Genomic DNA, 225,733 nt, shown 5'->3' with positions numbered 1-225,733 from the left:
TACCATCCAGGGTTGCGCCATCGAAAAACCTCCTTGATCGTTTGCTCCCTCTATTTTCTGCGCGGGCGCCTGAGCGCCTCATCTTCGGCCGCCTCCGCCTCGTCGAGGATGGCGAGATAGTTGCGGTAGCGCTCCGCCGAGAGCCGGCCTGCTTCCACCAGGGCAGCCACCTCGCACCCCGGCTCCTTGCGGTGGCGACAGTTGCGGAAACGGCAGGGGCGGCAATCCAGCGACTCGAAGCCGGGGAAATGCTCGGCGACCTCGGAAGAGGAGATGTCCACCAGGCCGAAATCGCGAAAGCCCGGGGTATCCACCAGCTCCCCCCCGCCGGGGAGCGCGTGCAAGGACGACACCGTCGTGGTGTGCCTGCCGAGCCAGCGGTGCTCGCTCACCTCCCCCACCTTCAGGTTGATGTCCGGGCAGAGGGCATTCATCAGGGAGCTCTTCCCCACCCCGGTGGAGCCGACAAAGACACCGCGGTGCCCTTCCTTGAGGAAGGAGGCCAACGCCTCGATCCCCTGCCCGGTGGCGGCGCTCAGCGCGAAGAAGGGAACCGTCCCGCGGTAAGTCCTCTCCGCCTCCTCAGCCGAGGGAACCGCCTCGGGAAGGTCGCACTTGTTGAAGATCAGGAACGGCTCCAGCCCGGCGGCGCGAGCGGCGACAATGGCTCGGTCGGCGAAACCGGGAGGAGAGAGGGGAGCCAGCACGATGCCGAGCACATCCAGGTTGGCGGCCACGAGGTGGACTCCACCCCGGGCGTCACGCCGGCGCAGCTCGCTTCGCCTTTCCAGGCGGTCGAGGACCTCGCCCCGGACCACGACCCGGTCCCCGACCACATGGCCGGAGTTCCGCTTGACCCGCACCATCATCCGTTCGCCGTCGGCCACCTGCACCTCGACGGCGACGCCGAAATGGGATACGATTACCCCCTCGACCGGGGATCCCTCCCCCGACTGGCACCGTTTGCTACTCATCCGTATTCCCACTCCGCTGCTTCACACTGTCTCCTTGGGTCCGCCGCCACCTGGGGCAAACGGAGGAAGAAACGGGAGCACGCACGGGGCCCCCATTTGACAAGCCGATTTTTTGCACCATCATCTAAACTAACTTCCGGTGGTACCGATAAGAGGAGGCATCAGAGCCTGGAGGTGGATCCTCCCCGCCATGCGGCCCAGGCCCTTTTCCTGCAATGCGGAGCCAAAGCTTGGGCGCCGCCCGCTCTTTAGGTGGTGGATCATGAACAAAGAGACCGTAGACGAAGCAATCGATGGATACGTAAACGAGCGCATGGTAAAGGACAAGGAAACCGCCCTCACCCACTTCCTGGCCCGCATCTACCTCAAGCAGCCGGCCGGCGAGATCGCCGAGGCGATGCGCCGGGTGCGGGGGATGACCCGCTACTACATCGAGCTCACCAAGGTGATGGTCAACCCGTTCAAGGGGCCGGAGGTTGCCTGGCTAGCCTCCATGGTCTTCATCGCCATCTATGCAGTGATCCTCATCTCCATGGATGACCAGCGCCTGCTGGGTATCGCCCTGCTATCGGGGACCCTGGTCAACGCCGCCTACCTGATCACCAGCGTGATCAAGAAGTGGTGCCGCCTCCACGTCATGCTCGCCATCTACGACGAGATCGTCCAGATCACCGACCACGAGCTGGAGAGCCTCGCCGCCCTGTAAAAAGGCCACCGCGGTAGCCAGTTCCGCCAGGCTGGCTACCGCCAGGTCCGCCAACTCCGGCCAGGCGAAGAGCCTGCTGGGGTCGACGTGGACCGTCCCCGCCCCCGCCGCACGCCCCGTTTCCAGGTCGAAACGATAATCCCCCACCATGACAACCTGGTGAGCAGCCACGCCCCAGCGCCGCGCCAACTGGTGGATCCCGTCCGGGTCCGGCTTGGCGGGGGCCTCGTCGCGACCGAGCACGTGCGAGGGGGGGAAGTACTGCGCGAGCCCGATCCGCCCCAGGGAGACCAGCGCGTTCTCCCGCGTATTGCGGGTCAGGATCCCAAGCTGCGCCCCCTGGGCATGGAGCAGCCCCACCAGCGTCCGGGCCCCTACCGCCGCCCGGCTGCGTCCCGCCAGTTCCATCTCGATGTCGTTGAGCTTCCCCCTGGCCAGCCGCGCCTCCTCCTCGGGAAGCGAGCTCAGGTAGGCGAGGATGTCACCCCCGTGGGGGACGCCGAGGGCCTTCCTGATGGCGTCGAAGTCATGCACCGCGACGGTGAGGGTGCCATCGAGATCGAAGACCCAGTGCCTGCTCGCCAGGATTGCTCCGGAGTGCGCGTTTTCCATAGCTCCCCTTGTAACAGATCCCGCCGAAAAGTTAAACGCCCAATAGACGCGCCACCGCATCCGGCAGGCATTCCGCGGACGAGGGGTTCACACCGGCCGCCGGCGGCGCGCCCGCCGGGAGGCCACCTATCCCCGCCGCCACCGGAGCTGCGCCTGTACCGGCCTTGAACAGCAGGTGTGCGAAAGGTGAACAGCGAAAAAAACGCCGGGGGGGAGTCTCTTTAATGAAATGGCCAGCTTAGCGTTGGCACGCTCCGCGCATTTAGCTTCATTAAATGAAATGCCGCAGGAGCGGCCGGAGGGAATTCCATGATGATGGCAGTGATCGCATTAGCAGTCGTGATGGTGGCAGCAGCGTTGCGGGTATCCGCAGTGGCCTGGGCCGGACAGTCGCGGCTGGTCCCCGGTACCATGCCGGGAGCCGGAAGCTCCGAAGAGGAGCTGATCCCGCCCCGCAAGGTCACCATGAGCGGTCGTCAACACAACAAGGGAGGTGAATCATGCTCAACGCCGTGGTAACGATTTTCGCACTGATCTCGTTTGTAGCCGTTTCCACCCAGGTGCTCTCCTACGTGAGGCACAAAAACCAGCACCCCTAACCCCCGCCGCCGACAGCTCCCGGTTTTCATGACCGCGGGGTCTGGAGGCCCACCCAGCCAAAGCAAGGGCGAGGCGCATTCTCCTCGCCCTCTCGCCATTTCTACCCGGGAAGTTCTCCCCCCTCCCCTTCGAACAGCGGCGCTCCCCCCATCACACCCTCCAGAAAACGGTCGATAGAGACGAAGACCTCGCCGGACCCGGGGCCCGCCAGGATCCCGTGGCGTTCGAACGGGAAGAGGCGGTACCCCTTCTGCCGGCTCCCCAAAAGTTCGAACAGGCGCCGGGAGCCCCGGGGATCCACCACCGGGTCCCCCGCGGCCTGCACCACCAGGACCGGCGTCTCTATCCCGTGCAGCTTCCCCTCCAGATCCTTCATGAAACGCCCCAAGGCCAGCACCCCGCTGACCGGGAGGCGGGCGTAGTTGATGTGCGGCCGCTCCGGGACGGTCTCCACGAACTCCTTCTTGGCCCACTGGTAACTGAAGGCGTCCATCAGCCGGTTCCAGACGGTGATGGCGGGGGCGAAGCGGGAGGAGATGTCCATGAGCCTAAGCGGCGGGCAGACGGCGAAGACCCCGGCGATGCCGGGAACCCGGCTGGCGCAGTCGAGGGCCACTCCGGCGCCGAAGGAGAATCCCCCGAGCACCACCCGGTCGCACAGAGCCTTCATCAGGGCCACCCCGAGGTCCACCGACTCCACCCAGTCCGCGCCGCTCCTCAGCGCGAGGTCGTCGGGCGAGGTGCCGTGCCCCTTCAGGCGCACCTGGTAGACGTAGCACCCCTTCTCGTTCAGGTAATGGGCGAGCTCCGCTACCTCGGCGGGGGCGGCCAGGAAGCCATGCACGAGCACCACCCCGACCTTGCGCGAGCGCCCCCTCAAAAGGACCGGGGCGCCGACCCGCCGCTCCTTGGTCTCCCCGTCCCGGTAAAATTCACGGTAGTCGGCCTCGAACTCGGCCAGCGCCTGGCGCTCCAGGAGGGCGGCCACCCGGGCGCGCACCACGAAAGCAGGGAGCCAGTCCATCAGGTGGACCTCCCGCTGCAGGGCGGAGAGCGGCATCACCTCGTTGGCGATCACCCCCAGCGGGTTCTCGATGCGGACCCGCTGCAGGTCGAAGGGGGCCGAGAACTTGCTCCGGTCCTTGTGGAGCACCCCCTCCTTCCTGGTGACCACCCCGGTCTCCAGGGCCAGCAGGAGGAAGTCCCGGTACTTGTGGTAGCGGTCGTCGGTGAGCAGGGCCAGCTGCCCCGTCTTGAGGCTTGTGTGGCAGTGGACCCGGCTCTTGGCGAGGCACTCAGAGGCGAGCAGGAAGACGCGGCGGCGCAGGTCGTCCTCGTCGATGCTCGCCAGCGGGTAGGCGCGGAGCAGCGAAGCGAAGAGATGATCGTGGTTGACCGTGGTGAGCCGGTAGATGGAGGACATGAAGCTCTCCATGAGCCGGTGCGCCTCCCGCCGGAGGTCGGGGAGCGAGGGAAGCGGGTCGTCGAACCCGAGCCCTCCCCGGGAACCGATGTCCCGGCTGATGGGAGGCTTCAGAAGGGATAGCGACGGGTCGAGCGGCTCGCCGAACCGGATATCGATGTCGACCCCGGAAAAGAGCATGCTCCCCTCGGTCAGCATCTCCTCCTTAAGGCGCGGCGAGGCCCCCTTGAGGTAGACGTTGGCCAGGGTGCCGAGGATGTTCTCCTTGGCCCTCAGGGGGTAGTAGGTGAGGTTGACCGGGACGATCCAGCACTTCCCGCTCAAGACCGGTCCCGGGTCCTCGATCCCGAACCGCTGCAGGATCCGGTCCGCCTCGGCGGGGTCGCTACTCGTCAAAAGGGAGAGGCGCTGGCGGTAGAATTCGGTCCTGAGCGTGAGGGTGGCGGCGCCCGAGTGGGGCCTGGTCCCGCGGGAGGGAAGCAGGAAGCGGCGCCGGAAATGGCGCTTGTCCTTCACCATGCGCCCCTCGGGGAAGATGATCCAGTTGGCTTCGCCGGTCAGAAGGGTCTTCACCACCACCTGATCGCGGTCCGGGCTCTTGGTCGAGATGGCCCCCATCATGTCGAGCAGACCGCTCAAGGGGCCGTCGAAGAAGGAGGCATCGGCCAGCGACCAGACCGGGTGGTGGGTCAAGAGGTGGATGTGGTAGGGAAGGAGCAGGGTCTCGATCCGGGTGAAGTGGTTGACCACGAAGATCACCCCCCGGTCGCGGGGGATGTTCTCCTGGCCGTGGACGTGTACCCTGAGGCGGGAGAACTTCTCCGCCATGGCGATCATCCGGCCGGTTGCGAGGTAGGCCATCCGGTTCACGGTCTCCCCCCCTTCCCTTCCAGCGAGGCGCGGAGCCGCCCCGGGCGGTTGGTCATGATGGAGTCGACCCCGAGCCCGCAGAGCCTTCTGGCGGCGGCCGGGGAATCCACCGTCCAGACGTGTACCTCCATCCCCCGGCTCCTCAGGGTCCCCACGAGCGCCTCATCGAGGACGGCCCGGTCGCGGCTCGCGAGCCCGTCGGCCGAGATCCCGGCCAGGGTGGCCAGCACCTCGGCCGGCGAGGGGCGCCAGTAGCCGCGGAAGCGGTAGTCGGTTAGCCAGCAGGCCCGGCAGTGGGGGAGCTTTTTCTTGATGAGGCGGATCACCTCGGCGTCGAAGCAGAGGAAACGAAGCCTCGACGGGTCGACCGTGTGCAGGGCCACCTCCCGGGCGACCGGCTCGACGAGCTCCGGGCCCCCCTTGAGCTCGACGAAGAGCCTCTTGCCGTCGGGGAGGGCCCCCAGCACCTCCCGCAAGGCCGGGATCCTCGCCCCGCGCCAGCGTTCCCCCTTCCAAAGCCCCACGTCGAGGCGGCGCAACTCGGCCAATGTGGAGCCCGCCACCGGGAGGTCGATCCCGGCGGTGCGGCCGGTACCGGCGTCGTGCAGGCAGACGATCTCGCCGTCGCGGGTAAGCTGGAAATCGGCCTCGATCCCGTCGGCCCCCTCCTGGAAGGCGAGCCGGAAGGAAGCGAGCGTGTTCTCGGGGGCCTCGCTGGAGGCCCCCCGGTGTCCGATGATGAGGGGGAGAGAAGGGGGCATAGGCTCCTCAGGGGGTGGAGGCGGCGGGAACCGGCCCGGCGGCGGTGGAGCGCTTGAGGAAATGGCCGTGGAGGGCGCTCACGCAGATGGTCAGGAACTTGGTCAGGTCGGAATCGTTACGGGAGGTCATGACGACCGGGAAACGGGCGCCGAGCACCACGTTGGCGACCTCGGCCCCCATGGTGAAGGCCCAGCTCTTGTAGAGGAAATTGCCTCCGGAGATGGAGGGGACCACCAGCACGTCGGCCCGTCCGGCCACCGGGTGCCCGGCAAGCCCCTTCTTCTCCACCGCCTCCGGGTAGAGGGCCAGGTCGTAGGAAAGCGGACCGTCCACCTCGGCGTCCGGCCAGAGGCGCTCGGCCAGGGCCTTCTCGAGGAGGGTGGTGGGGATCTTGTCCGAGGGGACCTCGTTGGCCTCCAAAAGGGCCACCCGCGGCCGCTCCACCCCAAGCCCCCGGGCCACCTCGATGGCGTTCTCGATGATGTCGATCCCGCTGGCGGGGTCCTGGTGCTGGAAGAGCTCGGGGTTGATGGCCGGGTCGGTCAGAAAGATCAGCCGCTCCACGCCGGGGAGCTCGAAGACGCTCACGATGGAGAGCCTCCTGCCGGTGCCGATCCCCTGCTCATGGTCGAGGATCGCCTTGGTGAAGGGGGCCGTGTTGATCCCCCCCTTCATGACCATGTCGGCCTTCCCTCCCCGCACGAGCTGGACGGCGGTACGCGCGGCCCGGCCGGCATAGTCGGGGAGATCGTCGGGAACCTCCACCAGGAGGTAGCGCTTGTCGAAGACCAGCTCGCTCCCGCAGGCCTCCCTGACCTTGGCAGCGCTCCCGACCAGGTACACGCGGTCGACGAGCCCCTCCTCGATCGCCTTGTTGAGGGCGGCGAGCGAACTGTGGTCGGGGCAGGCCAGGGCTACCTGCTGCCGGGTGAGGAGCTTGGCGGCCTCGATCACGCTCCGCATCCCGCGCCCCTTGGTGAGCCTCAGCATCGACTCGCTCTTGTAGATGACGGCAATGACCCGGGCAAGCGGGGTGACCGCCTGCAGCGAATGGGTGAGCCCCGAGTCGAAGTAGAGCGAATCCCCCTCGGCAAGGTGGTGGCTCTCCCCCCCGACGGTCACCAGCAGCTCCCCATTGAGGACATGGAGAAACTCCTCGCCGGGGTGGCGGCTCACCTCCAGGTCGTGGGGGGAGCCGTGGTAGAGGTCGATGACGAACGGCTCCAAGTGGCGGCCGGCGAAGGAGGGGGAGAGGCTCTCGTAGTGGAGAAGCCCCTTGCGGTCCACCCCCACCCGCTCGTTCTTGGCGGTCTTCACCACCCGGCTCTCCAGCTGCTCGCGGCCGAAGAGGAGGGTGGAGAGCCCGACCCCGAGGAAGGTGGAGAGGCGCAAAAGCTCGGAGATCCGGGGGGCGAGCCGGTCGCCCAGCACCGCCGAGAGCGTCTCGGCATCCCACCCGAGCGCCTCGCAGATGCTTTCCGCCGGCACCTCCCGGGCCTCGAGCACCGCCTGCAGATTAGGGCCGATCTTCATGGCTCCCCCCGTACCTCTTCGCCTGCTCCACCCCGGTCAACACCCGTACCCCCGCCTCCACCAGCGCCTCGAGCTCGTATTCCCCCGGCCGGATGAGGACCGGCGCGACGAAGGAGACCTTGGCGGCAAGCGCCCCGGTGAACGCCTGCGAGAACGCGAGCCCTCCCGTTAATAGTACCGCATCCACCTCTCCGTCGAGGGCGGCGGCCAGCGCACCGATCTCCTTGGCCACCTGGTACACCAGCGCCTCGAAGACCTGGGCCGCCTCCCGCTCCCCCCGGGCGATCCGCTCCTCGACCTCGGTCAACTCCACCGTCCCCAGGTAGCTGAAGATGCCGCCGCGGCGGGCGATCACCACCTTGAGCTCGTCGATGGAGCAGCTTCCCTTTTCCAAAAGGCGCAGGACCCCGATGAGGGGAAGGCCGCCGGTCCGCTCCGGGGAGAAGGGGCCGTCGCCGTTGAGGCCGTTGTTGACGTCCACCACCCTACCCTGCCGGTGGGCACCGATGGTGATACCGCTTCCCAGGTGGGCCACGATCAGGTTGAGCTCGCGGTAGCCGCGCCCGAGCTCGCGGGCAACGGCAAGCGCCACGGCGCGCTGGTTGAGCGCGTGGAACATGCTGGTCCGCTCCACCCCCTTCAGGCCGGAGAAGCGGGCCGGCGGCCAGAGCTCGTCGATCACCGGAGGGTCCACGATGCAGGCGGCTACCCCGTGGCGGTCGGCCACCCGCCGGGCGAGTACCCCGCCCAAGTTGCAGGCGTGTTCGCCGCTCACCCCCCGCACGAGATCGGCCTCGAGGAGGTCGTCCACCAGGTAGGTCCCCCCCGGCACCGGCCTGACCAGGCCTCCCCTCCCCACCACGATGTCGAAGGCCGCGGTGTCCCCCTGCTCGGCGAGGTAACCCTCCAGGGCCGCCAGCCGGTAGTCGAGCTGGTCCATCACCCGCGGGAAACTTTCGATCTCGGCGTGGGGATGCCGGATGCATCCCTTTACCAGCTCTCCATGGCGGTAGATGCCGATCTTGGTCGAGGTGGAACCGGGGTCGATGGCGAGGATGTTCATCAGGTTTCTCCGGGTGCGAACGGTTAAACGAGGCGGGCATTGCCGGCCGGAGCAGGGTAGCACCCCTCCGGGGTCTTGCGGAAGATTATAAGCGAATAAGGTGAAAGAAAAAGCTCAATATTTTTGCAGGACAGTCGATACCAAACCCATTCGGTCAGGATAGCGCTCCGGGAAAGGAGCGGCCGGCGATGATCAAAGCGGAAAGGAGATACGACATGGCGGTCGATGTGGTAACGGAAACTACACAGTACCTGACGTTCAAACTGGAAGAGGAGATGTTCGCGCTGGAAATCGCCAAGGTCCGGGAGGTCCTCGACTTCACGACCACCACCAAGGTGCCCCAGACCCCCGACTACATGCGCGGGGTGATCAACCTGCGCGGGAGCGTGGTGCCGGTACTGGACCTCAGGCAGAAGTTCGGGATGGCCAGGGCGGAGAAGACGGTAAACACCTGCGTCATCATCGTGGAGGTCGAGCTCGACGGCGAGAAGGTGGTGATGGGGGCCATGGCGGACGCGGTGCAGGAGGTGCTGGACCTGGAAGCCAGCCAGATCGAGCCTCCTCCCCGGATCGGCACCCGTCTCAACATCGATTTCCTGAAGGGGATGGGTAAGCACAACGACCAGTTCATCATCATCCTCGACATCGACAGGATCTTTGCCGGAGCCACCGCAGCAGCGAGCGAAGACGTAGAAGACCAGCGCCTGTCGGCGTAGTACATCCCGCCCGGCATTCCACGGAAACGCCCGTCCGGAATGGAGCTCCGGGAGGCGCACCGGTTTCCCCTCAACGAGCATGGGCGGTGGCAGCAGCCGGAGAGACGGCGCCGCCCGCCGCAATGGAGGAGGTGCATCAAAAAACCGAGGGTTGAACGGGAGTAGCGAAGCAGCGGCAGAAACGGCACCCCCGGCCGCAAACGGGGATTCACGCACGGTAGCAACGAGGAACCACAGCCATGAGATGGTTTTATGACTTGAAGATTGGAACGAAACTACTGACGAGCTACCTGGCGCTCGCCCTGGTGGCGGGGGTGATCGGCTGGGTCGGCGTCACCAACATACAGAAAATCGCCCAGGAAGACCGGGTGATGTACGAGAAGATGATGGTCCCGGCCACGGAACTGGGATCGATCTCGACCTCCTTCGAGAGGACGAGGATCAACGTCCGGGACCTCATCCACGCCCAGACGCCGGCCGCCCGCGAAAAGTTCGCCGCCAACATACTCTCCCTGCGCGAGGAAACCGACAAGGAGCTCGCGTCCTTCGAGAAGACCCTGGTGAGCGACGAGGCGAAGAAGATGTTCGCGGCGCTGACGGACACCCGCAAGAACTACCTCCCCCTGCTCGACAAGACGGTGGCCCTGGCCAAGGCGGGCAAGACGGCCGAGGCCTCGGCGCTTCTCTACGGCGACCTGGGGAACGTCACCAGGGAGTTCCAGGCTAACGTCGCGAAGCTGACCGACCGCAAGATTGCCCAGGCCAAGTCGATGGCCGAGGCCAACACCGCGAGCGCGAAGGCATCGGTCAGGTCGACGGTGACGCTCGCGACGGCAGGGGTCTTCCTGGCGATTTTCTTCGGCTTCTTCATCGCCCGCATCATCAGCCGTCCGGTGAAGGAGCTTGCTGCCGCCGCCGACCGGCTGGCGGTCGGGGACGTCGGGGTGACCATCACCGCCGATTCCCGCGACGAGATCGGCACGCTGGCCACCTCCTTCCGGAACATGGTGGAAAACATCAAGGAAGCGGCCCAGGCGGCCAGCAAGGTGGCGGGGGGCGATCTCACCGTCCGTATCAAGGTGAAGTCCGAGGAGGATCTCCTCGGCAAGAGCCTCGATGGCATGGTGACCAACCTGACCTCCATCGTGGGCCAGGTGAAGAGTGCGGCCGACAACGTGGCGGCGGGGAGCCAGGAACTCTCCTCGAGCTCGGAAGAGATGTCGCAGGGGGCCACCGAGCAGTCGGCGGCGGCCGAGGAGGCTTCGGCGTCCATGGAGCAGATGTCGGCCAACATCAAGCAGAACGCCGACAATGCCCTGCAGACCGAGCGGATCGCGGTGGCTTCGGCCGCCGACACCCGGGAGGGAGGAAAGGCGGTGGCCGAAACGGTGGTCGCCATGAAGCAGATCGCCGGGAAGATCTCCATCATCGAGGAGATTGCCCGCCAGACCAACATGCTCGCCCTGAACGCCGCCATCGAGGCGGCCCGCGCCGGCGAGCACGGCAAGGGATTCGCGGTGGTGGCCAGCGAGGTGAGAAAGCTTGCCGAGCGGAGCCAGACCGCGGCGGGCGAAATCGCCGAGCTCTCCATATCCAGCGTCGGGGTGGCCGAGAAGGCCGGCGAGATGCTGGCCCGCATGGTGCCGGATATCCAGCGGACCGCCGAACTGGTCCAGGAGATCAGTGCCGCCAGCCGGGAGCAGGACACCGGCGCCGAGCAGATCAACAAGGCCATCCAGCAGCTCGACCAGGTCATCCAGCAAAACGCCGCCGCCTGCGAGGAGATCGCCTCCACCTCGGAGGAGCTGGCCGCCCAGGCGGAACAGCTGCAGGCGAGCGTCGCCTTCTTCAAGACCGGGGAAGACGACAACGGAGCCGCCCCGCGGCACCGGGGCAGCAAGGCCCAGGTCAAGAGGATGCCGACCTACGCAAAGCAGCGGGGAGCCAGGAGTCCGGAGGCCGAGCAGGCCAGGAAGGTGGCCAACTCGCCGGGGGCCCACCTGGAGCTCGGCAGCGGCGACGACCTCCACGACCAGGACTTCGAGAACTACTAGCGGCCGGGAACCTTCCCGCACTCCACCCCGTACACCCGGAGGGAGAGAGCAGAGCCTGCACGAGGGTCAAGGGGAGATAGCGGATCAAACGGGGCCTCATTGGAAGAAGCCCGGCAAAAAAAGAAGGGGGAAGCGGCGAGATCCGCTTCCCCCTTTGTCGTAGCGAAAAAGATGGGGAATCAGCGCAGGAAGAGGTAGTTGTGCTGGTCGTAGAAGTCGAAGGCGCGCTTGACCCTGGTGAGGATGGTGGTTTCCTTCACCGGCTTGGGGATGAAGTCGAAGAATCCCCGCTCGAAGGCCTTGGATTCCGCTTCCGCCGAGGTGGTGCCGGAGATCAGGATGACCGGGATCCCCTTGGTTTCCGGTATGCTCTGCAGCGCGGTCAAAAGGCCGAAGCCGTCCAGCTTGGGCATCTCCATGTCGGTCAGGATGACCTGCGGCTTTCTCCCGATCGCTTCCTTGTAGGCGTCCATCCCGTTGGTGGCGGAAAAGACCTCGTACTGCTTGGACAGGAGGTTTCCCAGCATGGAGAGGACGAACTTGTCATCCTCGGCCACCAGCACGCTTCTTCTGGCCGGCTCACCGACGTCGAGGCCGAAGTAGTGACGGCAGATCGCCTGGTTGATCTCCTTGCGGGAGGCGACGTAGGGGATCACGGTGACCTGGTTGTTGGCGGCGATGTTGGCGAGCAACCGGGTGGGGGTCGGATCGAACATGGCGAGGTGGAGCTTCCCCTGCTCCAGCTTGAGCGGGAAGATCAGGTTCTGCAGGGCCGTCTCGGCGGTCAGGACACCGAGCAGCTGGGGGGGGAAGGCGGCCCGGGCGAAGTTGGAGACCGTCCGGCAGCTGTACTGGCGGGCGAGCGCCTCGGCCAACTCGCCGGCAGTGATGAGTCCCATCTCTTCCAATACGGTACCGAACCGTTTATTGAGACTCTTGGATATGCCCACCACCCTGTCGACGGTTATCTGGCACAAGAGCCCTTGTTCAACAAATATTTCTCCCAGTCTTTTCCTGTGAGCTGTTGTCATATCTGGTATTCGACCTGTTATTTGATATATGGAAAGGTTGTTATTATAGGACGAAAATCCGGCTAGTCTATCAAAATTTTAGGCAACACCCATTTACGCTATCGATTTTGCCAGTCGATCAACCTCTTCATCAGACAAACGCCTCCGCCCCAGATCCAATGCCACCTTTCCCAGCGCCCGGTAAACCGCTGCCACGCCGGCGCTCCACTCCTCAAGCGCCTCCAGCTGGCGCCTGACCGCCTCGCTGTCTCCCCGGGCGATGGGACCGGTCAGCGCCTCCTCCGGCCCCGTCCTGAAGACGTTGTCGACCGTCCCCCGCACCAGCGGCTCCATCACCTGGAAAGCGATCTCACGGGGCACCCCTCCTTTTTCATAGCAGCGGGCCCCCACCTCGAGCAGCGCCGTAAGGTAGTTGCACACCACCACCGATCCGGCGTGATAGATGCTCTTGAATGCCGTGTCGACCGGAAAGATCCTCCCCCCGATCCTTCCGAAGGCCTGGGAGAGAAGCTCCACCGCATCGCGGTCGCCTTCGATCCCGCAGAAGGTCCCCGGGAAATCGGCCACCGCGAGGGAGGGATCGGGGAAGGTCTTGACGGGGTGGACGCTGGCGGCCAGGGCTCCGGCGGCCTTGAGCGGTTGCAGGACCGAGCTCGGGAGCGCCCCGCTCAGATGCCACACCACGTCCCCGGCGCGCACCACCGCGGCTTCGGCAAGGGCTTGGGCGCAATCGCCGATGGCGTCGTCTGAGGCAGCGATCAGGAAAAGGTCTGCGGGAGGCAGTTCCCTCAGGGAGGCGGCCGGGCGGCCGGCTCCGATGAAGCGGGCGGCGTCCGCGGCGGACCCCGGCGAGCGGCTCGCCAGGCCGCCGATTTCGAAAACGGCGGCTTCGTGGAAGAGGCGGCCGAGCACCTTGGCTACCTTGCCGCAACCGATAATGTTGAGTGTCGTCATCCGAAGGCCCCCTGTCGAGATCGGCACAGGTTACCGGCGGAAACGGCGGGTGTCAATGAAGCAAACGCAGGGGTACGCAAAGCCGCCCCGCGAGGAGAAACTGCAGGATCGAGGCGAAATCGCAGCAGGAGGGAGGATCGGGGGATCGCTCCCTGGAGCCGGCCTATTTGGGAGGGGATTTGGGGAGTCTTCGGAGAAACGGTTAGCCGCTCTCCTCACCGAGGGAATAGTCGTCGCCTTCCACACACTCAGTCTGAGCCTCGAGGAAGGAGTCAACCTGTGCGTCCTTCACTATCTCGACGACGCCGTGATTGATAGACCAGACAGTTCCACAGATCACGCATTCAGTTATTCCCTCTTTGAAGTCATCGGCGCGCAATTCCGTTTCCTGCTGTTCGTGGTTTTTGCAGACGGGGCATCTCATAGCGCGTCTCCTTCGTTGGCAAGTCCAGTGAGAACTCTTGCCGAAAAGTATGACGGCAATTTCTGCCTTGGCAAGGGGGAGCCTATGGCTGAGATGGAGCCTATGGCTGAGGGGGAGCCGTCGCTGGGAGGGGATGGACGTGGGAGGAAGGTGCGGCGTCGAGCGAGGGGGACAGGCACCTGAGGGAGCCAGTTCCCTGGGGGCGCTAGAACCGGTAGGTGAGCTTCAGGCGGAAACTCCTTCCCGGCTGGGGGATGACGTCCTCTAGGTGCTCGCCGCTGCCGGGATCGCCGTACCCGGTGTCGAAGAGGTTGTAGACCGAGCCGGATACCTCCAGCCCCGGGTAGACGTCGCGGCTGAAGAGGGTCAGGTTGGTGAGCAGGTGATCGCCCGCCCCACCCCCGGCCAGGGTCTTTCTGGAGCTTATGTACTGGAACTCGATCCCCGAGAAGAGCGCCTTCCGGTAGAGGGGGGCGATCAGGTTGAGCTTGGCCATGTGCCGCGGCGAGTTGACCAGCAGAGCCCCGGTCTGGTCGTCCCTGGCGTCCTGGAAGGTGTAGCTGGCCCTACCCCGGAAGCCGTTGCTCCACTTCCCTTCCAGCTCGGCCTCGCCCCCGATGGCGGTCACCCCGGCGATGTTTTCGAAGACCAGCATCCCGTCGTTGGGGTCGGTCACCTGCTTGATCATCCCGCGCACCTTGTTGTAGTACCCGGCCACCGTGCTGCGGAAATGCTCGCCCAGCCCCTGCTCCCAGTCGATCTCGTAACTGCGGATCTTTTCGGGCTTCAGGGAGGCGTTCCCCTTCTGGTTGAAGTCAGGCACCTCGTAGTAAAGCTCGTAGCTGTTGGGAGCCCGGAACGCCTCGCCGTACAGGAACTTGCAGGTGGTGGCATCGAAGGGGGAATAGATCAGGCCGGCGCGGGGGCTGACGGCGTCCCCGAAGGTGCTGTAATGGTCGAGCCTCACCCCGGCGTTGAGGATGAGCCGGGAGGTGATGGTGTACTGGTCCTGGAGATACGATGCCCAGCGCCAGGTGGTACGGTCGACTTTCAGGTACTGGTGGAAGGGATCGATGTCGTGATTGTCGAAGAGCTGGGTCAGGTCGGCCTGGTAATCGGCGCCTGCCACGACCCGGTGGTCGCCGAAGGTGTTGGCCGCCTTCACCTCCATCCCGTACCACTTGTCGAGGGCGCTGTCGCGGTTCAAAACGGGCGGAGCGGCCGGGTCCGCGGCGGCCAGCGGGATGTTTTCGTAGTAGTTGTAGTAGTCGAAGTATCCCCGGGCGGAGGTCTGCCAAGTGCCGAAGGTATGGTCGTACTTGAGGTCGACGTAGCCGCGGCTGTCGGTGGTGTGGAAGCGCGGATCGTTGAATACCGCATCGAAGGAGGCGGTCGGGACCCCCTTGGTCCGGGTGGAGTAGGCCCCCTGGAGGGTGAAGTCGCCCAGCGAGAAGGTGCCGAACAGGGAATGGTAGCGCTCGTAGTCGAGGTCGTGAGCCACCCCGTTGTTGTTGGCGGGGGTGTCGTAGGCGGGGAAATAGAGGTTCTTGTCCCCCTGGCTGTCGGCGACCGCCCCGGAGAGAGTGACGGCAAGACCATTTTGGAAACGGTTGCCGTACGTCACCCTTCCCTTGTAGCTCTGCTGACTCCCCGCCTCTGCGGATACCTCGGTCCCCTTCAGTTTGCCGTGCCGGGTAATGATATTGATGACCGCGAAGAAGGCGTTATCCCCGTAGAGTGAGGACCCGGGCCCCCTGATGATCTCCACCCGGTCGATAAGGTCAACGTCCAGCACGAACTCGTTGCCGATGAAGGACGTGTCGTACATGTTCTCGTTGGTGCGGTGGCCGTCCACCAGCACCAGGATCCGGGAGTTGTACCCACCCGAGCGGTCGACCCCGCGGGCTCCTATGTAATCGTAGTTGCGGTCGTTGTAGGCATAGAACCCGCGCTGGGCGGCCAGGATATCGGAAAGGTTGCGGTAGCCGAAGGCCCGGATATCGTCGGCGGTGACGATGCTGACCGAGGAGGGGGCTTCGGTCACCTTCTGCTCGAAGCGCGATGCTCCGTACACCTTGGCCACCTCTATGGTGGTCAGCTGGTCCAGGCTAAGCTCGGTCAGGTCCTCGGAACCGGGACGGGCCTCATCGTCCGCCCGGCCGATGGCGCGGCCTCCCAGAAGGAGTGCGGCCGCCAGCAGCAGGATACAGAGGGAGCGGTTTTTCGGAGAGCGTTGCTGCATCGATACCTCGAACCATCAAAACCAACAAGCGGATCTGCAGACGATTGCCGTCATGGTCAGCGGTGTGGCGGGAATCCGGCCGCGCCACCTCGTGAAGAGCCTCGGGTCGCCTACCCGGAGCCGTATCGGCGTTAACAGCGAAAACTTGAGATCATCATTAAAAGTGGCAGGAAGGGGAGCGGCCGGAATCGTGAGGGGGCTTGCGCGGGAAGGAAAATGAGTACCGGGAAAGGGGGCGAAATGTGGTATAAGCGGGGCTGTCAAATCGACGGGGAGATCGGGATCGGATGTTCGTCCATTTTGCGGTGATAACTTCGGTGGCCTTTTTCGCCGCCTGTCTCAGCTCCATGAGCGGCGCGGGGGCCGGGATGGTGACCACGCCGGTCTGGCTGGCACTGGGCTTTCCGCTGCCGGTGGTGGTGGCGTCGAACCAGCTGAACGGAGCGATCTGGACGCCGGTCGCCGCCCGCAACTACCTCAAGGGGCGTACCGTCGACTGGCGCCTGGTCGTCTTGATGATCGCCGTCGGCCTGGCGGGAGCCTATGCCGGGACCACCATCATCCGGGGGGCAAGCCAGCACATCCTGCAACGGATCATCGGCGGGATCATCCTCTCGCTGGTGGTGCTGGTGGCGGTCAATCCCTCGCTGGGAAAAACCGAGGGAGAGGGCAGGCTCTCGCGCGGGGTGACGGGGCTTTTGGCCTTCCCGCTCGGTGTGTACGAATCCTTCTTCGGCTCCGGCAACGGGCTCTTCACCTCCATGCTCCTCGTGAAAAGCCGCGGGCTCATCCTCCCGACCGCCCTCGGCTACTACTACCTGATTGCCTTCTTCTGGAACAGCTTCGCCGTCGCCGTCTACAGCGCGAGCGGCTATGCCGATGCCGGACTGATGATCCCCTCCACCGTCGGCTCGCTGGCCGGAGCCTACCTCGGATCCCGGATCGGACGCCGCAGCGGCCACGCCGTCGTTCGCCGCGTCTTCCTCGTGCTCGGGGGAATCCTGGGGACCAAGCTCGCGATGGGATGGTGAGGTAAACCCGCCAAGGGATCATGAGCTCGCGATGGGATGGTGATCTACTCCAGCCTGGTCAGGTAGGCGTCCTTGGTCAGCCACAGCTCCTCCATCCGGTACATGTGCCAGTGATCGTGCATCAGGAGATGGCGGACGAGGATATAGAGGGAGTAGGCATCGTATTCGGGATGGCTCCCGCTCTTCTGCCAGCTTTTCGGGCCGGCGCTTTTCAAGAGTTCGAGCTGCTTCGCGCGGACGGTCGCGAACTGTTCCAGGGCGGCATCCATGCTCATCCGGACCGGCGCCGCCGGCTCCCCCTCATCCTTGCCGGGAAGGTAGGGGATGAAGTCGGGATGCTCCTCCTTTAGAAAACGTTCGAAGCGCCCCAACAGCATCGGCTGAACCTCCGCCAGGTGGCTCACGTGTTCCGCAATGGTCCAGAAACCTTCCCCTCTCCGCAGATCCAGCTTCTCTTCCGGAATGGTCTTCACGAAGGAGGCAAGTATCCTCGGCGAGCGGCCGAGGGCATCCAACAAGTCGGGAATATCCTGCATGGTGTTCTCCTTTGCACTGTGACAGTAACAGCTACCAACATTATGATGGGGTGGCTCGATGAATACAAGAAGCCGGGCTCAACTCGCAACGCTTCATAGACAGAAAATCCCCCATCCCCTTGAGGGAGGGTGTCAGGGGGTCGGGGAAGCCGGCCTGAGGTGGGAAGGTTACTGGAGTAAAGTCAGTTAACACTACTGTGAAAGCAAACGCCGATATGCTATACCCACATACCGGAAACACCCATCGCTATGACAGCGATGACGGAAAGATAAGGAACCAATGACTGCATCAAACGACGCAATGGAGCAGCTTCTCAATCTGGTGAAACAACAGCAGGCTTTTCTGGAGATGTTCGTCCGCTCGTGGGTGAGCGACTACCGCTCGGGAGGGAGGAACATCTTCTGCGGCAAGGGGTGCCGCAACTGCTGCAGCCTGGCGGTCCATACCGGGTTCGCCGAGGCGCTCGCGGTGGCGCGCCAGCTCGCCCAACCGCAGGCGGACGCGATCGAAGGTTACGCGCTGAAGCTGCGGGGGCTGGTGCAGGGGATCAGCGAACTCCCCCAGTATCTTCGCCTCCATCGGCAGGAGATCGGCTTCTGTCCCCTCTTGAACGAGGCGGGGGAATGCAGCGTCTACGCAGTGCGCCCCATCACCTGCCGCTCGCTCATCTCCACCAAGGAGAGCAGTTGGTGCGGCGCCGACTTCAGCCAGCTCACCGCCGCCGACCGGGACGCCTTCGTCGCGAGCCTCGACCGCAAGGTGGTTGCCTTCCCCAGCCACTACGTCGCCGTCCTCCAGGAGAGCGGCAAGGAGTTCGAGGAGGCGGGAGCCAAGAAGATGCGAGCGCTCTTGGGCTTCGCCGTCTACGGCAACCTCGGCGTCCTCGTTCACCTGATCCTCAAGCACGGCCTTGCCGAGGCGGCTCTCAAAGGGGAAGCGGCGGCGGCCGAGGCCATCGCCAAGGCAGGATTCGATCACCCGCTGCTGATTACCGTCTCGTAGAGGAGGGAATATGGCCGAGGATACCGGGCCGGAAGGACCTGCGCTGATTATTCGCGAGATAGAGGCGAAAAGCATCCTCACCGCCTCCAAGATCTATCCCTACGTCATCAATCCCTACGTCGGCTGCCAGCATGCCTGCTCCTACTGCTATGCCCGCTACATGAAGAAGTTCACCGGGCACCGGGAGCCATGGGGAAGCTTCGTCGATGTGAAGGTCAACGCCGACGCCTTGCTGGGAAAGGAAATCACCAGGAAGAAAAAGGCGACCGTCTGGGTGAGCGGAGTATGCGATCCTTACCAGCCGCTGGAAGAGAAGTACCAGCTGACGCGGCGCTGTCTCCAGATACTGATCGATAACGATTGGCCGGTCGTGGTGCAGACTCGTTCTCCCCTGGTTCTGAGGGACATCGACATTCTACGGGGCGGGAAAAGTATCGAGGTAGGTTTTTCCGTCACCACCGCCGACGATGACATCAGGAAGGTTTTCGAACCCCACGCTCCGCCCATTGCCGACCGCGTGGAGGCGCTCGGGGAGCTCAAGCGGTCGGGTATCAGGACCTACGCGATGATCGCCCCGATTCTGCCGGGTGCGGAAAACCTGATGGAGATGCTGGCCGGGAAAGTCGATTACATCCTGGTGGACCGGATGAACTACCATTATGCGGACGCACTCTACCGGAAGCTCCACCTCGAGGAGAAACTGACAGAGGGGTATGCAACGTGGGTGGCGCAACAGATTGCCGCCGATTGCAAGCATGCTGGCATCAGTTGCACCATCGTCTTCTGACATTTCCTCCGGGATGCTCGTACTGTCACAGTTCGAGTACCATCCGGCCGGAACTTCACCTGGGAATTCGTAATTCGTAGGTCGTTGAGGAACGAAACCCGACTTTTCTCCGGACCCGCACCTTCCCCCTGTCATCTGAAACCACCAGCGATGGACGTCGCGTTTCGTGCCTCAACGCGACCTACCGGCTACCGGCTGGGCGGAAAAATGCACTTTTGGCAGGACCTGCAAAAAAATGAGTTAAGATCTCGTAATCGCAGAGGATTACCGCAAAAATCATCGGCTCTGGCAGACGGCCCGGGGGAGAGGGAGCGGAAGGACGGGCGGCCGGTATCCATGCGGGATTACAACTGAATTTGCCGTATCCAAAGGTCCGGCATCTTAACGACGGCCGGCGGATTCACCCCGCAGGACCCCGAAAATGGGTACAACTTTCGGTTGCCCCAGGAGTACACGTAGGTCGCGTTGAGGAACGAAACCCGACTTTCTCCGGACCCGCACCCGCCCCCTGCCATCTCAATGGACGTCGCGTTTCGTGCCTTCCACGCGACCTACCGGCTGCATGCAAAGGGACGAGACAATTGACGCTGGTACCAACTTGTGGTACTAAAAAAGGGGTGAAACGAAGAAACCTCAAAACGCTTGAGTCGATCTTTGCGCATCCAGTACCTGGAAATGTTCAGTGGCCGGATATTGTGGCTCTGTTCCGGGAACTCGGTGCGGAAATCACCGAACGCGAAGGTTCTCGTGTCGGTGTTCGGCTGTTCGGAGAGCGGCGAGTCTTTCATCGCCCACATCCTTCTCCCGATACGGACAAAGGAGCAGTTGCGTCGATCCGCAAGTGGCTTGAAGAAAACGGAGTAAGACCATGAACAACATGAAAATCAACGGGTACGAAGCGGTTATCTCGTACGACCCGCAAATCAACATGTTTCGGGGAGAGTTTATTGGAATCAACGGCGGTGCTGATTTCTATGCCAGCAATGTAGAGGATCTTCGTAAGGAGGGTGAACTGTCTCTCAAGGTGTTTCTTGACATGTGCGCCGAAGACGGAGTTGAACCTCGCAAGCAGTTCTCCGGGAAATTTAATTTGCGGGTACCTCCGGTACTGCATCAACGACTAGCTGCTCAAGCAGCTGCTCATGGCAAAAGCATAAACGCCTGGATCGTAGAATTGCTCTCCGAGTGCGCAACCCATGATCAATAATCAGAAGAATGGTGGAGCTCAATGTATGGGTACACCTTTCGGTTGCCCTAGGAGTACCGGGTTGTCACTTCTCGTTCAGGCACTCCCGCACGATACGATCCACATGGATGGCCGTGGTGTTCAGGAACGGTATGCCATAGGCTTCATCCGGCAGGATCAGAGGAAGCTCCGTGCAACCGAGGATGAGTGAGTCGATGCCATCCCGCTCTATCATGTTCCTGCAGATCGTAAGCAGCTCTTCCCGCGTCTCGTCCCGGATTATCCCCAGCTCAATCTCGGTGAAGAGCTTCTCGTGGATGATGTCCTGATCCTCGGGCGATGGCACGATCAGTTCGAGCCCTTGACTACGGAAGGTTTTCGGGAAGAAATCCGCACGCATGGTGAAACCGGTTCCCATGAGGCCTACCCGCCTCAGCCCTTGGTTTTTCGCCGTTTCGCAGGTGGCCTCCACGATGCTGATGAGCGGCAGCGGAGAACGGGCCGCAACCTGGTCGAAGACCATATGAGGGGTATTGGCGGTAATGGCCGCAAAATCCGCCCCCGTGGAGGCCAGCGCCTCGATCTTTACCAGCAGCCATCCCACCAGCCGGTCCAATTCGTTTGCCTGCATGATCGACAGCGCCTCGTTGAGGTTGGCGCTGTAGATGATGATCTCAGGAGACGAGAGCCCACCCGATTTTCCCCGCACCGCATCGATGATGCGCCGGTAGTAATCCAGCGTCGACTCCGGCCCGATTCCACCGATAAGACCGATTTTCTTCATCACGCGCTCCTCTCTCAACCTTCCTGACGTGCCCACCAAACAGCTTGACATGCAGCATTAATACTGTATAGATTCGACATGACCGGCAAACAACTCAAAAAATATCTCGAAGAAAACGGCTGGTTGCTCGACCGGATCTCCGGCAGCCACCACATTATGGTTCGTGAAGGTTTTCGGTCAATTCCCGTTCCGATTCACGGTTCTACAGACCTGCCAAAGGGGCTTGTGCATGCCATCCTCAAGCAGGCGGGTATAAAGGAGTAAAGATCATGTTGGCTTATTCGGCACGTATCGAACTGCAGGACGGCACCTTCTTGGTTACCTTTCCGGACCTCGAAAACGTTATGACGTACGGAGCGACCATCGACGAAGCTCTTGCCAATGCCGAAGAGGCACTAAATGGGTGTATCGAGTCCGACTTTGAGCGTAACTACACCCTCCCCTCCCCTTCTAAGATTTCCGGCGAAAACCTTTACTCAATCCCGGTTGCGCCGCACATTGCCATTGCCATCATGCTGCGGACCTTGCGTGCAGATAGGCCACAGGTTGAAGTAGCGCATTTGCTCAACATTTCGTATCAGGTTTATCAACGCCTGGAAAACCCTCGCAAAGCCAATCCGACGGTCAAAACCCTTGAAAAGATTGCGCAGGTTTACGGAAAGCGCGTTGAACTGGGTTTTGTCTAATCCCACACTGAACGAAAACGGTGGCAGCCCCGGGCGATTCTTGGGTGACTGCAAGAGATCAGTGTCATAGAGCACCCGGCTGGCGTTTCCAGTAGATAGCAGACTGAGGGACATTTTGCATCTCTTTAATAATACGGGCCCCACCCTTTTGAGCACTCGTTCATCCTTGTGTCCGCCTCAAGGGGATTGGGTATGGAAAACGAGATTCCTAGTCGAGCTACTGCTGTCGAAGTGAAGGCGTTTGTTGTCGGGAGGCGGGGAAAGAGGGGGAGGAGATTTGAGAGACTACGGCGGTGTCATAAGAAGACGCGGTAGTCGATATTGAGAGCGTGGGCGAGTTTCTTGGCGACGTCTTTGCCGATGGGGCGCTTGCCGTTTTCCATTTCGCTGATGTGGTGCTGCGCAATGCCGGTCAGCGCGGATAGCTGCTTTTGAGTGAGACCTTCCTTGCCCCGTGCTCCGCGAACGGCCACGCCACTACTATTCGAGGATAACTCAGGAGAAACCTCCTCGATAGTATAGGATTCCTTTTCGTCTAGGTTGTTATTCATATCAGTCTCTATTTCGTGGGCACTGACACGTCGGAGATGTTGATTTTTCATTTATGGTCACCACTGAAGTTCGGCAGTCTGGCAACCTCGTAGGATGTCGCGTTTCATTCTTCAACGCGACCTACAGAGGTAACTTCTCTACAGCCACTATCCCACTCACTGGGGTATTTTCAAAGGGAAATAGGCCCCATCCTCACCCCGACCCTCCCCTTGAAGGGAAGGGTGAAGATCCTCAAGAGGGCTCAGTCGAACTCGAGCTTGTAGTAGATGTCGGCGCCGCTTTCGCTGCCGCTTTGGGTCTCGACCTGGATGTGGCGGAAAAGGTCGTAACGGAGCTGGAAAAGGCTCCCGCCGGTGACGAGGGAACGGCCGTAGCTGACGTAGAGGCGCGGGGTGACATATTTCCCGACGGTCAGCAACGATTGGGTGGCGGCGGCCTTGGAGGGGACGCCGGTGGGGGAGGTGATTGGGACTTCGCGATACCCCATCCGCCCGGCGGTGGAGGGGGTGATGGTCTCCATCCCGAGGATGCTCAGCCCGAGACGGTCCTTGATCTGCTCCTGGAGCGATTCGGACTGCCCGGTTGAGAAGAGACTGCTGGCGGCCATGGCCAGGGTGCCGGCCTGCTCGGTGCCGGTGCCTGCCGATAGCGGATGTCCGAAGAGCATGTAGGCCAGGATGTCCACGTCCGCCATGCTCGGCTCTGAGTACAGCTTGATCACCGGCGACCGGAGGTATCCCCCGACGGTGACCCCGGCCTTGACGTCCCCCACCGTCCTCAGGGCGAGGATATCGAGGGTGGGCTGGGTGACCGGGTCGTTGTTGTAGTAGATCCGCCCGCGGACGATGTCCAGATCCATGCCGTAGGCCCGGTAGCTCCCCTTGACCACCTTGATCTCCCCGCTGCTCGTGATGTGGTCGAGCCCCGCCAGGACGAGGTCCATCTCCCCTCCCAGCCGCGCATCGATACCGGACGCCTTGACCTGCACCTTGTCACCCAGCGCCACGTGGATCGCCCCGTCCAGCACCAGCGGGAACCCCGGTTTCGCCACCTTGGGAGGGGCGCCTTCCAGCACCACGTCCGGGCTCTGCTCCGCCGCGCTCCGCACCGGGGGACCCGCCACCAGCATCTCCGGAACCAGCACCGTTCCCCGCACGACCACCTTGTCCGCCCCTCCCTGGAAGGCGAGCCGCGGCGAGGTCACCATCTGGAGCTCGGGCAAGAACACGGTCCGGAAACGGTCGCCGGTGAGGGTGCCGCTGTAGCCAGCGATCCTCCAGCCGCTCAGGCGCGCCTGCAGTTTCCCCTGCAGGGAGCCCGCCCCCGAATCCGCCCTCAGGGTGTCCACTACGATCTGGTCCCCCTGCAGCCGGGCCGCGAGCTGAACGTTGGAGAGGGTGATCCCGGCCCGCGGGAGGTAGGCGCCAGCCCCGGTAAGCTGCAGGGTGCCGTCCAGCCGGGGATCGCTCCAGATTCCCCCCACCTGCAGGTCGAGGTCGAGCTGACCGTGACTTTCCTGCACGAGCCCGGGGAGGAAGGAGGTCAGCAGGCCGTGCTCCTGGACCCGTCCGGCGAACCTTCCCCGGACCGGACCGCCGGGATCGGGGGCCACCGGGAGACGGGCCGGGATCGGGAGGACGAGGTTACCGCTCGCCTGGCCGTAGTCGGCGAGGGCAAGGTTGAGATCGGCGGACAGGGCGTCGCCCCGCCAGGCGAAGGTGAGGGTGGCGGTCCGGACGTTGGCCTCCAGTTCGCCCCCCTGCGATTGCCAGTTGGCCTTCCCCTGCGAGAATACGGCCTCACCGGCGAATTCGACCCGCTGTCCCGGGAGCAGGCGCCCGCTTCCCTGCCCGGCGAAGTTCCCCTCCAGGTCCAGCCCGGCCGGCAGCATCGGTTTCAGCAGCGCCGGATTGATCCCTCCCCACTCGACCGAGAGATCCCCCGTTGCGGGAAGCCCCAGACCGATCGGCGCCGGCGACGAGAGAAGGGCCCGCACGCTCCCTCCACTCTGCAGGGAGGCGTCCAGGGAGGCCCGGGTGCCCTGGCGGTTGCCGTCCAGCCTTAAGGAGAACCTGCTCAGCACGACCCGCTGTTCCTTGGCGGCCACGGTGGCCGATCCCGAGAGCCGGGCGGAGACTTCCAGAATCCCCTTCTCCCACTGCTTCCCGGCCGTGCTTCCCCACCAGTTGAATTCCACCTCCGCGGTGTCGAGCACCCCCTCCACGTCCTGGTCCTTTTCCCGGTAGCGTACCTTGCCACCGGCAACGGAGAGATTTCCCCGCAACTCCAGCCGGGAGGAGGAGAGGAGTTTCCCCCGCAAAAGCCCCCCTACCCTCCCTTCCACGGTGCTCCCTGCCGGGGCCGCCGGGGCGAAGAGCGCCAGGTCGAAATTGGCCAGCTGGAGGGAAAGATCCCCCTCGCGTGGCAGCCGAAGGGTGGCCGGAGCCGTGGAGGTGAAGGTGAGGTGCGCGTCGCCGCTTCCCCCCGCCAGCTGCAGATCGGCTTTCGCCTCCATGCCGTGGCGGTCGCCACGCAGCATGACGGTGCCCCGCTGGAGACTCACCCGCTCCCGCTCCCCTTCGAAGGTCCCGCTCGCCTCGGCGTCGAGCGCCACCACGACCGCCCCTCCGGGGAAGAGGGTCAGGTCGAGCCTGCCGGTGGTCGTGCCGGTCACCTTCTCCCCTTTCAGCCAGCTATCGGCACGGGAGAGGTTCAGCCCGGTCCAGCTCCCGGCCAGCGTGCTGGAACGAGTGCCGCGGTTCATGGTGCCTGCCACTTCGACCCGCTCGCCGGGAAGCCCGTCGATGACGAGCGGGGAAGCGCTGAAAGCGCTCCTGGATACGGAGAGCCGGGAGGGAGCGGCCAAGGCCCACGGTCCCACGGCGTCGCGGCCGGAGAAGGTGGTGAGGAGCCCGTTCCAGGTGCCGTTACGGTAGCCGCCGGAGAGCTCCACCTTCGCCTCCGCCCGGGGAGAAACCACCTGGGCCTCCAGGCGATGGCTGGCCGCCGTCCCCTGCATCCCGAGCTCGACGCTGTCGACCTGGAAGTTCCCGGCCGCGACTCCGCGAAGAGACGCGGTGAGCGAAAGGGGATAATCCCGCCCCTCGCCAAGGCTCGCCTCCAGCTGCACGGCGGCGGCCTTCACTCCGGAGACCGCTACCCCGGCCCCCTCTCCGCTCGCGCTCCCCGACCACGTTCCGTCGCGCCTGCGCACCCATCCGGACGCGGAGAGCTCACCGGAGGCGCCCGGCAGGATGCGGGAAAGATCGCTCACCCGGGCCGAGAGCTCCAGCCGGTGGTCCAGCACTCCCGCCCCCCGCAGGTCGAAACCGTTGCCGGAAAGGAGCAGCCGGTCGACCCGCAGCCATTCCCCGGCGAAGTCCGCCGCCACGTCCCCGTGCAGGGTCTGCCCCCGCAGGCGGCTCTCCAGGAGCTTCCCTTTCACCGAGCCGGCCGGCTTCCCGCCGGCGGGAAGTTCCAGATTCCCCGCCAGGTCCAGGTTCACGGCACCGGGCCACCCCGCCATCAGCCGGCCGGGATTGATCCCCCGCCCCGAGAGGGTCCCGCTCACCCGCAAGAGCTTTTCCCACGCGATGACGAGGTCCCCCCGGAGGGTCCCGTCGAGGAGTTTGCCGTCGATCCGGGAAAGGGTTACGCCCCCCTTCCCTCCCCGGAAATCGGAGGCGAGGGAGGCGCTCTCCCACCCCGGCCCCCTGTTGGCCAGGGAGAACCTGCCCCGGTAATCTGCCACGCTCCCGGTGATGTTGAGGGAGCCGGAGAGCCTGGTCGGGCGCTTCACCGCCTCCGCGAGGTCGAGTTCGCGGGCCTTCAGCCAGAGCGAGAAGAGGGGGTCGCCGGCGGTGAGGGTCAGGGTGCCGTCCGCGGTGACGCTCCCGCGCCGCCCGGAGCGGTCGAGGGTCACCTGCCGCAGGGTAAAGCCGTTGGCGGTCATCCCCACCGTCCCGGCCACCTTGAGCCGCTCCTTGCCGCGGTGCCTCCCCGTGAGGGTCAGCGGCCCGCTCATCTGCTCGGGAGCCCGAGCCGGCGCCAGGTCGCCCGTCAGGTAAAAATCCTCCATCCCCTGCAGCGGCTGGGCGGTGCGGGCGGCGAGGTCGATTTTCAGGGAAGGGTGGATAAGCCCGATGGTGAGGGAGCCCGACGCCCGCCCCTCGGGAGCCTGGATGGCCAGGCGGGGAAGCGACAGCAGGCCGTTGTCGATGATGAGCGAGGAGAAGAGATCCTTGACGACCACCGGCTGTTCGTCGAACCGCCGGTAGGTGAGCGCGTCCAGCTGGAGAAGCAGGACCTTCACCCGCAGGCTGGTCAAAAAGCCGGTCAGCCGGGGCCAGGTCAGATCGGGAGCCTTCCCGGAGGGAGGGGTGTCGTCCTGCACCCGCACCCCGGTGAGGGCGAGCCGCCGGACCAGGAGCTGTCCGTGGAAGAGCGACTGCGGGCTCCACGAGAAGTCGAGGAGGTTCACCACCGCCACTTCCTTCCCCTTCTCGGCCCGCAGCCCCGACAGGACGACGTGATCCCACAGCCTCCCCTGCACCTTGGCGATGGAGACCTTGAGACCGGCCACCATGGCCCCCTTGGTCAGCGCGAAGCGGGCGCCGGGAGCCGTGCCCAGCAGCCAGTAGAGGGCGCCCAGGATGACGATGACGACGACCGCCACCGGAACGGTTATGTAGAGCCAGAGCCGTCTCAAAGCTGGAACCCCACGGTGAAATGGATGTAGTAGACATCCCGGCTGGTCCCGAGTCGCTTGGCCAGCGAAAGGTTGAGACCGCCGACCGGGGTGTAGTAGTGAAGCCCGATCCCGGCCCCCTGGGCCAGGCGGACGTTGGTGAAATCGTTGAAGGCGTTCCCCGCGTCATGGAAGAGGGAGACGCCCCACTTCTCGAAGAGGGCGCGCTCGAGCTCCACCGTCCCGGTCACCAGGTCCCGTCCCCCCACCACCTCCCCCTGGGCGTTCTTGGGCCCGAGGCTCTGGTAGGAATAGCCCCGCACGCTCTGGTCGCCGCCGGCGAAGAAGCGGATCGAGGGGGGGAAGTCGGCCAGCGGGTCGGCCAGCATGCTGAGCCCCACCCGGCTCTTCACGTGGAGGGAGAGCCGCCAGGGGAGCGGGAGCACGGCGTTGCCGTCGGCGATGAACTGGACCAGGGCCGAGTCCGAGCCGAAGTAGGGATGGGCTCCCCTGAGATCGAGTGCATAGCGGTACCCCGTGGTCGGGCGGATGAGGTTGTCGAAACGCTCGCGGGTGAAGCGGAAGCCGGGGAGCACCAGGCGGGACCCGGAAGTCACCCCGGCGATGGTGTACCTCTCTTCCTGGAGCCTGATGTAGGGGGTGGCGAGCTCCCCCTTCCCGAGGCTGTGGTTGTAATCAAACTCCAGGGCGGCCAGCTGGCTCACGTATGAGGTGACATCCTCCTGCTGGAGGTTGAGGAGAAAGGCCTTGGACCCCTTGATGTCGCGGGCGCTCGGGATCGTGTAGCGGGCGGCGAAGCCCTGGAGATTCTGGGCCGCGTAGAGGGTGGAGTCGAAGTCCTGCCCCCTGTGGAAGAGGTTCAGGTCGCGGTAATGCACGGAGAATCTCCCGCCGGTATCGGTGCCGTAACCGATGCCGGGGCGGATGGAGCGCCTCGGGGCGCTCACCAGCTTGACCAGGACGGGGACCTCGTGGTTCTTGCCCTTCTCCTTTTCCGGGGTGATCAGCACCTCCTTGAAGCGCTCGGAGTTGGAGAAGTTCAGCTGGGTCTCGCCGATCTTGGCGAAGGAGAAGAGCTCGCCCCGCTGGAAGGCGATGAACCGCCGCAGGTAAGGCTCGGGGAATTCGGTCCCCCCCTCGATGGTGGCCTCCCCGAACCGGTAGCGTTCGCCGGTTTCCAGGACAAGGGTAATGGTGGCCGTGACTTCCCCGGGGGCGATGCGGATCTCGTGGCGGGTGAAGTCGGCATCCAGGTAGCCAAGCCCCACGGCGCGGGCCTTCAGGGCGCTCTTCTCCCGTTCGTAGAGGGTCTGCAGGAGGATGTCCCCCGGGTGCAGCGGGAAGGTCCTGACCAGCTCCTCGATCTCGCGCTGATCCTTCCCCGCCCCGGTCACGGCAACCGTCACCGCGGTGATCCGCACGGCAGGGCCCGGGACCACGTCTACCCGCAACCGGTACTCCTCTTTTCCCGTCTCCCGGATATCGGTGGAAACCTGGGAATGGTAGTAGCCGAACGGCTCCAGGGCCAGCCGGACCTTCTCGCCGGCCTGCTTGGCGAAGCGGTCGAGCCAGAGGCGGTCCACCTTCCCCTCCCGCACCAGGCCGTAGGGAAGGATCAGGGCCTGCTCCACGTTTTTGAGGGCGTCATCGGTCACCCCGTTCACCTCGACCTCGACCGGATCGGCCAGGGCCAGGGCCGGAGCCGCCAGGGAGAGGGCGATGAGCATGGCGAGCAGCCATCCCTTACGTGGTGACAATGGTGGCATGACGGGTAGGTTCTCCTGGGGGGATGACAGAAGGCGGCAAATCCGCCGATTTCATTCCAAGAATTTTACCATCTTTCCCGAAAACCGTAGGGGAACCGGCGGCGTTCCCGCCATAAGCCCCCCTCTCATGTGACCGTATACCAATCGAGTCTAAGAACTCTCGCTAATGCCTGCTATACTTTAGGGGATTCAAGCATGGTAGCCGGAGAACAAGAATGAGCGAATTGGGCAGCCCCCCCGCAGAATCCCCCCGCATACGAGAAATGATTATCGACGACCTCCCCGAGGTGTTCCACATCGGCGAGGAGCTTTTCACCGCCGAGTACTCCAAGAACCTGTACCGGACGTGGGACGAGTACGAGATCACCACCCTCTTCAACTCCGACAGCGAACTTTGCCTGGTGGCCGAGCACGAGGAGCGGCTGGTGGGATTCGCGCTCGGGACGACGGTGAAGAAGCAGCATTCCCCCTGGAAGTACGGCTACCTCGTCTGGCTCGCGGTGCGCCCCGACATCCAGAAGATGCAGGTGGGGGCCCGCCTCTTCAAGGAACTGAAACGGCGCTTCAAGGAGCAGGGGGTCCGGATGATCATCATCGACACCTCCGCCGACAACGAGGCGGCGATCGGCTTTTTCGAAAAACACGGTTTCGACAACATCCAGCAGCACGTCTACATGACCTTGAACCTCTCCCGACGGCACAAGAAGAAAACGGGGAAAAAACCATGAGCGGCGACCTGGACAAAATCGTGGCGGCAGTCGATCCCGAAAGGCTCAGGCGGACACTTTTGGAGCTGATCGACATCTACTCCCCTTCCGGCAAGGAGGAGGATATCCAGCTCTACCTGGAAGAGCTGCTGACCCGGGCAGGATTCGCCGTGGAGCGCCAGGAGGTCGAGGAGGAGCGCTACAACCTCAGGGTCACCATGGGGAAGGGAGAGCCGCAGCTGTACCTGGTGGGGCATGTGGACTCGGTCCCGGCCTGGGACCTGGAGGAGGTGGCGGCCCGCGAGGAGGGGGGGATCATTCACGGGCTGGGGAGCGCCGACATGAAGGGGGGGTGCGCGGCCATGATCGAAGCGTGGCTCGCCGTAGCGGAAGTGCTCCCCGAGGCGGAGCGCCCGCCGGTGGGGCTGCTGCTGGTGGTCGGGGAGGAGGAGAACGGCGACGGGAGCATGCGCTTTCTGGACGAGTGCTCGGCCCCCTGGGCGGTGATCGGCGAGCCGACCGGCCTGGCCGCCTGCTTCGCCCACTACGGCTACCTGGAGGCGGGGTTCGTGACCCAGGGGGTGAAGAGCCACTCGTCGCTTCCCGAGTTGGGGCACAACGCGGTGGAATCCATGCTGAGGGTCCTGCTCCACCTGGGGCGCAATCCGCTCTTCCGGCGGGAACAGACCGAGATCGTCTACTCCGTCCGCGAGATGCACTCCTCCCGCAAGGGGTTCGTGGTACCCGACCGCTGCGAGGCGTGGATCGATCTCCACCTTCCCCCCGACCGCGACCCGGAATCCGTGCAGGAGGCGATCCGCCAGATGGCAGCCGAGGCGGAGCGCCATATCCCGGGGCTCGACCTCAGCGTCGATTTCAACTTCGCCTCCCGCGGCTACCGCCTAGGGACCGATAATCCGGTCGCCTCCGCCGTCTCCGGAATCTACCGGCGGCTCGGTCTCCCCCTCAAGTTCGACGCCTTCCGTTCCCACTCCGATGGGAACCTCTTCTTCGCCGCCGGCTGCCGCCCGATCATCCTGGGGCCCGGCGCGCTGGAAATCTGCCACACACCCGGCGAACAGGTCGATTTCGCCGAGGTCCTCGCCGCAGCCCGCATCTATGCCGCGCTCATAAACAACAAGTTCTAGGTTCTACGTCAACAGCACATAGATTCCACTGCAGAGAACATAGAACTTGTTCTAGTGGTTACTCATCTTCTTGTGACAGCGGCGGCAGTCGTTCATCGGAAAGGCCACCTGCATATGGCAGGCGCCGCAGAAGCTTCCATAGATGTTGCTTTCCATGGTGAAGGAGACGGTGGATTTCCGCTTGATGTTGAAGAGGTCGGGGTGGCAGCTCGAGCAGTCGAGCTCTGCGAAGTGATCGGCGTGTGAGAAGAGGACGTCGCTGCGGGGGGAGTTGGTACCGAGCTTGAGCGGCTTGCTGAGCTTTTCGGGGACGTGGAGATCGGGGGGCGTTCCGTCGAAGGAGTTGATCGGGGTGATGGCCCCCTCCCTCAAGGCCGCCGCCCAGTCTATGCCGTTGCCGAAGGAGGCCGGGGGGAGGCCGTTGATGGCGTCAAACTTATCCTTGAGCAGTTCCGGGTTGGGGAGGTGGCAACGGTGGCACTCCTGCTTGGGGCCCGGAGCGACGGAAAAGGCGACCGTCCCGTCATGGCAGGCTCCGCAGAACTCCCCCTTCCAATTGCGGCGCATGGTGATCCCGGTCTCCCACTGCCGCATGCTGATTCCCAGCTCCAGATGGCAGACCCGGCAGGTGTAGTAACGCCGGTGCGCCCAGTGCGGAAAGATGACCGGAGCCTTCCCGGCCTTGCGCGACCGGTGCGGCATGGTGACGTTGCCGTACTCCCAGTACGCGCCGTTGGGAGGGATGGTGGCGAGGACCCGGCCGAACTCTTCGCGGTCCAGCGCATGTACCTCCGGCACGAGGAGCATCAGCAGAAAAAGGAGAGGCAGCGTCCCTCCCGCGATCCTGCTCACGCCCCTCCCCGCTCCTCTATCCATGTCCCACCTTCCGGACTCCAGGCTCGATCCCCGACGCTGCGGGGTGGATGTCACTCTTTGGCCGGCTGCTGGTTCTTCTTGTAGTCGAGGAGATAGGCGAAAAGGTTCCGGCAAAGCTGCAACCTCTTCAGGTAGACCTTGCGGGCCGTTTCCTCTTCGGCCTGAATCGACTTCTCGAGCTCCGTACACTTCTCCAGCAAAGCCGTCAACTCCGGCACCGTCAGGCTCATCCCCACGCTGGTCTTGCTGCAGGTCTCCTCGAAGGCCGGCATCCAGGCGGGCTCCGCCCCGACCTCGGCCGGGCGGCCTACCAGGACGAGCAGCCCCAGCGAGACCGCCGCCACCACGACCGATCCTCTTGCGAGAAGGGTTCCCCTAGACCGCGATCCTCTCGCGAGGAAGCTTCCCCTAGACCGGTTTCGCATGGCAGCGCTTGCACTCTGTCTGCGGGAAGGCGACCTTGTCGTGACAGACGCCGCAGTACTTCCCTTCGAAAAGCTCGATCATGGAATACTTGGTGGCCCCCCGCTTGACGCCGACGAAGATGTCGGGATGGCAGAGCTCACAGCCGTTCCAGACGGTGTGCCGGGCATGGGAGAAGATGATGTCCGGCATGCCGTCGATCTTCGCCTTGAGGGCGAAATCGTCCTGGACCTTCATGGCCGCCGGTTTGAGGGAGACCCCCTCCAGCCGGTCGATCGGCTTGAGCAGCCCGGTCTCCTCGGCCTTGCTCCAATTGATCCCGTTACCGAGGATCTCACGCGGCATGGTGGCGGCGAAGGTCTCGAAGGATTCCTGGAGGGCAGGGTCGCGGTCCACCTGGTGGCATCTGCCGCACCTTTTAAGGTCGTCCTGGGAGTAGCTGGTGGCGCAAGAGGCGAAGATCCTGCTCTTTTTGAAGGTGGTCACCCCGTTATGGCAGGTCCCGCAGAAGTATCCCTTCATGTTGTCGGCGGCGCGGATCTTGGTGGAGTTGGCGGTCATGCCGAAACCGATGTCGACGTGACAGAGGCGGCAGGTGTAATTCTTACGGTGTACCCAGTGGTCGAACCGGACCGGGGCCATCCCCGCCTGCTGGGAGTAGTTGCTGATGGAGACGCTTCCGAAGTCATAGGGAAGGGGCTTTTTCCTCTTAGTCCCCGCTCCCCAGACGATACCGGCACCCGCGAGCAAGAGCACGGCGATCAGGAGCACACGTTTCATACCACCCTCCTTTGCATAGAAAGGCAATGACAGAAGTTCAGCAATCTTACTTGAACAATTATAATTGGACAAGGCTTATCTTGATTTTTTTCAAACAGTGTCACAGATTGCCTCTGACAGTCCCTCCTCCCGTTCCCGATCCAGGACCAGAAACTATCATCCCCTTCAAGTAAATCGTTGCGCATCCGATACGTTAAGCGTAACGTGCTGCTCGATTACAGCTTCGATCAAGGCGGTCCCCGTGTTGCGTCACCTCTCGTTAATCCCTCTGTTGCTCATCCTGCTGCTCATGGCCGCCCCTGGGCTGTCCGCTGCCGAAACGGTCAAGCCCGGCGACCTGCTCCTGTACGAGGAGGGCTTCCAGCCCCTCAAGGGGAAGCGCTTCGCCCTGGTCACCAATCATTCCGCCATCGTGGAGGGGGTACACGTCCTGGAGCTGATGGGACGCAAGGGTGTCATGCCGGCGGTGATCTTCACCCCCGAGCACGGCCTGGAGGGACGGGCCGAGGATGGCGCGCGCCTCGACAACGGCACCTACCACGGCGTCCCGGTCAAAAGCCTCTACGGCGCGAGCAAAAAGCCGAACCCGGAGGACCTCAAGGGGCTCGACCTGGTGGTGTTCGATATCCAGGACGTCGGCGTCCGCTTCTACACCTACATCTCCACCATGGGATACGTGATGCAGGCCGCCGCCGAGGCGGGGGTCCCTTTCATGGTGCTCGACCGCCCCAACCCGCTCGGGGGGAACTACGTGGCCGGCTTCGTCCGCGACAAGCTCCCGGCCACCTTCACCTCGCTCTACCCGATACCCGAGGTCCACGGCCTCACGGTAGGCGAGCTCGCCTTACTCATCAAGGGAGAGGGATTGCTGCCGGGGCTGGCCAACCTCGACCTGTCGGTGGTCCGCATCCAGGGATGGGAGCGGTCGATGCGCTGGCCGGATACCGGGCTTCCCTGGATAGCCACCAGCCCCAACCTGGCGAGCTTCGATTCGGCGCTCCTTTACCCCGGCACCGGACTGCTGGAGGGAACCAGTGCATCGGAGGGGCGTGGCAGCACCGAGCCGTTCAGGCTGGCGGGGTGGCCGGAGATCGACGGCCAGGCCCTGGCAACCAAACTCAACGGCGAGGGGCTCCCGGGGCTCCATTTCGAGCCGGTCCGTTTCAAGCCGGTGAGCATGCCGGGAGTGTCGAGCGCTCCCAAGTACAAGAACCGCGAGATTTCCGGGGTGAGGCTGGTGATTACCGACTACCACAGCGTACTGCCGGTGGAGAGCGGGATCGCGCTGCTGGCGGGGCTCTACGGGGCGGTGAAGGAACCGGCCCGCAAAGTCTTCTTCCATGGGGGGATCGACGACATGTCGGGCTCTACCGAGGTGAGGAGCGGCATCGAGGCCGGCCTGGCGGCCCCCGCCATCGTGGCCAAGTGGGCGGAGGGAGACCAGAAGTTCCTGGAGCTGCGCCGGAAGTACCTGCTCTACCAGTAACGCTCGCGTGAGGGGGCAGGAGATCGGAGGCCCCTTCGAAAGAGGCGCTCAACCATCAGGGGGGGCCGAGCCGAGCCGAAAAAAAACAGGCACCTGCCGTTAAATGAAACGACAGGTGCCTTTTTTCGTCCTGCGGTATCGGCCGCGTCAGGACACGTCTCCGGAAGGTAGGGACAAGGTGCCCGGGAAAACGCAGTTCTCGCGCCCGGCCGCACCGCTCTCTACGGTAGCGGCAATCCGCCTTCTGCGCGATCCGCATCATGTCCAAAAGCTCCGTCAACTTGAGATCCTTATCGCCACCGCTCCTCCGGACTTTAGCGCGGAGCACTTTTATTTCCTCTCCCGCCCGCTGGCACCGGGTGCCACCCCTGCCTTTCCGCCCCGGCCCTTCCCCACGTTCCCCACGTTCCCCACGTTCCCCACCTTCCCCACGTTCCCCACCTTCCCCACCTTCCCCACCTTCCCCACCTTCCCCACCTTCCCCACCTTCCCCACCTTCCCCACCTTCCCTTTCCCGGCCCGGATTCGCCCCTCCCCGGGAAAATCAAGACTGATAGCCGGCAACCGCTAAACTTTCATGAGCGCCGGCCGATACGAAAGATAATGAAGGATAGAATTTTTTCCCGGGAGGCAACGATGCTTCTTTCCCGTTTGAGCTTTCAGACCAAGGTCCTGTTGCTGGTGATCGGCAGCTGCTGTGCGCTGGGTGCCCCGACCGGTGCGGTGGCGCTCAAGAAGTTCCAGCAGACCTACACGCGATCCGCCCAATCCTACAAGAAGGTCCTCTTCCAGGACTCCGACAACCGGATCAAGGCCGAGGTGCAGACCGCGGTGAGCATGCTCCAGGCGATAAGCGACCGCCAGCAGCAGGGGGAGACGACCCTGGAGGAGGCCAAGCGCCAGGGTGCCGACCTCCTGAGAAGGCTCAAGTACGGCGAGGACGGGTATTTCTGGGCCGACACCTCGGACGGCACCAACGTGGTCTACCTCGGGAAGGACGCCGAGGGTAAGAACCGCCTGAACGCCAAGGACTCCGACGGCAAGCTTTTCATCCAGGAGATCATCAACAACGGGAAGAAGCCGGAGGGAGGCTTCACCGAGTACCGCTTCCCCCGCCCCGGCACCTTGACCGCGCTTCCCAAGCGGAGCTATTCCCTTTACTTCGCCCCCTTCGACTGGGTGGTGGGGACCGGCAACTACGTGGACGACCTGCAGGCCATGGTAGGCAAGGGGCTGGAGGCAGACCGCGGCGAGCTCATCAAAGGGATCCTCCTCATCGTCGGCCTTACCGCGGTCATCCTGACGCTGATCTGCGTGGCAGCGGTAAAGGTGGTGCGCCAGCTCATTTCCCACATCGGAACCGAACCGGCCGAGTTGGAGCAGATCGCCGCCGAGGTGGCCGCGGGGAACCTCACCGTGCGGCTTGACGAGGGAAAGACCGGGATCTACGAAGCGATGCGCCGGATGGTGGAGGGACTGCGGGACGTCATGGAGAAGGTCAAGGAGAGCGCGGTGGATGTCTCCGCCTCCGCAGCCGCGCTCCACGACACCGCGGGGAGAACGGCGGAGGGTGCCCAGGACGTCATGCAGCAGACCGAAACGGTCGCCTCCGCCAGCGCCCGGATGTCGGCCACCAGCTCCGATATCGCGCTCAATTGCCACCATGCGGCGGAAAGCTCCCAGCAAGCCAGCAGCTCCGCCCGCAACGGCTCCGAAATCGTGAGGGAGATCGTGCAGGGGATGGACCGCATCGCCCAGAAGGTGAGAAACTCCGCCGGGCTGGTGGGGAGCCTCGGGACCCGCAGCGACCAGATCGGGGAGATCGTCGCCACCATCGAGGACATCGCCGACCAGACCAACCTCCTCGCCCTCAACGCGGCGATCGAGGCGGCCCGCGCGGGCGAGCAGGGGCGCGGATTTGCAGTGGTGGCCGACGAGGTGCGGGCGCTTGCGGAAAGGACCACCAAGGCCACCCGCGAGATCGGGGAGATGATCAAGAGCATTCAGCAGGAAACCAGGCAGGCGGTCCAGGCGATGGAGGAAGGGGTGGTCGAGGTGGAACGGGGAACCGGCGAGTCGGCCCGCTCCGGCAAGGCGCTTGAAGAGATCCTCCAGCAGATCAACGACGTGACCGGCCAGATCAGCCGCATCGCCACCGCCGCCGAAGAGCAGACCATGTCCACCAGGGAGATCGCCGGCAATATCCAGCAGATCTCCGATACCGCCCAGATCAGCGCCAACAGCTCGCGGGAGATCTCTTCCGCCTCCTCGCGCCTCTCCGCCCTCTCCGGCGGGATGCAAGAGGTGGTGCAGCGCTTCAGGCTGTAAATGGCCCTCCGTCCCCGGCCGTCGGCTAGCCTGAATGGGCGGCGGGCCGGGGGAGGGCTCGTCTCCCCATCCCGCAACCTTTCGGACTCCCCCCTTGCAAATCCGGTATCATTGTAGTAACAGCATCGGCAATTCCCGCACTGCAAGGACCACTCAATGATCGACATTCAGGAAAACGTCCCGCTCGCTCCCTACACCACCTTCGAGATCGGCGGCCCGGCGCGCTATTTTGCCACCGCAACCGACGTGGAGGGGCTCCGGGAGGCGCTTCTCTTCGCAAAGCGTGAGAGGGTCCCCTTCGCCATCCTCGGGGGCGGGAGCAACGTTCTCGTGCACGACGACGGCTTTCCGGGGATGGTGGTGAAAATGTCGCTGGCGGGAATGGATTTCCAGGGGGTGCAGGTCGAGGTCGAGGCAGGGGTCGAACTGATGGACCTTGTCCGCGCTTGCACGGCCCACGGCCTCTCCGGGCTGGAGCCTTTGGCCGGTATTCCGGGACAGGTCGGCGGGGCGGTCCGGGGGAACGCCGGGGCATACGGTGCCAACATCGGCGAGCTCTGCCGCCGCGTCAGGGTGCTCAATACCGCTACCCTCGAAACCGAGGAGCGGGAGACGGCGTCCTGCGGGTTCCGCTACCGCAACAGCCGCTTCAAGGAGAGCGGTGGCCTCGTGGTCGTCTCTGCCCTATTGGAACTGACTCCCGGGAAGCCGACCGAGATCGGGGAACGGGTGGAGACCACCCTGGCCAAGCGGGCGGCCCGTAACCTCCAGTGCGAGCGGAGCGTGGGTTCCTTCTTCATGAATCCGGTGGTGAGCGACCCGCTTTTGGTGGAACGTTTCGAGAAGGAGCAGCAGGTGCGCTGCCGGGACGGGAGGGTGCCGGCCGGCTGGCTGATCGACCGGGCGGGACTGAGGAGCACCGCGGTGGGAGGCGCCGCAGTCAGCCACCAGCATGCCAATTACCTGATCAATACCGGCGGGGCCACCGCGGCGGAAGTGGTGCAACTGGCCCGTCTGGTCAAAGAGCGAGTGCTCTCCGCCACCGGCGTCGAGCTTCAGGAGGAAGTGAGCCGCCTCGGCTTCTCCTCCACGGACGACAGCCGCCGGGTGCCCGATCCGCCGCCGCTCCCGTAACGGCGGGCGATTTCCGGGGCCCGGTCGCAGAAGGCGCGGAAGGCGTCCCACAGATCCGCGAAGAGAACGGCAAAGTTGCTAACGTCACCCGCATTGGCCTCCGCCTCCAGCCTGGTTGCCAACTCCCGCATCCTTTCGGCCCCCATGCTCGCCGCCGCCCCCTTCAGGCTGTGGGCCGGCCGGCGGACCTCCTCACATTCCCGGCGCCTCACGGTAGGTGCCATCTCCTCAAGAACGCCTCCGGCACTCTCGATGAATTTCTCGACAAACATCTCCAGGTAGCTTGCGTCCCCCACCCGCTCGAGGAACCCTGCCACGTCGAAAATATCGCGATCCGCCTCACCGTCATCGTGGCCGGTACCAACTACTCCGCTGTCAACGCCAGTCCCACTCGTTTCAACGCCAGTCCCACTTGTTTCAACGCCGGTCCGCAACCCGGCGCCATGGCCCGCAACGCTCCCCTTCGGCGCCTCCACCGGCATCTCCAGATCCGGAAGCCAGCGCAGCAGGGCCCCGCGCAGCTGGCCGATAGTGAAGGGCTTGGACAGGTAATCGTCCATGCCGGCCTCGAGACAGCGCTCACGGTCGCCGGCGATGGCATTGGCAGTGAGAGCCACGATGGGCAGCCGTCCCGCTCCCCGCTCACGTTCCCGCTCCCGGAGGACACCGCATGCGGTGAAGCCGTCCATGACCGGCATCTGGCAGTCCATGAAGATCAGGTCGATTCCGCCGTGGGCTGCCGCCTCGACCGCCTCGGCACCGTTGGATGCGATTTCCACCCGGCAGCCGAGCATCCTGAGGAGATGGCGCGCCACCTCCTGGTTGACCGTGTTGTCCTCGGCCACCAGGATGGAGGCGGTAAAGAACGAACCGGCGCCCGGCTCGGGGGCGAGGGAAGAGGAGACGGCAGCGTTGGCGGCATCCGCCGTCGATTTGGCGAACCCGGCGGCGAACCGGAAGGTCGAGCCTTTTCCCGGCTCGCTCTCGACCTGCAGATCGCCCCCCATAAGGGCGACCAGCTGCTTCGCGATGGCAAGGCCAAGCCCGGTCCCGCCGAAATTGCGGGTGGTGGAGTTGTCCGCCTGGGAGAAGGAGTCGAAAATCCGCTGCTGCGCCTCCGGGGTGATCCCGATGCCGGTGTCGCGCACCTCGAAGATCACCTGCACCCGTTCCCCCTGCTCCTCGGCGAGTTCGATCCTCAGTTGGACCTCCCCCTCCGAGGTGAACTTGATGGCGTTGGCCAGCAGGTTGACCAGCACTTGGCGCAGGCGGACCGGGTCACCCTCCAGGTACAGCGGGATTGCCGGGCCGCAGACGAGGGATATCTCGAGCCCCTTCCTCATGGCCAGCGGGGCCAGCATCTCTCTCACCTCGCAAACCAGCTCACCGAGCCGGAAGCTGGTCACCTCGAGCTCCAACCGCCCCGCCTCTATCTTCGAGAAATCGAGGATGTTGTTGATGATGGAGAGAAGCGATTCCCCGGAGCCCTGCACCGCTTCCGCGAAATTACGCTGCTCGGCGGTAAGTCCCGACTCGAGGAGCAGCGACACCATCCCGAGCACGCCGTTCATCGGGGTGCGGATCTCGTGGCTCATGTTGGCCAGGAACTGGGACTTGGCCACGCTGGCCGCCTCCGCCGCCTCCTTGGCTTCCCTGAGTTCCTCGACCGCGTGGCTGAGAACCTGGTTGGCGTCGCTCAATTCGGCGGTCCGGCGCCTGACCACCCCCTCCAGCTCGCCGCTGTAGGTCTCGAGCCGCTGGTCGCGCTGCTGGATCTGGTCCAGCATGTCGTTGAAGCACTCCACCAGCGCCCCAAGCTCGTCATCGCTCCCCTTCTCGGCGCGCATCGCGTAGTCCTTCTCGCGGGATACCTTCTTCATGACCTCCACCAGGTGGTCGATCGGCTCGGAGATCACCCGCTGCAGCCGGGAGGCGAGAAGGTACACCAGCAGGAATCCCCCCAAGGTGACCGCAGCCACCAGCGACAGGAAGACCTCCAGGCGGGCGGTGAGCTCGCGGCTGTCCGACTGGATCACCACCCGCCCGACCTGCTGGCCGTCCAGCACGATCGGTGAGTCGACGAAGAGGTGGCGTTGCAGCAGCAGCGGATTGGCGGTCCGGGCCACCTCCCTCTGCAGGCGCTGGCTGTCCACCCTGGCACCGGCCGCCCCTTGCACGATGAAGGGGACCTGGGAAAGCGTCACCCCGTGCCCCAGGTAACTCGCCAGCACCATGCCGCCGGCATCGACCACGAAGGCCGCCATCACCGCAGGCTTGGCGCGCAGCCCGGCCAGCATCCCGGTGGCGGCGGTGCCGTCATTGAAGGCCACCGCGGCGGAGCTGTTGTTGCCCAGGATCTCGGCGAGCGCCGTCAACTCTCCCCGCATCCCGGTCCGGAAGGTGGCCGCCTCGTTGACCACGAAGGCGGCCACGACCAGCGCCAACACGATGGCGTTGGTGAGGAGCAGGATCGCTATCAGCTTACGGCGTATGGTGAGATCGCGGAATCTGGTCATCGTCTGGGCCACCTATTCCAGCACGCTGTGGGCCAGCCGCAAAAGCTGCGAGCTGATCTTCAGCCGTGCGCGGTTGGCTGCCGCGAGATTGACGTCGAAAGCGATCCGGTTGTTGACGGTGACCAGGTTGATCATACCCCCCGCTTCGCAGAACCCTTGCTGGTCAGCGACGGTGAGGAGGTGCAGGGTATTCGCCTGCTTGAGGAGATGGGAGAGGCGCCCCTTTTCGGAGGCACTGACGAAGAGGAGGTCGCACGATCTCGCCTCCTCCACGCTCCGCACGCGGAGCACCACCACCCGCCTCCCCTTGGCGAGCTTTCCTTTCAGGGAATCCAGGGCATCCTCGAAGGGGTCCCTTCCGAGGATCCCGATGCAGATGGTGGTGGGGGAGGTGACTGCCTCGGCGGGGCGATCGACGAATTTAAGGAAGTTGTAGAGGAAGGCCGCCTTGAGCTGGTATTCGCCGGCCCCTGACCGGGCCGCGGAGGGCGAGGCCAGCCAGATGGAAGATCCCAGCAGGCAGACCAGAAGCAGGAGGCGCCACGGCCTCCCCCCTTCCCTGGACGGGCGACGGCGCGCAGCAGAACGTGAGCAGTCATCGGGAGCTGCCAGGGGTCGATGGGGGTGCAGAGGGCTACGGAGGATCATGTACCTTCCTTCAAGGATGACCGTTTGCGGCCCCCGGAGGGAGCGGACACGGCCTCATTAGCTTGTCGGCAGGCGGAGGGATTACTTAAGACTTTAGAGGAAGCAGGAAATCGGGAAACGTGGCGGAGGGAACTACTTGGCTGGCCTGGTGAAAACCTGCCTGATGGCGGCCAGCTCGACGAGAATCTGGCGGGAAACCTTCGCGTACTCCTCGGGAACCTTGGCAACCTCCAGGCGCCCCATCAACTCGGAGAAACGCTTGAGCTCGCGGCTGGCATTGTGGTCCAGCAGCTTGGGCATCAGGGTCTGCCAGGCAAGGTGCATCCGGATGACGATGTTGGAGAGCTTCTCGGAACGCCTTAGCTCGGACCAGATCTCCAGCTCCCGGGCGTTGTAGTCGAGGACCAGCACCTCCGTCGGGGTCGGCGGCTTGTAGGGTACCTGGACGGTGGCGGCGATCAGGGTGAGGCGGTTGGCGTAACGCATGGTGTCGAGGCGGTCTTTGGCGTTCACCGCCAGTTCGAGATCCGCCATGGTCCGGTTGAGCCGGGGAAGGAGGAGGGTGCCGGAGTCGTCGGTCACGGACGGGAAGGAGGAGGTGCTCTTTTTGAGCGCCTCAAACTTCTTGGGGACCCTCTCCATCTTCCCGTTCAGGGCAAGCTGGAAGATCTCGTCGGCCCCCTCGGCGAGCAAGTCGAACTCGGCGACTATCGGGTTCAGGCGCAGGGATGCGTTGACAGGGCGTCCGGCCCCCCCCTGGCGCACGGCGTCCTTGCCGCCGGTCTGGGCAGTGGCGAAAGTCGCCGCCGAAACGAAGATCACGGCTGCCGCCGAAAGAGAGATCAACGGATTAAGGTGCCGTCTAGGCGGGATGGATGATTGGGTTGATTGCGTCATTGCAGAACCGATCCCTGAGAGATGCCAACTCCTCTAGCACATGCAGGCATTGCCAGGCAAGGGATATTTTGGAAAAGAAACATGCCCAGGCCGTAACCTGGGCACGTGTCGGAACAGGCCCGATGTCAGGCCAGCCTTATCTCATCTCGGAGTAGCGGTAGAGAAGATCCTGCAGCCGCCGGGTCTCGGGGCGTTTCTTACCTCCCATACCGTCGAGGATATCGCGGGAGCTCACCAGCTTCCCGTAATACTTCTCGTTGGCATCCTGGCTCACCAGCAAGGCGGCACCTTCCAGCGAAACCCCGCCGAAGAAACCGCGGCTACGCGAGTAGGAGAGGATCTCCGATTTCAGCATCACGTCGGTGGCCGCCTCGGCGGAACGCCCCACCGGTCCCGCCGCGATCGAGGCGTCGGCACCCAAGGTGAACTTACCCTTGAGAAGCCCTTCCACCCCTTTCATCGATTTGAATACCAGCACCAAGTCGGTAGCCTTGCCGCCGATCTGCCAGCCGAAGCTCGCGCCGGAAATGCTCACGAACAGCGGGTCGCTCCATTTCCCATTCTCCTGGCGTACCAGCGCCACGCCGGTGCCATGACGCCCACCGACGATGAAGGCCCCCTTGATGGTGTCGGGAATGATCACCACCGCCTTGGCGTCCCTCAACAGTGCCGGGGGGATCCCTTTTTCCGGTATGCGCATGATCTCCTGCAGGACTTCAGCCGAGTCCCGTACATCTTTGACCTCGTTTCTGGTAAAGGCTGCGGTGGCGTACACAGAGGTGAACAGCAGAGTAGCCACGGCCAGACAGAGGACTCTCGCAATCTTCATGATCAAACCTCCTTTTAGCTTTGCTCCGCCACGCTACGTGTTCAACTGCTTCCGTTTCCCTCCTCTTCATACATTGTCCCCTTCATAATACCCTCTCTACCATGAATCTAGTACCCCTTCCGATGGTGGCGTTCGTACCCGCGCCCCCGGCCGGGGTCGCCGAGTATGTACCCGGTAAGGGCTCCGGCGGCACCACCCAGGACCGCCCCAACCGCGGGGCTTCCCCCGGAGATGCCGCCCAGCAGCGCGCCGCCGCCCGCACCGATGGCTCCACCACTGAGGACCCCCTGCTGGCGGGGGCTCATCCCGACACAGCCGGAGAGCGTGACTCCCAGCAACATGACGATGACGATAGCGATCGACCTCATGGACATCCTCCTTGACCGGTCGCACCGGTTCCTAATGCTCGTTGTCCTGCAGCGGACGCCCCGCGATACCGGTGGTGAGCTTCGGTTTCACGATCTGCCGCCAGATCACCCTCATGACCGGCAGGTCGGCGTCTTCCGGGTTGTACCGGTAGAAGTCGTCGATCTGCTGGACGATGGCCACCATCGGGATCCCCTTGAGCCCCTCGGACAGCTTCTCGGTGAAGTCTTCCCTTTTGAGCTCGGGATGGCGCTCCACCACGTGCTGTTCCACCGTCACCACGTGACCGATTCCCCAGACAAAGGCGAGCTTGCTCTCCTGGGAAAAGGTCTGCCACTGATCGCCGGTCAAAACCGGCATCTCCTTCATCTCCTGGGCCTTCTCCAGGGGAACCGACTCGGCCGGCTGGTCGTCCGCCAGCGCGACGGCCGGAAGGAGGAGCGACACAACCGACAGGCATCCAAACGCCATCAGCTTGAGCTTGGTCATACGGCCCACCTCCATTTATTAAGATCGACTAATATTAGATAACACAGGGACCGGGGAAGTCAAACGAGGCAATGAGGCTGGCAAGGGGGAGCATTGGAGGAGAGGGGCAGGGTAGGCACGGGCAGGCAGGGATAAAACCTCCCTCACCCGGCCTTAGGCCACCCTCTCCCCTGAAGGGGCGAGGGTACCGTGGGCGGCCAGATTGTTAGCAGCGAACGGGAGGATTCCGGTTTAATGGGCCGGGGAGGATCCCGGTTTAATGGCCGGGCGGTTCCGGGGGTTATTGGGCCGGGAGGGTGACTGGGAAGAGAAGGCCGTCGATGGTGAGGGTGGTTGTGCTGCTGGCATCCTTGCGGACCAGGATGACCTGGTTGTTGAGGTTGGTCACCACAAGCGATCCCCCCTGCCCGACGAGCTGGATAGGATTGAGGTTGGCATCGGCAATGGCGAAGGTGGCGGTTTTGTTCGAGTCGTCAATGGAAATGGTGTGACCGGTGGCGGTGTCGATGCTCGAAACGGTTGTGCGGGTCTGAAACTGCGTGCCGACGGCGAGCCGGGTGGTGAAAGCGGAAAGGGCAACCAGCTGGACCCTGCTGGTGAAGGTGGCGGAGACGTTCCCGATGGTCAGCGTGGACTGGGCATATCCTCCGGCGATGCTGGCCGCGGTGTGGGCGACCTGAACGGTATCCCCGTTGCTGACCGTGCCGGCCGTACTGGTGGGGGTGCCGCCGTTGACGATGTACATGCTGTCGGGGGCCGGCCCGCTGATCGAGACGGGGCTCGAGGTCGCCGTAAGACCCGAGACCGTGATGGCATCGGAAACGGCGGTGGTACCCGGGGCGATGTTGTCCTTTTCCGCGAAGGAGAAGTTATCCGGCGTCGTGGGCTGGCGGTGGTAGGCAGGGAACCAGTCGGCACCGCAGCCGGGAAGCATCGCCAGGAGGGCAAGCACGAGTATGCTCAGGACCAGATTATGTCGGAGGGCGCGGCGTGGCATGACGACGGATACTACCCCATTATGTGGATGATGACAAGTAACTCTTAATCTCACAGCGAGGAGACGTCCCAGCCCCCTCCCAGCGCCTTGATCAGGAGGACGGTGGCGTTCAGGCGGCGGGCCTGGATCTCCGCCGCGGTCCGCTGGTTGGTGAGCGCCGTGGTCTGGGCCGCCACGACGTTCAGGTAGCTCACGATCCCGGCCTGGTACTGGTTGTTAACTACGGCCAGTGTCTCCAGCGAGGCCTTCACCGCCTCGTCCTGGGCCTGGGCCTCAGCAGCCAGGATCCTCAGGGCGGCCAGGTTGTCCTCCACCTCCTGGAAACCGGTCAGCACCGTCTGGCGGTAGTTGGCCACCATGGCGTCGTAGGCTGCCCGGGCGGCTTCGGTCTGGGCCTTTCTGAGCCCACCGTCGAAGAGGGTCTCGGTGAGTGCTCCCCCCACCGCCCAGAAACGGCTCGGCCAGTTGAACCAGCTGGCCAGCGACAGGGCCTCGAAGCCTGCCGAGGCGGAGAAGCGGAGGTCAGGATAATAGGCGGCCTGGGCCATACCGATCTGGGCATTGGCGGAGGCCATCCTCCGCTCGGCACCGGCGATGTCCGGCCTCCTTTCCAAAAGCCGGGAGGGAAGCCCCAGCGGGATGTCCGGGAACAGGCTCACCATCGGGGCCACCGGGAGCGAGAAGACGGAGGCGGGTTTGCCGATTAAGAGGGCGATGGCATGCTCGAGTTGCGCCCGCTGCACCGCCAGGTCGATGGCCGCAGCCTGGGTGGTCTTCAGCTGGGTTTCCGCCTGCAACACGTCGGATTTCGCCGCCACTCCGCTCGCGTAACGGTTCTTGGTCAGCTGGAGGGCCCGCTGGTAGCTCGCCACCGTGTCATCGAGCAACTGCTTCTGGACATCCTGGCTGCGGAGGAGGAAGTAGTCCTCAGCCAACAGCGCCTGGGCACTCAGGCGGGCGGCGGCCAGGTCGGCCGCGGTGGCCTGGGCGTTGGCACTGCTCGCTTCGACCGTGCGGCGGATCCGCCCCCAGACGTCGGCCTCCCAGGCCAGATCGGCGGGAAGCGAGTAGTCGGTGACGACCTTGCTCGTTCCGGTGGTGCTGCTCTTGGAGCCCGTGGTGATCGACGGTCCGGCGGTGACGGTCGGGAAGTAGCCGGCCTTCGCCTCCCGGACCAGCGCCCTGGCCTGGCGCACCTGGGCCTCGGCCGCCTTGAGGTTCTGGTTGGAGACCGAGACCTGCTCCTCGAGGGCGGCCAGCGCCGGGTCGTTGAAGGCCTCCCACCACTTCTGGGGGATGGCGTCGTCTTTGGGGGTGGCGACCTTCCATCCGGCCGCTTCCTTGAAGGCGGTGGGCATCGGCTCGTTCGGCAACGGCTCCGGCTTTACGTAATTGGGGCCGACCGTGCAGGCGGAAAGAAAGGAGGCCAGAGCCACTGCTGTTACCAGGTACCTGGTGCTGTATGTCGTCATGATAGCGATCCTCATGTTATTCCCCGTCCGGCGTGACCTGCGCCCGGCTCTCTTCGTACTGTTTTCTCAAGGCGCTTTTCCCCCGCTTGCGGTCGATCCAGATCCTCAGCCGGTCCATGTAGAGGTAGACCACCGGCGTCGTGTAGAGGGTGAGCGCCTGGCTGAAGATGAGCCCCCCGACGATGGAGATACCGAGCGGGCGCCTCAACTCTCCCCCCCCCCCCATCCCGAGCGCCAGCGGGACGGCGCCGAAGAGCGCCGCCATGGTGGTCATCATGATCGGCCGGAAGCGGAGCATGCACGCCTCGTAGATGGCCTCCTCCGGACCTTTTCCCCCGGTCCGCTCCGCCGTGATAGCGAAGTCGACCATCATGATCCCGTTCTTCTTCACGATGCCGATCAAGAGGATCACGCCGATCATCGCGATCAGGCTCAGGTCGGTGTTGAAGAGCATCAGTGCGAGCGCCGCGCCCACCCCGGCCGAGGGGAGCGTGGAGAGGATGGTGAAGGGATGCATGTAGCTCTCGTAGAGGATCCCGAGCACGATGTAGACCGTCATCAGAGCGGCCAGAATCAACAGCGGCTCGTTGGCAAGCGAGGCCTGGAACGCCTGGGCGGTCCCCGAAAAACTCCCTCGCACCCCGGCCGGGATGCCGGCCTCGCGCTGAGCCTGGTCGATAGCCTTGACCGCATCTCCCAGCGCGACCCCGGGGGCGAGGTTGAAGGAGAGGGTGATGGAGGGGAACTGCCCCTGGTGGTTGACCGCCAGGGCCGAGGCCGACGGCTCGAAATGGGTGAAGGAGGCAAGCGGGACCAGGGTGCCGTTGGCAGACGGAACCCAGATGTCGCGCAGGGTCTCCGGGCGCTGCCAGAACGCCGGATCCACCTCCATCACCACGTGGTACTGGTTCAAGAGGGTGTAGCTGATCGCAACCTGCCGCTGCCCGAAGGCGTCGTAGAGGGTGCTGTCGATGACCTGGGGGGTGATCCCGAGCCGGGCCGCGCTGGGGCGGTCGATCACCAGGGTCGCCTCCCGCCCGCGGTCCTGCAGGTCGCTGGAGACGTCGGCGAGCTGGGGAACGGTCCTGAATTTCCTCACCAGCTTCTGGGCCGCCGTGTTGAGGTCGGCCGGGTTGTTCCCCTGCAGCGTGTACTGGTAGAGGGCGTTGCTGATCCTTCCCCCCACCCTCAGGTCCTGCACCGGTTGCAGAAAGGCGGGGGCGCCGGGAATCGAGGCAAGCTTGGGACGGAGCCGCTTGATCACCTGCTGGGCGGTCGATTTGCGCTTATCGAACGGCTTGAGCGAGATGAACATGCGCGCCGTGTTGGTGGTGGCCCCCCCTCCCCCGCCGGTAAAGCCGACCACGTGATCGACGTCGGGGTCGGTCTTGACGATGGCTACCACCTGCTTGAGCTTTTCGCTCATGGCCTGGAAGGAGATGTCCTGGGCAGCCTGGATGCTGCCGGCGAGGCGCCCGGTGTCCTGTTCGGGGAAGAACCCCTTGGGGACCAGGTAGAAAAGGAACCCGTTGACCACCAGGGTGGTGAGCATCACCGCCAGCGTGATGCGATGGTGCTTCAGGGCCCAACGCAGAGTCCGCCGGTAGGTGCCGTGCATCCATTCGAACATCGCTTCGCTGCTGCGGAAAACGATGCCGTGCTGGCGGGGGACCTCGGGCTTGAGGAACCTCGCGCACATCATCGGCGTCAAGGTCAGGGAGACCAGCAGGGAGACCATGATGGCCGCCGAGAGGGTGACCGCGAACTCCCGGAAGAGGCGGCCAACCATCCCTCCCATGAGGAGGATGGGGATGAAGACCGCGACCAGCGAGACGCTCATGGAGAGGACGGTGAAGGCGATCTCCCGGCTGCCGGTCAAGGCCGCCTGCATGGGGCTTTGCCCCATTTCCCGGTAGCGGGTGACGTTCTCAAGGACCACGATCGCGTCGTCGACCACGAAGCCGGTGGCGATGGTGAGCGCCATCAGCGACAGGTTGTCCAGCGAGTAGCCGCAGAGGTACATGATGAGGAAGGTGCCGATGATGGAGACCGCCACCGCCACCGCCGGGATCACCGTGGCACGCACGTTCCTGAGGAACCAGAAGACCACCGCGATGACCAGGATGCCGGAGACGATCAGCGAGACGCCGACGTCGTGGAGCGAGCCGCGGATGGGCGGCGTGCGGTCGACCACCACGGAGAGGTCGATGGCGCCGGGGAGCGAGGCTTTCAGCTGGGGGATGAGGGCGCGGACGTTGTCCACCGTCTCGATAATGTTGGCCCCCGGCTGGCGGAAGAGAATCACCATGACGCACGGCTTTCCGTTCACGAGGCCGGTGGTCCGGATGTCCTCGATGGAATCCTGGACGTTGGCCACGTCGGCCAGCCGGACGGCGGCGCCGTTACGGTAGCTGACCACCAGCGGGAGGTAATCCTGGGAGGTCCTCAGCTGATCGTTGGCCCCCACCTCCCAGGTGCGGTCCTTGGAGGAGAGAGAGCCCTTCGGCTTGTTGACGTTGGTGGCGGAGATCGCGCCGCGGACGTTCTCGAGGCTGATGCCGTAGCGGTTTAACTGCAGCGGGTTCAACTCCACCCGGACCGCCGGGAGCGAGCTTCCGCCGACGAATACCTGCCCCACCCCTTTAACCTGGGAGAGCTTCTGCTGCAGGATGCTCGAGGCGGCGTCGTAGAGCTTGGGCTTGGGGATGGTGTCCGAGGTGAGCGCCATGATCAGGATCGGCGCATCCGAGGGGTTCACCTTCCGGTAGGTCGGGTTGTTGGGGAGGTTGGCCGGGAGGAAGCCGCGGGCGGCGTTGATGGCCCCCTGCACGTCGCGGGCGGCGCCGTTGATGTCGCGGTTGAGGTCGAACTGCAGCGTGATGCTGGTGGAGCCGCGGTTACTGGTGGAGGTCATCTCGGTGACCCCGGCGATGCGGCCGAACTGGCGCTCCAGTGGGGCCGCCACCGAGGTCGCCATGGTCTCCGGGTCGGCCCCCGGCAGTCCGGCCTGGACCGAGATGGTGGGGAAATCCACCTGGGGAAGCGGCGAGACCGGCAACAGGTGGAAGGAGATGATCCCCGCCATCACCAGTCCCAACGTGAGGAGGATGGTGGCCACCGGCCGCGATATGAAGGTGGATGAAATGTTCATAGTTCCATTACGATGAAATCGGCCCAGGGTTCCCCCCTTTGCGAAGGGGGGACAGGGGGGATTTCAGCCTCTCCAGGCAGACAAGGAAAATCTCCTCTAGAACCGCAGCAGTGTCGGTGAGCACCTGCCTGTTGTCAAACCGAAGCACCAGAAGCCCCTGTTTATGAAGATAATCGTCCCTTTCCTGGTCTGATACAGTGTGCCCATTATCCAGATGCTGACTTCCGTCCACCTCGACTACCAAGAGGATCTCGTGAGCATAGAAGTCAACAATGTAAGGCCCGACCGGCTTTTGACGACAGAATTGGATGTTCAGAATCTGCTTCCCTCGCAAAGCCAACCACAGCCTTTGCTCAGCCTCAGTCATCGTTTTTCTGAGCTTGCGGGCGGGTGCTTTGAGAGTGTCGCGGTAGAGACGGACCATCAAAAATCCCCCCTGTCCCCCCTTCGCAAAGGGGGGGACCATTGGCAGACATCCAGGAGCTGACCGCATTATCTATGAATCCTTATCCCTTACCCTTCCGTCGTCGCGGAGGCTTCGGCGGGGGGCTCTTTCCGCACCCTCCTCGAGAGGCGGTCGAAGGCCAGGTAGATGACGGGGGTGGTGTAGAGGGTCAGCACTTGGCTGATCAACAGGCCACCGATGATGGAGATACCGAGCGGGCGGCGGAGCTCGCTCCCCACCCCGTGGCCTAACGCCAGCGGGAGCGCGCCCAGAAGCGCTGCGGCGGTGGTCATCATGATCGGACGGAACCTGAGCAGACAGGCCTGGTAGATCGCCTCCTCGGGGGGCTTTCCTTCCACCCGCTCGGCCTCGATGGCGAAGTCGACCATCATGATGCCGTTCTTCTTGACGATGCCGATCAAGAGGATGATCCCGATGACCGCGATGACGCTGAGATCGATCCCGCAGACCATGAGGGAGAAGACCGCACCGGCGCCGGCCGACGGCAAGGTGGAGAGGATGGTGACCGGGTGGATGAAACTCTCGTACAGAACCCCGAGCACGATGTAGACGGTGATGAGCGCTGCCAGGATCAGGATCGGCTCGTTGGTGAGCGAGTCCTTGAACGCCTGGGCGGTCCCCTGGAAGCTTCCGCGGATGCTGACCGGAAGCCCCATCTTCCTGGTGGCATCCTCGATGGCCGCCACCGCGCCACCCAGCGACACACCAGGGGCCAGGTTGAAGGAGGTGGTGACGGCGGGAAACTGCCCCTGCCGGTTCACTACCAGCGGCGTGGTGGCCTCGCGCGGGCGGGCGAGCCCCGAGATCGGGATGCTCCCGCCGCTCCCCTTGAGGTAGATGGAGGAGAGCCCGGCGGGCCCTTCCTGGAACTGGTTCTGGACCGAGAGGATCACTCGGTACTGGTTCAGGTCCGTGAAGATGGTGGAGATCTGCCGCTGTCCGAAGGAATCGTAGAGGGTGTCGTCGATCACCTGCGGGGTGATCCCGAGCCGGGAGGCGGTGGCCCGGTCGATATCGAGGGACATCAACAGACCCAGGTCCTGCTGGTCGGAGCTCACGTCCCTAAGCTCTGGGCGCTGGGAGAGCGCCTCCACGACCTTGGGCGCCAGCCGCTTGAGCTCCTCGGTGTTGGGGTCCTCGAGGGTGTACTGGTACTGGGTACGGCTCACCCGGGCATCGACGGTCAAGTCCTGCACCGGCTGCATGAAGAGCTGGATTCCCGGGACCTCGGCAAGCTTCGGCTGGAGCCTCCGGATTACCTCGCTGGCGGAAAGGTCGCGCTCGGCGAGTGGCTTCAGGTTGATGAGGATGCGGCCGGAGTTGAGGGTGGTGTTGGTCCCGTCGACCCCGATGAAGGAGGAGAGGCTCTCCACCGCCGGGTCCTGGAGGATCGCGTGGGCGAGCGCCCGCTGACGCTCGGCCATGGCGCTGAAGGATATGGACTGCGCGGCCTCGGAGATCCCCTGGATGGCGCCGGTATCCTGCACCGGGAAGAATCCTTTGGGGATGTAGATGTAGAGAAGGACGGTAACCACCAGGGTGGCAATGGCCACCAGGAGCGTGGTCCCCTGGTGTCTCAAAACGAACTGGAGCGATTTCCCGTACTGCTCGATGATGCGGTCGAGGATACGGCCGGTGGTATGGTAGAAACGCCCCTGCTTCTCCTCCGGGACGTGCTTCAAGAGGCGCGCGCACATCATCGGCGTGAGGGTCAGGGAGACCACCGCCGAGATGAGGATGGTGACGCCCAAGGTAATGGCGAACTCCCTGAAGAGCCGCCCCACCACGTCCCCCATGAAAAGAAGCGGAATGAGAACGGCGATCAGCGAGATGGTGAGCGACAGGATGGTGAAGCCGATCTGCTTCGCCCCCTTGAGGGCTGCCTGGAGCGGCTTCTCCCCCTCCTCCACGAAGCGGGAGATGTTCTCGATCATTACGATGGCGTCGTCCACCACGAAGCCGGTGGAAATGGTGAGCGCCATGAGCGAAAGGTTGTTGAGCGAGAACCCGAGGAGGTACATGACGCCGAAGGTTCCCACCAGCGAGAGCGGCACGGCGACGCTCGGGATGAAGGTGGCCGGTACCGACCGGAGGAAGAGGAAGATCACCATGACGACCAGCACCACGGCCAGGAAGAGCTCGAACTGGACGTCCTTCACTGATTCCCGGATGGTCGTGGTGCGGTCGGTGAGGACCTGGACCTTGATGGAGGCCGGCAGCGAGCTCTGCAGCTGGGGGAGGAGCCGCTTGATGCGGTCCACTACCTCGATGACGTTGGCGCCCGGCTGGCGCTGGATGTTGACGATGACCGCCGGGGTCTCGTTCATCCAGGCGGCCTGGTTGACGTTTTCGGTGTCGTCGACGACCTGGGCGACGTCGGTGAGCTTGACGGGGGCGCCGTTACGGTAGGCGACGATCAGCGGCTGGAAGTCCTTGCTGGAGTAGAGCTGGTCGTTGGCGCCGATGATGTAGGCCTGGCGGGGGCCGTCGAAGCCACCCTTGGCCTGGTTGACGTTGGCGGTGGTGATGGTGCTTCGCAGGTCCTCCATGGTGAGACCATAAGAGGCGAGCGCGGTCGGGTTGGCGTGTACCCGCACCGCCGGGCGCTGACCGCCGGAGATGCTGACCAGGCCGACGCCGGGGAGCTGGGAGATCTTCTGGGCGAAGCGGGTATCGGCCATGTCCTCGACCTGCGGCAAGGGAAGCGTGTCCGAGGAGAGCGCGAGGGTGAGGATCGGGGTGTCCGCCGGGTTGACCTTGCTGTAGACCGGCGGGTTGGGGAGATCCTTCGGGAGGTAGGTGAAGCCCGCGTTGATGGCGGCCTGCACCTCCTGCTCCGCCACGTCCAAGGAGAGGTCGAGGCTGAACTGCATGGTGATGACCGAGCTCCCGTTGGAGCTGGTGGAGGTCATCTGGGTGAGCCCCGGCATCTGCCCGAATTGCCGCTCGAGCGGAGCGGTTACCGAGGTGGCCATGACGTCGGGGCTGGCACCGGGATAGAAGGTGCGGACCTGGATGATCGGGTAGTCGACCTGGGGGAGCGCCGAGACCGGCAATAGCCGATAGGCGGTGCCCCCCGCCAGCAGGATGGCGATCATCAAAAGCGTGGTCGCCACCGGCCGCAGAATAAAGGGACGGGAGATGTTCATCGCGACTGTCCGTAAGGTGCCCTTGCGCCGCCCTGACCAGTCTGACCAGTCTGACTGCCGTGACCGGCTTGCCCGGCTTGACCGCCCTGACCGCCTGTGCCCTGGCCGCCCGTGCCCTGGCCGCCGCGCTGCCCGCGGCCACCGCCACCGGCGCCCGGCTGCCTCAGATCGACCTTGGCCCCTTCCCTCAGCCGCTCGGCCCCTTCCACCACCACCAGCTCACCCTCGTTGAGCCCCGCGGTGATCGAGGTGTCGTCCCCCTGGGTGGCGCCGATGGTTACCGGCCGCACCGTGACGGTCTTGTCGGGCTTCACCTGGTACACGAAGGTCCCTTGCGGCCCGCGCTGGATGGCGGAGGTCGGCACCAGCACCGACTGCCGCTTGATCTCCAAAAGGAGCTTGGCGTTGACGAACTGGTTCGGGAAGAGCTCGTTGCGCTCGTTCGGGAAGACCGCCTTGAACTTAACGGTACCGGTGGTGGGATCGATCAGGTTGTCAACGGTGAGAAGCGATCCGGTCGCAAGCTTTAGCTTCATCTCCCGGTCGTACGCCTCCACCGGCAGCTTGGCCCCGGTTTTCAGCTTGGCGAGCACCGGCTGCAGGCTGTCCTCGGGAATCGGAAAGACGACCGTTGCCGGCTGCACCTGGGTGATGACGACGACACCGTTCACGTCGGCGGCATGGACGATGTTGCCGATATCCACCTGCTTCAGGCCGACGCGCCCCGAGACGGGGGCGGTGATGCGGCAATAGACGAGCTGCAGGCGGGCGGCGTCGATCTGCCCCTGGTCGACCTTGAGGGCCGCCTCGTACTGGCGGACCAGCGATTCCTGAGTATCGAGCTGCTGCTTGGGGATGGAGTCCTGGGCCCAGAGCTGACGGTAACGCTGGAGATCGACCTGGGCATTCTTGAGCAGGGCGGTATCGCGCGCCATAACCCCTTCGGCCTGGGCGAGCTGCACCTGGAAGGGACGCGGATCGATGACGGCCAGCAGCTCGCCCCGCTTCACCATCTGCCCCTCGCGGAAACGGATCTCCATCAACTGGCCGTCGACCCTCGACTTCACCGTCACCGTATTGAGGGGGGTCACGGACCCCAGCCCGTTCAGATAGATCCCCACGTCCCCTTTGCGGGCCGGTTGCGCCAAGACCGGGGCGGGAGGAGCCTTCGGCTTGGCACCCTTCTTCGCGCCGGGCTCGCCGGCTCTCCCGGAAAGGATATAGATTCCCGCGGCCAGCAGCCCCACCGCGAGCACCACGTACCACCAGTTGCGCCGCGAGCGCACGGGAGCCGGTTGATCCGGGGCGGAAGGACTGCCGGGGGTAGGATTTTCAGCTGGAATCGTCATGATACTTTCTCTCTTTCTGGAGGCCGCAGAACTGCGGGCACATGGAGCGGATAATCATCGGAAGCTACCAGAAGGCCCTGCGGTATGTCAATTTTCATTATCGCAAACAATTTAAAAATTTATTTTCCAAGGGTGGTGTTTACCACCGGCCAGTGGCAAGCCGGCGCCCGCTCCCTCGGGAGGAGACGCAACTTCCTGGAACGACTCGACAGTAGCAGTGAAATTGGGAACAAATGTGGAAGAAATGAGGAACGAAGCCCTCGCCCTCTAACGCAGACAGCCTCCCCCTCCCGCGGAAAAACGACCCGTGGGAGGGGAAGGCAGGGCGATTGCGAGGCTTCGAAGGTGAGGCGAGAGATGCGGAGGCTACGAGCTCTTCTTGACCTTCACGGTCAGCTGGGTGCTGTTGATCTCGGTCTGGTCCTCTTTGAAAGCCCGGCTGTTATAGCGGTTGAGGTCGTAGATCAGCCGGGCCTTCACGATGTACTCCCCCGGTTTGAGCGCAGGCTCCCAGGGAAGCACCCGTTCCTCACCTGCGCGGACGATCTCCTCGTGGGGGCCTTGGGCATCGGCCTGCATGGCGGCAACGGCGTCGGGACGCTTCTTGTCCTCCTCCAGGTATTTCCGGTCGTCCGGGCGGTTGCCGTACCAGGGGGCGAACATCCACTCCTTGTGCTGGACCGCCCTCCCCTTCCGGTTCTGCACCTCCACCCTCAGGTAGATGGCCCGGCGGTTGGAGCCGGTGGGGACCGAATGCCCCGCCCCGATGTTGATGACATGAAAACCGAGCCGGGAGCTTCCCGCCCCCTCCTGGGTGATCGACAGGCTAAGCGCGCTGGCCAGCCGCTGGTGCGACCGGCCGCCGGTCCAGAGATGCCGCGCCACCGGCCGCGCCGGGACGTCGTACTCCTCGGCGGTCTTACGCATGGTGCGGGGCATGTGGCAGTCCTGGCAGTGCTGGCTCCCAAGCCCCGGTGCCATGAAATCCTCGCGCCATTCGAGGAAGGTCTGGGTCTGCTTCCCCACCACCCGTTTTCCGAGGCTGTGGCAGTAGGCGCACATGGCGGCGGTCCTCACCGCCGGCTCTTCCACGGTGGCATGCGGGGCCTTCACCCCGTGAGGTCCCCTGATCTTGTTGTCGGGGGTGAGGTGGCAGCTCACACAGGTCAGCCCTCCCGCCTGCAGTTTCGCGTCGCGTCCGTACGGCTTGAGGAGCTCGGAGACCCCGAGGTGGGGGAGGTCGAACGGCTGCGGAAAGTGGCAAACGTTGCAGGCCCGCCCGCTCTCCTCCGCGTCCCTCGCGTGAATGGGATAGGGATCGACACCGGCTATGGCATGGGCGGTTGCCGTGGCGGAGACCGACGACGGCATGACGAGCTTTTGATCGGAACGCCCGGGGAGCGTGGTGGGAACGGCGGCGGTGTCGCTGCCGAAGCCGAAGGCGTACTCACGGTAGATGGCTTGGTGGCACTTGCCACAGCTTTCAGCGCTCGTTGCCGTTCCGTCGGGAAAGGTTACTTCCTCGGAGATGCCGGGTGGCGGCACAAACAGTTCCGCGGCAAGTACCGCACAGCAAATAAGCAGACTGAACTTGGCAGGGTTTTTCATCGATGGGCTCCTTGTCTCAATGTATCAAATCGCAATCAAACCGGATGAATTCAACCCTGCTGTCATTATTTGAGGTTCCTTGGTGGCATCCCCCGAAACAATAACGGCCTCGAGATGAATCTTAGAGGGATATTTTTACAGAGAATCCAGAAAATTCAACCCTTTCCCTTGGAAGCACTTGGAATTCCGAAAGACCGCTGTACCATTATGGCAATTTCCTAATCAGCGAGACCGCAGACCTGCATCGTTACAGACCGCCACAGGTAGTCCCACAGGAGCTGACCATGGCTGAAAAGGACGACGGGAAGGAGCCCTTCGAACGGAGACCGGAAACGGCAGCGTTGGAAGCCAACGGAAGCAGCAAGGATGCCGGGGGGAACGCGGGGACCGCTACCCGCGAGGGGACGGTGGTGAATCTCTCCCCCTTCCGGAACGTCTACCTCGGGCTGGCAGCCGGCGCCGCCTTCAAGGTCCGCAACCTGGCCGGCTCCGACTTGAACGGCGAGCCCTGGTCCGGGTCATACCTCCTGCTGGCCGACGGATTGCGCATCCTGGAGGGGCGGACCCTCACCAGGTCCCGCGAGGTGATCACGCTGAAGACCGGGGAAGGGGTTCCCGTCATCAGCATGAGCACCCGGTACTTCAGGCTGGACGGCAGCGGCATCTACAAGGTGGTCTTCAACAGCGGGATCACCTACGTCCCGATATCCCAGGCTCCCTTCCCCGCCCTCATGGGAGTAGGAGAGCGCGGGACACTGGGAGTCTTCGAGGGGAGCGATTCTTCGACGGTAACGGTCGGCTGGGAGCTCAAGCCGGACTTCAACGGCTACTCCGTCCTGGAGCTTAACTCGGTAGCCACCGGCGAAGAGGGCTCGGCCACCGAGCTGGACAGTTTCCTCCTCGACCCCTCCGGAATTCCCCGCAAAGTCACCATGAGCGCCTCCGCGGCCGACAGCAACGTGACCGTTTACGGCCGGGGCACCAACATCGGCGAGCAGTAGAGACCCGTCCCCCCCTCTCCGATCCCCCTCGTCTTCTCTAACGAAGAGAGGGGGATTTTCTGTTGGGAAATCCCCCTCTCGCGGGACGCCGTCTACGCCGGCAAACAGTCCAACCGCCGCTACGATCGCTGGCCACCCTGCTGCTGCCGGAACCATTCCACTACCGCGTCGGCGCTCTGGGCACCGGCCAAGGTGGCGACCACCCGGCCATGGTCGAGGAGATACAGCACCGGGATGCCTCTCACTCCGAACCGCGAGGAGAGGTCGGCATTTTCATCGCTGTTGACCTGGAGGACCGCCGCGCTTCCCGCCAGTTTTTCGGCAACCGTTCGCACCGCCGGTGCGAATCTCACGCAGTGCGGTCACCAGGGAGCCCAGAACTCCACCAGCACCGGTCCAGGATAACTCGCGACGAACCGGTCGAAGGTTTCGGCGTTGACTGCTTGAGGCTGGCTGTAGAGCGGGGGAAGGTCGGCCTTGCAACTCCCACACTTGCCGGCTACCCCCTCTTTGTCGGCCGGGATGCGGTTTGACGCCCCGCAGGACCGGCAGGTTACCTGGTACGAGTCCATGTCTCCTCCTGAGTGTGCTTGGGGATGATTCGGGCAATTACCCACCTACACAATTGTACCGTCAGCTTCAGGCTCCGGGGGGAAATCGAAATCTCCATAACCTCCCTCACCCGGCCTTCGGCCACCCTCTCCCCTGAAGGGGCGAGGGTATAACTGGAAGGCACTGCGGACCCCCTTCCGACGTTGGCCCAGAGGAGGGGGTAAATAAGAGCAGCGGAATTCGGCGTTTCACATTTCACCGGTTTCTGCTAAGGTAGGGAGTTGCTTCGGCACGACCGGGCATTCATACAACGTACAGCGGAGGTTTCACCCACGATGAAAAGCCGAATCCTGCTCCTGGTACTGGTCGCCGTCCTCTTCGCGGCAATCGGCGTCCAGGCGTCCCAGCCCCAAATCAAAGCCAGCCAGCCGGCCCTCACCCAGGGTCTGAATGTTCCGATACTCCTTTACCATCGCCTCGGTCCCGCCGTCGTCGACGGCATGACCATCAAGACGTCCGTGTTCGAGGAGCATCTGAAGTACCTGAAGGCCAACGGCTACCACGTCATCCCCCTGAAGGCCCTGGTCGATTACTACTACAAGAAGGGTCCCGCGCCCGGGCCGAAATCGGTGGTCATCGTCGAGGACGATGCGCACAAGTCGGTCTACACCGAAATGCTGCCGCTGGCCAAGAAATACAACATCCCGGTCACCGTCTTCGTCTATCCTTCCGCCATCTCCAACGCGAAGTACGCCATGACCTGGGAACAGCTGAAGGAGCTCAAGAAAAACGGCTTCGACATCCAGTCCCACACCTTCTGGCATCCCAACTTCAAGAAGGACAAGAAGAAGATGACCCCGGCCGAGTTCGAGAAGTCGGTCAACACCCAGCTCAAGAAATCGAAGGCCCGCCTGGAAGAGAAACTGGGCGGCACCGTCGACATGCTGGCCTGGCCGTTCGGGATCTATGACGACTACCTCCTGAAGAAGGCCACCGAGGCCGGCTACCGCGCGACCTTCACCATCGAGGCGCACCACGCGACCTCCAGGGATTCCGTGATGAAGCTCCCCCGTTACCTGCTGATCAACGCCGACCAAGGGAAAAACTTCGCCCGCATCGTGGAAGGGAGCGCCCCCAAGAGGAATATCGTCTACTAGGCCGCGCCGTCAGCAGGGAAGCCCCTGGCACACCTTCCGATCACAGTCACAAACAAAGATCCCCTTGGAGACAACTCCGAGGGGATCTTTTTATTAGGGTCACTTGGCCGGAGAAGGCAAGGTGGAATCCGTCCCCTTCGCCGCAGGCTGCCCTTCCTGCTTGTGTGCTTTCCTGACTTTATTCTTTTTCAGGATTCTCCAAAACCATCCCTCCCCCCTTCACCTCCGTGCCCGCCCCCGTCGTGACAGATTCGTAACATTATCTTCTTCAAACCGGCCTAAAGTTGACGCCGTAAATTCCGAAAAAAGAGCTAGTTGCCAATTTTCCATCAGGGGGTAGGGCATGAGAACCATCCGCGCTGAGCTTTCGGCGATCATGGGTTTGGGGATCGTTGTAGTTCTGGCAGGAGGGCTGTTCGGATTATGGAGCTCGTGGAACAGCATCACGACCCTGGGGAGCAAAGTCCAGCAGGGAAACGCGAACACCTTCGAAGTCCTCAAGATGACCCTGGATTTCAAGAAGCAGGTGCAGGAGTGGAAGGACGTTCTCCTCAGGGGGAGCGATCCCGCCAAGTTCGAAAAGTACTGGGGGAATTTCGAGAAAAAGGAGCAGGAAGTCCAGGCCGAAGGAAAGGAGCTCGCCAACCGTGTTGACGATCCCGAGGCCCGCGCCCTGATCGGGCAGTTTTTGGAAGCGCACCGGCAAATGGGGATCGATTACCGCAAGGGGCTCGCCTCCTTCAAAGAGGCCGGCTTCCTTCCCCATGCGGGGGACCAGGCGGTGGCGGGGATGGACCGCGCCCCCACGGAGCTCCTGGAGAAAGCCTCCACCAGGGTCAAGGCGGCGGCGGAGCAGATGGGAGCGGTGGCCCAAAAGAAGGGCTACCGGACCATCAACGAGTGCCTGGTGTACGTGCTGGTTGCCCTCGGGTTTACTCTCATCTTGATCAACTACCTCATCAAGAAGCTCATCGTCACCCCTGCCGACCGGCTCGTGGAAAGCCTCGGCAATCTCGAGCGGGGCGACTTTTCCATCCCCGCCGTCTGGAGCCGCGAGGATGAGCTTGGGAAGATCGGCGCCAGCGCCGAGAAGGTCAGGGTGACCCTGGGAGAGATGGTCAACCGCCTCAGCTCCGCCGCAACCGACGTAGCGGGCACGGCACGGGAGCTAAGCCTCGCCTCGGAGCAGATGGCGGGCGGGATGGCCGAGCTGTCCAGCCAGAGTGTCACCGTGGCAACCGCGAGCGAGCAGATGTCCGGAACCTCCGCCGACATCTCCTCCAACTGTATCGGACTGGCCCAGGAGGCCAACACGGCGAGCGACGCGGCCCACACCGGTGCCGAGGTAGTCAACGCCACCATCCAAATCATGAACAACATCGCCGAGCGGGTCCGCTTCACCGCCGGTACCGCGGCTTCCCTCGGACAGCGGTCCGAGCAGATCGGCGCCATCATCAACACTATCGAGGACATCGCCGACCAGACCAATCTCCTCGCCCTCAATGCCGCCATCGAGGCGGCCCGGGCAGGCGAGCAGGGGCGCGGTTTCGCCGTGGTCGCCGACGAAGTGCGTGCCCTGGCGGAGCGGACCACCAAGGCCACCCGCGAGATCGGCGACATGATCCGGAGCATGCAGCAGGAAACCTTGACTGCGGTAACGGCGATGGACGAAGGGGTTAGGGAGGTGGAAAAGGGGAGCGAGGAGGCGGCGCGCTCGAACGACGCCCTGTGCCGGATCATGGACCAGATAAAGACCGTCTCCCTGAAGACGGAACAGATCGCCACCGCCGCCGAAGAGCAAAGCGCCACCACCAACGAAAGCTCCCGCAACCTCAACGCGATGTCGGAAATCGTCACCAGGACCGCCTCGGGATCGCAGGATGCCGCCCGGGCTGCCGGTCATCTCCTGACCTTGAGCGGCGATCTGGAACGGATGGTGAATCAATTCAAGGTGGCTTAGCACTCACCCGGCACTCAGGGGCGGGGGCATTTCGCCACTACATCCCCTCCCCTTTGACACAGATCGCGTACTTGAGGTAGCGCCCCTCGGGGAAGGTCACCGGGTACGGAAAATCCTCCGGCTGGCCGTGCAAGGCGACGACATCCAGAGAGCTCCCCGCCTGCAGCGCACCGCGGCGGAGCTCCTTCAGGTAATCCGCCACATCGACCTTCTGATGGTTGGACGAGGCGATCAGGAGCCCCCCGTTTTTCAGGATCTTCAGCGCGGCGGCGACGAGATCGGAGGTGCCGCCACGGGTGGTGAAGCGGCTCTTCGCGGTGGTGGAAAAGGACGGCGGGTCCATCAGGATGACGTCGTACACCTTCCCCCGCTTGGCCAGGTCGTCGAGTACCGCCAGGCAATCTCCCAGCAGGAACTCGTGCCGTTTGGGGTTGAGCCGGTTGGCGTTGAAGTTCTCGCGGGCCACCTCCATGTAGGTCGCCGAGGCGTCGACGCTGGTAACCAGGCTGGCTCCGGCCGAGGCTGCCGCCACCGAGAAGGCGCCGGTGTAGGAAAAGAGATTGAGGAAGCGTTTCCCCTTCACCCGTTTCACGAGGTCACGCCGGTTGTTCCGCTGGTCGAGGAAGAGGCCGGTGTTGAGACCGCGCTCCAGGCTGATCCGGTAGTTCAGGCCGTTCTCCATGACCAGCAACGGGTCGGGAGCGGCAGTGCCGGTCAAGAGCCTTCCATACTTCTTATCCTCCCTCTCCGCCTCGAGCTCCCTGGTCTTCTGGGGGCGCCCCTTCTCGTAGATCCCTGCCGGAGCGAGGAGCTCGTCCAGCGCCTGGGTGACCAGCTTCAGGTGCTTGCGCCAGCCATTGCAGTAGAGCTGGATCATGAGGTAATCGCCGTAGCGGTCCACGGTCAGGCCGGGAAAGCCGTCCCCCTCGCCATTCACCAGCCGGTACGCATCGGTATCGGTGAGATCGGCGTGGTCGCGGCGGATGGCTACCGCCCGCTCCAGACGTTTCTTGATCCATCCCCGGTCGAGACGCATGGGGTGGCGGGAGAGGATGCGGGCGACGATCCGGTCGGCAGGGTCCAAAAGGGCGGTGGCCAGGAAACGTCCGGCCGGATCGGCCAATTCGACAACGTCTCCCGCCTCCCCGGCGGGCCACTTCTTGGTGTAGGCATCCGCGATGATCCAGGGATGCCCAAGTTCAATCATCCTGACCGATTCGGCTCCAACCGAGCGCTGTGGCAACATCAAGGTACCTCTTTCAATAACTAGCGGTGGTCCCCCTCCCCATGAGGGAGGGAAGTTATGTCCGAATAAAAAGAGAGGGGCGGATCACCCGGCCGTATTGGCGTTGCGGGTGATACCAGCCCCTTTTCTTATGACGCAGAAATGGCTAGTGGGTGGACTGGGTCTTGCCCCCCGCCTGCTCCATGGCCATGGCCAGCTTGGCCTGCTCGAGGGCTTCCATCTCCTTCAGCTTCTCGCCGAGCCAGAAGTGGAGGTCGCGGGCGGTCTGGTAATTGACCACCACGCCATTGGTGACGTGCCGAACGATGCTGCGGCCAAGGTCCGCCGGCTCGACGCCGGTCTCTTCGCCGATGGTGCCGGTCTGGGTGATCTCGTGGGAAATCGCGTTCGGGAGCGGCTGACGCTCGAGGTAGAAGTTCATGACCAGTTCGCCGCGGGGAGAGACGCCGCCATGGGCACCGTTGACATAGACCGGGCTGTAATCATAGGTGAAGACGTATTTGAAGGTCATTTCCGGGTTCTTTGCCATGTTCTGCTCTCCTTGGAATCGAAAGTAATTTCCCGCCACTGCGCGGGGCACAATGCATGGTTTATAGCATGGAGGTCAGGGTCTGGCAAACAGGAATAAACCTCCCTAACCCGCCCTTCGGCCCCCCTCTCCTCTAAACGGGCGAGGGTATAGATTAAGCACCCACTAGCAGGCGATGGGGTTAGTGGATGACGCCGCCGGTTTTGGACAGGTAGTAGTCGTAGTTCCCTTCGTAGAGCCGCATCTCGCCGTGGTCGACCTCGATGACGCGGTCCACGAGCTTGCGGAGGAAGTGGCGGTCGTGGCTAACCAGCATGACGGTGCCGGTGAAGTTCGACAGGGCGTCGAGGAGGATCTCGCGCGACTTGATGTCCAGGTGGTTGGTCGGCTCGTCGAGCACCAGGAAGTTGACCGGGCGCGCCAGCAGCGTCGCCAGCACCACACGGCTCTTCTCGCCGCCGGAAAGGTTCTCGATCCGCTTGTCGACGTCGTCCCCCTGGAAGAGGAAGGAGCCGAGCAGGTTCCTGATCACCCCGATGGTGGCCAGGGGAATGACATCCTGGACGGTTTCGAAGATCGTCTTCTTCGGGTCGAGGATCTCCATCGCGTGCTGGCTGAAGTAGCCGAGCTCGACGTTGGCCCCCAAATTTACGGTGCCGGCGCTCGGCTCGGTTTCCCCGGCGATGGTCTTGAGGAAGGTGGATTTACCCGCGCCGTTGACACCTACCACCGCGATCTTGCTGAGCCTCTTGATGGTGCCGGTGACGCCGGAGAAAACGGGGTGGAGGCTTCCGTCCGGGTTGGTCCAGCTCTTGGCGAGGCCATTCATGACCACGACATCGTCGCCGCTACGGGGAGGTTCGTTGAATTCGAAGCGGACCACTTTATCCTCGGCCGGGATCTCGATCCTTTCGATCTTCTCGATCTTCTTCACGCGCGACTGCACCTGGGCGGCGTGCGAGGCGCGGGCGGCGAAACGGGCGATGAATTCCTCTTCCTTGGAAAGCATCTCCTGCTGACGCTTGTAGCTAGCCAGGAGCTGCTCTTTGCGGATGTCGCGCTCTTTCTCGTAGAAGTCGTAGTTCCCGTTATAGGTGGTGATGGTCTTATTGGCCACCTCCACGATCCGGTTCACGACCCGGTTCATGAAATCGCGGTCGTGGCTGGTCATCAGGAGGGCACCCTTGTACTCGCTGGCGATCCACTCTTCAAGCCAGACGATAGACTCGACGTCCAGGTGGTTGGTCGGCTCGTCCAGGAGAAGGACGTCGGGCTGAAGGGTGAGGATGCCGGCCAGCGCCACGCGCATGCGCCACCCGCCGCTGAAGGACTCGACCGGGTTGTGGTAGCGGTCGGGACCGATACCGAGGCCGGTGAGGACCGCCTTGGCGCGGGAATCGAGATCGTAGCCGCCGCGGTGCTCAAACTCCTCCATAGCCTCGCCGTAGCGGGCCAAAAGGGCCTCCATCTCGTCCGCGGAGATGTCGGTCCCCATCTGCTCTTCCATCTCTTTGAGCTCGGCGGCCAGCCGTACCGTTTCGGCGGAGACCGCCATCACCTCTTCCAGTGCGGAGCGACCTGCCATGTCACCGATGTCCTGCGAAAAATAGCCGATGGTCGTCTTTTTCCCGACCGTGATCTCGCCGGAATCGACCTCCTCCTCGCCGGTGATGATCCGGAAGATGGTGGTCTTCCCCGCTCCGTTGGGGCCGACCAGACCGGCACGGGTTCCGGGAAGGATCTGAAAGCTCGCGTCTTTGAACAGCACCTTGGAGCCGTGCTGTTTGGTGATATTGGAAAGGTGAATCATAGGGATCTCCCAAAGCTGAAATAACCAATCAGCGTTAGCATGAAGCCCCTCTCAAAAACAACTTAATTTTTCCACAGCTTGGAGTCAGGAAGCAGGAGGTGGGATGATTCGGATGCCGGTACGGTCAAGGACGGTTCCACAACCAATGTGGGACGCACAGCGTCCCCCCCTTGTCAAAGGGGGGACAGGGGGGATTTTATTTTTTGCCAATCACCTTCTCCACCACATTGCGCAGCAGATTGGCGAGATAGATCGAGCAGAACATGATGAGAGCGACCTTGACGAACTTGAGCCAGATCGGGTCGGGAACGATGGTGCTGATGCCGAAGTTGGCAACTAGGTACCAGACGGAGATGCCGGCGCCCGCCACGGCCCCGGCTGCTACGAACGGGCGCCTCAGTTTGGAGATCTGCTTTTTCGGTTGAGATTCCATGGTTATAACCCCAAATCAATGGAACACGGATGGCACGGATTTAACGGATAAAGGCGGATGAGGCAAAGACCAGTCAAAAGGTTTGAACCTAAAAGCTTAGAGCTTTATCCGTGCAAATCCGTTCAATCCGTGTCATCCGCGTTCTATCCGGTTTTGACTGTCCCTTTATTTGCTTCCGTAATCCCGCTCGCCGAAGAGTGCCGAGCCGACCCTGACCAGCGTTGCCCCCTCGGCGATGGCGGCTTCGAAGTCGCCGGACATCCCCATCGAGAGCTCGCGCATCTCTACATTCGCAATACCGGCTGCCTCGACTTTTCCGGACAACTCTCTGAGGGCGCGGAAATAGGGACGCGCGCCTTCCGGATCGTCGAAGAACGGAGGCATGGTCATCAGCCCCTTCACCCGCAGGTGCGGGAGGGCAGCGACCTCCTTCACCAGATCGAGAAGCTCTTCGCTCGTCGTTCCACTCTTGTTCGCTTCCTGGGAGATATTGACCTGGACGAGGACATCGCAGCTCTTGCCGATTTCACCCCACTGCCGGTCGATCTCCCGGGCCAGCGAGATGCGGTCCACCGAATGGATCAGGTCGACCAGTCCGGCGATCTGGCGCACCTTGTTGCTCTGGAGGTGGCCGATGAAGTGCCAGCAGATCTCCTTCGGGAGCTCCACCGCCTTGGCGACCAGCTCCTGGACGTAGTTTTCGCCGAAGATGGTCTGCCCAACCGAAAGCGCCTCGGATATCGCCTCTGCCGGCTTGGTCTTGGAGACCGCCACCAGCTGCACGGTTTTGGGATCGCGGCCGGCCTTCACCGCCGCCTGCTCGATCCTCTGCCGGATGGTCTGAAAGTTATCGGCTATCGACACGGCTCCCCCTTCCTCAGATCGCTCCCATCACCCTGAGCTGCTCGACCACCTCGCAAAGCGGAAGCCCCACCACATTGGTGTACGATCCTTCGATCTTCTGGACCATGTGGGCGGCGCCCCCCTGGATCGCGTAGGCTCCCGCCTTGTCGAACGGGCAACCGGTAGCGATGTAGGCGGCGATCTCCTCGTCGCGCAGGTGCTTAAAAAAGACCTTGGTCCGCACCGCCTCGGTGATGGCGCCGTCGCGCTCGCGGTCGTAGATGGCGAAACCGGTCACCACCTCATGAGGGATGCCAGAAAGCTTCTTCAGCATCCGCTCCGCGTCGGCGGCGTCCTTCGGTTTCCCCATGATCTCCCCCTGGCAAAGGACGATGGTATCCGCCCCCAGGAAGAAGCGCCCCTCCGGACAGAGCTCGGCGGAAGCCTTCGCCTTCCCCTCGGCCAGCCGCAGGACATGGTCGACGGGAGGCTCGTCCGGCAAGGGAGTCTCGTCGATGTCGGCGGGCACGATCCGGAAGGTGATCCCGGCGGACTCCAGGAGCTCGCTGCGTCTCGGGGAAGCCGAGGCGAGTACGACTGCACTTTTCATTGAATGTTCTCCCCGAGGCGGCACTATTTCGGCCGGATCCGTCGGCACTTGAAAGCCAGGATCACAGCTGCCATGGTAATGGCCGCCCCTATGATGAGATTGAAAGCATTGGCGGTGGCCAGTCCGTAGACGAGAGAAGCTATCCCCATCAGAAAGACCAGCGCTTCGAGTGAAATGAGCCTGCCTAACACTGAGATTTCCTGGTTTCCCTTGTCACTTCGCATGGCATCCCTCCGCGAAGACGTTGACAGCGGCATTGAATGGGGGCCGGTGGAGAGTTTCCCTACTACAGTTTACCCGGAAAAATCATCAGCAAGTTGCAGATGCGGGGGGACTGGCTCCGCAGGTGCCTGTCCCCCTTGCCCCTCTGCAATAGGTGGGGCCGGCAGCGGGGACGAAATCCTGCCTGGTCAGAAATCCCCCCTGTCCCCCCTTCGCAAAGGGGGAACGAGAGGTCAGCTATTCTGCGCGGTCCTTCTTTAGTTCGGGCTGCCACTTTTCCAGCGCCTCCAGGCCGCGCTGGGCCAGGATGCCGCGCTTCTCCTTCTTCTTGATCTTCTTACCCGGAAGCGGCGGGAAGAGGCCGTAGTTCACGTTCATCGGCTGGAAGTGGTCGGCCTCGGCGTTGGTGATGTGCTGGGCCAGGGCGCCGATGGCGGTCTCGGGCGGAGGAACGGTCAGCTCTTCTCCCTTGGCCAGCCGGGCGGCGTTGACCCCGGCCAGGAAGCCGCTGGAGGCAGACTCCACGTACCCTTCGACGCCGGTGATCTGGCCGGCGAAGAAGACCCTCGGATCGCTCTTCAACTGGCAGGTCGCCAGCATCAGTCTCGGCGCGTTGATGAAGGTGTTGCGGTGCATGGAGCCAAGCCTGAGGAACTGGGCCTGCTCAAGGCCAGGAATCGTGCTAAAGACCCGCTTCTGCTCCGGCCAGGTGAGCTTGGTCTGGAAGCCGACCAGGTTGTACATGGTCGCCTCCCGGTTTTCCTGGCGAAGCTGGATGACCGCGTGTGCCTCCACGCCCACCCGGGGATCGACGAGGCCTACCGGCTTCATGGGACCGAAACGGAGGGTCTCGACGCCGCGGCTGGCCATCTCCTCGATCGGCATGCATCCTTCGAAGTGGACCACCTTTTCAAAACTTTTCCGCTCCACCTTCTCCGCCTTCAAAATCTCCTCGACGAAGCGTTCGTACTGCTCCTTGTCCATCGGGCAGTTGAGGTAATCGTCGCCGTCACCCTTCCCGTAGCGCGAGGCGCGGAAGGCCTTGGAGAGATCGATGGAGTCGGCGGCGACGATGGGGGCGATGGCGTCGTAGAAGTAGAGGTACTCGCCGGCGAGTTCGCCGATCTTTTCCGCCAGGGCGCCGCTCGTGAGCGGTCCCGAGGCGACCACAACGATCCCTTCCGAGGGGATCTCGGTCACCTCCTCGCGGACCACCTCGATCAGGGGGTGCTGCTCGATCTTCTTGGTGATGTATTCGGAGAAGAGCGAGCGGTCGACCGCCAGCGCGCCGCCGGCCGGAACCTTGGTGGCCTCGGCCGCCTCCATGAAAAGGGAGCCCAAGCGGCGGAGTTCTTCCTTGAGAAGCCCCACCGCGTTTTCCAGCGAGTCCCCGCGCAGGGAGTTGGAGCAGACCAGTTCGCTCAGCCCCGGAAGGTGATGCGCCTCGGAGTAGGCGTTGGGCTTCATCTCGTAGAGTTTCACCTTCACGCCGCGCGACGCGATTTGCCAAGCCGCCTCGCAGCCAGCCAAGCCGCCGCCAATTACTGTTATCTGCTGTGTCAAATGATGCTCCCTGGTACTGTCAGTCCGATCCGACCGATCTGACTGATCGGGCCGATTGGACCGATGTCACGGCGCAGCTGCGCGGAAAAAAAGCGCGGGGTCCGAGGACCCCGCGGGTGTTGCCAATAGTGGTTGTCACAGCGAGAAGACTAGTCGGTGCTCTTCCAGTCGCACCCTTCCTTCGGACACTTCAAGAATTCTCCCTGACGCTTGTACACCTTCTTCACCAACAGCGGGAAGCCGCACTTGGGACAGGGCTGCTGGACCGGGAGATCCCACAGCGCGAACTTGCACTCGGGATAACGGTTGCAGGAGTAGAAGAGCTTGCCGAAACGGGACTTCTTCTCGATCAGCTCGCCTTTGCCGCACTCGACACAGGTGATCCCGGTCCCCTTCGGCTTCACCAGCGGCTGGATGTTCTTGCAGTTGGGATAGGCGGAGCAGGCGAGATACTTCCCGAAACGCCCGTCCTTGATCAGCATCTTGCTCCCGCACTTGTCGCAGACTTCCTCGGACTCCACTACCTCCACCGGCTCGTTGGTCTCCTTGTCGAGCGGACGGATGTAGCGGCACTCGGGGTAGCCGGTGCAGGCGAAGAACTTACCGAACTTCCCTAGCTTCACCACCAGCGGTTTCCCGCATTCCGGGCAGACTTCGTCGGTCGCCTCGGTGGTCAGGTCGGACTTGTTCACCTCCCCTTCCTTGAGGCGCAGAAGGTTGATGAACGGCCCCCAGAACTCGTGCAGGAGCGGACGCCACTGCTTCTCGCCGCGGGAAACCATGTCGAGCTCTTCCTCGAGGTTGGCAGTGAAGTTGTAGTCGACGTACTGGGTGAAGTGGTTGGTCAGGAGATCGGAAACCACCATCCCGACGTCCTCGGGGATGAAGCGCTTCTTGTCCAGCCGCGCGTACTTCCTCTCGATGATGGTGTTCATGATCGAGGCGTAGGTGGACGGACGGCCGATCCCGTACTCCTCCAGGGTCTTCACCAGGGTCGCCTCGGTGTAGCGCGGCGGCGGCTGGGTGAAGTGGCGCTCCGGAAGGAGCTGCTGAAGGTTAAGGATGTCCCCCTCGTTAAGCGGCGGGAGGAGTCCCTCCTTCTCTTCGACCTCGTCGTCGACCCCCTCGATGTAGAGCTTCATGAAGCCGGCGAAGCGGATCACGGTCCCCGCCACCCGGAACTTGAAGCCGGGGCCCGCGGAGATATCGACCGAGGTCTGGTCGAGGAGCGCCTCGGCCATCTGGCAGGCAACCGTCCTCTTCCAGATCAGGTCGTAGAGCTTGAACTGGTCGGAGGAGAGGAATTTCTTCACCTCGACCGGGGTCTTGGAGATGTAGGTTGGCCGGACCGCCTCGTGGGCCTCCTGCGCGTTTTTCGACTTGTTCTTGAAAAAGCGCGGTTTCTCCAGCGCGTATTCTTTGCCGTACAGGGTGGTGATCACCGACCGGGCCTCGTCGAGCGCCACGTTGGAGAGCGCCACGGAGTCGGTACGCATGTAGGTGATGAGACCGACCGGGCCGTCGCCGACGTCGATACCCTCGTAGAGCTTCTGGGCGGTCGACATGGTCTTCTTGGCGGAGAAGCCGAGCTTCCTGGCCGCCTCCTGCTGCAAGGTGGAGGTGGTGAACGGCGGCGACGGCTGGCGTCTGCGCTCGCTCTTGGTGATCTTCTCGACCTTGTAGACCGGGTTGACCGGGTCCTTCACCACCAGCGGCTTGGAATCGGCATCGTCGGAGAGCGGCGGGAATTCCTTCCCCCCGAGCTTCGAGAAGATCCGGAAGGCGGCGTCGCGGTCCGGGATATCGAACTTGGTGAGCTTCTTCCCTTCGGACTCCACCAGCGAGGCGGTCAAGGACTGCTTCTTCGCCGTGTCGAGCTTGGCGGCAATGGTCCAGTACTCCTGCTCCTTGAAGGCCTGGATCTCCTTCTCGCGCTCGCAGATGAGCCGCAAGGCCACCGACTGCACGCGCCCGGCGGAAAGGCCGTAGCGGATCTTCTTCCAGAGGAAAGGAGAAAGGGTGAAACCGACCAGGTAGTCGAGGATGGAGCGCGCCTGCTGGGCGTCCACCAGGTCCTGGGCGATGCCGCGCGGGTTCTTCACCGCGTGGACGATGGCGTCCTTGGTGATCTCGTGGAAGACCACCCGCCTGATCTCGAAGGGGGTCTTTTTCTTGCCGTCCAGGCCGAGCGCGGCCAGGAGGTGCCAGGAGATCGCCTCTCCCTCGCGGTCGGGGTCTGTTGCGAGGAGCAGCGAATCGATCCCCTTCATCTCCTTCTTGATGGCGTCGATGTGCTTCTTGCTCTCGGGGAGCACCGCGTATTTCGGCTCGAAGTCGTGATCGACGTCCACCGACCCCTGTTTGCTGGGGAGGGCGCGGACGTGCCCGAAGGAGGCCAGCACCTTGAAATCCGGCCCGAGGAATTTCTCTATGGTCTTCGCCTTGGCGGGAGACTCGACTATGACAAGGTTGTGCGACATGGGTCCACCTAAGTTGATTGAAATAAGCGATCGGCGCTGCCGGTCGCTCAGGTTACCGCGAAATGCTTCCCGGGGAGTTGCATCACCGCCCCCTTGAGCTCCAGGCGCAGTAACGTAGCGGAAACCTCCGACGCTGTCAACGAGCTCCGTACGATGAGGTCGTCGATGTGGAGCGGTCCCTGGCAAAGGAGGGCGTAAATCTCGGCCTCCCGGCCGGTCAGCGAGAAGGAGGGAGGCTGCGGAATCTCCCCGGCCGGGCGGGGTTCGATGGAGAGCTCCTCGAGGATGTCCTCGACCCGCTCGACCAGTTTGGCCCCTTCCTTGATGAGTGCGTTGCATCCCCGGCTTCCGCTCAGGGTGACGTTGCCGGGGACCGCGAAGACCTCCCGCCCCTGCTCCAACGCGTAGCGGGCGGTGATCAGCGAGCCGCTCGCCTCGCCTGCCTCGACCACCACCACGCCGCGGGAAAGGGCGCTGATGATCCGGTTGCGGCGGGGAAAGTTCTCGGCCAGCGGCGCGGTCCCCATGGGGAATTCGGTGATCACCGCTCCCTGTTTCGTCAAGCTCTCATGAAGAGCGCCGTTCTCGGGAGGGTAGATGACGTCGATACCGCAACCAAGGACGGCGATGCTCCTGCCTTCGTTTTTGAGCGCCCCCCAATGGGCGGCGGTGTCGATCCCCCTGGCCATTCCCGAGACCACCGCGATCCCCTGCCCGGCGAGGTCGTGGGCGAGGCGGGTGGCGGTGGCGAGCCCGTACTGCGAGGCGCGCCGGGAGCCGACCAGGGCGACGGCCGTCTCGTTCCCCCTGAGCTCTCCCTTCACATAGAGGAAAGGAGGGGGGTCGGGGATTTCCATCAACAGGCGCGGGTAGCGCTCGGAAAGGATGTCGACCACGGCCGCCCCGCTCGCCGCGAGACGCTCCTCTTCAGCGGCGGCGAAGGGCCGGTAGTCGTGGCTGGAGAGAGATTCGACGGCGGCCCGGCTCACCCCTTTGACCCGGGAGAGCTCGTGCGCCGAGGCCTTCAGCACCCGCTCCGGTGTCCCGAAATGCGAGACGAGACGGAGGAAGGTGACGTTTCCGACCAGGGGAACCGATTTCAGGCCGAACCAGTAGTAGTGCTCCATGGGGTTCCCCCCCCCGGCAAACTACCTGCTTTTCTTCATCTCCACCCGGTCGCCGCGGTAGATGGTATCGACGCTCTTCACGATCACGGCGGTCGACGTATTGAGGCCGGTCTTCAGCACCACCAGGGCGCCGACCACCTCGACCGGGAACTTGTCCACCCGGGACTTGGTATAACGCTGGTCGAGAGTCACGTCGCGGACGATGTACAGGAGGTTACCCGGCTGCACCCCCTGCGCGCGCCCGAGGTCCAGGAAGACCAGGTCGCGGACGGCGATTACCTTGTTGCCGGTCTGGCTCTCGACGATGTACCCGACCAGGTCGCGGTCGGCGGCCCTGAGGGGAACCGTCACCTTCTTATCCTGCACCGGCAGCAAGTAGCTCCCGGGGGAGATCTCCTGGTAGGATTTGGTGATGATCGCCTTGGAGACCTTTTCCTCGACCTCGGAGAGCTGCAACTCGCCAAGCGGGATCACCCGCTCCCCGACGATCTCGTTGGTCACCGGGTGGCTCACCGCCCCCATCTTTTTGTAGATGGAATAACGGTCGCCGACGTTGGCACCGTTGCCCCTGCCGAGGTCGGTGTAGACGATGTCGTCGGTCCCGACGATCTTGCGGTTCTGGGCGGTGGCGATGATGGCCCCGGCCGGCGGCTGGCCGTCCTCAACCAGGAAACCTTCGCTTCCGGTCACCGAGAACGCCTGGACCGGCTCCTCGGGGGGCGGAGCAACCTCGGTCCCGGCGGGAGCGGCCGGTGGGGCCTCCGCGGCAGGGGCCGCCTGCTGAGGCTTCGGCTGCTCGATCTCGATGCGGTCGCTGTAGACCCTGATCTTTTGGCCGGGATAGATGAAATGCGGGTTGCCGATCCCGTTCTCGCCGTTGGCCGCCCAGAGGTTGGGCCAGTAGTGGGGATCGTTAAGGAAGCGCTTGGAGAGCCCCCACAGGGTGTCGCCAGGGGCGATGGTGTAGATGGTGGGCTGGTCAGACGCCGCAGCCGCCGGGAATACGGGGGCTGCCAAGGAAAGTAAAAGCAGTGCCACGGGAAAACGGTATCTCATAAGCTCCTTTAAGGGGCTAAGCGCCCCGGCCTCCTCCCCGCCGGGGTGTCTCCGGCGCGGTCCGTGCTCCAGCATTATATATAATGGGTTCCGCGGTCAAGCTTGGCTAATGTTGGCTGGATGAACCTCTCATGAGGCTGAAGTGCCCGATTTTTGTCCTGCCGGGGTACCTGGCTGCCCCGGAAAGGGCCGTCCAGAGCGGGTTCGCAGCCGCCGGAAAAGGTGTCAAAAAAACCTCTACCGGAGAAAAATTTAACATAATTAAAGCTTTTTGGAGGTCAATGTCAAGGAGAAAGCGGGCTTTTGGGGGTTCATTACACCGGCGTTCTGTGCTAGTGTGTGCCCGCATCGACTTCATAGAGTACGTCGCTCCCCTTGAGGAGCGACGTGGAACTGAGCATACGTGACAAGCACTGCCATAACGATAGGTAACAGCCGCAGGGGGGACAGGGTAAAACCCGAACTCCTCGCCCCGGCCGGGAACATGGAAAAATTGAAGGTGGCGATCCGCTACGGCGCGGACGCCGTCTACCTGGGGGGAAAGGCCTTCGGGCTTCGCAACCTGGCCGACAACTTCACCGTCGCCGAACTGGCCGAGGCGGCCGGCTACGCCCACCGCCACGGCGTGAAGGTCTATCTCACGGTGAACGCCTTTCCCGGCAACGGCGCGCTGGAAACGCTGGAAGCCTTCCTGGACGAGATCGAGCCCATCCCCTTCGACGGCCTGATCGCCGCCGACCCAGGCGTCATCGCCCTCATCCGCGAGAAGCTGCCCGCCCGGGAGATCCACCTCTCCACCCAGGCCAACACCACCAACTGGAAAAGCGCCTCCTTCTGGCATAGCCAGGGGGTGGGCCGGGTGAACCTTGCCCGCGAGGTGCCGCTCGACGAGGTCCGGGAGACCGCCCAAAAATGTCCGGGCCTCGAACTGGAGGCCTTCGTCCACGGCGCCATGTGTATCTCCTACTCCGGGCGCTGCCTCCTCTCCAGCGCCATGACCGGTCGCGACGCCAACCACGGGGAGTGTACCCAGCCCTGCCGCTGGAACTACGCCATCGTGGAGGAGACCCGCCCCGGCGAATACTTCCCGATCGTCGAGGACGACAGCGGAAGCTTCATCTTCAATTCGAAAGACCTCTGCCTGATCGAGCATCTCCCCGAAATCATCGAAAGCGGCGTCCACTCGTTGAAGATCGAGGGGCGCATGAAGGGGATCTACTACGCGGCGAGCGTCATCAGAGTCTACCGGGCAGCAATCGACAGCTACTGGGAAAACCCGGCGGGCTACCGGCTGAAACAAGAATGGCTGGAAGAGCTCAGCAAGGTGAGCCACCGGGGCTACACCACCGGCTTTCTGTTCGGCAAGCCGCGCGACGTCGACCACGAGTACCTGAGCCGCTACATCCGGAGCTACGAGTTCGTGGCCATGGTGCAGGGGAGCGCTCCGGACGGCGGCACCCTTTTGGGGGTGAGAAACCGGCTGAAGGTCGGGGACACCCTGGAACTGATCGGCCAGGGGGCGGAGTTCACCTCCTTTACGCTGACGGAAATGAGCGACGAGGAAGGGAATCCCCTCGAGGTGGCCCACGCCAACCAGCGGGTGGTGATCCCGCACTTCCCCGGCGCCTGCGAATTCGACCTGATCCGGCGGGAGAAACCCTTGAAGGTGGCGGAATGAAATTTTTCAGAGACGAGGCGGGAAGCGCCATCAGGGACCTCGGCGTCCTCTTGATCGGCTTCGGGGTGCTCTTTTTCCAGTTCCTGGGGCGGCTCCCCCTGATCGACCCGGACGAGGGGCGCTACATCGAGATCCCCCGGGAGATGCTGGTGCGCGGGGACTTCGTCACCCCGATACTCAACCACGTGAAGTACTTCGAGAAGCCCCCGCTTCACTACTGGCTGAACGTGATCTCCCTGAAGATCTTCGGCGAAGGCGAACTGGCGGCGCGCGTCCCCGGAACTCTCTGCGGGCTTTTCACGGTCCTTCTCACCTACTGGGTGGGGCGCCAGCTCTTCAGCCGCCGCAGCGGACTTTTGGCCGCCATCGTCCTCGGCACCTCGGTGGGCTTCGTGATCCAGTCCCGGATCAACTTCACCGACATGACCCTCACCTTCTGCCTGACCGGCGCCTTCATCTTCTTCATGCTGGCGGCGCGGGACGGGTACCCGAGGCAGGGACTCCACTACTATCTCTTCTACGCCTTCATGGGGCTCGCCGTGCTCGCCAAGGGGCTGATCGGCATCGTGCTGCCGGGTGCGGTCATCTTCATGTACATGCTTATGACCAGGCGCTGGCGCCTTCTCAAGGAGATGAGGATCCCCACCGGCACCATCGTCTTCCTGGCGGTCTGCGCCCCCTGGTTCGTGCTGGTCTCACTGCGTAACCCGGAGTTCGCCCACTTCTTCTTCATCCATGAGCATTTCCAGCGCTTTCTGACCAAGATTCACCACCGCTACCAGCCGTTATGGTTCTTCGTCCCGGTGCTTTTGGGGACCATGCTCCCGTGGTCCTTGTTCATTCCGGCCGCGCTGAGAAGCGGGTGGAAGGAGCGGAAAGCGGATCCCGAGAAGTTCTTCCTTTTCCTCTGGGCGGTCATCATCTTCGCCTTCTTCTCGAAGTCGAACTCCAAGCTCATCCCTTACATCCTTCCGGTGTTCCCTCCGCTGGCCCTTTTGATCGGCGACTGGTTCGTCAAAGGATGGAACGCTGCCTCGATCCGGCGCGTGAGCATGGCCACCGCGGGGTTATTGATCCTGATCGGCGCCGGTGCCATCGCCTACCCGTTCACCTTCCGCAATCCCGAGATCGGGACCACCGCCGGAATCGTGGTGGGGGCCCTCTTCCTCGTCCAGGGGATCGTCTGCCTGATCGCCGGCCGCAAGGGGGACCCGGCCGCCTTCATCGTCCCCCTGGCCGCCGCCACCTTCGTGGTTATCGCCGGGGCGCCGCCGTACATCTACGAGCAGGTCGCCGTCAAGAACTCCGCCCGGGAACTTTCCCGCGCCATCCAGCAGGATCCCCGCCAGGATGTCCAGATCGCCTGCCTGTCGGATTACCAGCAGGGGATCGCCTTCTACACCCACCGCCGCGTCATGCTGGTCGGCGACGACCGCGACGAGCTCGACTTCGGGAGCCGTCAGGGGGACCACGCCGCCTGGTTCCCGACCCTTCCGGAGTTCGCCAAAGAGTGGGACTCCGGCAAACCTTTCCTCGTGGTGGTCAAGAAGGGTGAACTGGCCAAGTTCCAGGCCGCCTGCAAAAAAACGGGACGCCTGGTGATGAAGGCCGGAAACCGCCTGCTGCTCGCCAACGACGAGCAGGCCAGCTCAAGCGCCACGCCAACGCCAAGCGCCACGCCAACGCAAACCGGCACGCCCAAGGCAACCGCTACGCCAACTGCATCCGCCACGCAACCCTCAACCGCCAAACCAACCCCATCCTCACCCTGACCCTCCCTCCAGGGGAGGGAACCTGCATTCCCCCTCCCCTGGAGGGAGGGGGTCAGGGGGTGGGGGAAGCCTCCACGCAGCACCCATGCCGGCACCTGTGACACGTCCCAGTACAGCAAAAATCCCCCTTGTCCCCCCTTCGCAAAGGGGGGGGACGTGACGCCGGGAGCGACGGATACCCACGCCCGTCGTTTGATCCTCCCGCCTACGACCCAATCACATCGGTGGTGCGCTGCCCACCCTACGGTAAAACCCGGCCTTCCTTCCTCCGCTCTCTCCATCGGCTCCGTATACTCAAAATCCTGCCGCGCCGGGGGAAAGTGTTTGACCCGAGGGTCTGTTCATGTAATATTGGCAGGTCAATGTCTAATGAGCAGGAGGGCTTTTCGTGCGAGAGAAATTTCTTCCCTTTTCCATCCCGACAATAGGTGAAGAAGAGATCAACGAGGTGGTGGATTCCCTGAGGAGCGGGTGGATCACCACCGGTCCGAAGGTGAAGCGTTTCGAGGACGCCTTCAAGGAGTACGTAGGCGCCCCGCACGCGGTACCCCTCTCCTCGGCGACCGCCGGACTGCACCTTGTCATGCTCGCCCTGAACCTCAAGCCCGGCGACGAGGTGATCACCACCCCGATGACCTTCGCCGCCACCGTCAGCATGATCGTCCAGGCAGGCGGCAAACCGGTCCTGGCCGACATCGAGCCGGGCACCCTCAACATCGACGTCAACGAAATCCGCAAAAAGATCACCCCGAAGACCCGCGCCCTGGTCCCGGTCCACTTCGCCGGGCAGCCGTGCGACATGGACGAGATCTTCGCCCTGGCCAAGGAGCATAACCTCACCGTCATCGAGGATGCCGCCCACGCCATCGGCACCGAGTACAAGGGGGCCCGCATCGGCTCGCTCGACAGCGTCTCGGTCTTCTCCTTCCACCCCATCAAGAACATCACCACCGGCGAAGGGGGGATGGTCGCCACCCGCAACGAACAGCTCGCCGAGGAAATCTCGCTCATGAAGTTCCATGGGATGAGCCGGGAAGCGTGGAAACGCTACCAGGCGAGCGGCACTCCCAACTACGACATCATGATGCCGGGCTTCAAGTACAACATGATGGACCTGCAGGCCGCCCTCGGGGTGCACCAGCTCGCGAAGCTCGACAGCTTCATCGAGATGCGCACCGTGCTGGCCAACTTCTACACGGAGGCGCTCTACGAGGTCGACGAGGTGCTCACCCCGCTGGAGGTCCCCTATCCCCACCGGCACGCCTGGCACCTCTACACCCCGCTCATCAGGATCGAGGAGCTGACCATCAACCGCGACGAGTTCATGAACGAGCTGAAAAAGCTCAACATCGGCTCGGGCCTCCATTTCAAGGCGATCCATCACCACCCCTTCTACCGCGAGACCCTTAACGTCGAACCGGGTGAGCTGCCGCACGCCGATTACGCCTCCGACCGGATCCTTTCGCTGCCGCTTTTCCCGCTCATGACGCTGGACGACGCGCGCGACGTGGTGGAGGCCATCAAGACCGTCATCGCCAGGAACAGGAAATAAGAAAGGCACCTGGAGACCATGGAAAAACCGTACATCAGTATCGTGATCCCCGCCTATAACGAGGAGGGGAACCTCCCGTCGCTCATGGACAGGCTCTTGCCGGTCATGCGCGGGCTGGGAAAATCCTTCGAAATCATCTTCACCGACGACGGCTCCCGCGACCGCACCCTTCCCATCCTCAAAGCCATGACTGAAACGATCCCCGAGCTCCGGGTGATCGAGTTCAACGGCAACTTCGGCCAGCACATGGCAATCCTGGCCGCGTTCGAGCGGAGCCGCGGCGACATCGTCATCACCCTCGACGCCGACCTGCAGAACCCTCCCGAGGAGATTCCCAAGCTGGTCGCCGAGATCGAGAAGGGACACGACGTGGTGGGGACCATCCGGCAAAAACGCCAGGATACCTTCTTCCGCCGCGGCGCCTCCAAGATCGTCAACATCACCACCAACAAGATGACTGGGATGAAGATGAGCGACTACGGCTGCATGCTGCGCGCCTATCATCGCCATATCATCGACAACATCAACCGCTGCCAGGAAACCACCACCTTCATACCGGCCCTCGCCCAGACCTTCGCCGCCAACCCGACCGAGATCCAGGTCGCGCACGCGGAAAGGAGCGAGGGTGAGAGCAAGTACTCGCTCTACAAGCTGATCAGGCTGAACTTTGACCTGATGACCGGCTTTTCCGTGGTCCCGCTGCAGCTCTTCGCCCTGATGGGAATCTTCACCTCGCTGGCCTCCATCGGCTTCGCCCTGTTCCTCTTGATCCGCCGCTTCATCATCGGCGCCGAGGTGGAGGGGGTCTTCACCCTGTTCGCCATCCTCTTCTTCTTTGTCGGGGTGATCATCTTCGGGATCGGCATCGTGGGCGAGTACGTGGGGAGGATCTACCAGGAGGTCCGCCGCCGTCCGCGCTACGTGGTGAGAAAAGTCCACGGCGGCGACGAAGGGACGGGGGTGAACTGGTGAGCGGGAAGATTATCGTCTGCGCCTACCACAACGTCGGCTACCGCTGCCTTTCCGAACTGCTCCGCCAGGGGGCCGAAGTGGCGCTGGTTTTCACCCACGAAGACTCGGCGACAGAGGAGATCTGGTTCGAGTCGGTGCGTAAGCTGGCGGCGAAGCACGGAATACCCACCGAGACCGGCGACATCAACCTCCCGGAGAACGTCGCCCGCGTGCGCGAGATCGCGCCCGACCTGCTCCTTTCCTTCTATTACCGGAACATGATCAAGCCGGAGGTGCTGGAGATTCCGAAGAGGGGCGCATTGAACCTGCACGGCTCCTATCTCCCGAAGTACCGCGGACGGGTGCCCATCAACTGGGCAGTCATCAACGGCGAGACCGAGACGGGCGCCACCTTGCACTACATGGTGGAGAAGCCGGACGCCGGGGATATCGTGGACCAGGAGAAGGTGGCCATCGAGTTCACCGACACCGCCCACGACGTGTTCGGCAAGGTCACCGAGGCCGCCGTCAAGGTGATCTCCCGCTCGTTCCCGCTGCTGATTAATGGCACCGCCCCCAGGATTCCCATGGATCTCAAGACCGGGAGCTACTTCGGCGGGCGCAAGCCGGCCGACGGCAAGATCGACTGGAACCGGAGCGCGGTGGAGATCTACAACCTGATCCGCGGGGTGACCCACCCCTACCCTGGCGCCTTCGCCGAGCTGGACGGGAAGAAGGTGCTGATCTGGAAAGCCATCCCGGTGGAAGGGGAAGGAGAGCCGGGGAAGATCGTCAGCGTCGAGCCCCTCAGGGTCGGCACCGGCGCCGGTCTGCTGGAGATCCGTTCCCTTCAGGAGGACGGAGCAGCGGAAGTCGAGGCAAGGGAATACGTGCGGCTGGCGGGGATAAAGGGCGGCAGCTTCTCCTAACCTCCCCTCCCCCACCCCCTCGCCCCCTCCCTCAAGGGGAGGGGAATTGCATACCTATTCGCAGGACAACCTGCTTTTCTTAGAAGACAATTTGAAAAACCATAGATTGGAGACAACATGAAAGTTCTTATCCTCGGCGTCAACGGCTTCATCGGCAACGCCCTCACCAGGAGAATCCTGGACACCACCGACTGGGAAGTCTACGGTCTGGACATGAGCTGCGACAAGCTCGAGCATTCGATGGGACACCCCCGCTTCAACTTCCTCGAGGGTGACATCACCATCAACAAGGAGTGGATCGAGTACAACATCAAGAAGTGCGACGTGGTGCTGCCGCTGGTGGCCATCGCCACCCCCGTCACCTACGTCAAGGATCCGCTGCGCGTGTTCGAGCTCGACTTCGAGGAAAACCTCAAGATCATCCGCCAGTGCGTGAGATACAAGAAGCGGGTCATCTTCCCGTCCACCTCCGAGGTGTACGGCATGAGCCCGGACGCCGAGTTCGACGAGGAAAACTCGCCGCTCATGCTCGGCCCGATCAACAAGGAGCGCTGGATCTACTCCTGCGCTAAGCAGATGCTCGACCGCGTCATCTATGCCTACGGCGAGCACGAAGGGCTCCGCTACACCCTGTTCCGCCCCTTCAACTGGATCGGCCCCAAGCTCGACTCCATCTCCACCGCCAAAGAGGGCAGCTCCCGCGTGCTGACCCAGTTCCTCTACAACATCCTGGCCGGGGAGCCGATCTCCCTGGTGGACGGCGGCAACCAGCGCCGCTCCTTCACCTTCGTCGAGGACGGGATCGACGCCCTCATGAAGATCATCGAGAACAAGGACGGATGCGCCGACAGCGGCATCTTCAACATCGGTAACCCGGTGAACGACCTCTCCGTGAAGGAGCTGGCCCTCAAACTGCGCGACCTAGTGAAGGAGTACCCGGGCTACGAGGAGAAGGCCAACAACTGCCAGATCGTCGAGACCACCTCCGACAGCTTCTACGGTAAGGGTTACCAGGACATGCTTAACCGCGTCCCGTCCGTCAAGAACGCCAAGAAGAAGCTTGGGTGGGAGCCGACCACCAGCATCGACGATGCTCTCAGGAAAACCCTCGATTTCTACCTCATCGAGCAGCGCGAGAAGATCGAGCACCTGCTCTAAACCGTCCTATTCTCACCCCACCCCCTGCCCCCCTCCCCTTGTGGGAGGGGGGCAGGGGGTGGGGGAGGCTTCCACGCAGTAGTACCCTGGCATGAAGGCAAATCCCCCCTGTCCCCCCTTTGACAAGGGGGGAACGTGTAGCCCCCTCTCGAGGTCCCCCACCAATGACCTACGTAGCCCTCAAAGTCGACGTCGATACCTACGTCGGAACCCGCGACGGAGTTCCGCGTCTTTTGGACATCATGGAGCAGGCCGGCATCCGCTCCACTTTCTACTTCTCCATGGGGCCGGACAACTCCGGCAAGGCGATCCGGCGGATCTTCACCCGCAAGGGGTTCCTCCAGAAGATGCTCCGCACCAAGGCGCCGGGCGCCTACGGGCTGAAGACCATGATGTACGGGACACTGCTGCCCGCTCCCCAGATCGCGTCCTCGTTCCCGGAGGTGCTACGCACCACGGCCGCGCAGGGGCACGAGACCGGCGTCCACTGCTGGGACCACGTATACTGGCACGACTACCTGCCGCGCCTCAGCGAGGTGCAGGTGGCCAAGGAAATGGGCCAGGCGGCAGATCTCTTCCAGAAGATCATGGGAGCCCGCCCGGCCACCACCGCCGCACCCGGCTGGACCGTCTCCGCCACCTCGCTCGCCCTCCAGGACAGCATGAAGCTCGACTTTTGCAGCGACTCCCGCGGTTACGCCCCCTTCTACCCCGTCTTCGCAGGGAAGCGCTACGCCACTCTCCAGATCCCCAGCACCTGGCCTACCTTGGACGAGATCATCGGTACCGACGGTGTCACCGCCGGCAACGTCAACGATTTCTACCTCTCAAAGCTGAAGCCGGGGCTGAACGTCCATACCATCCACGCTGAGATGGAAGGAGGGATCATGTCCGAGTCGTTCATCAGGCTGATCGAGCACCTGCAGCGGCTGGGCGTCCGCTTCGTCACCTTGGCCGAAGCGGCCGCTCTCTTCGGCAAGGACGCCCCCGACGCCGAGATGTATATGGGCGAGCTCCCCGGCCGGGCCGGACTCGTGGCGATCCAGAAATAAAAAAGGGGTTACGGCGCGCTGCCGTAACCCCTTTTTTTGTAAGAGTGTCTCTCCCATCAGTTCCCCACGACTACCCCATCCTCACCCCGCCCCTCTCCTTGAAGGAGAGGGAGTCATTAGCGGTTCCAGTCACCTGTCCGTCACCGGTGGCGGTTGTCCTAGGACGCGGTTGCGGCCGCTGCGTTTGACCTCGTAGAGGAGACGGTCGGCGAAGGAGAGGAGGGAGGGGGCGTCGATGCCGTCGTCCGGATAACAGGCGACGCCGACGCTGACCGACACGATACCGAGCGGCTGCTTGTCGCGGCCGGGGAAGGGCTCATCCGCTACCCGCGACCTGATCGACTCGGCGATCCGCACGGCATCCTGCTTCGAGGTCTCCGGAAGCATCAGCACGAACTCCTCTCCCCCATAGCGCGCCGCGACGTCCGAGCACCGCACCCCCGATTTAAGGATCCCCGCCAGGGTCTTCAAAAGGCTGTCCCCCTCCGGATGGCCGTGGGTGTCGTTGTAGACCTTGAAGTGATCGACGTCCATGAAGATGAGCGAGCAGTGCTTCTGGTACCGCTTGGCCCGGCTGATCTCCTTGGCGAGCGACTCCTGGAAGTAGCGGTGGTTGAAAAGCCCGGTCAATCCGTCCCGGACCGCCATCTCTTTGAGTGCATCGTTGGCCTGCTGCAGCTCCTCGTTGGTCCGCTTCAACTGTTCCACAAGCTCGCGGTTCTGGGCCACCAGCCTCGCCTTTTCCGCAGCCCGCCCGGCCACCGCCGAGATGAGATCCAGGCTCTCGAAAGGCTTGATCAGGTAGTCGTAGGCACCCGCCCGTAGGCAGGTTACCGCACTGTCGAGCGAGGCATGGCTGGTCATGATCACCACCTGGGTATCGGGATTATGCTGCTTGATCTCGGTCAGCAGCTCGATCCCGCTCATTCCACCCATCCGGATGTCGGTGATCACCAGGGGGTGCGACACCTCCCGGAAGGACTGCAGCGCCTCCTCCCCGCTGGCGGCCTCCGACACCTTGAAACCATCCGCCTCCAAGACCTGTAACAGCACGCTTCTCAAGGTCTCCTCATCATCAACGACCAGTAGATTCATGGCTCTACCTCCTTATCCTACCGTAGCATTCTGTAGGGTGGGCACCCCGTGCCCACGCGGGTCCGACAGTCTCAAAAGGCCGGTGGGCAGGGGGTTGCCCACCCTACAACGTCCCCAACGTGGGGAGCGTGATCACGAAGGTCGCCCCCTCCCCTTCCCCGCCTTCGACGCGGATGTCGCCTCCGTGGTCTTTTACGATCCCGTAAGTCACCGAGAGGCCAAGACCGGTCCCCTGCCCGGCAGGCTTGGTGGTGAAGAAGGGGTCGAAGATCTTCGCCCTGATCTTCTCAGGTATGCCCGGGCCGCTGTCGGCGATCCGCAGCTCCAGCCACCCCTGCGCCCCCTCCCTCGCGGTCAGCCGGATGGTGCCGGGGGAACCGGACATCGCCTGCTGGGCGTTGATCATCAGGTTCATGAGCACCTGCTGGAGCTGGTTAGCGTTGCCGGAGCAGGCGGGGAGCCGATCGGCCAGCTCCTTCTCCACCCGGATGCTGTTGATCCCCAGCTGGTGGTCCACGATGGCAATGGCATCGGAGACCACCTGGCGAAGATCGACCTCCTCGAACTCCACCCGCTCCTGCCGCGCGAACTTCAGGAGGTTCTCGATGATGTTCTTGCAGCGCTTGGTCTCTTTCTCGATGATCTTCAGGTTCTTGCCGATCGAGGTACTCTCCTCCACCCCCCGCATCGAGAGCTGGGCGATCCCCAGGATACCCGCCAGTGGGTTCTTCACCTCGTGGGCGATCCCGGCTCCCAGAGCACCGAAGGCGGCCATCTTCTCCGACTGGACCAGCTGGGCATAGAGCTCCTTGAGCGCCTTCTCCCTCCCGTTCAACTCCACCGCCATCGTGTTGAAGGAATCCGCCAGGGCACCGATCTCGTCGGAGGAATCGGTCTTGACCTCGATGTCGAAGCGCCCCTGCCCCACCATGCGGGTCGCCTCGGATAGCTTCTCGATGGGACGGGTGAGCCGCCGGGACCAGAAGAGGCTCAGCAATGAGGCGGCGGCCAGGAGAGAAAGGGAGACCGCGAGGAGGTCGGAGAGGAGCTTTCGGGAGGTGAGGTAGGCGGCGCTCTTGGGGATCTGGACCCCGGCGGTGAGCTTCCCGCAGGCGATGGGAGAAAATCCACCTACCATCCCCCGGCCGTCGCTCCGGTACTCCATGGTGGTGCCGGAGCCGGGAAGCCGTCCCACCCGTTCCCGCCACCCCCGGGCCACGGCGGCCCCGATCTTCATCTTGTCCGAATGCGCGAGGAAGGTCCCGTTGGAGTCGAGCAGGAAGGTCTCGAAGACCCGCGAGCGGCGGGCGAGTCCCTGCAACCGGTCCAGCCGGATCACCGCCGAGGCGGTCACCGCTTCGGCGCCGTTTGCCGACGGTTCGCAGATCGTCAGGGTAAGGGTAGGGAGCTTGGGAGAGACCGTGGAGTTCTCGACGTGGGACTCCCCCGCGGTGAGGGTGGCGGGTGGGAGATGGCGCTCCCGGTACCGCTCCAGCTCCTCCCTGGCGACACCGGCCGCTTGGAGCCCTGCCGCATCGTAGACGGTCTCCTCGCCGTCGGGAGTCGTCCTGGTCACCATGACGAACTCGCCGAACTCCTCGAACAGCCCCTTGAGAACCCGCTGCCGTTCCGGATCCACCTCCCCCCCCATTACCTTGGAGAAGAGGCGGAGCCGCTCCCGGTAGCCGGTCATCAGGGCATTGGCCTCGGCGGCGGTATGGAGCACCACGGTGGAGGTGAGGTCGTGGATGTAGGCGGTCTTGTCGACGTGGAAGAGCCTCGCCATGGTGAAGGTGATGACGCTCAGAACCACCGAGACGACCAGCAGCATGGCCACCAGCATCTTGAACCTGAGGGGAACTTTCGGCTTGATTCTCATGCGTCCTCCTTGGTTGGCGGCGGTCACGGCACCGCGGGGGGCGGGGTATCGGGGTCGCCGTAGACGACACGGGAGGCATAGCTGGCGTTGCCTGCCGCGTCGAAGGCCTCCACCCGGATGAGGTTGACCCCGGCCCGCAGCCGCAGGGGATGCTGGAACTTCCCGGCCTGCTCGAGGGGGATCTCAACACCGTCGACGAAGACCCGGGAGCCGGCCCCCGCCCTGCCGCTCAAAAGGTAGAGCCCGGGTCTCACCTTATGGGTCGGAAAGTCGACCTTCAGCTCCGGGGTCCCCAGTTTCTGGACGAGCTCGCACTCCCCGGCCCGGCTGAACGCCCCCTCCCTCCCCTCTTCGATCCTGCTTACCCGCCAGTAGTAGGATCCCTTGGAGAGATTGCCCGCATTCCAGGTATGGGAGAGGGAGGGCCCCTTGGGATAGCGGAGGGCAGCAGCCTGGGCCGCACCGGCTTTCCCCGCGTCTTCCCGGCGGCAGGTAACGCCCCCCTCGCTGGCGGCGGATGCCGCTCCGGCGCCGGTTCCCCGGCTACCGGCGGGAGCCCCGTTGCAGATGAGCTTTTCGTCGAGGAGGGGGGCGGCAAAGCGGGGCGAATCCGCGAGCTGGAAATGGAAGCGCCCGGCCGGAGCACTCCAGGCGAAACGTGCCTTGGGGGGCACCAACCGGTAGAGGTAGCTCGATTTTTCCCCGGTCAACCGTGGCGCGTCCGGGAGCCTGACGGGGCGCCCCAGCGCCCTCCCCTGCCTCAGCATGATCCCGTAATTGGCAGGGATCCGCACCACACCTCCCCCGGTCACGATGCTGGCGCTTCCGGCGTAGACCGCGAGGCTTTGGGACCCGCCGCCTGCGGGGGAGATGACGAAACGCGCCGCCCCCGGGGCGATGGCAGCGACATGCCCCGCGGCGGCGACTTCCACCCGCATCTTCCTTCCGGCCGAGAGATTCCCCCGCACCTCTCCCTCCACCTGGACCCGGTAGTTCCGCGGGCTCTCCGGCTCCTCGGCGTTAGTCCTGGTCACCACCATGAGGGAATTGCTCCCGAGGTAGAGGCGGTCCTTGGGGGCGAAGGATATCTCGGCGCCCGAATCGTCCAGGGTCTGCACGGCGTCCCGGCTGTAGAGCGGCAACCCTTGGCTCGCGCCACCCCAGGCGATGGAATCCCCCCTCCTGAAGCGGACGTCGTGGCGAAGCGAGGAAAGGGTCGCCTCCACCTGCCTCCCCCCGGCAAGGCGGCCGGGAAGCGGCTCGCTGGAGCCTCCCACCATTTCCTTGAGCGGCGTTCCGCTTGGAAAGAGTGCGTAGAGAAAGGCGAAGAACAGCGAGAAAAGAACGAGCACCAGCACGAGCGCACCTCCCGCCTCCAGCGCCGCCGTTCCCCACCCTTTGGGCAGCTTCGCCCCTTTCATCGCTTCTCCTCCCCGGGTTCGATCAACTCCTCGCTCGTGAGCCGGATGTTGAGAAGCCTGGAGCATCCGATCCCGTTGCGGAGCACCATCCCGATCACCCGCTCTCCCCTGGCCACCGGGAGCTCGACGGAGAAGGCGCCCGATTCGGCCGGGACCGGGCTCCCATCGATCTCGAGGGAGCTGCCCGGTTCGACGCTTCCGGAGAGGGTGCAGCGTCCCCTCCCCTGCCCGTCCACCGCCAGCCATCCATCCCCCTTGCCATGGGGAACCCTCTTCTCGCCTGCCGGGCCGGCGACCCTGATGCCGGGGACCGGAAGGGTGGTGGCAAGCATCCTCCCCTGGGAGTCCCCCATCTCGATGTCGAGGAGCACGTTATCGGCGGGGACGTCCGTGTCGAAGCGCCCCATCCGGTCCACCGGGATACGGCTCCCGTTCACCACCAGGTACGGCGCGGTGCGGTAGCGGTCGTCGGGCTTGACCGGGACGATGTCGGTGAAATCCCCCTTGAGCTCCACACGGCGGTTGGCGCGCCGCCCGGCAGTGGTGACGTTATCCGCCACCGGACGCGACTTCCCGTACCAGCGCCGGATGAGCCGCGACGGGGCGATCCCCTCCTCGCGGATAAGGTAATCGACCGCCGACTGGCAGCGCTTACGGGAGAGCTCCATGTTGTAGGCGACGGTGCCGATGGCGTCAGTGTGCCCCTCCACGATCACCCTTTCCTTCGGGTGGGCCCGGATCACCCGTGCCGCCCCCTTGAGGAGACGCTTCGCCTCCGGGGTGAGGTTCCAGGTATCGAAGACGAAGGCGCCGCCAGCCAGGGTCAGGAGTACCGCCTCCCCCTTGTCGATGCCGAAGAGATCCCTGCCGGTGGCGAAGGTGGAGCCGTCGCGGTAGACCACACGGAGCTGGTACTGGTAGATCTTGCCCTGCTGCAACGGGGCCGCCCCACTCCCGTTTCCCCAAGCGATGCGGGCGGGAGGCGCGCCTTCACCCTTCACCTCGTTAACCGGGGCGCCCTCCTGGTTCATGATGACGAGCCCCCAGGCGGCAACCGAAGCGGGATCTCCCACCCGGGCGAGGAAGGCCTGCGGGGTAACGAGGGTAGCGACCTTGAGGTTCGCCTCCCGTTTCAGCCGCTCGCGGGTAACGGTGACGTCGGTGGAGGGGAGCCGGACCGGTCCGCCGTTGACGAGCAGGGTGAAGAGCTCGGCGCTCCCCGAAAGCCTCAGCGGCTCGTCCACCCGCTCCGCCGCCACCTTCAGGAGCCGCACAGGAGGAGCCGTCTGCACGGTAACCGTCGGCTGGGCGGCGGGCGGCTCCACGTGGGCGGCCTTGGGAGGAGCGGGGAGTGGGACAACCTTGGCCTCCGAGCTCTCGAACATATCCTCGTCGAACTTGACCTTGATGCCGACGAAGGGCCCCTGCCCCTGGAAGCTCTCTCCGGTCAGGTCGCGGTCGTCGAGCCGGGCGTAGTTGTAGCCCGCTTTCAGCACCACATTGCGGTAGACCCGGTACCCCGCACCCGCGATGGCGCCGAAGCTGTGGAGACCGGTGTCGTACTGGTTCATGAGTTTCAGGTAGAGGTAGAGTTCCCAGCGCTCAGCGAGGTCGTAGGAGATCCCCCCCAGGATGAGGTCGGTATAGGTCCGGGAGCTCTGTCCCAGGAGGCTTTGCCAGGCCACCTTTCCCGCATACTTCCCCTGGAGGGTCCAATCCTTCACCACGCGCCAGGTCGGCTCCGCGGAGAGGATGAAGCTCCGGGTGGTGCCGGTCCCGGCGGTTTCGTTGTCGTCGAGCTTGTAGCGGGCCAGGGTCAACAGTTGCAGCGCGCTCCCCTCCAGCGGACGGTACGCGGTCCCCAAGTAGCTGTCTAAAAGCCGGTCGTGGCCAGTGGCGAGGTCGTGGTCGGAGAAGGTCCCCTTGGCGAGGAGGGTCCACTGACTGGTGGCGCGGTAGGCAAGCGAGGCCCCGTAGAGCGAGCTGGTATCGCCGGGTCCGGTCCGGAACTCGTAGCGGCCGGTGGCCTTGAGATCCTTCTGGCGCAGGTATTCACCGGCCATGGCAAAGGCGGTCCGAGTGCCGGAATCCCCCTGCACGGTCTGCACCCGCTCGAGCGAACCGTTCAAGAGAAGCCCTTCCATGAGGCGGTAGCGGCTGTTCAGGCCCAGGATCGCCTGCCCTCTCTCCTGCGACAGGGCGTGCTCCAGCTGGTAGCCGGTGCGCGATTCCAGGCTTATCCCGTCGCGGTCGAGGAGCTTCGTGTTGAGGTCAACGCTGCTCTGATCGCTGCTTCCCCCCAGTCCGCTGGAGAGCTGGTAGCCGGTGACGAGCCGCATTTTCTCCGTCAGGCGGCTCTCTACCCCGGCCCTGGTCGCCTGGCGAATGAGCGGGCTCCCTTCCTGGTACTCCTCGGTGACGAAGAGCTTGGTGGCGTCGTTCAAACGGTAGTCGAGCTTCAGGAAGGTGCGCGACTGGTACTCCGCCACCGTCGAAGGGGCGAGGAGCAAGTCCTGCCGCAAGGTCGCGTCGAGGCGCGGAGCGAGGGGGCCCTTGATGCCGCCGTAGATAAGGTCCGAATGCCCCTCCGAACTCCCCGTATCCTCCTCGATCCTCTTGAAGCCGCCTTCCGCCTCGAAGAGGGAGAACTTGCGGAGAACACCGGCCTGGTTCCCGAACTGGCAGGTGCCGTTGATCTCGTCCTTGGCGACGAAGCTTTCGGCGAAGAGGAGCGTGTCCGGCAGACCGCGGTAATCGAGGCGGCCGCCGAACTTGTTGGTGCCGGTTTCGTTGCCGGTCATCGAGGGGTTCACGAAGTCGGCCTCCACCTTCCGGTAATAGCCGCCGACGGTGAGCGCATCGAAGGGATTGGCGGTGAGCTCCGTCTTCCAGGCGCTCCCGCGCCCGTGCTCGAGCGTATCGCTCACCGCCCCCTCCCCCTTGAGGCTCAGCCGCTCGCCTATCTTCAAGCCGCCGTCGAGACCGTAGAGGGTGGAATCCTTGAAGCTCTTCTGCTCGACCACCGCAGTACCGCCGACGTAGGAACCGGTTTCCGACTTGAAGAGAGCCCGTCCGCCATAGACGTACTTTTCCGTGGCCCCCGCCTGGCTCTGGTAGACCACCTCGATGGTCACCGGATTCAGGTTCTGGTCCAGCGAAGGGACCGGCTCCTTGAAGAGGATGGCGCCGGAGTTGTAGTCGATGGAGTAGTCGAGGTAGCGGATCTTCTCGGCTACCGAGATGAGGCGTTCCGAGTGGTAGCGGTCCCGGACCTCGATCCGCACCCGCTCGCTGTTCTCGAAGACCGGCTTATGGGAGAGGAAGTAGTACCCCGAGGTGCCGTTGCCGGGGATCTCGTCCCGGACCGTCTCTTGGTCGCTGCGGCTTTCGAACCCCTTGACGTCCATCTCGCGCGTGTTGAGTTCGAACTTGACCCCGTTGAGCGCGCGGTCGTAGCGGGAGAATTCGTTCTCCGAGAGGTCCGTCTTGAAGTCCCCGGCGAGGAGGTAGGAGCGGCCCGCCTCCAGTTTGAAGTAGATCTTTCCGCGGGATTGCGCCTCGTAGCCGATATCCGAGGCGTCCCCGTAAACGGGGTAGTACTTCTCGGGGTCGATGGTCTGGAAGACCCCGTCGGGTGGCTTCTTGTCCGAGTCGTAGGCGGCGGTGAGGAGGTATTTGCCGAGGATCTGGCCGCGGGTGAAGAAGGCGAGCCGTTCCTCGTGGAAGATGCCGGACTCGAAGCGGTCCTGGCGGTCGATGTTTTCGATATGTCCGCTCACGCCGCGGGTACCGGCCGTAAGGTCGCCGAGGCCGACCAGGATCCAGTCGCGGAGCTGGTTCGAGAAGAAGAGGTCGACCGAGCCGGAGCCCCCCTGCCCGCCGCTCACCGTGATGCGGTCCTGGCCGGCCTTCTGAGCGGCCCGGACGCGGAAGATTCCGGCACCGTCGTTGATGAGGACCTGGTGGCCGGGGAGCGCGGGATCGCAGTCGGGGTCGACGATGGCGCCCCGGGAGAGGGAAACCGTGACCATGGCCGGACCGGGTACCCTTTTGCCGCGGGCATCCAGTGTCTCCACCGTGAAGGGGACCACCGTCTTGCCATCGGCGGGGACGTCGAGCCGGTCCGGGGTCAACCGGATGCGTGTCGCCACCGCCAGGGCGCGCTGCCCGCCCGGTGCCGGCTGCCCATCGGGTGCCGCTACCCCGGCTACCCCGGCTACCCCAGCTACCCCAGCTACCCCAGCTACCCCGGCTACCCCGGCTACTCCGACAGCGCCTGTTGTCCCTGTTGTCCCTGTTGTCCCTGTTGTCCCTGTTGTCCGACCATCCACCACCGCAAAATCCCCCCGAGCCGGTCCCCCGAACGGCACCGCCACAAACTGTGACCACCCCACCCCGGCGAAGGCGGTGTTGTACGGCACCGCCCGCAACCCGGGGGCCAGTGTATTCCGGTCGATCTTCACGACATGCATCCCCGCCGCCACCCCCGTGAAGGAATACTGCCCCTCCGAGTCGGTGAAGGAGTACGAACCATCCTCCAGGTAGATCCGCACCCCCGGCACCCCCGGCTCGCCGGGCCCCGGCACCCCATTGCCATCGCGGTCCACGAAGACCCGCCCCATGACGATCGCCTTGTCCCCGAGGATCGACGACCGCACCCTCACCGACGCAGACGCCGGCGCCGACATCACCGGCACTCCCGTCGCCGTGCTTCCCGAGGCGGCCGCCACGTTGACCGCCAGCCCGACGGGTACGTCACCGGAAACCGCACAGCGATAGGTGAGCGTCTTTCTCCCACCGGCGGCAACACTCCCCAGGTCCCACCTGGTATCCTCCCCGGCGCCCTGCGGATCGCCCGCCGCCATCCCGTCCACAGCGGCGCTCCCTTTGACAAGCCGGAAGCCCAGGGGAAGACTGTCGTAAAGGGCCAGGTGGGAAAGGTCCGCAGCGCCATCGTTTTCGACCAGCACGGAATACGAGACGGCATCCCCCACCTCGGCGGTGGCGGACCCGGCGGACTTGGTGACCCGCAGCCCGGTGGCCACCACACTGTTGATGACCGTGTTGGAGAGCACCGGAGCCGTTGTCACCGCACTGGTCGCCGTGACGTTGTTGGCGACCGCAACCCCACCGGAGACCCCGGGCCGGATCCTCGCCTGGAAGGTGATGGTCCCCGCATAGCCGATAGGAAGCGTGGCCAGGTCGAAGTAGAGATTCCCGGTAGCGGCATCCCACGTCGCCACCCCGGTCACCCCATCCGGGAAGACCACGCTCCCCGCCTGATACTCCAGCAGCGGATTGATGAGATCGGTAAGCCGCACCGAGGGAAGATCGAGGAGTCCCCCGTTGGCAACGGTAATCCGGTAGGTGAGGAGAGTCCCTGCCAGCACGCTTCCTGGCGGATCGACCTCGATGACCGGCGCGGCCAGCCCCCCCGGCGCCGGTATCAGCAGCTGGTCTTTCAACGACGCGCTTCGCGAGGGGAATAACGTGGAGATGGCGGTGAGGGTAACGATGTCCATGATCCCGTCTTTGCCGGGCGGTGGAGTGATCCGCACGACGAAATCCGCCGAGGCACCCGGAGCGATGGGTCCGATCATCCCGTCGCCGGAGGCAGTGGCCGCCAAGGGGCTCTTGCCATCGGAGGCGAAATACTGCACCTGGGGGAGCACGCCATCCTGGGCGAAGGTGGCTTGCAGCACCACGGCCCTGAGCTGGAAGGAATCGGCCGCGTTCCCCCGGTTGGTGACCGTGTGGAGGAAATCCACCGGGCGCCCTGCCGCGGTGACCGCCGTCCTCGGCGGCGCGAGCCCCGGGCCGGCCAGATCCTGGATGGTGACCTGGGTCTGGTTGGAGACCGCCTGCCTCGCGGCCGGAGTGGTGAACCCTGCCGTGAAGCCATGGCTGATCACCGTTCCTGACGGTGTCAGCGCCGCCGCCGTGACCGGGATAAGAAGAGCGAGCAGGAGCGCCAGGAGCCTCGTCCCCACCGCCATTGCGGGCCTGGGTTTCCGGCGCGCAAGTGCCTCCCAACCCTTTAGGGTGAAAGAGAGTGGGCGGCTGGCCGGGAACTTCTTCGCAATCTTCCTTACGGCAGGTACCATAACCGCCCTTTCACCGCGCTGGTCACTCTACCTGGACACGAAAGTAGACATAGAGGGTCTTACCTGGCGAGAGCGCACCTCCCACGGAATCGGTCGCCCCCTGGCCGAGCCGTGCGATCACCCTTCCTGCGTTCTCCTTCGCGGTACCGCATTCGGCGCCGGCGCAGGGGGATCCCCCTCCCGTACCGGAGGTGCCGACCCAGAAGGTCCCCGCCACGGGAGCGGTGTGCTGGGGGAGAGGCTCATCGATGGACAGGGCATTGGCCTGAGCGGAGCCGCTGTTGGTCACGCTCATGCGGTACTCCAGGGTGTCGCCCAGGTACGCCGCCGCGGAGGTCTGGAAGCTCCCTCCCTGGGTGATGTTGCGAACGGTCTCGGTGACGGTCACTGCGGCAGCGAGGGCCGTGGTGGTGACGTCGTCGCTTCCTCCCGCCCCGGTTCCAGCCACCACCAGCCTGGTCACCGCGTTGGCGCCGTCAAGGCTTTCGGGCGGCACGGTAACCGCCACTACGAAACGGCTGGAGAGACCGGGGGCGAGCGGACCGGTCGATAGCTTGGGGGCGCCATCATCCCCGCGGACGAGGGTCGGCCATCCACCGGGAGCGACGGTGGAGAGCGCGAAATCGTTGACCGTGCTCCCGACATTGGTGACCGTGTAGGCATAGGCGACCACGCTTCCCGGGAGGCCGGTGCCGTCGGGAGGGGCCGAGACGGTCAACGCCGGAGTAGATCCGCAGGCCACGGTCTCGGTCTTCACCTGGTCGAGCCTAGCGCCATCCGACACCGACACCGCCGTAACCGCCACCCGGAAGCTCGCCCCGGGGGTGATGGCCGCTGGGGTGACCTGGACCAGGAAGGATACCGAGGCACCCGGCGCCAAGGCTGCGGTGAGAAGTCCCTCCCCTGCGAATTCCAGCGTGCGGTCCAGCCCGGCGCCATCCTGGTAGGCAACGGCGAAGCCGCCTCCCCCGCCGGTACCTTTGAGCAGAAAGCGGTCCGGAAAATCGCCGGCGTTCTTGACCTGCACCCGGTACCTGGCCGGATTTCCCTCGAAGGCACCTTGCGAGACGCTTTGCAGCGAGGCGGCGGCTTCGATCACCCCGCTCCCCAGGTAGGCGGCATCGCTATCGGCGGCGGCACGCACGGCGAGATCGGGCTGGAAAGCGCCCCAGGCGCCCCGAGCAGTGAAGGGTATGGAAATCAGCAGCCAGAGGACCAGGAAAAGCCGGACAACCAGGAAGGCTCGCGGGCGGAAATATGTATTAGTTTTTGTTAATGCCATGCCAGAGAAAATATCAGATGGCGGCAGAGAGGCAAGAAGGGGAAAGAAAATTTGTTTTTTGCCAACCGTAGTGGTATGTAAATTTGGTGAATTCCCAATCAAGGACGGGACGTTAGGGAGAGCGGATGAGAGAGGCTGCCGAAGGGATGGCATTGGAGACGGCAAACAGATACTACCAGCTCGCCGGCCGGGACCTGGTCTACATGAAGTTTATTCTCGAGGGGTATGAAGGACTCTCCACCATGAGCACAGTGGACGGAAAGCGGGGGATTGTGAAAGTGAACTACCCTCTCCCGTTCGCCGATGACATGGCTAAGCTTATGGAGGCTCTCGCCAAAGAGATAGAGGTCAGGGAAGTGACCGAGGAGGGGGAACCGTGCTAGAGACGCTCGACACTACTGCCATTCTCAAGCGTGCCCTCGCTGGCGGTGGAGAGTATGCGGACATCTATTTCGAGGACAGCACGGCCACCTCGGTGGCCTGCGACGACGGCAAGGTCGAGCGCATTCTTTCCGCGGGGGACCGCGGGATCGGCATCCGGGTAATCTCCGCCCTCGGCACCTCCTACGCCTACACCAATCTGCTCACGCGGGATTCGCTCTTGGAGCTGGCCGACACTTTGAGCCGTGGCGTACGCAACGGCGCCCCCTTTGCAGGGGACATCAACCTCGGCCGCCGCCAAAGCGGCTCCTTCCCGATAGCCATCTCTCCCGACGAGATCGGGCTCCAGGAGAAGGTCTCCCTGGTCACCCGCGCCGACCGTGCCGCCCGCGATCACGACCGGCGGGTACGCCAGGTGATGGCGACCTACCGTGACTCCCTCGTGAAAACCCAGACGGTGAACTCGCTGGGAGAATTCCACGAGGACCTCGCCACCTCAACCGTATTCATCGCGCAGGTAGTTGCGCGCGACGGCGAGGTGACCCAGACGGGGCATGAGCCGATCGGCGCCCAGCGCGGCTTCGAGCTCTTTAACGACACCTCCCCCGAGGAGCTGGCCGTGCGCGCGGCATCCCGCGCGGTGATGATGCTCGGCGCGAGGAAATCGCCGGCGGGGCAGTTCCCCGTGGTCCTCTCCAGCGAGGCGGGGGGGACCATGGTACACGAGGCGATCGGGCACGGGCTGGAGGCCGACCTCGTGCAGGCGGGTACCTCCGTCTACCGCGGCAAGACCGGCCAGCAGGTCGCCTCCGAGCTCATCACCGTCATCGACGACGCGACCATCCCCTATGCCCGCGGATCCTTCAGCTTCGACAGCGAGGGGAGCCCCGCCCAGAAGACCGTGCTGGTGGAAAACGGCATCCTCAAGGGGTACATGTACGACCGGCTTTCCGCCATGAAAGAGGGCTGTCAATCCACCGGCAACGGCCGTCGCGAGTCCTACCGCGCGCGCCCCATCGTGAGGATGACCAACACCCTGATCGCCCCGGGAGAAAGCGACCCGGCCGAGATCGTGAAAAGCGTCGACCGCGGCATCTTCGTCCGGCGCATGGGAGGTGGGCAGGTCAACACCGTCACCGGCGATTTCGTGTTCGAGGTGTCGGAAGGGTATCTGATCGAAAATGGCCAGGTAGGAGAGCCGGTGCGGGGAGCGACGCTCGCGGGGAACGGGCCGGAGGTATTGAAGAAGATCACCATGGTAGGGAATGATCTCGGTTTCGGGATCGGCACCTGCGGCAAAGACGGCCAAGGCGTCCCCGTCGCCGACGCCCAGCCCACCCTCCTCATCACCGGCATCACCGTCGGCGGATCGAAGAAGTAGCACGACGGCACCACCGCAAACCATTCCGTCCCCCCCTCTTGCAACCTCTATCCTGACTACGACAAAGGGGACTGGCTCCGCAGGTGCCAGTCCCCTTTTATATTTAATCGCGCAAGCGGTCTCATACTTCCCCCTCCCCTGGAAGGGGACGGTACGGTGGGTACGGACCTCTGCTCTACACCCTGTTCGCCTCGTTCTTGTGGTAGACGTCGAAGAAGATCACGCTGTTGTCGCCCACCTGCCGGCAGAAGCCGCACTTGTCTTCCAGCTTCTTCTCTTCCTTTCTGCAGCTCTCGCACCAGTGATAGATGAGCCGGTAGTCGCGGCGGCCGACGTACTTCTTCAACCGGCCGTGGTGGCCTCCGTGCATCCAGCCATCGGCGTCGCCGGGATTCTCCAGCAGACGGTCGATGACTTCCATGATGCGCGCGTGCCCGGGAGGGTCGTGCTTGTGGATCTTGTCCAACTTGGAGCTGAAGACGGGGGTGGGGAAAAAGCTGAACTGCGACAAGGCGTGCCTCCCGTACCAAAACGCCCCCGTCAGGAGGCGCTGTTCCCCTGGCTTTTGGCCACCAGGTAGTAGACGATGCCCAGTATGAGCAGCGTCCCGGCGAGGAAGATCTGGGTCTCCAGCTCGTCGTGGCGCAGGGTGGATATGAGGATGTCCCGGATAAGGGCCACGATGATGACCCCGATGAAGATGAGGATGTTGAACTTGCCCCCCTTCAAGGTCTTGATCTCGTTGTCCATCAGCTCGATCATCATCCAGAGGATCAGGAGCGAGCCGAGCGCGGAGAGGATCCCCTTCTCGAAGTCCCCCTGGAAGATATGCACCACGTCCCACCCGAAAAGAGCCACCACCGACAGCGAGACGCCGGTCAGGGCGACGACCAGGATGAGGTTCAATCCGTAGGTGAAGCGCTCGGCGGCATGGATGAGCTTCGACTCCAGCTTGTGGGAGACGAACACCTTGCGGAGCTCTTCTTCCTGGTAGGAGGAGCTCATGATGTCGAGGTTGATGTCGATGATCTTCTCGACCGCGATCCGGTACTTGCGGCGCTGCTGGATGTCCGGGTAGGTGGCCTGCAAAAGCTCGATGAGAAAGCGGCGCACGACGTTCATGGCCGCGTTCACGTAGTGCGCCTTGAGACCGGAGGCGACGTGCGCCTGCCCGATCCGCTGCAGGGTCAGCATGAATTGATTGTCGTAGGCCCCTGAGAATAGGGAGAGAAACCACTGGAGGTGGAGCTTCTTCAGCTTGGCGAGGGTCCTCTCGTCGCGCAGGAAGGCGGCGGTTTCCGGTATCTTAAAGAGATACTCGTAAAACTCGCTGATCATCCGGTCGCCATGCCCGGTGGCCAGGGGGAGAAGCTCCTTCAGCAGTCCAGCATCGACCTCGGTAAAGAAGTAGTGATCTTTGATGTCCTGCATGGTCAGCATGAAACGCTTCTCCTGCCTTTCTACCGTCTACTTGCGGAGCAGAGTCCCGACGTACTTCATGAGCTCGCTGGCGTTGACCGGCTTATGGTAGATGCGGGTGAACTTGTCCTGGTAGGGGTTCACATCCTGGGGGGGGAGTCCGGTCAGGGCGATGACCGGGACGGAGGCTCCGTGCAGCTTCATGATCTCGGCCGCGGAGACGCCGTTTAGGTCCGGCATCACCAGGTCGGTGATCACCACGTCGAATTCCTCGTCCTCGACATGGGCCAAAAGCTCGGAACCGTTGGAAACCGCCACCACTTCGTATCCCTGGTTGGTGGCGAACTTGCTGAGCGCTTCCCTGGTCGCTATCTGATCGTCGGCAATGAGAATCCTCTTCGGCATCACAGCACCCCCATCTGTCAGCATGGATTGAATTGTAGTGGAGCAAAGGATACGGCAGCAGCGGTGAGAGATACCTTACACGCTCGCGATTTCATAGTCTAGCAGGTTTTCAAGGTTTGTGCCGGATCCTATGCTCTTACCGCAATTTTTCTAAGGTGCGCATGATAAACTCCTGCCTTTCAAGCTCGGCAGTATAAGCTTTCCGGCAGCGGTCATCGTGACATCTCTCCCTGGTCTCATCCAGAAAGTCCATCGACTCTTCCAGCCGGTTCGCTTTTCCCATATTGCGCACGAAGGATGCGAGGGAGAAGGTATTGTCGGGGTCGGAGATCAGCGCCCTCCGGTAGACGTCGGCCGCCTCGCCGTATTTCCCTGCCGCCTCCAGCCCTTTGGCCTGCCCGTGGAGGAGCCGGCCCTGTATCATCATGTAGTGGTCCTGCCCCATCGCATTGATGGCAAGCGCGCTGTGGGACTGCAGAAGCTTCTGCGCCTCGCCGAACTGCGATTGGTGAGCCCAGATCTCCACCATGCGGGCGACCACCTCGATGTTGCCGGGATCGAGATCGAGTGCCTTCTGGTAGTATTCCAGGATCTTTTCCGGAGCACCCTGCGCGTCGCGCTCGCGATCGCCCAGGGAGGCGAAACAGGCGGAGAGCCCGCTGCTGATCACCGGGGTGGTGTCGAATTCCACCGCCAGCTCGTCGAGCAGGGTGGTGGCGGCTTTGGTGAGCGAGGGATCGCTGGCGTCCTTGACGAATTCGCACAACTTGGCGGGAACGACGAGCTTGATGGTGTTGGAGGCGAAGGGGGCCGGGTTCTCCTCGGCCACCAGCTCGGAGATCCCCTTGACCGCCTCCTGATCGCGCCCGAGCATGGTGAGCGCCAGCGAACGGTACAGGGTCGGATAGAGACGGGTGGTGCTGGTGGGATCCGCTTCGGTCTTCAGGGAGATGCTCCGTTCGAACTCGGCCAAGGCCTTCTTCGGCTGGTTCCCGTGCAGAAGCTTGGCACCGCGTTCGGTACAGGTTTTGGAAGTGAACAGCTTGGAGCGCCGCAGGTACTCGGCCTCTCCCTCGTCCCCGTCCGCTTCCTTTCTCAGGGTGAAACGGACGTCATCGAAGACGCAGTCATAGACCGGGGATTCGTACTTCTCATGGAGCGCACCGGTGGCCTCGTTCCCGGAGAGCGCGAGCGAGAGGCTGTGGGCGGTACCCTTGACGTCCAGGTCGGCCGGATAGGTCACCTTGAGGTTGTCGAGGCCGGGCCCGCTGAAAAAGCCCTGCTCCATGGAGTTGCCGTTGAAAAAGCCGGTGACGGCCTCGCCGTCTCCCGCGCCGTCGAACTTTATCACGACCTCGACCGGCAAACGGCTTCCCTGCCGCAGCTTCCCGTCGCAGGCTTTTCCGGTGACCTTCACCAGCTCGACATCCCCCCGGTAGACGGAGGTGCCCGCCGTGGCCGTCCCCGCCTGCACGCAGGAAGCCCCTCCCATCACCATGCAGAAAGCGGCCGCCAGCACCGCCGCTTTGCTTCGCCCCTTCGTTTCATCCATTGCACTGTCCTCGCCGGAACCGGGATTTTAGATCCGGCCCATTCAGCCACAAAACGGTGCAAGATGCAATACCTGAGACGGTACCAGCCACCCGATCGGCATCACATTTTCACTTCGACCGATATAAAAATAAATTGACAGCGAGGAGGAAGTGCATTACCTTTTTATTTCGAAATCAATCGAAACGGAAGGAATCGCCCATGACAGCGGAAAAGAGTCTCGCCATCATCAAGGCTCTCGCCGACGAATCCCGGCTGGCCATCGTCAAGTCGCTCCTCGAGCGCTCCCAGTACGTGGAGGAAATCGCCAAGCGTCACGCCCTCGCCCCCTCGACGGTATCGTTCCACCTGAAGAAGCTGGAAAAGGCCGGCCTGGTCTCCAGCCGGAAGGAGCAGTACTACGTCATGGTGCAGGCCAACGCCCCGGTTTTCGAGACCACCCTGAAGGAACTGGTCTCCGCCGTGACGGTCCGCGAGGATATCCAGGACGAACGGATGGAGCAGCACCGGCGCAAGGTGCTGGAGACCTTCTTTCCCCACGGCGTTCTCGACAAGCTCCCCGCCCAGCACAAGAAGCGGCTCATCGTCCTCGAGCAGTTCGCCCAGCGCTTCGAGGCGGGGCGCCGTTACAGCGAGACGGAGGTCACCGGACTGATCCGGCCACTCTTCGACGACTACTGCACCGTCCGGCGGCTGCTGGTGGACGAAGGAATGATCCGCCGGGACGACTCGGGGTACTGGCGGGAAGGAGACGGGGGCGGGAAAGCCGTTCCCCTGCCGCAACCAAAGGGAGATAAAGAGGTGAACCAGCAAGAGCAGCGAGCAGCGGTGAAAAGGCTCCACAAGCAGAACGTCCCCGGCATGGGGATATACCAGCTGCGCAACACGGCCAACGGCAGGATCTACATCGACTCGAGCAACAACCTCGAGAGTACCCGCAAAAGCAGGATGTTTCAGCTCAGGATGGGAAAGGTGGTCTTCAGCCACGAACTACAGGACGATCTCAACCGGTACGGAGCCGACAGCTTCGAATTCGGCGTGCTCGAGGTGCTTTCCGATCTTCGGCCGGGCGCCAATGTCGACCGCGAACTCCTCGCGCTCAAACTCCGCTGGCAGGACAAGCTTCACCCTTTCGGGGACCAAGGCTATAACAGTCTCAAAGGGTTCGAGCGGGAGCGGAAACAGATCAATATCCTTGAACAGCTGGCCGAAATATGATGGTCCCTTTTTTTCAATCAAGAACTTGATTTCTGAGAGATTTCGTTGTAGTTTTATGACCGGGAAAAGACATATTTTTTTGATACACGACAATACTAAACCATCCGCGAGGATGGGGCGGAAAGCCCATTGGGTCTCTCGTAAGACAGCCGGGTTGCCGAAATATCACTTCGGCAACCCGTTTTTTGTGTCCTGAGCCGAAGCCTTCTCCAGCTATTTTGATAACTGCGGAGGCGTTATGTTAGCCTTGGACTCTTCGATCGCCAGCATCGAGACTTCGGAATCCGAAGTCCTCGACCTCTACCAATCCGAACCTCTCCCCATCAACCTCAACGGCTCGCGTCCCGAGCCGCGGGTCGCCTACATCTGCGCCGTCAAAAAGAACACCAACGTACAGGTCTACGTCGCCTTGGCCGGCGAACGGGGACGCAACTTCGTCTATACCGATTCGGAGTGTGCGGACAGCGAGAACGACTACCAGGGCTCTTTGCAGGAGGCGCTGGGATTCGCGCAGTCGATGGGGTTTGCGCCGGAACGGGTCAATCTCAACTACAGCCCGGCGATGAAGGCCGTGGTGGTCCGCAACTACAAGATTTTCAATCTTCCCGGCAGCAAGCCGGAGCGGGTCCTGACCAAGGCCTCCGCCCTGTCCCCCTCCGCGGGGTCCGCAGATCCCGGGCACCCCGTCCCGCCGGTCGCCGCCGTAGCCCAAGCCGCCGTGGCGGCCTCGGCCGCAAAAGCCGCCAAGTTGAGCCCGCTGCCGGACCTCTCCCGGGAGCAGGCGAACCAGGTGGCCATCGCCGAGGTCCTGGTCAAGATCGGGAAGGAACTCGACGCCATGCGGAGCGAGCGGGACGATCTCCTTCTCAGGATGCAGGAGCTCTCCGCCAATCACCTCGGCGCCTCCGCCAAGGTAAGGACCCTGCAAAGTGAAAACGAACAGCTCGCCTCCCAGCTGGACGAGGCCGCCGATGCCACCGGGAAGCTCGATACGGCATCCCGCGAGCTGGCCGCCGCACGGGAGGAAGCGTCCCGGCTCGCCCGGGAGCTCGACGAGGTGCGCCAGCAGCAAGCGGCCTTGAAGGCGGAGCACGAGGCGGTACTGGCTGAACGGGAGGCGGTGCAGGCAGAGCGTGAGGCGGCACAGACTGAGCGCGAGGCGCTACTGGCTGAGCGTGAGGCGCTATTGGCGCAGCGCGAGGTGTTGCAGGGTGACCGTGAGGCGGCACAGGCAGAGAGCAACGGACTGAAAGAAGAAACGGCCGCCCTCGCCGGGAAGCTCGCCGCCGCGGAACAGGAATCGTCCAAGCTAGCCGCCGAGCGCGATGCCCTGTCTCAACGGACCGAGGAGTTGAGCCAGGTGGTAGAGCGCACCGAGAGCGAGCTCCACGAGACGAGGGACAAGGTGGAATCGGTTTCCGGCGAGCTGGAAACCGGGCGGTCACGGGTCCGGGAGCTCGAGTCGCGGGTCCAGGAGCTCGATTCAAGGCTCCAGGAAGTAAACGAAGGTGCCACCTCCAGGGAGACCGAGATCGAAACGTTGCGCGCCGAACTGGCGGCGGTTGTCGCGGAGCGTGAGCTGCTGGTCGGGCAGGAGAAGGAGAACGCCGGCAACAAGCTGGAAGCGGCCCGCGCCAAGCTCAAGGCGGTCACCGCCGAAAAGACCGCCAGCGAGCAGCGGGTCGAGAAACTCGAGAAGAAGGTCGCCTCGCAGAATGGAGAGCTGGATGCGCTCCGTAGCGAGCTGGCCTCCCTGCGCGAGGAGCGCGAGGCCCTCGCCAAACGCGAGAACGAGCAGACCGCCCAGGTTGAAAACCTGCTCGCGCGGCTGGACGCGGTGGTCGTTCCTGCCGGGAAAGTGGAACCGGACGAGCCGGCGCCCGTCCAGAAACATGAGGCGCCCCTTCCCCTGCATGAGGCGGAACCGGAGGGTCCGGCCGCCCCTGCTATCAAGCAGGCGAAAAAGGATGTGCCGGTGCCGCTTCCCGTGGACCAGCCTGAACCTGCCGCCATCGCCGATTCCGCCCCATCCCCGCAGCCGACGGTCCCGGCCGAACTAGCCGAAATCGAGTTCCCACCATTCGACGAGCTGGAGCTTGCGGGCAGTACAAGCAGTACAAGCAGCGAGCCGGAAGCCGTCCAGCCGGTTACCGGTCAGTTCCCGGAAGAAGTATCCCCCGCCGCGGAGGCGGCCACCGGCCCCGGCAAGCTCGCGGCAGCTGCCGCACCTGCCGGTGCAGAGTCTCCCAAGGCCGCTCAGCCCCAACCGCCCCCCGCCGAGCCGGAGGTCAAGGAGCCCGAGCAGACGGTGGCAAAGCGGAAGACACCGGAACCGCAGCAGGATTCCATCTACAGCGGCTGGCCGGAAACCGTCGCCGCCTCCACGCTCCTCTCCGCCTCGCCGGCGACCGGCTTCGGTTTCGACTCGTTCCCCTCGTTCTCCAACGACGAGGAGGAAGGCCCTGGACTCTTCCTGCTGCAAAAGGAAATGCATGACATCGAGTTGGCCACCCCCGGCGACCTCATGGTGCTCTACAAATCCTTCAACGTCACCCAGATCGCTCCCGACGGCAAAGGGCCCGAGCGTTGCGACGGCTATATCTGTTGCGTGAAACGGGATAGCGGGCCCAGGGTATACGCCCTCATCGTCGGCCTGCAGACCGGGACTATCGGGATCTACGCGCCCGAACACCAGCCGGCCGACGAGCAGTCGCTTTCCGGCACCATTTCCGGAGCCAGCGAATTCTTCGAACAGATCGGGTTGATGATGGAGCCGCTGGACATCGGCACCCCCGAGCACCGCACCAAGCAGATCTCCGGTTGCCCCGTGTTGAAGGTGGCCTGATGGCTGCGGCCCGTTGCGGAAACTCTCCTTTCTCATCCCTGCCTATGCCCCACTCTACCTACCGAATAGCCGTCATCGGCGCCGGAGCCCTCGGCGCCATCTACGCCAGCCTTCTTTCCAGGACCTCACACTCCGTCTCCTTCATCGCCGCTGGCGAGCGCCACGACCGCTTGAAGTGCGACGGCGTCACCGTCAACGGCACCCCTCACGCCATCGATGTGGTGCCCCCGGAAGAAGCCACCCCCGCCGATCTCCTCATGGTCGCCGTCAAACACCACCACCTCGGCGAAGCGATCGGCCAGATGACCAACGCCGTCGGCCCCCACACCACCATCCTGTCGGTCATGAACGGCATCGACAGCGAGGAGCGGATCGGCGCCGCCTTCGGGATGGAGAAGGTCCTCTACGGCCTCTCGCTCGGAATCGATGCGGTGCGGGAGGGAAATGCGGTCACCTACCAGAACCTCGGACGGATCCAGTTTGGGGAGAGGGAAAACAGCACCTTGAGCGGCCGGGTACGGCGGATCTCCGCCCTCTTCGATGAGGCGGGCCTCGCCCATGAGACCCCCAGAGACATGATCCGCAATCTCTGGTTCAAGTACATGATCAACATCGGGGTCAACCAGGTCTCCGCCGTGCTGCGAGCGACCTACGGCGCCTTGCGGGAATCGGCCGAGGCCAGAGAAATGATGGACGGGGCAATGCGGGAAGTGATCGCGGTGGCCATGGCAGCCAAGGTCGACCTCGGCGAGGCCGACATCGGCCAATGGTACCGGATACTGTCGTCGCTGGGAGCGAGCGGGAAAACCTCCATGCTCCAGGACGTCGAAGCCGGCCGCAAGACCGAAGTAGAGATGCTGGCGGGCACGCTCATCCGTATCGGCCGCGGCTACGGTATCCCGACCCCGGTCAACGAGAAGCTCTTCGAGGAGATCAGGCGGATAGAAGGAAAATGAAGGAGAGTGCGGGGGGAGGATGGGGTAAGGGGAAGGTACGCGTAGTGGAAGATCATCGCCTTATCGGTAAAAAGAAATGCCCGCCATTGAGCGGGCATTTCCATAGGTAGGTAAAGTAGGTTCAGACCGATTTTGACGGCGGCTGCATCGTCCTGGGATCCTGGGGGATGTGGGTGGCGTAGCCAGCGAACATGCCCCACAGCGTTTCTCTCAGCTCGCTTTCCAAGTGGCTGCCGGTACGAACCGTTTGCGGCTGCAGCGGGGGAGACAGCTTTTCGAAGGCGAGGTAAAAGCCTCTCTCTTCCATTTGGACGGAAAGCTTCACGCTGGAGGCCTCGCGCCGTCCGGTCAGAACCTGCTTACGTCCATCGGAGAGAACCCACCGTCCCCGGCTGAAATAGACGCTGTAGTTCTTCTTCCAAAGATTGCGCCCCCAAAGTCTCTCCCCGGTATCCTCCAGCACGGCAATAACCATGGCAGCCACAGATTGCACGTCCTGGCCGGAACCGGAGACCCCGTTCAACGTTTTGTAAGACATACCAGCTACCCTTCCCTCGTGGCTCGCGTGCGAACTGCATTCGATTGGAGGGAAATATCACGATTCCATTAAAACCGCAAGTTACAATATGCAGACAACATGTTGAATACGTTGATCAATGTATAGCTGAGAGATATCCGCCATAACCAAAACGTTACTTTTCGTCAAGTTCCGGCGATTGCGGGCGGCTTCGACATCTCCGGCACAAGGCTGGCGGCTACCTCCGGCTGTCCAAGATCCGCCTCACCGCCCGGAGCAGGTCCTGGGGCTGCACCGGTTTGGTGATGAGCTCGACCCCTTCCTGCAACTCTCCCCTGCTTTTTATGAAATCCTTGGTGTAACCGCTGGTGAACAGGATCCTGGTCTGCGGCTTGAGGCGGGCGATCTCCCGGGCGGCTTCCCACCCGCTGCGGCGGGGCATGATCATGTCCATCACCACGAGGTCGATGGAATCCGCATATGCTCCGAAAACCGCCACCGCTTCCTCTCCATCGCTGGCGGTCAGCACCAGGTAGCCGCTCGTGCTGAGCACCTCCTGGAGTAAACTCCGCAGGGCGGGGTCGTCCTCGGCGACGAGGAGTGTCTCATGCCCCCCGGCAACGGCAGCCTCCCCGGCTGGCTGCTCCCGTAGCGGCACCCCCTCCCCGGCGACCAAGGGGAGGTAAATCTTGAATGAGGATCCCTTCCCCGGTTCGCTGTACACGTGGATGTACCCGTTGTGCTGGGTGATGATGCCGTGGACGATGGCCATCCCGAGGCCGGTCCCCTTGCCGACCTCCTTCGTGGTGAAGAAGGGCTCGAAGATCTTGGAACGGGTCACCTCGTCCATCCCCGTCCCGCTGTCGGATACCGACAGGACGGCATACCGGCCGCTTGCAGGGGCCGCCCCCCGCTCGCCATGCGGCTCCACCTCCTGGACGCCGGTCTCGATGACCAGCAGCCCCCCTTTCGGCATTGCGTCGCGGGCGTTGGTGCCGAGGTTCATCAGTACCTGCCCGATCTGCCCCACGTCCGCTTTCACCGGCAGCTCCGGCTCGTTGACGATCACCCTGAGCTGGATATCCTCGCCGATGATGCGGACGAGGAATCTCTGGATCTGCTGCACGATATCGTTGAGGTTGACCACCTTGATGTCCATCACCTGCTTCCGGCCGAAGGCGAGAAGCCCGCGGGTGACCTGGGCCGCCTTCTCCGACGCGGCGAGTATCTGGTCGACCTTTTCCTGGAGAGGCCCCGGCAACTCGGCCGACAGACGCAGGATGGTGGCGTATCCGGCGATTACGGTGAGGATGTTGTTGAAGTCATGCGCCACACCGCCCGCAAGCTGCCCCACGGCCTCCATCTTCTGCGATTGGAAGAGAAGCTCCTTCATCTTCCTCTGGTCGGTGATGTCCTCCTTGATGGCGATGTAGTTGGTGGTCTGGCCGCCCTGGTTGCGGATGGGGGAGATGGTGACATGCTCCCAGAATAGTTCGCCGTCCTTCTTCTTGTTATGAAGTTCCCCTTCCCAGATGCCACCCGCCGTGATGGTGCCCCAGAGGTCCCGGTAGGTTTCGGGCTGATTGCTCCCCGATTTCAGGATGCTCGTGTTTCTCCCCAGGACTTCCTCCGCCTGGTATCCGGTCAATTGGGTGAACCGGGGATTGACGAACTCGATATTGCCCCGGGTATCGGTGATCAGGATGCTGACCGGGCTTTGCTCGACGGCCTGCGACAGTTTGCGCAATTCCCTGGTGACGCGCTCCCGCTCGGTGATGTCCTCGACGAATCCCTCGAGGTAGCTCTCCCCTTCCGGCGTTTCGTTCACCACGCGGATATAGAGGTTGGAAGAGAAGGTACTGCCGTCCCGGCGGCGGTATTCCACCTCGCGGCGGATAAACGATTCCGCAGCCAGCACCTCACGGATGACCGAGACGCGCTGTTCGGGGTCCACGAAATACTGCCGCCCGATGTCGGTAGCGTCGCTTTTAAACTGCTCGGAGGAGTCGAAGCCGAAGAGCTTCGCCATCATCGGATTGACGTTGATGATGCGCCCCTCCCGCGTCGTCTGAAAGATCCCCACCGGTGCGTTTTCGAAGATATCCCGGTACCGTTTCTCGGTCGCCCGCAGCAACTGCTCGGCCATCTTGCGGGCGGTTATATCCCGGAAACTCGCACGGATGAGCCTGCGGTCGGAAGACGGGAGCCTGGTCAGATGCACCTCGCAAAGGAGCTCCTTTCCTTGCGCATTACGGACCGAGCGCTCCAGGACGACCTCTTCCCCGTTCAGCACCCTCGCCGTGGCGAGCCTCATGCTTTCGGGCACGGCGAGCCCATCCGGCTGCTGTTCCGTATAGAAACGCTGAGGCCCTTGGCCGATCAGCTCGTCGCGGCCGCAGGCGAAGAGCTCGGTTGCGCTGTGATTGACGTCGACGATGCATGCTGCGTCCCCATCGATCACCATGATGGCGTCCGGTGCCTTGTCCAAGAGCGTGCGGTACCGCTCTTCGGTCAGCCGCAGCAGCTTCTCGGCGTGCTTCCGCTCGCGGATCTGCCTCTTCAGGGTCGTTATCCAGAAAAGGAGCAGGACAACCAGCAGCGCCGCGCCGCCGACGATGCCCCCTTCGACGAGCCGGGCCCTCTCCCGGGTCACGACGATGACCTGCTGGCCGGACAGCTCTTCCGGGGCGGTCTGGGCCACCAGCCGGGGCTTTTGTTCCGGGGAAAGAGGAGCCGGCGCCCCGGACCCCGACAGGTAGTTCACGGCACGGACGAGGCCGCTGGGAAGACGGACTGCGACACCGTCTGAAGGATGGAGGATGGAAGGGTACTCCTGGCTGGATGCCGGGAGAACAGGAAGCGGAGCTGCGTGAGAAAGGCGCAGGGGGAGGAAGCAAAACAGAGAGACGACAATGATGAGATTCTTCTTCATGCCACCGCCTGCCGAACGCCCGATTAGGGTAGGAAAGGGGCCAAGCAACTCTGAGACAGTAACGTAAACACTAGGATTGTATCAGTCAGACTCGCTATGTCAGGTTGTTGCACATTTTCGAGGTAAAGATGGTCAGGATGTAACGCCGCAGGGGGCCGGTGTTCAGGTTCATACGCAGCCCCTGGATACAAGAAAGGGGCTGCGCAAGCCGCAGCCCCTTCTCGTTATTCAAAATTTCCTGCCAATAATCGTGGTGCCCGGAGCCGGGGTCGAACCGGCACGACCTTGCGATCGAGGGATTTTAAGTCCCTTGCGTCTACCGATTCCGCCATCCGGGCCCGCTAACGGTCTCACGACCGCTTAGAGATTGTTGACGCGCTCGCGGAGATCTTTCCCCGTCTTGAAGAAGGGGGTCTTCTTGGACGGGATGCTCACGATCTCGCCGCTCTTCGGATTCCTCGCCTCCCGCGGCTCGCGGTCGCGGATGGTGAAGCTGCCGAACCCGCGGATCTCCACCTTGTCACCGGCGGTGAGGGCTTCGCTCATGGCGTCGAAGACCATGGAAACGACGGCCTCGGACTCCTTGCGGGAGAGGGAGCCGCGCACTTCCACCAGCTTGTCAATCAGTTCGCTTTTAGTCATAGTAACACCTCAAATGTCCTGCTGATTAAATAGTACCTGCCGGCGAATTGACCTACTCCTCAGTGCTCTTCTTCAGTTTCTCTTTCAGAAGGTCGCCGAAGCTGGAGGTAGCTTCGCCCTGGGAACCCATGTAGGAGGCCATCTCGGCCTTCTCAATGGCGGACTGCAGCGCCTTGATGCTGAGAGCGATCTTCTTCTCGACGGTATCCACGTTGAGGACCACTGCCTCGAGTTCGTCGCCGACGTTGGCGAAGTCCTTCGGCGAGGCGACCTTCTCGTGGGACAGCTCGGAGACGTGGATGAGGCCTTCGATCCCCTCCTCGATCTCGACGAAGACGCCGAAGTCGGTGACGGAGGTGACTTTGCCATTCACGCGGGAGCCGGTCCGGTACTTCCTGGGGATCTCGTCCCACGGATCCGGAACCAGCTGTTTGATGCCCAGCGACAGCCTCTCGTTCTCGACGTCGATGTTGAGAACGACCGCCTGCACGGTCTGGCCCTTGCCGAACAGCTCGCCCGGGTGCTTGACGCGGCGGGTCCAGGAGATGTCGGAGACGTGGACCAGGCCGTCGATGCCGTCTTCGATGCCGATAAAGACGCCGAAGTCGGTGATGTTCTTGATCTGGCCTTCGATCTTGGTGCCGACCGGGTAACGGTCGCCGATCACGGTCCAGGGGTTCACTTCGGTCTGCTTGAGGCCCAGCGAGATCCTGCGGTTTGCGGGATCGACGCCCAGGATGACCGCTTCGACTTCCTCACCCACCTTGAGGATTTCCGACGGGTGACGTACGCGGCGAGTCCAGGACATCTCGGAGACGTGGACGAGGCCTTCGACGCCGTCTTCCAGCGAGATGAATGCGCCGTAGTCGGTGAGGCTTACGACCTTGCCGCGGACGCGCTCGCCTTCGGTGTAGCGCTCGGAGACGTTGAGCCACGGATCGGGCACGGTCTGCTTGAGGCCCAGGGAGATCTTCCCTTTCTCACGGTCGAACTTGAGGACCATGACCTTGACGGTGTCGCCCACCTTGACCATTTCGGAGGGGTGGCCCAGACGGCCCCAGGACATGTCGGTCACGTGCAGCAGGCCATCCACGCCGCCCAGGTCGACGAACGCGCCGTACTCGGCGATGTTCTTCACGACGCCGTCGACGATATCGCCTTCTTTCAGGGTGGCGAGGGTCTCGGTCCTTGCCTTGTCGCGGTCCTCCTCGAGGAGCACGCGGCGGGAAAGGACGAGGTTGCCGCGCTTGCGGTTCATCTTGAGGATGCGGAACTGGTAGGTCTGGCCAACGAAGCGGTCCATGTTGCCGCCGGGACGGAGGTCGACCTGGGAAGCGGGGAGGAATGCCTCGACCCCGACATCGACGGTCATGCCGCCCTTCACCTTGCCGGTGATGCGCCCTTCGATGACGCCGCCTTCGCCGGCTGCGGCGATCTTCTCCCAGGCAACCTGGGAATCGGCTTTCTTCTTGGAGAGGACCATGTGGCCGCGGATGTTCTCGCCGCGCTCGAAGTAGACGTTGACTTCGTCGCCGACCTTGACGGTCAGGTCGCCGTTCTCGTCGATGAACTCGGCGATGCGGATGGCGCCTTCGGACTTGTAACCGACATCGACCAGCACGACGTCCTGCTCGATCTGAACGATAACCGCCTTGACGACTTCGCCGCTCTGCGGCTGCCTCAGGCTATCCTGAAAGAGGTCGGCGAACTCGCCGCCCTGCTCGGACTGCTCCATATCCTCGTCGTTATCGTGTAACCGCCTAATCGGCATATCTTTTTTCTTGTACATCTGTTTTTCGTCACCCATCAGAGCCTGTACCCCCTAGTTTATTACCCTGTAAAATCGGGCTAATGTAGCACATATGAAAACTGTGTCAACCTCTTTCTCGGTCGATTTCTTTAATCCTGTCCATGACCTCGTCGATCAGCCATTTCGGAGTCGAGGCCCCCGCGGTGACCCCGACCTTCTCGACACCGTCGAACCAGGCCGGATCGAGCTGGCTGGCGATCTCGATGTGGTGGGTGCGCGGCAGCAGTTCGGAGCAGACCTCGGCGAGGCGCTTGGTGTTGGCGGAGTTGTAGCCGCCGATCACGACCATGCAGTCGACCTTGCTGGCCAGGGCCTTGGCTTCCTCCTGGCGGACGGCGGTGGCATCGCAGATCGTGTGGTAGACGCGGATCTCGCCCCCCTTGCTGAGGCAGGCGGTGACCACGTTCTGCAGGTTTTCGAAGGACTGGGTGGTCTGGGCCACCACGCCGATCTTGGACATGCGGGGAAGCTTCTCGGCCTCCTCGCCGGAGCCAACCACGAAGACGCGGCCGGTGGCGTAGGAGACGATACCCTGCACCTCCGGGTGATCGGCATCGCCCACCACGACGACGTCATAACCGGCGCGCGAAAGATTTGCCACGTGCTCCTGCGCCTTCTTGACGAACGGGCAGGTGGCGTCCACCACCTCGAGGCTGCGGGAGACCGCGGCCTCCAGCTCGTCGGCGGTGACACCGTGGGAGCGGATGATGATGGTCCCCTTTTCGACGTCCTTCACGTCCTGGAGGGCAACCACCCCCATCTCCTCCAGCCGCTGCACGACCTGCGGGGAGTGGATGATGGGACCGAGCGTATAGGTTTCGCCACCCTTGTCGGCGGCTTCGAAGGCCAGGTGAGTGGCCCTTTTAACGCCGAAGCAGAACCCTGCCTGCTTCGCGAGTATGACTTCCATAAGATCCTCTTTGTCTTTTACCCAGTTATCCCCCTCCCCTGGAGGGAGGGGGCGAGGGGGTGGGGGAAGCCCGCCTTCGGCAAAACGTTCGGCCCAATCCCCATCCTCACCCTGTCCCTCCCCTTGAAGGGGAGGGAACCATCCCCAATGTTGATCAAGGGAAGGTTAATTCCGCTCGAGCTCCAGCAGGCGGGCGCGGACGGTCCGCTCCATGAGGTCGAGCACCTCGTCAATCGAAAGGTTGGTGGAGTCGATGTCGACCGCGTCGTCCGCCCTTTTCAAGGGGGCGTGCTTGCGGGTTTCGTCCTGCTGGTCGCGGAGGATCACCTTGGCGATGGTCTCCTCCAGGGTGACCTCTTCGCCGCGGGCCTTCAGCTCCAGCCAGCGCCGGCGGCCGCGCTCCTCGGCGCTGGCCGACAGGAAAAACTTCACCTCGGCGTCCGGGAAGACCACGGTGCCGATGTCGCGTCCCTCGAGGATGACCCCGCCGAAGGCGCCCATCTCCCGCTGCATGGCCAAAAGCGCATCCCGCACCGGCTTCCTGGCCGAGATGCAGGAGGTCAGGATGCCGATCTCCTCGGTCCTGATGGCCTTGGAGACATCTTCCCCGTTAACGAGGACGCGGTACCCTTCCCCGTCGCGCTCGAAGCCGATCTTCAGCCCCGTGCAAAGCTCGGCGAGCTCCGCGTCCTGCTCGCAGCCGATGCCGGCCCGCCGGGCCATCAGGGCAACCGAGCGGAACATGGCGCCGGTGTCGATGTTGATGTACCCCAGCCGCCGGGCCAAGAGCTTGGTGAGGCTGCTTTTGCCCGCGCCGGAAGGACCGTCGATGGCGACGATTACCCCATTCAACCTGGCTGGTGCACTCAATGCTTTACGACCCCCATCAGGAGATCGCGGAAACCGGGGAACGAAGTGGCGATGCAGTCGACGTCGGAGACCAGGGTCTCGCCCGGGGCGGTGAGCCCGGCCACCATCATCGACATGGCGATCCGGTGATCGCCGAAGCTGTCGGCGTTGCAGGCCTTCAGGCACTCGACGCCGGTGATCTCCATGCCGTCCTTGGTCTCGGCCACCTCGACGCCGGCGCGGCGGAGGTTGTCGGCCATGGCGGCGATGCGGTCGGTCTCCTTCACGCGGAGCTCGGCGGCGCCGCTGATCACGGTGGTCCCTTCGGCGAGCGCGGCGGCCACCGTGATGACCGGGAACTCGTCGATGGCGCGGGGAACCACGTCGCCGGAGATCTCGATCGCCTTCAGCTTCGAGGAGCGGACCAGGATATCGGCCACCGGCTCCCCCGATTCCTCGCGGGGATTGGTGAGCTCGAGATCGCCCCCCATCGCCTTCAGGATGTCGATGATCCCGGTGCGGGTGGGGTTCACCCCTACCCCCTTGATCAGCAGCTCGGAGCCGGGAACGATCAGCGCGGCCACCATGAAGAAGGCGGCCGAGGAGATATCGCCCGGCACCATCAGCTCGCGGCCGGTCAGCTCGACCCCGCCGTGGACCTTGACGCCCCCCTCGAAGGTCTCAAGCTCGGCGCCGAAGTAGCGGAGCATCCTTTCAGAGTGGTCACGGGAGAGGTGCGGCTCGCGCACCACGGTCTCGCCGTCGGCGTAGAGCCCCGCCAGCATGATGGCCGATTTCACCTGGGCGCTCGATACCGGAGAGTCGTAGGAGATCCCGGAAAGCTTGGAACCCTGGATGGCGAGCGGCGCCTTCTCGCCACCGGCGCGCCCGAAGATCTTGGCGCCCATCTGGGAGAGCGGCCCGACCACGCGCTTCATCGGCCTCGCGCGGAGGTACTTGTCGCCGGTCAAGACCGAGAAGAAGTTCTGCCCGGCCAAAAGCCCGGTCAAAAGCCGCATCGAGGTGCCGGAGTTGCCGCAGTCCACGACGTCGGTCGGCTCGGAAAGCCCGTGGATCCCCTTGCCGTGGATGGTGATGCTGCTCCCGTCGTCCTCGATCTCGATCCCCATGGCGCGGAAAGCCTCCAGGGTGCAGAGGGCATCCTCTCCGCGGAGGAAACCGGTGACGCGGGTGATGCCGCGGGCCAGGGAGCCGAACATGATCGAACGGTGGGAGATGGACTTGTCTCCGGGGACGCGGATCTCTCCGCGGACACCCTGGGCGGTCCGGACGGTATAACTGTTCATAGGATGGCGTCCCGTTTCTGCTTTGAATTATGGAAGAACTCCCGGAGCCCTTCGCCGTCGCCCTTCTCCACCAGGGTCCGCAGTTTCGCCAGGTAGCCGGAGAAGAAGTCCATCATCTCCAGGATGGCGTCGCGGTTGGTGAGGGCGATGTCGCGCCACATGACCGGGTCGGAGGAGGCGATCCGGGTGAAGTCGCGGAAGCCCCCCGCCGAGTACTTCAGGAGGTCCCCCTCGAAGCGGTCGTAGCCGTCTACGGCGTTGACCAGCGAGTAGGCCACCATGTGCGGCAGGTGCGAGATGGAGGCCACCACCAGGTCGTGCTGGACCGGATCCATCAAGGGAACCGTGGAGCCGGCGATCTCCCAAAGCTCCACCACCTTGGCGAGCGCCTGGGGATCGGTCTTCTCGGTCGGCGTCACGATGCAGCGGCGGTTCTGATAGAGGGTGGAGAAGGAAGCCTCGACGCCGGAATGCTCGGTCCCGGCGATGGGATGGCCACCGACGAAGAAGGTTCCCTCCTTCATGAGCGGCTCGCACCCCTTGACCACGAATTCCTTGACGCTCCCGCCGTCGGTCACGATGCACCCCGGCTCGAGATGGGGAGCGATCTCCGCCACCACGTCCGGGATCGTGCAGACCGGCGTGGCGATGAAGACCAGGCCGGCACCCTTGACCGCCTCCTTGGCGTCGAACGAGTAGCCGTCGATCACGCCGAGCTCGACCCCCCTTTTCAGGTTCGCCTCGCCGCGCCCTACCCCGATCACCTCGCCGACCACCCCTTTCTCGCGCAGCACGCGGGCCAGGGAGCCGCCGATCAGGCCGAGGCCGATCACCACCATTCGATCGAAGAACAGCATGCTAGGGGTTCCTCATGACCGCGCCCGCGGGTAGGAGCCCAGCACCTTCACGAACTGGCAGCAGACGGAGAGTTCCTGGACCGCCTCCGCCACCTCGGGATCCGAGATGTGGCCGGAGAGGTCGAGGTAGAAGATGTATTCCCACGCCTTCCTTTTCAGGGGGCGGGACTCGATCTTGGAAAGGTTGATGTCCCGCTTGGCGAACGGCTCCAGCATGCGGTGCAGGATGCCCGGCTCGTCGCGGACCGAGAACATGAGCGAGGTCTTGTCGTCGCCGCTTTTGTCCGCCATCTTCTTGCCGACCACCAGGAAGCGGGTGAAGTTGTTCACCTGGTCCTCGATGCGCGCCTTGACCACCTTGAGGTTATAGATGGAGGCGGCGTACTCGCTGGCGATGGCGGCGGCGGTGTAATCCTCGGTGACGATCTGGGCGGCCAAAGTGGTGGAAGCCACGTCGACCAGCGGAACGTTGGGGAGGTTATCGGCCAGCCACTTGCGGCACTGGGCGAGAGGCTGCGGATGGGAGTAGACCTTCTTGATGTCTTCGAAACGCCCGGTGCGGGAGAGGAGGAAGTGGGAGACCTCCAAAAGCACCTCGGCGTTGATCTTCAGATCGCTCTCCATGAACATGTCGAGCGTGTGCGAGATCATCCCCTCGGTGGTGTTCTCCACCGGCACCACCCCGTAGTACGCTTCGCCCTTGGAGACCGCCTCGAAGACGGCGGGGATAGAGCGCTCGGGGGAGAGCTGGGCGGAAAGCCCGAACTGCTGCATGGCGGCAAGGTGGCTGAAGGTCGCGTTGGGGCCGAGGAAGGCGACCCGCATCGGGGCCTCCAGGGCCAGCGAAGCGGAGATGATTTCGCGGAAAACCCCGCGGATGGCATCGGCCGGGAAGGGGCCGGGATTGTTCGAGGTGAGCCGCTCGTAGATCTCGCGCTCCCTGTTGGGAACGTGAAAATCGCTGCGTTTCTCAGTCTTGATCGCGCCTACCTCTTTGACCAAGGTCGCGCGCTGATTCAAGAGCTCCAGGATGCGGTCATCAACTGCATCAATCTCTTGCCGCAGTTCTGCCAATGAGTGCTTTTCTTTCAAGCGGCTGTTACCTTCCAGGCGGGGGTAGTGATGGTCAGCGGAGCCTCCACTTATAAGGCAGCGCGGGCCATTTTGCAACGATTTTCGTAATCTTCTTGACCGGCCCGGCTGGTAAACCTCCCACCGGCAGTTGGCCGATCAGTTCACGGCAAACCATTTTTTGCCGGAGGCCCAAACGCACACGGAGCGGCAATTGGGCGAACAGGAGCTCCAATTGGGCGGAACGGAGCTCCAATTGGGCAAACGGAGCTCCAATTGGGCAAACAGAGCTCCAGTTGGGCAAACGGAGCTCCAATTGGGCAAACGGAGCTCCAATTGGGCAAACGGAGCTCCAATCGGGCAAACGGAGCTCCAATTGGGCGAACGGAGCTCCAGTTGGGCAAACGGAGCTCCAATTGGGCGAGCGGAGCTCCAATTGGGCGAGCGGAGCTCCAATTGGGCGAGCGGAGCTCCAATTGGGCGAACGGAGCTCCAATTGGGCGAACGGAGCTCCAATTGGGCGAACGGAGCTCCAGTTGGGCGAACGGAGCTCCAATTGGGCGAACGGAGCTCCAATTGGGCGAACGGAGCTCCAGTTGGGCGAACGGAGCTCCAGTTGGGCGAACGGAGCGGCAACTGGGCGACCGAGCCCTGCTTTAGACGACCTCTGCCCTGGCGTTGGGGTCCAGCGGGTTCATCCTGACCGCCAAGGAGTACAGGTAGGGGTAATCGTCGTGGAGATGTTTGAGATAGGCGATCCACTCGATGAGGAGATGGGTGTGCGCTCTCTTGATATCTCCGGAGAGATGATCCAGATCGGTTTCGGGGAGACCGGTGAGCGAGCGGCGGGCCTGCAGCTCCTCGGCCAGGTGCAATACGGCCCAGAGGAGGTCGGTGAAGGCGTCGTGCTCGAGCAGGTTGGGATTCTCGAGAAGGGCCAGCATGATCCCCTTTTTCTCGGCGAGAAAGGCCTTCATTTCGGCCAAGTCGCCAAGGCGGGAGTCGACATCGACGTTCTGTCCTCTTACGAGCTCGCGGGCGGCCTCGAAATCGGCGGCCTTCCATTTGACCGAGGGGCGCAGGCGCTGGCAGATCTCCTGGCCGTCGGCGTAGAACTGCAGGATCTTGTGGAGGAGTCCGGTGCCGACCTCGCTGAAGAAGACCCCGATGACCATGTTGAGCTTCTTGATCATCGCCTCGCGCTCGCGCTCTTTGAGCACGCGCTCGATCATGAGCGTCACGAAGAGGACGTATACCGGGAGGAAGGCGACGTTGGAAAAGAAGTTGAAGACGATGTCGTTGCCATGGCCGAAGAAGGAGTACTCGGTGAGATAGAGGATGAGGGAAACGATCAGCAAAAGCCAGACGATCTTGTCGGTCGGAAAACGGAGAAACTTCAAAAGGAACCCTCCTAGGAAATAGACGACATGGTTGTAGAAGCATACCACAACCAGATTATGACAACCCTACACTCTCCCGGACTAGCGAGATGCTACTCACCTTCCAGGAAAGATGCAGCTCTCCCCCCTTGTTAAAAGGGGGCTTTACCTACAAGGCCTCCCCCCTCCCCTTGAGGGAGGGGGTTAGGGGGTGGGGGAAGCATCCACGGAGTGCCGAAGCCGGCCTCCCCCTCACCCTGACCCTCCCCCTCAAGGGGGGAGGGAACCTGAGCCTAACCTATCCGGCGGAGCCCATCGGCGATGCGGATGGTGGCGCCGCGCCAGGTGGGGAAGATACCTGAAACCACGCCAACCAGCAAGGCCGAGAGAACTTCGAGGGCGAGGGTCTCTTTGGAGACGCTGAAGTACGGGAAGTACTGGGCCAGCTCCACCTCGATCCAGCGCGAGGCAGGGAAAGTCAGCACCGCCCCGAGAATGCCCCCAAGAAGCGAGAGGGCGATGGATTCCCCGAAGACGAGGAAAGCCAGGTGGCCGGATTTGAAGCCGAGCGTCTTAAGCGTCGCGTACTCCCCGATCCGCTCCCTGGCCGTCATGGCCATCGTGTTGGCGGCCACCACCATGATGATGGCGATCACCATGTAGGAAACCACCTGGATGGCAACCATGATCGCCTCCGTCATGGAAACGAAGCTCAGGTGGAAAGCCTTCTCCGTCTCGGTCAGCGTCTCCGCCAGCGAGTTCTTGAAGAGGGAGTCGACGGTGAGGGCCACCTCCGAAGTCTTGTCGGGGCTTTTCACCCCGATGATGTAGAAGCCGACCTGGTCGGCCCTTAGGGGAGTCGTCTTTCTGACCGACTCGTTCAGGTAGTCCCAGTGGAAAAGGAGCACCCGTTCCTCGGTCGACCTTTCCGCCCCGTGGTAGATCCCTCGCAGGACGAACTCCCACTGGCCGGGGAAGATGGTTCCCTTCAAGTTGATGAGGTCGCCGATTTTCCATCCGTAGGTCTTGGCGAGCCGGGCCCCGACGATACAGCTCTTGCGGTCGAGGAGGAAGTCGTTTTTCTCCTTGGGGGAGAGGACGAACTCCGGGTAGAGATCGAGGTAGCTCTTGGGTTCCACCGCATGGTTGGCGAAGAAGTGTTTCTCGTCGATGTAGATCCCGCCGAACCAGTTGCCGTAGGAGACCTCGGTGACGCCGGGGACGGCGCGGATCCGTTCGAGGTAGGAGACCGGGAGCGGGAAGATGAGCGAGATGGCGTTACGGGTGATGAGGCGGGTGGCGGAGGCATGTTCCGCGCCCGAGTACCAGAGGCCCACCAGCGTGCGCAAGAGCCCGAAGGCCAGCACCGCCACCGCCACCCCCACCACCGTAAGGATAGAGCGCAGGCGGTGCCGGAAGAGATTGCGAAGGATGTATTTGAGGAAGAACATAAATCTAAATCCTAAAGGCAACAACAGGGAACACGGATGACACGGATCGAACGGATAAAGGCGGATCAAGCAAAGGCTTTTAGTGTTAAGGCAACGTCAAAAGCATGAAGCGATGGACCGTGAAGAATAAAAGGATTCGTCTTTGGTGCCCCCCTCAAGGTTTTGTTTCTGCTTTTCCCCTAAAGTTTTTTGCCTGATCCGCCTTTATCCGTTACATCCGTGTCATCCGTGTTCTATTGGTTTTGACTTTGTTTTTACCTTAAAGTTTTTAGTCTTATCCGCGTTAATCCGCTACATCCGTGTCATCCGTGTTCTATTGAGTTTTGACTCTACGTTGCCCTCAGCGCCTCGACGATGTTCATCCTCGCCGCCCGGAACGCCGGCAGCACGCCGCCTATAAACCCCATCACCATCGAAAAGAGCAGCGACTTCCACAGTATCCCGAAGGTGAGCGTGAACGAAAAGGCCAGCTCGGAAAACGACTGCCAGTTCATGGTCGATATGGTGATGAGCTGCATGAACGACGCAGCCACCACCCCCAATATCCCGCCGCAAAGCCCCAGCAGCAGCGACTCCAGGATGAACGCCCCCAGGATGCTCTTCCTCTGGAACCCCAGCGCCCTCAGGGTACCGATCTCGGTCACCCGGTTGGCCACCGCGGCATACATGGTGATGGTCGCCCCGATCACCGCCCCGATGGAAAACACCACGGTCAGCACCATCCCGAGGATCCGCAGAAACGTCGCCATCGCCTCCGACTGGTCGAGATAGTACCGCGTCTCCCGCTTGGCCTCCACGGTCAGCCGGGGATCCCCCTCGACGCGCGCCTTGTAGCTGTCGAACTCGTTGGTGTCCCGCAGCCGGAAGATCAGCGAGGAGTAGACCGGCCGCCGGAAGGCCTGCATCATCTGGTCGACGTCTCCCCATATCTCGGAGGAAAACCCGGTGGAGCCCGCATCGAAGACTCCCACCACCCTCCAGTCGCGCATCGCGAACCGGATGGTCTCCCCCAGCCCGCACCCCTGGAACCTGCGCGCGATGCTTTTCCCGCTCATCACCTCGGACGAGCCGGGCCGCGGGAGCCGCCCCTCCACCAGCTTCACCGAAGGACGAAGGGCCAGCGACTCCTCCCCGATCCCCCTGATCACCACGTTGGCCGGTTTGTTCCCCGCCCTCTTCTTCAGGTTGATGAGTACCACCAGCTCCTTGGCCAAAAGCGGCTTCCCGTCGCTCCCCACCGCCACTGCCGGGTCGGTGGTCAAAAGCGCCGACTGGTCCCGCTCCACCGCGCTCTGCACCTCGGAGTTGGCGGCCTTGCGAATGACCACCACGTTGTCGCGGGAGCCGGTCTCGACCAGCGTCTTCTGGAGCCCCTCGGCGAGCATCAGGGTGGCGGCGAAGACGAACACCACCAGCCCCATCCCGCTCGCGGTCAGCACGGTGGTGAGCCGCCGGGTCCAGAGGTTACGAAAGCTGTAGGAATAGGGAATGCCCATCAGGTTTCACTCAGTTCGCCCTTTTCCAGGTGCCGGATGAGATGCGCCTTCTCCGCCGCCCGGGGATCGTGGGTCACCATGATGATGGTCTTGTTGGAGCTGTGTACCAGCCGGTCCATGAGCAGAAGGATCTCCTCGGCGGAGGCACGGTCGAGGTCGCCGGTCGGCTCATCGGCCACCAGGATGTCGGGATCGGTCACGATGGCGCGGGCGATCGCCACCCGCTGCTGCTGCCCCCCGGAGAGCTGGCCCGGGTAGTGATCCATCCGGTCGGAAAGTCCCACCACCGAGAGGGCCGCCACCACGTGCTCGCGCCGCTCCGCCCGCTTGAGGGGGGTCAAAAGAAGCGGCAGCTCCACGTTCTCGAAGGCGGTCAATACCGGGATCAGGTTGTAGAACTGGAAGATGAAGCCGACGCTCAAAGCCCGCCAATGGGCCAGCTCGTTCTCGCTCAACCGGGAGATCTCCACCCCGCCGATCTCGATCGTCCCCTGGTCCGCCGAGTCGATCCCGGCGATGAGGTTCAAAAGGGTGCTCTTGCCGGAGCCGGAGGGGCCCATGAGCGCCAGGAACTCGCCCCGGGCGATATCGAAGCTGATGCCGGAGAGCACGGGGATGACCTGGTTTCCCCGGCGGTAGCTCTTGGAGAGGTTACGGATGGAGACGATGGGGGGGTGGGAGGATTCCAATTCCATGGTTACTTTTCCGGGACCTTCACGCGGGATTGGTCGTGCAGTTTTTCCAGCGGCTTGACCGCGATCCGCTCGCCTGCCTTAAGGCCGCTCGATACCTCCACCAGGTCGCCGATCTTCGCCCCCACCGTCACCGGGCGCTCGGCCACCCGGTCTCCGGAGAGCACGAAGACGACGCTTTTACCTCCCCGGCTGGCCACGGCCGCCGGCGGTACCGCGATCCTCGGGGTGCCGCCCCCCTTCTCCACCGGACGCTCCAGGAAGGCGACCTTGGCGCTCATCTCGGGGAGGATCCGTTTGTCGGAGTCGATGAAGCGGACCTTCACCATGACGCTCCCCTTGGAGCGGTCGGCGGTCGGGACGATGGTGTGGAGCTCTCCCCTGAAACGGGAATCCGGCAGGGCATCGAGCAGGATCTCGCACGGCTCCCCGGCCTTCACCTTGGCGAGGCTCGCCTCCGAGACGTCGGCCTCGACCTCGAGGGAGCTCATGTCGGCCAGGGTGAGGACGGCCGCCTTGGCGTTGGCCTGGGCGGCCAGCGGGGAGACGATGTCACCCACGTCGGCATTCTTGGTCAGCACGACCGCGTCGAAGGGGGCCCTGATCTCGGTGTATTCCACCCCGGCCTCGGCCCCCTTGAGGGCGGATTCGGCGGCCTTTATCGCGGCGCGGGCGGCGGCGGTGGCGGCGACGTCACGGCCGTAACGGAGCCTCGCGGTATCGTAATCGCTCCTGGCGACGATCCCCTGCGAGAGGAGCTCCTTGTAGCGCTGGAGATTGGTGAGGGCATCCTTCTCCTCCAGCTGGGCCTGCACCAGCTGGTCGCGGGCCACCTTCAGGTTGGCGGCGGCCTGGTCCCGGCTGGCGGAGACGTCCTTACTTTCCAGCCGCGCCAAAAGCTCCCCCTTCTTGACCACGCTCCCCTCCTCCACCCCGAGCCAGGCCAGGGTGCCGGTGGCCTTGGAGGAAACGGCGGCCTTTCTCTGGGCGACCACGTAACCGCTGGAGTTCAAGAGCGAGACCGCTTGGGAGGGATAGACGAGCGAGACGGTGGCAACCTCGACCTCCACGCTGCGGAGGAGGGCGATACGCCAGGCGGCGGCGGAGAGGAGGAGCACCGCGACGGCGATCCACACCCACACCCGGCGGCGGCTTCCCCCCGGAGCGGCCGCATAGCGCCCCTTGTCGATCGAGAGTTTGCTGAGTTCCTCTTGAGCCATCTATCACTCCATCGAGCTGGATTCGGATCCAGCGGAAGCTACCATATTTTAGTCCCTAATCACATCTCAAAGCTCGTCCACCTGGACGTCGGTGATCTCCACGTCGGGACGCTCCTCCACGAGCCAGCTCTCCAGCTGCTGCATGACGCTCTTGCCGCGGGTGAAGGTATCGGTCACCATCACGAAGGCTATCTCCGCATCCCACGGCTGGTCGTGCAGCCCCGATTCGCAGCAGGAGACGTTGAACCGGTTGCGGGCGCGCCCGAGGACGCTCTTCACGATCGCCCGCTTCTCCTTCAGGGTGCGGCTCATGAGGGCGAGCCGCATCTGCATTAAAACCACCTGCATGAATCCCCCCTGCCGCCTTCCCACATGAGAAAAGGCACTTCCGGCATTGTACCACAATACCTCCGCATCTAGCCGTTGTCTTGCCGCGCCAATTCCGGTAGACTGGCCGCCTCATGAAAGGAGAGCGCCGCATGTCCTCATACCGCCTGTTCATCCTGTTCCTGCTGCTCGCCGCGAGCACCCTCACCGGGTGTTCGGCCACGCTCAAGGAACTCTCCCAGATCCCCGAGCCGTACCAGCTTTCCGCGATCGGCAAGGCGGATACGGGCAAGCCGTTCGCCATCAGCTCCCGGGGCCAGGCGGCCGTCATCTCCGACGGCGGGGTGAAGCTCATCGCGCTCGACAAGGAGCAAGAGCCGGTCAAGGTCACCCCGCTGCCTGCCAGCGCGCTCGCCTTCTCCCCCGAGGGAGACCGCCTCGCCGTGGCCATCCCGGCCGAAGGAGCCAGGACCGATCTGAGGATCTTCGACACCGGCGGCAAGACGGTGGCCGAGAGCAGCATCCCGGCCCAGGCGGCGGCGCTCGCGTGGACGGGGGGCGGCCGGCTGGCGGTCCTCGCGCTGGAACTCAAGCGCTACAGCTTCGGGACGCTGGTCAACTCCGTCGTCTTCCTGTGGGACGGGAAGAATTCCCCCGTCTCCGAGATGGTCGGTTCGGTTACCCTGCGCCCCCCGCTGAGCAAACTCCCGGACGAGGCCATCCTGCAAAACCGCAACCTCGCCGCCTCCCCGTTCGGAGACGAGATTGCCTACACGGTATTGCGGGATCCCCCCATGTTCACCCCGTACCAGAAGGTGATCACCCGGCACCTCGCCACCGGGCGCACCTCGGAGGTCGCCGACACCTCGGTCAACTCCCAGGCCCTTCTCTACTTCCCCGACGGCGACACCCTCCTCATCGGCAACGGCCAGGGGATGTCGCGCCGGGTAACCATCCCCGACGGGAAGGAGATCTACGCCTGGCCGTCGGCCGGGGCCTTCCCCGCCATCTCCCCGGGAGGGAGCTACCTCTACCTGGACGGCCGGCTCTACCAGGACGGGAACCGGACCGCCTACTTCCCCGAAAAGACCAGGGGAGTCTTCCTCCCCGACGGCTCGGCTCTTCTCCTTAGCTGGAACGGGACCCTCTACCGGCTGAGCGGCCTCAACGAAATGAAGAGGGCTCCCCGGCCTACCGATCCGGCCCGTTTCCTGGAACTCAGGCGCCTGCGCGCGCAGGGGCTCATCGAGGAGAAGGAATACCGCGACCGGCGCGGCAGGATGCTCGTGAAATGAAGATGACCGCGCCCCTCATGGTTACCCTCTTGGCCGCCATCGGCTTGGCCCTCCCCTCCGGGCTCCTCGCCGCCGAGAGCTGCGTCGGCTGCCACGCGGAGAAGACCCCGGCGGCGGTTGCGCAGTGGCGGCAAAGCGCCCACGGCAAGGCCGGCATCGGCTGCGAAAGCTGCCACGGCAGCGACCACGACCGGATCCTCAAGGGAGAGGCCAAGGTCGACCTGACCCGCTGCGCCCCCTGCCATCCCAAGGCCACGAAGGAACACCAGGCGAGCCGCCACGGGCTGGGACTCCACACCGGCTGGGGGTGTACCCGGAACCTCCCCGACCGCAAGAAGGACGAGTGCCGGTTCTGCCACCGCCAGGGTGACGAGGCACCCTCCACCCTGGTCCAGTGCGCCCGCTTCCTTAAGCAGTCCTCGGAGATGGCCCATGTGGGGTGCAATTCCTGCCACATGGTGGAAGGCTCCTGCGACAGCTGCCACTCCAAGCACTCCACCGACCTCGCCATCGCCCGCGACCCGGCCTCCTGCGCGAAGTGCCACATGGGTCCCGACCATCCGCAGTGGGAGATGTGGCAGACCTCGGAGCACGGCATCCTCAACAAAAGCGCCGGCCGCAAGCTCGGGCCGGACTGCCAGAGCTGCCACATGCCCGCCGGCACCCATAACGTCTCGTCCGGCATCACCATGAACTCGGGAGGGGTCCCCTACCCCGCCGGCCAGCGCGCCAAGGCCCGCGACGAGATGGTGAAGATCTGCAGCGGCTGCCACGCCCCCTCCTTCGCCCGCCGCGAGCTCGAACAGGGGGACGCGGTCAGAAGCCAGAGCCTCGCGATCCTCAAGGAGGCCGAGGAGACGATCCTGGATCTCAACACCCTGGGGCTCCTCGACCCGATGCCCGACCATCGCCCGCCCCACCCCTTGAGCGGCTTCCAGCTGGTGACCGACGCCCAGATGCTCTACGAGGACACCTCCCACATCGAGCGGCTCTTCTTCAAGATGAAGAAGTACGACTACGCGAAAACGGTGAAGGGGGCCTACCACCAGAACCCGGCCTACGCCCACTGGTACGGCAACGCCGAATTGAAGATGGACCTCATCGATATCAAGAGCGAGGCGAGGAGGCTCAAGGAGCGGAAAAAGGCGGAGCCGGGGCAGGCGGGCATAGAGGAAGAGCTCCGCTCACTCAAGGGGCGTTTCGAGCGGGGAGCGCTCTCCGCCGGCGACTACGCCAAGGAAAAGGCGCGGCTGCTGGACCGGGGAAATTAGTCTTGCCCCCCAGCGGGAAAAGGTGTATCCATTCTCTCCCCCGCAATAGCGGGGAACCAATTCAGCAACCACCGAAGGAGATTCATTAGATGGGTATTTTGTCGAACACGGTAAGCGTATGTCATTTCAAGGTCCAGGGGGAGTTCCCCCAGGAGAACCTTTTCGATTGGAGTCTTAAGCAACTGGCGGCCAACCGCTTCAACCCGATCGACCAGGGGAGCGAAGAGCTCTCGGTCGGCTGGGTCCACCTGGACGATCCCCGCTCCTTCGACTTCGATTCCCCGGCCTGCTGCCGCCGTGACAATTTCATCATGTTCACCCTGCGCCGCGACAAGCGTTCGGTCCCCTCCGCCATCCTGAAGGCCCACCTGGAGCGGGAGGAGGAGAAGTTCCTCGCCGAGAACCCGAACTTCACCAAGGTCCCCAAGCAAAAGCGCGAGGACCTGAAAGAAGCGGTGCATGGCATGCTCCTCTCCCAGACCCTTCCCACCCCCTCCACCTACGACGCGGTCTGGGACACCGGGAGCGGCCTCTTGACCTTCACCTCGCTCTCCGCCAAATCGATCGAGCTGTTCGAGGACCTCTTCAAGAAGACCTTCGAGGGGCTGCGCCTCTCCGCCTTCCACCCGTACGCCCGCGCGGAAGGGGTGCTGGACGACGGCAACCGGGTGCTCCTCGGGCAGGCCAACAAGGCGACCAGCGACAACTACCTGGACCTCATCAAGGAGAACCAGTGGCTCGGGAGCGACTTCCTGCTCTGGCTCATGTACCAGACCATGAACGAGGCATCCGAGTACAGCGTCAATCAGCCCGGCATCCTCGGCGACAAGGAGCCGTTCGTGGCCTACCTGGACGACCGGCTGGTGCTTCTCGGGGCGGGCGAGAACGGCGCCCAGAAGATCACCGTGGCGGGTCCCCAGGACCATTTCAACGAGGTGAGAAGCGCCCTCTTGAACCGCAAGCAGATCACCGAGGCGACGCTGCACCTGGAGACCACCGAGGACGAGCACTGGAAGCTGACCCTCAAGGGCGAGCTCTTCCACTTCGCCTCCTACAAATCCCCCTCGGTCAAGATCGAGAAGGACAGCTCCACCGACGAGGCGATGGAGCGCGAGGCGGTCTTCTTCGAAAGGATGGCGCTCCTCGAGAAGGGGACCCAGCTGTTCGACTCCCTCTTCGCCACCTTCCTGAAACTCAGGCTGGGTGCCGGATGGCCCGAGCAGCAGGAGCAGATCAACAGCTGGCTTAACGTCTGCGCCTTCTGCGGCGGCTCCCTGTAAAACTCCCCTCATCCCCTCCCCCCTTGAGGGGGAGGGCCAGGGTGGGGGGGAGGCCGGCAGCGGCGATTCATTTGTCAGAAGGCCCAGTTACGCTTAAACTTTCAGTAGCCGTTCAACGAGGCAACGTAAGGAAGGTCCCGACATGGCAATCTCACTCACCATACGGCGTCTGCTGACCATCCAGCCGATCGAGCTTCCGGTCTTCCACCCTATCGCCATCAAGCTCCAGCATCTCCTGGAGACTCCCGACTACAAGATCGACGAGGTCATCTCCCTCGCCAACGAAGACCAGTCGCTGGCCGGGCAGATCCTCAAGATGGCCAACTCCACCGTCTACATGGGGAGGGTCCGCACCGAGACCATCAAGGACGCGGTGATACGGCTTGGCGCCGTACAGGTGTCGAACCTCGCCATGGCGGCCTCCCAGGCCAGCATCCACGTCTCCGATCACCCGGTCATCAACGGCTTCATGCAGTCGCTTTGGCAGCACAGCCACGCCTGCGCGGTGGGGAGCCGCTGGCTCATCCGGGCGGCCGGCTACCCGCACCACGCCGATCAGGCGTACATGGCCGGTCTTCTGCACGACATCGGCAAGCTCTATCTTCTCAAGGCACTGGAACGGTTGAACAAGGCGGGGGTGGCACAGGCGGCGCTGGAGGAGAGCCTCCTTTTGGAGATCTTCGAGGAACTGCACGTCGAGCAGGGATGCCGGCTGATGCAGCACTGGAACATGCCGAAGATCTACTACAACGTGGTGGCCAACCACCACGACGCGAACTTCGACACCACGGACTCGGTGCTTACGGCGGTGCGGCTGGTGAACGCGGTCTGCAAGGTGAAGGGAATCGGGCTGGTGAAGGACGAGACCATCGACCTGAAGGAGCTGCCGGAGACCGCGCTGCTGGAAGTAGCTTCCGAGGAGTTCGAGGACCTTTACGACCTGATGGACGACTCGCTCGATTTTTCGCTGTAAAGCCGCCGGGTGAACTTTAGACCTGCGGCTGAACCTGTCGCGTTTCGTGCCTCAACGCGGCCTACACATCTACACATCCCCTTCCCCGGCTTACTCACCCTGTCCCCCCTTCGCTTAGGGGGGAACCCGATTCCTGCCTCTCTTAGATACTTCCCCGGTACTCCTCGATGATGGGAAAATCGGCGTCGGCCCAGTCGAGCTCGTGCATGTCCGGCGCGGGGAGCCAGCGGACCTCGGAATGCTCGTGCAGCACCATCTCGCCGGAGAGGATCCGGCAGACGAAGGGGTAAAGGGTGACGGTGAAGGCCGGGTAATGGTGGGTATGGGGGGTGAGGGCTCTGCCGACCTCGACCTCCACCTCCATCTCCTCGGCAACTTCCCGTTTCACGCACTCCTCGGGCTTCTCACCTTCCTCGATCTTCCCTCCCGGAAATTCCCATTTAAGCGGCAGGTTCATGGAGGCGCTGCGGAGCGCGGCCAGCACCAGACCATCGCGTTCGATGATCGCGCAGGCGACGTGGATATGGCGGCGGGGTTTTTCGGCCGGGGTGGAAGCGGGGGCAAACGGAAACGTCACGGGGTCCTCTCAAGGCCGGTTGATGAAGGCTCGCCGGGTACTTCCGGGAGCACGAGCGGTATTTCGGAGTGGAAGATGGAGCCCGTGCCGGGACGGCTCTCGGCCCAGATCCTCCCCCCCATGATCTCGATGATGCGGCGGGCCAGGGTGAGGCCGAGCCCGAGGCCCGGGTAGGCACGGGTGACCGCGCCATCGGACTGGGTGAAATCGTTGAAGATCCTCTCCAGGTCCTCCTCGCCGATGCCGATCCCGGTGTCGGCCACCGAGAAGCGGACCACGAAGCCCTGGCCGCCGGCTTCCCGCCGGGCCGAGACCGTCACGTCCCCCTCGGCGGTGAACTTCACCGCGTTTCCCACCAGCACCGACAGGACCTTGTGCAGCATCCCCTGGTCGGCCACCACGGCCGGGGGCAGCTCCGGATCGACGTCCACCTTCAGGGCGAGCTTCTTGGAGGCGGCCAGCGGCTGCAGCTCTCCTACGATCCCCTCCAGGAAGGGGGCGAGCTTGAACGGACGGGTCTCCAGGCGCACCTCGTCCCCCTCCAGCCGGCTCGTCTCGATCAGGTCCTCGATCAGCCCCAAAAGCTTCATGGCCGCCTTCTGGACCAGCGACAGGTACTTCCTCTTCTCGTCGTCCTGCTCGCTGGTGAGGACCAGGTCGGTCATCCCGATGATCGGCGTGAGCGGGGTGCGGAGCTCGTGGCTCACCCCCCTCAGGAATTCCTTCTTGGTCCGGTCGGCGGCGGTGGAAAGGTTCTCCAAAAGGTCGCGGTAGCGCTTCATCTCCAGGTGGTTCTTGACCCGGGCGCGCACCACCTGCGGGGTGATCGGCTTGGTGATGTAATCGATCGCTCCCAGCTCGAGCCCCTTGATCTCGTCCTCCTCCTGGATCATGGCGGTGACGAAGATGATGGGGATGTCGCGGGTGGCGGGGTCCTTCTTGAGGATGCTGCATACCTCGTAGCCGTCCATGCCGGGCATCATGATGTCCAGAAGGATCAGGTCCGGCTTGTCGGCCTTGATGAGCTCGAGGGCCTCGGCACCGCTGGTGGCGAAGATCATCTCGTACTCGTCCCCCAGGCTCTCGCTCACCACCTCGATGTTGGCGGGGGTATCGTCGACGATCAGCACGTTCTGCCGTCTCATGCGGGTTCCTTTCCCTCGGAATCGGGGTCACAGGGCTGGACCGGAAGCTGGGCCAGCAGCTGCCTTGCTTTCTTGAAATCGAGCCTCTCCAGGCAGAGCTCGAGGGCCTTCAGTTCCCCCGCGTAACGGGTTCCCGGAAGGCCGGTGCGCAATACCGCGAACTGCCGCTTGGCGTCCAGGCTGTTGCGGATAAGCATCCGCTCAAGCTTCGCGGCCTCCTCACCCAACCGGTCCGGGTCCCAGGGACCTTCCTCCGCCAGGGCGGCCTCTTCGGCAACCGGCTCCGGCAAGGCGGGCGCCGGTTGATGGCCGGTAGCCTCCTCGGGGGAGCTGCCGGGGCGGGCCAGGGAGCGGACGATGGCGTCCAGCATCACCGAAGGGCGGGCCGGAGAGGCGATGACCACGTTCAGGCCGAATTCCTCGCGTCTTCCACTCATCTCCCCGATCCGCTCCGGGGGGACCATCCCCAGCACCGGAGGGCACTCCCCTTGCCGAAGCGACAGATCGCGCGCCACCGCCAGCATCCCCTCCTCCCCGGCGGAGGCGAGGTCGACCACCACCAGGTCGAAAGGAAACGCCGCCGGCTGGCAGCTCTCCTCCAGCGCTGCCAGCGTCTCCGGCAGGTCAGAGACGTATACCACCGAGAGGGGTAATCCGTCCACCATCACCTTCAGGCGCTCGCGGGAATCCTCGTCCCGGTCCAGCACCAGCATCCGCAGCGACGGTTCCGTCTCCCCCGCCGGCTCGGGGCGCTCTCCGGCGGCCTGAAGGGCGAAGTTGACCGTGAAATAGAAGCTGCTTCCGGTCCCCTGCTCGCTCTGCACCTTGAGCTCTCCCCCCATGAGCTCCACGAGCTGGGTGGAGATGGAGAGCCCGAGGCCGGTCCCTCCGTAGCGGCGGGTGGTGGAGCTGTCGGCCTGGGTGAAGGGGGTGAAGATCTTGCCGATCTGGTCGGCGGAGAGGCCGACCCCGGTATCCTTGACGAGGAAGCGGACGGCAACCTCGTCCTCCTTCGCCTGGGCCATTCTCACCTCGACGGTGACCTCCCCGTGCTCGGTGAACTTCACCGCGTTCCCCACCAGGTTGTTCAGGACCTGGGTGAGCCTGAGCGGGTCCCCCAGCAACCGGGCCGGAAGCTGGGGATCGAGCAGGATCCGGTAGGCGATCCCCTTCTCCTGCGCCTTGACGCTGAAGAGGTCCGAGATGGTGGCCAGAACGTCCGCCAGGGAGAACTCCGTCCTCTCCAGCTCCACCCTCCCCGCCTCGATCTTCGAAAAATCCAGGATGTCGTTGATTATATCCAGCAGGGTCTGCCCGGACGAGCAGATCTTCTCAAGATATTCGCGCTGCTTGGCGGTCAGCTGGGTCTGCAGGGCCAGCCTTCCCAGCCCGATGATGGCGTTCATCGGGGTGCGGATCTCGTGGCTCATGCCGGCCAAAAACTGGCTCTTGGCGCGGCTCGCCGCCTGTACCAGGTCGCGCTCGCGCCGGAGCGCCTGGGCCTCGCGCTTGGCGGTGATATCCTCGACGACCCCGGCCAGGTAGCGCGGCTCCCCTCGTTCGCCGCACAGAAGGGACTTGGTGAGGTTCACCCAGACGAGCGAGCCGTCCTTACGCAGCTGGCGAAGCTCCATCGAGTAGTTTTCGATCTCGCGGGCCAGCAGTTTGGCCGTCTGCTCCCGCTCGGCGGCAAGATCCTCGGGATGGACCGTCTCGTCCAGGGTGCGGCCCAAAAGGTCGGTGGGGGTGAAGCCAAGGATGTCGCAGAAACAGGGATTGACCCTGATCATCACCCCGTTCATGGCGAGGTGGAAGATCCCGACCGCCGCCTGTTCGAAGGTGTTGCGGAAGCGCTCTTCGCTCTCCTTGAGCTGCTCCTCCGCCCGTTTCCTGCGGGTGATGTCGGTGAGCACCCCGAGCAGACCGTACGCCTGCCCGGAGTCGTCCTTCAAAGGGACCAGCGAGGAGCTCACCCAGCTCCCGTCGCGAACCCGCCGCTCGTCTCGTTCCACCGGGAAGCCGGCCGCCATTACCCGGGCGTCGTCCTCCATCCGCTTGGTAGCGAGCGACTCCTGGAAGAGGTCGTGGTCGGTCTTGCCGAAGATCTCCTCCGGCACCCTGCCGAGCTCGCGCGCGAAGCTCGAGTTGCAGGAGAGGTAGACCGAATTGCGGTCCTTGAGAAAGATACGTTGGGGGAGGTTTTCGATGAGGGCACGGTAGCGCTTCTCGAAGAAAAGGGCGTCCTCGGCCTCCTTCCGCTGGGTGATGTCATGCACCACCCCCACCACCCGGACCGCCGCTCCGCTCCCGTCGTGGATGACCTCCCCCGCCTCGTACAGATAGCGCTCGGTCCCGTCGGGGCGCACCACCCGGTGCTCGACCGCGAAACCGGCGTCGGCAGCCCCGAGCGCCTCACGGATGGCGGCGGCGAGGATCTCGCGGTCGTCACGGGGAAGGAGCGCCAGGTAGGCGGGGTAGCTGTGCGGGGTCCGGTCCGGTTCCAGCCCGAAGATGCTGCAGATCTCGTCGGAGCAGTCGAGCGTCCCGCTGACCAGGTCCCAGTCCCAGCTCCCGATGCGGGCGATCCGCTGCGAAATGCGGACCATCTCCTCGTAGCGGTTGGCGGCGGCATCGACGTGGCGCCGCCAGCTTAGCCAGGCAAGTTCCGCGGCACCGGCCGACAAAAGGACCACCGAGAGGGCGGCGTGGTAGTCGCGCAGCAAGAGGGCCGCGCAAACGCCGGCCAGGAAGAGAAGGAGGGGGAAGAGAATCCACGCCTTGTTGCGCCGCTTATGAGAACTTGCCGGTGCTGAGAGAAAGCGCATGGGTCCACCTGAAAGAGGAGTGGCCGAAGGCACCGAACCTTCGGCATCATTTAGTTTTAATCGGCACCATCGCCGAAAACGTGAGAGAAAACAGAGGTTCTACCAGCCCCCATCGCGTTCGAGCCATCGGCTAATCCCAGCCCTCGCCCCCGCACCTATCCCCGCACCTATCCCCCCTTCCCTCGCCGCGGTCCCTTTCCCCCAACCGGGGCGAGGGAAGAGCAGAAAAGGCGTCCCCCGCCTCTTCAGGGTAGAGGGTGGCCGAAGGCCGGGTGAGGGAGGGTTTCCGCTCCGGCTTCCCCGGCGGCGCGCGGTGACGTCACTGGGAGGGGTGGGTTTCCAGAAAGTTATAGCACCGCTTTCCCGTTTTGGAACGCTTTGTGCTCCTCTACCTCCGTCACGCCCGCAACGAAGCGGTACGAATCGTCGTAAAGGGAGAGATAACATGGGAAAAACGGTCTTGCACATTCGCGACGAGAAGCTGCTGGCCAGCCTAAAAAAGAGGCTGCCGGCCAAAGGATTTGCTGAAATATTAGTCCCCACCTCGGGAGATTTTTTCTCCGAGGCGGTGATCTGCCGGCCGGACATCGCCGTGGTTGAGTACCTCCCCGGAGACCGTGAGATCAGCGGCCAGGTCAAGAGGCTGTGGGAAAAGCTCAGCATCCCCATCATCATGATTGCCGAGACCCAGGACCTCGAAGAGGTCCAGACCTGGGGGGAATCGGTGATCTCCACCGTGCTTGCCAAGCCGGTCCGCGAGGAAGAGCTGATGGCGGCCATGGTCCTCTCGCTCTCCGCCGCCCGCCGGGTTGAAAAGCTCAAGGAGGAGGTCGCCAGCCTCAAGGAGAACATCGAGGCGCGGAAGATCGTCGAGAAGGCCAAGGGGAGGCTCATGGAGCGGGACAAGCTGACCGAGGCGGAGGCTTTCCGCCGGATGCAGCGGCTCGCCATGGACCGGAGGATCTCCATGCGGCAGCTGGCCGAAGCGATCCTCCTGACCGACCGCATCGGCTGCTAGGAGTGTTGAGCAGCCGAACGGGGGTTGACAGGAGAGGGGGCAGTAATTATATTTCAGCTGTGATGTAAGGGGAGTAGCAACCGGCCCATCGAGGGCCGGCCCGCCGGTTCGTCATGAAGGGCTTACGGCCCGGACGCGGGGCAGGGACTCACGTCAGTGCAGGCAAGACCTTTATCCGGAACCGCATTCCGGGTAAAGGTCTTTTTTGTTCCCCTACCAACGTTGGAGGAAAACGATGAACAGAGTAAAGACTGCCTTCCTGTTGACCGCGCTGACCCTCATCCTGGTGGCGATGGGGCACGCCCTGGGAGGCCGCGGGGGGATGATGATCGCCTTCGTGTTCGCCTGCGGCATGAACATCTTCTCCTACTGGTTCTCGGACCAGATCGTCTTGAGGATGTACGGCGCGGTGGAGGTCACCGAGGCGGAACAGCCCGCCTACTACCAGATGGTGCGGAGGCTCACCTCCCGCGCCGGGCTTCCCATGCCGCGGGTCTACATCATCCCCTCCGACAGCCCCAACGCCTTCGCCACCGGGAGAAACCCCGAGCACGCGGCGGTGGCGGCCACCCAGGGGATCATGAGGATCCTCTCGCCAGAGGAGCTCGAAGCGGTGATGGCCCACGAGATGACCCACGTGGCCAACCGCGACATCCTGATCTCTACCGTGGCGGCCACCCTCGCGGGCGCCATCTCCATGATCGGCAACATGCTGCAGTGGGGGGCCATCTTCGGCGGATCCCGAAGTGACGACGACGAGGGGGGCGGCGTGGCGGGTGCCTTGGCCATGGCCATCATCGCCCCGATTGCCGCGATGCTGATCCAACTGGCGGTCTCCCGCTCCCGCGAGTACTTAGCCGACGAGGGTGGCGCCAAGCTGTCGGGGAGGCCGCTGGCGCTCGCCAACGCGCTCAGGAAGCTCGAAGCCGGAAGCCGGATGCTCCCCATGCAGGACGCCCGCCCGGCCACCGCCCACCTCTTCATCGTGAACCCGCTGACCGCGGCCGGGATCGCCCAGCTCTTCTCCACCCATCCCCCGATGGAGGAGAGGATCGCCCGCCTGGAGCGGATGGCCCGCTAAAAAAAAGAGGGGGAGGGATTCTAACCCTCCTCCTCTTCCTTTTTCACCCGTTGTATCCTGACCGTCGAGATCCCGGTCCGGGTCACCTCCTCGCAGGTCAGCCGGAAATCTCCGAGCTCCAGCGTTACCCCCTGTTCCGGGAAACCACCCAGCCGGTCCAGGATCAGCCCCGCCAGGGTGTCGTAGGGAAGATCCTCCCCCAGATCCATCTCCAAGAGATCCTCCAGGTCGGAAATCGAAATGAGGGCATCGACCAGCAGGCTGCCGTCCGCCATCACCTGCACGGTGGAAGGCTCCCCGACGTCGTGCTCGTCCTGGATCTCCCCCACCAGCTCCTCCAGGAGATCCTCCGTGGTCACGATCCCGCTGATCCCGCCGTATTCGTCCACCACGAACGCCATGTGGACCCGGGTTTTCTGCATCTCCTTCAAAAGTTCGCTCACCTTCTTCCCCTCCGGGACGAAGACGGGGGGACGCACGATGGAGCGGATGTCGAAGTCGGGCTCCCGCACCATCCGCCCCAGGAGATCCTTGCCGTGGATGAAGCCGACGGTCTCCTCGATGCTGCCGAGGTAGACCGGGTAGCGGGAGTACATGTTGTCCAGCACCCCCTGGAGGATCTCCTCCTTCGGGAGGTTGAGATCGAAGGCGACCACGCGGGTACGGGGGACCATCACCTCGCGGACCGAGGTATGGGTGAAGTCGAAGAGGTTTTCGATGAAGGTGTGCTCGGTCTCGCTGAAGATGCCGCTCTCGTGCCCTTCGGCGACGATGTGCTGGACCTCCTCGCGGGTCATGAACCCGCGCCGCTCCCCCTTGAGGCGCAAGAGGACGAACACCGCGCGGCTGGAGAGGCTCAGGAGCCAGACCAGCGCCCCGGCGATCTTCGCCATGAAGGTGATCGGCTTGGCCACCGAGAGCGCCATGGTGTCGGAGTACTGAAGCCCGATGTTCTTGGGGACCAGCTCGCCCAGGATCAGCAGCAGGTAGGAGATGGTGGCGACCACGGCGGTGACCGCCAAGGGTTCGGCCGCATTTCTCACCATGGCAATCTCGGAGGCTTGCAGAAGCGGCCGCAGGTAATCGACGGCGATGACGCCACCGACTGCCGAGGCGGTGGAACCGATGACGGTCATGCCGATCTGAACGATGGCGAGCAGGCGGTGGGGATCTTTCTGCAGGGCGTCGACCAGCATGGCTCGCCGGTCGCCCTGGCTGACCAGCTGTGCGATGCGGCTCTTGCGGACGGAGATGATGGCGAACTCGGAGCAGGCGAAGAAGCCGTTGAAGATGATCAGTACGAAGATTACCAAAAGCTCGAGGAAAACGGTGTCCAAATACTCTCCCCCATAGTCACAGCAAACGGGCGTGAAGTCACCCGTCCAAAATTCATTGATTCATTCTCGACGGTAACGGCGAAGTTGTCAATGATTACTAATCAAATTGGCCGATTTCGGCAGCCACTGACAGCGCTCCGACTTCCAAAAACACGCTGACGGATCGTCATCTGACACAACAAAACCGCCGTCATGGACATCGACGGCGGTTCAGTGAGTTCCGGTGGAACGCTCTTCCCTTACTTCCCGATCTTGAAAGTGAGCAGGAAATTTTCACCCTCGCAGCCGAACGGGATGACCATCGCCTGGGAAGTGGAGATGCTCTCGAGAACGTAGTCGGAGCCGTAAATGACGGTCGGGATGGAGAGGTTGATGTCACCCCCCTTCGGGGAGAAGATGTGCTTCACGTCGCCGCCGATCATGTTGGCGATCTCCCCCATGGCGTCGTTGACGTCGTCATCGATCTCGAACATCTCCATGCCGAGCATGTTGCCGGTGACCTTCAGCGCCAGCGCCTTGGGACAGTGGATGGCCAGGATCCCGGAGTGGCTACCGGCCAGGCCGACCATGCTGGTAAGGGTATCGTGAAAGGAAACCACCGGTTCTTCGAGGGGAAGCTGATCCTCCACTTCCAGCATCACCATGGTAGAGAAGACTCCCCGCGTTATCTCGGCAATCTTGGCCCAGACATCCTCTTCAGTCAGGTTGATTTCGCTCAGTATTGCAGGATCCAGACCCATGACAGCCCTCCCTGTGGCCATAAATGGTTTACAGTGTACCCAACATCTCCTGAAATGAAAGCCACGCCCGGGAAAAAGCCCCTTGGCCTGAATCCCCGCTCATCCCCCGCTCATCCCCGCTCAATCCCCGCTCATCCCCGCTCAATCCCCGCTCAATCCCCGCTCAATCCCCACCTGAACCCCACCCTCTGGAAAATGTTCTTCCGAGAATTCCGGTGAAAAACAGGTCCCCCCCTTTGACAAAGGGGGGACAGGGGGGATTTGCTCCACCCCCGGTGAGCGCCAGGTTGAAGATAGCTCAGGTACCCTGTCAGCAGACCGGGAACTCCCCCCGGGCCAGCCCCAGGCAGAAATCTCCGATCCCTCCCAGGGCGTGCGCCATGATCTCCTCCACCTGCGGGGTCACCTCGTCAAGCCCCCTCCCCTCTTCCAGTAACAGCTGGGCGTTGGCCATCAGCGGCTTGTCCACGGGATGACCGATCCGGCTCAGCAGGAGCACGATGGCCCCCCGGACCCCCTCGACCCCTTCCACGATCTCCCGCGCCATTCGATGGGAGAGGACGTTGTAGATCTTCCCGACGTGGCTCACCGGATTCTTCCCCGCCGCGGCCTCCGTCCCGATCGGCCTCCCGATGGGGATCAGCCCGTTGACCCGGTTCCCCCTCCCCACCTGTCCGGAGTCGGCGTCCTCCGCCGAGGTCCCCAAGAGAGAGAGGTAGACCCCGCCCTGGCCGCGGCCGGGACAGTCGAGGGTGTTGAAATGGACCGACGTCCGCCGGAAGGGGCGCCGGCCGGCGGCGAGGAAGGCCTCCATATCCGCCAGGATTGCCTTCTTGCGGGCGAAGTACTCCTCCTCCGAGCGGATCTCGGCAGCGATGAGCGGCATGGCCACCGTCATGTCCAGCTCGTCCCCACGTCTCAGCCCCATCACCTTCACGTCCTCCCCGGTATCGGGATTGCGCGCCTTGAAGGAGGCGCCGTTCAACTCCCGCTCCATGGCGAGCACGGCCTCCTCCGTAGGGCTCAAGGGGTAGTAGCCGACCGCCGCCGAGGTATCGTTGGCCTCCCTAACCGCGCCGCCACGCTCGAAGATGTCGGTGAGCTCATCCGAGCCGGGAGCGAGCTTGAAGCGGATATCCAGGTGCCGGGCAGGATCGAGCCGGTGCAGGTTGCGCCTCACCCAGCCGTTGATCGCCTCCCGGGCGAGGTCGTGGACGGGGATCACCCTGCCGAACGCGCTGAAGGTGGCACGGTCCCCGACGGTAAGCTCCATCGGCTCGATCATCTCTCCGCCCCCGAAGCGTTTTTCAACCCGGCCGGCGGAGAGGAGCCCCTTGTCGATATTGTGGTGGAGGATGGTGCCGAATTCGCGGAGGTAGGCCTGGGAAAGGGCGACCGAAACGGCATCCATGACGCAGTCGCAGATCTGGTCCGGGTGGCCGGTCCCCTTGCGCTCCACGATCTCGACGCTCTGTTCCGTGATGCTCACCCCTTTGTACCGCTCGACCAGGATCATGAGGGATGTCCTCTCGCACGTAATTTATTAGCAGGGGGAGAAGTCAGCAATAATGTGATTTTAGCCGAAAGAAAGGGGGGTGCAACGCGGGGATTGGCCTTCCTGTCAATACTTGCCCCCCGCCTGTGCGTCGGCCACGGTGACAATCACTGCACCGGCTGCGACGGTGAAGGTGGTGAATTTTTGTTGTAACAATTTAAATTGACGGCCACCATTCTTGTTGTTACTTTATTTCATGATCATCGAATTCGACAGCGTGAAACGGGACAAGACGCTTCAGGAACGCGGACTCGATTTTGCTGAGGCCGCCAAGATCTTTGACGGTCTGCATTTCAATGCTCGTGATGATCGCTTTGACTACGGCGAAGAACGTTTCATCTCCGCTGGGTTTTTAGAAAATCGCATGGTTATCGTCGTGTGGACTGAGCGTAACGATGCCCGGCGCATAATTTCAATGAGGTACGCAAATGACCGTGAAAACGCCCGTTACCAAAAATATCTGCGTTGATCCGGATGACGCACCGGAATTAACCGATGAGTGGTTTGAAAAAGCCGACCTTATGGAGGGGGCCAAAGTCGTTCGCCGCGGTCGCCCCGCAGGGAGGACGAAGGCATTGCAGACCGTACGCTTCGACTTGGATGTCCTGGCTGCCTTTAAAGCCACCGGTAAAGGCTGGCAGACCCGCATGAACGACGCACTGCGAGAGTGGCTGAAAGAACATCCGTTAAAGCAAGTGTAGTATCCACTTCAGCGGCCGGAACTCGACCGGCCCATCTGGGCACCCGGACAGAAGGCGCGGCCTCTCCATCCTCCCCGGTTTGGACCTCCAACTCCTTGGTGGGAATCAGTTCTTCCGTACCCGCCACATTAATAAGTTACATAATTTACCTACGTCCCCCATCCTTGAGCAAGCCAACGCCGAGGTCAGGGGCTCAGTGCGGCAGATTCGGAGCATTGAGAGAAGTAAGTTGCCTTCCTCTATTCCCGGCTTTTGTCAGTCAATTCATTAGGCGAGATGCTGCCGACCAGCCGGGTAAAATATTCGGGGATGCCGGTCTCGAAGGCCATACGCCGGCCGCTGACCGGATGGGTGAAGGTGAGCGATCGGGCATGGAGCGCCAGGTTTGCGCGGGCATTCCGGTCCTTGCCGTATTTGCCGTCTCCCACCACGGCATGGCCCCCTTCGGACAGGTGCACCCGGATCTGGTGCTTGCGCCCGGTGAGCAGATGGATTGCAAGCAGGCTGAGGCCGCGGTGCTCCTTCATGACGACGTATTCCGTGTGGGAAAGTTTGCCCTGCGCATGGTCGGAGGTCGAATAGACCCGCATGGCGCTGTTCTCCGCCAGATAGCTGCTGATGGTACCGCTCTTCCGTGCCAGTATGCCGTGAACCACCGTCACGTAGTGCTTGTCCGTCTCCTGCCAATGCTCCTGCAGATAGATCTTGTTCGCTTCGCTCTTGGCCAGGATCAGGATGCCGGAGGTCTCACGGTCCAGGCGATGGACGATATAGACACGGTTTCGGGAACGGGGATCCCCTTTGCGGACGTAATCGTTGAGGATGGAATGGACCGTGCGCGTCGTGTCCCGGCCGGTGCCGATTGTCAGGAGTCCGCACGGTTTCTCGATGACGATGATGTCCCGGTCTTCGTACAGGACCGTAAGACCTTTGGGGTGATGTTTAGCTGCTGACATGGTGAACTTTCTCCGGGGCCAGCGGCGGATGGGGGCCATTCAGTATTAAAATCAAAATTTATGTCACGTAACTTCTGCGAGGGGGACGTTGTTGAGTTGGTTGACTTACTGGGAGGAACTCAACAAAGTCAACAACGTCCCCCTGCACTCTCACTATTGCTTTTGAGGCAGCGGTATCGTCACCGTTTTTCACCCTACGGGTTACCACCCATTTAGCACTTTTACCGCCCCCAATTAACCAAAGCAAAAACCGGCGTAAGCCAGTTTAGAATGTTCATCTCATAGAGCAACCCACATCCAAGAAGAATCAGCATCAAAACAGGGCGAAGATATGTATTTTGCGTTTTTAATCGCAGTTGTAGGGATGTTATTACAGTGACTATAACGAAGGGCAACACTGTCCATAGGATATAATATGAAAATATGTTAAGCCTATAAGCAATAATGCCAGCATTTGCAGTAAATAGCACCAATATTAATAATATAATGTAAACAAATTTCTTACCTTTTTGAGTAATTGTTCCATAAAACAAGTACCAGGTTACTGTTGTTATTCCAACTATTGCAACAGTTAGAACAAATCCCTTATGGTAAATGCAAAAGTCTTCTAACCATTCAGAGGTACTTTTTGACATCCTTTCTTCCTCGTACAACACCCGCGTGACCTGCGGAGCCCCCCAACTTCTCATCAACCCCTTCCCGCTGTAACTTGCTGCGGAGACAGGTCCATGCGTCTTGTTGGCATCATTTCATTAATTCCAGCGTCAGATTAAATGGCGGCCCACCCTTCAGGTTACCATCAGATTCCTTAAACACATTAAATGGTGCCCTTTACCTTGCGGTGACCCGAAAGCCACTGCTGGTTCGGCTTTCAGGTGTCCGATGTTAAATTTTTGAATACGATATTCCAAACAAATAATAAAAACATTTGAAGTACAGGAATCAAGGCAACTGCTATGGCCCCTTGCGGATCTGGGTGCAAATACATAACATCAACAAACATAATCACGCCTCCTATGGAGGCAAGACCAACTCCTGCCGACAGTATATTCACGTTTTTTACAGGGATCAATTTAGTTAGTAATAAAATCGTCATTGTGAAATATGGCAATATCATCCACAGGCTAAAAATAACCATAAATAGAACAGAATTAATTCCTAAGTTGTAAAGCATCACACAAGTACTGAGCAAGCAAAGTACCAGTACAATTTTTGTGATTGCTTTTAACATGTAGCGTTTAACCTCATTTCCTGTTCCCTCCTCGTCCAACGGGCCGGGAGATCACCTGACGGCTTTGGGACGGGATGGGGGACGTAGGTAACTTATGTAACTTGTTAATCCTGCGACAACCATCTCGCTGCCCTCCGGCATTAATAAGTTACATAAGTTACCAGCGTCCCCTCCGACGCTCCCAAAGTCATGACAGAATACTGCCACATTTGAAAGCTCTAACTTTGTAGACGTCCATTGATTCATCAATTAGGTCCCACACCGGCCTTTGGATCAATGTCCCGATGTCATGTGCATCATCAAGCAGGCGATCTCTGAAACTGTGATTAAAAACGGGAATGCGTTTTCCACTTGTTAATACTAAATTCATAGCATAAGTGTAAGTCGCGTAGCTCCCAGGACTTCCTGAATTGTGGACTGGAATAAGTTGAATGGCATGTATGTCGCTGATATAGCACGAATTCATATTTTGCATACTACCATCTTCGTCAAGCAATGATGCGCCTTTTCTGAAGATTCCTTGTCCTACGTCAAAAACTATATCTTTAGCATGACGTGCCATTACCACTCCTACCACTGCTATGACTATAGAAAACAACAACTGAGTATATGTTTTAAACTGGTGTAGTTCACCAGTGGCGATACGAGTTCCAGTTATTGTAAATGCGGATCCGATTCCAGCAAGAATGAAAAAAAGATACCCCAATTTCGCTTTGTTACATACTCTATATTCCAACTTTCCGGCTGTTTGCACTGACTCTCGGAGAAAAAGGGCATTGGGTAGGTTTATAGGTAGCCAGTAGGCTTTGGTCACAATAGGGTCGTGGAACTTCTCAGCAGCACGCTCCCTCAGTGCATTATTGAGAGCCCCGAAATAACCAAAGTCATAAGGATTACGTTTGGCCATAATTTTTATTCCTCGTACAACGCCTGGCTGAGCAGCGGAGCGGCATCACTCCCGCCAACTCTTGTCCTCTTTCAGAAACCTGCGGAGTCAGCTCCTGCCTCTCGTGGTTGGCGGTCGCCGTCCTCAACTCTCCTGGCTCAATCTCCGCCTTTCATCAGCTTCCATCCACTGAATCAGCTTTCACAGGCATACTCAAACTTCTTCAAACCGAGTCAGCTAAATCAGCCGAGCCTTGTTGTCGCCAAAGCCTCTCGTTGATCGCTTCTATCTGTTTTCACGTCTGCTTCTTCAACCACTAAGATTTCCACAATGAGAAGCTATGCCGGAGCATAAAGAAGGCAAAGATAAAGTAGGTGACTATCATCAGATAAAACATAATCTTGTTTTTACTCCGCGATATTACATTTATTCTTGTGCCAACTTCGGTCGTTACAAGACCGTGAAGTCCCATAAGGAGAAATATAGCTCCCATGGCAGCGGGGAATACAAAGTTAGGACTGGGCACAAAAATGGTTCTCGCAGCAACTATTGCGCAGGTGACTTCCAGTACCGTAAAAAAGTTATCGATGATTTTCATGGGGCCTATGTTTTTCCCTGCCAACAATTGGGTGACCGGCGAGCGCTCAACTTTTACCGACTTCCTTTTACTTATTTACCGTGAGACCGCGTCTACCCGTTTTGTTGGAATTATTGTTCAAGACAGTGACCCACCATTATCACTTGGCGAAGGGTTTTGCCTCAATCGTTAGTTAAATCTCGGCTTGCCTTCTTTGTGGAGAAACGACTTCCCAAGTATGTGAAACAGATGGACCCCACAATGAAGGTTATTTGCTCAGTAACAAATATTGTTGTGACAAATCCATTGAAGCCATTCTCAGAAATGGTTGCTATAAATGCAATCCATGGGAATACTGCCGATAATACCCCAAACACGGAACCGATGATAATGGGTTTTTCTCTGATTATAAACCCTAGCGGCCATGCAAGCAGAAACGCACAAATTGCGGCGCCACTGGCGCCACCTGCTGATAACCATGCTGTCTGGGCTATACGGGTACGAGGAAGTTTAGAAGCTAAAGGGATGTAGAGGGTGGCCCAGTAGCCTATGACGGTGGGGTAAAGCCAGGTGGCCAAAGCTGCAAAAAGGATAAGTAGCAGGATCACTTTGACTGGATGTTTCATGAAATCCTCTTCTTCCCCGCCAACGGCAAAAGTTGACCGGCAGGTTTTGGTCCGGTCCAATTCCTTGGTTTGATTCAGTTCTGCCGTCCTAGCATATTAATACGGCAGGTGATTTATCTATTGTTTATAATTATGATTTCGGCGACAACAGTTATCACAAGTGCCATTAAGATAAATATATTTCTGGTTCGGTACTTTTCGTCAAATTCGTCTTTCAACGGTCCAGGTCTCCCTTTCAATACCCAAAAAACAAAAACTCCAATTCCTGAAAGGCACGCTAGCGTTGCATCGATTATTATTTTAGTTAAAGTGCGATCCATTTTCCCGCCTGGTCCTACCTACGTACGTTGAAACAGTCTTCCAAATTTGGCTTTCACATTACAATAAATATCCAATAATTATCAGGGGGAGAGAAGCCGCTGCCAAGTAGAGACAGAAGTCATAGCTTTTATGCATTTCTGACCATTTCTCTGGGCTTCGAACGAAATTACCTTGCGGGAATTTTTGATCCAGTCTTAGGTCATATTCACCAGGCGCCACATCCCATCCACCCAAAGCAGCACATGAACCGATGATAAGCATGAGGAATCCGCACCACACCATTATCGTCCCGAGATCATGTTTTGTCTGAAGCCGCACAATTACGACAATCGCTAATGCTCCCAAGTCGATCCGTAAAACAGTGGCGAAAAAACTTTTCATGACCCCTACCTTCTGTCCCCGAATTGCGTGGGATGACCTTTTACGGGCTGTCTTACCTTTCCGTTGTCTACCTTGTCATTCCGCGACCAACAATATAATTGACCGGGTCCTGTCATCCACCCAGGCTAAGTGATAAGAATCGTGTTTGGATTTCGTTGGTGGATTTAACCGCCTGATGTCTCAGTGTTCCATGTCTGGAAATTTGTTCCTTATGGGGGATGGCCGGACCTGCACATCCGTCCTGCTTCCTGTTTTCAAACGAGGTCCGTTCCCGGCCCGTCAAACAAGAAGACTCTTTCATAGGGGGCGAAAGTGGAAGAGCCCCTTAAAATTAGGGGGAAATGTATAGAGTTTGCTCACCATTGTCAAAGGAGAACTTGGGCATGTTGGCTACTTCAGGGGAGTTGTGCGCCTGATCGAGTGAGGATACGGGAGAGAGGTGAGGGGAAAGGGGAGGCTAGAAGCGGCGGTGGAGGACGATGGGGCCGCCGCGGGAGAGACGCTTTTGGAGCCAGAGGCCGAGCCACATTTTGATGAGGGAACGGGTAAACGGGATGAGGAAGAAGATGCCGAGGAAGTCGGTGAAGAAGCCGGGGGTCATGAGGAGCACGCCGCCTACCAACACGAGCGCGCCGTCCATCAGCTGGGCGGCGGGGAGCCTCCCTTGGGCGAGCTCACGCTGAATGTCGGCGAGAAGGCGGAATCCCTGGTGGCGGACGAGCCACGCTCCCGATAGGCTGATGGCCAGAAGGAGCGCCACGGTGGGGAGGCCGCCGATCAGGGAGCCGATCTTGATCAGGAGATAGATCTCGATGACCGGGACGATGGTGAAGAGGAGGATCAGCCGGAAAAACATGGGACTCCCCTACTTCTTGATGTCGATGCCGTAGCTCTTGATCTTGCGGTGGAGGTTGCTCCGCTCGAGTTCGATGGCTTCGGCGGTGCGGGAGACGTTCCAGTCGTTCTCTTCGAGCTTCTGGATGATGAACTCGCGCTCGAACTCCTCGCGGGCCTCACGGAGGCTGGAAAGCTCCAGCACGGAGTCGAGCTTGCCGCTGCCGGGTTCGTTCGCGCGCGCCTCGGCGCCGAAGTAGTCGGGGAGATGGTTGACGGTGATGGTGCCGCCGGGGGTCATGATCACCAGGCGCTCGACGATGTTCTTCAGCTCCCGCACGTTCCCCGGCCAGTCGTAGCGCTGCATGGCGGCCATGGCCTCCGGGACCAGGCGCTTAAGCTCGCGCCCCTCCCGGCGGCAGAAGGCCTCCAGGAAATAGGTGGTGAGAAGCGGAATGTCGTCCCGCCGCTCCCTCAAGGGGGGCACCTTGAAGGGGACCACGTTGAGGCGGTAGTAGAGGTCCTCGCGGAAGCTCCCCTGCTTGATCTCCTCTTCCAATAGCTTGTTGGTGGCGGCCACGATGCGGACGTCCACCTCCATGGTCCTGGTCCCCCCTACCCGCTCGAACTTCTTCTCCTGGAGGATCCTCAGCACCTTGGCCTGGGTCTTCAGCGACATGTCGCCGATCTCGTCCAGAAAGAGGGTTCCGCCGTCGGCAAGGTCGAACTTACCCTTCTTCTGAGCCACCGCGCCGGTGAAGGCGCCCCGCTCGTGACCGAAAAGCTCGCTCTCGATCAGCTCCTCGGGGATGGCGGCGCAGTTGATCTCGATGAACGGCTTATCCTTTCTCTGGCTGTGGAAATGGACCGCCCTCGCCACCAGCTCCTTGCCGGTGCCGTTCTCGCCGGTGATGAGGACCGAGGCGTTGGAGGGGGCGACCATCCGGATCTGCTCCCTGAGCCGTACCATGGCCGCCGAGGCCCCGATCATTTCCTGGTTCTGGGTCACCATGCCGCGCAGGGAGGCGTTCTCCTCCTTGAGGCGGGTCATGGCCAGGGCGTTCTCGATGGTGACCACCACCTTCTCCAGGGAGAGCGGCTTCTCGATGAAGTCGTAGGCCCCGAGCTTGGTGGACTTGACGGCGGTCTCGATGGTGCCGTGGCCGCTCATCATGATCACGTTGAGGGAGGGGTGCTGCTCCCTGAGCTTTTTCAGGGTCTCGATGCCGTCCATCTTGGGCATCCAGATGTCCAGCAGCACCAGGCTCGGGAGCTCGCGGCCGCAGAGGGCGAGCGCCTCCTGGCCATCCGCCGCGCAGACGGTGCGGTATCCCTCGTCCTCCAGGATCCCCGCCAGCGACGAGCGGATCCCCTCTTCGTCATCGACTATGAGAATGGTTTCGGTCATTCCCTTCCCTTTAGTTGGCTACCCTTTCAGCCCGAGTTCGACGGCGAGCGCGCGCCAGGCGTCGAAGCTCCGCTCGATCATCCCCTTGTCCACGCAGTAGGCGATCCGGAAGTATCCGGGAGCGCCAAAGCCTGCCCCCGGCACCAGCAGGATGCGGTGCTTCTGGGCGGCCTTCACGAACTCCACGTCGTTACTCATCGGCGACTTCGGGAAGAAGTAGAACGCCCCGTCCGGCTTGACCATCTCGAATCCCATGCCGGTCAGTTCGTTGTAGATGAGGTCGCGCTTCGCCTGGTAGGCGGCGATATCCACCGATTCGTGCTGAAGCCCGGCCACCAGCCGCTGCATGAGCGCCGGGGCGTTGACGAATCCGAGCACGCGGTTGGCGAAGATGGCCCCTTCCATGAAGCGGGCGCTGTCCTTCATGCGGGGGTTGGCCGCCAGGTAGCCGATCCGCTCGCCGGGGAGCGCCAGGTCCTTGGAGTGGGAGGTGACGATCACCGAGTTGGCGACGTGCGGGAAGATGTTCGGGACATGCTTGCCGTCGTAAGAGATCCGGGCGTACGGCTCGTCGGAGATCACGCAGATCTGGGTGCCGAACTCCTTCTCCTTGGCACTCACCGTCTCGCCCAGGGCCTTCAGGCTTTCGGCCGGGTAGATCACCCCGGTGGGGTTATTGGGAGTGCAGATGATGATGGCGCGGGTCTTGGCGGTGATGGCCGCACCGATCTTCGGGACGTCGAGCTGGAAGGTCTCCGGATTGGTCCAGACCTCCACCGGCACGCCGCCGTGGTTGTCGATGTAGAAGCGGTACTCGACGAAGAAGGGGGTGAGGATGATCACCTCGTCGCCGGGGTTCAGGATGGTCTTCAGCACCACGTTGAGCGCCCCGCCCGCGCCGCAGGTCATGACCACCTGCGAGCCTTTGACGTCGAGCCCCGACGCCTTGGTGAGGGCGGCACCGACCGCGTCGCGCGTTTCGGGATAGCCGGCGTTGTTCATGTAGCGGTGCATCCCCGCGACCGGCTTTTGGGCGAGCTCCAGGAAGGCCTTGTTGAAGGCTTCCGGCGGCTCGACGTCCGGATTACCGAGCGTGAAGTCGTACACCTTGTCCGCTCCGAACTGGCTGCGGAGCAGTTCCCCCTCCTCGAACATCTTTCTGATCCAGGAAGCGCGCTCTATGCAAGTGGCAACCTTCTGGGCGATCACCATATCCTAAGCTCCTTTGCCTTTAATCCCCGCTCCGGACGGCGTCCCCACTGACTGAGAGGTGCCTTCCTGGCCGTTGCCGGCGAACCGCCGCCCCCCCCCTTTTGGCAAAGGGGGGACAGGGGGGATTTGCTTTGGTCATTTCTTTAGAGTGTCGTGACTACTTACCGCAGCACTTCTTGTACTTCTGGCCGCTCCCGCACGGGCAGGGATCGTTGCGGCCCACTTTCGGCGAGGTCCTCACGACTGGCTGCTGACCGGTCACCGGCTTGCCGTCGGTGAAGAACCACTGGGACTTATCCTTCTTGAACTGGGCACGCTCGTGGTGCTCCCGGTTCTGCCCCTTCTCGGCGAAGCGGGCGATGAACTCGACCTCGCCGATGGACTCTTCCGGGCCGCCGTTTTTGGTGGAGACGATCTCCAGCCCCAGCCATTCGGCCCCTTCCGCCCACTCCTTGGTCCCCTGCACGTCGTAGCCGGCACGATGCTTGGGGTGGGTGGTCTCGTATATGTAATCGGTCTCCACCTTCACATAGGCGGAATAGCGCGAGCGCATGAGGGCCTCGGCGGTCTCCGCCGGGCGCACCCCTTTAATGATCGGCTCGCAGCACTCGGCGTAGGCCAGACCGCTTCCACATGGACACTGCTCCATCAGTCAATCCTCCTTGTATCGAATCGATGAATCTAGTAAAAATCCCCCCTGTATCCCCTTCCGCCTTCGCCAAGGCTTCAGCGGATGCGTCGCAAAGGGGGGGACGGTCAGCCACCACACCTGGCATGGCTGAGAGCGCCGCCGCTTTTAGCAGCGCGGGGGGGTAAGGCCAGAAAGGTTAGCTTTCGTAGTCCGCGGCGACCACCTGCGAGCAGACGCTCCTCATGTAGGCGGCGACTTCGTTGGCGTGGTAGGGATGAACCTGGTAGGCCTGCAGGTCGGCGAGGGAATCGAATTTGGTGACCAGGGCAATATCGGCGGAGCGCTCGGTACGGATGACATCGACGCCGACCTCGAGGTGGCGCAGAAGTTCGACCTTGCCGTCCATGCTGAGCAGGATGTTGCGAGCTTTCTCGATGTTTTCGGCAGTGGATTCCTTCAGCTTGAAGAGAACTATGTGAGTAACCATTCATGTCTCCTGACAGTATTGATTTGCAGCGAATAACATGTAATACATCGGCCTTCGCCTCTCTGTCAACGACGGCAAGAAAAATGTTTCCCAAAATCTGGTATAATCTGTTGCGCTCTCCCGGGATTGCTGGTATATGACAAACACGACCATAATGGTCCTATTTAAAATTTGAGATGCGGGGGAAGCAGATGAATCGTGTAATGTATTGTCTTTCTGTAGTTTTGGTTGCCACCCTCTTCACTGCCCAAGCGGCCATGGCGCAGCACGTCGCCTTCGACAACGGCCACGGGGAGCGCTTCATCATCGGGGATGCCGGCCCGCTCCAGCTCTCCAAACTCGCCGAGGCCCTCCGGACCCGGGGAGCGAAAGTTTCCGCCCTCGACCGGAAGATCAGCGACGCCAGCCTGGACGGCATCGATGCCCTGATCATCTCGGGGGCCTTCGCGCCGCTGCAGCCCGAAGAGGTGGAGGCGGTGCAGCGCTTCATGGCACGGGGTGGAAAACTGGCGGTGATGCTCCATATCGCCCCTCCGCTCGCCTCGCTCTTGGACAGCCTCGGCATCGACTACACCAACGGGGTGATCCGCGAGAACGAAAACGTGATCGCCGGCAACCCCCAGGATTTCCGCTCCACCCGGATGGGCGACCACCCGGTGATGAAGGGGATCAAGGAATTCAGCCTCTACGGCGTCTGGGGGCTGAGAACGGTGAGCAGCCGTAGCCGGATCGTCGCCTCCACGAGCCCGAAGGCGTGGATCGATCTCCACCGGGACAAGATCCAGCACCCGGACGAGACCGCAAGCTTCGGAGTCGCGATGGCGGGCGAAGTCGGCAAGGGAGGCTTCCTGGTCTTCGGCGACGACGCTATCTTCCAGAACAAGTTCATTGACGGCAACATGGCACTGGCCACCAACCTGGTGGGCTGGCTTAAGTAGAAATCAAAAAGGAGGGAGTAAATGGCACAGGCATTAGAGATCTACAAATGTGAGAGTTGCGGCAATATCGTTGAAGTCTTCCACGCAGGCGCAGGTGAGCTCGTCTGCTGCGGAAGCCCCATGACCCTTCAGACCGCCAACACGGTCGAAGCCTCCAAAGAGAAGCACGTCCCGGTGATCGAGAAAGGGAACGGCACCATCACCGTCAAGGTCGGCAGCGTCCCCCATCCGATGGAGGCCGTCCACTATATCGAATGGATCGAGCTGATCGCCGACGGCAAGATCTACCGCGCCCAGTTGAACCCCGGGGATGCCCCGGAGGCGACCTTCAACGTCACCGCCGACAAGGTAACCGCCCGCGAGTACTGCACCCTTCACGGTCAGTGGCAGGCGTAATCACCCCATCCACACCCTGTCCCTCCCCTTGAAGGGGAGGGAACGCAGGGGAGACAAAAGTAAAAAGGCCAACTCCGACGAGTTGGCCTTTTTCTTTTTCAGTTGATGACCCCTTACCCGCGCCGGGGGGGGGTGGTTCCCTTCTTTGCTGCAGGCTGCCCGCCGCCCGGTTGTCCTTGCCGGGCCGAGGGGTGCCCCTGCCGGGACCCACTCTTTCCCTGGCCGCCGGTGCCTTGGCTGGGCCGGGCCGAGCCGTGTGCCTGTCCCGGGCGCCCTGCACCCTGCTCCGGCCGTGCGCTCCTCTGGGGCGTTGCCGCGGTGGCCGCACCCTGCCCGCCTGCGCGTCCCTGCAGCCCCTCGCCTGCCGGCCGCGGGGCTGCGTCACGGCGTCCCGCCGACGGTGCCTTTGCCTTTGCTCCGGCCTCACCGGCCGGCTTGGCCACGGCTGCCTTCCTGCGCTGCGGCTCGCGCGGCGGACGGGCGAACTCTACATCCTTCTGGGGAGCCGGTACGGTGTAGTCGAATCCTTCCACCCGCCGTCTCTCGATCTTCGTCCCCAGGATCTTCTCGATCCGCCGCACCATCAGGTCGTCCTCGGTGGTCACCAGGGTGAAGGCGTCCCCCGTCCTGGCTGCCCGGCCGGTTCTCCCGATCCGGTGGGTGTACGCCTCCGGGGTGTCGGGGATGTCATAGTTGATGACGTGGGAAACCTGGGAAACGTCGATCCCGCGCGCGGCGATGTCGGTCGCCACCAGGATCTGGTAGCTTCCGTCCCGGAACCCGTCCAGGGCGGCCTGGCGGCGGTTCTGGGAGAGGTTCCCCTGGATGGAGGCGGCCTTGTATCCCCCCTTCTCCAGTTGCTCCCCTACCCTTTTGGCCCGGTGCTTGGTGCGGGTAAAGATCAGCACGCTCTCGGTATCGGTGTGGTGCAAAAGCTCGAGCAAAAGCGGGGTCTTCAGGTGCTGGGAGACCGGGTAGAGGGCATGGGATACGGTGGTCGCCGGGGCAATCCTGCTCACCTGCACGGTGACCGGGCGGCGGAGGATCTCGTGGGCAAGGGTCTTGATATCGTCGGGCATGGTGGCCGAGAAAAGCAGGGTCTGGCGGGCACTCGGCAAAACCCTCAGAATCCTCCTCACGTCCGGAAGAAAGCCCATGTCGAACATCTGGTCGGCCTCGTCCAGCACCAGCATCTCGATCTTCGAGAGGTCGATGGTCTTCTGAGCCACGTGGTCGAGGAGCCGTCCCGGGCATGCCACCACGATTTCAGGTCTTTCCTTGAGCTTCTTGGTCTGGGTATTGATATTGACGCCGCCGTAGACCGACACGCTCTTTAGACGGGTAAACTTACCCATCGCGTTCAGAGCCTCGTTGATCTGCTCCGCCAGCTCGCGGGTGGGAGCCACCACCAGGGCGCGTAAATCCCCGCGTGCCCCCTGCATGAGCCGGTGCAGCATGGGCAGCCCGAAGGCAGCCGTCTTGCCGGTGCCGGTCTGGGCCAGCCCCATCACGTCCTTGCCTTCCATGACCGGCGTAATGGCCTGCTCCTGAATCGGGGTGGGGGTGGTAAAACCAAGGGCTTCGACCCCGGCCTTGATCTGGGGGTGCAAATTGAACTGTCCGAAATCCACTCTTTCTCCTATTGTTTCTGTTCTTGCTCGTACACAAAAAACCCCAAGAGCCGTTAAGGCCGATGGGGTTCCTTGCCTAATGAAGAATAGACTATACCACGGTTAAGGAAAAAGGTGGCCTTATTTTTTGGCCGCCGCTAGCGCCCCCAATCCCGGCGCTCCTCGCGTTCGTGCTCCCGGTGCTCCATCCGCTCCCGGTGCTCGTGTTCCCGGTGCTCCACCCGCTCGCGCATCTCCCTGCGCTCCGCCGGGCGGTACCAGGTCCCGCGGTACTGGTCACGGTCGCGCTGGTAGATCCGGTACTCGCGGTCGCGGTAGGCCCTGATCTGCTCGTAGCGATACCTGCGGATCCCGATCGGGAGCCCCCTGCGTGCCACGAAGGTCCACGGCCCCCAGTAGTTGGAAGCGACGTACCAGTAGCCGCCGTTGAAGAGATAATAGGCGCGGTTGACGTAGACGATGTTGTAGGGGGTATCGACCGCGACGTAGTAGCCAAGCTCAGGCGCGTAGATGAACTGGGGGGCGTCCTGGATGACCACCTGGGGAGGCGCGGCGTAGACCGGAGCCGGAGGAGGAGGCGCCGGAGCGGGAACCACCACCGCCGGCGGCGGGGCCGGAACGAGCGGCACATCTATGTTCACGTTGAGATCGACTCTTGCCTGGGCGGTAGCCGCACCCGCGACCACCAGGATGGCCATTGCCAGTAGAACCTTCTTCATATCTTCACCCCTTCCCGGCCTTGGCCGGCGCTGCTAGTTTGCCGGGCATAGTTGCCCGAGTCACATCCTGTTTCTGGAGCCAAAGTACCAACGAATTGAGGACCAAATGTGAACCAATTGAGGAATTACCCTTTCCCGGACAGGACGCCGTAGCGGATTGACTTTGGGTATGTTACAAAGGAGCTGACTCGGTATTCATTATACAGATCACGGTAAAAGTGGGAAGCAGAGAGTTATTCATGAAGATGAGGATAAAATACCGCCTGTTCTTCGCGATGCTCGCCGCCACCGGCGCGGTGGTGATCGGCATGTTCCTGATCGTCCAATGGAGCATCGGGCGCGGCTTCCTCACCTACGTCAATACCGTCGAGAGGGATCGCCTGGAACGCCTCTCCGAGGTGCTCGAGCAGACCTACACGGCGGAGGGGAGTTGGGATTTTCTCCAGGAGGACCGCGATGCCTGGCCCAGGCTGCTGGCCTCCACCCTGCCGCGCGAGGGGAGCGAGCTGGAACGTTTCGAGAGGAGGCAGCGCCGCCTCCGTGCGGCTGAAACGGGCCAATACGGCCAATACGGCCAATACGGCCAACCGGGTGAACCCGGCCAACCCGGCCAAGGGGGCCGTCCCGACCGTCCCGACCGTCCCGGCCACCCCGGCCACCCCGGCCACCCCGACGGTCCCGGCCACCCCGCCCAGTTCGCCAGCATGAGTGCGGGGAAGATCCCGCCCTGGTTCGCCCACCGCTTCGAGACCCGGGTTTTCCTCCTGGACGCCACCCGGCGGCAGATCGCCGGCCCTCCCGGACTCCTGCAGAGCCAGGTGGACTTCAAGAAGATCGTCAGCGCCCGCCGCACCGTCGGCTACCTCGGCATCCGGCCGCGCCAGCGGCTGACCGACACCCACCAGCTCCTCTTCGTGAAGCAGCAAAAAGTCGCCCTCGTGATGATCGCCGCCGTCATGTTCCTGGTGTCGGCCGTCATCTCGCTCCCCCTCTCCAATCGCCTGGTCTCCCCGATCCGGCGGCTGGCCGCCTCCATGCACCGGCTGGCCTGCGGCGAGTACGGGACCCGGGTGCAGGTGGAGACGGAGGACGAACTGGGGCAGCTCGCCCGCGATTTCAACACCCTGGCCCTCGCCCTGGAGAACAACGAACAGGCACGCCGCCGCTGGGTGGCGGACATCTCCCACGAGCTCCGCACTCCGCTCTCGATACTTCGCGGCGAGATCGAGGCGATCCAGGACGGCATCCGGCCGGGGGGACCCGAGTCGATGCGCTCCCTGCACGCCGAGGTGATGCACTTAAGCCGCCTGGTCGAGGACCTCTACCAGATCTCCCTCTACGACATCGGGGCCCTCTCCTACCGCAAGGAGCTCATCGATCTGCGCGAGATGCTGGAGCAGGCGGTGGAGGCGTTCGAATCCGAATTCGACCAGAAGAATATCGAGCTTACCGCCGACTTCGGCGGATCCGGCGAGCTGCCGCTCTTCGCCGACGCCGGGAGGCTTCAGCAGCTGTTCGACAACCTGCTGGAAAACACCTTGAAGTACACCGATGCCGGCGGCAGGCTCGCCGTGCGGCTCGAGGACGATGGCAACCGGGTGGCGCTCAGCTTCGAGGACAGCGCACCGGGGGTGCCGCCGGAGGACCTGGAGAGGCTTTTTGACCGCCTCTACCGGGTGGAGAGCTCCCGCAACCGCTCTCTGGGCGGAGCGGGGCTGGGACTCGCCATTTGCAAAAACATCGTCGAGGCGCACGAGGGGAGCATCACCGCCCACCCCTCGTCAATGGGCGGCATTCTGATCAGGATCGAACTGCCGCGGGCCGGGAGCAGGGGATGAACGCAAACATACTGATCGTGGAAGACGAGGAAAAGCTGGCCAGCCTGTTGGGGGACTACCTCAGGCAGTCCGGGTTCGAAACCAGCTGGATCGCCGAGGGGACCGGCGTCGTTCCCCTGGTGAGGGAGAGAATGCCGGACCTCATCCTGCTCGACCTGATGCTCCCCGGGCGCGACGGCCTGGAGATCTGCAAGGAGATCAGGAGCTTTTCCCAGGTCCCGATCATCATGATCACCGCCCGGGTCGAAGAGATCGACCGCCTGCTCGGCCTGGAGCTCGGCGCCGACGACTACGTCTGCAAGCCGTTCAGCCCCCGCGAGGTGGTGGCCCGGGTGAAAACGGTGCTCCGGCGGACCGGTGAGCATCCCGCCCCCGATCCCTCCGGGCTGACCCTCGACCAGGACCGCTTTCTGGCGCTCTTGAACGGCCACGACCTGGAGCTCACCGCGGTCGAGTTCAAGCTTCTCCATTTCCTCTACCAGAACGCCGGACGGATCTACTCCCGCACCCAGCTCATGGACCGGATCTACTCCGACCAGCGGATCGTGAGCGACCGCACCATCGACAGCCACATCAAGAAGCTCCGCAGGAAGATCTCCGCCGCCGCTCCCGACCAGGAGCTGATCCATTCCATCTATGGAGTCGGCTACAAGTACGAGTCCGCCGGAAAATAGTAGCCCCCCCGCTCTCCCCTCGTCAGTTCCCCTCCTGCCAAGGGAGGGGACGTCAGTACCTCCAGCGCCTAACCCGGTGGTGGTGGCCCTCCCCGCGGCCTCGCGCCCGCCTCAGCGTCAGCACTCCAAGCCTTACCGGTAGCCTATCGGCAAGCCATACGTCATCCCCTCGTCATTTTTCCTCAATCTTCGCCGCATTTTTCCGAAAAGATCAAAAACGATCAACTGTCAAAGGAAACGTATCCGCTGGCATAGCAGAGTGCGCGTGAATCTTTCCCGCGTGCCCGGATTCTCAAAACTCGTGCCGACTGTTCGCCGACACTGACTTACGAGCAGGACAAGGAGGAGCAGCTATATGAGATGGGTCTCGGATTTGAAGGTGGGCACCAAACTGGTACTGGCATTCATGGTGGTCTCTGCCATAACAGTGGTGGTCGGAACTATCGGCATCAAGGACATGGGAGCCATTAACGATAACGCCTCAGACATGTACCGGAAGGAGTTGCTCGGGACCTCATACATCCTCAACGCCAACATCGATCTTCTCTACATCCTGCGGGCAGAGAAGAACTTCATGCTCGCCACCACCCAGGAGCTGCGGGAGAGGTACCAAGCCGCATCGAAGAAGTCGCAGGAGGACTACCACGACAAGCTGGAAAAGGCCAAGCCGCTCTTTTATACCGACAAGGGAAAGGAAACGGTAAGGAAGCTGGAGGCCGCCAACGAGGAGTGGCTGAAGCTTCACGATCAGGTCATGAACCTGGCGGCGCGGGAGCCGTTACATCAGAGTAACGAAGCGGTCGCCCTCTCCTTCGGGGCTGCCCGCGACAAGCTGAAGGTGGTGGACGACCTGCTGACCGAGCTCTCGGCGATGAAGGAGGCGAACGCCAAGGATGCCGCAGCGGAGAACGGCGCACGCTACCGGGAAAGCCTCACCATGATGATCGCCCTCATCGCGGGGGGAGTGGCGATCGGCCTCGCCCTCGGCATCGTCATCTCCCGGATGATCAGCATCCCGCTCAGGCGCGGCGTCGAGGTCGCCCAGGCGGTCGCCAACGGCGACCTCACCCACAGCATCAACCTTGACCGCAAGGACGAGGTGGGAATCCTGGCGTCGGCGCTCAACGAAATGGTGGACAAGCTGAAGGAAATCGTGGGCGAGGTGAAGAGCGCCTCCGACAACGTGGCGAGCGGCAGCCAGCAACTCTCCTCCGGCGCCGAGGAGCTCTCCCAGGGGGCGAGCGAGCAGGCGGCGGCCGCCGAGGAGGCTTCGTCCTCGATGGAAGAGATGTCCTCCAACATCCGCCAGAACGCCGACAACGCATTGCAGACCGAGAAGATCGCCCAGAAGTCCGCCAAAGACGCCATCGAAGGGGGAAAAGCTGTCCAGGAGACGGTGGCGGCGATGAAGGATATCGCCGGCAAGATTAACATCATCGAAGAGATTGCCCGCCAGACCAACCTGCTGGCCCTCAACGCCGCCATCGAGGCGGCCCGGGCAGGCGAGCACGGCAAGGGATTCGCGGTGGTGGCCTCCGAGGTGAGAAAGCTCGCCGAAAGGAGCCAGAAGGCGGCAGCCGAGATCAGCGAGCTCTCGTCGAGCAGCGTCGACGTGGCGGAGAAGGCCGGGCAGCTGCTGACCATGATGGTGCCGGACATCCAGCGGACCGCCGAACTGGTGCAGGAGATCAGCGCGGCCTGCCGGGAGCAGGACACCGGCGCCGAGCAGATCAACAAGGCGATCCAGCAGCTCGACCAGGTCATTCAGGCCAACGCCGGGGCGTCCGAGGAGATGGCCTCCACCGCCGAGGAGCTCTCCAGCCAGGCCGAGCAGTTGCAGACGAGCGTGAGTTTCTTCAAGTCCGGCGACGACGGCCGGGCCGTCAAGGCCAAGCCCGCGCGCAAGGGGAAGGGAGTGCCCAGGCTGACCAAAGCCGTCCCGGGCGAAACCGTCAACCACGAGGCCAAGAAAGTGGTGGGGGTAGATTACGAGATGACCACACCGCACGAACCGGAAACCGAGTTCGAGCGCTATTAGCCGTGAGAAAAGGAAAGAGAGGGGCCGGGATATCCTTCGCCCCTTCAGGGGTTCAGGGGCGGGGGTGGCCTTGGTGAATCAAAGGAGCTCCACCTCGGTCGCCCGCACGATCATTACCGCCTGACGGAAGGTCGCCGTCAGCATCTCGCGGTATTCCCGCCACCAGTCGCGATCGAGCTCCCGGACCATCACCTCGTAGATGACGATGTCGTCATGCACCGTGGTGTCCTGCCGCTCCTTCCAGAGGCCGCGGGCGGGCGAGCGCATGTAGGTGGTGATCCCGCCGAAGCGCTCGGAGAGCTCGTCGCGGATCTGGAGATACAGGTGGTGGGGAAAGGGCTGACCCGCGTTGTCGTAGAGAGGCAAGAGGATCTGGACGAGATGCATGACTCCTCCCGGACTATTTCGCCTGTTCCACCGAGTTCGGGTCGGCGGGAGCCCGCTCCTGCTGGCGCTCGTTGACCTTCTTGACCAGCGAGGTGGCGTCGTTGACGAGCGCCTTGGAGTTTTCCGCCATGCTGCCGGCCACGAATTTGTACAGGAGCAGGAGAACGCCCAGAGTGAAGGCGATGTAGAGGGCCCTTCCCAAAAGCGGCGAGGGAAGGAGCGAGACGATTTGGGTCAGGCAGACGAAGGCCGCCGCGATTGCGGCGATCCAGAGAATCGGCTTGAGCCACGGGAAACGGGAACAGAGCTCGGCGAATTTCCCCTCGTTCGCCGTTTCCGCGGCGGGTGCCGCCGCCGGCTGGGCACCCTGGTCAACGGCAGCGGCCGGTTCGGCGGCCGGGGCAGGCTTGGCGTCGCGGATCACCTTTACCGAAGAACGGAACCTCGCGGGCACCGACTCCAGCTTGTCGGTAATGACGACCACCCCACGGGCATCGGTGTACTTGTAGAGATCGGCAAACGAAGTGGCGGCGAACACAAGCAGCAGGCATCCTGCCAAGAGAAACAGGCCGGCCGGTTTGTACATGGACCCTCCTCCCGCATAACAATTCATGAGCGTTTAAAACTTCGACGACGGCAACTCTCCGCCCTTTCTCACACTGATGACTCCTCCACCCTTCGGAGGTAACCACCCCCTCCCCTTCAAGGGAAGGGCCTACCTCTACAGCAGTCCGTCCACCAGGTTCAGCACCGCCTGGTCGCGGTTGAGCGTGTAGATGTGGACGCCGGGGGCGCCTCCGTCCAGAAGCTCCCGGGCCTGCCGTTGGGCGAACTCCACGCCGAGGCGCTCCACCGCGGCGGCGCCGCCTGCACGCTCCGCCTCCTCCAGCTGGGCCTGGTAGGCCGGCGGCAGGCTCGCACCGCAGAGCGTAACGATCCGCTGGATGACCTTGAGGCTCACCACCGGAAGGATCCCCGGAATGATCGGTTTCTCGATCCCGATTTCCCGCGCCCGGCGCACGAAGTCGAAGTAGTGCTCGTTGTCGAAGAAGAGCTGGGTGATGGCGAAATCCCCCCCCTGGTCGAGCTTGAGCTTCAGGAAAGCGAGGTCCTCCTCGCGGCCGGCCGCCTCCGGATGCACCTCGGGATAGCCAGCCACCCCGATTCCCATGGAAGGATGGAGCTCCTTGATGAAGGCTGCCAGGTCGGAGGCGTGCAAAAGCGTCCGGCAGGCGGAGAATTCGGGAGGGGCGTCTTTGGGGGGATCCCCTCTGAGCGCCAGCACGTTGTCCACCCCGGCGCTGGCGAGCGAGTCCAGGAACTTCTGCAGATCGCCCCGGTAGGAGCCGATGCAGGTGAGGTGCGCCATGGTCTCCAGACCGTGCTCCTTCTGGAGGGTGGCGACGATATCGAGGGTATCGCCCTTGGTGCTCCCCCCCGCGCCGTAGGTAACCGAGGCGAACAGGGGATCGAGCTTGGCGAGGCTGCCGACCGTTTTGAAGAAGGTCGGCCATTCCTTTTTGTCTTTGGGGGGGAAGAACTCCAGCGAGATGAACTTTTTTCCCGTGGAAAGCTTGTCAATTATCCGCATGCCTGCTCCGCGAGGATACCGCCCGGTACCTCGTGCTTAAACTTGTTGGTAAACTTGCCATATTACTGGCGGAAAAGAAACCCATTTTATCGTGCAAATTAATAATCGTACATTTTACTAAAAACCGTCGCGGAGACGGCCAGATGGATGATTTTTCCTTGCCGCCGCGGCGAGCGGCATGCTATAGATGCAAGGTTCTGACCACAGGGGAAGGCCCTGTGGTTTTTTATTTGACCACAAGGAGCAGTAAAGCATGATCAGCGCATCCAACGTCACCCTCGCCTACGGCAAGAGGGTGCTCTTCAAAGACGTCAACATCAAGTTCCTCCCCGGCAACTGCTACGGTCTCATCGGCGCCAACGGGGCCGGGAAATCCACCTTCCTCAAGATCCTCTCCGGCGAGATCGATGCCGACAAGGGCGAGATCTCGGCGGGCAAGGGGAGGATCGCCGTCCTCAAGCAGGACCAGTTCGCCTACGACGAGCACACCGTCCTCAACACCGTCATCATGGGGCACAAGCGGCTCTACGAGATCATGAGCGAGCGGGAAGCCATCTACTCCAAGCCGGAATTCAGCGAGGAAGACGGCATCCGTTCCGCCGAGCTCGAGGCCGAGTTCTCCGAGATGAACGGCTACGAGGCGGAATCCGAGGCCGCCGTCCTTCTCAACGGGCTCGGCATCCCCGAGGAGCTGCGCGGCAAACTGATGAAAGAGCTCGAAGGTGGCGAAAAGGTGCGGGTCCTCTTGGCCCAGGCCCTCTTCGGCAACCCCGACATCCTCCTTTTGGACGAGCCGACCAACCACCTCGATCTCAAATCGATCGCCTGGCTGGAGGAATTCCTCTTCCGCTTCCAGAACACCGTGGTGGTGGTCTCCCACGACCGTCACTTCTTAAACCAGGTCTGCACCCACATAGCCGACATCGACTTCGGGCGCATCCAGGTCTACGTCGGCAACTACGACTTCTGGTACCAGGCGAGCCAGCTCCAGCTGAAACAGCGCCAGGACGACAACCGCAAGGTGACCGACAAGGCCAACGAGCTCAAGGAATTCATCCAGCGCTTCAGCTCCAACGCCTCCAAGGCGAAGCAGGCGACCTCCCGTAAGAAGCTCCTCGAAAAGCTCACCCTGGAGGACATGCCGGTTTCCTCCCGGAAGTACCCCTACGTGGTCTTCAAGCCCGAGCGCCCCTGCGGCGACATCATCCTCGAGGTGAAAGGGCTCTCCAAGACGGTGGACGGCGTGCAGATGTTCAAGAACCTCGACCTCATGGTGAGGAAAGGGGACAAGATCGCCTTCGTGGGGAGCAACTCCCTCGCCAAGAGCACCTTCTTCCAGGTCCTGGCCGGAGAGCTCGAGCCCGACGAGGGGAGCTTCCGCTGGGGGGTGACCATCACCCATTCCTATTTCCCGAAGGAGAACCGCGAGTACTTCCAGAACGACCTGAACCTGATCGAGTGGCTCGGCCAGTACGCCCCGCCGACCGAGGGAGAGAGCTTTTCCCGCGGCTTCCTCGGCAGGATGCTCTTCTCCGGCGAAGAAGCCACCAAGAAGACCAGCGTTCTCTCCGGGGGCGAGAGGGTGCGCTGCATGCTGTCCAGGATGATGCTGACCGGTTCGAACGCGCTGATCCTGGACGAGCCGACCAACCACCTCGACCTGGAATCGATCACCGCCCTCAACAACGGGCTGATCTCCTACAGCGAAGTCGTGCTCTTCGCCTCCCACGACCACCAGTTCGTCTCCACGGTGGCTAACCGGATCATCGAGATCACCCCCAACGGCATCATCGACCGGGTTATGGACTTCGACGATTATCTCGAAGATGCCGACGTCACCGCCGAGCGCGAGAAGCTCACCAACGGCCACGCCGAGCTCAGCCTGTAACGGTTATCCTGCCACTGGCACTAAAACGCCCCCTCCCCGCCGGGAGGGGGCGTTTTCATTTGGGAACAGGGGGGAAGAACCGCGAAGGACTAGGCGGTCTTCAGTACGATCTTCCCGAAGTGCTTGTCCTCTTCCATCATCCGGTGGGCATCCGCCACCTGGTCCATGGTGAATACCTTCTCGATGATCGGCACCACGGAGCGGTCGGCGAATTTCGGAATCGCCCTGCGGGTGAACTCCGCCACGATCTCCCCCTTCTCCGAAACCGGGCGCGAACGGAGCACGCTGCCGATGATCTGCTGGCGCTTGACCATCATGAGAGCCAGGTTCAGCTCCGCCTTGATGCCGGAGATGACCCCGATGACGACCAGCCGCCCCTTGTAGCCGAGCGAGTTCATATTGGGGGCCAGGTACTTGGCGCCCACGTGGTCGAGGATGACGTCGACACCTTTCTTGTTGGTGAATTCCTTGACGGCCTCGGAGAAGTCCGGGGTCTCCTTGAAGTTGATCACCAGGTCGGCGCCCAGTTCCTTGACCCGGTCCATCTTCTCGGGAGACGCGGTGACGATCAGCTTGGCGTTGGGGGTGAGTGCCTTGGCGAGCTGGATGGCCGCGGTATTGACCCCGCCGCCGCCACCGTGGAGGATAGCGGTCTGGCCGTCCTTCAGGTCGCCGATCATGAAGACGTTGAGGAAGGCAGTGATGTAGGATTCGCAGACGCAGGCGGCCTCTTCGAAGCTCATGGACTCCGGGATCCTCATCAGGTGGTTGGCGTACGCAACCGCGTATTCCGCGTAGCCGCCGCCACCGACGAGCGACATGACCCGGTCGCCCTTCTGCCAGCCGGTGACGCCGGGGCCGACTTCCTCAACCACACCGGCAACCTCGAGACCGAGGATTTCGGAATCGCCCGGCGGGGGGGGATACTTCCCTTCCCTCTGCACCAGGTCCGGACGGTTGATCGAAGTGGCGTAAACCTTCACCAGAACTTCGTTCTCTTTCGGGGCCGGTTTGGGAGCCTCACCAACCTTCAGCACGTCCAGACCGCCAAACCCTTCCATCAGCACAGCCTTCATAAAATTCGCCTCCTTGACGGGATATAGATATAAGAACAGTGGTTGTCCGCTTTCACGGAAGCAGACACTATCTCAGAAACGTATACAGTAAATCAACGGAATTCTCTCCGCCCGCAATTATCCCTTGGTTATCCCCTCGCCCCTTTAGGGGAGAGGGAAAAATAGAAACAGGGCCTTACCTGAATTTTATGGCGATACCTTTAGCCGAGACATGACTGGTGGGGAAAACGACGTAGTACTGTTCTACGGAGATGTTGACCTCGGGGTAGATGACCGCGTCCGCGCCTATCTTGGACGCCTCGGAGCGGAGCGCATCGTAGGCCCACGTGTAATCGGCCGGGCTGATATCGGTGGGAGCGCCGGTGCGGTCGCGGCGGACGCTCACCACCCCGAGCTCGTCGTAGGGGCGGTTCAACTCGTGCTGTGTGAGGATGGGAGGAAGGCTGCCGGTGTGGACCGAAACGCGGGCGCATCCCGCGCCAAGGGCAAGGGAAATCAGCATCAATGCGGAAACGGAACATCTTTTCATCTGGCGGAACGAGGGGGTCATAGGTGTCCTTCCTGGCAATAACTAGCGGTGTTTGTTCGACATTCGGTAACAGTGTAATGTCATTTTCTCACTTTACAACGCTCTTTTATGCATGCTAGTATTCGGCGTTTTCATTATCAAACCAGTTGAAAGGAAGCAACCCATGTCAGGCCATAATAAATGGAGTACGATCAAGCACAAGAAAGGCGCCGCCGATGCCAAGCGCGGTAAGGTTTTCACCAAGCTTATCAAGGAAATAACCGTTGCCGCCAAGCTGGGTGGCGGTGATCCTGACGGCAACCCGCGTCTTCGTACCGCCATCGACAAGGCCAAGGCCGAGAACATGCCCAAGGACAACGTCGAGCGCGCCATCAAAAAAGGTGTGGGCGGTCTCGAAGGGGTCAACTACGAGGAGACCACCTACGAAGGGTACGGTCCCGGCGGGACTGCGGTGCTGGTCGAAGTCATGACCGACAACCGCAACCGTACCGTCTCCGACGTCCGCAGCACCTTCAGCAAGTGCAACGGCAACATGGGCGAGGCTGGGTGCGTGTCCTGGCTCTTCGACAAGAAAGGGCTCCTGGTCTACGGCAAGGAAGTCGACTTCGACAAACTCTTCGAGGCCTCCATCGAGGCAGGTGCCGACGATGTCACCGACGAAGACGAACAGTACGAGGTGCTGACCGATCCCTCCGCCTTCAACGAAGTGAGGAAGGCCCTCGAGGCCGCCGGTTTCATACCGCTTTCCGCCGAAATCACCATGATTCCGCAGACCATGGTGAAGCTGGAAGGGAAGCAGGCCGAGAACATGCTGAAGCTGATGGACCGGCTGGAAGACAACGACGACGTCCAGAACGTCTACGCGAACTTCGACATCTCCGCCGAGGAGATGGAGAAGATGATGTAGCACGGGAGAATCGATTCATGTAACGAGCGGCAGCGGGAAGGACGACCATTCAACCTTCCCGCTGCCGTCTTTTTTTTTTGTGGATTACGGTCGGCCTCAAGGACTCTCGAAAGAGAGGTGGCGGGCCGGCTGCGGCACTTCGTGGGGACCTCCCCCACCCCCTCGCCCCCTCCCTCAAGGGGAGGGGAAGGTGGGAGTAAGTGGGGAAGGAGGGTGAGGATGATCATAATGGGAATCGATCCCGGTTCGCGGAAAACCGGCTACGGTCTGGTCACCAAGCAAGGCAACCGGATCATCCACGTCGACAACGGCGCCATCTTCACCAAGGCCTCCGCCGACTTCCCGCAGCGCCTGGAGCAGATCTACACCGGGCTCGCCGCCGTCATCGCCGAGTACCGTCCCGACGCCGTGGCGGTGGAGAACGTATTCCTCGCCAAGAACGCCATGAGCGCCCTCAAGCTCGGCCAGGCCCGCGGCGCCGCCATCGTGGCCGCCGTCAACATGGGACTCCCGGTCTTCGAGTACACCGCGATGCAGGTAAAGCTCGCGGTGGTCGGCAGCGGCCGCGCCGAAAAGGTGCAGGTACAGCATATGATCAAGGCCCTCCTGAACCTTCCCGAGGTGGCCCAGGAGGACGCCTCCGACGCCCTGGCGGTCGCCATCTGCCACGCCCACTCGGCCGGTATGAACACCTTACTGAAAGCCCCCCCCCTCCTTCCTCCTGCCAGGAGAAGGACAGGCGGCCGATGACGTCATGACGTCCCCCATCCTCACCCTACCCTTCCCCCCGCCTTCACCTGCGGCGTCGTCCGCCGGGCGTTGAGCGGAGGGAGAATTCCCGAAAGGGAAGGAAAGGTTATCCAATCTCATGATCGCCCTTTTGACCGGTAAGCTCGCCTACAAGGCCCCCGACTACATCATCCTCGACGTGAACGGCGTCGGCTACCGTGTGCAGATCCCCTTCTCCACCTACTATTCGCTTCCCGCCGAAGGCTCCCCCGTTTCCCTCCAGATCTACACCTCGGTAAAGGAAGACGCCATCAACCTCTACGGATTCCGCACCCACGAGGAAAAGGAGCTCTTCCAGCTTCTGATCGGTGTCTCCGGGGTCGGCCCCAAGCTCGCCAACGGCATCCTCTCCAACTCGGAACCGCTGGAGCTTGCCGAATCGCTGCTCGCCGGCAACATCGCCCGCCTTTCCGCCATCCCCGGCATCGGAAAGAAGACCGCCGAGCGCCTGGTGCTCGAGCTCAAGGAAAAGGTGAAAAAGCTCGGCATGGCGCAGCCGCAGCCGGCCAGCGCCCCCGCGGTCGCCAAGCAGGAAGTCCGCGACGACGTCCTCTCGGCCCTCATCAACCTGGGGTATAAGGAATCGGTGGTCCAAAAGGCCATCGCCGAGATCAAGATATCCGAAGACGCCACCGTGGAAGCGGTCCTCAAGCAGGCCCTCAAGATTTTGATGAAGTAGTCCCCTCTCCTCACCTCCACCTTGAAAAATAAGCGCCAGCTGGCAGCCGCCTTCGCCGAGCAGGCAGCCCGGGCTTTGCGCAACCTCCAGTTGCGGGAGAAGTTGCGGGAGCTCTCGGAATCCGGGATCAGGGTCAGGGGCTCTTCAGAGGAGTTCGTCGAGATCGGCTGCGGCGGGAAGGGCGTCGAGGAGTTGATCGAGATCGGCGGAAGTGGGAAGGGCGCCGCGCCCGCCGAGGGCGGTGACCACCCGGGCGGCAACGGCAGTGGCGAGAGCGGCGGAACGGCGGAGACCGTAGCCGCGGAGAATCCCGTAGAGAAAAGCGCCGTGGTAGGCATCCCCCGCCCCGGTGGTATCGACCGGGTGCTCTACCGCGAAAGCGGGTTGATAAAAGCTCTCCTTGCCTGCGAAGACCCAGCTCCCCTCGGCTCCGGCAGTGATGGCCACGATCTTGGGGCCCAGTTCGATCAGCGCGGCCGCAGCATCCGCCAGCGAGTTTTTCCCCGTACAGGAAAAGGCGAATTCCCTGGCGACGATGCAGACATCGGTGAGCTTGATCAGGGGGAGAAGCTCGGGACGAAATCTATGGGCGCCGCCGTCGAAGGAGACGGTGACGCCCTTTCTTTTGGCCAGTGCGGCAGCGGCCAGCGATGCCTCGAAATGGCGGCCGTTGAGATGGAGAATACGGGCGGAGGCGATGGCATCCTCGGGAAGATCGGCGGGGGAAAGCTCCTCGACGTCGCCGGGAGCGTAGACGATGTGCCGGGCGCCGTCGTCCTTGCGAACCATGATGGAAGCGATCGAAGAGGAAGCCCCGTTCTGCACCAGCAGGTGACCGGTCCCCACCCCTTCCCGGAGAAACTCCTCGACGATGAGGCGGCCGCGCCAGTCGTCCCCGACCCGGTCGATCATGGAGGTACGCGCCCCGAGGCGGGCGAGGGTCACCATGGCGGTCGCCACCGGCCCTCCCCCCTGCAGAACGGATGCGTGCGCCTTAGCGACCCCTTCCCCTTCCGGGAAGCGCTCCACCTGCATCAGAAGATCCAGCGTGCTCACCCCAAGCCCGACCACCTCGACCGCGTCCGGCATCTACGTCCTCCCCTCGCCCAAGTTGACACTATAGTGCCGGGACTTTACCATGAGGGCGGGCTCCCAAAAACAAAAATTGCTCCCCGTCCTCCCTTCCCCTACCCCGTGTTCCTCAGCCCCGACGCGATCCCGTTGATGGTGGCGGCCAGCACGAAATCCGGCTTCCCGTCCCCCTTCCCTTCCCGTTTCCGCCTCAGCATCTCGATCTGGATCATGCTCAACGGATCGACGTACGGATTGCGCAACCTGAGCGAGCGCGCGAGCGAGGGGCTTCCCTCCAGAAGTTCCCGCTGCCCGGTGACCGTAAGCACCAGCCGCCGCGTACGCTGGTACTCCTCCACCACCATGTCGAATACCCGCTCCCGCAGGGCGGCGTCCGGCACCAGCTCCGCATAGAGCCTGGCCAGCGGCAGATCCACCTTGGTCAGGGCCAGTTCCACGTTGCGGATCATGTCGTGGAAAATGGGCATCTTCGCCAGCATCTCCTGCAGAACCGCCAGCCCATCCTTTTCCTCGGCCACGAAGGTTTCCAGCGCATGCCCGATGCCGAACCAGCCGGGAATCACCAGTCTGCTCTGCATCCAGCCGAATCCCCACGGAATGGCCCGCAGCTCCCCCAGGTCGCGGCTCGCACTCCGTTTGGCCGGGCGCGAACCGATCTTCGCCAATTCGAACTCCAGAAGCGGTGTGGCCTGTTCCAGGTAGGGGATGATGTCCGGGTTCTCGGCGATCCGCTCCCGGTAAAACCGGTACGAGGTCGCCGACAGCCGCTCCATGGTCTCCTCCCAGGGAACCGAACGCTGCCGGTTACGCTCCAGGCAGAGCGAATCGAGACAGGCCGCCACCATCAGCTCCAGGTTGCGCTCCGCTAGCGCCGGGTCGGAGTACTTCCAGTTGATCACCTCACCCTGTTCCGTGATGCGGATGGCGCCGCTGAAACCGTCCGGCGGCTGTGCGGTAATCGCCCGGTAGGTCGGTCCGCCTCCCCGCCCCACGGTGCCGCCGCGCCCATGAAAGAGACGCAGCTTCACGCCGCATTCCCGGGCGACCTGCTGCAACCCGCGATGCGCCTTGTAGATCTCCCAGGTGCTGGTCAACATGCCGCCGTCCTTGTTGGAGTCCGAATAACCGAGCATCACCTCCTGCTTGCGTTGCCAGGAATCGAGATACGGGGCGTAGGCGGGATCGCTCCAGAGGGTGCGGCAGACCTCGGGCGCGTTGCGCAGATCGTCGATGAACTCGAAGAGCGGCACCGGCATCAGCCCCGGGTCGCGTCCGTCGCCGCTGCCGGCGACCTTAACCCCGCACAATTCCAGGAGCCATACCAGCGACAGGACATCGTTGACCGATACCGCCCCGCTTATCACGTACTGCCGCATCGCTTCCGGCGGATAGCTCCGTTTCAGCTCGGCCAAAGCCCGCAAGGTATGCAAAAGGTCGATGGTTTCCGCCGAGGTGGTGGCCGATCCGAAATCGCCTGCGGAGTGGAAGGAATGCCCGGCGGCCAGCTCGCTTACCGCCTTGGCGTGGATGCGGGCGTGCTGGCGGATATCGAGGGAATGAAGATGGAAGCCGAAGGTGTCAACCTTGCGCAGGATGGGATCGACGTAATGGCAGGCGAGGCGCCCTCCGCCGCGGGCATCCAGGCTGGAACGGATAAGGACGAGGTCGTCCCGGAGGGAGGCCGCGTCGCGGTACGCTTCCGGGGCATCCGGGTCGCTGTGGGCAAGTTCCAGCCGATGCCTGACGATGGCAAGGAAGCGGCGGTACTGTTCACATTCCGGGTAGCTGGAAATCTTCGGGATGACCGCGGGAAAGGCCGTACAGTGGCGGGCGATGGCAGCGTCGATCTCGGGCGAGAAATCGACCCGGCAACTGGACGTGGTAAGCAGCTCGCGCAGCTCGTCGATCGCGGCGAGGTAGTGGGAAAGGATCATCTCGCGCGCCATCGCCAGGGCGAGACGGGTGGTATCGGTGGTGACGAAGGGATTGCCGTCCCGGTCGCCGCCGGTCCAGGAACCGAAACGGACCACGGTCGGAAGGTCGCAGGCGGCGAGCTTCATGCCGTACACGTCGTTGAAGGCATCGGCCATGTCCTGGTAGAAATGGGCCAGGGGGATAATGAGCGATTCCGGATAGTGGTTGACCCCCATGCGGATCTCGTCGAGGACGGTCGGCTGCTTGCGGCGGACCTCGTCGGTCTGCCAGAGGGTGGTGATTTCGGTAAGGATGGCGTCCTGACCCTGCGAGGCGGCCGCATCGGTGAGCGGCAACCGGTCCAGCGTCTCGAGTACCCCCGCGATCCGGCGGCGCTTGAAGAGAACCACCCGGCGCGCCACTTCGGTCGGATGGGCGGTGAAGACCGGCGTCACCTCCACCTCTGCGAGATAGGCCAAGGCATCCGGGCCGCTGACGCCCGCCTCGCGCATGCGAAGGAGCGTGCCGCGCAGGGAGCCGGGCTTGTCCGGAGTCCCGGAAGTGAGCCGGATGGCCTGCAACCGCCGCTTGCGGTGGTTCGTTTCGGCCAGGTTGGTCAGCTCGAAGTAGGATCCGAAGGCCTTGACGACCTGGTAGGCGTCCTCCTCCGAGAGCCCGCCGATGATCTCGACCATCCGCTCCTTGAGCTCCAGTTCCTCGGGCGATTCCGGATCGGTCTCGTCCCGTCCCGCCTTCAGCTGGCGGTGCCGGATGGCCAGCAGGCGGAGCTCCTCCTCCGTATCGTAGACACTCAGGCCTGCCTGCTCGCGGATCACCTCCCCGAGGAGCATCCCGAGCGAACGGACGTCCCGTTTGAGCGGCAGATCCTTTTGCTCCGGATCCGCACCGATAATCTCTCTAAGCCGCCCCTGCTGGTCCCGCGAAAGCCAGAACAGTTCCCCGTTGGCCATAACCCCTCCGCAATCAGGATTCAAGATACCCAAAAGGATAGCGGCAACTGCGCATTAGGCAATTTCCGGCCGAACACGTTCGCCTCTCTCCCCGGCGGAAGCGGAGAGAGCGGTAAGGTGGCGCAAGGAAAAAGGGGGGGGAAGATAGGGGGCTGGTTCCTTGATTCTAAGTTACCGTGCCGCCTCCGCGCACAATGACGATTTTTTTATTAACGGATCTTTTCACTTTTATCTCTCTGTGTTATAGATCGTGCTATCCAATCTCCCATAAAGCCGGCTGTCAGAGGGAAAGCGCCATACACTCATTGCATCCAACTACTACCGCCCTGCTTTTTCTCGGTTCCTACCTGATCGGGTGCTGCACCTTCGGATATTACCTGGTCATCTGTCTCACCGGCCGCGATATCCGTGAGATGGAGAGCGGAAACGTGGGAAGCCGCAATGTGGGGCGTGTCCTGGGGGCCAAAGGCTTCCTCCTCACCCTGACCGGCGACGCGGGGAAGGGAATGTTGGCGGTCTGGCTGGCCCGCCACTTCTTTGTCGAGCCCTGGGCAGGGCATCTCGCCCTGATCGGAGCAACCTGCGGACATATCTGGCCGGTTCAGCTTCGCTTCCGCGGCGGCAAAGGGCTGGCCACCCTGGCGGGCGGCCTGGCGCTTCTGCAACCCGCGCTGTTCGCCGCCACTCTCGCCCTCTGCGCCCTTCTCTATCCGCTCTTGAGGGGAACGACCAAGGCGGGGCTGATGGCCCTGGCACTCTCCCCTCTCCTCATGATAGCAATGGCGAAATCGGGGATGATCGCCCCGGCACCCGGCGAAACTGCGCTCTTCGCCCTGCTGGCAACCATCGTCCTCTTCGCCCATCGGAGCAACATCGTGGCAGCATTTGGCACCACCTTCACAAGGGGAAACAGCTGATGGCAACCGAAGGTCTCCGCTTCAAGATCGCCTCACTGGCATCCGAGTTCGATCAGATCCACCGGCTCAACTACCGGACCTTCGTGGAAGAGATCCCCCAGCACCCCTCCAACCCGGCGCGGGCTCTGGTCGACCGCTTCCACACCGAGAATACCTACTACATCTGCCTCGATTCGGGGAGGCTCGTGGGGATGCTCGCGGTACGCGACAACCGCCCCTTCTCGCTCGACGACAAGATGCCCGATCTCGACCGCTGGCTCCCCCCGGGAGAAAGTATCTGCGAGATCCGTCTCCTCGCCGTGGAACCGGAATACCGCCGCCCCACCCTCTTCGCCGGACTCCTTCATTTCGCCGCCAGCGAATGCATCCGCCGTGGCTACACCATGGGGGTTGCCTCGGGCACCGTCCGCCAGACCCACCTTTACCAGCACATGGGATTCATTCCCTTTGGCGAGGAGGTGGGTTCCGCCGATGCGCGTTACCAGCCGATGTCCCTCTCCCTGCAGGCGGCCCTCTCCCTCTTCTCCCGTCTCAAGATGGAAGTCCCGGAAGTCCCCCCGTCCGCCGCCGCGAATTTTCTTCCGGGACCGGTAGCCGTGAGCCCCGCGGTGCGGGAAGCCTTCGGCAAGCCCGCCATCTCCCATCGTGCCGAAGCCTTTCTGGAAACGGTGGAGGATACGCGCTCTATCCTGCGCGATCTTACCAAGGCCCGCCATGCCGAGCTTTTTCTCGGAAGCGGCACCCTCGCCAACGACGTGGCCGCGGCGCACCTCAGGGTGCAGGAAGGTTCCGGAGTGATCCTCAGTAACGGCGAGTTCGGCGAGCGGCTGGTAGACCACGCCCGGCGCATGGCCCTTTCCTTCGAGGTTCTGCGGGTCCCGTGGGGAGAGCCGTTCGATACGGCCCTGGTGGAGGCTAACATCGCCGCCACCCCGGGAATCGGCTGGCTCTGGAGCACCCACTGCGAGACCTCTTCCGGCATTCTCAACGATGTCGGCGCCCTGGCGGAGATCTGCGGGCGCCGCGGCATCAAACTCTGCCTCGACTGCACGAGCTCGCTCGGGACTGTGCCGGTGGACCTATCGGAAGTCTTTCTCGCCACCAGCGTAAGCGGCAAGGGGCTTGCCTCCTATCCCGGAATATCGCTGGTCTTCTACAACGACGCGCTGGAGCCCGACGAGCGCATTCCCCGCTACCTCGACCTCGGCTATTACCGCAGCAAGCGCGGCGTCCCCTTCACCCACTCCTCCAACCTGGCCGGAGCCCTGCACCAGGCCCTGCGGGAGCTCGATCCTCCCGTGCGCTTCGAAACCATCCGCCGCCAGCACACCATCCTTCGCGACGAGCTGACCCGTTGCGGAATCGCCGTCATGGTCGACGAGCGCCACGCCGCCCCTGCGGTTGTCAGCGTCCAGCTTCCACCGGAGCGCCCATCGCTGGAGTTGGGCGAGGCCCTGGAGAGGCGCGGTTTCCTGCTGAGCTACCGGAGCAAGTACCTCGTCGAACGGAACATCATCCAGGCCTGCCTGATGGGATCCCTTACCGACGGCCAGTGCCATAGCCTCGCCGCACAACTCACCAGGACCATCCTCGCAGGGGCCTGACGAAGCGCGGGCACTCCCGAAGGTAACCTTGAGCCGCAACCGGTAGCGCTCCCCGCTCGTCTGCATTTCACATTTCCTGCACATTTGCCATGTACTGCCTTTATTCCGCCTTCCGGAGAAGATGCGCTGCCCGCACCGCCATCATCCCCCGGCCCCTGCGCAAAACTGGCCCAGCCGGGATAACAAAGTACAATTGCGTAAGTACAGTTCCGGCACAATCCCCCGATGAACCGACAGATAGGAGATAATCATGCAACGTCTGATGTACCTGCTTTTCGTAATCGTGTTACTTGCCGCTTCCGGCACGGCCCAAGCGGAAGGAAACCCCGCAGGATATGGCATAGAACTTCAGGGCTTCCCCTACCCTTACCCGGTGCAGCATTTCCCTTTTGCCTCCCAGGGAGAGAACCTCCAGATGGGATACATGGACGTTAAACCGAAGCAGCACCCCAACGGCCACACCGTTGTCCTGATGCACGGGAAGAATTTTTGCGCAGCTACCTGGGAGAAGACGATAGACGTACTGACGGAGGCCGGCTACCGGGTGGTGGCGCCCGACCAGATCGGCTTCTGCACCTCGACCAAACCGGCCCATTACCAGTACAGCTTTCAGCAGCTCGCCACCAACACCATGGCGTTGCTGAAGCAGCTCGGCGTCTCCCGGGTCATCGTGCTCGGGCACTCGACCGGAGGCATGCTGGCGACCCGCTTTGCCCTCATGTATCCGCAGGCCGTCGAGAAGCTGCTCATGGTCAATCCCATCGGGCTGGAGGACTGGAAGGCTCTGGGGGTGCCGTACCGGACGGTGGATCAATGGTTCGAAAGGGAGCTGAAACTTTCGGCGGAAGGGGTGAGGCAGTACGAGAAAACGGTCTACTACGGGGGGCGCTGGAAACCGGAATTGGACCGGTGGGTGGATATGCTGGCGGGACTTAACCGGGGGCCGGGGCACCGGCTGGTCGCCTGGAACTCCGCCCTTATCTACGACATGATTTTCACCCAGCCGGTAGTGTACGAGTTCCCGCGATTGAAGGTGCCGACGGTCCTGATGCTCGGCACCGCCGACAGCACCGCAATCGGCAGCGACATCGCACCGCCCGAGGTCAAGGCGAAGATCGGCCACTATAATGTGCTGGGCCAGCAGGTCATCAAGACCATCCCCAACGGCCGGCTGGTCGAGTTCCCGGGCTTTGGCCATGCACCGCAGATGGAAGACCCGGCGATGTTTCACCAGGCCTTACTCAAGGAACTGGCCTCAGACGGGAGCCGATGAAGGTATAAACGGTCTGAACGGGAGGTGGTTTCCCCCTAAAGCTGGGCGGAAACCACCTCCGCAACGCCGGTCTGGTCCTTGATGACCTCTTTCACCTTACGCCAGTCGACCGGAGCGGACCCGGCCGCTTCCTCGATCAGGCTGCGCGCCTCCCGCTCCAGGTTGCCGATCTTGCCGTAGACATCCCGGTGCACCTCGAGGAAAATCCTGCCGTCGGCTCCGACCGCCACCTTGATGGGGCGGTACACGATCTTACCCTGCGTCTTGAGCGGCACTTCGTGGTACAGCGTCTCGATATCCGCCGGGCCGACCCTTATGCAGCCGTGACTGGTGTAACTCGAGATGGAAGCCGGCCGGTTGGTCCCGTGGATCAGGATCCCGGGCAGCGAAGTCCGCAGGGCGTACTTGCCCAGCGGGTTGGCAGGCCCGGGCGGAACCCGCGTCTTGACCTCGTGCCCCAGCCGCTCCATCTCCCTCCGGATCGAGACCGGCACCTTCCAGCTCGGATCCTTCACCTTCGCAACGACCGTGAACGTCCCGGTCGGCGTCTGCCAATCCCCCTTTTGTTCACCCGCCCCCGGCTTCCCCGCCGCGATAGGAACCGTCCGGACCAGCTTGTGATCCCTGAAGCTGTACAGTGTGCAGTCGGCGATGTTGACCAGCAGCCCGTTGCCCGCCTCCTCGGGAATGATGTGGCGATTGACGATGCGCAGGGTCTGTCCGCGGTGCAGCCGGGAGGTGACTGCCAGCCGGTTTAACCGGGCGAGCAGCCGGGGGGTCATCCCCTGGCGGCGGGCGATCTGCTGGAGGGTCTCGTTGGCTTCCACCCGGTAGAGCCTTTCTCCGCCGATGACCCGGCTTCCCGCTACCCAGGCCGTTACCGGTGCGGCTGAATCGTCATCCGCGTCGTCATCCTCGTTATCCTGGTCCGACGGCCGTGACATCGCCTGAGGCGGTTCTTCCGGCTGGCGCGCAGCCTCAGGCTGCGGCGGAACAACTTGAGCCTGAACGGCCGGCGTCTCAGGCTCCTGGACCGGCTGCTTCTCAGCCACTTGGACCGGCTGCTTCTCTGCTACTTCGACCGGCGGTTTCTCAGCCACCTGCACCGGCAGCTTCTCAGCCACCTGCACCGGCAGCTTCTCCGTCACCTGTATCGGCTGCTTCTCCGGCTCCCGGACCTGCGGCGTATCCGGCACCTGGACGGCGGGCGGAACTGCCGGGACCGAAGCTGCTGGAAGAACAACCTTCTGGGCAACAACCGGCATTGGCGGCTCCGGTGCCGGTGAGACTTTCGGGGCGGAGGGATCGATCGGGTCCTTGCTAACGGCGGGCTCGGCGGCTGCGGTGTGCTGAGGGACCGGAGCGGAGTGTCCGCCATGAGAGGAGTGCTTCGAGGGTGAGAGGAGGCCGGGAAAGAAACTTTTCCCGTATCGTTCCACGAGGGTGAAGTACTCCGCGGCAAGTTCGGGTTTGCCGCCCTCCAGGCATCGAACGCCGGAAAAATAGGTGTCGATGAGGGCCCTGAAGGCGTCCGACTTTTTACTGGCGCCCCCTTTGAGGAGGGCGTCGAGCACGCCGAGAGCATCGGTTCTTGTCGCGGGAAACGCCGGGGTACTCGGCAGGAAGATAAGCGAGATTAGGAGAATGATTGCAGTTACGCGCATCGGTATCTTTTCAAAGCCATGGCCGCATCCCGGAAGATTCGAATCGCGCCGGAAAGCGGCTGGCTAAACGGTACTTGTAGGGGCGGGTCAGCCCCGTTTATTTCGATATGATCCGGGCCAGCAGGCTGAGCCGCAGCTTGGGATCATCGATGACAAGATCACGGGGAACGGATGGACTGTCGGATGGCTGTTTGGTCAGGTGCGTCAAGTGATCCCTCCTGATACTGAAAGAATAAAGAACCTGAACCATTCTTTTCGGTCACCGGCGCATAAACTGAAATAGTTTGTGTTCTCTTATACTGTCAATCGGCAGCCCTGTCTACACAATGTAAGCTTCCCCGCTACCCTACCCATTGCAGTAATTTGGCGACGGACGGCGCGGCCAGTACATTCATCACGCCGACCATTACCATAACGAGTCCTGCGACAGCCCCGACTTCACCGTCTATCTGGTGCGCTTTGGCGGTACCGGCCCCGTGGGCACCCATTCCAAGCAGCGCGCCCCTCGCCAGCGCCGACCGGAAAGGGAGCACCCCCAAAAGTAGCTCGCCTATCACCGCTCCGAAAACTCCCGTGATCACCACGAACACCGCCGTCAGGGTCGGCACCCCGCCGATATCGCCCGAGACCGTCATGGCGAAGGGAGTGCTCAGGGAGCGCGGCAACAGGCTAAGCCGCAGCCCGCCATCCAACCCGAAAACGGTGGCCAGCGCCCAGGAGGAAAACATGGCGGTAGCGCTCCCCGCCGCCGCCCCAGCGACGAGCAGCAGCCAGTGCTTGCGGATCAGCAACCGCTGCTCGTAGATGGGAACGGCAAAGGCCACCGTCACCGGTGCCAGCAGGACGACCAGCCAATGCGTCCCCCGGATGTACTCCCGGTAGCTTTGGTGACAAGCCACCGCCGCCGCGATAAGGAGAACCGGAGCAAGCAGCAGCGGCGATGTCCACCAGGTTGGCTTGCGGTGGTAGAGTGCCTTGCCGAGGGCATAGAGCCCCACGGTCAGCAGCGACCAAAAGACGGCGTTCACCAAGATATCACTCCGCATGACCTACTCCTTTCCGGGCCACGTCCCAACGGTAGCAGACGTCGATCACCGCCGCGGTGACCACCATGACCATGACGGTGCTGAAGACGATGACCGCCAGGATCTTCAGGCCGAGCATGCCGAGAAATTCCGGGTGATCCAGGACCGCCAGCACCGCAGGTACGAAAAAGAGAAGCATCTCGGCCAGAAACCATCGCGCCCCCCGCTGCACCGTGTGGAGGCTGAGCTTGCCGGTCGAAAGGAGGGCAAGAACGATGAGCATCCCGACGATGGCGCCCGGAACCGGAAGTCCGGTGACGCGGACGATCGCCTCCCCTGCCACCCAAAAGCCCGAGATAAGCAGCAACTGAAACACGATACTGGTACGGCAGAGACGGCGAAGGGAAATGCTATGTCGATGCAGATGCATGGTTTGTGCTCCGAGGATGCGTTTTCATATCAGCTCTTATGGAAAGATATACCGGAGTATGATATTCGTAAAATGAAATATTCGACTTCAATTGATTCCGGAGAGGAATAGTATGGAGACGCGGGCACTGCGGGCATTTGTGGAGGTGGTTCGCCAGGGAGGGTTCTCGAGGGCAGCCAAGACCGTCTTTGTAACCCAGTCGACGGTGAGCAAGGCGGTGAAGCAGCTGGAAGAGCAGCTGGGGTTCCAACTGCTGGAGAGGATCGGCCATCAGAGCAAGCTCACCGCCGCCGGGGAAATCGTCTACCGCCGCGGAGCCGCGATACTTGCCCAGGGCGAAGACCTGAAAGCGGAGCTGGAGGAGTTGCGCGGCCTGAAGGGAGGGGTTTTACGGCTCGGGGTTCCTCTTATCGGCAGCAATACCCTCTTCGCCCGCTGGTTCGTCACCTACCGGAGCCTCTACCCGGAGGTAGAGCTGCGGCTCGTCGAACATGGGAGTAAGCGCCTGGAGGAGCTGGTACTGGCCGGCGAGCTCGACCTTGCCGCATCGCTTTTACCGGTAGGAGACGAATTCGCCTGGCAGGAGCTGCGCCGCGAGCCGATCGACCTTCTTCTCAATGCCGATCATCCGCTGGCCAAGCGCGACAAGCTTTCCTTCAAGGAGCTGGCCGAAGAGCCTTTCATCCTCTATGGCACCGGCTTTGCGCTCAACCCCCTCATCATGGAGGCCTGCCGGACGAGCGGTTTCACCCCGAAAATTGCTGCCCAGTCGACCCAGGTGGATTTCATCATCGAGCTTGTGGCCGCCAATCTCGGCGTCGCGCTTTTGCCGCGTATGATAATCGAGCAGCGCCCGCATCCTTCGACCAGGCGCATCCCGATCGATCGCCCGGCAATCTTCTGGCACATGGCCTTGATCTGGCGCCGGGCAGGCTACCTCTCCCACGCCGCCCAAGCCTGGCTGGCCCTGGCCGGGGAGCCCGAGGGTGGAATTTACTGATCCAGGACCTTCCGGATCCTTCTCAGCAGTTCCTTCGGTTGCATGGGCTTCATGATAAGTTCGATCCCCTCCTCCGAGACGCCGCGATTCTGGATGAAATCGGCGGTATAGCCGCTGGAAAACAGGACCTTGACGCCGGGGCGGATGGCGGAGATCTCTTCGTACGCCTCCCTTCCGTTTTTTCTCGGCATTATCATGTCCATGAGCACCATGGCGACCGTGTCCCGGTGCGCCGCAAACTTTTCCACCGCATCCTCCCCATCCACCGCCTGAATGACCCGGTACCCGAATTCCGTCAATACCGATACGATCAGCTTGCGAACGCTCTCGTCGTCCTCGGCCAGCAGGATCGTTTCCTCGCCCCGTGGCGGCGCGCACGCCTCGGCCGCTCCCGCCTGCGCCGGGATCTGGGAGCCGTCGATCGGGAGGTAGATCTTGAACGCGGTACCGAGCCCCGGCTCGCTGTAGACATTGATAAAGCCGTTGTGCTGCTTGACTATCCCGTACACGATGGACATCCCGAGCCCGGTTCCTTTACCGACTTCCTTGGTGGTGTAAAACGGTTCGAAAACCCGCTTCGCGCAGGTCTCGTCCATTCCGCACCCCGTGTCGGACACGGTCAGCACGGCATGGTCGCCCTGGACAGTACGGCCCGATTCCTGCTCGACGGAGGTGGCGATCTCCTGCAATCCCGTTTCGATGGTCAGCCGCCCCCCTTTCTGCATGGCGTCACGGGCGTTGGTGGCAAGGTTGATGAGAACCTGCTCGAGCTGGCCGGCGTCGGCCGTGATAACGAGCCGGTCCGGGTGAATGACGGTTTTGAGCTGAACATCTTCCCCTATGATTCTCGCCAGGAATTTCCTGACCTTGTTGACGACGTCGTTGAGATCGACGGGGGAAAGCGTCATCACCTGCTTGCGGCTGAAGGCAAGGAGCCCATGGGTCAGCTGTGCCCCCTTTTCCACTGACGAAAGGATCTGGTCGACCTCGTCGCGCTGCTTGCCGTTGAGCGACCGGTCCATCTGCAGGAGCGCACCGTAACCGCTGATCACCTGAAGGATGTTGTTAAAATCGTGGGCGACCCCTCCGGCGAGCTTGCCGATCACCTCCATTTTCTGCGATTGCCGGAGTTGTTCTTCGAGGTGGATGCGCTCGTTGAGAATCCTGGAGAGCTTGATGGAGCTGAAGCTCAGTTCCGACACCATTTTGGTCAGTTTGGCGTAAAACCGGATGCCGGTTTGCGCTTTTTCCCGGCTGAAGCGGGGGACGCGGGCGAGAGCGGCCAGGTACTCCTCTTCGTCGAATCCGCACCGGCGGGCCTGCTCGCGGAACAATTCGACATCGGGCTCTTCGTCTTCGTAGAAGAACTGCCCGATGAAGACGTTCCCCACATGCCTCCCCGCCACTTCCAGCGGGGTGACCATGTCCCACATGTTGTTCTTGCAGCGGTAATGCTTGAAGGTTCCCGCGGGGACGCCGGCAGTGAGAAAGGTATCGCTCTCGATGCAGTTCTTCACGGTTTCCGGATGGCACCGGTGAAACCTGGTACAGATATCCTGCCACCCCACGGAAATCAGGACGTTACCGCGGGTATCGAGCACCGCACCCAGGATGCCGGTAAGCTGGTAGAAATCCTCCAGCAGTCCCCGCAACGTTTCGCAGTCTACGATGTCGGAAAGCTCCAGGGTACCGATGTCGCCGTCCGGTTCGAGGATGGCCCGCAGCTTGCCGCGGACGGTGGCTTCGCTTTGCTGGACCCTTTCCTCGGCCCGTTTGCGCTCCTCTATCTCCTTTTCCAGGATCCCGGCCTGGCGAAGCAACGCCTCCTGGGCCAGTTGCCGCTCTGCCAGCTCCTGTTCCAGTTCGCAGGTTTTCCGGTGGAGGTTTTCCTCCAGTGCTTTATGTTCCGTGATGTCGGTCGAAATCCCGCACAAGCCGTAGATGTGACCGTTGTGATCCCGAAGGGGAACCTTGACGGTCCAGTAGGTTCGGTATTCTTTTCCTTCCTGCACGACTATCGTCTCTTCTCTTCTGACGGATTCCCCATTCTCGATAATACGGGAATCGCTCTTCATTATTTCCTCGACCGAGTCCTTCGAAAAGAAGGCCGAATCGTCGTTGCCGACGATATCTTCTGCAGCTCTTCCAAAAAGGTCGGCCGTAATATGATTCACGTACAGGTACCGGTAGTCGGCGTCCTTTATGAATATGTGGGCACCGACGTTGTCGAGAATGGTGTCGAGGCGCAGTTTGCTCTCGCGTAACTGCTGCTCCCGTTGGTCCCGTTCCACTATCACCGTGGAGAGGATGAGGTTCATGGAGGCGACCAGCAGGGCAAAAATCTGTTCGGTGTGGAAGGAGCTGACCAGGGAATCGTGATCGATGCCGATGGAGTTTCTGGTGGCTGCAATTACCACGAAGAGAAGGGCCAGAGAGGCAATGCTGCTGGCGAACTGGCCGAATCGGATGGCCACCCAGACCATACACGGGATGAAGACGAAGAGATGATTGTCGTAGGATTTCGCATCGGAGCTGAGGAAGGCAAACGCCCCCACGACAAAGGCCACGGCGACGAAACCGCCCTCGGCAAGGCGCAGGGCGCCCAGAGGCGGCCTCCCCTCCGCACGCGGCCAGGTCAGCATCACCGCTGCTATGGTGATGGTGCCGAGCACATTCCCCATCCACCAGTCGTAACAGTTGGCCGCGAAGAAGCTCCAGGCGCCGCTTACGGCCGTTGCCGCCGTGGCGCCGATGATGGCGGCCACCGCCGACGCACCGAGAGCTCCGATGACAAGCAGGCCGGCCACCGTTTGTTTGAGGGTGGATAGATCGAGGCGGGGGGCAACGTAGCGGCGGATGGTCCAGGCACCTGCCACGGCTTCGGCAGCATTCGCCATGGCAAAGGCGGCGTTGAGGAGCGGGGGGACGCCAAAAAGCAATCCGGTCAGGTATGAGGCAACCATTCCCGAGGAAACGAATACCGTCCATTGCTTTTGGGGAACGCTGAGAAGGACGGCCAGGAAGAGGCCGCAGGGGGGCCAGAAATAGGTAAACCCGCTGATTTCCAGGGACAACCGGTTGCCGATCCACCCCAGGAGAAGATAGGAAACCGAAAACAGCACTACCCGAAAGCCGAGCGGCAGACCTTCAACGGTCTTTCTGATCTGAAATAATGAGCACTGCATATCTGGTCACGACCGAAACGAAATGGACAAGCTAACCGGCAGGATACTTCAACCATTGCCGCAGCAAGTACTTTACTTTGTTGCCGGCAAATTGGCAATTTTCTTGATACCGGCTTCAACGTCTCCCTATCATCAGGTGCGGCAAATACTGAGATCTCCTCCAATCCGGGAGCCCTGGCACATTGGGTGGGCTTGCTAGAGACGAACCGTTTACTGCCAGGATTCCACCGACACTTTCACCGTCTTGATCTTGTTCAACACGTCGAGGGGAATCGGCAGATTGGCTTTGAATTTGAACGTTCCGTCTCGTAGGATGAGGGAGGTGCTGCTCATTCTTTCCGAGGAAGGGAACAAGTTGGGAAGGCTCCGGTAGCCGTCGTTGTAGCACATGGTGTTGTCGACGTCGTGTAAGCCCTGCTTGCTGCACGAGTCGGTTTTGCTGTCGAGGCCTTCGAAGTAGGAGTAAGGGAGCGAGAAGAGCTCCTCGCCGTTTTTCGACACGAACGTGTAGATGAACTTCATGTCGTACTGCCGCTTGACCAGTCCGAAACCTATCTTGCTGTCCTCCCAATAGTGGTCGAAAATCCAGTTTCCACGCGGCATGCCGTACAGCTCGAACAGATCGAAGAAGTAGCAGTCGTCGACCCTGTCGTTCATGGCACTGCTTTTGGTCGTGAGACAGATACCGAAATTCGCCGGACCGCCGGACCCTTCCGGCGACTTGGTCAGTTCCGCATAATACGCCCTGAAGTCCTTGAACTTCGAGCTCGTTTTTGCTACCTGCGAAAGAGTCGCTTTCAACTCCTCCAGAAATCGCTTGTCCCAAACGACCGTAGTCGGCACAAAAATGTTGGCAACTTCGGCAGTCGTCGAGGCTATCTCCGGCTTGCCGATACTGATTTCGTAGGCGGCCTGCGGATACTTGGCCATGATCTTGTTGAACATGAGAGAGCCGTCCACGCTTTTTTGGCTCTTGGACAAGGCTTCGGCGAAAAGGCTGTCGCTGTCCACCTCCTTCATGGCGATGTTCAAAGCTTCGATTTTTCGTTTCAGCTTGGTAGAGACCACGACAGCTTCGGCCTTCAACTTGAAGGCATCGTTAACGCTGTCGATGTTTATCACCTTGAATTCACGGACGTAGCCGCCGCTAAAGCTGAGGATCTCGTCCTTGATGAGGGAGCTGTTCTGGACCATGGTATCGGAGCTCACGAAAGTTCCGACCACCTGTTCGACCGCGTTGCGGATGGCGTCCTGCCTGGCCTGATCGACCGTCGTCCCAAAGCCGACCACGGTGACTTTCTCGACTTTCTCGGGCTCGTCGGCCCACACGGCGGAAACGGCACCGACAACCAAAAGAAGGATAATCAAGGCCGGGGTTCTGAGAATACTGGTCATATCGATCTCCATTGCCAAAGGTAAGCCTCTTTGAACTTCTCCGCAAACGCTCATAGACGGCGATAGGCTTGCTTTCTTCCTACCCGCCGCTATGGCATGAAACAGCCGGAACACACTCTCACCTTATCGCCCCCGGCACGAGAAGGTTTAGAACCATTTCTCCGCTACCATCTTGCTCATGTCCTCCCGTTACCTCGATTTTTTTTACCTTAGCTGATACCAAACTTCCAAGATACGTCAATCCCTGGCCGCAACCGGCACATCGGCTTCTTATACGAAGGAGGGCATCACAGGAAGTAAAACTTTCGTTAAATATATCTTCTTGCCTGACCGATAGGCAGTAGAAACCCTCACGGAGGCCCACCCTGTCTCCGGCATACAATGCGCGATTCAAAGGCCCTCGTGGTCGAAGGGAGGAGATCTATGAGACACGGTGCATGGCTGGTTCTTACCCTGGCGGCAGTATTCTCTTTTCTCTCCGGATGTAACGGAAGCGGCGGTGGCAGTGCCGCCACGGCCCAGTTCCTGCCGAACATGAACCAGTACATCACCCCGCTGGCTCCCCCGGGCTCCCAGTTCGAAATGCTGAACCCGGGCCTCCTCGACAAGCCCGACTGGCTGGCCGGACAGGCGGTATCGACGGCAACGAGCCCGGACGGCAAGACCCTCCTGGTGCTGACGAGCGGATACAACCGCGTCTATAGCTCCACCCCCAGCTCTCCCTATCCCTGGTACCAGCCGGACTCCGGCGAGTACGTCTTCATCTACGACATCTCTTCCAAGACTCCCGTGAAGACCCAGGTCATGATGGTGCCCAACACCTACCACGGCATCGTCTTCGATCCCACCGGCAGCGCGTTCTACGTGAGCGGCGGGGTGAGCGACAACGTCCACGTCTTTACCAGGAACCCCGTCGGGACCTGGGGAGAGGTAACGACACCGCTTGCCCTGGGCCACAACAACACGGGGAACGGCCTCCCCTGGAGCGCCAACTTCGGCAACGGCTCCATCAATCTCCAGATCGGGGTGAAAGCGTGCGCCGCGGGGGTGGCGATTTCCAGCGACGGCAAGACGCTGGTGGTGGCCAATTATTATAACGATTCGGTCTCCGTCTTCAGGGGGGGACTGAACAGCTGGGCCGCGGCCGGGGAACTGGATCTCCGCCCGGGCAAAAGCGGCGGGACCGCGGGGGTAGCGGGGGGCGAATATCCGTTCTGGGTAGCCGTCAAGGGAACCGAGGCCGGCGGGACGGCAACCGCCTACGTTTCGAGCATCCGCGACCGCGAGGTCGTCGTGGTCAACCTGAACGGCACCCCGTCCGTGACCGGAAGGATCAAGGTCGTGGGGCAGCCGAACAAGATGACGCTCAACAAGGACCAATCGCTTCTGTACGTGGTGGAAGACCAGTCCGATACCGTCGATATCGTCCGTACCAGCGACAACACGGTAGTGGGGACCATACCGGTCATCGCACCGGCGTCGGCCTTGCCCGCGTCGCTTTCCTCCCTCAGGGGGGCAAACTCCAACAGCGTCACCCTCTCCCCCGACGGGAAACGGCTCTTCGTCACCAACGGGAACCTGAACAGCGTCGCGGTGGTGGATCTCAACGACACCGGCACGAACGGCCAGGTGTCCGGGCTCATCCCCACCGGGTGGTATCCTAACTCGACGAGCATCAGCGCGGACGGCAGCTGGCTGTACGTGGTCAACGGGAAATCGGCCACCGGCCCCAATCCCGATTTCCGCTACAGTTACGGCCCCCCCTCGCGCCCCAACGGTTTCCTCACCAACCATTACAATCCCCAGTTGACCAAGGCCGGGCTCCAGAGCATCCCGCTTCCCGCCACCGCACAACTGCAGAGCCTCACCGCGCAGGTCGTCTCCAACAACCGCTTCTCCTATGCCGACGGCGCACGCGACCTCGAGGTCATGAGCGCTTTAAAGGCCAACATCAAGCACGTAATCTTCATCATCAAGGAAAACCGCACCTACGACCAGGTCCTCGGGGACCTTGAAAAAGGGAACGGGGATCCCGCCCTCACGGAATTCGGAGAAGCGTACACCCCCAACCAGCACGCCCTGGCCCGCACCTTCGTCACCCTCGACAACTTCTACGACAGCGCCGAAGTGAGCAACGACGGCTGGGCCTGGACCACGTCGGCACGGGCGCCGGACGTGGTCGAGCACCAGTACCCGGTCGCCTATGCCGGCCGAGGGCTCAGCCTGGATACCGAGGGAGCCAACCGGAGCGTGAACGTAGCCTACCCGACCCTTGCCCAGCGCAAGGCGGCCAATCCCCTCACGCCGGACGACGACGATCTCCTGCCGGGACAGACCGACGTGGCGGCTCCCGACGGGCCGGGCAACGAAGTCAACAAGGGGTACCTCTGGGATGCGGCGCTGCGCCGGGGACTCACCGTCCGCAACTACGGCTTCTTCCTGGATACCACCCGCTACAACATCCCGCTGGCCGCCGGCGGCATCGATCTCGTGAAAGATCCCGCCACCGCCGGAGTCCAGGTCGCCTATCCCGCCAGTGCCGCACTGGCCCCGTACACCGACATCTATTTCCGCGGCTTCGACAACTCGTTCCCCGACTACTACCGGTTCAAGGAGTGGGAGCGGGAATTCGACGGCTACGAAAACTCCGGAGATCTTCCGGCCCTTAGCCTTGTCCGCTTCATGCACGACCACACCGGCAACTTCGCCACCGCGATTGACGGCGTCAACACCCCGGAGATACAGCAGGCCGATAACGACTACGCGGTCGGCCTCCTGGTGGAAAAGATTTCCAAGAGTCCCAAGTACAAGGACAACACGCTGATCTTCGTCATCGAAGACGACTCCCAGGATGGCGGCGACCACGTCGATTCCCACCGCAGCATCGCCTTCGTGGCCGGAGCATTCGTGAAGCAGGGAGCGCTCGTTTCCTCCCAGTACAACACGGTGAACTTCCTGCGGACCATCGAGGAGGTCCTGGGGCTTTCGCCGATGAACCTGAACGACGCCCTGGCCCGGCCGATGACCGACTGCTTTACCACTACCGCGGCCCCCTGGAGCTTCACCTCCAAACCGGCGGCGATCCTCTCCGGGACCACCCTGCCCCCCTTCGCCAACCCCTCGGTCGCAAGCATCGCGCGGGTGCCGAGACCGGCCCACGATGCGAAGTACTGGGCCAAAGCCACCAGGGGAATGGATTTCTCGTCGGAGGACAAATTCAATTTCGCGCGCTACAACCGGATCCTGTGGAAGGGATTGATGGCGGGCAAGCCGTATCCGGCAGGCCCGACCGGGAAGGACCTGCGCAAAAACCGCAAGGAGCTCCTCTCCCGCTACCGCGTGGCCATGAAGTAGCAAAGGGGTGGCAGGAGACGGAAGCGTTCGGCAGACGACCAGGATTCCAGGAGAGAGTTTTATGACGGGGATTAGCAGACGGACTTTTGTGAAGTATTCGGCGGGGACGATCGCAGGGATCTACCTCGGTGCCTTGAACAGCGGTTGTAGCGGCAGCTCTCCCAGCGGCGACTACCAGGTAGTGGTCTTCTCGGACGTTCACTTCAATCCGTTGTACGACCCGTCGCTTTTCCAGGCGCTGGTCGCGGCCGACGCGTCCGGCTGGGATGCGGTTTTCAAGACGTCGGCAGTGACCGCCCCTTCGGCCTGGGGGAAGGATAGCAACTATCCCCTCCTCGAGCTGGCACTGGAAGGTATCGGGGAGCGGCTGGGAACGAGCCCGTTCGTGATATTCACCGGCGACATCCTCGGGCACGGTCTCCCGCAGATGTTCTACTACTTCCAGCACGGCACCACAGCCCCCCGCGACGCCACCGATACCGCCGCCATGCAGGCATTTACCAACAAGGCGGTAGCCTTTTCCATGAACAAGGTACGGGAAGCGGTCGGGGATAGGCCGGTCTTTTTCGCCGTCGGCAACGGAGACTCCTACACGGGATACGGCCCGGACAGCGCCTTTCTCTCCAATACCGGGGATCTCTTCTACACGGCCATGCTCAACGGCACCGGCGACCGCCAGCAATTTCTCGCCACCTTCCAAAACGGCGGATACTATTCCGTGGAACCGGCCGGTACCGGCCTGATGGTGATCGGGATGAACACCATCATTTTCTCTCCGCTGGTGGCCCCCACTCCGGGGGCCAACGACAGCGCGGTGGCCGCGCAACTCGACTGGCTCGATGCGAGGTTGGCCGCCGCCACGGTCGCCGGCAAAAAGGTGTGGCTCTTGATGCACGCCCCGCCGGGCGCCGATCTCGGCAGTACCGCGCAACCGGCCAACCTCGACGCCAACGGCCATCCTTCCACGGCCACCATGATGTGGGTGGCCGGGTACCAGGCAAGATTCCTCGCCATCATTGCCAACTACCCGGGGCTGGTATCCCTGACCCTGGCGGGCCATACCCACATGGACGAGTACCGGGTACTTCCCTCATCCGACACCGTCGAAATAACCCCGTCCATCGCCCCGTACTTCGGCAACAACCCGGGCTTCAAGGTACTCGCCATATCCGGGCGCACCCTCAGGCCGACCGACTACAGCACCTTCAACTGCGACCTGGCCGCCACCTCTTCGAAGTTCTCCCCGTACTACACCTTTGCGGCCGCGTATTCCCTGCAGGGGGACCTTGGTGCCTCCCTCGCAAAGCTCACCCCCACGCTGGTAACGAACAGTTCGAACCAGGCGCTGTACCGGGGTTACTATTACTCCGGCCACAATACACCGGCCTCGGGAAGCGACACCCTCGTCAACCCGATCACCAACACCAACTGGCCGATCTACTGGAGCGGCATAGCAAACATGGATGCCCAAGCGCTGATCGCCAGCGCCGACGCCTATTGACCTGGTCCTGTACCTCCGCCATTCCCCTTTCCAGAGCTGCCCCCTCTCGGAAAATTTAACTTTTGGGGCAAAAAAGGATGATTTTAGGGCCGGGGTGCTCATTTCGTGCGTATTCCGGACCTTCCCCCTTCGGATGGACCAGCTTTTTCCAGAAAAATGTTCTGTTTGGCCCGTTTTATGTACACTTTTACGTTTTTCGGTACCGCTTTCGAACTTTACCGAATGATTTTCCGAGAAAAATGAACCGTTTTCAGGGAAAACGGAGTAAAAATCCATAAAAACGATCCGTTTTTGCCCCAACGCGGCCGTTTCCCACCGCATTTGAGGCCTCATTAGGGGAAATCGGTCCCGCAACGAGTAAAAACGGAGCTAAAAAATCAAATTGCCTGTTGGTTTGCCCCAATTTTGATTCCTTTTTCAAAGAAAACGGACCAGTTTTCGGAGAAAACGGATCGTTTTTCGATTTTTTCAGTCAAAAACACCTCCAAAACTGACTAATGAACCTTATATCGGGCAAATGCTGGCGGTGCCCGAGCAGGGGCTATAGGTATATTCGGTCCCCCTCCCGGTACCCCGGCTGATCCCTCTGGCCGTTACCTGTTGCAGGAACGCAGGAACCGACCACATCGATCTGTGCTCCTCCGGCATGCCCCAACTTTAGCCGCGCCCCTCCAAATATCGAATAGTAAGCAGGATGTCCCCCACCCTTAGCAAAATCATTTCCGGCCTCCACCGGAGAAGAGAGAGGTACTATTACCTTAAAGATCATCTCTGTCGGAGGAACATCGTATGAAAGCGGTGAGACTTACAGGAACCGGCGGGCTCGAACGACTGACCATTGCCGAAGCGGGCGACCCGGGTGAGCCGCAAGAAGGTGAACTCCTGGTGCGGTTGCACGCAAGTTCGTTGAACTATCATGATTATATGGTTGCGCTGGGGAAGATCGCGACCACAGACGGACTCATTCCTCTAAGCGACGGAGCGGGAATCGTAGAAAGGATCGGGGCAGGTGTCAGCGAGTTTGCCGTCGGCGATCACGTCGTCTCCTGCTTTTTTCCCAACTGGCAAAATGGCGAAGTCACATCCTCCGCGCTTGCCATAGTTCCAGGCGATACCGCGGATGGTTATGCGCAGGAGAGAGTGGTGCAGCCTGCGAGCTGGTTCACCCATGCACCGAAGGGGTACAGTCATTCCGAATCGGCGACATTGACCACAGCGGGGCTTACGGCCTGGCGCGCATTAGTCAGTGATGGTCATTTGAAGGCGGGTGAGACGGTATTAGTGTTGGGGACAGGCGGGGTCTCAATATTCGCTCTGCAGTTTGCGAAAATGATGGGCGCATCGGTGATCGTCACATCCTCATCGGATGAAAAGCTCGCTCGTGCACAAGCTCTCGGTGCCGACTGTACCATCAACTATCGGCAGTATCCGAACTGGGCGGACCGGGTTATGGAATTAACTGAGGGCCGTGGTGTCGATCATGTCATCGAGGTGGGAGGACCGGACACATTGCCCCAGTCGATCAAGTCATGCCGCATCGGAGGGCATATCGAGCTCATCGGTGTCCTGACCGGTTTCTCCGGTCCCATTCCGACCGTTGCGCTACTGGCAAGGCACATCAGGCTTCAGGGAATGCAAGTCGGAAGCCGCCACCAGCAGATAGAAATGATCCGGGCACTGGATGCCAACGCCATGAAGCCCGTTATCGACAAAAGCTTTCCGTTACAAGACTTGGCCGAGGCCTTCCGTTACCAGGAGAGCGGCATACATTTTGGGAAAATCTGTATCGAGATATGAAGAGTGGGGAGGGACAACGGGGGCATGTCATCCTAGAGCACGCCTTCCCACTTTCCGGCATTCGGTCAATAATCCTGTCGGATTCTTAACTTACAGGGCGTATTCCAGATCTGACCCCTCGAATACTCTCGAATACTCGAATAGCCCGTTTATGGAACGAAAGAACAATTTGGAGAACAAGACCTCTAATCATCATTGAACATGTATGGCTTCGTTGGGTCAATAGGGTCGTCCATTAGCAAAATCGGCTCCCGCTGAGGAGTTTTCCCACATTGATGATTGTATTCGCGCAATTCCTCCAGCGATTTCACCATCCTCGCCTCCTTTTCGGCCTTCTCAGCGGATTCCCTCTGGAACTTTGTCAGCAGATCCTCCGGCTCTACCGGTGATCGGTTCCAAGAACGTATAACGAAGCAAAGGCTAACGACAGCGGCAAAACCGAGAAGCAACAAGCCTGCATATAAAACTGCCATAAATTCCACCTCAAATGTTTGAACCGATAGGTCCCCCGATCAGTTCGTGGATTTTTTCATCAGCCTCGATATCCCCGGATATCGAGGCATACCAATGGCCGGCTTCGTAGGAGATCGTTGAGTCTTCAACCTTCTTGCTACAGAAATTGAGGATCCTATCCTTCTTTACTGTCTTCGAGAGACGGCCATTCACGAAGGAGGCTATTCTTCAGTAAACGCTTACTCCTGGCATCGAATGCCTCTTGAGAAAAATAAGCTTCTTTGAAGGTGCCGATAAGGGATTGGATTTCCTTTTCGGGTTCACGATAGTCCCCGGTCGCCCCGACACAAATGATCGGTTTCTCCAGGTGGTTACGGAGGCGAATGGTGATCTCAGCATCCGGAAACATGCCATGGAGCTTTTTCATAAGCTCTTCGCAGTATCTTTCGGTCTCTTCGGTAGAAATCCTGGTAAACAGAAGGAAAAATTGTAAAAAATACAGACGCGACCCCTTGAAGCTTCCAGGGCGTATTCAAGATCTGACCCCTCGGAGGGCCCACTCGAATCAGAAGATGTCTCGCCCTTCAATGCCACGCCCCATCGCATGGTGGATCAATCCGAGAATATCCAAGCAAGGTTGAGGAGGCCTGCTTCCTCTAGAGAAAGTCGCCGATAACATTAATATGTTACATAAGTTACCTACGTCGCCCCCCCGTGCTCCCACGCCGTTTTTGCTCCTTCGGTAGACTGTCATCTTCCCCCCTTCGCTTCAGAAATTGAGATGCCTTGGAAAGAAAAAGGAGCGCAGCACTTGCCACGCCCCCTTGCACCGGCGCACATACAGTTCAATTTCACGTACCTTTAACGGAGGTTTAAATGATGTTTAAACGCGCGTTATTCACCCTGCTCATTTTGCTTTTGCCTGTGACCGCCATGGCAGGAAAGACCGTCTTTGTCGACGGCAACCCGACGACCAGGTCGCCCGGGACCCGGCTCACCGCGGCCACGCTGAACGGCCTACAGAACCACCGTCACGACGGCCAGGACCAGGACGGGTCCGCCCCTCTCGACTTTGCTCCGGACACGAGCTCGACCGCCAACGTCATCCAGATCTCCCTCACGCCGCCCCTTACCCAGAACGTGGTGGGGATGCCGATCTGGCTGAAAGTGGCCAATACCAACACTGGACCGGTCACCCTGCAGGTGAACGGCTTGACGGCGGCCGCGCTTCTCAAGAACGTTTCCGATCCCCTTGCCGCCGGGGATATCCAGGCCGGTCAGATCATTGGCGTCAGCTGGGCCGGATCCGCCTACCAGCTGACCAACTACCAGAACCAGCCGCCCCCGCCGACCACCGACGCTTCCACGCTAAACGGCCAGACTGCAGCCCAGATAACCCCTCCCGGTGCGGTCATCGGCTTTGCCATGCCGAGCGTGCCTTCCGGCTGGCTTTTCTGCGATGGCCGCGCCGTGCTCCGGAGCCAATTCCCCGGGCTGTTTTCCGCGATCGGCACCACCTACGGCGCCGGTGATGGCGCGTCGACCTTCAACCTTCCCGACTTCCGCGGCGAGTTCGTGAGGGGCTGGGACGGGAGCGGACTGAGCGCCCGCGGGGTTGACCCCGGCCGCGCGATGGGGAGCTGGCAGGGGGACCAGGTTGGCAGCCATGTACATGTTGTCGACCACGACCTCTACTACGTGCAGGCCGGTACCCGCGATACCCCCGTCTGGGCCAATACCGGCGCGCAGACCCATTCGCCGAACAACACCTCCTCCTTCGGCGGAAGCGAGACACGGCCGCGCAACTTCCCGCTGATGTACTGCATCAAATACTGAGGTCCCCATGCAACGCACCGAAACGCCAGACGGCCAGTTCGTCCCCGGAAACACCATTACCGGCCAGAAGGGAAGCAAGGTAAGTACCGCCTGGCTGATGAGCGTCCAGGAGGAAATCTGCGGAGTCATCGAGGCCGCCGGGATTGTCCTGGATCCCGCCGAGCGCAACCAGCTCCTGCTGGCGATTGCCACCCACGCTACCGGTGCGGTCTACACCGATATTGGCGGCTCCGGAGCGACCATGAAAATGGGGTGGCGGGCAGAAAAAGCCGCCGACGGATCGATCAGCTGGAGCATGGAACCGGTAACACTGAACAGAGGGAATTTAGATGCGTAATTTATTGATGATAGTTGTGTTGCTGCTGGTCTTTTCCTCCCAGGCCTTTGGTGCCGCTTTCAACGGGCCAGCCTGGGGCACTTTTTCCTCCGCAACCGGGGGTACCCTTAACGCTGGCAAACAGGGCACCAACACTCTGCAGATCATTGGCGGCACCATAGGCCAGGTGGGAGGCAAACCGACGCTAACTATCCCTTCCTTGCCTTACGTCAGAATGACTGATTTTATGGACGGGAAGGCGGGAAGGCCAACGTTTAACCAGTGGTCAAGCGCACAAGCCACCACCAGCATCTATTCAGCGTATCAGGCCGCAAAGGCTGCCCTCCCTGCTGCTGGTGGAGAGATTGTTTTTGACCACAGCGGTAACTACTACACCGCAAGCCAGTTAGTAATAGACAAGTCCATCACGCTCAGAGGAAACATGCCTGCAGGGAGTGCCAACGGGACTTCGTCCATCACCATCTTATCGGCAGTATCCGGCCCAACAGTTCTGGTCAATGCCGTAGACGGATGGGGGTTGAAGCATCTCAACTTTGCCTTTACAGCCGGGAATACAACCGGCACAGCGTGGGAGGGGCTCTCAGCCCAGCACGGAGATGTCGAGCATGTGACCATCACTAATGCTCCAGGTTCCCCTGCGGTGCTCTATACCGTGAATCCCGGATCCGGTGCAATTTACAACTCGATGCATAATTTTCACCGGGGAGTAGTTTTGCGTCTCAACAATACTGTAGATAACATCGAGGCCATTCAGCAAACAGGATCCACCACGGCGAACACCTGCTTTAACACGTGGCTGGATACCACGATCATTCCGACCAGGACCACCCACACGGCAATACATGAGGCTGCAGCCGACAACAACAACTTCATCAACACGCACATCTACGGCGGTGTGGTGGCCACGGCGGTGAACTTTGACTATTCGGTGAACACCAGCTGGCCGGCTGACACCCACTTCTACGGCATTGATCCTGGCCAGAGCACGTTCACAAACACCGGTACCCCCGGCGCATCTGCTACTTCTAACGTTGTCCATGGGCTTTCCCGCACCAACGGAGCTGCACCAGCCGACCTTGCAAACCTGTCTTTTGGTGCCACGCCCAAGGGACTTGGACAGACTTACAGCTACCCCGGCACCAACATCAACTTTGACCTGCTCCCCGGCAGCGATAGAAGTCTGAACCTCAACAAGCCGGTTGGCACCATCGCCGGGACGTCCAACTCTTACGTTAAGGTGGGCCTTATCGGGAACATCGACGGCAACGACCCCGAGTGGAACGGCTGGCGATGGTATGGTCATGCGGCGACGGACTCGGGAGTTTCTAAAGTTGCTGCCTTGAGGCTGTACAGCCGTTCTAACGCAACAGCGGACCCGACCGATTACTCCTTCGTCTTGGGGGCCGATTACAACACCTCGTCCGTTCTCCCGCTCAGCCTTGGGCTTTACGCAAAGAGTAAGGTGAAAATCGGGAAGTACTCGCTCGGGACTTTCACCGACTATGTGACCTTGTACGACGCTGCCGACAACAGTTCAACGTTCACCTTCATCAAGAGCAGCCAGCAGACGTTCTCGGGGCTCAATTACTTCGCCAACTCGGCACAGTTGAGGCTGCCCACTGCCTCGCAGTCGAGCGAAGGATACCTTTGGTATGACGCCACTACGAACCATACCATGATGTTCTCCAATGGCACCAACAACGTGATCACCCAGGCCGGATTTAGGGCGATCTCGGGGAACATCGGTGGCGGTGCTTTGGCGGCGGGGGCGTGTACCAGCGGCACGGTGACGGTCTCGGGGGCCACGACTAGCATGGCAGTAGTGGCAACACCGGTGACGTACCCTGGCGACGGTGTGATGTGGTCTGGTTATGTGTCGTCTGCCAACACCGTGACCGTAAAGGTCTGCGTCATGTCGGCTATGACGCCATCGACTTCGGCATACAATGTTAGGGTGTTGCAGTAAGGAGCGATAAATGGGGTTTTAAGACTTGGACTTTATAGCGTAGCCATGGTTTTGCAACCCTGATAAGAGCGGCGTTTGCGGTAGGAGGAGGGTTTTATCGATATCTATTTTGTAATGGGGTGGGAATAGGACGATAAAAATAAAAGTCAATTTCAACCGTGTGGGCTTTTTAAAGCGGGTTTGATGTGACGAGACAGATGCTGGGCTCACTGGACCTGACGAGGCGGGATATGATGGGATCAGATGGGATATAGTGGGAAAAGCTAAGGGTGATGGGAAGTTAGGAGGTGCCGCGACGGCCTGGTCTCGCTGATCGCGCAAACCGACGCGGACACATGGGAATCTGTGGATAACTCGTGCCGCGGAAACGTGCGGACACATGATTTACGCAAAGTAGATGGATGAATTCAATCGTCGCCGCGCTGGCGGATGGTGATGTACTTTGCCTCGATGATGGGAAGAGTAATGGAGGCTCCCATCCGGTTTTGACCGTCCATCGTTCCGGCCCCTTCGCCATACACCATAACGACGTCGCCCTCGTATGCCTTGATCGATCCGGGATACTGCACCAGAACGCTGTCGAGCCGGTTGTCGACATACATCTGGATCCCCGTATGCCCCCCGGACTCCTCGATCTGCAGGATCTTCCCCAGGACGCCGATCCGCGTGCCGTGAAACTTCCCGGGGTTCTTCAAAAACTCCTTCAGGTAGATGGCGTCCTTCTTCCCTCCCACCTTTTGCGTCGAGGCGATGTACTCTTTCTTGGTCTCTACGTGCTGCTCCGCCTTCTTGACCGCTTTGAGGTAATCCGGATCCTTGAGCAGCTCGGGAGTCGAGGATCCCGAGCTCTTAGACTGTTCCGGTCCCGGAGACGGCTTGTAATTGTCGCATCCACCCAGGGCGATGCAGAGACCCAGGGAAGCCCCCAAAACGAAACGATTTCGCATCACATCCTCCTCCCGCACCAGACCACCCTCCCCACCACGTTCAACGAGTCGAGCAGCTCTCCGGAGACCACCTCTGGCTCATAGACCTTGTTATCGCTCGCGACGATCACGCTGCCGTCTACTCTACGCTGGATCCGCTTTACCACCAGCCGTCCGTCCATCTGCAGCACGTACACCGCATTGTCGACCACCTGGTTCACCCTGAGGTCGATCAAAATGAGGTCCTGGTCGGAGAGCGTCTTCTCCATACTGTCCCCCACCACGTTGATCAGCGCGGTGGCCTCATCCGAAAGCCCCATCCTGGCAAACCACTCCCGCTTGAAGGCAAGATGATCGACGATCTGCTCCGACTCGATCACTGTACCGCCCCCAGCACTGGCCGAGACTTCGTACCTGGGCACCAGGACATACTCATCGCTCAGAGCCGGTGCCGAAGGAGCCTCGCCGGTACCCGGTTCCTTCCCCCATATCCACATGTTCATCTGCTCAGCCACATGGTTGTCCGGGCGCAAATTTGGCATATATTCCAGCCTCTGCTTCGGCCCCTGCCCATCCATGATGTAATCCGTGAATGACCGGAACTCGATCGCAATGCTCCTGGCCCAATCGAGCGGGAACTTCCCCCGTTTCTTCACCCCCGAGATCGACTGCGAGCTCGACCGGGCAAAAGCCGCCAGATCCTTGTAGTCAGTCCACCCGGTAAGTTCCTTGACGCGTTCCCACGCCTCATCAAATTGCGATGGTTTCATTTGGGAGTTCATGTGGCCAACTCCGAAGTTAACTTCCAAGTGTCCATGCGGGTAACTCCCAAATTACCGAGTTTTGCAAGTATACAATATCCCGAAGATTTCTCCACAAAGCCCTCCCAATTCATCAAAATAAACTCCCAAGTGAAATATAACCCTTGACTCATGTAATTCTCGGGTGTACTTTGCATTAACAAGTTAACTGGACAGCGCCAAAAACAAGGGGCCATTTCACCCCTAAGTTACCCGCCCCACCCGCAACCACGTGCAAAGGACCGCTTAACATGTCAAGCGAGAGAGGACCAAAAAAAGCCAGCTCCCGGAGGGAGTGGTTCAAGTACGAAATCAGGACCAAAGGTTCGTCGTTCAGCAAGATTGCCAGCAGCCTGGAGATCTCCCGGGCGGCGGTGACCGCCGGTATTGAGCGCCCGTCGACCCGCCTTGCCGATGCCGTGGCCACCGTCCTGGGCAGAGAGAAGTCCGAACTCTGGCCCGAACGGTTTCAAGGCCGGAAGCGTAGCATAAAACGTGGCTAATCGTAAAGAGGGAGCCTACCGCCAATGACACCGACACAGTCCTACTTTACAGCAAACGAGCTGGCCGGTCTTCCCGGGATGCCAACCACCGAAGAGGGCGTTAGGGTGCGGGCCAGGAACCAGAAGTGGCTTGACCGTCCCCGTGCCGCCCGCGGCGGCGGCAAGGAGTACTTCATTGACTCCCTTCCGGAAGAAACCCGCACCGCCCTGGCCAAGGCCAACATCAAGGTGGGATATGAGCCCGTGGCCCAGGAGGTTGCCAAGCGCGCTCCCCTCGCCAAGCAGGTAGACCAGGCCGAGCAGCTGCGCCAGCAGGCGCGCGCCGAGTCCATGGTGCTCTTCAACCGCCTCCCGGAGGATCGCCAGCTGCAGGCCAAGGCGAAGCTGGCGATCATCAAGGCCAGCCAAAGCTTCATCACCGACCACCGGCTCCGCAAGATCGTCGGTCTGCAAGCCTTCTGCCATGACTACAACCTGGGCCGTGGCGACGTCGCCCCCTGGGTGCGCGAGCGGATCCCGTCCGTCCACGACACCACCCTGCGCAGCTGGATCAAGGACGAGTATGACCGCGGCAGCCTCGGCCTGGTCGACTGCTACGGCAACCGTAAAGACCAGTCCAAGATCGAGACCTGGAACCGGACCGTCCTCGAAGACGGCACCGTGAAGGCCCCCATGGCCGACACCATCGCCTCGCTCATTCTCAAGAACCCGGGCATCACCGAGAAGAAGTGCCACGAGACCATGCGCGCGCTTCTCCCGGGAGCCGTCGAGGTCAGCGTCAAATCAGTCCGCCGCTACATGGACAAATGGAAGGCTCAAAACGCCCATCTGCTCGCCCTGGCCGCCAATCCGGACGACTACAAGAACCGTTTCCAGCCCGCCTTCGGCAGCCGCAGCGAAGGGATCATCGGTCCCAATCAGCGTTGGGAGATCGACGCCACCCCCGCCGACCTGCTCCTGACCGACGGCCGCTACAAGATCATCGGCGTCTGCGACGTCGGGCCCCGCCGCCTCGCGCTCTACGTTACTAAAACCGAGCGCACCCGCGACAACGCCTACGCGCTGCGCCGCTGCTTCCTCGAATGGGGCGTCCCCTACCAGGGAGTGATCGTCACCGACCAGGGCTCTCCCTACGTCAACCCGCGCTTCGAGGCGCTGATGAACGACCTGGAGATCGACCAGCACGTTTGCCCCCCCTTCTCCGGCGACCATAAGCCCCATATCGAGCGTGCTTTCCGCACCTTCTCCCACGACCTGGTCGAACTGCTCCCGGGCTACTGCGGACACAACGTTGCCGAGCGCAAGGCGATCGAAGCACGCAAGAGCTTCGCGCAGCGCCTCCGGGATCCGGACGAGGTCATCGAGATGAGCATGAGCTCCCAGGACCTGCAGGCCTTCGCCGATCGCTGGTGTGCGAGCTACCACGACCGCAAACACGGCGAGCTTGGCCGCTCCCCGAACCAGGTCATGCAGTCCTGGCAGCCCCCTCTTCGCACGATCGCCGACGAGCGCGCCCTGGACGTTCTCCTCTACGAGCCGGTCCGCCCTGGCCAGCGCCTTCCGACTATCCAGAAGAAGGGGATCCGGGTCAACGGCCCCCACTACATCCACGCGCTCCTCGAGGAGCACATCGGCGAACCGTGCCGCGCCTTCCAGGACCCCGGTAACCTCGGGCGCATCATCGTCTACATCCAGAATCAGCACGGCGTCTGGGCGTTCCTCTGCATCGCCATCAACCCCGAGCTCGACGAGCAGGGCATCACCCGCGAAGAGGTCGCCCGGGCCGCCCGCGAGCTTCACAGCGAGCGCAAGAAGGAGATCGGCCGCCTGTTGAGAGAGGTCAAGAAGGAGATGAAAGGTGTCGACCTGGTCGACGCGGTGCTAAGCATGCGCGAGCAGGAAGCAGCCGCCGCCAAAGGCAACGTCACCCACCTCCCCCGCCCAACTGTCGACCACGTCAGCGCCGGGCTCACCGCGGCCGCCGAGGCCTTCGCCGCTCTGGCCGCCATGGAGGCCAAGCAGCCGGAAGAACCCCAGTTCACCGAGGAGGCCCTCGAGGCCGCCAGCCAGACCTGGTTCGAACTCAACGAGGCCCGGGAGAAGGAGAAGAAGGTGGTACCGCTCCCCACCGCCGCCCGGCCGATGTTTGCCACCGATCTGGACAAGTACCGCTGGCTCATGGCCAACCGGGTGCTGCAGCAGTTAGACGACGCGACCTGGATGGCCTGGTACGAGAGCACTACCGAGTACCAGCTGATGTTCGGCAATCAAGATGAGGAGCAGATCTACTAGGGAAAAGAAAAACCCGCCGATGTGGGGTCGGCGGGTCTCTCGGGCCAAGGCCCTTAACTACATGAAGGAGGCTCAAAGTGTACAGTAAGTTCGTCCGCACGTCAAACGTAGTGAATTTCTTGGCAGGTTTTTCCGCGCTGGAATCCCGTGGAGCAGCTGAGAGCTGCTTCCTCCTGGTCGCCGGCAAAGCAGGTAACGGTAAGACTTCGACTGCCAGGTGGTGGGGGCTCAACACCAACATCAATGCGGTCTACGTCCGCGCCACCGCCAGCATCAACTCGCACTGGATTCTCGCCGAAATCGTCCGCGAGCTCGGCCAGCATCCCGACCGCCGGATGGAGTATTGCTTTGCCCAGGCCCTGAAAGAGGTTGCCAAGGCCCGCCGCCCGCTGATTATTGACGAAGCTGAGCACTGCCTCGAAGACCCCAGGGTTCTGGAGAGTGTCCGCGATATTTCCGACCTCACCGAGGTCCCCGTCATCCTGGTCGGCTACGACCAGATACGCGCCAAGCTCAAGAAGTACGAGCAGCTCTCCTCCCGCGTCTCCGCCGTCGTCGACTTCAAGCCCCTCACCCTCGAGGACACCAGGACCTGCTGCAAGGAGCTTTGCGAGGTAGTCATCGCCGACGATCTCGTTGCCGCCATTCACCGCGACTCCGCCGGCCGCATCCGTCTGGTCAAAGAAGGCATCGCAAGCTGCGAGCGCCACGCGAAACGCAACTCCCGTCCCGAGGTATCGCTGGACGATATGCGCGGCCAGATCCTCATTCACGACTGGACCAAAGCACCCAAAGGGGGGCGGTAATGCCGTGGCCCGCTAACCAGATACTGCAGAGCCTGCTGGATCGAGCCGAACCCGCCAGCGCCCAGGAGATCGCAGCCAGAACCAACCTTTCCATCGACCAGGTCTGGAAATCGGCCGATACCCTGGTGGAAAACAAGCTTCTCACTCGTGCAGATCGCGGTAAGTACCTCATCACCGACGCCGGCCGCTCGGCGATCGCCGAGGGGAACGGCTGCATGCCCGGCCCCAAGGGCCCCACCGGCCCGGTTTGCCGCCGGCGTAACACGATACGGCAGCGCCTGTGGCTCGCGTTGCGTATCGAGCGAAAAGGGACCATCCAGGGAATCGTGTCCCTGATCCTGCAGGATGGCGAGGATGCAGCGCTCCTCACCACCAATGCCCAGAAGTACTTCAGCGCGCTCTGCAGGGCCAACTACCTGACCAGACTCCCCGGTAGATCGGAAGGTACAGCACCGACCTCCAACGGTTACGTCAGGTACCTCCTGGTGGAGAACACTGGCCCCAAGGCGCCCATGGTGCGCCGCCTCGAGCTCGCCTTGTACGACCCCAATACCGGCAAAAGCGTGCCGTTCACACGGGAGGCATCATGAGCAGAGAAGAGCAGCGAGCATTCTTCATGGCCCTCCTCGAGCGGGAACCGGCCGCCAACATTGCCCGTGAGACCGGCTACTCCGACGGCACCGTGTCTCAGGTGAAACACGGCAAGTACAAGGGGGACGAGACTGCATTTCTGTCCAAGGTCCTCCTGATCTACGGCCAGTGGAGCTGCGAGGCCCTGGACGCCACTGTCAGTTACAAGGAGTGCGCCGCCGAGCAGACCCGCCCCTACAGCGCCGGCCGAGTCCGCCAGTGGGCCATCTGCCAGCAGTGCGAAAGGAGGGCAGCGTGAGCATGTTCTGGAACTTGGGAGACCTGATGAGGGCATATGAAGCCGTCTTCGGAAAGATGCGGCAAAACGATGGTAACCGCCAGTTGCTTGCCATTCAAAAGCACTTTCCGGCCGCCACCACCATCACCGATCTGATCGAAGTCGAGCCGGGTAAGTACGAGGTAGCTAGGGCATGAAAGTCTCCATCTGGTGGATCATTGTCGCTATTTACGCCGGCCTCTTTGGCGGCATTTTCGTCACCTGCATGTGCATACATTTCAAACGGTCTGGAGAGACCGACCATCACGAGGAGGGTTAGCAGCATGTTTAGACGTGGTTTGAAACGGCTTTTAAACTGGCGCAAGAAAAACCTCAACCAGGAACGATCGCACCGCCTCTCCGACCACCGCATCGTCGATAACACGGTCAGGATGTTCCGCGAGCTGGCCGGGCAAAACCAGCCTCTGACCGGCTGTCCCCAGGAAGCTTCCCGGGAGAAAGCAACCAAGGGCCCCTCGGCGTCGGCCTACCAGGAAGAGATCGACGCCGAGCTCGACCGGATTTTCGACGGCCGCCCTCTCCGTGTGCAGCGCGGCGGCCGCCGGATCCTGATCTGTACCGCTCCTGGCGGTAACGGATAGGGGGGCCGCCATGAACCGCAAAGGCGAAGAGCCCGGACTGGGCCCCGAATGGTCCTGCGAAGACTACGGCAAGGAAGGGCACGACTACATGCGCTGCCCGGACTGCTGGTCTCAATTCGAAACTTTCATCGCGAACAGGGCCGCCCTGATCGCCACGGGGAACCTTCCCCTCGATTAGTACCCAATAAACCCTAAGGAGCAAGAATCATGGCAATGGCAGCAGTAGCAGTACCGGACGGATACAGGGCAAACAGCAAGGGGCACCTGGTTCCGGAGAACCAGATCGGGCAGGTTGACCTGATCATCGACGACTTCGTTTCCGAGCTTGCCGGGAAATGGATCGCCCAGAACGAAGGCCTCGCGAAATTTAAAGAGCAGACCTTCGGCGACTTCCACGCCTTGGTAGGCACCATCAACGACGAATACAAGGTCAAGCGTGGCGGGGAGAAGGGGAACGTCCAGCTCTTCAGCTACGACGGCCGCTACAAGGTGGTCTTCGCCGTCAACGACGTTGTCCGTTTCGGCCCCGAGCTGCAGGCCGCCCGGGAGAAGATCATCGAGTGCGTTCAGGGGTGGACCGACGGGGCCCGCCCGGAACTCCTGACCATCATCAACGAGGCATTCTCCACCGAAGGCAACGGCGGCATTATCGTCAGCCGTATCCTCCAGATCCGGCGCTACAAGATCGAGGATGAGGACTGGAAGCTCGCCATGCAGGCCCTGGACGATGCGTTGCGCGTCGTCGGCACCAAGCAGTACCTTCGCTTCTACGAGCGGAACCAGGCTGGCGGATACGACCCTATTCCTCTCGATATCGCAGCACTGTAGGGGGGAGACGATGGACATCAAGAAAGCGAAGCATAGCTTCAGGGATGCCAAAGGCAAACTTTACGTGGACTGCTCTGAATGCAGGAGAGGCGGAAACGGAATGGCCGCTGATAGGTGCTCCGCCGGATGGAAGGTGAAGCGCGGGAAAAAAGGCGGATGCTTCTTGGGAGAGCTTACCGTCGGCCTGGAGGTTCCCTGATGGCTCGCGGACAGCATTCTATCCAGCAGATTATCGACAACTGGAACTCCAGGTACCCCGTTGGTACCTCCGTCATCCTCAAGCGTGGTAACCAGGACTTCTACACCCAGACCACTAGCCTCGCCTACCTCAACACCAAGCATCCCTCAATGGTGGTTATCGATGTTGGCGGCCTTTCCGGTTGCTATGCATTGGACAAGGTGACGGCCATCTGAAGGAGGCAAACATGCCATGGATCTCGGTTAGCAAGGAACTTCCAGACTCAGAAACTACCGTTTTAATTAACTGCCCTGACGATGACGAGCCGGTGTGGTTCGGATGGTGGGATGGAGAAAACTGGTATGAGAACAACGGGGCAGCGCTGCCAGAGGGGTACGTTTCTCACTGGCAGCACTTTCCTGATCCCGCAACAAATTAGCGAAACGGCCATCCCTTGGGGTGGTCTTCATCTGGAGGTGGTGCTCCAGGTCTGATGAGCAGCCAAAGGAGATGACAGTGAAAGAGAAGCAGCTCAAGCCTCCCTTCTATCGGGTGACCGCCGAGTGCGGGAAGTGCGGCACCGTGCGTACCACCAGGAAGCCACACCGACTAGCAGGCCAACGTAACGACTGTGGCCACATCATTCCGCCGGAGCCAAGGGAGATCGTCTGCCCCACCCCTGGCTGCACCTGGCACGCCAAGGTCACCAGCACCGAGCTTGTGGAGAAAGTATGAGCGCCATCCGAACTATCACCCAGCCCTGCTACGTTGATGCCAAGCCGAATCCGGATCGCACCCCGGCGCCGGTTGACCAGGTTGCCGCCTTCATGGCCGCCAACCTATCTTACTGCCAGGCCCTCACCGCGCGGATCACCGCCGAGCAGTGCCAGAAGAACCGGCGCCGCAACCTGTGGTGGTGCTCCAAATGCGATTCCCCCTTGAGGTCGACGGCACCATTATCCCAACCGGCCACGGCTGTAAAGGCGCCGACCGCCAAGGCAAAGCAGAAAATGGGGTGGAAGGGAGATTGTGCCTGGTGCAAAAGAGTCGACATCACCCTGGCGGGCAAAGGTCTCTGTCCCCTGTGCAGGCAGGAAGCGATGGCCCTCGGCCTATGGCAGGCAAAAGAGCGAGGAGCCGTCTTTACCGCGGCTTCGGCCCCGATCTACGGGCCTCCCGCCCCCCCGGTTACCCCTGAGGTCTTTGGTGTCGATCTCGCCTCTGATCCTGATATGGCCGTCATCATTGAGGTCAGGTCAGGTCAGGTCAGGTCAGGTCAGGTCAGGTCAGGTCAGGTCAGGTCAGGTCAGGTCAGGTCAGGTCAGGTCAGGTCAGGTCAGGTCAGGTCAGGTCAGGTCATCGACGCCGGGCAGTGACCGGGATACCCTCCTGATCCTGCGGATAATGGCCCTGAGACACGGAAGTGAGGCAGCAAAGCAAGCGCTGAAGGAGAAACAATGGACTGCACGATTTTAGCCTGGAAGGCTCTAGCTCTTTTCCTACTCGGATTCATTATCGGTCAGCTCACTACCCTGTGGCTGGCTAAGAAATAGCTGACGGCTAACCCGCCCAGGAAGGAGGATTAAGATGGATGAACATGAGCAGCATTTACGGTCTCTTGCCACCAACGCCAGTAAACCAAATTACCAGATGATGGTTTGGAGCTCGGCGGCTTGGGCTGTTAAGGAGATCGAGAACCTTCGCGCCGATAACATCGCGCTCAAGAAAACGATCGAAGGCCTCCAGCGTGGTATCTACGCTGGCAACATTAAAGCCTTAAGGCGACATGAGGAAAACAAGCAGCTGAGGGAAAAGGTGGACAGGCTGAAGTCTGGGGCCGACCTTGTCGAATTCCTGCGGGAACAGCAATCGGCTTTCGCCGAAGACCTCGATAACGGACACGACCTTATCGCCTCCTTTGATGGTCATTTTGTCGCATGGGACGAGATCATTGACCAGTGCAAGCAGGGGCTTGAGGACGTTGGTTACAGCCAGAGTCCTGATGAACTGATAAGCCGACTGATAGACCAACGTGACCTTGCCGAAGACCGCGTTAAGGAATTAGAGAAGGAATTATCCCGAGTAAGAACACACGTCACGCCGGCTTTTTGTACCCATGAGGCACAAAATGACCGTTGAACAGCTGAAAAAAGCCCGCCGGGAGCTTGGTCTGAACCAGACCGAGATGGCCAACACCCTGAAGACCTCCCGGAGGACCTACCTCAATTGGGAGCTTGGCGTCCGGCGGATCCCCGGGGTCCTCGAGGTCGCCGTCGAGGGGCTCCTCTATAAAGACCGGCAGTTTATGGCCCGTGTGGGCCATTCAAAAGAGGTTTAACCATGGTTTCAAAGCCCTTTAAAAAGCAGCTCACCCCCGAGGAGGAGTGGGCGCGCGATCGCAGCCGGATCCACGTCCTGGTCGGCAAGGTCAAGAAAGTCAAGGCGGGGTACTCCGACGACAACTACCGCGACCTGGTCCTTGATGTCAGCCGCGGCCGCTGCGACTCCTCCAAGGAGCTGAAGCCCGCCGAACGCCGCACCCTGATCGACCGCCTCCAGGAGCTCGCCGGCGAGGAGCCGCGGCCGCAGAAAAAGCCCTGGACGAAGCAGAGCTACCCGAACCGCCCCAGGAACATGGACCATGGCGAGGAGCGCGCCGCCCAGCTCGGCAAGATCGAGGCTCTCCTCACCATCGGCAAGCTTCCCTGGAAATACGCCGACTCGATCGCCAAGCAGATGCGGCTGGCGGACAAGGTGCAGTGGGTGCCGACTGACAAGCTCCACTTCATCATCACCGCCCTCACCAAAAAGGCCCAGAAAGAAGGCTGGGACCTGAGCGGAGCACGATAATGAAGCTGGTCGACTGCTATCCGGAGCTGCTCCGGGACATCTACGACAAGATCGAGGACCTCCTGCAGGAGTCCCAGGCGCTCTCTCCGGATCTCGACATCGCCTGGGAGACCTGCGAGTGGATCCGCGAGCATTGGAGCGGCCGGTACCTGATCAGGACATGGTGGGGCCACGGCGATGCGGGGCCCCACGATAGCGAGAGCGCCGACCTTCCCGGCCTCGCCATCCAGGTCGACTCGCTGCGCACCGCCCGCGGCCGCGAGCTCCGCGACGTCATCATGGGGATCCTCTTCCGGATCTCCATAGGCCGCCCTTGCGACTTTGCCGTCGCGATCGCCGCCCTGGTCGAAGCAGAATGGTCGACCAAGAAGATTTACGTCCCGCTGGCACCCGAGGTCGACCGCGCCATCAAGGATCACGCTATTTGGCAAGACTTCACCGGATTTTCCGGCATCGAGCGCGTAGTGGCCAAACATCGAATCTGCCAGGCCGCCATCTACAATGCCTTCCGGCGGGTGCAGAAAGCCAAAAAAGAGCACGAAGAACCGCCCCTTCCCGGCCTCTTCTAGCACATCATCTTGACACGGCCTCGGCACTGCGCTATTAAGGGCCGATTACCATCAACAAAAGCCTCTCCAGACACCCCTGGAGGGGCTTTTTTATTTAAATCCGTGTAAATGACCCACCCTCCCCCCTCTGATACATTCCCTCCTGCATGTAGGTCTCCTGAACCGGCCGCCGGGGTTTTCTCCTTTACCCGGCGGCCACCCTTGCAACTCACCCCTACAAATTAACCCTTTTGAGAGGAGGTGGTCCCATGTCCGGTAACGGCACCTGCGGCGGCAAAGGCGGCGGCGGGAAGAAGTAGGTTTTGAAGCGGTAGGCAATGAAATCAAGGGCGCGGTTTTAGCCGCGCCCCATCTCCATTTTTCTGTGAGGTAAACATGGATCCCTACGTCGCAACGAAGAAGGCTTTGCTGGCCAACGAGCTCTCCAACAATCTCCGCGCCGCCTATCGCTTCAGCGATGCCAAGGGTGGCAACAGTGGCCTGTCCTTCGGCATTACCCAGCTCGACGTCTCCAACAACTCCGCCGCGGTGAAGTGCCTGGTCGAGTGCGGCTTTACCCCCAGCGAGATCGCCCAGCTCAAGAGCAAGAGCGGCGACCTTACCGCCCTTTCCGCCAAGCTCGCGGCGCATGCCACCGTGGTCGACAAATACGACCAGGCCCAGATCAAGGAATGCGTCGACCATGTCATGACCGTTGCCAAGTCCCGCGGCTTCACCTTCGCGAACGACGAGGCCATCGTGCATGCGGCCGACTATCACAACCAGTTCTTCATGTCCAACGGCGGCAAGATGGCCAACGCCCTGGTCAACCTGGGGCGCCCCGTGGTTTCCACCGACATCCTCAACGAGGCCCTGGCCACCCTCTGGGGCAAAAAAGAGCCGGGCGACGTGAAACGCCGCTACTCCAACATCGCCATGATCTTTGCGGAGCAGCAGGCGTGAGCGTCGACGAGCACATCGAGAAAATAACTCTGCATGACCTGGTCATCACCCCTGGGCACGTCGACCGCAAGGCAAGCGCCGAATTCGAGAAAAACGTCAAGCGCCTGAAGGAGGACGGCCATTACCGCTGCTGGCTGACCGGTTCCACCGACAACCTCCAGGTTCACCACTTCGGCGCCGAGTGGAGTCTGGCCGCCCTGGTCGACTTCGAAAAACTCAAGGAGTTCTGCGAGACCTTCGACCCCTACGGATACGGCCGTCTGTTGAAGAACCAGCCGATGACCGGCGTGGACGATATCCGCAATCTCCTGGTGCTCTCCCAGCAGGTCCATACCGGGGAGAACAAGGACGACGACAACGCCACCGGCATTCACAACCTGGTCTTCCCCATGTGGATCATGCAGGGACTTGCCAAGCCCGGCCTGATCCCTGTACCGCAGCCCGGAGAAACCATCACCGCCGCGATGGCCCGCATCGCCGGCGCAACCAAGCTCAAGGAGTCAGCATGAGAACCAAGATCATCCTCACCTTCTTTCTCCTCGTCGCCATCGTGACCATCGCCCTTTCGGGGTTTTACGTCAGCGCCATGGCCGACGACTCCCCGCCTCCCGCCTCCTCCACCACGATCGTGGCTACCGCCCCCACCCCGGCAGCCGTGACGGCTCCGGCGGTGGCCACGATTCCCGCCCAGGTGGTGACTACCCAGGCAGTGCCGCAGATCGTTCCCCAGTTTCCGGCCATGCCCAGCACCTTGAACTTCATGACGGTGCTGACCTTCATCTTCGCCGCGATCGGGTGGTTCGTTGCCTTCACCTCCGAAATCATGCCGCTTCTGCCCGGCCGCTGGCAAGGCTGGCTTCACGGTTTCCTCACCGTCTTCGGCGCCATCACCCAGGATCCCGGTTCCAAGGAGATAACGGTCAGAGTGGAGAAACTAGAGGCCGGCTTCCAGGAGCTCAAGGCCGGGGCCGGTACGGGAGCCTGACATGGAGACCGGCGTCAACAAGTGGGCCTGGCTCTGGGCGGTGATCGCCATCGCAGCGATCTCCGCCCTCGGATACCTCTACGCCCATCCGAAGGTCACTACCTTCACCAAGATCGATACCCAATACCGTACGGTGCCCGAGATCCATACGGTGACACAGGTAAAGAAGGTCTACGTTCCCGTAAAACAGGTGGCGGTCCTGGACAAGACCGAGGTGGCCAAGCAGCTCGACATGCCATGGCTCACCGCCCCGGCGCCTGAGCAGCCCATTCCGGTTGCCGCAGTAGGCGACCAACTGCCCCCGTCGGAAGTCTCCTCGGTACCGACCAACGACCGGGCGCAGGGTGATCCTGCGGACATGCCACCGGTGCCGGACGATCCCCAGGACCTTCAGGTGACCACCACCGCGGACATTCCGGAGTGTCCCAACGGCGCCGAGGCGGTCACGTTGCTCGACACCAAAACCGGCCAGAGCACCATGATCGTCAAGCAGAAAACCTCCCCCTGGTTTGAGTTCGAGAACGGCCTCGTGGCCGGGTTGCGCTACGGACTCAACACCAAGGGAGGTCAAAGCCTCACCCCCTACGCAGGCGTCGAATTCCTGCGCATCAAGGACTTCCATGTCCTTGGCTACGGCGAGGTCAACAACGACCTGGAGGGGCAGTTCTTCAAGAGCATCGACGGAAAGGTCCAGCTCGACATTCAGTACCGGAGGCCCTAACCGTGGCCGACGAAATGGACCGCACCCAGCAGATCAACGAGGACTTCCAGTCGTTTGCCCTGGACCAGAACCTGCGCGGCCGCGAGGTCCAAAACTCGGCCGCCATCATTTGCATCAACTGCGAAGAAGAAATCCCGGAGGACCGCCGCAAGGCGGTCCCCGGCTGCCTCCGCTGCGTTACCTGCCAGGAGGAATACGAACTACTTGAGCACTGGAGACACTGATGGAATACGCCAAGTGGCACCTCATTATCAGCACAGCCCTTTCCGTGGCGGCCATCGTCCATTCCTGGTGGAACACCCGGGAGCGCGTGATTAAGGCAAGGTTTGCCGCCTTCGAAAAACAGAAGGTGGAGGCGGAGCAGAAAGAACTGGCCGCCGCCAAGGCCGAGCGGGAAAAACTCACGGCCACCATCGGGACTCTGGGTGAAAAGGTGGCCATGCTGGCCGCCAGGGTGGAAAACCTGCCGAACAGCTCCTGTTCAAAGCACGCGGAGCTAGCGGCCCGACAGGAAGGGCAGGCCAAGGATTTCATCTCCTACCAGCTCCTTTTAACCCGCGTTGAAACGGACCTTAAACACCTTCCCACCGTTCGTGACATCGAGGCGCTCTACAAGAAGATGGATCTCTTCAGAGAGCAGGTAGCCAACCTGCAGAGCGAGGTCAGCGAGATAGCCGGCGCAATGCCGAGCCTCACCAACGTTACCGCCATGATGAACAATTACCTTCTGGATCACGGAGTGAAGCAATGAGCAACTGGGCAAATGTAATCAGTTCGAACCTTAGGCTTATCCTGGTGCGAGCCCTCGAGCAGTCGCCCGGATACGAGCTCAACGAGTCCATCCTGCACACGGTGGTCACCCGCTTTGGCCACAACGTGAGCCGCGACGTTATCAAAACCGAGTTGACCTGGTTGAAGGAGCAGGGGCTGCTGACCCTCGAAGAAGTCATGGGGTACTACGTCGCCACCCTGACCCAGCGTGGCATCGACGTAGCCAACGGCCGCTCCACCGTCCCCGGCGTCGACCGCCCAAGCCCGCGGAGCTGACCCAATGCCCAAGCCGTCCACCATCGAGCAGCTGCCGCCCGACATCAAGAACCGCCTGCAGGAACTCCTCCAGGATCCGCGCGTTTCCCAGCTGGAGCTCACAGCCCATATCAACGAGCTGCTTGAGGCCGGTGGCCACGACGAACGGGTGAGCAAGAGCGCCGTCAACCGGTACGCGCTCCGGATGGCGGACGTCGGCGAGAAACTCCGCCAGTCCCGGGACGTCGCCGACATGTTCATCTCCAAGGTCGGCGCCGCTCCCCAGGGGCAAATGGGGCTTTTGATCAACGAGATACTCAGGACGCTGGCCTTCGACCTCACCCTGAAGATCCAGGACGCCGACCTCTCCGACCCGGAAACACTGGCGAGCACCATCGACCAGGTCAAGGCCCTTGCCCTCGCCACCCAGCGCCTCGAGCAGGGGGCGATGATCAACATCAAGCGAGAATCCGAGATCCGGAGACAAGCACTGGAGGACGCGGCCAAGAGAGCGGCAGAGGTCGCTAAGAAGGGCGGCATCTCCGCCGACACCATCAGCAGCATCCGCCGCGAAATCCTGGGGATCTCCGCATGATCGATCCCGTCATTCCGAATACCGCGAGCTCCGCGGCGCCTCCTCCGGTCTTTCTCCCCTACCAGCAAAAGTGGGTGGCCGACGACTCCCAGCTGAAGGTGATAGAGAAAAGCCGGCGTACCGGCCTCACCTGGGCGGAAGCTGCCGACGACGTGCTGATCGCCGCCGCCGAAAAGGCCGCCGGCGGGATGAACGTCTACTACATCGGCTACAACCAGGACATGGCCATCGAGTTTATCGAGGCGGTGGGCATGTGGGCCAAGGCGTTCAACAAGATCGCCACCGAAGTGGAAGAGGGGCTGTGGCTTGAGGATTCCGAGGACAAGCACATCAAAACTTACACCATCAAGTTCCCCGAGTCGGGGCACAGGGTGGTGGCACTCTCCTCCCGCCCGGCCAACCTGCGCGGCAAGCAGGGGGTGGTGGTAATCGACGAGGCCGCTTTCCATGAAAAGCTTGACGAGCTCCTGAAGGCGGCCATGGCCCTCCTGATCTGGGGTGGCAAGGTCCGCGTGATCAGCACCCATGACGGCGAGGACAACCCCTTCAACGAGCTGATCCAGGAAATCCGCTCGGCCAAACGCAAGGGGAGCGTCCAGCGGGTCGAGTTCAAGGAGGCCGTAGATCAGGGGCTTTACCAGCGGGTTTGCCTTCGACTCGGAAAGGAATGGACGGCCAAGGAGCAGGAGTCCTGGATGCAGGGAGTCTACTCCTTCTACGGCCAGGCCGCCGATGAGGAACTCGATGTTATCCCCTCCCAGGGGAGCGGTGTCTACCTTTCCCGGGCCGTCATCGAGCGCTGCATGCGCCCCGACATACCGGTACTCAGATGGGAGTGCTCCAACGATTTTGCCCTTCTGCCCGACCACATCAGGCAGGCCGAGGCCCTCGACTGGTGCAAGGAGCAACTACTTCCTCAGCTTATCAAGCTCGACCCGAAAAGAGCCCACTTCCTCGGCGAGGACTTCGGCCGCACCGGTGACTTAACCGTGCTCTTTCCGTTGACCCAGCTGGCCGACTTGCGGTACCGGGTCCCCTTTTGTGTGGAGCTTCGCAACGTACCCTTCCGGGAGCAGGAGCTGATCCTCTTCTACATTCTGGACCGGCTGCCGCGCTTCTCCGGAGCAAAACTTGACGGACGGGGCAACGGTCAGTACCTAGCCGAGCGCGCCGTCCAGAAGTACGGCAGCCTGGTGGAGGCCGTCATGCTCTCCGAGTCCTGGTACCGGGAGGAAATGCCGCGCTTCAAGCAGTTCTTCGACGACGGGATCCTCGACCTTCCCCAGGACGCCGACCACGTCGACGACTACCGGGCGGTGAAGATGATCAAAGGCGTTGCCAAGGTTCCCGACACCGACCGCACCAAAGGCTCTGATGGAGGTAAACGTCACGGCGACGCCGCAATCGGCCTGGCCATGGCGGTCTCCGCCACCCGGATGGACGTCTACACCTACGATTACGAGGCGGTGAGAACGAAAGACAAGAACGGCGACGATCTCCCCCGCGACATTCGCTGCACTGCCGGCTTCGGCCGCATTTCAGGAGCCTGGTAATGGCAGAGATCACCCTTTACGACGCCTACAATAAGCCGGTCCAGAAGGCCCAGCTCACCCAGGAGCTGGCAGCTCCCACCCTTACCGGCCTCCGGACTATCTGGAGCGATGCAGTCTCCATGGGGCTCACCCCGGCCTCCCTTACCGCCATTCTTCAGAACGCCGCGACCGGCTACGGCTACGAGCAGCTAGCTCTGGCCGAGGAGATGGAGGAAAAGGATCTCCACTACGCCGCCCAACTGGGGACCCGAAAACGGGCCGTGGTTCAGCTTCCGGTTTCCATCGAGCCCGGCGATGACCAGGACGCCAAAAGCAAGGAGATCGCCGAGGAGTTCAACGAGACGGTGATTAAGAACGCGTTTTTCCGGGTGCTCCTCGAGGACCAAATGGATGCCCTTGGCAAAGGCTACAGCGTCTCGGAAATCATGTGGGACCGCGGCGCCAAATGGAATCCCCGCGAGTTCAAGTGGCGCGACCCCAAATTTTTCCAGTTTGACATCGTGACCAGGGCGGAGATTCGGCTGCGCGACATCAAGGACCCCGCCTTTGGTATCCCGCTCGAGCCTTACAAGTTCATCGTCCACTACCCGCGCATCAAATGCGGCATTCCGCTGCGCGGCGGCCTCGCCCGGTTGGTGGCCTGGAGCTTCCTTTTCAAGAACTACACGGTCAAGGACTGGATCCAGTTCATTGAGATTTTTGGAATGCCGCTGCGCCTTGGCCGCTACGACCTGGCCGCGACTCCCGAGGACCAGCAGAAGCTGAAAATGGCCGTCGCCAACATTGCCTCCGACGCCGCCGCCATCCTCCCGAAGAACATGGAGATCGAGTTCGTCGATGCCATGAAAACCGCCGGAGGCGAGCGGCTCTTCGCCAGTGCCGCCGAGTGGCTTGACAAGCAGGTGTCCAAGGCAATCCTCGGCCAGACCATGACCGCCGACGACGGGTCCTCACAAAGCCAGGCGTTGGTCCACGACGAGGTCAGGAACGATATCCGGGACTCCGACGCCATCCAGCTGGCCGACACTCTTAACCGCGACCTAGTCAGGCCCTGGGTGGATCTCAACTTTGGCCCCCAGGAACATTACCCCCGGATCGTCTTTGTCACCGCGGAACCGGATGACGGCGTCAAAAAAAGCGAGCGGGACGGAAACCTCTCGAAGAACTGCGGCATCAGGTTCAGCCCCGCCTACTTCGAGCGCGAATACGGTTTCCAGCAGGGCGACATCGTTTCGGTGGGCCTCCCCGCTCAGGAAACTGACGCCGCCGAAGCGGCCTCAGGAGTCGCGGTTAAACCCGCGCCGAAAGGCGAGGCGATGAACCGGGAAACCGGCGACGGCGCCAACCGGACCGAGCAGCTTCTGAGGGACAAGCTGGCCAATGTGGCGGATCCCAGCGTCACCTCCTTCGTTGAGCTTCTCCGGAGAGCCGCCGACGAAGCAAACGCCCTCGAGGAGCTCGCCGACACCATCGCTGACGCCTTCCCCGAAATGAGCACCGAAAGCCTTGCCCAGGTGATCGCCGAAGAGTTGCTCCGCTCGCGCATGGCCGGCAGGATTGACGCGGAGAACGGCTAGTGAACAAGAGCGAGTTCGACGCCGTTTTTAAGCTCCCCTTTGCCGAGGCCGGCAGCTTCTTCCGGGACAAGCTCAACATCCCGACCGCGGCCTGGCACGACATGATGGACGACCAGCACGCAAAGGGGTTCATGGTGGCTGGAGCCTATAAGGCCGACCTCCTGGCCGACTTCCGGAGCGCGGTGCAGAAGTCGATCGACGGCCAGCTTTCACTCAAGCAATTCAGGGAGCAGTTCGACCAGATCGTGGCCAAGCACGGGTGGAGCTACAACGGCGGCCGGAACTGGCGCAGTGAACTGATATGGGACACCAACATCACCTCCGCCTACCAAGCCGGGCGGTGGCAGCAGTTCGAGGCATCCGGAACCGAGTACCTGACATATGTCCACGCCGACGGTGTGGCCCATCCCCGCCCTCTGCATGTCTCCTGGAGCGGGACCACGCTGCCGATCACCGACCCTTGGTGGGACTCCCACTATCCCCCCTGCGCCTGGCACTGCCACTGCCGGGCGGTCCGGGCCGACCGCTCCGACTTTGCCGAGGCTGCCAAGGGGGGGAAAGGAACAGCGCCACAGGACGGCACCAAGGAGTGGACCAATAAGGTTACCGGGGAGACCAAGGACTATCCCAACGGCATCGATCCGGGCTTTGGCTACAACGTCGGTAAGGCGGCCGGGCGGGATTACCGGGTGCTTTCGGACAAGTTCGACACGCTTCCCCGGGACATCTCGCGGGCCTGGATGAAAGAGCACCTGGGCGGCCCCGCATTTGCCCGGTTCGCCCGTGGGCGGATCGAAGGGGAATTCCCGGTGGCGGTACTGACCGAGGAAGCCCAAAAAGCGCTCTCCTTGGACCGGCAGACGATCTGGATTGATCGCTCCCGGCTCGATGAAACCATGGGGATCGAGGATTACCGGATGATCACCCGGATCGTCAACGAAGGAAGGAGAGGGAAGAGTATTCAGTTCAAATGGGACCATGAGGGGCTTCAATACCACTTACGGCTCAAAGGGAACCGTGTCGAGTCCTTCCGGAAGGCAAAAAGCTAATGGGCGAAACCTTCAAGGCCACCATCGACGACCGCGAAGTACAGCGCGCCTTCCAGGCTCTGCTTCATGTTACTGGCCACAGCCGCCCCATCATGGAAGAGATCGGTCAGGCCTACGAGCGGAGGGTCCTGGAAAACTTTGCCAAGGAAAGCGATCCGGAGGGGCACAGGTGGCAAAGGCTTTCGGCGGCCACTCTGCTGATCCGGCTCGGGAAGGGAAAACGCACCAAGAAAAGCGGCTACCTTTCCAAGGCAGGTACCAAATACCTCACTGCCAAGATGATCCTGCAGGAGAAGAAACATCTTCTGCAGGCGATCCACTACCAGGCCAACGACGTGTCCGTGACGATCGGAGTCGGCGCCCATATTCCTTACGCCGCCATTCACCAGTTTGGCGGCATGACCGGACGAGGGCTCAAGACAAAGATCCCCCCCCGCCCCTACCTGGCCATGAACGAAGGAGAGGGAATGCGGCTCGCCGATAGGGACCGGGAGATGATCCTTCAGATTCTTTATCTGAGGATCTCCGATACCGCGGAGGGAAGGCGGTAGTTTGAGCTCCAAATTTGCCCTGTAGCCGTTTTGGGGATGGGGTTGGTCGACCAGGAGGCTGGCCGCCCGTTGAAAAGGAATTTAAAGGCGGTTTAAAGACGGTTTCATTTTGAATGCCAGACGGAATTTACACCCGTGTAAATGATGCCTGCAGAAAGATGTAGTACGGTGCGGGCACCGTAGGTAAGGGGAGGAGAAAAGGGATGAAAGGACACCCGCAGATAATCGAGGCGCTAAACGCCCGCCTAATCGAGGAGCTGACCGCCTACAACCAGTACTCAGTTCACCAGGCTATGGCAGAGAACTGGGAACTGATGGGCCTGGCCAGCATCATCCAGGAACGCAAGGAGGATGAGGGAAAACATTTTCACCTTCTGATCCAGCGGATCCTCCTCCTGGAGGGGGTCCCGGTTGTGGGGCGGCTCAACCTGGTCCAGATTGGCGAGAACGTTCCCCAGATGTTCACGCTCGACGGCGAGTCCGAAATCAATGCCCGACAGGCCTACAACGAGACCATCGAACTCTGCCGGGAACTGAAGGACGACGATACCCGCCGTCTCCTGGAGGGCATCCTGGCCGACGAGACCGATCACCTCCATGACATCGAGGCAAACCAGACCCAGATCGAGCTGATGACCCTGGCCAACTACCTGAGCACAAAGCTTGTCTAAGGAGACCGCATGAAGGAACGTTTTGCCCTCAATTTTGAAATGCCGGCCGTTGCCGGTGCTGGCGCCCCTCCCATCCAGCTGATGCTTATTCCTCCCGGGAAGGTGGTAAAAGGCCGTGACGGGCGCAAGTGGAACAATCCGTTTCCGCAGCGGGTAGTAGATTCCTTTACCACGGAGGGCCGCGACTTCCCGGTAGACATCGAGCACTCCACCCACCTTAAGGCACCCAAAGGGGAAGCGGCCCCCGCGGTTGCTTGGGGAAAACAACTGACCGCCAAAGCGGACGGCTCCATCTGGGCCACCCTTGATTGGAATCCGAAAGGGCATGAAATGGTCATGAACCGGGAGTATCGCTACTACTCTCCCGTTTTTATCTACGACAGAACCAACAATAACATCCTGGGGATCGCTTCGGTGGGCCTCACCAACAAACCAAACCTGGAAGTCACTGCCCTTAACCATGAAGGAGAGGAGAAAGAATCCATGCTTAAAAAGTTGCTTGTCGTCCTCGGGCTCCCCGAGACGACCACCGAAGACGTGGCCCTTAACCACGTCACCACCATGAAGACCGATCTGGCTCTCGCCCTCAACCGTGCGCAGGCACCCGACCTTGCCCTCTTCGTCCCCCGCGGCGACTACGACGCGGTCCTCGGCCGGGCCACCAACGCCGAGCAGCAGCTCCAGGAGCGCTACAAGGCCGAGTTGGAAACCGCCCTTAACGCTGAGATCGACGCCGCCCTCAAGGCGGGCAAGATCGTTCCGGCCACCAAAGACTTCTACATCGCCATGTGCCGGCAGGAAGGGGGCCTGGAAAAATTCAAGGAGTTTGCCAAGGCCGCCCCCGTCATCGGCGACCCGTCCAAGCTGGACGATGAGGACCCGAACAAAGGGCGTAATTACGCGCTCAACACCGAGGAGAGAAAGTTCTGCGAAAAGTTCGGAATTTCCGCAGAAGACTACCACAAGGCCAAGGACGAGTAACCCTCACCCATAACGTTAGAAGGAGAAAGCAATGGCAGCACTCACGAAAGACCGTCCCACCCCCCGCCGCGAAAGTGTCGAATTTGCCCGGGCAGTAGGCGCCGGCAAAGTCATCTATGCCGGGGCCCTCATTTGTCTCAACGCGGCCGGCTACGCCGTTCCGGGCTCTGCGGACAACACCCTCATCGCCGACGGCTGCGCCCAGGAATACGTCGACAACTCCGCCGGCGGCGACGGCGCCCTCTCCGTCAAGGTCGACAAGCGTTCCTTCCGCTTCGCCAACTCCGACGGCGCAGACCAGATCACCATCGCCCAGATCGGCGACGACTGCTATGTAGTTGACGACCAGACCGTGGCCAAAACCAACGGCGGGGGCGCACGCCCGATTGCCGGCAAGATCGTAGACGTCGAGGATACCGGCGTCTGGATCATGTTCTACTAAAAGGAGCTCAAGATGATCGTCAACAGCGCGAACCTTCAGGTTCTTTTCACCGGCTTTAAAGCCGCCTTCAACACCGGTTTCCGCGATACTCCGGCCTATTGGGAAAAGGTCGCCACCATGGTGACGTCGACCACGACGCTCGAAAAATACGCCTGGCTGGGCCAGTTCCCGCGACTTCGTGAGTGGCTCGGGGACCGCGTCATCAAAATACTCGAGGCCCACGACTACACCATCAAGAACAAGGATTTCGAGTCCACCATCGCCGTTGGCCGTAACGAAATCGAGGACGACACCTACGGCATCTACAACCCCATGTTCCAGGAAATGGGTTTTGCCGCCAAGACGCATCCCGACGAGCTCGTCTTCGGGCTGCTGGCCTTGGGGTTTGCCTCCCTCTGCTACGACGGCCAGTACTACTTCGACAGCGACCATCCGGTGAGGAACAGCGACGGCACTACCTCGAGCGTGACCAACGTCATCACCGGCAGCAAGAACCCCTGGTTCCTGCTCGATACCCGCCGCCCCCTCAAGCCGATCATCTTCCAGAAGCGCCGGGAGTACCAGTTCACCGCCATGACCCGTCCCGAGGACGAGTCGGTCTTCATGCGTAAGGAATACCGCTACGGCATCGATGCCAGGGTCAACGTCGGCTTCGGTTTCTGGCAGCAGGCCTTTGGCGTCCAGGACGACCTGGTGCCGGCAACCTTCAACGAAGCCTACGACCGCATGAGCGCCTTCAAGAGCGACGAGGGGCGCCCCCTGGGAATCCTGCCCAACCTGCTGGTCTGCGGCCCCTCCAACCGCGAATACGCCAACGAGTGCATCAAGGCCGAGCGCTTGGCCAACGGTGCCTCCAACACCAACCGCGACCTGGTCGACGTTCTCGTCGTCCCCTGGCTGCAGTAATAAGGAGCTGAACGATGCCCCAGATCAAGATCCTTTCCAAGAAAGACGGCTTCCGCCGCTGCGGCCAGGAGCATTCCGGCCTGAAAGTCTGGCCGGACGGCACCTTCACCCCCGCGCAGGTCGAGCAGCTCAAGCGCGACCCGATGCTGGTGGTGGAGATCGTCGAGGATACCCCGGTAGTCCCCGCAGCCTCCGCCCCCGATGCTCCCGGGAAAAGGCCCAACGTCACCGACACCATCGCCCTGGTGACCGCCGCTGCCACCACCGGCGATCTCGAGCAGCTCGCTCTGGGCGAAGACCGTAAGACCGTCCTGGACGCCATCGCCAAGCGCCGCGCCGAGCTCGAGCCGCCGCCGGCCGAGAAGGAGTAACCCGCATGAAAAACAAAAAGTTCGTTTTCTTTGCCGTCATGGCAACCCTGATCTACGCGGCGATCGCCATTGCCTCCCCCAACGGGATCCTCCCCCGCGATCGCAACCTGGCACCTGTCCAGGGGCTTCGCGCTTCCGGCGCCACACCGGCCACCTCCCGGTGCGATACCGTCACCGGCACCAAGGCCGTGTTCAAGGCCTACACCGCCTACGGCTATCTCCATCACGAGCTCGCCGTGGTGGACTCGACCGGCGCCCCGGTCAACGTGAAATGGTACCAGGACAGCAAGCAGACCTGGGTGGGTTCCACCTTCTCGGGCGCCAACGACCTCGGTACCGATTACCGGACCATCAGCTTCGCCCCCTACTCGGCTGCCCCCAGGGCGCTCACCAGCTGCACCCGGCGTAAGTGAACCTACCGGCGGCGGCCCCGGCCGCCGCCGCATCAAGAGGGCTCGAGCATGTATAACGCGCTTAACGACATCCTGACGAAAGTCCCCTGGGACGTTCTTCTGCAGCTGGTCATCGACGACCCGGTCGACGTGACTCCGGACATGGTCACCGCGGCATGGAACGGCGCATCGCTTTCCGCCCTCACACCCGAGGAAGCGGCAGCCGCCACTACTGGCGCCGCCGCCATAACCGAAGCCCTTGAGGGAGCTTCGTCGCTGGTTGACGGCTACTGTGGCCGCCGCTGCGAGGTTCCTTTCACCACCGTGCCACCGTTCGTTAAGTCCCTCGATCTGGGCATCGCCGTTTACCACCTCTTCAGCCGTCGGGAAAACGTCCCGGAGAACCGCCAGAAGGTCTACGACAACGCGGTGAAGACCCTTTCCGCCATCTCACGCGGCGAGATCACCCTGGGCGTCCAGCCGGTTCCCGCGGCGGTGGCCACCGGGAGTCCCGAGGTTATCAGCAGCGATCGCCGCTTCACCCGCAACTCGCTTAGAGGCCTGTGATGGCGACTCCGGTTACCGACCTTACCCAGATCGAGGAGGCAGCAGAGAAGTTCCTGAAGGATCAGTTTACTCAGATCCGGAAGACCGCCGTCCAAAGGGACATGCGAAACATCTTCGCGACCGTGGCGCTGACCGTCGCGATCGTGCGGGGCCGTCATGAAATCCTTGGCCCCAGAAAGGTCAGAACGCACGTAGTGCTTCACGCTCTGGTGCTGTTTTCCAGCGCTAAAAGCGAAGAAGACCGCCGCAAAGGGATCAACCCGCTCTTGATGGGCATTACCCAAAAGCTTTACCGGCAGAAGCTGGGACTGGATATCGCCGGTATCCTTCCCCGGGGGTTCCAGGACGAAACATCCACCGAATTGTGGGGAGAAAACAAGATCGTTTACAACCTCGAGTTTGCCACCTACTTCGAGTGGGCCGGCGACGATCCGGAAGCCGACGCACCCGACCTGATCGGCGTCGCGGTCGATTACTTCCTCGACGGACGAGCTGCCCCGGCGGCGTCGGACGAAACCATCATCTAGGAGGCCTGACATGGCTGAACAACTGAAAGTTAAAGCAGCACCGGGCCTCAAGTGCCCGATGGAAAACAACCACCGGACCTACATCACCGATGACAACGAGGGCGTGAGCGTCCCGAACACCGCCTTTTACCGGCGGCTGCTCCGCGACGGGTCCTTGCTGGAAGTGAAAGCGGAAACCGCTCCGGAGCCCTCCCCCGAGGTTCCGGGCAAAGCCCAGAAGAAGGCGCAGGACAATGCCGGCGCCAGTGAAGGAGCAAAATAATGTACAACAACCTTCCCGCAACGACCCGCAAGCCCGGGGTGTACGCCGGGTTCAATACCGCCCAGGGGGCTTCCAGCCTCCCCGCCAACGCCTGGCGCGTGCTGATCTTGGCGCAGCGCCTTGCCGCCGGTACCGTGGCCGCCCTGGTCCCCACCCAGGTCTACAGCGCTCCCCAGGCCGGTGCCTATTTTGGCTTCGGATCCCCGGCCCACCTGATGGCCACTATCGCCATCCGCAACAACCCGCTCATCGATCTTACCGTTCTTGCGGTCGACGATGCCGCCACCGCCACCAAGGCGACCGGCTCGGTTGCGATCGAGGGGCCCGCCACCTCCACGGCCGCCTCGAGGCTGAAGATCGGTAACCTGGTCTTCGAAGTGGGCACATCCTCCGGAGATACCGCCTCCGACGTTTCCGCGGCACTTGCCACTATGGTGGCCGCCTACGCCGGTTGCCCGGTAACCGTTGCGGACAACGCCGGCACGCTCACCTTCACCGCTAAAAACGGTGGAACTGTGGGGAACACCATCCCGATCGCTTTTGAGTCCGATGCCGCCGGCATCACTGCCACCGTGACCGCCATGCACAACGGCGCGGTGGATCCCGATCTGACCGACGCTCTGACCGCCGTTTTCTCGACCCGGTACCAGATCATCTGCAGCCAGTTTGCCGACAGCGGTAACTTGCCGCGGCTGAAAGAGCACGTCGATCAGGTCTCCGGCAAGATCGAGCAGCGCGGCAGCCGGTTCTACTACAGCGTCTCCGGAGCACTGGCCGGAGTAACCACCCTGGCCGCGGGCGTCAACTTCGAGCGGAGCGGTACCCCCTACTTCCGCGGCTGCCCGAGCCTTTCCTGCGAAGTCGCTGCAGCCTTTGCCGGCGTCCGCGCCTCGGTGGACGATCCTTCCATGCCCCTCGACGGGATGGAAATCATCGGCCTCGGTACCCCGGCGATCGCTGACCGCCTCTCCCGGACCGAGCAGGAAACCTGCCTCCACAACGGGGTCACTCCGATCGAGGTCTCTCCCGACGGCGCCATCCGTATCGTCCGGGCCATCACCAACTACGTCCTGGACAGCAGCGGCAACCCGGACGACACGCTCCTGGACGACACCACCATGGCTACCCTCGACTACGTTCGGGACGTGGTCCGGACTATACGCAAACCGCCCAAGTCGACCGCCAGACGCGCGGCCGCTTTCCGGGACCAGATCTACGCCAAGCTCAAGCAGATGGAGCAGCCCGAGATCCTGATGGACGTCGACCAGCACAAGCCGCTGTTGACCGTGACGGCAAACCCTTCCGACCGCCCCGCCGGCTGGTTCGAAGTCAGCATCCCCGCCGGCGTGGTCCCCGGGCTTCATATCCTGGACGAGACCATCACCCTGATCCTTTAAACCGGCTTTAAAGCGAGGTTAAAACCATGTCCAGTATTTCCATTGTCTATATCGAGGTTGACGGGACCGACTACTCTGACAATGTCGTCAAGGTCTACGAGGGGAAGATCTCCAGCCACAAGCCTCAGAACTTTATGCATCGAACCGGATCCCTCCGCCTCTTAAAACGGCCGACCGTTGGCTTCGATTGGGGTATCGAGGAAGGGGTGGCAGAGCCGGATTTTTCCAGCCTGGAGGACGTCACCATCACCATCATCTACGAGGATGGTACCCGCATCCAATACCTCGGCTGCACCCATACCGACCGCGGAGAGGTGACCTACGATGAGGAGAACGGGTCAATCGTCCGCCACGACTTCAAGGCCAACAAGAGGGTGGTGGAATAATGCTCACCGAGAAATGCACCTTTCCAAAGGGGATGATCGTAACCCTGGTGGTGGACGACGAGGAGATCCACAAGATCGTCCGCGACTTCGTGCTCCAGGAAGAGACCATGGAGCATACCTTCGTCGTGCTCAACGACCTCGAGCTCGATGCCGCCAGGATGAAAGTCGGTTCCTACTTCCAGGCCGCCGTCATATCGGCTCGGGTAAAGATTGAAGGGGTAAACGTCACCCCCGAGATGATCCTGGATCTTGATCCTGCCGACGGGCTCTATCTGATGGCCAAAACCGACGAGCTCGAAGCCAGGAGGGCGGAATTTCGAAAAAAAATTGCGACCCTTCCGGAAGGACATCATCCTCCTGAAAAAACTCGGGTTCGGAACAAAAGAAATCCGGGCCATGAGCCGGGGAGAGGTGAGAGGGTGGGATAAGGCCTACGCCGAGCTGATGAAGCCCGACAAGGACGAAGGGACGCGGGTAATCCGCAAAAAGCGGCCGCAGGCTAAAGGAAAAGGGTAATGAACCGCGAATTGAAGCTGGCGCTACAACTTACCATGGTGGACATGATGTCGAGCGGGCTGAACGCCGCTCGGCGCAACATTTTGTCCATGGGGGACTCGACCAAGCAGGTGGTCCGGGACTTCGACGCCATGGAGCGCCATCTCACCCGCGGCCTCAAGTCCATCGCTATCGCCAAGTACACCCTCGACAAGATCAAGCCTGGCGTCGCCAGCGCGGCCGACATGCAGGAGAGTCTCAAGGACGTCGAGATGAACCTCATGCGTTCCGGAAAGAACGCCGCCACCCTGGCCAAGGAGCTCCAGGAGGTCCGAAGAACCGCCAACGACGTTCAGAAGATCACCCCCTTCTCGGCGATTGACGTGACTCACGTCCAGAACAAGCTTCTGGAATCGGGCCTCGATTTCAACGAGGTGGTCGGCAAGGGCGCGGGCCGCGCGGCCATGGTGCTCGCCACCATTACCAAGGGGACTCCGGACGAGGCCAGCGATGCCATGCTGAACGTCGGCATCCCTTACCACCTCAAGTCCAACGAGTACGGCCAGGTCGCCGACATCATTCAGCGGCACGTAATGAGCGGCCGCATGAAGCTCCCCGATCTCAATGCCGCCCTTCCCTATGCGGCCCCGGTCGCCGCGGCCTACAAGGTGCCCTGGGAAGACATGCTTACCGAGCTGGCCGTCCTCGGGGAGCAGGGGCAGCTGGGAAGCATGGCAGGTACCCATCTCAAAGATTTCTGGCAGCGCCTGACCGGCGCCTCGAGGATCACCCGGAAGGTCCTGGATGCCGTCAATAAAGACCTGGTCGGGAAAGGAAAGGCTCGTCTCGACTTCTGGGATAAGAAGGGCGAGATGCTCCCCCAGGAGCAGATCATCAAGAACCTGCGTACCTCGCTTGGAAGCTACAACACCAAGCAGCGCATGTTCATCCTGGAGAAAATTTTCGGGGAGCAGGGTGGGTTGGGTGCCCTGGCCCTGATGAGCAAAGGAACCGGCAGCTGGGAGTTTGTCAAGCAGAAGACCGTTGAGGTGGCGAGCGCCGAAGACAAACTGACCGTCAGCCTGTCGGGCCTCAACAGGAACGTCACGGCCCTGCAGGGGACCATGAAGAGTAGCGCGGCCAGCATCTTCGAGCCGTGGCTGGTCCCGCTGACCGAGATCACCAAGCGGGCCAACGACGCGGCCGATGCGATCGGGAAGTTTGCCGAGCGCCATCCGGTTGCCACCGACGTTCTCAACGGAGGGATAGCGGCCACGGCTGCCGCTTTAGGCGGATATGGCATCTGGAATCTCGTGAAGGCCGGCGGCTACGGCCGCAAGGTTCTCAGCCAGGTAGGCCTCCGTGGGCTCCTGGGGACCGGTGTCGGCATAGCTGAAGGCAAAGCAATTCAGGCTGCCACCGGGGTCACCCCGGTTTTTGTCACCAACTGGCCCGGCAACTTCCCCAGCGCCCCGGCAGCTCCCCTCCCCATTCCGGCCGCTGCCAAGGCGCTCCCCTGGGCAGCGATCGGCGGCGGGGCGGCTACGTTTGGTGCCGTTGCGGGCATACCGCTGAGCATGCTGATCAGCAATGCTGCCAGGGAAAACGGGTGGAGCAGCCAAACCTTCTCACGCCTTTCCCGGGAGTACGAGGTGATGGGGATCGGCGGCCGCCGGCGCGACAAGCAGGAGATCAAGCTCGATCTCCACATCGACTCTAATGGCCGGGTGATAGCCCGCTCCAACGACATGAACACCTCCGCCCAGGTCGGTCTGCGCCGCGGCAAGTTCTTCCAGGAGGGGCCGTAATGGCGGATATCGAAACTGGATACCTCAACGGCTTCGAGCTCCAGATGGAGACCATCGAGGATACCTTCGAGGTGGCTGTGGCCACCTACGAATATCCCTACGTCGACGGTGCCGACCTGGAGAAGATGGGGCAGAAGGTGAGACCGGTCAAGATCCGCTGCTACTTCTACGATGGGGACCAGGACAACTACGACGACCACGTGAATCTGATCAACAGCCTTGCCATGGACCACGCCGGGCTCGACGAACTGGTTCATCCGGTTTACGGCACCCTCAAAGGATATGTAACTACGGTGTCGGTTCGGGCCGACGATCGCCAGCGCTGCGCCGAGGTCGACATCACCTTCCTGGAGCAGCGCCGGAAAACCCTCGAAATCACCATCCTTGCGGACGTCGATCAGTCCGTGGAGATAACCTTTTTGAACTCCCAGGACGAGCAGGCTGTAGACCTGACCACGGATATAGTCGGGATTTTTGGCTACAACCCGCCGTTCCCCACCGATATCCCGTCGACGTCCTTGCTGGCGGAAATCGGCGGCCAGATTTCCGCGCCGGCGCGCCAGTTTGCCCGGGGACTTCAGAGCCGTCTGGCCCAGTTCGAGACCCTTGCCACTGAGGTAACCCAGCCGACCAACAGCCTGGTGGCCACCATCAACTACACCGCTGACCTCCCGGGAAAGATCCTGGGCACCATCACCCGCATGGTGGAACGGGAAGCCGCACTCTTTACCTCGCTTCGCCAGTTTCCCGCCCGGGTTACCAGCAGCCTTTCCGCCGCCTTCGGCGCCCTCGAGGCGGAGCTTGGGAAGCTGCCCGCAACCCCGGCAAATCTCTTCTGCCTCAAGCATGTCCGGATTGCCCACGCACAGCGCCTGGCGCTGGAGGCGGCTTACAGCTATGCAGATGACCAGAACCGCCGGGAGACCTTGGCTGCCCAGCCCCCGGCCTTCGACACCATGGGGAACTATACTCCCCCCCCTGAAGTGACTCCGGTGGCCAACGTGCTCGAGCTGGAATCGTCCCTGGCCGACGCAAGATCTTCGATTCAGGCGGTGATCCAGGACAACCGGTCTATGAAGACCCTGAAGACGATGGCGCGCCAGCTCCTCGAGCACGTGTACACGGTAAAGCTTGAGGCTCCCCGTATGGTGGCCATTCAGGTCGACCAGCCCACGCCGCTGCACGTGATCTGTCTCCGATACGGGCTTCCCTACAGCCAGGCGGAGCAGATCACCCGGATCAACCGGATCCCTTGGGCCAGCGCCGTGCAGGGGGAGGTGAAGATCTATGTCTGACCAGATCGAGCTTCGCATTGGAACCACCAGCATCCGGAACTTTCTTTCCTACCAGGTCGATGCAGATCTTTACTGCGCCGATCACGCCTTTACCCTCGAGCTCGCCAACCCTGAGGTAGAGATCCAAAAGGGCGCTGCCTGCAAGCTGTTTGTGAATGGGGAGCTTGCTCTGACCGGCATCGTCGACAAACGGCACCGCCATTGCGACAAGCAGGGCCGTACCCTGACGGTTGGCGGCCGCGACCTGATGGGAATTGTGGTCGATGCTTACTGCGAAGAGTTCGTAAGCGTCCAGGGGAAGACCATCAAGCAGCTGGCCCAAATGTTGATCCAGGCCAACATCAAGACGGGCCGCCCGGCGCTTCCCTTCATCGGCCGGGTCCCGATCGTGGGGGAGACGGAGCTCCAGGGGAAACTCAAAAGCAGGCGGCGGCGCGGAACCGCCGATTTCCTTTCTTTTTTCGATGTCCCCCAAAAGGTCGCCCAAATCTACCCGGGCCAGACGGTCTTTCAAGTCCTACAGATGTATGCGCTCTCCCGGGGCGTGATGTTTTTCGGGCTCCCGGACGGGACCTTCGTTTTCGATGAGCCATGCGCCGGCGGGGATCCCGATTACCAGATCCTTTTCACCCAGGACGGTACCGGCAACGCGCTCAGCGCCGACGTCGACGAAGACATCAGCCGTGCCTACAGCAAGGTGGTCGTCATCGGCCAGCAGCAACTGACCAATCCGCTGGAGCTCGATGCGGGGACCACGGTACAGACAAAGGGGTCGGCGACTGACCCGTCGTTCCCCTTCTACAAATGCTTTGTCCAGGTGAACAACAACGACAGCCAGAGTCCAAACCTCCACTCCCGGATGATCCTCAACAAGATGCGTCACGACTCCTTCAAGCTCGAGTACGAGATGCCGGGGCATTCGCAAAACGGCCGCAACTACACCATCAACCGCCTAGCCGCCGTCATCGATACCGTACATGGCATACGGGGTAATTTCCTGGTGACCGGGAGGACTCTGAAGAGGGACAAGCGGGGCGCCTATACCATGCTGAGGCTTGGCCTTCCCGGCCTTGTGGAACAGACGGGTTCGCTTTCCAGGGGGGGCAAATGATCAGGGTTAGGTTTACCAAGGTGATTAACGGGAAGGTGAGGCTATTTGAAGCGGATGGCCGGGTGGGGGAATCGTTCGCCGCCCGTGAGTTCATGCAGCAGTTTGGCCTGGCCTCGATGCCCAAGGAGGGTGCCACCGGGGTCATCGTCTACAACGGCAACTACATTGTGGCGATTGCCTCCGACGACAACCGCTACCGTCCGAATCTCAATAGCGGAGAGACTGCAGTATACGACGCCTTCGGAAACGTCGTCCACCTGAGCGCCAATGGGATCCGGGCGGTGAGCCCCAAAAAGGTCAGCGCGCAGGCTCCGGAGCTCGAGCTCGTGGGGAAGGTAACCATTGTCGGTTCCCTCAAGGTCACCGAGACGGTTGTGGCCACCGGCGGGATCTCCGACGCCAAGGGAAGCATGGAACTCATTCGCCAGCAGTTCGACGGCCACCATCACAACGATTCCAACCAGCTCCCGACCTCGCTTCCCTTGGAGAAGATGTGATGCCGCACTCCATTGTCCCTCAGCCCGACGGAACCTTCAAAAAGGTCCCGGGAAACGACCCCACGATACTCACCAACATCATCGTATCGCTGGGGATCGTGCGCGGGAGCTGGTGGGGAGATCCGAATTTCGGCCTGAAAAACCGCGGCCGTCTGAAGAACACGGCCAGCAGCGAGAAGCTGGTCCAGGACGACTGCCAGCGTGCCCTTCAGTGGCTCTTGGACAGTAAACGGGCCAAGTCGATAAAGGTCACTACCAGCCGCGACTTGACCGCCGACCGCCACCGCATGCGCATCTTTGTCGCCGCCGTCCAGGCCGACGGAAAGCGCGTCACCTTTGAAACCTTCGTACCGGTGATCTGATGTTCGATAACACAGTAGACAGCATTTTGAACGATATCCTGACCGATCTCCTGAACGAGGATCCGAACGTCGACGTCTCCCAGGGCTCTCCGGACTACATCTCGGCCAAGGCCTTTGCTTCGGCACTCTGGGGGCTGGAAAATCGGGGTAAGTACCTCAGTACCCAGATAGTGCCCGGACCCAACATGGAGCGTAACGGCCTGGAGGAGTGGGCGAGCGCCCGTGGCATTATCCTCAATCCTTCAGAATCCGATGCATCGCTGCTGGCCCGGCTGCGCTTCAACCTGCGCCGCCCCCCTGCTGGCGGGAACAAGTACGATTACGTCACCTGGGCCCGCGCAGCCTCCTCCGACATCGCCGACGCCTGGACGGTACCCAGAGGGCAGGGGCCCGGCACCGTCGATCTCATCGTGCTAGCCAAGGCCGCTACCACTGGCTCTGAAATCCCGAGTTCTGATCTGCTCGCCACCGTCAGGGGCTACATCGTCGATCTCTGCCCGGATGTGGTTGAATACCTTCGCGTGCTGGCGCCCGAGGTGCTCCTCCAGGACGTCACCATCAACCGGACCGATGCCGACTATCCCGCTGCCCAGGCGATCGCCGACATCACGTCCTCTCTTGCGAGCTACCTCCCCGGGCAGATCCTTTATCCCGACAGTCTTAAGGTATTGGCCTTGGGCGGCGGGAACGGGAATGCTCCGGTGACGGCTCCCGCGGCCCCTGTCGAGCCGACCGCATACCAGATGATCCGTCCGGGAGTTATTAATGTCACGTAGCCACGCCGACATTCTGCAGCAGCTTGTTCCGGTGCCCTGGATGCTGACCGATGCCGAGCGGGTGGCCTACGGCAACGCCCTTGATCGCACCAAGGCGAGGTTTGACCTGCTGCAGAGAGAGATGCTGCCGGGTACCGCGGTGGACCTTTTACCGGCCTGGGAAGGCCTTTACCAGGTGGTGCCTGCCGCAGGGGCTTCCATCGAGCAGCGCCAACGTGCGGTTGACGCCAAGTTCAAAGCTATCGGCGATATCAAGAAGCCCTACTACGTCAAACTGGCGGCCGCCATGGGGTACACGATCTATATCAGGAGCTACATCACCGCCATGGCGGATTGGCTTTGCGCCGACGATGAGCTAATCGACGACGAGCCCTGGACCTACCTGACCTCCGGAGTGGGGCTGGCGGGAGATACCATGGCGCAAGAGAACCCGGTGCTTCCTTGGATTTGGGAAATCGTGGTGGTTTCCTCCCCGGTCACCCCTCCATCTCCCGGGTTGGAAGAGGTGCTTTTGGACCTCGCACCGGCACACATACAGTTCAATTTCACTTACCTTTAACGGAGGTTTAAAACATGTTTAAACGCGCGTTATTCACCTTGCTCATCTTGCTTTTGCCTGCGGCCGCCATGGCGGGCAAGACCGTCTTCGTCGACGGTAATCCGACGACCAGGTCGCCCGGGACTCGGCTCACCGCGGCTACTCTGAACGGCCTGCAGAACCACCGCCACGACGGCCTGGATCAGGACGGGTCTGCCCCTCTCGATTTTGCTCCGGACACGAGCTCGACCGCCAACGTCATCCAGATCTCTCTCACTCCGCCCCTTACCCAGAACGTGGTGGGGATGCCGATCTGGCTGAAAGTGGCCAATACCAACACTGGACCGGTCACCCTGCAGGTGAACGGCTTGACGGCGGCCGCGCTTTTCAAGAACGTTTCCGATCCCCTTGCCGCCGGGGATATCCAGGCTGGTCAGATCATTGGCGTCAGCTGGGCCGGATCCGCCTACCAGCTGACCAACTACCAGAACCAGCCGCCCCCGCCGACCACCGACGCTTCCACGCTAAACGGTCAGACCGCAGCCCAGCTAACCCCTCCGGGAGCGGTTGTCGGTTTTGCCATGCCGAGCGTACCTTCCGGCTGGCTTTTCTGCGACGGCCGAGCGGTACTCCGGAGTCAATTCTCCGGGCTCTTCGCCGCGATCGGCACCACCTACGGCGCTGGCGACGGCGCATCAACCTTCAATCTTCCCGACTTCCGCGGGGAGTTCGTGAGGGGTTGGGACGGGAGCGGCCTGAGCGCCCGCGGGGTCGACCCCGGCCGCGCGATGGGGAGCTGGCAGGGGGACCAGGTTGGCAGCCATGTACATGTCGTCGACCACGACCTCTACTACGTGCAGGCCGGTACCCGCGATACCCCCGTCTGGGCGAATACCGGCGCGCAGACCCATTCGCCGAACAACACCTCCTCTTTCGGCGGAAGCGAGACACGGCCGCGCAACTTCCCGCTGATGTACTGCATCAAATACTGAGGTCCCCATGCAACGCACCGAAACGCCAGACGGCCAGTTCGTCCCCGGAAACACCATTACCGGCCAGAAGGGAAGCAAGGTAAGTACCGCCTGGCTGATGAGCGTCCAGGAGGAAATCTGCGGAGTCATCGAGGCCGCCGGGATTGTCCTGGATCCCGCCGAGCGCAACCAGCTCCTGCTGGCGATTGCCACCCACGCTACCGGTGCGGTCTACACCGATATTGGCGGCTCCGGAGCGACCATGAAAATGGGGTGGCGGGCAGAAAAAGCCGCCGACGGATCGATCAGCTGGAGCATGGAACCGGTAACACTGAACAGAGGGAATTTAGATGCGTAATTTATTGATGATAGTTGTGTTGCTGCTGGTCTTTTCCTCCCAGGCCTTTGGTGCCGCTTTCAACGGGCCAGCCTGGGGCACTTTTTCCTCCGCAACCGGGGGTACCCTTAACGCTGGCAAACAGGGCACCAACACTCTGCAGATCATTGGCGGCACCATAGGCCAGGTGGGAGGCAAACCGACGCTAACTATCCCTTCCTTGCCTTACGTCAGAATGACTGATTTTATGGACGGGAAGGCGGGAAGGCCAACGTTTAACCAGTGGTCAAGCGCACAAGCCACCACCAGCATCTATTCAGCGTATCAGGCCGCAAAGGC

214 protein-coding genes, 1 tRNA gene, 1 other RNA gene, 1 pseudogene and 1 riboswitch (1 of these 218 cut by a window edge) are annotated in these 225,733 nt (G+C 62.1%); of the genes and pseudogenes, 111 read left to right on the top strand and 106 right to left on the bottom strand.

The features are described 5' to 3' along the window. Positions 1-21, bottom strand: partial view of a spermidine synthase gene (locus L4X63_RS10285; protein WP_250678541.1) — the start only. 696 nt of this gene lie to the left of the window's left edge; the window shows 21 of its 717 coding nt (coding positions 1-21); it begins with the start codon at positions 19-21; its stop codon lies off the left edge, out of view. A 29-nt stretch (positions 22-50) separates the two neighbouring features. Next, complete coding sequence (gene rsgA / locus L4X63_RS10280) at positions 51-974, bottom strand: ribosome small subunit-dependent GTPase A (protein ID WP_250678540.1); 924 nt, start codon at positions 972-974, stop codon at positions 51-53. Between the two features lie 262 nt (positions 975-1,236). On the opposite strand from rsgA, the gene L4X63_RS10275 reads away from it, so the two are divergent. Then, complete coding sequence (locus tag L4X63_RS10275) at positions 1,237-1,680, top strand: GSU0071 family protein (protein ID WP_250678539.1); 444 nt, start codon at positions 1,237-1,239, stop codon at positions 1,678-1,680. Between the two features lie 96 nt (positions 1,681-1,776). On the opposite strand, the pseudogene L4X63_RS10270 reads toward L4X63_RS10275, so the two are convergent. Then, positions 1,777-2,292 (bottom strand): annotated as a pseudogene (locus L4X63_RS10270) (HAD family hydrolase); the annotation flags it as partial. 309 nt (positions 2,293-2,601) lie between these two features. Here L4X63_RS10270 and L4X63_RS10265 point away from each other — a divergent pair. Then, positions 2,602-2,811, top strand: coding sequence for a hypothetical protein (locus tag L4X63_RS10265; RefSeq protein WP_250678538.1), 210 nt, complete (start codon positions 2,602-2,604; stop codon positions 2,809-2,811). A 181-nt stretch (positions 2,812-2,992) separates the two neighbouring features. On the opposite strand, the gene L4X63_RS10260 is transcribed toward L4X63_RS10265, so the two are convergent. From L4X63_RS10260 to buk, 4 genes are read right to left on the bottom strand one after another with little or no spacing between them, the layout of a single operon-like run. Next, positions 2,993-5,176: an alpha/beta fold hydrolase gene (locus tag L4X63_RS10260; protein WP_250678537.1), complete on the bottom strand. Its 2,184-nt coding sequence runs from the start codon at positions 5,174-5,176 to the stop codon at positions 2,993-2,995. A gap of 5 nt (positions 5,177-5,181) precedes the next feature. Continuing rightward, on the bottom strand, positions 5,182-5,946 hold the full coding sequence (locus L4X63_RS10255) for a glycerophosphodiester phosphodiesterase (protein ID WP_250678536.1): 765 nt from the start codon (positions 5,944-5,946) through the stop codon (positions 5,182-5,184). A 7-nt stretch (positions 5,947-5,953) separates the two neighbouring features. Then, on the bottom strand, positions 5,954-7,480 hold the full coding sequence (locus tag L4X63_RS10250) for a phosphate acyltransferase (RefSeq protein WP_250678535.1): 1,527 nt from the start codon (positions 7,478-7,480) through the stop codon (positions 5,954-5,956). Next, entirely contained in the window at positions 7,464-8,543 is a 1,080-nt protein-coding gene (buk, locus tag L4X63_RS10245) for a butyrate kinase (protein WP_250678534.1), read from the bottom strand. Before buk ends, L4X63_RS10250 begins: the two co-directional genes overlap by 17 nt. Positions 8,544-8,758: 215 nt before the next feature. On the opposite strand from buk, the gene L4X63_RS10240 reads away from it, so the two are divergent. Together L4X63_RS10240 and L4X63_RS10235 are read left to right on the top strand one after the other, a co-directional pair. Continuing rightward, entirely contained in the window at positions 8,759-9,259 is a 501-nt protein-coding gene (locus L4X63_RS10240) for a chemotaxis protein CheW (RefSeq protein ID WP_250678784.1), read from the top strand. 239 nt (positions 9,260-9,498) lie between these two features. Next, positions 9,499-11,313, top strand: a complete 1,815-nt coding sequence (locus L4X63_RS10235) for a methyl-accepting chemotaxis protein (protein WP_250678533.1) — start codon at positions 9,499-9,501, stop codon at positions 11,311-11,313. Between the two features lie 179 nt (positions 11,314-11,492). On the opposite strand, the gene L4X63_RS10230 is transcribed toward L4X63_RS10235, so the two are convergent. From L4X63_RS10230 to L4X63_RS10215, 4 genes are all read right to left on the bottom strand, one after another. Then, positions 11,493-12,290, bottom strand: a complete 798-nt coding sequence (locus L4X63_RS10230; protein WP_250678532.1) for a response regulator — start codon at positions 12,288-12,290, stop codon at positions 11,493-11,495. Between the two features lie 147 nt (positions 12,291-12,437). Beyond that, positions 12,438-13,298: a Rossmann-like and DUF2520 domain-containing protein gene (locus L4X63_RS10225; RefSeq protein ID WP_250678531.1), complete on the bottom strand. Its 861-nt coding sequence runs from the start codon at positions 13,296-13,298 to the stop codon at positions 12,438-12,440. Positions 13,299-13,500: 202 nt separating this feature from the next. Then, positions 13,501-13,722 carry a hypothetical protein gene (locus L4X63_RS10220; protein WP_250678530.1) on the bottom strand — a complete coding sequence of 74 codons (222 nt, stop codon included), beginning with the start codon at positions 13,720-13,722 and terminating at the stop codon, positions 13,501-13,503. A gap of 205 nt (positions 13,723-13,927) precedes the next feature. Continuing rightward, positions 13,928-15,964, bottom strand: a complete 2,037-nt coding sequence (locus L4X63_RS10215; protein WP_250678529.1) for a TonB-dependent receptor plug domain-containing protein — start codon at positions 15,962-15,964, stop codon at positions 13,928-13,930. A gap of 287 nt (positions 15,965-16,251) precedes the next feature. Between L4X63_RS10215 and L4X63_RS10210 the strand changes: the two genes are divergently transcribed. Then, positions 16,252-16,995 carry a sulfite exporter TauE/SafE family protein gene (locus L4X63_RS10210; RefSeq protein ID WP_250678528.1) on the top strand — a complete coding sequence of 248 codons (744 nt, stop codon included), beginning with the start codon at positions 16,252-16,254 and terminating at the stop codon, positions 16,993-16,995. Between the two features lie 44 nt (positions 16,996-17,039). Here L4X63_RS10210 and L4X63_RS10205 read toward each other — a convergent pair whose 3' ends face one another. Continuing rightward, a complete protein-coding gene (locus L4X63_RS10205; protein WP_250678527.1) occupies positions 17,040-17,531 on the bottom strand; it encodes a DinB family protein in 492 nt (163 codons plus the stop codon). 280 nt (positions 17,532-17,811) lie between these two features. On the opposite strand from L4X63_RS10205, the gene L4X63_RS10200 reads away from it, so the two are divergent. The 4 genes from L4X63_RS10200 to L4X63_RS10185 all read left to right on the top strand — a co-directional run bounded on the left by L4X63_RS10200 (position 17,812) and on the right by L4X63_RS10185 (position 20,528). Further along, a complete protein-coding gene (locus L4X63_RS10200; protein WP_250678526.1) occupies positions 17,812-18,534 on the top strand; it encodes a YkgJ family cysteine cluster protein in 723 nt (240 codons plus the stop codon). 10 nt (positions 18,535-18,544) lie between these two features. Next, entirely contained in the window at positions 18,545-19,321 is a 777-nt protein-coding gene (locus L4X63_RS10195; protein WP_250678525.1) for an SPL family radical SAM protein, read from the top strand. A gap of 617 nt (positions 19,322-19,938) precedes the next feature. Next, positions 19,939-20,193, top strand: a complete 255-nt coding sequence (locus tag L4X63_RS10190; protein WP_250678524.1) for a type II toxin-antitoxin system HicA family toxin — start codon at positions 19,939-19,941, stop codon at positions 20,191-20,193. Then, positions 20,190-20,528 (top strand): type II toxin-antitoxin system HicB family antitoxin, encoded by a 339-nt coding sequence (locus L4X63_RS10185; RefSeq protein ID WP_250678523.1) that lies wholly within the window; start codon positions 20,190-20,192, stop codon positions 20,526-20,528. The genes L4X63_RS10190 and L4X63_RS10185 overlap by 4 nt, the downstream gene beginning before the upstream one ends. A gap of 64 nt (positions 20,529-20,592) precedes the next feature. Here the strand turns inward: L4X63_RS10185 and L4X63_RS10180 are convergent, their stop codons facing one another. Then, entirely contained in the window at positions 20,593-21,291 is a 699-nt protein-coding gene (locus L4X63_RS10180; RefSeq protein ID WP_250678522.1) for an aspartate/glutamate racemase family protein, read from the bottom strand. Between the two features lie 78 nt (positions 21,292-21,369). Here L4X63_RS10180 and L4X63_RS10175 point away from each other — a divergent pair, with 78 nt between their 5' ends. After that, entirely contained in the window at positions 21,370-21,555 is a 186-nt protein-coding gene (locus L4X63_RS10175) for a type II toxin-antitoxin system HicA family toxin (RefSeq protein ID WP_250678521.1), read from the top strand. A 5-nt stretch (positions 21,556-21,560) separates the two neighbouring features. Beyond that, on the top strand, positions 21,561-21,977 hold the full coding sequence (locus tag L4X63_RS10170) for a type II toxin-antitoxin system HicB family antitoxin (protein WP_250678520.1): 417 nt from the start codon (positions 21,561-21,563) through the stop codon (positions 21,975-21,977). Positions 21,978-22,273: 296 nt separating this feature from the next. Here the strand turns inward: L4X63_RS10170 and L4X63_RS10165 are convergent, their stop codons facing one another. From L4X63_RS10165 to L4X63_RS10155, 3 genes are all read right to left on the bottom strand, one after another. Then, on the bottom strand, positions 22,274-22,528 hold the full coding sequence (locus L4X63_RS10165) for a helix-turn-helix domain-containing protein (RefSeq protein ID WP_250678519.1): 255 nt from the start codon (positions 22,526-22,528) through the stop codon (positions 22,274-22,276). Positions 22,529-22,770: 242 nt separating this feature from the next. Beyond that, positions 22,771-27,237, bottom strand: a complete 4,467-nt coding sequence (locus L4X63_RS10160) for a translocation/assembly module TamB domain-containing protein (protein WP_250678518.1) — start codon at positions 27,235-27,237, stop codon at positions 22,771-22,773. Further along, positions 27,234-29,003 carry an autotransporter assembly complex protein TamA gene (locus L4X63_RS10155; RefSeq protein ID WP_250678517.1) on the bottom strand — a complete coding sequence of 590 codons (1,770 nt, stop codon included), beginning with the start codon at positions 29,001-29,003 and terminating at the stop codon, positions 27,234-27,236. The genes L4X63_RS10160 and L4X63_RS10155 overlap by 4 nt, the downstream gene beginning before the upstream one ends. A gap of 263 nt (positions 29,004-29,266) precedes the next feature. Here L4X63_RS10155 and L4X63_RS10150 point away from each other — a divergent pair, with 263 nt between their 5' ends. Beyond that, positions 29,267-29,731: a GNAT family N-acetyltransferase gene (locus L4X63_RS10150; protein ID WP_250678516.1), complete on the top strand. Its 465-nt coding sequence runs from the start codon at positions 29,267-29,269 to the stop codon at positions 29,729-29,731. Beyond that, the gene (locus L4X63_RS10145; RefSeq protein WP_250678515.1) at positions 29,728-30,858 is read left to right on the top strand and encodes a M20 family metallopeptidase; all 1,131 of its coding nucleotides are present in this window, start codon (positions 29,728-29,730) and stop codon (positions 30,856-30,858) included. Before L4X63_RS10150 ends, L4X63_RS10145 begins: the two co-directional genes overlap by 4 nt. Before the next feature lie 51 nt (positions 30,859-30,909). Here the strand turns inward: L4X63_RS10145 and L4X63_RS10140 are convergent, their stop codons facing one another. From L4X63_RS10140 to L4X63_RS10130, 3 genes are all read right to left on the bottom strand, one after another. Then, entirely contained in the window at positions 30,910-31,710 is an 801-nt protein-coding gene (locus L4X63_RS10140; RefSeq protein WP_250678514.1) for a c(7)-type cytochrome triheme domain-containing protein, read from the bottom strand. Positions 31,711-31,784: 74 nt separating this feature from the next. Next, positions 31,785-32,081: a hypothetical protein gene (locus L4X63_RS10135; protein ID WP_250678513.1), complete on the bottom strand. Its 297-nt coding sequence runs from the start codon at positions 32,079-32,081 to the stop codon at positions 31,785-31,787. Between the two features lie 61 nt (positions 32,082-32,142). Further along, positions 32,143-32,937 (bottom strand): c(7)-type cytochrome triheme domain-containing protein, encoded by a 795-nt coding sequence (locus L4X63_RS10130; RefSeq protein WP_250678512.1) that lies wholly within the window; start codon positions 32,935-32,937, stop codon positions 32,143-32,145. Positions 32,938-33,208: 271 nt separating this feature from the next. Between L4X63_RS10130 and L4X63_RS10125 the strand changes: the two genes are divergently transcribed. After that, complete coding sequence (locus L4X63_RS10125) at positions 33,209-34,423, top strand: exo-beta-N-acetylmuramidase NamZ family protein (protein WP_250678511.1); 1,215 nt, start codon at positions 33,209-33,211, stop codon at positions 34,421-34,423. A gap of 330 nt (positions 34,424-34,753) precedes the next feature. Here L4X63_RS10125 and L4X63_RS10120 read toward each other — a convergent pair whose 3' ends face one another. Next, the gene (locus tag L4X63_RS10120; protein WP_250678510.1) at positions 34,754-34,987 is read right to left on the bottom strand and encodes a hypothetical protein; all 234 of its coding nucleotides are present in this window, start codon (positions 34,985-34,987) and stop codon (positions 34,754-34,756) included. A 72-nt stretch (positions 34,988-35,059) separates the two neighbouring features. On the opposite strand from L4X63_RS10120, the gene L4X63_RS10115 reads away from it, so the two are divergent. Together L4X63_RS10115 and murB are read left to right on the top strand one after the other, a co-directional pair. Beyond that, positions 35,060-36,751 carry a methyl-accepting chemotaxis protein gene (locus tag L4X63_RS10115; RefSeq protein WP_250678509.1) on the top strand — a complete coding sequence of 564 codons (1,692 nt, stop codon included), beginning with the start codon at positions 35,060-35,062 and terminating at the stop codon, positions 36,749-36,751. 156 nt (positions 36,752-36,907) lie between these two features. Then, positions 36,908-37,885: a UDP-N-acetylmuramate dehydrogenase gene (gene murB / locus L4X63_RS10110; RefSeq protein ID WP_250678508.1), complete on the top strand. Its 978-nt coding sequence runs from the start codon at positions 36,908-36,910 to the stop codon at positions 37,883-37,885. Here murB and L4X63_RS10105 read toward each other — a convergent pair. The 13 genes from L4X63_RS10105 to L4X63_RS10045 form a co-directional block, all read right to left on the bottom strand. Beyond that, entirely contained in the window at positions 37,807-40,401 is a 2,595-nt protein-coding gene (locus L4X63_RS10105; RefSeq protein ID WP_250678507.1) for an ATP-binding protein, read from the bottom strand. The genes murB and L4X63_RS10105 overlap by 79 nt on opposite strands. A 12-nt stretch (positions 40,402-40,413) precedes the next feature. Then, positions 40,414-41,049 (bottom strand): TOL_0243 family YfiR-like periplasmic protein, encoded by a 636-nt coding sequence (locus tag L4X63_RS10100; RefSeq protein ID WP_250678506.1) that lies wholly within the window; start codon positions 41,047-41,049, stop codon positions 40,414-40,416. A gap of 132 nt (positions 41,050-41,181) precedes the next feature. Beyond that, positions 41,182-41,895, bottom strand: a complete 714-nt coding sequence (locus L4X63_RS10095) for a hypothetical protein (protein ID WP_250678505.1) — start codon at positions 41,893-41,895, stop codon at positions 41,182-41,184. Positions 41,896-42,082: 187 nt separating this feature from the next. Continuing rightward, a complete protein-coding gene (locus tag L4X63_RS10090) occupies positions 42,083-42,775 on the bottom strand; it encodes a lipid-binding SYLF domain-containing protein (protein WP_250678504.1) in 693 nt (230 codons plus the stop codon). A 107-nt stretch (positions 42,776-42,882) separates the two neighbouring features. Then, entirely contained in the window at positions 42,883-43,143 is a 261-nt protein-coding gene (locus tag L4X63_RS10085) for a YMGG-like glycine zipper-containing protein (protein WP_250678503.1), read from the bottom strand. 31 nt (positions 43,144-43,174) lie between these two features. Next, positions 43,175-43,630, bottom strand: coding sequence for a hypothetical protein (locus L4X63_RS10080; protein WP_250678502.1), 456 nt, complete (start codon positions 43,628-43,630; stop codon positions 43,175-43,177). A gap of 280 nt (positions 43,631-43,910) precedes the next feature. Next, positions 43,911-44,627 carry a hypothetical protein gene (locus tag L4X63_RS10075; protein ID WP_250678501.1) on the bottom strand — a complete coding sequence of 239 codons (717 nt, stop codon included), beginning with the start codon at positions 44,625-44,627 and terminating at the stop codon, positions 43,911-43,913. Between the two features lie 50 nt (positions 44,628-44,677). Continuing rightward, positions 44,678-46,099 carry an efflux transporter outer membrane subunit gene (locus L4X63_RS10070; RefSeq protein WP_250678500.1) on the bottom strand — a complete coding sequence of 474 codons (1,422 nt, stop codon included), beginning with the start codon at positions 46,097-46,099 and terminating at the stop codon, positions 44,678-44,680. A gap of 16 nt (positions 46,100-46,115) precedes the next feature. After that, positions 46,116-49,250, bottom strand: a complete 3,135-nt coding sequence (locus L4X63_RS10065) for a multidrug efflux RND transporter permease subunit (protein WP_250678499.1) — start codon at positions 49,248-49,250, stop codon at positions 46,116-46,118. A 7-nt stretch (positions 49,251-49,257) separates the two neighbouring features. Next, positions 49,258-49,674, bottom strand: coding sequence for an endonuclease domain-containing protein (locus tag L4X63_RS10060; RefSeq protein WP_250678498.1), 417 nt, complete (start codon positions 49,672-49,674; stop codon positions 49,258-49,260). Positions 49,675-49,763: 89 nt separating this feature from the next. Then, the gene (locus tag L4X63_RS10055; protein WP_250678497.1) at positions 49,764-52,865 is read right to left on the bottom strand and encodes an MdtB/MuxB family multidrug efflux RND transporter permease subunit; all 3,102 of its coding nucleotides are present in this window, start codon (positions 52,863-52,865) and stop codon (positions 49,764-49,766) included. Then, a complete protein-coding gene (locus tag L4X63_RS10050; RefSeq protein ID WP_250678496.1) occupies positions 52,862-54,214 on the bottom strand; it encodes an MdtA/MuxA family multidrug efflux RND transporter periplasmic adaptor subunit in 1,353 nt (450 codons plus the stop codon). Before L4X63_RS10050 ends, L4X63_RS10055 begins: the two co-directional genes overlap by 4 nt. A 366-nt stretch (positions 54,215-54,580) precedes the next feature. After that, positions 54,581-55,822, bottom strand: a complete 1,242-nt coding sequence (locus L4X63_RS10045; RefSeq protein ID WP_250678495.1) for a hypothetical protein — start codon at positions 55,820-55,822, stop codon at positions 54,581-54,583. 284 nt (positions 55,823-56,106) lie between these two features. Here L4X63_RS10045 and L4X63_RS10040 point away from each other — a divergent pair, with 284 nt between their 5' ends. After that, positions 56,107-56,823 (top strand): hypothetical protein, encoded by a 717-nt coding sequence (locus tag L4X63_RS10040; protein WP_250678494.1) that lies wholly within the window; start codon positions 56,107-56,109, stop codon positions 56,821-56,823. Between the two features lie 119 nt (positions 56,824-56,942). On the opposite strand, the gene L4X63_RS10035 is transcribed toward L4X63_RS10040, so the two are convergent. Then, positions 56,943-57,395: a thioredoxin family protein gene (locus L4X63_RS10035; protein ID WP_250678493.1), complete on the bottom strand. Its 453-nt coding sequence runs from the start codon at positions 57,393-57,395 to the stop codon at positions 56,943-56,945. A 315-nt stretch (positions 57,396-57,710) separates the two neighbouring features. Here L4X63_RS10035 and L4X63_RS10030 point away from each other — a divergent pair, with 315 nt between their 5' ends. After that, positions 57,711-58,532 carry a polysaccharide deacetylase family protein gene (locus L4X63_RS10030; protein WP_250678492.1) on the top strand — a complete coding sequence of 274 codons (822 nt, stop codon included), beginning with the start codon at positions 57,711-57,713 and terminating at the stop codon, positions 58,530-58,532. Between the two features lie 343 nt (positions 58,533-58,875). Further along, positions 58,876-60,492 (top strand): methyl-accepting chemotaxis protein, encoded by a 1,617-nt coding sequence (locus tag L4X63_RS10025; RefSeq protein ID WP_250678491.1) that lies wholly within the window; start codon positions 58,876-58,878, stop codon positions 60,490-60,492. Positions 60,493-60,529: 37 nt separating this feature from the next. On the opposite strand, the gene L4X63_RS10020 is transcribed toward L4X63_RS10025, so the two are convergent. The 11 genes from L4X63_RS10020 to L4X63_RS09970 all read right to left on the bottom strand — a co-directional run bounded on the left by L4X63_RS10020 (position 60,530) and on the right by L4X63_RS09970 (position 72,411). After that, complete coding sequence (locus L4X63_RS10020; RefSeq protein ID WP_250678490.1) at positions 60,530-61,738, bottom strand: class I SAM-dependent rRNA methyltransferase; 1,209 nt, start codon at positions 61,736-61,738, stop codon at positions 60,530-60,532. Positions 61,739-61,883: 145 nt separating this feature from the next. Beyond that, on the bottom strand, positions 61,884-62,267 hold the full coding sequence (locus L4X63_RS10015) for a hypothetical protein (protein ID WP_250678489.1): 384 nt from the start codon (positions 62,265-62,267) through the stop codon (positions 61,884-61,886). A 181-nt stretch (positions 62,268-62,448) separates the two neighbouring features. Beyond that, positions 62,449-64,077, bottom strand: a complete 1,629-nt coding sequence (locus tag L4X63_RS10010; RefSeq protein ID WP_250678488.1) for an ABC-F family ATP-binding cassette domain-containing protein — start codon at positions 64,075-64,077, stop codon at positions 62,449-62,451. Between the two features lie 196 nt (positions 64,078-64,273). Beyond that, complete coding sequence (locus L4X63_RS10005; protein WP_250678487.1) at positions 64,274-64,510, bottom strand: hypothetical protein; 237 nt, start codon at positions 64,508-64,510, stop codon at positions 64,274-64,276. A 165-nt stretch (positions 64,511-64,675) separates the two neighbouring features. Continuing rightward, positions 64,676-65,374: a YggS family pyridoxal phosphate-dependent enzyme gene (locus L4X63_RS10000; protein WP_250678486.1), complete on the bottom strand. Its 699-nt coding sequence runs from the start codon at positions 65,372-65,374 to the stop codon at positions 64,676-64,678. A gap of 13 nt (positions 65,375-65,387) precedes the next feature. Beyond that, positions 65,388-65,963, bottom strand: coding sequence for a Maf family nucleotide pyrophosphatase (locus tag L4X63_RS09995; protein WP_250678485.1), 576 nt, complete (start codon positions 65,961-65,963; stop codon positions 65,388-65,390). Positions 65,964-65,986: 23 nt separating this feature from the next. Beyond that, positions 65,987-66,187, bottom strand: coding sequence for a hypothetical protein (locus L4X63_RS09990; RefSeq protein WP_250678484.1), 201 nt, complete (start codon positions 66,185-66,187; stop codon positions 65,987-65,989). 235 nt (positions 66,188-66,422) lie between these two features. Further along, complete coding sequence (gene trmFO / locus L4X63_RS09985) at positions 66,423-67,748, bottom strand: methylenetetrahydrofolate--tRNA-(uracil(54)-C(5))-methyltransferase (FADH(2)-oxidizing) TrmFO (RefSeq protein WP_250678483.1); 1,326 nt, start codon at positions 67,746-67,748, stop codon at positions 66,423-66,425. 149 nt (positions 67,749-67,897) lie between these two features. After that, positions 67,898-70,228, bottom strand: a complete 2,331-nt coding sequence (gene topA / locus L4X63_RS09980) for a type I DNA topoisomerase (protein WP_250678482.1) — start codon at positions 70,226-70,228, stop codon at positions 67,898-67,900. A gap of 47 nt (positions 70,229-70,275) precedes the next feature. Continuing rightward, positions 70,276-71,355, bottom strand: coding sequence for a DNA-processing protein DprA (gene dprA / locus L4X63_RS09975; protein ID WP_250678481.1), 1,080 nt, complete (start codon positions 71,353-71,355; stop codon positions 70,276-70,278). 21 nt (positions 71,356-71,376) lie between these two features. Continuing rightward, the gene (locus L4X63_RS09970) at positions 71,377-72,411 is read right to left on the bottom strand and encodes a LysM peptidoglycan-binding domain-containing protein (protein WP_250678480.1); all 1,035 of its coding nucleotides are present in this window, start codon (positions 72,409-72,411) and stop codon (positions 71,377-71,379) included. A 484-nt stretch (positions 72,412-72,895) separates the two neighbouring features. On the opposite strand from L4X63_RS09970, the gene L4X63_RS09965 reads away from it, so the two are divergent. The 7 genes from L4X63_RS09965 to L4X63_RS09935 all read left to right on the top strand — a co-directional run bounded on the left by L4X63_RS09965 (position 72,896) and on the right by L4X63_RS09935 (position 81,503). After that, complete coding sequence (locus tag L4X63_RS09965; protein WP_250678479.1) at positions 72,896-74,089, top strand: peptidase U32 family protein; 1,194 nt, start codon at positions 72,896-72,898, stop codon at positions 74,087-74,089. Beyond that, entirely contained in the window at positions 74,086-75,861 is a 1,776-nt protein-coding gene (locus L4X63_RS09960) for a glycosyltransferase family 39 protein (protein ID WP_250678478.1), read from the top strand. Before L4X63_RS09965 ends, L4X63_RS09960 begins: the two co-directional genes overlap by 4 nt. 388 nt (positions 75,862-76,249) lie before the next feature. Continuing rightward, the gene (locus L4X63_RS09955; protein ID WP_250678477.1) at positions 76,250-77,413 is read left to right on the top strand and encodes a DegT/DnrJ/EryC1/StrS family aminotransferase; all 1,164 of its coding nucleotides are present in this window, start codon (positions 76,250-76,252) and stop codon (positions 77,411-77,413) included. Between the two features lie 18 nt (positions 77,414-77,431). Continuing rightward, positions 77,432-78,385, top strand: coding sequence for a glycosyltransferase (locus L4X63_RS09950; RefSeq protein WP_250678476.1), 954 nt, complete (start codon positions 77,432-77,434; stop codon positions 78,383-78,385). Then, a complete protein-coding gene (locus L4X63_RS09945) occupies positions 78,382-79,293 on the top strand; it encodes a formyltransferase (RefSeq protein ID WP_250678475.1) in 912 nt (303 codons plus the stop codon). Before L4X63_RS09950 ends, L4X63_RS09945 begins: the two co-directional genes overlap by 4 nt. Before the next feature lie 117 nt (positions 79,294-79,410). Next, the gene (locus tag L4X63_RS09940) at positions 79,411-80,451 is read left to right on the top strand and encodes a bifunctional UDP-4-keto-pentose/UDP-xylose synthase (RefSeq protein WP_250678474.1); all 1,041 of its coding nucleotides are present in this window, start codon (positions 79,411-79,413) and stop codon (positions 80,449-80,451) included. Between the two features lie 164 nt (positions 80,452-80,615). After that, entirely contained in the window at positions 80,616-81,503 is an 888-nt protein-coding gene (locus tag L4X63_RS09935) for a 4-deoxy-4-formamido-L-arabinose-phosphoundecaprenol deformylase (RefSeq protein WP_250678473.1), read from the top strand. A 129-nt stretch (positions 81,504-81,632) separates the two neighbouring features. On the opposite strand, the gene L4X63_RS09930 is transcribed toward L4X63_RS09935, so the two are convergent. From L4X63_RS09930 to L4X63_RS09910, 5 genes are all read right to left on the bottom strand, one after another. Next, positions 81,633-82,598, bottom strand: a complete 966-nt coding sequence (locus L4X63_RS09930; RefSeq protein WP_250678472.1) for a diguanylate cyclase — start codon at positions 82,596-82,598, stop codon at positions 81,633-81,635. Positions 82,599-82,701: 103 nt separating this feature from the next. Further along, positions 82,702-84,477: a sensor histidine kinase gene (locus L4X63_RS09925; RefSeq protein WP_250678471.1), complete on the bottom strand. Its 1,776-nt coding sequence runs from the start codon at positions 84,475-84,477 to the stop codon at positions 82,702-82,704. 23 nt (positions 84,478-84,500) lie between these two features. Continuing rightward, positions 84,501-85,898 (bottom strand): hypothetical protein, encoded by a 1,398-nt coding sequence (locus L4X63_RS09920; protein ID WP_250678470.1) that lies wholly within the window; start codon positions 85,896-85,898, stop codon positions 84,501-84,503. Next, positions 85,895-91,894, bottom strand: coding sequence for an OmpA family protein (locus tag L4X63_RS09915; RefSeq protein WP_250678469.1), 6,000 nt, complete (start codon positions 91,892-91,894; stop codon positions 85,895-85,897). The genes L4X63_RS09920 and L4X63_RS09915 overlap by 4 nt, the downstream gene beginning before the upstream one ends. 130 nt (positions 91,895-92,024) lie before the next feature. Next, the gene (locus L4X63_RS09910; RefSeq protein ID WP_250678468.1) at positions 92,025-93,284 is read right to left on the bottom strand and encodes a COG1470 family protein; all 1,260 of its coding nucleotides are present in this window, start codon (positions 93,282-93,284) and stop codon (positions 92,025-92,027) included. Between the two features lie 125 nt (positions 93,285-93,409). Here L4X63_RS09910 and L4X63_RS09905 point away from each other — a divergent pair, with 125 nt between their 5' ends. Both L4X63_RS09905 and L4X63_RS09900 read left to right on the top strand, forming a co-directional pair. After that, a complete protein-coding gene (locus tag L4X63_RS09905) occupies positions 93,410-93,667 on the top strand; it encodes a DUF4911 domain-containing protein (protein ID WP_250678467.1) in 258 nt (85 codons plus the stop codon). Next, positions 93,661-95,046 (top strand): TldD/PmbA family protein, encoded by a 1,386-nt coding sequence (locus L4X63_RS09900; RefSeq protein WP_250678466.1) that lies wholly within the window; start codon positions 93,661-93,663, stop codon positions 95,044-95,046. The genes L4X63_RS09905 and L4X63_RS09900 overlap by 7 nt, the downstream gene beginning before the upstream one ends. A 175-nt stretch (positions 95,047-95,221) precedes the next feature. On the opposite strand, the gene L4X63_RS09895 is transcribed toward L4X63_RS09900, so the two are convergent. From L4X63_RS09895 to L4X63_RS09880, 4 genes are all read right to left on the bottom strand, one after another. Beyond that, positions 95,222-95,557, bottom strand: coding sequence for a type II toxin-antitoxin system RelE family toxin (locus tag L4X63_RS09895; RefSeq protein WP_250678465.1), 336 nt, complete (start codon positions 95,555-95,557; stop codon positions 95,222-95,224). Between the two features lie 29 nt (positions 95,558-95,586). After that, positions 95,587-96,486 carry a protoglobin domain-containing protein gene (locus L4X63_RS09890; protein ID WP_250678464.1) on the bottom strand — a complete coding sequence of 300 codons (900 nt, stop codon included), beginning with the start codon at positions 96,484-96,486 and terminating at the stop codon, positions 95,587-95,589. A gap of 27 nt (positions 96,487-96,513) precedes the next feature. Then, positions 96,514-96,870, bottom strand: a complete 357-nt coding sequence (locus L4X63_RS09885; RefSeq protein ID WP_250678463.1) for a response regulator — start codon at positions 96,868-96,870, stop codon at positions 96,514-96,516. Between the two features lie 136 nt (positions 96,871-97,006). Further along, positions 97,007-98,422 carry a tetratricopeptide repeat protein gene (locus L4X63_RS09880; RefSeq protein ID WP_250678462.1) on the bottom strand — a complete coding sequence of 472 codons (1,416 nt, stop codon included), beginning with the start codon at positions 98,420-98,422 and terminating at the stop codon, positions 97,007-97,009. Positions 98,423-98,622: 200 nt separating this feature from the next. Here L4X63_RS09880 and L4X63_RS09875 point away from each other — a divergent pair, with 200 nt between their 5' ends. The 3 genes from L4X63_RS09875 (at position 98,623) to L4X63_RS09865 (ending at position 103,440) form a co-directional block, all read left to right on the top strand. Beyond that, positions 98,623-99,639: a metalloregulator ArsR/SmtB family transcription factor gene (locus L4X63_RS09875; protein ID WP_250678461.1), complete on the top strand. Its 1,017-nt coding sequence runs from the start codon at positions 98,623-98,625 to the stop codon at positions 99,637-99,639. A gap of 84 nt (positions 99,640-99,723) precedes the next feature. Continuing rightward, positions 99,724-99,801, top strand: a riboswitch (cyclic di-GMP riboswitch). Between the two features lie 76 nt (positions 99,802-99,877). After that, complete coding sequence (locus L4X63_RS09870; protein ID WP_250678460.1) at positions 99,878-102,484, top strand: coiled-coil domain-containing protein; 2,607 nt, start codon at positions 99,878-99,880, stop codon at positions 102,482-102,484. A 44-nt stretch (positions 102,485-102,528) separates the two neighbouring features. Beyond that, on the top strand, positions 102,529-103,440 hold the full coding sequence (locus L4X63_RS09865; RefSeq protein ID WP_250678459.1) for a ketopantoate reductase family protein: 912 nt from the start codon (positions 102,529-102,531) through the stop codon (positions 103,438-103,440). 121 nt (positions 103,441-103,561) lie between these two features. Here L4X63_RS09865 and L4X63_RS09860 read toward each other — a convergent pair whose 3' ends face one another. From L4X63_RS09860 to L4X63_RS09785, 16 genes are all read right to left on the bottom strand, one after another. Then, complete coding sequence (locus L4X63_RS09860) at positions 103,562-103,978, bottom strand: hypothetical protein (RefSeq protein ID WP_250678458.1); 417 nt, start codon at positions 103,976-103,978, stop codon at positions 103,562-103,564. Between the two features lie 217 nt (positions 103,979-104,195). Next, positions 104,196-106,889 (bottom strand): hybrid sensor histidine kinase/response regulator, encoded by a 2,694-nt coding sequence (locus tag L4X63_RS09855; RefSeq protein WP_250678457.1) that lies wholly within the window; start codon positions 106,887-106,889, stop codon positions 104,196-104,198. Positions 106,890-107,140: 251 nt separating this feature from the next. Next, positions 107,141-107,227: transfer RNA gene (locus L4X63_RS09850), tRNA-Leu, on the bottom strand. A 22-nt stretch (positions 107,228-107,249) separates the two neighbouring features. Beyond that, the gene (locus L4X63_RS09845; protein WP_250678456.1) at positions 107,250-107,531 is read right to left on the bottom strand and encodes an integration host factor subunit beta; all 282 of its coding nucleotides are present in this window, start codon (positions 107,529-107,531) and stop codon (positions 107,250-107,252) included. Positions 107,532-107,583: 52 nt separating this feature from the next. Further along, positions 107,584-109,338, bottom strand: coding sequence for a 30S ribosomal protein S1 (locus L4X63_RS09840; protein WP_250678455.1), 1,755 nt, complete (start codon positions 109,336-109,338; stop codon positions 107,584-107,586). Between the two features lie 67 nt (positions 109,339-109,405). Beyond that, the gene (locus L4X63_RS09835; protein WP_250678454.1) at positions 109,406-110,251 is read right to left on the bottom strand and encodes a 4-hydroxy-3-methylbut-2-enyl diphosphate reductase; all 846 of its coding nucleotides are present in this window, start codon (positions 110,249-110,251) and stop codon (positions 109,406-109,408) included. Positions 110,252-110,416: 165 nt separating this feature from the next. Then, positions 110,417-111,121, bottom strand: a complete 705-nt coding sequence (gene cmk / locus L4X63_RS09830; RefSeq protein WP_250678453.1) for a (d)CMP kinase — start codon at positions 111,119-111,121, stop codon at positions 110,417-110,419. Further along, positions 111,118-112,407 (bottom strand): 3-phosphoshikimate 1-carboxyvinyltransferase, encoded by a 1,290-nt coding sequence (gene aroA / locus L4X63_RS09825; protein WP_250678452.1) that lies wholly within the window; start codon positions 112,405-112,407, stop codon positions 111,118-111,120. The genes cmk and aroA overlap by 4 nt, the downstream gene beginning before the upstream one ends. Continuing rightward, positions 112,404-113,264, bottom strand: coding sequence for a prephenate dehydrogenase (locus L4X63_RS09820; RefSeq protein ID WP_250678451.1), 861 nt, complete (start codon positions 113,262-113,264; stop codon positions 112,404-112,406). The genes aroA and L4X63_RS09820 overlap by 4 nt, the downstream gene beginning before the upstream one ends. A 12-nt stretch (positions 113,265-113,276) precedes the next feature. Further along, on the bottom strand, positions 113,277-114,356 hold the full coding sequence (gene pheA, locus L4X63_RS09815; RefSeq protein WP_250678450.1) for a prephenate dehydratase: 1,080 nt from the start codon (positions 114,354-114,356) through the stop codon (positions 113,277-113,279). A 635-nt stretch (positions 114,357-114,991) separates the two neighbouring features. Beyond that, a complete protein-coding gene (locus L4X63_RS09810; protein ID WP_250678449.1) occupies positions 114,992-115,735 on the bottom strand; it encodes an MJ1433 family protein in 744 nt (247 codons plus the stop codon). 272 nt (positions 115,736-116,007) lie between these two features. Then, the gene (locus tag L4X63_RS09805; protein WP_250678448.1) at positions 116,008-117,165 is read right to left on the bottom strand and encodes an ABC transporter permease; all 1,158 of its coding nucleotides are present in this window, start codon (positions 117,163-117,165) and stop codon (positions 116,008-116,010) included. Positions 117,166-117,494: 329 nt separating this feature from the next. Then, positions 117,495-118,661 carry an ABC transporter permease gene (locus L4X63_RS09800; RefSeq protein ID WP_250678447.1) on the bottom strand — a complete coding sequence of 389 codons (1,167 nt, stop codon included), beginning with the start codon at positions 118,659-118,661 and terminating at the stop codon, positions 117,495-117,497. Beyond that, positions 118,661-119,356, bottom strand: coding sequence for an ABC transporter ATP-binding protein (locus L4X63_RS09795; RefSeq protein WP_502799904.1), 696 nt, complete (start codon positions 119,354-119,356; stop codon positions 118,661-118,663). The genes L4X63_RS09800 and L4X63_RS09795 overlap by 1 nt, the downstream gene beginning before the upstream one ends. 2 nt (positions 119,357-119,358) lie before the next feature. Continuing rightward, positions 119,359-120,573, bottom strand: coding sequence for an efflux RND transporter periplasmic adaptor subunit (locus L4X63_RS09790; protein WP_250678446.1), 1,215 nt, complete (start codon positions 120,571-120,573; stop codon positions 119,359-119,361). Between the two features lie 66 nt (positions 120,574-120,639). After that, on the bottom strand, positions 120,640-120,921 hold the full coding sequence (locus tag L4X63_RS09785; protein ID WP_250678445.1) for a DUF503 domain-containing protein: 282 nt from the start codon (positions 120,919-120,921) through the stop codon (positions 120,640-120,642). Between the two features lie 131 nt (positions 120,922-121,052). Between L4X63_RS09785 and L4X63_RS09780 the strand changes: the two genes are divergently transcribed. From L4X63_RS09780 to L4X63_RS09765, 4 genes are all read left to right on the top strand, one after another. After that, positions 121,053-122,195, top strand: coding sequence for a WD40 repeat domain-containing protein (locus tag L4X63_RS09780; protein ID WP_250678444.1), 1,143 nt, complete (start codon positions 121,053-121,055; stop codon positions 122,193-122,195). After that, positions 122,192-123,466 carry a multiheme c-type cytochrome gene (locus tag L4X63_RS09775; protein WP_250678443.1) on the top strand — a complete coding sequence of 425 codons (1,275 nt, stop codon included), beginning with the start codon at positions 122,192-122,194 and terminating at the stop codon, positions 123,464-123,466. The genes L4X63_RS09780 and L4X63_RS09775 overlap by 4 nt, the downstream gene beginning before the upstream one ends. Before the next feature lie 89 nt (positions 123,467-123,555). After that, on the top strand, positions 123,556-124,746 hold the full coding sequence (gene rdgC / locus L4X63_RS09770) for a recombination-associated protein RdgC (RefSeq protein ID WP_250678442.1): 1,191 nt from the start codon (positions 123,556-123,558) through the stop codon (positions 124,744-124,746). Between the two features lie 142 nt (positions 124,747-124,888). After that, positions 124,889-125,719 carry an HDOD domain-containing protein gene (locus L4X63_RS09765; protein WP_250678441.1) on the top strand — a complete coding sequence of 277 codons (831 nt, stop codon included), beginning with the start codon at positions 124,889-124,891 and terminating at the stop codon, positions 125,717-125,719. Between the two features lie 142 nt (positions 125,720-125,861). Here the strand turns inward: L4X63_RS09765 and L4X63_RS09760 are convergent, their stop codons facing one another. From L4X63_RS09760 to L4X63_RS09750, 3 genes are read right to left on the bottom strand one after another with little or no spacing between them, the layout of a single operon-like run. Further along, entirely contained in the window at positions 125,862-126,296 is a 435-nt protein-coding gene (locus L4X63_RS09760) for a (deoxy)nucleoside triphosphate pyrophosphohydrolase (protein WP_250678440.1), read from the bottom strand. Continuing rightward, complete coding sequence (locus L4X63_RS09755) at positions 126,293-127,441, bottom strand: hybrid sensor histidine kinase/response regulator (protein ID WP_250678439.1); 1,149 nt, start codon at positions 127,439-127,441, stop codon at positions 126,293-126,295. The genes L4X63_RS09760 and L4X63_RS09755 overlap by 4 nt, the downstream gene beginning before the upstream one ends. Continuing rightward, positions 127,438-130,266, bottom strand: coding sequence for a PAS domain S-box protein (locus L4X63_RS09750; RefSeq protein ID WP_250678438.1), 2,829 nt, complete (start codon positions 130,264-130,266; stop codon positions 127,438-127,440). The genes L4X63_RS09755 and L4X63_RS09750 overlap by 4 nt, the downstream gene beginning before the upstream one ends. 445 nt (positions 130,267-130,711) lie before the next feature. On the opposite strand from L4X63_RS09750, the gene L4X63_RS09745 reads away from it, so the two are divergent. Together L4X63_RS09745 and htpX are read left to right on the top strand one after the other, a co-directional pair. Then, positions 130,712-131,284, top strand: a complete 573-nt coding sequence (locus L4X63_RS09745; protein WP_250678437.1) for an ANTAR domain-containing response regulator — start codon at positions 130,712-130,714, stop codon at positions 131,282-131,284. 235 nt (positions 131,285-131,519) lie between these two features. Then, a complete protein-coding gene (htpX, locus tag L4X63_RS09740; protein WP_250678436.1) occupies positions 131,520-132,365 on the top strand; it encodes a zinc metalloprotease HtpX in 846 nt (281 codons plus the stop codon). 20 nt (positions 132,366-132,385) lie between these two features. Here the strand turns inward: htpX and L4X63_RS09735 are convergent, their stop codons facing one another. From L4X63_RS09735 to L4X63_RS09725, 3 genes are all read right to left on the bottom strand, one after another. Then, a complete protein-coding gene (locus L4X63_RS09735) occupies positions 132,386-133,702 on the bottom strand; it encodes a hemolysin family protein (protein WP_250678435.1) in 1,317 nt (438 codons plus the stop codon). 239 nt (positions 133,703-133,941) lie between these two features. Beyond that, positions 133,942-134,442, bottom strand: coding sequence for a chemotaxis protein CheX (locus tag L4X63_RS09730; RefSeq protein ID WP_250678434.1), 501 nt, complete (start codon positions 134,440-134,442; stop codon positions 133,942-133,944). Positions 134,443-134,752: 310 nt separating this feature from the next. Beyond that, the gene (locus tag L4X63_RS09725; RefSeq protein WP_250678433.1) at positions 134,753-135,958 is read right to left on the bottom strand and encodes a methionine adenosyltransferase; all 1,206 of its coding nucleotides are present in this window, start codon (positions 135,956-135,958) and stop codon (positions 134,753-134,755) included. Between the two features lie 235 nt (positions 135,959-136,193). Here L4X63_RS09725 and L4X63_RS09720 point away from each other — a divergent pair, with 235 nt between their 5' ends. Next, complete coding sequence (locus L4X63_RS09720; protein WP_250678432.1) at positions 136,194-136,466, top strand: BrnT family toxin; 273 nt, start codon at positions 136,194-136,196, stop codon at positions 136,464-136,466. Further along, positions 136,426-136,698, top strand: a complete 273-nt coding sequence (locus L4X63_RS09715; protein ID WP_250678431.1) for a BrnA antitoxin family protein — start codon at positions 136,426-136,428, stop codon at positions 136,696-136,698. The genes L4X63_RS09720 and L4X63_RS09715 overlap by 41 nt, the downstream gene beginning before the upstream one ends. Positions 136,699-136,937: 239 nt before the next feature. Here the strand turns inward: L4X63_RS09715 and L4X63_RS09710 are convergent, their stop codons facing one another. From L4X63_RS09710 to L4X63_RS09695, 4 genes are all read right to left on the bottom strand, one after another. After that, positions 136,938-137,654 (bottom strand): RluA family pseudouridine synthase, encoded by a 717-nt coding sequence (locus tag L4X63_RS09710; RefSeq protein ID WP_250678430.1) that lies wholly within the window; start codon positions 137,652-137,654, stop codon positions 136,938-136,940. A gap of 221 nt (positions 137,655-137,875) precedes the next feature. Next, the gene (locus L4X63_RS09705) at positions 137,876-138,289 is read right to left on the bottom strand and encodes a hypothetical protein (RefSeq protein WP_250678429.1); all 414 of its coding nucleotides are present in this window, start codon (positions 138,287-138,289) and stop codon (positions 137,876-137,878) included. Between the two features lie 236 nt (positions 138,290-138,525). Beyond that, entirely contained in the window at positions 138,526-138,885 is a 360-nt protein-coding gene (locus tag L4X63_RS09700) for a hypothetical protein (protein ID WP_250678428.1), read from the bottom strand. 187 nt (positions 138,886-139,072) lie between these two features. Beyond that, a complete protein-coding gene (locus L4X63_RS09695; protein ID WP_250678427.1) occupies positions 139,073-139,792 on the bottom strand; it encodes a hypothetical protein in 720 nt (239 codons plus the stop codon). 470 nt (positions 139,793-140,262) lie between these two features. On the opposite strand from L4X63_RS09695, the gene L4X63_RS09690 reads away from it, so the two are divergent. Next, positions 140,263-140,541 (top strand): hypothetical protein, encoded by a 279-nt coding sequence (locus tag L4X63_RS09690; RefSeq protein WP_250678426.1) that lies wholly within the window; start codon positions 140,263-140,265, stop codon positions 140,539-140,541. On the opposite strand, the gene L4X63_RS09685 is transcribed toward L4X63_RS09690, so the two are convergent. The 7 genes from L4X63_RS09685 to L4X63_RS09655 all read right to left on the bottom strand — a co-directional run bounded on the left by L4X63_RS09685 (position 140,531) and on the right by L4X63_RS09655 (position 146,248). Beyond that, positions 140,531-140,974 (bottom strand): hypothetical protein, encoded by a 444-nt coding sequence (locus tag L4X63_RS09685; protein WP_250678425.1) that lies wholly within the window; start codon positions 140,972-140,974, stop codon positions 140,531-140,533. The two genes, L4X63_RS09690 and L4X63_RS09685, sit on opposite strands and share 11 nt — an antisense overlap. A gap of 378 nt (positions 140,975-141,352) precedes the next feature. After that, positions 141,353-141,676 (bottom strand): hypothetical protein, encoded by a 324-nt coding sequence (locus L4X63_RS09680; RefSeq protein WP_250678424.1) that lies wholly within the window; start codon positions 141,674-141,676, stop codon positions 141,353-141,355. A 457-nt stretch (positions 141,677-142,133) separates the two neighbouring features. Next, positions 142,134-142,532 (bottom strand): FxsA family protein, encoded by a 399-nt coding sequence (locus tag L4X63_RS09675; protein WP_250678423.1) that lies wholly within the window; start codon positions 142,530-142,532, stop codon positions 142,134-142,136. A gap of 9 nt (positions 142,533-142,541) precedes the next feature. Then, positions 142,542-143,918 carry a sigma-54-dependent transcriptional regulator gene (locus L4X63_RS09670; RefSeq protein WP_250678422.1) on the bottom strand — a complete coding sequence of 459 codons (1,377 nt, stop codon included), beginning with the start codon at positions 143,916-143,918 and terminating at the stop codon, positions 142,542-142,544. A gap of 18 nt (positions 143,919-143,936) precedes the next feature. Continuing rightward, entirely contained in the window at positions 143,937-145,130 is a 1,194-nt protein-coding gene (locus L4X63_RS09665; protein WP_250678421.1) for a pyridoxal phosphate-dependent aminotransferase, read from the bottom strand. 157 nt (positions 145,131-145,287) lie between these two features. Further along, positions 145,288-145,779 carry a YchJ family protein gene (locus L4X63_RS09660; RefSeq protein ID WP_502799903.1) on the bottom strand — a complete coding sequence of 164 codons (492 nt, stop codon included), beginning with the start codon at positions 145,777-145,779 and terminating at the stop codon, positions 145,288-145,290. A gap of 178 nt (positions 145,780-145,957) precedes the next feature. Next, a complete protein-coding gene (locus L4X63_RS09655) occupies positions 145,958-146,248 on the bottom strand; it encodes a Dabb family protein (protein ID WP_250678420.1) in 291 nt (96 codons plus the stop codon). A gap of 191 nt (positions 146,249-146,439) precedes the next feature. On the opposite strand from L4X63_RS09655, the gene L4X63_RS09650 reads away from it, so the two are divergent. Together L4X63_RS09650 and L4X63_RS09645 are read left to right on the top strand one after the other, a co-directional pair. Continuing rightward, positions 146,440-147,186: a DUF4350 domain-containing protein gene (locus L4X63_RS09650; protein ID WP_250678419.1), complete on the top strand. Its 747-nt coding sequence runs from the start codon at positions 146,440-146,442 to the stop codon at positions 147,184-147,186. Positions 147,187-147,207: 21 nt separating this feature from the next. Continuing rightward, positions 147,208-147,582 (top strand): desulfoferrodoxin, encoded by a 375-nt coding sequence (locus tag L4X63_RS09645; RefSeq protein WP_250678418.1) that lies wholly within the window; start codon positions 147,208-147,210, stop codon positions 147,580-147,582. 113 nt (positions 147,583-147,695) lie between these two features. Here the strand turns inward: L4X63_RS09645 and L4X63_RS09640 are convergent, their stop codons facing one another. Together L4X63_RS09640 and L4X63_RS09635 are read right to left on the bottom strand one after the other, a co-directional pair. After that, positions 147,696-149,213, bottom strand: coding sequence for a DEAD/DEAH box helicase (locus L4X63_RS09640; protein WP_250678417.1), 1,518 nt, complete (start codon positions 149,211-149,213; stop codon positions 147,696-147,698). 137 nt (positions 149,214-149,350) lie between these two features. Continuing rightward, positions 149,351-149,932, bottom strand: coding sequence for a hypothetical protein (locus L4X63_RS09635; RefSeq protein WP_250678416.1), 582 nt, complete (start codon positions 149,930-149,932; stop codon positions 149,351-149,353). Between the two features lie 239 nt (positions 149,933-150,171). On the opposite strand from L4X63_RS09635, the gene L4X63_RS09630 reads away from it, so the two are divergent. The 3 genes from L4X63_RS09630 to L4X63_RS09620 all read left to right on the top strand — a co-directional run bounded on the left by L4X63_RS09630 (position 150,172) and on the right by L4X63_RS09620 (position 154,482). Further along, positions 150,172-151,770, top strand: coding sequence for an ATP-binding protein (locus L4X63_RS09630; protein WP_250678415.1), 1,599 nt, complete (start codon positions 150,172-150,174; stop codon positions 151,768-151,770). After that, a complete protein-coding gene (locus tag L4X63_RS09625; RefSeq protein ID WP_250678414.1) occupies positions 151,767-152,444 on the top strand; it encodes a response regulator in 678 nt (225 codons plus the stop codon). The genes L4X63_RS09630 and L4X63_RS09625 overlap by 4 nt, the downstream gene beginning before the upstream one ends. A gap of 355 nt (positions 152,445-152,799) precedes the next feature. Further along, positions 152,800-154,482, top strand: coding sequence for a methyl-accepting chemotaxis protein (locus tag L4X63_RS09620; protein WP_250678413.1), 1,683 nt, complete (start codon positions 152,800-152,802; stop codon positions 154,480-154,482). 78 nt (positions 154,483-154,560) lie between these two features. Here the strand turns inward: L4X63_RS09620 and L4X63_RS09615 are convergent, their stop codons facing one another. From L4X63_RS09615 to L4X63_RS09605, 3 genes are all read right to left on the bottom strand, one after another. Next, positions 154,561-154,869, bottom strand: a complete 309-nt coding sequence (locus tag L4X63_RS09615) for a hypothetical protein (RefSeq protein WP_250678412.1) — start codon at positions 154,867-154,869, stop codon at positions 154,561-154,563. Between the two features lie 13 nt (positions 154,870-154,882). Further along, positions 154,883-155,455 (bottom strand): DUF4124 domain-containing protein, encoded by a 573-nt coding sequence (locus L4X63_RS09610; protein ID WP_250678411.1) that lies wholly within the window; start codon positions 155,453-155,455, stop codon positions 154,883-154,885. A gap of 135 nt (positions 155,456-155,590) precedes the next feature. Next, positions 155,591-156,460 carry a methylenetetrahydrofolate reductase gene (locus tag L4X63_RS09605; protein ID WP_250678410.1) on the bottom strand — a complete coding sequence of 290 codons (870 nt, stop codon included), beginning with the start codon at positions 156,458-156,460 and terminating at the stop codon, positions 155,591-155,593. A gap of 253 nt (positions 156,461-156,713) precedes the next feature. Between L4X63_RS09605 and L4X63_RS09600 the strand changes: the two genes are divergently transcribed. Then, a complete protein-coding gene (locus L4X63_RS09600; protein WP_250678409.1) occupies positions 156,714-158,348 on the top strand; it encodes an ABC-F family ATP-binding cassette domain-containing protein in 1,635 nt (544 codons plus the stop codon). Between the two features lie 89 nt (positions 158,349-158,437). On the opposite strand, the gene L4X63_RS09595 is transcribed toward L4X63_RS09600, so the two are convergent. Together L4X63_RS09595 and L4X63_RS09590 are read right to left on the bottom strand one after the other, a co-directional pair. Further along, positions 158,438-159,424, bottom strand: a complete 987-nt coding sequence (locus L4X63_RS09595) for an NAD(P)H-quinone oxidoreductase (RefSeq protein WP_250678408.1) — start codon at positions 159,422-159,424, stop codon at positions 158,438-158,440. A 175-nt stretch (positions 159,425-159,599) separates the two neighbouring features. After that, positions 159,600-159,926: a hypothetical protein gene (locus L4X63_RS09590; protein ID WP_250678407.1), complete on the bottom strand. Its 327-nt coding sequence runs from the start codon at positions 159,924-159,926 to the stop codon at positions 159,600-159,602. A gap of 190 nt (positions 159,927-160,116) precedes the next feature. Here L4X63_RS09590 and L4X63_RS09585 point away from each other — a divergent pair, with 190 nt between their 5' ends. The 3 genes from L4X63_RS09585 (at position 160,117) to ruvA (ending at position 162,328) form a co-directional block, all read left to right on the top strand. Then, positions 160,117-160,860: a YebC/PmpR family DNA-binding transcriptional regulator gene (locus L4X63_RS09585; RefSeq protein WP_250678406.1), complete on the top strand. Its 744-nt coding sequence runs from the start codon at positions 160,117-160,119 to the stop codon at positions 160,858-160,860. Between the two features lie 219 nt (positions 160,861-161,079). Then, a complete protein-coding gene (gene ruvC, locus L4X63_RS09580) occupies positions 161,080-161,610 on the top strand; it encodes a crossover junction endodeoxyribonuclease RuvC (RefSeq protein ID WP_250678405.1) in 531 nt (176 codons plus the stop codon). Positions 161,611-161,728: 118 nt separating this feature from the next. Then, the gene (ruvA, locus tag L4X63_RS09575) at positions 161,729-162,328 is read left to right on the top strand and encodes a Holliday junction branch migration protein RuvA (protein ID WP_250678404.1); all 600 of its coding nucleotides are present in this window, start codon (positions 161,729-161,731) and stop codon (positions 162,326-162,328) included. A gap of 144 nt (positions 162,329-162,472) precedes the next feature. Here ruvA and L4X63_RS09570 read toward each other — a convergent pair whose 3' ends face one another. Beyond that, positions 162,473-163,417, bottom strand: coding sequence for a carbohydrate kinase family protein (locus tag L4X63_RS09570; RefSeq protein WP_250678403.1), 945 nt, complete (start codon positions 163,415-163,417; stop codon positions 162,473-162,475). Positions 163,418-163,515: 98 nt separating this feature from the next. Then, positions 163,516-166,305 carry a phosphoenolpyruvate carboxylase gene (locus L4X63_RS09565; protein ID WP_250678402.1) on the bottom strand — a complete coding sequence of 930 codons (2,790 nt, stop codon included), beginning with the start codon at positions 166,303-166,305 and terminating at the stop codon, positions 163,516-163,518. A 305-nt stretch (positions 166,306-166,610) separates the two neighbouring features. On the opposite strand from L4X63_RS09565, the gene L4X63_RS09560 reads away from it, so the two are divergent. The 3 genes from L4X63_RS09560 to L4X63_RS09550 all read left to right on the top strand — a co-directional run bounded on the left by L4X63_RS09560 (position 166,611) and on the right by L4X63_RS09550 (position 170,099). Next, positions 166,611-167,222: a glycerol-3-phosphate acyltransferase gene (locus L4X63_RS09560; RefSeq protein WP_250678401.1), complete on the top strand. Its 612-nt coding sequence runs from the start codon at positions 166,611-166,613 to the stop codon at positions 167,220-167,222. Further along, positions 167,222-168,826: an aminotransferase class V-fold PLP-dependent enzyme gene (locus L4X63_RS09555; protein WP_250678400.1), complete on the top strand. Its 1,605-nt coding sequence runs from the start codon at positions 167,222-167,224 to the stop codon at positions 168,824-168,826. Before L4X63_RS09560 ends, L4X63_RS09555 begins: the two co-directional genes overlap by 1 nt. A 250-nt stretch (positions 168,827-169,076) precedes the next feature. Continuing rightward, positions 169,077-170,099 (top strand): alpha/beta fold hydrolase, encoded by a 1,023-nt coding sequence (locus L4X63_RS09550; protein ID WP_250678399.1) that lies wholly within the window; start codon positions 169,077-169,079, stop codon positions 170,097-170,099. Between the two features lie 35 nt (positions 170,100-170,134). On the opposite strand, the gene L4X63_RS23870 is transcribed toward L4X63_RS09550, so the two are convergent. The 3 genes from L4X63_RS23870 to L4X63_RS09535 form a co-directional block, all read right to left on the bottom strand. Next, the gene (locus L4X63_RS23870; RefSeq protein WP_250678398.1) at positions 170,135-171,673 is read right to left on the bottom strand and encodes a L,D-transpeptidase family protein; all 1,539 of its coding nucleotides are present in this window, start codon (positions 171,671-171,673) and stop codon (positions 170,135-170,137) included. Between the two features lie 431 nt (positions 171,674-172,104). Continuing rightward, positions 172,105-172,809, bottom strand: coding sequence for an LrgB family protein (locus L4X63_RS09540; RefSeq protein ID WP_250678397.1), 705 nt, complete (start codon positions 172,807-172,809; stop codon positions 172,105-172,107). Continuing rightward, positions 172,799-173,164, bottom strand: coding sequence for a CidA/LrgA family protein (locus L4X63_RS09535; protein WP_250678396.1), 366 nt, complete (start codon positions 173,162-173,164; stop codon positions 172,799-172,801). The genes L4X63_RS09540 and L4X63_RS09535 overlap by 11 nt, the downstream gene beginning before the upstream one ends. A 166-nt stretch (positions 173,165-173,330) precedes the next feature. On the opposite strand from L4X63_RS09535, the gene L4X63_RS09530 reads away from it, so the two are divergent. Next, the gene (locus L4X63_RS09530) at positions 173,331-174,218 is read left to right on the top strand and encodes a LysR family transcriptional regulator (RefSeq protein WP_250678395.1); all 888 of its coding nucleotides are present in this window, start codon (positions 173,331-173,333) and stop codon (positions 174,216-174,218) included. Here L4X63_RS09530 and L4X63_RS09525 read toward each other — a convergent pair. Together L4X63_RS09525 and L4X63_RS09520 are read right to left on the bottom strand one after the other, a co-directional pair. After that, positions 174,212-177,340 carry a PocR ligand-binding domain-containing protein gene (locus L4X63_RS09525; RefSeq protein WP_250678394.1) on the bottom strand — a complete coding sequence of 1,043 codons (3,129 nt, stop codon included), beginning with the start codon at positions 177,338-177,340 and terminating at the stop codon, positions 174,212-174,214. The two genes, L4X63_RS09530 and L4X63_RS09525, sit on opposite strands and share 7 nt — an antisense overlap. A gap of 273 nt (positions 177,341-177,613) precedes the next feature. Beyond that, a complete protein-coding gene (locus L4X63_RS09520; RefSeq protein WP_250678393.1) occupies positions 177,614-178,798 on the bottom strand; it encodes a hypothetical protein in 1,185 nt (394 codons plus the stop codon). A gap of 423 nt (positions 178,799-179,221) precedes the next feature. On the opposite strand from L4X63_RS09520, the gene L4X63_RS09515 reads away from it, so the two are divergent. The 3 genes from L4X63_RS09515 to L4X63_RS09505 all read left to right on the top strand — a co-directional run bounded on the left by L4X63_RS09515 (position 179,222) and on the right by L4X63_RS09505 (position 185,450). Next, entirely contained in the window at positions 179,222-182,152 is a 2,931-nt protein-coding gene (locus L4X63_RS09515) for a beta-propeller fold lactonase family protein (protein WP_250678392.1), read from the top strand. 61 nt (positions 182,153-182,213) lie between these two features. Continuing rightward, on the top strand, positions 182,214-183,653 hold the full coding sequence (locus L4X63_RS09510; RefSeq protein ID WP_250678391.1) for a metallophosphoesterase: 1,440 nt from the start codon (positions 182,214-182,216) through the stop codon (positions 183,651-183,653). Positions 183,654-184,442: 789 nt separating this feature from the next. Further along, a complete protein-coding gene (locus L4X63_RS09505) occupies positions 184,443-185,450 on the top strand; it encodes a zinc-dependent alcohol dehydrogenase family protein (RefSeq protein WP_250678390.1) in 1,008 nt (335 codons plus the stop codon). Positions 185,451-185,635: 185 nt separating this feature from the next. On the opposite strand, the gene L4X63_RS09500 is transcribed toward L4X63_RS09505, so the two are convergent. Further along, positions 185,636-185,923 (bottom strand): hypothetical protein, encoded by a 288-nt coding sequence (locus tag L4X63_RS09500; RefSeq protein ID WP_250678389.1) that lies wholly within the window; start codon positions 185,921-185,923, stop codon positions 185,636-185,638. Between the two features lie 155 nt (positions 185,924-186,078). Next, on the bottom strand, positions 186,079-186,330 hold the full coding sequence (locus L4X63_RS09495) for a hypothetical protein (RefSeq protein WP_250678388.1): 252 nt from the start codon (positions 186,328-186,330) through the stop codon (positions 186,079-186,081). A 449-nt stretch (positions 186,331-186,779) separates the two neighbouring features. Here L4X63_RS09495 and L4X63_RS09490 point away from each other — a divergent pair, with 449 nt between their 5' ends. Genes L4X63_RS09490 through L4X63_RS09480 form a run of 3 tightly spaced genes read left to right on the top strand, consistent with a single transcriptional unit; the run spans position 186,780 to position 190,042 of the window. After that, positions 186,780-187,739, top strand: a complete 960-nt coding sequence (locus L4X63_RS09490; RefSeq protein WP_250678387.1) for a phage tail protein — start codon at positions 186,780-186,782, stop codon at positions 187,737-187,739. Positions 187,740-187,746: 7 nt separating this feature from the next. After that, the gene (locus tag L4X63_RS09485) at positions 187,747-188,076 is read left to right on the top strand and encodes a hypothetical protein (RefSeq protein ID WP_250678333.1); all 330 of its coding nucleotides are present in this window, start codon (positions 187,747-187,749) and stop codon (positions 188,074-188,076) included. After that, positions 188,069-190,042 carry a hypothetical protein gene (locus L4X63_RS09480; protein WP_250678386.1) on the top strand — a complete coding sequence of 658 codons (1,974 nt, stop codon included), beginning with the start codon at positions 188,069-188,071 and terminating at the stop codon, positions 190,040-190,042. Before L4X63_RS09485 ends, L4X63_RS09480 begins: the two co-directional genes overlap by 8 nt. A gap of 407 nt (positions 190,043-190,449) precedes the next feature. Here the strand turns inward: L4X63_RS09480 and L4X63_RS09475 are convergent, their stop codons facing one another. Continuing rightward, entirely contained in the window at positions 190,450-190,989 is a 540-nt protein-coding gene (locus L4X63_RS09475) for a hypothetical protein (protein WP_250678385.1), read from the bottom strand. Continuing rightward, complete coding sequence (locus L4X63_RS09470) at positions 190,989-191,738, bottom strand: LexA family transcriptional regulator (protein ID WP_250678384.1); 750 nt, start codon at positions 191,736-191,738, stop codon at positions 190,989-190,991. The genes L4X63_RS09475 and L4X63_RS09470 overlap by 1 nt, the downstream gene beginning before the upstream one ends. 281 nt (positions 191,739-192,019) lie before the next feature. On the opposite strand from L4X63_RS09470, the gene L4X63_RS09465 reads away from it, so the two are divergent. The 14 genes from L4X63_RS09465 to L4X63_RS09400 all read left to right on the top strand — a co-directional run bounded on the left by L4X63_RS09465 (position 192,020) and on the right by L4X63_RS09400 (position 198,619). Beyond that, positions 192,020-192,271 (top strand): helix-turn-helix domain-containing protein, encoded by a 252-nt coding sequence (locus L4X63_RS09465; RefSeq protein ID WP_250678383.1) that lies wholly within the window; start codon positions 192,020-192,022, stop codon positions 192,269-192,271. Positions 192,272-192,295: 24 nt separating this feature from the next. Next, a complete protein-coding gene (locus L4X63_RS09460; protein WP_250678382.1) occupies positions 192,296-194,563 on the top strand; it encodes a DNA-binding protein in 2,268 nt (755 codons plus the stop codon). A 77-nt stretch (positions 194,564-194,640) separates the two neighbouring features. Beyond that, positions 194,641-195,369 (top strand): AAA family ATPase, encoded by a 729-nt coding sequence (locus tag L4X63_RS09455; RefSeq protein ID WP_250678381.1) that lies wholly within the window; start codon positions 194,641-194,643, stop codon positions 195,367-195,369. After that, positions 195,369-195,959, top strand: a complete 591-nt coding sequence (locus L4X63_RS09450) for a hypothetical protein (protein WP_250678380.1) — start codon at positions 195,369-195,371, stop codon at positions 195,957-195,959. The genes L4X63_RS09455 and L4X63_RS09450 overlap by 1 nt, the downstream gene beginning before the upstream one ends. Beyond that, positions 195,956-196,258 carry a hypothetical protein gene (locus L4X63_RS09445; protein ID WP_250678379.1) on the top strand — a complete coding sequence of 101 codons (303 nt, stop codon included), beginning with the start codon at positions 195,956-195,958 and terminating at the stop codon, positions 196,256-196,258. Before L4X63_RS09450 ends, L4X63_RS09445 begins: the two co-directional genes overlap by 4 nt. Positions 196,259-196,284: 26 nt before the next feature. Next, positions 196,285-196,434, top strand: a complete 150-nt coding sequence (locus L4X63_RS09440) for a cupin domain-containing protein (RefSeq protein ID WP_250678378.1) — start codon at positions 196,285-196,287, stop codon at positions 196,432-196,434. 126 nt (positions 196,435-196,560) lie between these two features. Further along, positions 196,561-196,878 (top strand): hypothetical protein, encoded by a 318-nt coding sequence (locus L4X63_RS09435; RefSeq protein WP_250678377.1) that lies wholly within the window; start codon positions 196,561-196,563, stop codon positions 196,876-196,878. A 10-nt stretch (positions 196,879-196,888) separates the two neighbouring features. After that, the gene (locus L4X63_RS09430; RefSeq protein WP_250678376.1) at positions 196,889-197,056 is read left to right on the top strand and encodes a hypothetical protein; all 168 of its coding nucleotides are present in this window, start codon (positions 196,889-196,891) and stop codon (positions 197,054-197,056) included. Between the two features lie 29 nt (positions 197,057-197,085). Further along, the gene (locus tag L4X63_RS09425) at positions 197,086-197,706 is read left to right on the top strand and encodes a DUF3164 family protein (RefSeq protein ID WP_250678375.1); all 621 of its coding nucleotides are present in this window, start codon (positions 197,086-197,088) and stop codon (positions 197,704-197,706) included. A 10-nt stretch (positions 197,707-197,716) separates the two neighbouring features. Continuing rightward, positions 197,717-197,905, top strand: coding sequence for a hypothetical protein (locus L4X63_RS09420; RefSeq protein ID WP_250678374.1), 189 nt, complete (start codon positions 197,717-197,719; stop codon positions 197,903-197,905). Continuing rightward, complete coding sequence (locus tag L4X63_RS09415) at positions 197,905-198,120, top strand: hypothetical protein (RefSeq protein ID WP_250678373.1); 216 nt, start codon at positions 197,905-197,907, stop codon at positions 198,118-198,120. Before L4X63_RS09420 ends, L4X63_RS09415 begins: the two co-directional genes overlap by 1 nt. Before the next feature lie 11 nt (positions 198,121-198,131). Beyond that, positions 198,132-198,323, top strand: coding sequence for a DUF551 domain-containing protein (locus tag L4X63_RS09410; protein ID WP_250678372.1), 192 nt, complete (start codon positions 198,132-198,134; stop codon positions 198,321-198,323). Next, positions 198,321-198,391: hammerhead ribozyme type II (locus tag L4X63_RS09405), an RNA gene on the top strand. Before L4X63_RS09410 ends, L4X63_RS09405 begins: the two co-directional genes overlap by 3 nt. A 9-nt stretch (positions 198,392-198,400) precedes the next feature. Continuing rightward, entirely contained in the window at positions 198,401-198,619 is a 219-nt protein-coding gene (locus L4X63_RS09400; RefSeq protein WP_250678371.1) for a hypothetical protein, read from the top strand. 109 nt (positions 198,620-198,728) lie between these two features. On the opposite strand, the gene L4X63_RS09395 is transcribed toward L4X63_RS09400, so the two are convergent. Further along, positions 198,729-198,938 carry a hypothetical protein gene (locus tag L4X63_RS09395; protein ID WP_250678370.1) on the bottom strand — a complete coding sequence of 70 codons (210 nt, stop codon included), beginning with the start codon at positions 198,936-198,938 and terminating at the stop codon, positions 198,729-198,731. 533 nt (positions 198,939-199,471) lie between these two features. Here L4X63_RS09395 and L4X63_RS09390 point away from each other — a divergent pair. The 38 genes from L4X63_RS09390 to L4X63_RS09205 form a co-directional block, all read left to right on the top strand. Further along, complete coding sequence (locus L4X63_RS09390; RefSeq protein WP_250678369.1) at positions 199,472-200,023, top strand: hypothetical protein; 552 nt, start codon at positions 199,472-199,474, stop codon at positions 200,021-200,023. Continuing rightward, complete coding sequence (locus L4X63_RS09385; protein ID WP_250678368.1) at positions 200,013-200,222, top strand: helix-turn-helix domain-containing protein; 210 nt, start codon at positions 200,013-200,015, stop codon at positions 200,220-200,222. Before L4X63_RS09390 ends, L4X63_RS09385 begins: the two co-directional genes overlap by 11 nt. A 2-nt stretch (positions 200,223-200,224) precedes the next feature. Beyond that, positions 200,225-200,734 carry a phage protein GemA/Gp16 family protein gene (locus tag L4X63_RS09380; protein ID WP_250678367.1) on the top strand — a complete coding sequence of 170 codons (510 nt, stop codon included), beginning with the start codon at positions 200,225-200,227 and terminating at the stop codon, positions 200,732-200,734. Then, complete coding sequence (locus tag L4X63_RS09375; RefSeq protein WP_250678366.1) at positions 200,734-201,303, top strand: Mor transcription activator family protein; 570 nt, start codon at positions 200,734-200,736, stop codon at positions 201,301-201,303. Before L4X63_RS09380 ends, L4X63_RS09375 begins: the two co-directional genes overlap by 1 nt. A 375-nt stretch (positions 201,304-201,678) precedes the next feature. After that, complete coding sequence (locus tag L4X63_RS09370; RefSeq protein ID WP_250678365.1) at positions 201,679-202,245, top strand: hypothetical protein; 567 nt, start codon at positions 201,679-201,681, stop codon at positions 202,243-202,245. Continuing rightward, entirely contained in the window at positions 202,242-202,754 is a 513-nt protein-coding gene (locus L4X63_RS09365) for a hypothetical protein (protein ID WP_250678364.1), read from the top strand. Before L4X63_RS09370 ends, L4X63_RS09365 begins: the two co-directional genes overlap by 4 nt. Then, entirely contained in the window at positions 202,751-203,230 is a 480-nt protein-coding gene (locus tag L4X63_RS09360) for a hypothetical protein (protein WP_250678363.1), read from the top strand. Before L4X63_RS09365 ends, L4X63_RS09360 begins: the two co-directional genes overlap by 4 nt. A 1-nt stretch (position 203,231) precedes the next feature. Continuing rightward, on the top strand, positions 203,232-203,951 hold the full coding sequence (locus L4X63_RS09355) for a hypothetical protein (RefSeq protein ID WP_250678362.1): 720 nt from the start codon (positions 203,232-203,234) through the stop codon (positions 203,949-203,951). Between the two features lie 2 nt (positions 203,952-203,953). Next, a complete protein-coding gene (locus L4X63_RS09350) occupies positions 203,954-204,175 on the top strand; it encodes a TraR/DksA C4-type zinc finger protein (RefSeq protein WP_250678361.1) in 222 nt (73 codons plus the stop codon). Beyond that, entirely contained in the window at positions 204,175-204,702 is a 528-nt protein-coding gene (locus L4X63_RS09345) for a hypothetical protein (RefSeq protein WP_250678360.1), read from the top strand. Before L4X63_RS09350 ends, L4X63_RS09345 begins: the two co-directional genes overlap by 1 nt. After that, complete coding sequence (locus tag L4X63_RS09340) at positions 204,699-204,998, top strand: VpaChn25_0724 family phage protein (protein WP_250678359.1); 300 nt, start codon at positions 204,699-204,701, stop codon at positions 204,996-204,998. The genes L4X63_RS09345 and L4X63_RS09340 overlap by 4 nt, the downstream gene beginning before the upstream one ends. A 4-nt stretch (positions 204,999-205,002) precedes the next feature. Further along, on the top strand, positions 205,003-205,572 hold the full coding sequence (locus L4X63_RS09335; RefSeq protein ID WP_250678358.1) for a DUF3486 family protein: 570 nt from the start codon (positions 205,003-205,005) through the stop codon (positions 205,570-205,572). After that, a complete protein-coding gene (locus tag L4X63_RS09330; RefSeq protein WP_250678357.1) occupies positions 205,569-207,125 on the top strand; it encodes a hypothetical protein in 1,557 nt (518 codons plus the stop codon). Before L4X63_RS09335 ends, L4X63_RS09330 begins: the two co-directional genes overlap by 4 nt. Beyond that, positions 207,125-208,702: a DUF935 domain-containing protein gene (locus L4X63_RS09325; protein WP_250678356.1), complete on the top strand. Its 1,578-nt coding sequence runs from the start codon at positions 207,125-207,127 to the stop codon at positions 208,700-208,702. The genes L4X63_RS09330 and L4X63_RS09325 overlap by 1 nt, the downstream gene beginning before the upstream one ends. Continuing rightward, a complete protein-coding gene (locus L4X63_RS09320; RefSeq protein WP_250678355.1) occupies positions 208,702-209,751 on the top strand; it encodes a phage head morphogenesis protein in 1,050 nt (349 codons plus the stop codon). The genes L4X63_RS09325 and L4X63_RS09320 overlap by 1 nt, the downstream gene beginning before the upstream one ends. After that, on the top strand, positions 209,751-210,302 hold the full coding sequence (locus tag L4X63_RS09315) for a phage virion morphogenesis protein (RefSeq protein WP_250678354.1): 552 nt from the start codon (positions 209,751-209,753) through the stop codon (positions 210,300-210,302). The genes L4X63_RS09320 and L4X63_RS09315 overlap by 1 nt, the downstream gene beginning before the upstream one ends. 203 nt (positions 210,303-210,505) lie before the next feature. Further along, positions 210,506-210,973, top strand: a complete 468-nt coding sequence (locus L4X63_RS09310) for a ferritin-like domain-containing protein (RefSeq protein ID WP_250678353.1) — start codon at positions 210,506-210,508, stop codon at positions 210,971-210,973. Positions 210,974-210,982: 9 nt separating this feature from the next. Further along, positions 210,983-211,954, top strand: a complete 972-nt coding sequence (locus tag L4X63_RS09305) for a phage protease (RefSeq protein WP_250678352.1) — start codon at positions 210,983-210,985, stop codon at positions 211,952-211,954. Between the two features lie 31 nt (positions 211,955-211,985). Continuing rightward, positions 211,986-212,396 carry a hypothetical protein gene (locus L4X63_RS09300; protein WP_250678351.1) on the top strand — a complete coding sequence of 137 codons (411 nt, stop codon included), beginning with the start codon at positions 211,986-211,988 and terminating at the stop codon, positions 212,394-212,396. A gap of 12 nt (positions 212,397-212,408) precedes the next feature. Further along, entirely contained in the window at positions 212,409-213,302 is an 894-nt protein-coding gene (locus L4X63_RS09295; protein WP_250678350.1) for a Mu-like prophage major head subunit gpT family protein, read from the top strand. Positions 213,303-213,316: 14 nt separating this feature from the next. Next, positions 213,317-213,673: an HI1506-related protein gene (locus L4X63_RS09290; protein ID WP_250678349.1), complete on the top strand. Its 357-nt coding sequence runs from the start codon at positions 213,317-213,319 to the stop codon at positions 213,671-213,673. 5 nt (positions 213,674-213,678) lie between these two features. Then, the gene (locus L4X63_RS09285; RefSeq protein WP_250678348.1) at positions 213,679-214,086 is read left to right on the top strand and encodes a hypothetical protein; all 408 of its coding nucleotides are present in this window, start codon (positions 213,679-213,681) and stop codon (positions 214,084-214,086) included. 48 nt (positions 214,087-214,134) lie between these two features. Next, on the top strand, positions 214,135-214,632 hold the full coding sequence (locus tag L4X63_RS09280) for a DUF1320 domain-containing protein (protein ID WP_250678347.1): 498 nt from the start codon (positions 214,135-214,137) through the stop codon (positions 214,630-214,632). Continuing rightward, the gene (locus L4X63_RS09275; RefSeq protein ID WP_250678346.1) at positions 214,632-215,159 is read left to right on the top strand and encodes a hypothetical protein; all 528 of its coding nucleotides are present in this window, start codon (positions 214,632-214,634) and stop codon (positions 215,157-215,159) included. The genes L4X63_RS09280 and L4X63_RS09275 overlap by 1 nt, the downstream gene beginning before the upstream one ends. Before the next feature lie 10 nt (positions 215,160-215,169). After that, positions 215,170-215,421 (top strand): DUF2635 domain-containing protein, encoded by a 252-nt coding sequence (locus L4X63_RS09270; protein WP_250678345.1) that lies wholly within the window; start codon positions 215,170-215,172, stop codon positions 215,419-215,421. Then, complete coding sequence (locus tag L4X63_RS09265; protein WP_250678344.1) at positions 215,421-216,818, top strand: phage tail sheath subtilisin-like domain-containing protein; 1,398 nt, start codon at positions 215,421-215,423, stop codon at positions 216,816-216,818. Before L4X63_RS09270 ends, L4X63_RS09265 begins: the two co-directional genes overlap by 1 nt. A gap of 26 nt (positions 216,819-216,844) precedes the next feature. Then, entirely contained in the window at positions 216,845-217,204 is a 360-nt protein-coding gene (locus L4X63_RS09260; protein ID WP_250678343.1) for a hypothetical protein, read from the top strand. Beyond that, positions 217,204-217,632, top strand: coding sequence for a hypothetical protein (locus tag L4X63_RS09255; RefSeq protein WP_250678342.1), 429 nt, complete (start codon positions 217,204-217,206; stop codon positions 217,630-217,632). The genes L4X63_RS09260 and L4X63_RS09255 overlap by 1 nt, the downstream gene beginning before the upstream one ends. Before the next feature lie 87 nt (positions 217,633-217,719). Beyond that, the gene (locus tag L4X63_RS09250) at positions 217,720-219,507 is read left to right on the top strand and encodes a phage tail tape measure protein (RefSeq protein ID WP_250678341.1); all 1,788 of its coding nucleotides are present in this window, start codon (positions 217,720-217,722) and stop codon (positions 219,505-219,507) included. Next, positions 219,507-220,802: a DNA circularization N-terminal domain-containing protein gene (locus L4X63_RS09245; protein WP_250678340.1), complete on the top strand. Its 1,296-nt coding sequence runs from the start codon at positions 219,507-219,509 to the stop codon at positions 220,800-220,802. The genes L4X63_RS09250 and L4X63_RS09245 overlap by 1 nt, the downstream gene beginning before the upstream one ends. Then, positions 220,795-221,913, top strand: a complete 1,119-nt coding sequence (locus tag L4X63_RS09240) for a phage baseplate assembly protein (RefSeq protein WP_250678339.1) — start codon at positions 220,795-220,797, stop codon at positions 221,911-221,913. The genes L4X63_RS09245 and L4X63_RS09240 overlap by 8 nt, the downstream gene beginning before the upstream one ends. After that, positions 221,910-222,410, top strand: coding sequence for a phage baseplate assembly protein domain-containing protein (locus L4X63_RS09235; RefSeq protein ID WP_250678338.1), 501 nt, complete (start codon positions 221,910-221,912; stop codon positions 222,408-222,410). Before L4X63_RS09240 ends, L4X63_RS09235 begins: the two co-directional genes overlap by 4 nt. Further along, complete coding sequence (locus tag L4X63_RS09230) at positions 222,410-222,772, top strand: phage GP46 family protein (RefSeq protein ID WP_250678337.1); 363 nt, start codon at positions 222,410-222,412, stop codon at positions 222,770-222,772. The genes L4X63_RS09235 and L4X63_RS09230 overlap by 1 nt, the downstream gene beginning before the upstream one ends. Beyond that, a complete protein-coding gene (locus tag L4X63_RS09225) occupies positions 222,772-223,548 on the top strand; it encodes a baseplate J/gp47 family protein (protein ID WP_250678336.1) in 777 nt (258 codons plus the stop codon). The genes L4X63_RS09230 and L4X63_RS09225 overlap by 1 nt, the downstream gene beginning before the upstream one ends. Continuing rightward, positions 223,538-224,107: a putative phage tail protein gene (locus L4X63_RS09220; protein WP_250678335.1), complete on the top strand. Its 570-nt coding sequence runs from the start codon at positions 223,538-223,540 to the stop codon at positions 224,105-224,107. Before L4X63_RS09225 ends, L4X63_RS09220 begins: the two co-directional genes overlap by 11 nt. Before the next feature lie 14 nt (positions 224,108-224,121). After that, positions 224,122-225,078 carry a phage tail protein gene (locus tag L4X63_RS09215; RefSeq protein WP_250678334.1) on the top strand — a complete coding sequence of 319 codons (957 nt, stop codon included), beginning with the start codon at positions 224,122-224,124 and terminating at the stop codon, positions 225,076-225,078. Positions 225,079-225,085: 7 nt separating this feature from the next. After that, positions 225,086-225,415 (top strand): hypothetical protein, encoded by a 330-nt coding sequence (locus L4X63_RS09210; RefSeq protein WP_250678333.1) that lies wholly within the window; start codon positions 225,086-225,088, stop codon positions 225,413-225,415. Continuing rightward, positions 225,408-225,733: hypothetical protein (locus tag L4X63_RS09205; RefSeq protein ID WP_250678332.1), on the top strand; the 326-nt coding region annotated here is incomplete at its 3' end. The genes L4X63_RS09210 and L4X63_RS09205, both read left to right, overlap by 8 nt.

The sequence above is a fragment of the Geomonas sp. Red32 genome (genome assembly GCF_023652955.1).
GTDB lineage: Bacteria > Desulfobacterota > Desulfuromonadia > Geobacterales > Geobacteraceae > Geomonas.
The sequence above is the reverse complement of the archived record's forward strand: the minus strand, read 5'-3'. Positions and strand labels throughout refer to the sequence as shown.

Bases quoted from the DNA above. Each gene is read 5' to 3' on its own strand.
- rsgA (WP_250678540.1), bottom strand. From the start codon at position 974: ATGAGTAGCAAACGGTGCCAGTCGGGGGAGGGATCCCCGGTCGAGGGG.
- L4X63_RS10275 (WP_250678539.1), top strand. From the start codon at position 1,237: ATGAACAAAGAGACCGTAGACGAAGCAATCGATGGATACGTAAACGAG.
- L4X63_RS10265 (WP_250678538.1), top strand. From the start codon at position 2,602: ATGATGATGGCAGTGATCGCATTAGCAGTCGTGATGGTGGCAGCAGCG.
- L4X63_RS10260 (WP_250678537.1), bottom strand. From the start codon at position 5,176: ATGGCCTACCTCGCAACCGGCCGGATGATCGCCATGGCGGAGAAGTTC.
- L4X63_RS10255 (WP_250678536.1), bottom strand. From the start codon at position 5,946: ATGCCCCCTTCTCTCCCCCTCATCATCGGACACCGGGGGGCCTCCAGC.
- L4X63_RS10250 (WP_250678535.1), bottom strand. From the start codon at position 7,480: ATGAAGATCGGCCCTAATCTGCAGGCGGTGCTCGAGGCCCGGGAGGTG.
- buk (WP_250678534.1), bottom strand. From the start codon at position 8,543: ATGAACATCCTCGCCATCGACCCCGGTTCCACCTCGACCAAGATCGGC.
- L4X63_RS10240 (WP_250678784.1), top strand. From the start codon at position 8,759: ATGGCGGTCGATGTGGTAACGGAAACTACACAGTACCTGACGTTCAAA.
- L4X63_RS10235 (WP_250678533.1), top strand. From the start codon at position 9,499: ATGAGATGGTTTTATGACTTGAAGATTGGAACGAAACTACTGACGAGC.
- L4X63_RS10225 (WP_250678531.1), bottom strand. From the start codon at position 13,298: ATGACGACACTCAACATTATCGGTTGCGGCAAGGTAGCCAAGGTGCTC.
- L4X63_RS10220 (WP_250678530.1), bottom strand. From the start codon at position 13,722: ATGAGATGCCCCGTCTGCAAAAACCACGAACAGCAGGAAACGGAATTG.
- L4X63_RS10215 (WP_250678529.1), bottom strand. From the start codon at position 15,964: ATGCAGCAACGCTCTCCGAAAAACCGCTCCCTCTGTATCCTGCTGCTG.
- L4X63_RS10210 (WP_250678528.1), top strand. From the start codon at position 16,252: ATGTTCGTCCATTTTGCGGTGATAACTTCGGTGGCCTTTTTCGCCGCC.
- L4X63_RS10205 (WP_250678527.1), bottom strand. From the start codon at position 17,531: ATGCAGGATATTCCCGACTTGTTGGATGCCCTCGGCCGCTCGCCGAGG.
- L4X63_RS10200 (WP_250678526.1), top strand. From the start codon at position 17,812: ATGACTGCATCAAACGACGCAATGGAGCAGCTTCTCAATCTGGTGAAA.
- L4X63_RS10195 (WP_250678525.1), top strand. From the start codon at position 18,545: ATGGCCGAGGATACCGGGCCGGAAGGACCTGCGCTGATTATTCGCGAG.
- L4X63_RS10185 (WP_250678523.1), top strand. From the start codon at position 20,190: ATGAACAACATGAAAATCAACGGGTACGAAGCGGTTATCTCGTACGAC.
- L4X63_RS10180 (WP_250678522.1), bottom strand. From the start codon at position 21,291: ATGAAGAAAATCGGTCTTATCGGTGGAATCGGGCCGGAGTCGACGCTG.
- L4X63_RS10175 (WP_250678521.1), top strand. From the start codon at position 21,370: ATGACCGGCAAACAACTCAAAAAATATCTCGAAGAAAACGGCTGGTTG.
- L4X63_RS10170 (WP_250678520.1), top strand. From the start codon at position 21,561: ATGTTGGCTTATTCGGCACGTATCGAACTGCAGGACGGCACCTTCTTG.
- L4X63_RS10165 (WP_250678519.1), bottom strand. From the start codon at position 22,528: ATGAATAACAACCTAGACGAAAAGGAATCCTATACTATCGAGGAGGTT.
- L4X63_RS10155 (WP_250678517.1), bottom strand. From the start codon at position 29,003: ATGCCACCATTGTCACCACGTAAGGGATGGCTGCTCGCCATGCTCATC.
- L4X63_RS10150 (WP_250678516.1), top strand. From the start codon at position 29,267: ATGATTATCGACGACCTCCCCGAGGTGTTCCACATCGGCGAGGAGCTT.
- L4X63_RS10145 (WP_250678515.1), top strand. From the start codon at position 29,728: ATGAGCGGCGACCTGGACAAAATCGTGGCGGCAGTCGATCCCGAAAGG.
- L4X63_RS10130 (WP_250678512.1), bottom strand. From the start codon at position 32,937: ATGAAACGTGTGCTCCTGATCGCCGTGCTCTTGCTCGCGGGTGCCGGT.
- L4X63_RS10115 (WP_250678509.1), top strand. From the start codon at position 35,060: ATGCTTCTTTCCCGTTTGAGCTTTCAGACCAAGGTCCTGTTGCTGGTG.
- murB (WP_250678508.1), top strand. From the start codon at position 36,908: ATGATCGACATTCAGGAAAACGTCCCGCTCGCTCCCTACACCACCTTC.
- L4X63_RS10105 (WP_250678507.1), bottom strand. From the start codon at position 40,401: ATGACCAGATTCCGCGATCTCACCATACGCCGTAAGCTGATAGCGATC.
- L4X63_RS10100 (WP_250678506.1), bottom strand. From the start codon at position 41,049: ATGATCCTCCGTAGCCCTCTGCACCCCCATCGACCCCTGGCAGCTCCC.
- L4X63_RS10090 (WP_250678504.1), bottom strand. From the start codon at position 42,775: ATGAAGATTGCGAGAGTCCTCTGTCTGGCCGTGGCTACTCTGCTGTTC.
- L4X63_RS10085 (WP_250678503.1), bottom strand. From the start codon at position 43,143: ATGAGGTCGATCGCTATCGTCATCGTCATGTTGCTGGGAGTCACGCTC.
- L4X63_RS10080 (WP_250678502.1), bottom strand. From the start codon at position 43,630: ATGACCAAGCTCAAGCTGATGGCGTTTGGATGCCTGTCGGTTGTGTCG.
- L4X63_RS10075 (WP_250678501.1), bottom strand. From the start codon at position 44,627: ATGCCACGCCGCGCCCTCCGACATAATCTGGTCCTGAGCATACTCGTG.
- L4X63_RS10070 (WP_250678500.1), bottom strand. From the start codon at position 46,099: ATGACGACATACAGCACCAGGTACCTGGTAACAGCAGTGGCTCTGGCC.
- L4X63_RS10065 (WP_250678499.1), bottom strand. From the start codon at position 49,250: ATGAACATTTCATCCACCTTCATATCGCGGCCGGTGGCCACCATCCTC.
- L4X63_RS10060 (WP_250678498.1), bottom strand. From the start codon at position 49,674: ATGGTCCGTCTCTACCGCGACACTCTCAAAGCACCCGCCCGCAAGCTC.
- L4X63_RS10055 (WP_250678497.1), bottom strand. From the start codon at position 52,865: ATGAACATCTCCCGTCCCTTTATTCTGCGGCCGGTGGCGACCACGCTT.
- L4X63_RS10050 (WP_250678496.1), bottom strand. From the start codon at position 54,214: ATGACGATTCCAGCTGAAAATCCTACCCCCGGCAGTCCTTCCGCCCCG.
- L4X63_RS10045 (WP_250678495.1), bottom strand. From the start codon at position 55,822: ATGAAAAACCCTGCCAAGTTCAGTCTGCTTATTTGCTGTGCGGTACTT.
- L4X63_RS10040 (WP_250678494.1), top strand. From the start codon at position 56,107: ATGGCTGAAAAGGACGACGGGAAGGAGCCCTTCGAACGGAGACCGGAA.
- L4X63_RS10030 (WP_250678492.1), top strand. From the start codon at position 57,711: ATGAAAAGCCGAATCCTGCTCCTGGTACTGGTCGCCGTCCTCTTCGCG.
- L4X63_RS10025 (WP_250678491.1), top strand. From the start codon at position 58,876: ATGAGAACCATCCGCGCTGAGCTTTCGGCGATCATGGGTTTGGGGATC.
- L4X63_RS10020 (WP_250678490.1), bottom strand. From the start codon at position 61,738: ATGTTGCCACAGCGCTCGGTTGGAGCCGAATCGGTCAGGATGATTGAA.
- L4X63_RS10015 (WP_250678489.1), bottom strand. From the start codon at position 62,267: ATGGCAAAGAACCCGGAAATGACCTTCAAATACGTCTTCACCTATGAT.
- L4X63_RS10010 (WP_250678488.1), bottom strand. From the start codon at position 64,077: ATGATTCACCTTTCCAATATCACCAAACAGCACGGCTCCAAGGTGCTG.
- L4X63_RS10005 (WP_250678487.1), bottom strand. From the start codon at position 64,510: ATGGAATCTCAACCGAAAAAGCAGATCTCCAAACTGAGGCGCCCGTTC.
- L4X63_RS09995 (WP_250678485.1), bottom strand. From the start codon at position 65,963: ATGAAAAGTGCAGTCGTACTCGCCTCGGCTTCCCCGAGACGCAGCGAG.
- L4X63_RS09990 (WP_250678484.1), bottom strand. From the start codon at position 66,187: ATGCGAAGTGACAAGGGAAACCAGGAAATCTCAGTGTTAGGCAGGCTC.
- topA (WP_250678482.1), bottom strand. From the start codon at position 70,228: ATGTCGCACAACCTTGTCATAGTCGAGTCTCCCGCCAAGGCGAAGACC.
- dprA (WP_250678481.1), bottom strand. From the start codon at position 71,355: ATGGAGCACTACTACTGGTTCGGCCTGAAATCGGTTCCCCTGGTCGGA.
- L4X63_RS09970 (WP_250678480.1), bottom strand. From the start codon at position 72,411: ATGAGATACCGTTTTCCCGTGGCACTGCTTTTACTTTCCTTGGCAGCC.
- L4X63_RS09965 (WP_250678479.1), top strand. From the start codon at position 72,896: ATGGAAAAATTGAAGGTGGCGATCCGCTACGGCGCGGACGCCGTCTAC.
- L4X63_RS09960 (WP_250678478.1), top strand. From the start codon at position 74,086: ATGAAATTTTTCAGAGACGAGGCGGGAAGCGCCATCAGGGACCTCGGC.
- L4X63_RS09950 (WP_250678476.1), top strand. From the start codon at position 77,432: ATGGAAAAACCGTACATCAGTATCGTGATCCCCGCCTATAACGAGGAG.
- L4X63_RS09940 (WP_250678474.1), top strand. From the start codon at position 79,411: ATGAAAGTTCTTATCCTCGGCGTCAACGGCTTCATCGGCAACGCCCTC.
- L4X63_RS09935 (WP_250678473.1), top strand. From the start codon at position 80,616: ATGACCTACGTAGCCCTCAAAGTCGACGTCGATACCTACGTCGGAACC.
- L4X63_RS09930 (WP_250678472.1), bottom strand. From the start codon at position 82,598: ATGAATCTACTGGTCGTTGATGATGAGGAGACCTTGAGAAGCGTGCTG.
- L4X63_RS09925 (WP_250678471.1), bottom strand. From the start codon at position 84,477: ATGAGAATCAAGCCGAAAGTTCCCCTCAGGTTCAAGATGCTGGTGGCC.
- L4X63_RS09920 (WP_250678470.1), bottom strand. From the start codon at position 85,898: ATGAAAGGGGCGAAGCTGCCCAAAGGGTGGGGAACGGCGGCGCTGGAG.
- L4X63_RS09915 (WP_250678469.1), bottom strand. From the start codon at position 91,894: ATGGCGGTGGGGACGAGGCTCCTGGCGCTCCTGCTCGCTCTTCTTATC.
- L4X63_RS09910 (WP_250678468.1), bottom strand. From the start codon at position 93,284: ATGGCATTAACAAAAACTAATACATATTTCCGCCCGCGAGCCTTCCTG.
- L4X63_RS09905 (WP_250678467.1), top strand. From the start codon at position 93,410: ATGAGAGAGGCTGCCGAAGGGATGGCATTGGAGACGGCAAACAGATAC.
- L4X63_RS09890 (WP_250678464.1), bottom strand. From the start codon at position 96,486: ATGCTGACCATGCAGGACATCAAAGATCACTACTTCTTTACCGAGGTC.
- L4X63_RS09885 (WP_250678463.1), bottom strand. From the start codon at position 96,870: ATGCCGAAGAGGATTCTCATTGCCGACGATCAGATAGCGACCAGGGAA.
- L4X63_RS09880 (WP_250678462.1), bottom strand. From the start codon at position 98,422: ATGGATGAAACGAAGGGGCGAAGCAAAGCGGCGGTGCTGGCGGCCGCT.
- L4X63_RS09875 (WP_250678461.1), top strand. From the start codon at position 98,623: ATGACAGCGGAAAAGAGTCTCGCCATCATCAAGGCTCTCGCCGACGAA.
- L4X63_RS09870 (WP_250678460.1), top strand. From the start codon at position 99,878: ATGTTAGCCTTGGACTCTTCGATCGCCAGCATCGAGACTTCGGAATCC.
- L4X63_RS09865 (WP_250678459.1), top strand. From the start codon at position 102,529: ATGCCCCACTCTACCTACCGAATAGCCGTCATCGGCGCCGGAGCCCTC.
- L4X63_RS09860 (WP_250678458.1), bottom strand. From the start codon at position 103,978: ATGTCTTACAAAACGTTGAACGGGGTCTCCGGTTCCGGCCAGGACGTG.
- L4X63_RS09855 (WP_250678457.1), bottom strand. From the start codon at position 106,889: ATGAAGAAGAATCTCATCATTGTCGTCTCTCTGTTTTGCTTCCTCCCC.
- L4X63_RS09845 (WP_250678456.1), bottom strand. From the start codon at position 107,531: ATGACTAAAAGCGAACTGATTGACAAGCTGGTGGAAGTGCGCGGCTCC.
- L4X63_RS09840 (WP_250678455.1), bottom strand. From the start codon at position 109,338: ATGGGTGACGAAAAACAGATGTACAAGAAAAAAGATATGCCGATTAGG.
- L4X63_RS09835 (WP_250678454.1), bottom strand. From the start codon at position 110,251: ATGGAAGTCATACTCGCGAAGCAGGCAGGGTTCTGCTTCGGCGTTAAA.
- aroA (WP_250678452.1), bottom strand. From the start codon at position 112,407: ATGAACAGTTATACCGTCCGGACCGCCCAGGGTGTCCGCGGAGAGATC.
- L4X63_RS09820 (WP_250678451.1), bottom strand. From the start codon at position 113,264: ATGCTGTTCTTCGATCGAATGGTGGTGATCGGCCTCGGCCTGATCGGC.
- L4X63_RS09805 (WP_250678448.1), bottom strand. From the start codon at position 117,165: ATGTTCTTCCTCAAATACATCCTTCGCAATCTCTTCCGGCACCGCCTG.
- L4X63_RS09800 (WP_250678447.1), bottom strand. From the start codon at position 118,661: ATGGGCATTCCCTATTCCTACAGCTTTCGTAACCTCTGGACCCGGCGG.
- L4X63_RS09795 (WP_502799904.1), bottom strand. From the start codon at position 119,356: ATGGAATTGGAATCCTCCCACCCCCCCATCGTCTCCATCCGTAACCTC.
- L4X63_RS09790 (WP_250678446.1), bottom strand. From the start codon at position 120,573: ATGGCTCAAGAGGAACTCAGCAAACTCTCGATCGACAAGGGGCGCTAT.
- L4X63_RS09785 (WP_250678445.1), bottom strand. From the start codon at position 120,921: ATGCAGGTGGTTTTAATGCAGATGCGGCTCGCCCTCATGAGCCGCACC.
- L4X63_RS09780 (WP_250678444.1), top strand. From the start codon at position 121,053: ATGTCCTCATACCGCCTGTTCATCCTGTTCCTGCTGCTCGCCGCGAGC.
- L4X63_RS09775 (WP_250678443.1), top strand. From the start codon at position 122,192: ATGAAGATGACCGCGCCCCTCATGGTTACCCTCTTGGCCGCCATCGGC.
- rdgC (WP_250678442.1), top strand. From the start codon at position 123,556: ATGGGTATTTTGTCGAACACGGTAAGCGTATGTCATTTCAAGGTCCAG.
- L4X63_RS09765 (WP_250678441.1), top strand. From the start codon at position 124,889: ATGGCAATCTCACTCACCATACGGCGTCTGCTGACCATCCAGCCGATC.
- L4X63_RS09755 (WP_250678439.1), bottom strand. From the start codon at position 127,441: ATGAGACGGCAGAACGTGCTGATCGTCGACGATACCCCCGCCAACATC.
- L4X63_RS09750 (WP_250678438.1), bottom strand. From the start codon at position 130,266: ATGCGCTTTCTCTCAGCACCGGCAAGTTCTCATAAGCGGCGCAACAAG.
- L4X63_RS09745 (WP_250678437.1), top strand. From the start codon at position 130,712: ATGGGAAAAACGGTCTTGCACATTCGCGACGAGAAGCTGCTGGCCAGC.
- htpX (WP_250678436.1), top strand. From the start codon at position 131,520: ATGAACAGAGTAAAGACTGCCTTCCTGTTGACCGCGCTGACCCTCATC.
- L4X63_RS09730 (WP_250678434.1), bottom strand. From the start codon at position 134,442: ATGGGTCTGGATCCTGCAATACTGAGCGAAATCAACCTGACTGAAGAG.
- L4X63_RS09725 (WP_250678433.1), bottom strand. From the start codon at position 135,958: ATGATCCTGGTCGAGCGGTACAAAGGGGTGAGCATCACGGAACAGAGC.
- L4X63_RS09720 (WP_250678432.1), top strand. From the start codon at position 136,194: ATGATCATCGAATTCGACAGCGTGAAACGGGACAAGACGCTTCAGGAA.
- L4X63_RS09715 (WP_250678431.1), top strand. From the start codon at position 136,426: ATGACCGTGAAAACGCCCGTTACCAAAAATATCTGCGTTGATCCGGAT.
- L4X63_RS09710 (WP_250678430.1), bottom strand. From the start codon at position 137,654: ATGTCAGCAGCTAAACATCACCCCAAAGGTCTTACGGTCCTGTACGAA.
- L4X63_RS09705 (WP_250678429.1), bottom strand. From the start codon at position 138,289: ATGTCAAAAAGTACCTCTGAATGGTTAGAAGACTTTTGCATTTACCAT.
- L4X63_RS09700 (WP_250678428.1), bottom strand. From the start codon at position 138,885: ATGTTAAAAGCAATCACAAAAATTGTACTGGTACTTTGCTTGCTCAGT.
- L4X63_RS09695 (WP_250678427.1), bottom strand. From the start codon at position 139,792: ATGGCCAAACGTAATCCTTATGACTTTGGTTATTTCGGGGCTCTCAAT.
- L4X63_RS09690 (WP_250678426.1), top strand. From the start codon at position 140,263: ATGGCAGCGGGGAATACAAAGTTAGGACTGGGCACAAAAATGGTTCTC.
- L4X63_RS09685 (WP_250678425.1), bottom strand. From the start codon at position 140,974: ATGAAACATCCAGTCAAAGTGATCCTGCTACTTATCCTTTTTGCAGCT.
- L4X63_RS09680 (WP_250678424.1), bottom strand. From the start codon at position 141,676: ATGAAAAGTTTTTTCGCCACTGTTTTACGGATCGACTTGGGAGCATTA.
- L4X63_RS09675 (WP_250678423.1), bottom strand. From the start codon at position 142,532: ATGTTTTTCCGGCTGATCCTCCTCTTCACCATCGTCCCGGTCATCGAG.
- L4X63_RS09670 (WP_250678422.1), bottom strand. From the start codon at position 143,918: ATGACCGAAACCATTCTCATAGTCGATGACGAAGAGGGGATCCGCTCG.
- L4X63_RS09665 (WP_250678421.1), bottom strand. From the start codon at position 145,130: ATGGTGATCGCCCAGAAGGTTGCCACTTGCATAGAGCGCGCTTCCTGG.
- L4X63_RS09660 (WP_502799903.1), bottom strand. From the start codon at position 145,779: ATGGAGCAGTGTCCATGTGGAAGCGGTCTGGCCTACGCCGAGTGCTGC.
- L4X63_RS09655 (WP_250678420.1), bottom strand. From the start codon at position 146,248: ATGGTTACTCACATAGTTCTCTTCAAGCTGAAGGAATCCACTGCCGAA.
- L4X63_RS09650 (WP_250678419.1), top strand. From the start codon at position 146,440: ATGAATCGTGTAATGTATTGTCTTTCTGTAGTTTTGGTTGCCACCCTC.
- L4X63_RS09645 (WP_250678418.1), top strand. From the start codon at position 147,208: ATGGCACAGGCATTAGAGATCTACAAATGTGAGAGTTGCGGCAATATC.
- L4X63_RS09635 (WP_250678416.1), bottom strand. From the start codon at position 149,932: ATGAAGAAGGTTCTACTGGCAATGGCCATCCTGGTGGTCGCGGGTGCG.
- L4X63_RS09630 (WP_250678415.1), top strand. From the start codon at position 150,172: ATGAAGATGAGGATAAAATACCGCCTGTTCTTCGCGATGCTCGCCGCC.
- L4X63_RS09625 (WP_250678414.1), top strand. From the start codon at position 151,767: ATGAACGCAAACATACTGATCGTGGAAGACGAGGAAAAGCTGGCCAGC.
- L4X63_RS09620 (WP_250678413.1), top strand. From the start codon at position 152,800: ATGAGATGGGTCTCGGATTTGAAGGTGGGCACCAAACTGGTACTGGCA.
- L4X63_RS09615 (WP_250678412.1), bottom strand. From the start codon at position 154,869: ATGCATCTCGTCCAGATCCTCTTGCCTCTCTACGACAACGCGGGTCAG.
- L4X63_RS09610 (WP_250678411.1), bottom strand. From the start codon at position 155,455: ATGTACAAACCGGCCGGCCTGTTTCTCTTGGCAGGATGCCTGCTGCTT.
- L4X63_RS09605 (WP_250678410.1), bottom strand. From the start codon at position 156,460: ATGCGGATAATTGACAAGCTTTCCACGGGAAAAAAGTTCATCTCGCTG.
- L4X63_RS09600 (WP_250678409.1), top strand. From the start codon at position 156,714: ATGATCAGCGCATCCAACGTCACCCTCGCCTACGGCAAGAGGGTGCTC.
- L4X63_RS09595 (WP_250678408.1), bottom strand. From the start codon at position 159,424: ATGAAGGCTGTGCTGATGGAAGGGTTTGGCGGTCTGGACGTGCTGAAG.
- L4X63_RS09590 (WP_250678407.1), bottom strand. From the start codon at position 159,926: ATGCTGATTTCCCTTGCCCTTGGCGCGGGATGCGCCCGCGTTTCGGTC.
- L4X63_RS09585 (WP_250678406.1), top strand. From the start codon at position 160,117: ATGTCAGGCCATAATAAATGGAGTACGATCAAGCACAAGAAAGGCGCC.
- ruvC (WP_250678405.1), top strand. From the start codon at position 161,080: ATGATCATAATGGGAATCGATCCCGGTTCGCGGAAAACCGGCTACGGT.
- ruvA (WP_250678404.1), top strand. From the start codon at position 161,729: ATGATCGCCCTTTTGACCGGTAAGCTCGCCTACAAGGCCCCCGACTAC.
- L4X63_RS09570 (WP_250678403.1), bottom strand. From the start codon at position 163,417: ATGCCGGACGCGGTCGAGGTGGTCGGGCTTGGGGTGAGCACGCTGGAT.
- L4X63_RS09565 (WP_250678402.1), bottom strand. From the start codon at position 166,305: ATGGCCAACGGGGAACTGTTCTGGCTTTCGCGGGACCAGCAGGGGCGG.
- L4X63_RS09555 (WP_250678400.1), top strand. From the start codon at position 167,222: ATGGCAACCGAAGGTCTCCGCTTCAAGATCGCCTCACTGGCATCCGAG.
- L4X63_RS09550 (WP_250678399.1), top strand. From the start codon at position 169,077: ATGCAACGTCTGATGTACCTGCTTTTCGTAATCGTGTTACTTGCCGCT.
- L4X63_RS09540 (WP_250678397.1), bottom strand. From the start codon at position 172,809: ATGCGGAGTGATATCTTGGTGAACGCCGTCTTTTGGTCGCTGCTGACC.
- L4X63_RS09530 (WP_250678395.1), top strand. From the start codon at position 173,331: ATGGAGACGCGGGCACTGCGGGCATTTGTGGAGGTGGTTCGCCAGGGA.
- L4X63_RS09520 (WP_250678393.1), bottom strand. From the start codon at position 178,798: ATGACCAGTATTCTCAGAACCCCGGCCTTGATTATCCTTCTTTTGGTT.
- L4X63_RS09515 (WP_250678392.1), top strand. From the start codon at position 179,222: ATGAGACACGGTGCATGGCTGGTTCTTACCCTGGCGGCAGTATTCTCT.
- L4X63_RS09510 (WP_250678391.1), top strand. From the start codon at position 182,214: ATGACGGGGATTAGCAGACGGACTTTTGTGAAGTATTCGGCGGGGACG.
- L4X63_RS09505 (WP_250678390.1), top strand. From the start codon at position 184,443: ATGAAAGCGGTGAGACTTACAGGAACCGGCGGGCTCGAACGACTGACC.
- L4X63_RS09500 (WP_250678389.1), bottom strand. From the start codon at position 185,923: ATGGCAGTTTTATATGCAGGCTTGTTGCTTCTCGGTTTTGCCGCTGTC.
- L4X63_RS09495 (WP_250678388.1), bottom strand. From the start codon at position 186,330: ATGAAAAAGCTCCATGGCATGTTTCCGGATGCTGAGATCACCATTCGC.
- L4X63_RS09490 (WP_250678387.1), top strand. From the start codon at position 186,780: ATGATGTTTAAACGCGCGTTATTCACCCTGCTCATTTTGCTTTTGCCT.
- L4X63_RS09485 (WP_250678333.1), top strand. From the start codon at position 187,747: ATGCAACGCACCGAAACGCCAGACGGCCAGTTCGTCCCCGGAAACACC.
- L4X63_RS09480 (WP_250678386.1), top strand. From the start codon at position 188,069: ATGCGTAATTTATTGATGATAGTTGTGTTGCTGCTGGTCTTTTCCTCC.
- L4X63_RS09475 (WP_250678385.1), bottom strand. From the start codon at position 190,989: ATGCGAAATCGTTTCGTTTTGGGGGCTTCCCTGGGTCTCTGCATCGCC.
- L4X63_RS09470 (WP_250678384.1), bottom strand. From the start codon at position 191,738: ATGAAACCATCGCAATTTGATGAGGCGTGGGAACGCGTCAAGGAACTT.
- L4X63_RS09465 (WP_250678383.1), top strand. From the start codon at position 192,020: ATGTCAAGCGAGAGAGGACCAAAAAAAGCCAGCTCCCGGAGGGAGTGG.
- L4X63_RS09460 (WP_250678382.1), top strand. From the start codon at position 192,296: ATGACACCGACACAGTCCTACTTTACAGCAAACGAGCTGGCCGGTCTT.
- L4X63_RS09450 (WP_250678380.1), top strand. From the start codon at position 195,369: ATGCCGTGGCCCGCTAACCAGATACTGCAGAGCCTGCTGGATCGAGCC.
- L4X63_RS09445 (WP_250678379.1), top strand. From the start codon at position 195,956: ATGAGCAGAGAAGAGCAGCGAGCATTCTTCATGGCCCTCCTCGAGCGG.
- L4X63_RS09440 (WP_250678378.1), top strand. From the start codon at position 196,285: ATGAGGGCATATGAAGCCGTCTTCGGAAAGATGCGGCAAAACGATGGT.
- L4X63_RS09435 (WP_250678377.1), top strand. From the start codon at position 196,561: ATGTTTAGACGTGGTTTGAAACGGCTTTTAAACTGGCGCAAGAAAAAC.
- L4X63_RS09430 (WP_250678376.1), top strand. From the start codon at position 196,889: ATGAACCGCAAAGGCGAAGAGCCCGGACTGGGCCCCGAATGGTCCTGC.
- L4X63_RS09425 (WP_250678375.1), top strand. From the start codon at position 197,086: ATGGCAATGGCAGCAGTAGCAGTACCGGACGGATACAGGGCAAACAGC.
- L4X63_RS09420 (WP_250678374.1), top strand. From the start codon at position 197,717: ATGGACATCAAGAAAGCGAAGCATAGCTTCAGGGATGCCAAAGGCAAA.
- L4X63_RS09415 (WP_250678373.1), top strand. From the start codon at position 197,905: ATGGCTCGCGGACAGCATTCTATCCAGCAGATTATCGACAACTGGAAC.
- L4X63_RS09410 (WP_250678372.1), top strand. From the start codon at position 198,132: ATGCCATGGATCTCGGTTAGCAAGGAACTTCCAGACTCAGAAACTACC.
- L4X63_RS09395 (WP_250678370.1), bottom strand. From the start codon at position 198,938: ATGTCGACTCTTTTGCACCAGGCACAATCTCCCTTCCACCCCATTTTC.
- L4X63_RS09390 (WP_250678369.1), top strand. From the start codon at position 199,472: ATGGATGAACATGAGCAGCATTTACGGTCTCTTGCCACCAACGCCAGT.
- L4X63_RS09385 (WP_250678368.1), top strand. From the start codon at position 200,013: ATGACCGTTGAACAGCTGAAAAAAGCCCGCCGGGAGCTTGGTCTGAAC.
- L4X63_RS09380 (WP_250678367.1), top strand. From the start codon at position 200,225: ATGGTTTCAAAGCCCTTTAAAAAGCAGCTCACCCCCGAGGAGGAGTGG.
- L4X63_RS09375 (WP_250678366.1), top strand. From the start codon at position 200,734: ATGAAGCTGGTCGACTGCTATCCGGAGCTGCTCCGGGACATCTACGAC.
- L4X63_RS09370 (WP_250678365.1), top strand. From the start codon at position 201,679: ATGGATCCCTACGTCGCAACGAAGAAGGCTTTGCTGGCCAACGAGCTC.
- L4X63_RS09360 (WP_250678363.1), top strand. From the start codon at position 202,751: ATGAGAACCAAGATCATCCTCACCTTCTTTCTCCTCGTCGCCATCGTG.
- L4X63_RS09355 (WP_250678362.1), top strand. From the start codon at position 203,232: ATGGAGACCGGCGTCAACAAGTGGGCCTGGCTCTGGGCGGTGATCGCC.
- L4X63_RS09345 (WP_250678360.1), top strand. From the start codon at position 204,175: ATGGAATACGCCAAGTGGCACCTCATTATCAGCACAGCCCTTTCCGTG.
- L4X63_RS09340 (WP_250678359.1), top strand. From the start codon at position 204,699: ATGAGCAACTGGGCAAATGTAATCAGTTCGAACCTTAGGCTTATCCTG.
- L4X63_RS09335 (WP_250678358.1), top strand. From the start codon at position 205,003: ATGCCCAAGCCGTCCACCATCGAGCAGCTGCCGCCCGACATCAAGAAC.
- L4X63_RS09330 (WP_250678357.1), top strand. From the start codon at position 205,569: ATGATCGATCCCGTCATTCCGAATACCGCGAGCTCCGCGGCGCCTCCT.
- L4X63_RS09325 (WP_250678356.1), top strand. From the start codon at position 207,125: ATGGCAGAGATCACCCTTTACGACGCCTACAATAAGCCGGTCCAGAAG.
- L4X63_RS09315 (WP_250678354.1), top strand. From the start codon at position 209,751: ATGGGCGAAACCTTCAAGGCCACCATCGACGACCGCGAAGTACAGCGC.
- L4X63_RS09310 (WP_250678353.1), top strand. From the start codon at position 210,506: ATGAAAGGACACCCGCAGATAATCGAGGCGCTAAACGCCCGCCTAATC.
- L4X63_RS09305 (WP_250678352.1), top strand. From the start codon at position 210,983: ATGAAGGAACGTTTTGCCCTCAATTTTGAAATGCCGGCCGTTGCCGGT.
- L4X63_RS09300 (WP_250678351.1), top strand. From the start codon at position 211,986: ATGGCAGCACTCACGAAAGACCGTCCCACCCCCCGCCGCGAAAGTGTC.
- L4X63_RS09295 (WP_250678350.1), top strand. From the start codon at position 212,409: ATGATCGTCAACAGCGCGAACCTTCAGGTTCTTTTCACCGGCTTTAAA.
- L4X63_RS09290 (WP_250678349.1), top strand. From the start codon at position 213,317: ATGCCCCAGATCAAGATCCTTTCCAAGAAAGACGGCTTCCGCCGCTGC.
- L4X63_RS09285 (WP_250678348.1), top strand. From the start codon at position 213,679: ATGAAAAACAAAAAGTTCGTTTTCTTTGCCGTCATGGCAACCCTGATC.
- L4X63_RS09280 (WP_250678347.1), top strand. From the start codon at position 214,135: ATGTATAACGCGCTTAACGACATCCTGACGAAAGTCCCCTGGGACGTT.
- L4X63_RS09275 (WP_250678346.1), top strand. From the start codon at position 214,632: ATGGCGACTCCGGTTACCGACCTTACCCAGATCGAGGAGGCAGCAGAG.
- L4X63_RS09270 (WP_250678345.1), top strand. From the start codon at position 215,170: ATGGCTGAACAACTGAAAGTTAAAGCAGCACCGGGCCTCAAGTGCCCG.
- L4X63_RS09265 (WP_250678344.1), top strand. From the start codon at position 215,421: ATGTACAACAACCTTCCCGCAACGACCCGCAAGCCCGGGGTGTACGCC.
- L4X63_RS09260 (WP_250678343.1), top strand. From the start codon at position 216,845: ATGTCCAGTATTTCCATTGTCTATATCGAGGTTGACGGGACCGACTAC.
- L4X63_RS09255 (WP_250678342.1), top strand. From the start codon at position 217,204: ATGCTCACCGAGAAATGCACCTTTCCAAAGGGGATGATCGTAACCCTG.
- L4X63_RS09250 (WP_250678341.1), top strand. From the start codon at position 217,720: ATGAACCGCGAATTGAAGCTGGCGCTACAACTTACCATGGTGGACATG.
- L4X63_RS09245 (WP_250678340.1), top strand. From the start codon at position 219,507: ATGGCGGATATCGAAACTGGATACCTCAACGGCTTCGAGCTCCAGATG.
- L4X63_RS09240 (WP_250678339.1), top strand. From the start codon at position 220,795: ATGTCTGACCAGATCGAGCTTCGCATTGGAACCACCAGCATCCGGAAC.
- L4X63_RS09235 (WP_250678338.1), top strand. From the start codon at position 221,910: ATGATCAGGGTTAGGTTTACCAAGGTGATTAACGGGAAGGTGAGGCTA.
- L4X63_RS09230 (WP_250678337.1), top strand. From the start codon at position 222,410: ATGCCGCACTCCATTGTCCCTCAGCCCGACGGAACCTTCAAAAAGGTC.
- L4X63_RS09225 (WP_250678336.1), top strand. From the start codon at position 222,772: ATGTTCGATAACACAGTAGACAGCATTTTGAACGATATCCTGACCGAT.
- L4X63_RS09220 (WP_250678335.1), top strand. From the start codon at position 223,538: ATGTCACGTAGCCACGCCGACATTCTGCAGCAGCTTGTTCCGGTGCCC.
- L4X63_RS09215 (WP_250678334.1), top strand. From the start codon at position 224,122: ATGTTTAAACGCGCGTTATTCACCTTGCTCATCTTGCTTTTGCCTGCG.
- L4X63_RS09210 (WP_250678333.1), top strand. From the start codon at position 225,086: ATGCAACGCACCGAAACGCCAGACGGCCAGTTCGTCCCCGGAAACACC.